This window comes from Tolumonas lignilytica (genome assembly GCF_000527035.1).
GTDB classification, from domain to species: Bacteria; Pseudomonadota; Gammaproteobacteria; order Enterobacterales; family Aeromonadaceae; genus Tolumonas; species Tolumonas lignilytica.
In genome coordinates, this window is record NZ_AZUK01000002.1 from 1 (window position 1) to 230,686 (window position 230,686).

General features: G+C 43.7%; 206 protein-coding genes, 6 tRNA genes and 3 pseudogenes. 116 read left to right on the forward strand and 99 right to left on the reverse strand.

The annotated features are described in order from the left end of the window. Positions 1-85: 85 nt before the first annotated feature. From H027_RS0114990 to H027_RS0115005, 3 genes are all read left to right on the forward strand, one after another. Positions 86-4,630 carry a VCBS domain-containing protein gene (locus tag H027_RS0114990; protein ID WP_420804663.1) on the forward strand — a complete coding sequence of 1,515 codons (4,545 nt, stop codon included), beginning with the start codon at positions 86-88 and terminating at the stop codon, positions 4,628-4,630. 302 nt (positions 4,631-4,932) lie between these two features. Continuing rightward, the gene (locus H027_RS19280) at positions 4,933-8,781 is read left to right on the forward strand and encodes a beta strand repeat-containing protein (RefSeq protein WP_024873259.1); all 3,849 of its coding nucleotides are present in this window, start codon (positions 4,933-4,935) and stop codon (positions 8,779-8,781) included. A 62-nt stretch (positions 8,782-8,843) separates the two neighbouring features. After that, positions 8,844-9,428: a hypothetical protein gene (locus tag H027_RS0115005; RefSeq protein WP_024873260.1), complete on the forward strand. Its 585-nt coding sequence runs from the start codon at positions 8,844-8,846 to the stop codon at positions 9,426-9,428. Positions 9,429-9,490: 62 nt separating this feature from the next. Here H027_RS0115005 and ribA read toward each other — a convergent pair whose 3' ends face one another. Next, entirely contained in the window at positions 9,491-10,084 is a 594-nt protein-coding gene (ribA, locus tag H027_RS0115010) for a GTP cyclohydrolase II (RefSeq protein ID WP_024873261.1), read from the reverse strand. A gap of 193 nt (positions 10,085-10,277) precedes the next feature. Between ribA and H027_RS0115015 the strand changes: the two genes are divergently transcribed. After that, positions 10,278-10,592: a DUF2845 domain-containing protein gene (locus H027_RS0115015; RefSeq protein WP_024873262.1), complete on the forward strand. Its 315-nt coding sequence runs from the start codon at positions 10,278-10,280 to the stop codon at positions 10,590-10,592. Here the strand turns inward: H027_RS0115015 and H027_RS0115020 are convergent. After that, positions 10,589-10,810: a DUF1107 family protein gene (locus H027_RS0115020; protein ID WP_024873263.1), complete on the reverse strand. Its 222-nt coding sequence runs from the start codon at positions 10,808-10,810 to the stop codon at positions 10,589-10,591. The two genes, H027_RS0115015 and H027_RS0115020, sit on opposite strands and share 4 nt — an antisense overlap. A 244-nt stretch (positions 10,811-11,054) precedes the next feature. Here H027_RS0115020 and H027_RS0115025 point away from each other — a divergent pair, with 244 nt between their 5' ends. Continuing rightward, positions 11,055-12,530, forward strand: coding sequence for an inorganic phosphate transporter (locus H027_RS0115025; protein ID WP_024873264.1), 1,476 nt, complete (start codon positions 11,055-11,057; stop codon positions 12,528-12,530). A 59-nt stretch (positions 12,531-12,589) separates the two neighbouring features. Here H027_RS0115025 and H027_RS0115030 read toward each other — a convergent pair whose 3' ends face one another. Next, entirely contained in the window at positions 12,590-13,069 is a 480-nt protein-coding gene (locus H027_RS0115030; RefSeq protein WP_024873265.1) for a GNAT family N-acetyltransferase, read from the reverse strand. A gap of 65 nt (positions 13,070-13,134) precedes the next feature. Here H027_RS0115030 and yfcD point away from each other — a divergent pair, with 65 nt between their 5' ends. From yfcD to hrpA, 4 genes are all read left to right on the forward strand, one after another. Beyond that, the gene (yfcD, locus tag H027_RS0115035; protein ID WP_038150055.1) at positions 13,135-13,626 is read left to right on the forward strand and encodes an NUDIX hydrolase YfcD; all 492 of its coding nucleotides are present in this window, start codon (positions 13,135-13,137) and stop codon (positions 13,624-13,626) included. 19 nt (positions 13,627-13,645) lie between these two features. Further along, complete coding sequence (locus tag H027_RS0115040; protein ID WP_024873267.1) at positions 13,646-16,210, forward strand: ATP-binding protein; 2,565 nt, start codon at positions 13,646-13,648, stop codon at positions 16,208-16,210. A 52-nt stretch (positions 16,211-16,262) separates the two neighbouring features. Then, positions 16,263-16,679 carry a response regulator gene (locus H027_RS0115045; protein ID WP_024873268.1) on the forward strand — a complete coding sequence of 139 codons (417 nt, stop codon included), beginning with the start codon at positions 16,263-16,265 and terminating at the stop codon, positions 16,677-16,679. Between the two features lie 133 nt (positions 16,680-16,812). Further along, positions 16,813-20,682 (forward strand): ATP-dependent RNA helicase HrpA, encoded by a 3,870-nt coding sequence (gene hrpA, locus H027_RS0115050; protein ID WP_038150093.1) that lies wholly within the window; start codon positions 16,813-16,815, stop codon positions 20,680-20,682. 76 nt (positions 20,683-20,758) lie between these two features. On the opposite strand, the gene H027_RS0115055 is transcribed toward hrpA, so the two are convergent. Beyond that, positions 20,759-22,648 (reverse strand): hypothetical protein, encoded by a 1,890-nt coding sequence (locus H027_RS0115055; protein WP_024873270.1) that lies wholly within the window; start codon positions 22,646-22,648, stop codon positions 20,759-20,761. Between the two features lie 250 nt (positions 22,649-22,898). On the opposite strand from H027_RS0115055, the gene H027_RS0115060 reads away from it, so the two are divergent. Next, positions 22,899-23,105, forward strand: coding sequence for a cold-shock protein (locus tag H027_RS0115060; RefSeq protein ID WP_012729494.1), 207 nt, complete (start codon positions 22,899-22,901; stop codon positions 23,103-23,105). Positions 23,106-23,200: 95 nt separating this feature from the next. Here the strand turns inward: H027_RS0115060 and H027_RS0115065 are convergent, their stop codons facing one another. From H027_RS0115065 to H027_RS0115080, 4 genes are read right to left on the reverse strand one after another with little or no spacing between them, the layout of a single operon-like run. After that, positions 23,201-24,925, reverse strand: a complete 1,725-nt coding sequence (locus tag H027_RS0115065) for an ABC transporter ATP-binding protein (RefSeq protein WP_024873271.1) — start codon at positions 24,923-24,925, stop codon at positions 23,201-23,203. Continuing rightward, positions 24,918-26,675, reverse strand: coding sequence for an ABC transporter transmembrane domain-containing protein (locus H027_RS0115070; RefSeq protein WP_024873272.1), 1,758 nt, complete (start codon positions 26,673-26,675; stop codon positions 24,918-24,920). The genes H027_RS0115065 and H027_RS0115070 overlap by 8 nt, the downstream gene beginning before the upstream one ends. Continuing rightward, positions 26,672-27,469 carry a penicillin-insensitive murein endopeptidase gene (gene mepA, locus H027_RS0115075; protein ID WP_024873273.1) on the reverse strand — a complete coding sequence of 266 codons (798 nt, stop codon included), beginning with the start codon at positions 27,467-27,469 and terminating at the stop codon, positions 26,672-26,674. The genes H027_RS0115070 and mepA overlap by 4 nt, the downstream gene beginning before the upstream one ends. Positions 27,470-27,493: 24 nt before the next feature. Next, positions 27,494-28,465, reverse strand: a complete 972-nt coding sequence (locus H027_RS0115080; protein WP_024873274.1) for a Gfo/Idh/MocA family protein — start codon at positions 28,463-28,465, stop codon at positions 27,494-27,496. 155 nt (positions 28,466-28,620) lie between these two features. On the opposite strand from H027_RS0115080, the gene mscL reads away from it, so the two are divergent. Next, complete coding sequence (gene mscL, locus H027_RS0115085; RefSeq protein ID WP_024873275.1) at positions 28,621-29,070, forward strand: large-conductance mechanosensitive channel protein MscL; 450 nt, start codon at positions 28,621-28,623, stop codon at positions 29,068-29,070. A 1-nt stretch (position 29,071) separates the two neighbouring features. Here mscL and H027_RS0115090 read toward each other — a convergent pair whose 3' ends face one another. Further along, entirely contained in the window at positions 29,072-29,560 is a 489-nt protein-coding gene (locus H027_RS0115090) for a hypothetical protein (protein ID WP_024873276.1), read from the reverse strand. A gap of 80 nt (positions 29,561-29,640) precedes the next feature. Continuing rightward, entirely contained in the window at positions 29,641-29,970 is a 330-nt protein-coding gene (locus H027_RS0115095) for a thioredoxin family protein (protein ID WP_024873277.1), read from the reverse strand. 121 nt (positions 29,971-30,091) lie between these two features. Here H027_RS0115095 and H027_RS0115100 point away from each other — a divergent pair, with 121 nt between their 5' ends. Together H027_RS0115100 and H027_RS0115105 are read left to right on the forward strand one after the other, a co-directional pair. Beyond that, positions 30,092-30,388, forward strand: coding sequence for a Dabb family protein (locus H027_RS0115100; RefSeq protein WP_024873278.1), 297 nt, complete (start codon positions 30,092-30,094; stop codon positions 30,386-30,388). Positions 30,389-30,430: 42 nt separating this feature from the next. Further along, positions 30,431-30,706 (forward strand): glutaredoxin family protein, encoded by a 276-nt coding sequence (locus H027_RS0115105; RefSeq protein WP_024873279.1) that lies wholly within the window; start codon positions 30,431-30,433, stop codon positions 30,704-30,706. Between the two features lie 19 nt (positions 30,707-30,725). Here H027_RS0115105 and H027_RS0115110 read toward each other — a convergent pair whose 3' ends face one another. Beyond that, the gene (locus H027_RS0115110) at positions 30,726-31,298 is read right to left on the reverse strand and encodes an O-acetyl-ADP-ribose deacetylase (protein ID WP_202593495.1); all 573 of its coding nucleotides are present in this window, start codon (positions 31,296-31,298) and stop codon (positions 30,726-30,728) included. Positions 31,299-31,428: 130 nt separating this feature from the next. Here H027_RS0115110 and paeA point away from each other — a divergent pair, with 130 nt between their 5' ends. Continuing rightward, positions 31,429-32,751 carry a polyamine export protein PaeA gene (gene paeA, locus H027_RS0115115; protein ID WP_024873281.1) on the forward strand — a complete coding sequence of 441 codons (1,323 nt, stop codon included), beginning with the start codon at positions 31,429-31,431 and terminating at the stop codon, positions 32,749-32,751. Positions 32,752-32,770: 19 nt separating this feature from the next. Here paeA and H027_RS0115120 read toward each other — a convergent pair whose 3' ends face one another. From H027_RS0115120 to H027_RS0115135, 4 genes are read right to left on the reverse strand one after another with little or no spacing between them, the layout of a single operon-like run. Then, complete coding sequence (locus tag H027_RS0115120) at positions 32,771-33,487, reverse strand: proteasome-type protease (protein ID WP_024873282.1); 717 nt, start codon at positions 33,485-33,487, stop codon at positions 32,771-32,773. A 43-nt stretch (positions 33,488-33,530) separates the two neighbouring features. Next, positions 33,531-34,331 carry a transglutaminase family protein gene (locus tag H027_RS0115125; protein WP_024873283.1) on the reverse strand — a complete coding sequence of 267 codons (801 nt, stop codon included), beginning with the start codon at positions 34,329-34,331 and terminating at the stop codon, positions 33,531-33,533. After that, positions 34,328-35,254 (reverse strand): alpha-E domain-containing protein, encoded by a 927-nt coding sequence (locus H027_RS0115130; protein ID WP_024873284.1) that lies wholly within the window; start codon positions 35,252-35,254, stop codon positions 34,328-34,330. Before H027_RS0115130 ends, H027_RS0115125 begins: the two co-directional genes overlap by 4 nt. Beyond that, complete coding sequence (locus H027_RS0115135; protein ID WP_024873285.1) at positions 35,248-36,684, reverse strand: circularly permuted type 2 ATP-grasp protein; 1,437 nt, start codon at positions 36,682-36,684, stop codon at positions 35,248-35,250. The genes H027_RS0115130 and H027_RS0115135 overlap by 7 nt, the downstream gene beginning before the upstream one ends. Positions 36,685-37,096: 412 nt before the next feature. On the opposite strand from H027_RS0115135, the gene H027_RS0115140 reads away from it, so the two are divergent. Further along, positions 37,097-37,603 (forward strand): hypothetical protein, encoded by a 507-nt coding sequence (locus tag H027_RS0115140; RefSeq protein ID WP_024873286.1) that lies wholly within the window; start codon positions 37,097-37,099, stop codon positions 37,601-37,603. A gap of 34 nt (positions 37,604-37,637) precedes the next feature. On the opposite strand, the gene H027_RS0115145 is transcribed toward H027_RS0115140, so the two are convergent. The 9 genes from H027_RS0115145 to clcA all read right to left on the reverse strand — a co-directional run bounded on the left by H027_RS0115145 (position 37,638) and on the right by clcA (position 45,316). Continuing rightward, positions 37,638-38,486 carry a F0F1 ATP synthase subunit gamma gene (locus H027_RS0115145; RefSeq protein WP_024873287.1) on the reverse strand — a complete coding sequence of 283 codons (849 nt, stop codon included), beginning with the start codon at positions 38,484-38,486 and terminating at the stop codon, positions 37,638-37,640. Further along, on the reverse strand, positions 38,470-39,930 hold the full coding sequence (locus H027_RS0115150) for a F0F1 ATP synthase subunit alpha (protein WP_024873288.1): 1,461 nt from the start codon (positions 39,928-39,930) through the stop codon (positions 38,470-38,472). Before H027_RS0115150 ends, H027_RS0115145 begins: the two co-directional genes overlap by 17 nt. Next, positions 39,920-40,666 (reverse strand): F0F1 ATP synthase subunit delta, encoded by a 747-nt coding sequence (locus H027_RS0115155; RefSeq protein ID WP_024873289.1) that lies wholly within the window; start codon positions 40,664-40,666, stop codon positions 39,920-39,922. Before H027_RS0115155 ends, H027_RS0115150 begins: the two co-directional genes overlap by 11 nt. A gap of 9 nt (positions 40,667-40,675) precedes the next feature. Next, positions 40,676-40,942, reverse strand: a complete 267-nt coding sequence (gene atpE, locus H027_RS0115160) for an ATP synthase F0 subunit C (RefSeq protein WP_024873290.1) — start codon at positions 40,940-40,942, stop codon at positions 40,676-40,678. Further along, a complete protein-coding gene (locus H027_RS0115165; protein WP_024873291.1) occupies positions 40,939-41,634 on the reverse strand; it encodes a F0F1 ATP synthase subunit A in 696 nt (231 codons plus the stop codon). The genes atpE and H027_RS0115165 overlap by 4 nt, the downstream gene beginning before the upstream one ends. Beyond that, positions 41,634-41,906, reverse strand: coding sequence for an AtpZ/AtpI family protein (locus H027_RS0115170; protein WP_051449046.1), 273 nt, complete (start codon positions 41,904-41,906; stop codon positions 41,634-41,636). Before H027_RS0115170 ends, H027_RS0115165 begins: the two co-directional genes overlap by 1 nt. Positions 41,907-41,911: 5 nt before the next feature. Continuing rightward, entirely contained in the window at positions 41,912-42,304 is a 393-nt protein-coding gene (locus tag H027_RS0115175) for a F0F1 ATP synthase subunit delta/epsilon (RefSeq protein WP_024873293.1), read from the reverse strand. Continuing rightward, on the reverse strand, positions 42,301-43,716 hold the full coding sequence (gene atpD / locus H027_RS0115180) for a F0F1 ATP synthase subunit beta (protein WP_051449047.1): 1,416 nt from the start codon (positions 43,714-43,716) through the stop codon (positions 42,301-42,303). The genes H027_RS0115175 and atpD overlap by 4 nt, the downstream gene beginning before the upstream one ends. Before the next feature lie 214 nt (positions 43,717-43,930). After that, positions 43,931-45,316, reverse strand: coding sequence for a H(+)/Cl(-) exchange transporter ClcA (gene clcA, locus H027_RS0115190; RefSeq protein ID WP_024873296.1), 1,386 nt, complete (start codon positions 45,314-45,316; stop codon positions 43,931-43,933). 270 nt (positions 45,317-45,586) lie between these two features. Between clcA and H027_RS0115195 the strand changes: the two genes are divergently transcribed. The 9 genes from H027_RS0115195 to pstB all read left to right on the forward strand — a co-directional run bounded on the left by H027_RS0115195 (position 45,587) and on the right by pstB (position 53,937). After that, entirely contained in the window at positions 45,587-46,252 is a 666-nt protein-coding gene (locus tag H027_RS0115195; RefSeq protein WP_024873297.1) for a thermostable hemolysin, read from the forward strand. Beyond that, positions 46,249-47,709: an AMP-dependent synthetase/ligase gene (locus tag H027_RS0115200; protein WP_202593497.1), complete on the forward strand. Its 1,461-nt coding sequence runs from the start codon at positions 46,249-46,251 to the stop codon at positions 47,707-47,709. Before H027_RS0115195 ends, H027_RS0115200 begins: the two co-directional genes overlap by 4 nt. Continuing rightward, entirely contained in the window at positions 47,706-48,362 is a 657-nt protein-coding gene (locus H027_RS0115205) for an iron-containing redox enzyme family protein (RefSeq protein WP_024873299.1), read from the forward strand. The genes H027_RS0115200 and H027_RS0115205 overlap by 4 nt, the downstream gene beginning before the upstream one ends. Further along, complete coding sequence (locus H027_RS0115210) at positions 48,359-49,159, forward strand: SDR family oxidoreductase (protein WP_024873300.1); 801 nt, start codon at positions 48,359-48,361, stop codon at positions 49,157-49,159. The genes H027_RS0115205 and H027_RS0115210 overlap by 4 nt, the downstream gene beginning before the upstream one ends. A 3-nt stretch (positions 49,160-49,162) precedes the next feature. Continuing rightward, positions 49,163-49,789, forward strand: coding sequence for a tetratricopeptide repeat protein (locus H027_RS0115215; RefSeq protein ID WP_024873301.1), 627 nt, complete (start codon positions 49,163-49,165; stop codon positions 49,787-49,789). A 373-nt stretch (positions 49,790-50,162) separates the two neighbouring features. Then, positions 50,163-51,197, forward strand: coding sequence for a phosphate ABC transporter substrate-binding protein PstS (gene pstS / locus H027_RS0115220; protein ID WP_024873302.1), 1,035 nt, complete (start codon positions 50,163-50,165; stop codon positions 51,195-51,197). A gap of 54 nt (positions 51,198-51,251) precedes the next feature. Beyond that, on the forward strand, positions 51,252-52,256 hold the full coding sequence (gene pstC / locus H027_RS0115225; protein ID WP_024873303.1) for a phosphate ABC transporter permease subunit PstC: 1,005 nt from the start codon (positions 51,252-51,254) through the stop codon (positions 52,254-52,256). Beyond that, a complete protein-coding gene (pstA, locus tag H027_RS0115230) occupies positions 52,253-53,122 on the forward strand; it encodes a phosphate ABC transporter permease PstA (protein ID WP_024873304.1) in 870 nt (289 codons plus the stop codon). Before pstC ends, pstA begins: the two co-directional genes overlap by 4 nt. 8 nt (positions 53,123-53,130) lie before the next feature. Further along, positions 53,131-53,937 carry a phosphate ABC transporter ATP-binding protein PstB gene (gene pstB / locus H027_RS0115235; RefSeq protein ID WP_024873305.1) on the forward strand — a complete coding sequence of 269 codons (807 nt, stop codon included), beginning with the start codon at positions 53,131-53,133 and terminating at the stop codon, positions 53,935-53,937. Between the two features lie 91 nt (positions 53,938-54,028). Here the strand turns inward: pstB and H027_RS0115240 are convergent, their stop codons facing one another. From H027_RS0115240 to H027_RS0115250, 3 genes are all read right to left on the reverse strand, one after another. Then, entirely contained in the window at positions 54,029-54,397 is a 369-nt protein-coding gene (locus H027_RS0115240; RefSeq protein ID WP_024873306.1) for a sulfite exporter TauE/SafE family protein, read from the reverse strand. A gap of 78 nt (positions 54,398-54,475) precedes the next feature. After that, positions 54,476-55,633, reverse strand: a complete 1,158-nt coding sequence (locus tag H027_RS0115245; protein ID WP_237657993.1) for a D-alanyl-D-alanine carboxypeptidase family protein — start codon at positions 55,631-55,633, stop codon at positions 54,476-54,478. 337 nt (positions 55,634-55,970) lie between these two features. Continuing rightward, a complete protein-coding gene (locus H027_RS0115250) occupies positions 55,971-57,008 on the reverse strand; it encodes a helix-turn-helix transcriptional regulator (protein ID WP_024873308.1) in 1,038 nt (345 codons plus the stop codon). A 396-nt stretch (positions 57,009-57,404) separates the two neighbouring features. Between H027_RS0115250 and H027_RS0115255 the strand changes: the two genes are divergently transcribed. Further along, positions 57,405-59,807, forward strand: a complete 2,403-nt coding sequence (locus H027_RS0115255; RefSeq protein ID WP_024873309.1) for a glycoside hydrolase family 3 N-terminal domain-containing protein — start codon at positions 57,405-57,407, stop codon at positions 59,805-59,807. Positions 59,808-59,863: 56 nt separating this feature from the next. Here the strand turns inward: H027_RS0115255 and nifJ are convergent, their stop codons facing one another. Both nifJ and H027_RS0115265 read right to left on the reverse strand, forming a co-directional pair. After that, entirely contained in the window at positions 59,864-63,466 is a 3,603-nt protein-coding gene (nifJ, locus tag H027_RS0115260; RefSeq protein ID WP_024873310.1) for a pyruvate:ferredoxin (flavodoxin) oxidoreductase, read from the reverse strand. Beyond that, positions 63,463-65,097 carry an NAD(P)-binding protein gene (locus H027_RS0115265; protein ID WP_024873311.1) on the reverse strand — a complete coding sequence of 545 codons (1,635 nt, stop codon included), beginning with the start codon at positions 65,095-65,097 and terminating at the stop codon, positions 63,463-63,465. Before H027_RS0115265 ends, nifJ begins: the two co-directional genes overlap by 4 nt. A 172-nt stretch (positions 65,098-65,269) precedes the next feature. Between H027_RS0115265 and dsbG the strand changes: the two genes are divergently transcribed. From dsbG to modD, 4 genes are all read left to right on the forward strand, one after another. Continuing rightward, complete coding sequence (gene dsbG / locus H027_RS0115270; RefSeq protein WP_051449048.1) at positions 65,270-66,037, forward strand: thiol:disulfide interchange protein DsbG; 768 nt, start codon at positions 65,270-65,272, stop codon at positions 66,035-66,037. A 14-nt stretch (positions 66,038-66,051) separates the two neighbouring features. Then, complete coding sequence (locus H027_RS0115275; RefSeq protein WP_024873313.1) at positions 66,052-66,522, forward strand: DsrE family protein; 471 nt, start codon at positions 66,052-66,054, stop codon at positions 66,520-66,522. Between the two features lie 245 nt (positions 66,523-66,767). After that, positions 66,768-67,832: a YeiH family protein gene (locus tag H027_RS0115280; RefSeq protein ID WP_024873314.1), complete on the forward strand. Its 1,065-nt coding sequence runs from the start codon at positions 66,768-66,770 to the stop codon at positions 67,830-67,832. Positions 67,833-67,861: 29 nt separating this feature from the next. Then, a complete protein-coding gene (modD, locus tag H027_RS0115285) occupies positions 67,862-68,695 on the forward strand; it encodes a ModD protein (RefSeq protein WP_024873315.1) in 834 nt (277 codons plus the stop codon). Positions 68,696-68,748: 53 nt separating this feature from the next. On the opposite strand, the gene H027_RS0115290 is transcribed toward modD, so the two are convergent. The 3 genes from H027_RS0115290 to H027_RS0115300 all read right to left on the reverse strand — a co-directional run bounded on the left by H027_RS0115290 (position 68,749) and on the right by H027_RS0115300 (position 72,684). Continuing rightward, a complete protein-coding gene (locus tag H027_RS0115290; protein WP_024873316.1) occupies positions 68,749-69,357 on the reverse strand; it encodes a class I SAM-dependent DNA methyltransferase in 609 nt (202 codons plus the stop codon). Between the two features lie 103 nt (positions 69,358-69,460). Then, positions 69,461-71,410 carry an oxidoreductase gene (locus H027_RS0115295; protein ID WP_024873317.1) on the reverse strand — a complete coding sequence of 650 codons (1,950 nt, stop codon included), beginning with the start codon at positions 71,408-71,410 and terminating at the stop codon, positions 69,461-69,463. A 17-nt stretch (positions 71,411-71,427) separates the two neighbouring features. Further along, positions 71,428-72,684 carry an L-lactate MFS transporter gene (locus H027_RS0115300; RefSeq protein ID WP_024873318.1) on the reverse strand — a complete coding sequence of 419 codons (1,257 nt, stop codon included), beginning with the start codon at positions 72,682-72,684 and terminating at the stop codon, positions 71,428-71,430. Positions 72,685-72,910: 226 nt separating this feature from the next. Here H027_RS0115300 and H027_RS0115305 point away from each other — a divergent pair, with 226 nt between their 5' ends. Next, a complete protein-coding gene (locus H027_RS0115305; RefSeq protein WP_024873319.1) occupies positions 72,911-73,459 on the forward strand; it encodes a PadR family transcriptional regulator in 549 nt (182 codons plus the stop codon). Between the two features lie 71 nt (positions 73,460-73,530). On the opposite strand, the gene H027_RS0115310 is transcribed toward H027_RS0115305, so the two are convergent. Both H027_RS0115310 and H027_RS0115315 read right to left on the reverse strand, forming a co-directional pair. Then, positions 73,531-74,409 (reverse strand): AEC family transporter, encoded by an 879-nt coding sequence (locus tag H027_RS0115310; RefSeq protein ID WP_024873320.1) that lies wholly within the window; start codon positions 74,407-74,409, stop codon positions 73,531-73,533. Beyond that, complete coding sequence (locus tag H027_RS0115315) at positions 74,402-75,586, reverse strand: pyridoxal phosphate-dependent aminotransferase (RefSeq protein ID WP_024873321.1); 1,185 nt, start codon at positions 75,584-75,586, stop codon at positions 74,402-74,404. Before H027_RS0115315 ends, H027_RS0115310 begins: the two co-directional genes overlap by 8 nt. Before the next feature lie 139 nt (positions 75,587-75,725). On the opposite strand from H027_RS0115315, the gene H027_RS0115320 reads away from it, so the two are divergent. The 3 genes from H027_RS0115320 (at position 75,726) to H027_RS0115330 (ending at position 77,741) form a co-directional block, all read left to right on the forward strand. Beyond that, positions 75,726-76,196 carry an Lrp/AsnC family transcriptional regulator gene (locus H027_RS0115320; RefSeq protein ID WP_024873322.1) on the forward strand — a complete coding sequence of 157 codons (471 nt, stop codon included), beginning with the start codon at positions 75,726-75,728 and terminating at the stop codon, positions 76,194-76,196. A gap of 68 nt (positions 76,197-76,264) precedes the next feature. Further along, entirely contained in the window at positions 76,265-77,164 is a 900-nt protein-coding gene (locus H027_RS0115325; RefSeq protein ID WP_024873323.1) for a LysR family transcriptional regulator, read from the forward strand. A gap of 178 nt (positions 77,165-77,342) precedes the next feature. Next, a complete protein-coding gene (locus H027_RS0115330) occupies positions 77,343-77,741 on the forward strand; it encodes a (R)-mandelonitrile lyase (protein WP_024873324.1) in 399 nt (132 codons plus the stop codon). Between the two features lie 68 nt (positions 77,742-77,809). Here the strand turns inward: H027_RS0115330 and H027_RS0115335 are convergent, their stop codons facing one another. The 3 genes from H027_RS0115335 to H027_RS0115345 all read right to left on the reverse strand — a co-directional run bounded on the left by H027_RS0115335 (position 77,810) and on the right by H027_RS0115345 (position 80,883). Further along, a complete protein-coding gene (locus tag H027_RS0115335) occupies positions 77,810-78,241 on the reverse strand; it encodes a hypothetical protein (protein WP_024873325.1) in 432 nt (143 codons plus the stop codon). 30 nt (positions 78,242-78,271) lie between these two features. Beyond that, positions 78,272-79,060 carry a COG4705 family protein gene (locus tag H027_RS0115340; protein ID WP_237657985.1) on the reverse strand — a complete coding sequence of 263 codons (789 nt, stop codon included), beginning with the start codon at positions 79,058-79,060 and terminating at the stop codon, positions 78,272-78,274. Between the two features lie 107 nt (positions 79,061-79,167). Continuing rightward, positions 79,168-80,883, reverse strand: coding sequence for an ArnT family glycosyltransferase (locus H027_RS0115345; protein WP_024873327.1), 1,716 nt, complete (start codon positions 80,881-80,883; stop codon positions 79,168-79,170). A 171-nt stretch (positions 80,884-81,054) separates the two neighbouring features. On the opposite strand from H027_RS0115345, the gene H027_RS18880 reads away from it, so the two are divergent. The 5 genes from H027_RS18880 (at position 81,055) to H027_RS0115365 (ending at position 84,118) form a co-directional block, all read left to right on the forward strand. After that, entirely contained in the window at positions 81,055-81,432 is a 378-nt protein-coding gene (locus tag H027_RS18880; RefSeq protein ID WP_152536771.1) for a hypothetical protein, read from the forward strand. A gap of 215 nt (positions 81,433-81,647) precedes the next feature. Continuing rightward, a complete protein-coding gene (locus H027_RS0115350) occupies positions 81,648-81,929 on the forward strand; it encodes a DUF134 domain-containing protein (RefSeq protein ID WP_024873328.1) in 282 nt (93 codons plus the stop codon). 358 nt (positions 81,930-82,287) lie between these two features. After that, entirely contained in the window at positions 82,288-82,824 is a 537-nt protein-coding gene (locus H027_RS18045; RefSeq protein ID WP_024873329.1) for a NifB/NifX family molybdenum-iron cluster-binding protein, read from the forward strand. Positions 82,825-82,869: 45 nt separating this feature from the next. Continuing rightward, a complete protein-coding gene (locus H027_RS0115360; RefSeq protein ID WP_024873330.1) occupies positions 82,870-83,223 on the forward strand; it encodes a carboxymuconolactone decarboxylase family protein in 354 nt (117 codons plus the stop codon). Positions 83,224-83,275: 52 nt separating this feature from the next. Further along, positions 83,276-84,118: an MBL fold metallo-hydrolase gene (locus H027_RS0115365; RefSeq protein ID WP_024873331.1), complete on the forward strand. Its 843-nt coding sequence runs from the start codon at positions 83,276-83,278 to the stop codon at positions 84,116-84,118. Between the two features lie 100 nt (positions 84,119-84,218). Here the strand turns inward: H027_RS0115365 and H027_RS0115370 are convergent, their stop codons facing one another. The 6 genes from H027_RS0115370 to H027_RS0115395 all read right to left on the reverse strand — a co-directional run bounded on the left by H027_RS0115370 (position 84,219) and on the right by H027_RS0115395 (position 88,155). Then, positions 84,219-84,920, reverse strand: a complete 702-nt coding sequence (locus H027_RS0115370; RefSeq protein WP_024873332.1) for a hypothetical protein — start codon at positions 84,918-84,920, stop codon at positions 84,219-84,221. After that, the gene (locus tag H027_RS0115375; protein WP_024873333.1) at positions 84,913-85,473 is read right to left on the reverse strand and encodes a cyclin-dependent kinase inhibitor 3 family protein; all 561 of its coding nucleotides are present in this window, start codon (positions 85,471-85,473) and stop codon (positions 84,913-84,915) included. Before H027_RS0115375 ends, H027_RS0115370 begins: the two co-directional genes overlap by 8 nt. Positions 85,474-86,091: 618 nt before the next feature. Further along, a complete protein-coding gene (locus tag H027_RS0115380; RefSeq protein ID WP_024873334.1) occupies positions 86,092-86,556 on the reverse strand; it encodes an acyltransferase in 465 nt (154 codons plus the stop codon). Between the two features lie 50 nt (positions 86,557-86,606). Beyond that, a complete protein-coding gene (locus H027_RS0115385) occupies positions 86,607-87,344 on the reverse strand; it encodes an NUDIX hydrolase (protein WP_024873335.1) in 738 nt (245 codons plus the stop codon). Between the two features lie 53 nt (positions 87,345-87,397). After that, a complete protein-coding gene (locus H027_RS0115390; protein ID WP_024873336.1) occupies positions 87,398-87,832 on the reverse strand; it encodes a GNAT family N-acetyltransferase in 435 nt (144 codons plus the stop codon). An 80-nt stretch (positions 87,833-87,912) separates the two neighbouring features. Then, a complete protein-coding gene (locus tag H027_RS0115395; protein ID WP_024873337.1) occupies positions 87,913-88,155 on the reverse strand; it encodes a hypothetical protein in 243 nt (80 codons plus the stop codon). A 221-nt stretch (positions 88,156-88,376) separates the two neighbouring features. On the opposite strand from H027_RS0115395, the gene H027_RS0115400 reads away from it, so the two are divergent. From H027_RS0115400 to H027_RS18050, 5 genes and pseudogenes are all read left to right on the forward strand, one after another. Further along, entirely contained in the window at positions 88,377-88,685 is a 309-nt protein-coding gene (locus H027_RS0115400; protein WP_038150066.1) for a DUF2845 domain-containing protein, read from the forward strand. Between the two features lie 572 nt (positions 88,686-89,257). Then, a complete protein-coding gene (locus H027_RS0115405) occupies positions 89,258-90,874 on the forward strand; it encodes a VPA1262 family N-terminal domain-containing protein (RefSeq protein WP_024873339.1) in 1,617 nt (538 codons plus the stop codon). A 2-nt stretch (positions 90,875-90,876) separates the two neighbouring features. Next, positions 90,877-91,560, forward strand: coding sequence for a phospholipase D-like domain-containing protein (locus H027_RS19025; protein WP_024873340.1), 684 nt, complete (start codon positions 90,877-90,879; stop codon positions 91,558-91,560). Next, positions 91,541-93,493, forward strand: a complete 1,953-nt coding sequence (locus H027_RS0115415; RefSeq protein ID WP_024873341.1) for a hypothetical protein — start codon at positions 91,541-91,543, stop codon at positions 93,491-93,493. The genes H027_RS19025 and H027_RS0115415 overlap by 20 nt, the downstream gene beginning before the upstream one ends. A gap of 232 nt (positions 93,494-93,725) precedes the next feature. After that, positions 93,726-94,800, forward strand: a pseudogene (locus H027_RS18050) (IS3 family transposase). A gap of 154 nt (positions 94,801-94,954) precedes the next feature. On the opposite strand, the gene H027_RS0115430 reads toward H027_RS18050, so the two are convergent. After that, positions 94,955-95,800, reverse strand: a complete 846-nt coding sequence (locus H027_RS0115430; protein ID WP_024873343.1) for a hypothetical protein — start codon at positions 95,798-95,800, stop codon at positions 94,955-94,957. A gap of 597 nt (positions 95,801-96,397) precedes the next feature. On the opposite strand from H027_RS0115430, the gene H027_RS18055 reads away from it, so the two are divergent. From H027_RS18055 to H027_RS0115450, 4 genes are all read left to right on the forward strand, one after another. Beyond that, positions 96,398-99,259 (forward strand): UvrD-helicase domain-containing protein, encoded by a 2,862-nt coding sequence (locus tag H027_RS18055; RefSeq protein WP_202593498.1) that lies wholly within the window; start codon positions 96,398-96,400, stop codon positions 99,257-99,259. Between the two features lie 149 nt (positions 99,260-99,408). Continuing rightward, positions 99,409-99,810, forward strand: coding sequence for an H-NS family histone-like protein (locus tag H027_RS0115440; RefSeq protein WP_024873345.1), 402 nt, complete (start codon positions 99,409-99,411; stop codon positions 99,808-99,810). 186 nt (positions 99,811-99,996) lie between these two features. After that, positions 99,997-100,386, forward strand: a complete 390-nt coding sequence (locus tag H027_RS0115445) for a hypothetical protein (protein ID WP_024873346.1) — start codon at positions 99,997-99,999, stop codon at positions 100,384-100,386. 81 nt (positions 100,387-100,467) lie between these two features. Further along, positions 100,468-100,854, forward strand: coding sequence for a hypothetical protein (locus H027_RS0115450; RefSeq protein WP_024873347.1), 387 nt, complete (start codon positions 100,468-100,470; stop codon positions 100,852-100,854). Positions 100,855-100,914: 60 nt separating this feature from the next. On the opposite strand, the gene H027_RS0115455 is transcribed toward H027_RS0115450, so the two are convergent. Beyond that, positions 100,915-101,382, reverse strand: coding sequence for a hypothetical protein (locus tag H027_RS0115455; protein WP_024873348.1), 468 nt, complete (start codon positions 101,380-101,382; stop codon positions 100,915-100,917). 538 nt (positions 101,383-101,920) lie between these two features. Further along, on the reverse strand, positions 101,921-104,797 hold the full coding sequence (locus tag H027_RS0115465; RefSeq protein ID WP_024873349.1) for a hypothetical protein: 2,877 nt from the start codon (positions 104,795-104,797) through the stop codon (positions 101,921-101,923). A 791-nt stretch (positions 104,798-105,588) separates the two neighbouring features. On the opposite strand from H027_RS0115465, the gene H027_RS0115470 reads away from it, so the two are divergent. The 4 genes from H027_RS0115470 to H027_RS0115485 all read left to right on the forward strand — a co-directional run bounded on the left by H027_RS0115470 (position 105,589) and on the right by H027_RS0115485 (position 108,151). Next, complete coding sequence (locus H027_RS0115470) at positions 105,589-106,002, forward strand: hypothetical protein (protein WP_024873350.1); 414 nt, start codon at positions 105,589-105,591, stop codon at positions 106,000-106,002. A gap of 44 nt (positions 106,003-106,046) precedes the next feature. Further along, positions 106,047-106,805 (forward strand): hypothetical protein, encoded by a 759-nt coding sequence (locus tag H027_RS0115475; protein ID WP_024873351.1) that lies wholly within the window; start codon positions 106,047-106,049, stop codon positions 106,803-106,805. A gap of 171 nt (positions 106,806-106,976) precedes the next feature. After that, positions 106,977-107,387 carry a hypothetical protein gene (locus H027_RS19030; RefSeq protein WP_024873352.1) on the forward strand — a complete coding sequence of 137 codons (411 nt, stop codon included), beginning with the start codon at positions 106,977-106,979 and terminating at the stop codon, positions 107,385-107,387. A 77-nt stretch (positions 107,388-107,464) separates the two neighbouring features. Then, entirely contained in the window at positions 107,465-108,151 is a 687-nt protein-coding gene (locus H027_RS0115485; protein ID WP_024873353.1) for a hypothetical protein, read from the forward strand. A 273-nt stretch (positions 108,152-108,424) separates the two neighbouring features. Here H027_RS0115485 and H027_RS0115490 read toward each other — a convergent pair whose 3' ends face one another. The 3 genes from H027_RS0115490 to H027_RS18060 form a co-directional block, all read right to left on the reverse strand. Continuing rightward, on the reverse strand, positions 108,425-110,644 hold the full coding sequence (locus H027_RS0115490; protein WP_024873354.1) for a hypothetical protein: 2,220 nt from the start codon (positions 110,642-110,644) through the stop codon (positions 108,425-108,427). Between the two features lie 199 nt (positions 110,645-110,843). Next, complete coding sequence (locus H027_RS0115495) at positions 110,844-111,041, reverse strand: hypothetical protein (protein ID WP_024873355.1); 198 nt, start codon at positions 111,039-111,041, stop codon at positions 110,844-110,846. A 78-nt stretch (positions 111,042-111,119) separates the two neighbouring features. After that, complete coding sequence (locus H027_RS18060) at positions 111,120-111,458, reverse strand: NUDIX hydrolase (protein ID WP_202593499.1); 339 nt, start codon at positions 111,456-111,458, stop codon at positions 111,120-111,122. Between the two features lie 761 nt (positions 111,459-112,219). Between H027_RS18060 and H027_RS0115510 the strand changes: the two genes are divergently transcribed. Beyond that, entirely contained in the window at positions 112,220-112,417 is a 198-nt protein-coding gene (locus H027_RS0115510; RefSeq protein WP_202593500.1) for a hypothetical protein, read from the forward strand. Between the two features lie 158 nt (positions 112,418-112,575). Here H027_RS0115510 and H027_RS0115515 read toward each other — a convergent pair whose 3' ends face one another. Further along, complete coding sequence (locus H027_RS0115515) at positions 112,576-113,673, reverse strand: Fic family protein (RefSeq protein ID WP_024873357.1); 1,098 nt, start codon at positions 113,671-113,673, stop codon at positions 112,576-112,578. Between the two features lie 272 nt (positions 113,674-113,945). Here H027_RS0115515 and H027_RS0115520 point away from each other — a divergent pair, with 272 nt between their 5' ends. Further along, entirely contained in the window at positions 113,946-114,494 is a 549-nt protein-coding gene (locus H027_RS0115520; RefSeq protein WP_024873358.1) for an isochorismatase family protein, read from the forward strand. Between the two features lie 350 nt (positions 114,495-114,844). Next, entirely contained in the window at positions 114,845-114,982 is a 138-nt protein-coding gene (locus H027_RS19035; protein WP_202593502.1) for a hypothetical protein, read from the forward strand. Positions 114,983-115,138: 156 nt separating this feature from the next. Here the strand turns inward: H027_RS19035 and H027_RS0115535 are convergent, their stop codons facing one another. Next, the gene (locus tag H027_RS0115535; protein WP_024873359.1) at positions 115,139-116,212 is read right to left on the reverse strand and encodes a hypothetical protein; all 1,074 of its coding nucleotides are present in this window, start codon (positions 116,210-116,212) and stop codon (positions 115,139-115,141) included. Between the two features lie 122 nt (positions 116,213-116,334). Between H027_RS0115535 and H027_RS0115540 the strand changes: the two are divergent. Further along, positions 116,335-116,874, forward strand: a pseudogene (locus H027_RS0115540) (type I restriction endonuclease); the annotation flags it as partial. Between the two features lie 203 nt (positions 116,875-117,077). Next, a complete protein-coding gene (locus tag H027_RS18540; protein ID WP_051449049.1) occupies positions 117,078-117,887 on the forward strand; it encodes a GIY-YIG nuclease family protein in 810 nt (269 codons plus the stop codon). Between the two features lie 169 nt (positions 117,888-118,056). On the opposite strand, the gene H027_RS0115550 is transcribed toward H027_RS18540, so the two are convergent. Beyond that, positions 118,057-118,746, reverse strand: a complete 690-nt coding sequence (locus H027_RS0115550; protein ID WP_024873362.1) for a tetratricopeptide repeat protein — start codon at positions 118,744-118,746, stop codon at positions 118,057-118,059. A gap of 210 nt (positions 118,747-118,956) precedes the next feature. Continuing rightward, positions 118,957-119,853 (reverse strand): helix-turn-helix transcriptional regulator, encoded by an 897-nt coding sequence (locus tag H027_RS0115555; RefSeq protein ID WP_024873363.1) that lies wholly within the window; start codon positions 119,851-119,853, stop codon positions 118,957-118,959. Positions 119,854-120,042: 189 nt separating this feature from the next. On the opposite strand from H027_RS0115555, the gene H027_RS0115560 reads away from it, so the two are divergent. From H027_RS0115560 to H027_RS0115605, 11 genes are all read left to right on the forward strand, one after another. Continuing rightward, positions 120,043-122,280 (forward strand): Piwi domain-containing protein, encoded by a 2,238-nt coding sequence (locus H027_RS0115560; protein WP_024873364.1) that lies wholly within the window; start codon positions 120,043-120,045, stop codon positions 122,278-122,280. A gap of 21 nt (positions 122,281-122,301) precedes the next feature. Next, complete coding sequence (locus tag H027_RS0115565) at positions 122,302-122,847, forward strand: hypothetical protein (RefSeq protein ID WP_024873365.1); 546 nt, start codon at positions 122,302-122,304, stop codon at positions 122,845-122,847. 12 nt (positions 122,848-122,859) lie between these two features. Beyond that, entirely contained in the window at positions 122,860-123,600 is a 741-nt protein-coding gene (locus H027_RS0115570) for a hypothetical protein (RefSeq protein WP_152536773.1), read from the forward strand. Positions 123,601-123,706: 106 nt separating this feature from the next. Beyond that, entirely contained in the window at positions 123,707-124,432 is a 726-nt protein-coding gene (locus tag H027_RS0115575) for an 8-oxoguanine DNA glycosylase OGG fold protein (RefSeq protein WP_024873367.1), read from the forward strand. Positions 124,433-124,451: 19 nt separating this feature from the next. Next, a complete protein-coding gene (locus H027_RS0115580; protein WP_024873368.1) occupies positions 124,452-125,075 on the forward strand; it encodes a hypothetical protein in 624 nt (207 codons plus the stop codon). Between the two features lie 180 nt (positions 125,076-125,255). Further along, the gene (locus H027_RS18960) at positions 125,256-125,414 is read left to right on the forward strand and encodes a hypothetical protein (protein WP_161632471.1); all 159 of its coding nucleotides are present in this window, start codon (positions 125,256-125,258) and stop codon (positions 125,412-125,414) included. Between the two features lie 63 nt (positions 125,415-125,477). Further along, complete coding sequence (locus H027_RS0115585; protein WP_024873369.1) at positions 125,478-125,873, forward strand: hypothetical protein; 396 nt, start codon at positions 125,478-125,480, stop codon at positions 125,871-125,873. Beyond that, positions 125,824-126,333, forward strand: a complete 510-nt coding sequence (locus tag H027_RS0115590) for a hypothetical protein (RefSeq protein ID WP_152536774.1) — start codon at positions 125,824-125,826, stop codon at positions 126,331-126,333. Before H027_RS0115585 ends, H027_RS0115590 begins: the two co-directional genes overlap by 50 nt. An 887-nt stretch (positions 126,334-127,220) precedes the next feature. After that, the gene (locus H027_RS0115595; protein WP_024873371.1) at positions 127,221-127,628 is read left to right on the forward strand and encodes a hypothetical protein; all 408 of its coding nucleotides are present in this window, start codon (positions 127,221-127,223) and stop codon (positions 127,626-127,628) included. Positions 127,629-127,635: 7 nt separating this feature from the next. Further along, entirely contained in the window at positions 127,636-129,090 is a 1,455-nt protein-coding gene (locus H027_RS0115600) for a relaxase/mobilization nuclease domain-containing protein (RefSeq protein WP_024873372.1), read from the forward strand. Between the two features lie 140 nt (positions 129,091-129,230). Further along, positions 129,231-130,001 carry a hypothetical protein gene (locus tag H027_RS0115605; protein ID WP_024873373.1) on the forward strand — a complete coding sequence of 257 codons (771 nt, stop codon included), beginning with the start codon at positions 129,231-129,233 and terminating at the stop codon, positions 129,999-130,001. Positions 130,002-130,276: 275 nt separating this feature from the next. Here H027_RS0115605 and H027_RS0115610 read toward each other — a convergent pair whose 3' ends face one another. From H027_RS0115610 to H027_RS0115620, 3 genes are all read right to left on the reverse strand, one after another. Continuing rightward, the gene (locus H027_RS0115610) at positions 130,277-130,588 is read right to left on the reverse strand and encodes a hypothetical protein (protein WP_024873374.1); all 312 of its coding nucleotides are present in this window, start codon (positions 130,586-130,588) and stop codon (positions 130,277-130,279) included. A gap of 390 nt (positions 130,589-130,978) precedes the next feature. After that, positions 130,979-132,751: an ATP-binding protein gene (locus H027_RS0115615; protein WP_024873375.1), complete on the reverse strand. Its 1,773-nt coding sequence runs from the start codon at positions 132,749-132,751 to the stop codon at positions 130,979-130,981. Continuing rightward, positions 132,748-133,947: an SIR2 family protein gene (locus tag H027_RS0115620; protein WP_024873376.1), complete on the reverse strand. Its 1,200-nt coding sequence runs from the start codon at positions 133,945-133,947 to the stop codon at positions 132,748-132,750. The genes H027_RS0115615 and H027_RS0115620 overlap by 4 nt, the downstream gene beginning before the upstream one ends. Before the next feature lie 203 nt (positions 133,948-134,150). Here H027_RS0115620 and H027_RS0115625 point away from each other — a divergent pair, with 203 nt between their 5' ends. After that, entirely contained in the window at positions 134,151-134,567 is a 417-nt protein-coding gene (locus H027_RS0115625; RefSeq protein ID WP_237657986.1) for a nucleotidyltransferase family protein, read from the forward strand. A gap of 1,266 nt (positions 134,568-135,833) precedes the next feature. Beyond that, complete coding sequence (locus tag H027_RS0115635) at positions 135,834-136,514, forward strand: hypothetical protein (protein ID WP_024873378.1); 681 nt, start codon at positions 135,834-135,836, stop codon at positions 136,512-136,514. Positions 136,515-136,591: 77 nt separating this feature from the next. On the opposite strand, the gene umuC is transcribed toward H027_RS0115635, so the two are convergent. The 5 genes from umuC to H027_RS0115660 all read right to left on the reverse strand — a co-directional run bounded on the left by umuC (position 136,592) and on the right by H027_RS0115660 (position 141,167). Further along, positions 136,592-137,860 (reverse strand): translesion error-prone DNA polymerase V subunit UmuC, encoded by a 1,269-nt coding sequence (umuC, locus tag H027_RS0115640; RefSeq protein WP_024873379.1) that lies wholly within the window; start codon positions 137,858-137,860, stop codon positions 136,592-136,594. Continuing rightward, positions 137,857-138,285, reverse strand: a complete 429-nt coding sequence (locus H027_RS0115645; protein WP_024873380.1) for a LexA family protein — start codon at positions 138,283-138,285, stop codon at positions 137,857-137,859. Before H027_RS0115645 ends, umuC begins: the two co-directional genes overlap by 4 nt. Before the next feature lie 86 nt (positions 138,286-138,371). Next, the gene (locus H027_RS0115650) at positions 138,372-139,550 is read right to left on the reverse strand and encodes a tyrosine-type recombinase/integrase (protein WP_024873381.1); all 1,179 of its coding nucleotides are present in this window, start codon (positions 139,548-139,550) and stop codon (positions 138,372-138,374) included. A 97-nt stretch (positions 139,551-139,647) separates the two neighbouring features. Further along, complete coding sequence (locus H027_RS18730) at positions 139,648-140,997, reverse strand: site-specific integrase (protein WP_024873382.1); 1,350 nt, start codon at positions 140,995-140,997, stop codon at positions 139,648-139,650. An 82-nt stretch (positions 140,998-141,079) separates the two neighbouring features. Further along, positions 141,080-141,167: transfer RNA gene (locus H027_RS0115660), tRNA-Ser, on the reverse strand. Between the two features lie 169 nt (positions 141,168-141,336). Between H027_RS0115660 and tyrR the strand changes: the two genes are divergently transcribed. Further along, the gene (gene tyrR, locus H027_RS0115665) at positions 141,337-142,887 is read left to right on the forward strand and encodes a transcriptional regulator TyrR (protein WP_024873383.1); all 1,551 of its coding nucleotides are present in this window, start codon (positions 141,337-141,339) and stop codon (positions 142,885-142,887) included. Positions 142,888-142,928: 41 nt separating this feature from the next. Here the strand turns inward: tyrR and H027_RS0115670 are convergent, their stop codons facing one another. Together H027_RS0115670 and H027_RS0115675 are read right to left on the reverse strand one after the other, a co-directional pair. Further along, positions 142,929-143,666, reverse strand: a complete 738-nt coding sequence (locus H027_RS0115670) for a UDP-2,3-diacylglucosamine diphosphatase (RefSeq protein WP_024873384.1) — start codon at positions 143,664-143,666, stop codon at positions 142,929-142,931. A 48-nt stretch (positions 143,667-143,714) separates the two neighbouring features. Continuing rightward, positions 143,715-144,212 (reverse strand): peptidylprolyl isomerase, encoded by a 498-nt coding sequence (locus H027_RS0115675; RefSeq protein ID WP_024873385.1) that lies wholly within the window; start codon positions 144,210-144,212, stop codon positions 143,715-143,717. A 160-nt stretch (positions 144,213-144,372) separates the two neighbouring features. Here H027_RS0115675 and cysS point away from each other — a divergent pair, with 160 nt between their 5' ends. Beyond that, positions 144,373-145,761 carry a cysteine--tRNA ligase gene (gene cysS, locus H027_RS0115680; protein WP_024873386.1) on the forward strand — a complete coding sequence of 463 codons (1,389 nt, stop codon included), beginning with the start codon at positions 144,373-144,375 and terminating at the stop codon, positions 145,759-145,761. A 50-nt stretch (positions 145,762-145,811) separates the two neighbouring features. Here cysS and H027_RS0115685 read toward each other — a convergent pair whose 3' ends face one another. Next, on the reverse strand, positions 145,812-146,558 hold the full coding sequence (locus tag H027_RS0115685) for a substrate-binding periplasmic protein (RefSeq protein ID WP_161632472.1): 747 nt from the start codon (positions 146,556-146,558) through the stop codon (positions 145,812-145,814). A gap of 119 nt (positions 146,559-146,677) precedes the next feature. Between H027_RS0115685 and H027_RS0115690 the strand changes: the two genes are divergently transcribed. After that, entirely contained in the window at positions 146,678-147,340 is a 663-nt protein-coding gene (locus H027_RS0115690; protein ID WP_024873388.1) for a two-component system response regulator PmrA, read from the forward strand. Further along, on the forward strand, positions 147,321-148,397 hold the full coding sequence (gene pmrB, locus H027_RS0115695) for a two-component system sensor histidine kinase PmrB (protein ID WP_051449050.1): 1,077 nt from the start codon (positions 147,321-147,323) through the stop codon (positions 148,395-148,397). Before H027_RS0115690 ends, pmrB begins: the two co-directional genes overlap by 20 nt. A 23-nt stretch (positions 148,398-148,420) precedes the next feature. Here the strand turns inward: pmrB and folD are convergent, their stop codons facing one another. Beyond that, positions 148,421-149,275 (reverse strand): bifunctional methylenetetrahydrofolate dehydrogenase/methenyltetrahydrofolate cyclohydrolase FolD, encoded by an 855-nt coding sequence (gene folD / locus H027_RS0115700; protein ID WP_024873390.1) that lies wholly within the window; start codon positions 149,273-149,275, stop codon positions 148,421-148,423. 196 nt (positions 149,276-149,471) lie between these two features. Here folD and H027_RS0115705 point away from each other — a divergent pair. The 4 genes from H027_RS0115705 to H027_RS0115720 all read left to right on the forward strand — a co-directional run bounded on the left by H027_RS0115705 (position 149,472) and on the right by H027_RS0115720 (position 149,861). Further along, positions 149,472-149,548: transfer RNA gene (locus H027_RS0115705), tRNA-Pro, on the forward strand. Between the two features lie 12 nt (positions 149,549-149,560). Further along, positions 149,561-149,637, forward strand: a tRNA-Arg gene (locus H027_RS0115710). A 51-nt stretch (positions 149,638-149,688) separates the two neighbouring features. Continuing rightward, a tRNA-His gene (locus H027_RS0115715) sits at positions 149,689-149,764 on the forward strand. A 12-nt stretch (positions 149,765-149,776) separates the two neighbouring features. Continuing rightward, positions 149,777-149,861, forward strand: a tRNA-Leu gene (locus H027_RS0115720). 169 nt (positions 149,862-150,030) lie between these two features. Here H027_RS0115720 and H027_RS0115725 read toward each other — a convergent pair. The 3 genes from H027_RS0115725 to H027_RS0115735 all read right to left on the reverse strand — a co-directional run bounded on the left by H027_RS0115725 (position 150,031) and on the right by H027_RS0115735 (position 155,093). Further along, positions 150,031-151,686, reverse strand: a complete 1,656-nt coding sequence (locus H027_RS0115725; RefSeq protein ID WP_237657987.1) for a phosphoethanolamine transferase — start codon at positions 151,684-151,686, stop codon at positions 150,031-150,033. Positions 151,687-151,826: 140 nt separating this feature from the next. Continuing rightward, positions 151,827-153,638, reverse strand: coding sequence for a sodium-extruding oxaloacetate decarboxylase subunit alpha (gene oadA / locus H027_RS0115730; RefSeq protein WP_024873392.1), 1,812 nt, complete (start codon positions 153,636-153,638; stop codon positions 151,827-151,829). Between the two features lie 39 nt (positions 153,639-153,677). Beyond that, complete coding sequence (locus H027_RS0115735; protein WP_024873393.1) at positions 153,678-155,093, reverse strand: acetyl-CoA carboxylase biotin carboxylase subunit; 1,416 nt, start codon at positions 155,091-155,093, stop codon at positions 153,678-153,680. Between the two features lie 132 nt (positions 155,094-155,225). On the opposite strand from H027_RS0115735, the gene H027_RS0115740 reads away from it, so the two are divergent. After that, positions 155,226-156,179, forward strand: coding sequence for a LysR family transcriptional regulator (locus H027_RS0115740; protein WP_038150069.1), 954 nt, complete (start codon positions 155,226-155,228; stop codon positions 156,177-156,179). 66 nt (positions 156,180-156,245) lie between these two features. Here H027_RS0115740 and H027_RS18545 read toward each other — a convergent pair whose 3' ends face one another. The 4 genes from H027_RS18545 to H027_RS0115760 all read right to left on the reverse strand — a co-directional run bounded on the left by H027_RS18545 (position 156,246) and on the right by H027_RS0115760 (position 159,914). Continuing rightward, a complete protein-coding gene (locus H027_RS18545; RefSeq protein WP_024873395.1) occupies positions 156,246-156,683 on the reverse strand; it encodes an NUDIX hydrolase in 438 nt (145 codons plus the stop codon). A gap of 154 nt (positions 156,684-156,837) precedes the next feature. After that, the gene (locus H027_RS0115750) at positions 156,838-158,154 is read right to left on the reverse strand and encodes a type II toxin-antitoxin system HipA family toxin (RefSeq protein WP_024873396.1); all 1,317 of its coding nucleotides are present in this window, start codon (positions 158,152-158,154) and stop codon (positions 156,838-156,840) included. Further along, the gene (locus H027_RS0115755; protein WP_024873397.1) at positions 158,148-158,471 is read right to left on the reverse strand and encodes a helix-turn-helix transcriptional regulator; all 324 of its coding nucleotides are present in this window, start codon (positions 158,469-158,471) and stop codon (positions 158,148-158,150) included. The genes H027_RS0115750 and H027_RS0115755 overlap by 7 nt, the downstream gene beginning before the upstream one ends. Positions 158,472-158,756: 285 nt before the next feature. Continuing rightward, complete coding sequence (locus H027_RS0115760) at positions 158,757-159,914, reverse strand: iron-containing alcohol dehydrogenase (RefSeq protein ID WP_024873398.1); 1,158 nt, start codon at positions 159,912-159,914, stop codon at positions 158,757-158,759. Between the two features lie 349 nt (positions 159,915-160,263). On the opposite strand from H027_RS0115760, the gene H027_RS0115770 reads away from it, so the two are divergent. The 5 genes from H027_RS0115770 to hpxK all read left to right on the forward strand — a co-directional run bounded on the left by H027_RS0115770 (position 160,264) and on the right by hpxK (position 166,638). After that, on the forward strand, positions 160,264-161,109 hold the full coding sequence (locus H027_RS0115770) for a MurR/RpiR family transcriptional regulator (protein ID WP_024873399.1): 846 nt from the start codon (positions 160,264-160,266) through the stop codon (positions 161,107-161,109). 162 nt (positions 161,110-161,271) lie between these two features. After that, positions 161,272-162,450, forward strand: coding sequence for an amidase (locus H027_RS18085; protein WP_038150070.1), 1,179 nt, complete (start codon positions 161,272-161,274; stop codon positions 162,448-162,450). Between the two features lie 3 nt (positions 162,451-162,453). Beyond that, positions 162,454-164,025: a gamma-glutamyltransferase family protein gene (locus H027_RS18090; protein ID WP_038150072.1), complete on the forward strand. Its 1,572-nt coding sequence runs from the start codon at positions 162,454-162,456 to the stop codon at positions 164,023-164,025. An 86-nt stretch (positions 164,026-164,111) separates the two neighbouring features. Further along, positions 164,112-165,353: a pyridoxal-phosphate-dependent aminotransferase family protein gene (locus tag H027_RS0115785; RefSeq protein ID WP_024873400.1), complete on the forward strand. Its 1,242-nt coding sequence runs from the start codon at positions 164,112-164,114 to the stop codon at positions 165,351-165,353. Beyond that, positions 165,328-166,638: an allantoate amidohydrolase gene (gene hpxK / locus H027_RS0115790; RefSeq protein WP_024873401.1), complete on the forward strand. Its 1,311-nt coding sequence runs from the start codon at positions 165,328-165,330 to the stop codon at positions 166,636-166,638. Before H027_RS0115785 ends, hpxK begins: the two co-directional genes overlap by 26 nt. 65 nt (positions 166,639-166,703) lie before the next feature. On the opposite strand, the gene H027_RS0115795 is transcribed toward hpxK, so the two are convergent. The 6 genes from H027_RS0115795 to H027_RS0115820 are packed head-to-tail and all read right to left on the reverse strand — an operon-like array spanning position 166,704 to position 171,891. Next, positions 166,704-167,639 carry a DMT family transporter gene (locus H027_RS0115795; protein WP_024873402.1) on the reverse strand — a complete coding sequence of 312 codons (936 nt, stop codon included), beginning with the start codon at positions 167,637-167,639 and terminating at the stop codon, positions 166,704-166,706. Next, a complete protein-coding gene (locus tag H027_RS0115800) occupies positions 167,636-168,847 on the reverse strand; it encodes a trans-sulfuration enzyme family protein (RefSeq protein ID WP_024873403.1) in 1,212 nt (403 codons plus the stop codon). Before H027_RS0115800 ends, H027_RS0115795 begins: the two co-directional genes overlap by 4 nt. 19 nt (positions 168,848-168,866) lie before the next feature. Beyond that, positions 168,867-169,556: an ABC transporter permease gene (locus H027_RS0115805; RefSeq protein WP_024873404.1), complete on the reverse strand. Its 690-nt coding sequence runs from the start codon at positions 169,554-169,556 to the stop codon at positions 168,867-168,869. Positions 169,557-169,567: 11 nt separating this feature from the next. Continuing rightward, a complete protein-coding gene (locus H027_RS0115810; protein WP_024873405.1) occupies positions 169,568-170,287 on the reverse strand; it encodes an ABC transporter permease in 720 nt (239 codons plus the stop codon). A 2-nt stretch (positions 170,288-170,289) separates the two neighbouring features. Then, entirely contained in the window at positions 170,290-171,060 is a 771-nt protein-coding gene (locus H027_RS0115815; RefSeq protein ID WP_024873406.1) for a transporter substrate-binding domain-containing protein, read from the reverse strand. 30 nt (positions 171,061-171,090) lie between these two features. Then, complete coding sequence (locus tag H027_RS0115820; RefSeq protein WP_024873407.1) at positions 171,091-171,891, reverse strand: ABC transporter ATP-binding protein; 801 nt, start codon at positions 171,889-171,891, stop codon at positions 171,091-171,093. Positions 171,892-172,143: 252 nt separating this feature from the next. Here H027_RS0115820 and H027_RS0115825 point away from each other — a divergent pair, with 252 nt between their 5' ends. Next, positions 172,144-172,620, forward strand: a complete 477-nt coding sequence (locus H027_RS0115825; RefSeq protein ID WP_024873408.1) for an Lrp/AsnC family transcriptional regulator — start codon at positions 172,144-172,146, stop codon at positions 172,618-172,620. 103 nt (positions 172,621-172,723) lie between these two features. Here the strand turns inward: H027_RS0115825 and H027_RS0115830 are convergent, their stop codons facing one another. Together H027_RS0115830 and H027_RS0115835 are read right to left on the reverse strand one after the other, a co-directional pair. Next, entirely contained in the window at positions 172,724-173,620 is an 897-nt protein-coding gene (locus tag H027_RS0115830) for a response regulator transcription factor (RefSeq protein WP_024873409.1), read from the reverse strand. Beyond that, positions 173,607-176,993: a hybrid sensor histidine kinase/response regulator gene (locus H027_RS0115835; protein WP_051449052.1), complete on the reverse strand. Its 3,387-nt coding sequence runs from the start codon at positions 176,991-176,993 to the stop codon at positions 173,607-173,609. Before H027_RS0115835 ends, H027_RS0115830 begins: the two co-directional genes overlap by 14 nt. Positions 176,994-177,270: 277 nt before the next feature. Between H027_RS0115835 and urtA the strand changes: the two genes are divergently transcribed. From urtA to H027_RS0115905, 14 genes are all read left to right on the forward strand, one after another. Then, positions 177,271-178,539: an urea ABC transporter substrate-binding protein gene (gene urtA, locus H027_RS0115840; RefSeq protein WP_024873411.1), complete on the forward strand. Its 1,269-nt coding sequence runs from the start codon at positions 177,271-177,273 to the stop codon at positions 178,537-178,539. Between the two features lie 102 nt (positions 178,540-178,641). Continuing rightward, positions 178,642-180,243 (forward strand): urea ABC transporter permease subunit UrtB, encoded by a 1,602-nt coding sequence (urtB, locus tag H027_RS0115845; protein WP_024873412.1) that lies wholly within the window; start codon positions 178,642-178,644, stop codon positions 180,241-180,243. A 4-nt stretch (positions 180,244-180,247) separates the two neighbouring features. Then, complete coding sequence (gene urtC / locus H027_RS0115850; protein WP_024873413.1) at positions 180,248-181,330, forward strand: urea ABC transporter permease subunit UrtC; 1,083 nt, start codon at positions 180,248-180,250, stop codon at positions 181,328-181,330. Then, positions 181,330-182,166 carry an urea ABC transporter ATP-binding protein UrtD gene (urtD, locus tag H027_RS0115855; RefSeq protein WP_024873414.1) on the forward strand — a complete coding sequence of 279 codons (837 nt, stop codon included), beginning with the start codon at positions 181,330-181,332 and terminating at the stop codon, positions 182,164-182,166. The genes urtC and urtD overlap by 1 nt, the downstream gene beginning before the upstream one ends. Beyond that, positions 182,160-182,855, forward strand: a complete 696-nt coding sequence (gene urtE, locus H027_RS0115860; RefSeq protein WP_024873415.1) for an urea ABC transporter ATP-binding subunit UrtE — start codon at positions 182,160-182,162, stop codon at positions 182,853-182,855. Before urtD ends, urtE begins: the two co-directional genes overlap by 7 nt. After that, a complete protein-coding gene (locus H027_RS0115865) occupies positions 182,852-183,694 on the forward strand; it encodes an urease accessory protein UreD (protein ID WP_024873416.1) in 843 nt (280 codons plus the stop codon). The genes urtE and H027_RS0115865 overlap by 4 nt, the downstream gene beginning before the upstream one ends. Before the next feature lie 22 nt (positions 183,695-183,716). After that, complete coding sequence (ureA, locus tag H027_RS0115870; protein WP_024873417.1) at positions 183,717-184,019, forward strand: urease subunit gamma; 303 nt, start codon at positions 183,717-183,719, stop codon at positions 184,017-184,019. Between the two features lie 9 nt (positions 184,020-184,028). Beyond that, positions 184,029-184,361: an urease subunit beta gene (locus H027_RS0115875; protein WP_024873418.1), complete on the forward strand. Its 333-nt coding sequence runs from the start codon at positions 184,029-184,031 to the stop codon at positions 184,359-184,361. Then, complete coding sequence (gene ureC, locus H027_RS0115880; RefSeq protein WP_024873419.1) at positions 184,358-186,061, forward strand: urease subunit alpha; 1,704 nt, start codon at positions 184,358-184,360, stop codon at positions 186,059-186,061. Before H027_RS0115875 ends, ureC begins: the two co-directional genes overlap by 4 nt. Before the next feature lie 24 nt (positions 186,062-186,085). Continuing rightward, positions 186,086-186,652, forward strand: a complete 567-nt coding sequence (gene ureE / locus H027_RS0115885; RefSeq protein ID WP_024873420.1) for an urease accessory protein UreE — start codon at positions 186,086-186,088, stop codon at positions 186,650-186,652. A gap of 20 nt (positions 186,653-186,672) precedes the next feature. Next, positions 186,673-187,227, forward strand: a complete 555-nt coding sequence (locus tag H027_RS0115890; RefSeq protein WP_024873421.1) for a HupE/UreJ family protein — start codon at positions 186,673-186,675, stop codon at positions 187,225-187,227. A gap of 3 nt (positions 187,228-187,230) precedes the next feature. Next, on the forward strand, positions 187,231-187,926 hold the full coding sequence (locus H027_RS0115895; RefSeq protein WP_024873422.1) for an urease accessory protein UreF: 696 nt from the start codon (positions 187,231-187,233) through the stop codon (positions 187,924-187,926). A 23-nt stretch (positions 187,927-187,949) separates the two neighbouring features. After that, positions 187,950-188,573, forward strand: a complete 624-nt coding sequence (ureG, locus tag H027_RS0115900; protein WP_024873423.1) for an urease accessory protein UreG — start codon at positions 187,950-187,952, stop codon at positions 188,571-188,573. Positions 188,574-188,701: 128 nt separating this feature from the next. Further along, the gene (locus H027_RS0115905) at positions 188,702-189,952 is read left to right on the forward strand and encodes a DEAD/DEAH box helicase (protein ID WP_024873424.1); all 1,251 of its coding nucleotides are present in this window, start codon (positions 188,702-188,704) and stop codon (positions 189,950-189,952) included. 164 nt (positions 189,953-190,116) lie between these two features. Here H027_RS0115905 and H027_RS0115910 read toward each other — a convergent pair. Further along, positions 190,117-190,193, reverse strand: a tRNA-Val gene (locus H027_RS0115910). A 327-nt stretch (positions 190,194-190,520) separates the two neighbouring features. Here H027_RS0115910 and H027_RS0115915 point away from each other — a divergent pair. The 3 genes from H027_RS0115915 to H027_RS0115925 are packed head-to-tail and all read left to right on the forward strand — an operon-like array spanning position 190,521 to position 196,731. Continuing rightward, a complete protein-coding gene (locus tag H027_RS0115915) occupies positions 190,521-191,063 on the forward strand; it encodes a hypothetical protein (protein WP_152536775.1) in 543 nt (180 codons plus the stop codon). Beyond that, positions 191,060-193,597 carry a hypothetical protein gene (locus tag H027_RS0115920; RefSeq protein ID WP_024873426.1) on the forward strand — a complete coding sequence of 846 codons (2,538 nt, stop codon included), beginning with the start codon at positions 191,060-191,062 and terminating at the stop codon, positions 193,595-193,597. The genes H027_RS0115915 and H027_RS0115920 overlap by 4 nt, the downstream gene beginning before the upstream one ends. Next, positions 193,567-196,731: a site-specific integrase gene (locus tag H027_RS0115925; protein ID WP_024873427.1), complete on the forward strand. Its 3,165-nt coding sequence runs from the start codon at positions 193,567-193,569 to the stop codon at positions 196,729-196,731. Before H027_RS0115920 ends, H027_RS0115925 begins: the two co-directional genes overlap by 31 nt. Before the next feature lie 435 nt (positions 196,732-197,166). Here H027_RS0115925 and H027_RS0115930 read toward each other — a convergent pair whose 3' ends face one another. The 4 genes from H027_RS0115930 to H027_RS0115945 form a co-directional block, all read right to left on the reverse strand. Continuing rightward, on the reverse strand, positions 197,167-198,216 hold the full coding sequence (locus tag H027_RS0115930) for an alpha/beta hydrolase (RefSeq protein WP_038150078.1): 1,050 nt from the start codon (positions 198,214-198,216) through the stop codon (positions 197,167-197,169). A gap of 24 nt (positions 198,217-198,240) precedes the next feature. Beyond that, positions 198,241-198,996, reverse strand: coding sequence for a (R)-mandelonitrile lyase (locus H027_RS19400; RefSeq protein ID WP_024873429.1), 756 nt, complete (start codon positions 198,994-198,996; stop codon positions 198,241-198,243). A 180-nt stretch (positions 198,997-199,176) separates the two neighbouring features. Next, complete coding sequence (locus H027_RS0115940) at positions 199,177-200,793, reverse strand: carboxylesterase/lipase family protein (protein ID WP_024873430.1); 1,617 nt, start codon at positions 200,791-200,793, stop codon at positions 199,177-199,179. A 134-nt stretch (positions 200,794-200,927) separates the two neighbouring features. Continuing rightward, entirely contained in the window at positions 200,928-201,935 is a 1,008-nt protein-coding gene (locus tag H027_RS0115945) for an alpha/beta hydrolase (RefSeq protein WP_024873431.1), read from the reverse strand. 193 nt (positions 201,936-202,128) lie between these two features. Here H027_RS0115945 and H027_RS0115950 point away from each other — a divergent pair, with 193 nt between their 5' ends. From H027_RS0115950 to H027_RS0115960, 3 genes are all read left to right on the forward strand, one after another. Next, positions 202,129-203,034, forward strand: coding sequence for a LysR family transcriptional regulator (locus tag H027_RS0115950; RefSeq protein ID WP_024873432.1), 906 nt, complete (start codon positions 202,129-202,131; stop codon positions 203,032-203,034). Positions 203,035-203,197: 163 nt separating this feature from the next. Then, positions 203,198-204,625: an MFS transporter gene (locus H027_RS0115955; protein WP_024873433.1), complete on the forward strand. Its 1,428-nt coding sequence runs from the start codon at positions 203,198-203,200 to the stop codon at positions 204,623-204,625. Positions 204,626-204,697: 72 nt separating this feature from the next. Next, the gene (locus tag H027_RS0115960; protein WP_024873434.1) at positions 204,698-205,798 is read left to right on the forward strand and encodes an alpha/beta hydrolase; all 1,101 of its coding nucleotides are present in this window, start codon (positions 204,698-204,700) and stop codon (positions 205,796-205,798) included. Between the two features lie 66 nt (positions 205,799-205,864). Here the strand turns inward: H027_RS0115960 and H027_RS18095 are convergent. The 4 genes and pseudogenes from H027_RS18095 to H027_RS0115980 all read right to left on the reverse strand — a co-directional run bounded on the left by H027_RS18095 (position 205,865) and on the right by H027_RS0115980 (position 209,243). Beyond that, positions 205,865-206,715, reverse strand: a pseudogene (locus H027_RS18095) (aldo/keto reductase). A 249-nt stretch (positions 206,716-206,964) separates the two neighbouring features. Continuing rightward, the gene (locus H027_RS18550) at positions 206,965-207,720 is read right to left on the reverse strand and encodes an HD domain-containing protein (RefSeq protein WP_152536776.1); all 756 of its coding nucleotides are present in this window, start codon (positions 207,718-207,720) and stop codon (positions 206,965-206,967) included. Positions 207,721-207,832: 112 nt separating this feature from the next. After that, positions 207,833-209,014 carry a site-specific integrase gene (locus H027_RS0115975; RefSeq protein ID WP_024873435.1) on the reverse strand — a complete coding sequence of 394 codons (1,182 nt, stop codon included), beginning with the start codon at positions 209,012-209,014 and terminating at the stop codon, positions 207,833-207,835. Continuing rightward, the gene (locus H027_RS0115980) at positions 209,007-209,243 is read right to left on the reverse strand and encodes a hypothetical protein (protein ID WP_024873436.1); all 237 of its coding nucleotides are present in this window, start codon (positions 209,241-209,243) and stop codon (positions 209,007-209,009) included. Before H027_RS0115980 ends, H027_RS0115975 begins: the two co-directional genes overlap by 8 nt. 286 nt (positions 209,244-209,529) lie before the next feature. Between H027_RS0115980 and H027_RS0115985 the strand changes: the two genes are divergently transcribed. The 8 genes from H027_RS0115985 to H027_RS0116020 all read left to right on the forward strand — a co-directional run bounded on the left by H027_RS0115985 (position 209,530) and on the right by H027_RS0116020 (position 214,742). Continuing rightward, entirely contained in the window at positions 209,530-209,778 is a 249-nt protein-coding gene (locus tag H027_RS0115985) for a helix-turn-helix domain-containing protein (protein ID WP_024873437.1), read from the forward strand. A gap of 396 nt (positions 209,779-210,174) precedes the next feature. Continuing rightward, a complete protein-coding gene (locus H027_RS0115990; protein WP_237657988.1) occupies positions 210,175-211,266 on the forward strand; it encodes a pyridoxal phosphate-dependent aminotransferase in 1,092 nt (363 codons plus the stop codon). A 144-nt stretch (positions 211,267-211,410) separates the two neighbouring features. Next, the gene (locus H027_RS0115995) at positions 211,411-212,889 is read left to right on the forward strand and encodes an FAD-binding oxidoreductase (protein WP_024873439.1); all 1,479 of its coding nucleotides are present in this window, start codon (positions 211,411-211,413) and stop codon (positions 212,887-212,889) included. A 42-nt stretch (positions 212,890-212,931) separates the two neighbouring features. Then, on the forward strand, positions 212,932-213,201 hold the full coding sequence (locus H027_RS0116000) for a pyrroline-5-carboxylate reductase family protein (RefSeq protein WP_024873440.1): 270 nt from the start codon (positions 212,932-212,934) through the stop codon (positions 213,199-213,201). 153 nt (positions 213,202-213,354) lie between these two features. Then, positions 213,355-213,528 carry a hypothetical protein gene (locus H027_RS18965; RefSeq protein ID WP_161632473.1) on the forward strand — a complete coding sequence of 58 codons (174 nt, stop codon included), beginning with the start codon at positions 213,355-213,357 and terminating at the stop codon, positions 213,526-213,528. A 119-nt stretch (positions 213,529-213,647) separates the two neighbouring features. Continuing rightward, the gene (locus H027_RS0116010) at positions 213,648-214,040 is read left to right on the forward strand and encodes a hypothetical protein (protein ID WP_024873441.1); all 393 of its coding nucleotides are present in this window, start codon (positions 213,648-213,650) and stop codon (positions 214,038-214,040) included. Positions 214,041-214,267: 227 nt separating this feature from the next. After that, complete coding sequence (locus tag H027_RS0116015) at positions 214,268-214,510, forward strand: DUF4160 domain-containing protein (RefSeq protein ID WP_024873442.1); 243 nt, start codon at positions 214,268-214,270, stop codon at positions 214,508-214,510. After that, positions 214,494-214,742, forward strand: coding sequence for a DUF2442 domain-containing protein (locus H027_RS0116020; RefSeq protein WP_024873443.1), 249 nt, complete (start codon positions 214,494-214,496; stop codon positions 214,740-214,742). The genes H027_RS0116015 and H027_RS0116020 overlap by 17 nt, the downstream gene beginning before the upstream one ends. A 53-nt stretch (positions 214,743-214,795) precedes the next feature. Here the strand turns inward: H027_RS0116020 and H027_RS0116025 are convergent, their stop codons facing one another. Then, positions 214,796-215,800: a hypothetical protein gene (locus H027_RS0116025; protein WP_024873444.1), complete on the reverse strand. Its 1,005-nt coding sequence runs from the start codon at positions 215,798-215,800 to the stop codon at positions 214,796-214,798. 68 nt (positions 215,801-215,868) lie between these two features. Next, positions 215,869-216,303 (reverse strand): type II toxin-antitoxin system HicB family antitoxin, encoded by a 435-nt coding sequence (locus H027_RS18555; RefSeq protein ID WP_024873445.1) that lies wholly within the window; start codon positions 216,301-216,303, stop codon positions 215,869-215,871. Positions 216,304-216,437: 134 nt separating this feature from the next. Between H027_RS18555 and H027_RS0116040 the strand changes: the two genes are divergently transcribed. Further along, positions 216,438-217,600 (forward strand): IS3 family transposase gene (locus tag H027_RS0116040; protein WP_152536777.1). Its coding sequence is split into 2 segments (ribosomal slippage): positions 216,438-216,696 and positions 216,696-217,600, totalling 1,164 coding nucleotides; the frame shifts between segments, so codons are not numbered across the junction. On the opposite strand, the gene H027_RS0116045 is transcribed toward H027_RS0116040, so the two are convergent. Next, the gene (locus tag H027_RS0116045) at positions 217,597-218,781 is read right to left on the reverse strand and encodes a site-specific integrase (RefSeq protein ID WP_024873448.1); all 1,185 of its coding nucleotides are present in this window, start codon (positions 218,779-218,781) and stop codon (positions 217,597-217,599) included. The two genes, H027_RS0116040 and H027_RS0116045, sit on opposite strands and share 4 nt — an antisense overlap. Continuing rightward, a complete protein-coding gene (locus tag H027_RS0116050; RefSeq protein WP_024873449.1) occupies positions 218,774-219,010 on the reverse strand; it encodes a hypothetical protein in 237 nt (78 codons plus the stop codon). The genes H027_RS0116045 and H027_RS0116050 overlap by 8 nt, the downstream gene beginning before the upstream one ends. 286 nt (positions 219,011-219,296) lie before the next feature. Here H027_RS0116050 and H027_RS0116055 point away from each other — a divergent pair, with 286 nt between their 5' ends. Beyond that, complete coding sequence (locus tag H027_RS0116055) at positions 219,297-219,557, forward strand: helix-turn-helix domain-containing protein (protein WP_024873450.1); 261 nt, start codon at positions 219,297-219,299, stop codon at positions 219,555-219,557. Between the two features lie 142 nt (positions 219,558-219,699). Here the strand turns inward: H027_RS0116055 and H027_RS0116060 are convergent, their stop codons facing one another. The 3 genes from H027_RS0116060 to H027_RS0116070 are packed head-to-tail and all read right to left on the reverse strand — an operon-like array spanning position 219,700 to position 225,309. After that, entirely contained in the window at positions 219,700-221,106 is a 1,407-nt protein-coding gene (locus H027_RS0116060; RefSeq protein WP_024873451.1) for an efflux transporter outer membrane subunit, read from the reverse strand. After that, complete coding sequence (locus H027_RS0116065; RefSeq protein WP_024873452.1) at positions 221,099-224,173, reverse strand: efflux RND transporter permease subunit; 3,075 nt, start codon at positions 224,171-224,173, stop codon at positions 221,099-221,101. The genes H027_RS0116060 and H027_RS0116065 overlap by 8 nt, the downstream gene beginning before the upstream one ends. Next, positions 224,170-225,309 carry an efflux RND transporter periplasmic adaptor subunit gene (locus H027_RS0116070; protein ID WP_024873453.1) on the reverse strand — a complete coding sequence of 380 codons (1,140 nt, stop codon included), beginning with the start codon at positions 225,307-225,309 and terminating at the stop codon, positions 224,170-224,172. The genes H027_RS0116065 and H027_RS0116070 overlap by 4 nt, the downstream gene beginning before the upstream one ends. 202 nt (positions 225,310-225,511) lie before the next feature. Here H027_RS0116070 and soxR point away from each other — a divergent pair, with 202 nt between their 5' ends. Then, on the forward strand, positions 225,512-225,964 hold the full coding sequence (gene soxR / locus H027_RS0116075) for a redox-sensitive transcriptional activator SoxR (RefSeq protein WP_024873454.1): 453 nt from the start codon (positions 225,512-225,514) through the stop codon (positions 225,962-225,964). A 296-nt stretch (positions 225,965-226,260) separates the two neighbouring features. On the opposite strand, the gene H027_RS0116080 is transcribed toward soxR, so the two are convergent. Further along, entirely contained in the window at positions 226,261-227,343 is a 1,083-nt protein-coding gene (locus tag H027_RS0116080) for an alpha/beta hydrolase (protein ID WP_024873455.1), read from the reverse strand. 161 nt (positions 227,344-227,504) lie between these two features. Between H027_RS0116080 and H027_RS0116085 the strand changes: the two genes are divergently transcribed. Beyond that, entirely contained in the window at positions 227,505-228,401 is an 897-nt protein-coding gene (locus tag H027_RS0116085) for a LysR family transcriptional regulator (protein WP_024873456.1), read from the forward strand. 94 nt (positions 228,402-228,495) lie between these two features. Here H027_RS0116085 and H027_RS0116090 read toward each other — a convergent pair whose 3' ends face one another. Both H027_RS0116090 and H027_RS0116095 read right to left on the reverse strand, forming a co-directional pair. Then, positions 228,496-229,536, reverse strand: a complete 1,041-nt coding sequence (locus H027_RS0116090; protein WP_024873457.1) for an alpha/beta hydrolase — start codon at positions 229,534-229,536, stop codon at positions 228,496-228,498. A gap of 101 nt (positions 229,537-229,637) precedes the next feature. Beyond that, the gene (locus H027_RS0116095) at positions 229,638-230,579 is read right to left on the reverse strand and encodes an AraC family transcriptional regulator (protein ID WP_237657989.1); all 942 of its coding nucleotides are present in this window, start codon (positions 230,577-230,579) and stop codon (positions 229,638-229,640) included. Positions 230,580-230,686 lie beyond the last annotated feature (107 nt).

The following is a 230,686-nucleotide window of genomic DNA, read 5'->3' on the forward strand; positions in this document are numbered from 1 at the left end:
GCTCAATGACGGCAGCACCACCAGTCTTCATATTGACATCACCGGCACCGACAACGCCCCGGTCATCAGCAGCGGCAGCGGCACGGTGGTCGAACAGAGCCAGCCGAGTGTGGCCGGGCAGCTCAGTGCCAGCGACGCCGACAATCCCGGGTTGCAGTTTGTGGCGGAAACGGTGAAGGGCAGTTACGGCAGCGCCGTGCTGCAGGCGGACGGCCACTGGAGCTACACGCTGGACAGCCGCGCCGACGCGCTGGCGCAAGATCAAAAGGCGAGTGACAGCCTGACGGTGCGGCTCAATGACGGCAGCACCACCAGTCTTCATATTGACATCACCGGCACCGACAACGCCCCGGTCATCAGCAGCGGCAGCGGCTCGGTGGTCGAACAGAGCCAGCCGAGTGTGGCCGGGCAGCTCAGTGCCAGCGACGCCGACAATCCCGGGTTGCAGTTTGTGGCGGAAACGGTGAAGGGCAGTTACGGCAGCGCCGTGCTGCAGGCGGACGGCCACTGGAGCTACACGCTGGACAGCCGCGCCGACGCGCTGGCGCAAGATCAAAAGGCGAGCGACAGCCTGACGGTGCGGCTCAATGACGGCAGCACCACCAGTCTTCATATTGACATCACCGGCACCGACAACGCCCCGGTCATCAGCAGCGGCAGCGGCACGGTGGTCGAACAGAGCCAGCCGAGTGTGGCCGGGCAGCTCAGTGCCAGCGACGCCGACAATCCCGGGTTGCAGTTTGTGGCGGAAACGGTGAAGGGCAGTTACGGCAGCGCCGTGCTGCAGGCGGACGGCCACTGGAGCTACACGCTGGACAGCCGCGCCGACGCGCTGGCGCAAGATCAAAAGGCGAGCGACAGCCTAACGGTGCGGCTCAATGACGGCAGCACCACCAGTCTTCATATTGACATCACCGGCACCGACAACGCTCCGGTCATCAGCAGCGGCAGCGGCACGGTGGTCGAACAGAGCCAGCCGAGTGTGGCCGGGCAGCTCAGTGCCAGCGACGCCGACAATCCCGGGTTGCAGTTTGTGGCGGAAACGGTGAAGGGCAGTTACGGCAGCGCCGTGCTGCAGGCGGACGGCCACTGGAGCTACACGCTGGACAGCCGCGCCGACGCGCTGGCGCAAGATCAAAAGGCGAGCGACAGCCTAACGGTGCGGCTCAATGACGGCAGCACCACCAGTCTTCATATTGACATCACCGGCACCGACAACGCTCCGGTCATCAGCAGCGGCAGCGGCACGGTGGTCGAACAGAGCCAGCCGAGTGTGGCCGGGCAGCTCAGTGCCAGCGACGCCGACAATCCCGGGTTGCAGTTTGTGGCGGAAACGGTGAAGGGCAGTTACGGCAGCGCCGTGCTGCAGGCGGACGGCCACTGGAGCTACACGCTGGACAGCCGCGCCGACGCGCTGGCGCAAGATCAAAAGGCGAGTGACAGCCTGACGGTGCGGCTCAATGACGGCAGCACCACCAGTCTTCATATTGACATCACCGGCACCGACAACGCCCCGACGTCAACAGGAAGCCTTGTCACCAGTGCAGAAGATACACCTTATGTTTTCCATTGGGGGGATTTTGGCGTCAATGATGTTGATTCATCTATAACTACATTAGGTATCAAAGTTACAAGCTTGCCTGTTGATGGCAAGTTACAATATTTAGATTCAAGTGGTGTTTGGAATTCAGTTTCAACTGGCCAAACAATCAGTTATGCAGATATTGCAGCTAATCATTTACGGTTTGTTCCTGATCTGAATGAATCAGGTAGTGGTGTGTATGCTAATTCAGGTATTGGCGATCAAAAGTCGCATTATGCTGCTTTCTCTTTTGAGGCTACCGATGGAATAACAACCAGCCATGATGCCGCAATTACAATTGATATAACCCCTGTTGCTGATGTTCCGATCATTACAGTGGATGGTGTTTCCATCTCTGCTGGATCTGCATATGTGGCAACACCTCCCGCTGGCGATGGTTTGACGGTCAAGCAATATACGTCATTACCAAATGTATCTACGTCAGATGTAGATACTAATTCAGAGGTAAGTAGTTTATTAACGAGATTGAATGCAGATACACCTACATCGACATTGATCTCTGCGGCACCACAAAATTATACCGCTTCCACCTCTGGAGGTGATCCTTTCGGTATTCCGCAGGATGGTGCATACCGGATGACTGGTTTGATTTATCTGGAAGCAGGTAAATCCTATACCTTTAGTTCATATATGGATGACACTGCTCTTCTCAAAATTGGTGGTACAGAAGTGCTTAACATGACTTTTAACCACTGGGGAAATATCACTGCAAATACCTATATTCCTTCGGTAAGTGGGTATTACACGCTCGATTGGGCAGTGTACAACGGTAATAATATTGGAGCTGTTTTACCGTATTTAAGTGTAAATGGCGGGGCGGCAGTTGCCTTAAATACAACGAACTACCACCTTTATAGTTCTCTTTCTGAACTTGATAGCCTAGGTGCTCATCATAATTCATTGGTGAGTGTCTCAGACGGCGGATATTACCCGGTTAGTAATACAGGGGCTGAAGGTTCTGTGATTGCGTTATCACCAATCGGCATTGCACTCTCAGATATCGATGGTTCAGAAAAGCTAACATCATTAACTGCCAACAATTTGTTGACCGGTTCAATCCTGACTGATGGTCAGCATGAATTTGTAGCAACGGACTCAATACATTCTGTAGATATCACAAACTGGAATCTGCAATCGTTGTCGATTACTCCGCCGACATATTACAACGGTGTCTATAACCTTGGTTTAGCACTGACCAGCCAAGAAACGGCAGCAGGTATGACAGCTATTAATAATGTGACACTGCCTATCACTGTTTTAGCGGTTAACAATGCACCAGAAGCGCAAGCTGATACAATTACTATCACTGAAAATTCAACAAATTCAACGGTATCTGGTTCTGTAACTAGTAATGATTCAGACCCTGACAATGACGCTCTATCGGTAATTTCGGTAAATAGTCAAAACTCATCATTAGGTGTGTCAGTTGCCGGATCTCACGGTTCTTTTGTGATCAATAGTGATGGTAGTTATACCTATACGTTGGATAGCAATGATGCACAGGTTCATTCATTGAACACAGGAGAGTCGCTGGCTGACGTAGTCAGCTATTCAATCAGTGATGGACATGGTGGAACAGATACTGCGTTGCTGACAGTGACAATACAGGGTATTACGGACAGTTTATCGACGATAACAGCTGGTACAACGGGTACGACAACTGGAACCAATGCGTCCGAATATATAAACGGCTCAACAGGTAATGATTATATTGAAGCTGGTAGCGGTAATGACATTGTTCATACTGGGGGAAATCAAACCACTACCACTGCAGCTACACTTGCTGGATTAACATTTATAACTACAGATGATAGTTCAATGCTTTCTGGTTCGAATTTATCTTCATCGGTTGCGACAACTACAGTTAAAGGATACGGCGATCTTGTTAATGGTGGAAATGGCAATGATGCGCTTATCGGTGGAGATCAGTCTGATTTGCTTTATGGTGGTAGCGGAAATGATTATTTGTTTGGTGGTGCTGGTAGTGATGCCCTACGTGGCGGGGCTGGAAATGACAGACTCGAAGGCGGTTCTGGTAGTGACATCTTAAGAGGTGATGCAGGTGCAGATGTCTTTATATGGTCTGCAGGCGATGCTTCGACAATCCTTGGGACGGTATCTGCTGGTAACAATAATGCTTATGGTGTTAACAATAATACTCAGTTGGCGAATACGGTTGATTTGGTAAAAGATTTCAGTAAAAGCGATGGCGACGCACTAGATCTCCGGGGGTTATTGGTTGGTGAAGAGCATGCTGGTGTTACCGATGCGGGGAACCTTTCAAGCTATTTACATTTTGAAACCACGAATACGGGAAGTAATGCCAGTACGATAATTCATATCAGTAGCAACGGGGGCTTTGCGGACGGATATAACTCTGCACTCGAAGATCAATCCATCGTATTGTCAAATGTGAACTTGCTTAAAAATTCAGCCGGTACAACCTTATTAAATGATAATGCTGTTATTCAGGATCTGCTCGCTAACCATTACCTTATCGTTGATGATGGGTCCGCTAATGATGTGCTGAAAGGTACTTCAGGCAATGATAACCTCAATGGTGGTGCAGGTGATGATAGTCTGTATGGAGATCTTGGTAATGACATCCTGATCGGAGGAAATGGATCAGATCACTTATATGGCGGAAAAGGTGATGATACGCTGACTGGTGGGGCAGGCAAAGATTACTTTGTATGGCAATCTGGCGATCAAGGTACAACAAGTGCGCCAGCTACAGATCATATTACCGATTTCAATAAGTCATCCGATGTTATTGATATTTCGGATCTTTTAGATCATGAAGGTTCAAAAACTCAGGATGTATTGAAAAGCTATCTGAGTGTAAGTCACGACAGTGGTGATAATGTCACAATAGAAATTCACCAATCAGCTAATGGTGCTAATGACATTACCAATAAAATTGTGCTGGATGGTGTTCATTATTCAGATTTCGGTACAGGGGCCACTGCAGCAACTATTCTTAACTCGCTGATTGATAGCCAGCATCTCCTCATTCATAAAAATTGAATCAAAGGATACTGGCGTAGATTTTCATATATCAGATAACCATGTTTATTCAGCATGGTTATTTTTTTGTGCAAGTTGAAAATCGTCAATGGATGATTGGTGAATCATACCGTCATCAGGTAATGGCTTTGCTATATAGATGTATTCAAAAGGCGCTTGTGCGCCTTTTTTATTCGATTTTTTGCATCAAATACCGCTGAATTTCGACTTGTCCTCTCGTTCTTTTCAATAACCGAATGACAACAGCTCGCTAAACTTAAATTAACAAGACTGTAACAATTGTTGTGGGTCAGGGGTGGGCTATGAAAAATCAAATCATCACGGAAACATCGCGTATAACGTCATTATCCGGAGTAGCAAAAATTCGTATGCCGGACGGAGAATTACGAGATGTTCATGTTGGGGACATTCTGAAACCAGGAACGGAAGTCATTTTAACCAACGCAACTGTATTTACCGTTGAAGCGGATACGACACACACTATTACACCAGAAAATGCCGTTGAACATGCGGGGAATACAGTGCTTCCTGCTGATCAACAACCGTCTATGCCTACAATGGGTGCAGATACTGGAAATGGACAGACTACTGCTCAAATTAATGCCTTACAACAAGCGATCTTAGCGGGTCAAGATCCAACACAAGCATTTGAAGCTGCTGCTGCCGGTATTCCTGCTGATGCAGGCGGAACAGGAGTTGGTAGTGGAAATGGTGGGTTCGTTTCTATTGCCCGAGTTGGCGATTCAACAATAGCAACTTCTGGATTTGATACTTCGGCTGTCACCACTGATGCGGCTCTTCAGATTTCAGCACCTACAGCCCCGTTACTGGACACAACGGCGCCGAATGCACCGGGTGTTACCATCACATCTGATGCAGATAACAACGGCTTATTGGGTGCAGCTGAAATTATTAATGGTACAGTCAATGTTTCTGTGAGTTTAGCCAATACTGGTGCGGTAGCTGGCGATACTTTAACACTTAATGGTCAGAGTCAGATTCTAACAGCAAATGATATTACTAATGGTGCAGTGAATATTACAGTTACAGCACCTGCTGATGGACAGACACTGACAGCCACAGCCACGATCACCGATCAGGCTGGTAACACTTCTGGCCCGGGCAGTGACAGTGCCCTTGTTGACACCACAGCACCCAATGCCCCTGTCGTTACTATTACTTCAGATGCAGACAATAATGGGTTACTTGGTGCAGCAGAAATAACCCATGGCACAGTTAATGTTTCTGTGAGTTTAGCTAATACCGGTGCGGCAGCTGGCGATACATTAACCTTTGATGGACAAAGCCAGATCCTGACGGCGACCGATATTGCAAACGGTACTTTAAATTTCACTGTGAATGCGCCTGCTGATGGGCAGACATTGACAGCGACTGCTACGATCACCGATCAGGCGGGGAATACCTCCTTGCCCGGTAGTGATAGTGCCATAGTAGATACCACGCCAACCGCGGCTCCGACAGTCACCATCACCACCGATGCCAACAATGACGGCTTTATCAGCAATGCCGAACAGGGCAGTGCGACCACCGATGCGGTCCGCATTGGTCTGCCCGTCACCGCGGTGGCCGGTGATACGCTGACCATGACCGACGGCAGCACACCACAAAGCCATGTGCTGACCGCAACCGACATCACGAACGGCTACTATGACACCAGCTTCGCGAAACCGGCGGAAGGCGGCACCTTGACCGTCACCGCGACCGTGACCGACCAGGCGGGTAATACCTCCTTGCCGGGCAGTGACAGTGCGCTGCTGGATACCACGCCAACGGCGGCGCCGACGGTGACTATCACCACCGATGCCAACAATGACGGTTTGATCAGCAATGCCGAACAGGGCAGTGCGACCACCGATGCGGTCCGCATTGGTCTGCCCGTCACCGCGGTGGCCGGTGATACGCTGACCATGACCGACGGCAGCACACCACAAAGCCATGTGCTGACCGCAACCGACATCAGCAATGGCTACTATGACACCAGCTTCGCGAAACCGGCAGAAGGCGGGACGTTGACCGTCACCGCGACCGTGACCGACCAGGCGGGCAATACCTCCTTGCCGGGCAGTGACAGTGCACTGCTGGATACCACGCCAACGGCGGCGCCGACGGTGACTATCACCACCGATGCCAACAATGACGGTTTGATCAGCAATGCCGAACAGGGCGGTGCGACCACCGATGCGGTCCGCATTGGTCTGCCCGTCACCGCGGTGGCCGGTGATACGCTGACCATGACCGACGGCAGCACACCACAAAGCCATGTGCTGACCGCAACCGACATCACGAACGGCTACTATGACACCAGCTTCGCGAAACCGGCGGAAGGCGGCACCTTGACCGTCACCGCGACCGTGACCGACCAGGCGGGCAATACCTCCTTGCCGGGCAGTGACAGTGCGCTGCTGGATTCAGGAACATCTGTTGGTATCACCAGCATTACGGATGATACAGGAGTTAGTAGTAGTGACTTCATTACCAAAGATCAAACGCTGATCTTCAAAGGCACAGCAGAAGCAGGTGATAGTGTCGTCGTCAGCTTAGATGGCACAGCCATTGGCACTGTTGTTGCTGATATAAATGGAAATTGGACTCTGGATCATACCAGTACCACCCTTGCCGATGGTCACTATACCTTAAGTGCACTGGCGACAGACGCTGCAGGTAATACAGCCAGTGCAACACAAACTGTTGTGGTTGACACAAGCGAAGCTGCACCGGTGGTAACGATTGTTGACGATGCCAATAATGACCAACTATTAACACAAGCTGAAGTTGATGCAAACGGCAGTGGTGTTCAGATCACTGTTGCAGTCAATAATGCGGATTTAGTTGCGGGTGGTGTGGTTGATTTAAACATTAACGATGGAGGAACTATCCGGACGGCAGAGCTCTATTTGAATAATGGTTCATTAGTCAGCAATGATGGCCATACATACAGCTATGACTCCAGCACTGGAACCATCAGTTTTACTGAATCTCAACCAGCAGCAGCTACAGGGCTGACAGTGACCGCAACGCAAACCGATGCGGCTGGTAATGTATCAGCTCCCGGCAGTGATTATGCGTTGATGGAATCACCCATCACCTATTCATCTGTCAATACAGGATGGTTGATGAATTACAGCAGTAATAGTAATTCCTTTGATATGAAGTTGAAGGATGGCAATGCAACATTAACCGCAGGTGATACCATCTACTGGGATATCTATGTCAAAGACAGTGACAATAATGCTACGCTGACATTAAATCACGGGGCATTACCAAGCAACACTGTTCTGACGTATGAACAGGTATATTCAGAAACCGGCGATATGATGTTCAGGGTATATTTAACTGCAACCTCACAAGCAACATTGTCACCGTCAAATCAATTTGATATCTCTGTGAACAATGCGGTTGCCGGGTCTGCGTTGATTATTAACAGTGACGAGTTTGTGGCTCCCCATGCTAATAATCACTATGACTATTCAACATCGTTTGATACTCATACAGTTTCTGATGGTAGCGATCATGCATGGTTGAGTTCTGATGTAAATGGTGGTGAATTTGCACCAACCATCACCTATGAAACCGGTGTTACTGCTGACTATAAAGGCGGTAATGATTTGGTCTATGGTACCACTGGTGGTGACACATTATATGGTGGTGATGGAAATGACTTCATCGATGGACGAGCCGGTAATGATACTCTATATGGTGGTGCAGGGAATGATGTATTACTTGGCGGCTATGGTAACGATACGTTGTATGGTGGTGATGGTAATGACATTTTAATTGGTGGTCCTGGCAATGATATTCTGATCGGTGGAGCCGGTGCAGATACCTTTAAATGGACACCACCTGATGTCTCTGGCACACACGATGTGGATACAGTGAAAGATTTCTCTATCACTGAAGGAGACAAATTGGATCTGTCAGCCGTATTAAACGGTGATACCAACACTAATTTGGATAGTTATCTGCAGTTCAGTAAAGATAGTTCGGGCGACGCTGTCATCGCTGTACATAAAGATGGCAACTTGGCGGCAACACCAGATGTAACTATCGTTTTACAAGGTCATGGTGGCAGCGATGCTGATTTGACGGCCTTGCAAGATTATCTGTTACACCAAAATGGCTTGATTCATTAAGCCTGAAGATGGGGGGAAGGAGCCCCCCATCTCTATCGTTATAACACAGTGAGTAATGAAAAATGATTGATTGGATTTCTGTTGACGATGTGCTGTACCAGTGGAACGGACAAGAAATTGTCTGTGATACAGGTGTCGGCTACTCCGTACATATGGATAGCAATCATCTTGATGGTTTAGAAATTAATGGCAACACAGATCATGTGATTGGGCGTTTAACCGTTGACTTTATTACGGGGAATTTAACGTATGAACCGTATGAAGGACAACCGATAACAGGCAGTCTGCAATACTCAATGGATGGGCATGTGATGGGGGTTTCGCTATCGCAATTACCTGTTACATCTACACTGAGCGATATTGTAGGAACGGAAAACGATGATACTGATATCTGGTTATCAATCGCCCACACATCGCAAGTACAACCTTCGGTTCAATCGGATCATATTGATCATTCGGCAGTACTTGATAGTGGTGAAAATACGCTCGACCTGATATTACAAAATATCGACGGCGCTGAGCATAATATGAGCCCGTCCAGTGTGCAGCCCTCAACATTGGCAGATAACCACGACTGGGGGATTAATGCTGAAGTACCTGATCCTTTAGACACATTACATTTCTTAAATTCAGGAATTCATAGTTAAAAATCAACACCATATAAAAAAGGCTCATCATAATCATGTGAGCCTTTATTTTATTGACGTGCTTAGTTGTGCAGCATATGGCCTAATTTGCCCGCTTTGGTTGAGAGATAAAATTCGTTATAAGCATTTTTTCCCTCTTCCAGTGGAATTCGTTCAGCAACTGGAATGCCATATTTTTCCATGGCTTTGATCTTTCTTGGATTATTTGTCATCAAACGCAATGATTTCACATTCAGTGCTTTCAACATATCAGCACAAATGGTGTAGTCACGCAGATCGGGGGCAAATCCTAATGCCTCATTAGCTTCAACGGTATCAGCCCCTTGATCTTGAAGATGATAAGCGTGAATTTTATTCAGTAAGCCGATCCCACGGCCTTCCTGCCGGACATACAATAAAACGCCACGCTCTTCTTTTGCAATGCGTTGTAATGCTGCCTGCAATTGAAAGCCACAGTCACAGCGCAGACTAAATAAGGCATCGCCAGTAAGACATTCTGAATGGATTCGAGCTAAGACAGGGGCATCAGTAGTGATGTCTCCCATAGATAAAGCGACATGATCTTTACCAGTAGCCTCTTCTTTGAACCCGGTCATAGTAAAGACGCCCCATGGAGTCGGCAATTGGGCACTAGCGACCAGAGATACACTACTCATGGACTTCCTCTCTGCTTCATATAGGTTATTTGCGATTGTGACGATAGTTGTTGTTACTGGCAACCGCAATTAAGAATAATTCAATTTGTTTCAGTGTATCGTTCGAAAAAGAGAACCATTTTTTCTGGAAAGACGTAAAATTAAGTAAGATAAATTGAAATGGCTTTATGCTAGACCAAGGTTCAGGTGAGACATGAAAAAGCGAATTTTAATGATGTTTACCGCGATAGCGCTGATCATGAGCAACCCTGTTTGGGCGGATGGTTCCTTTCGCTGTGGTAACTCACTTATCTCTGTCGGTGATCCTTCCGCTGTTTTGCTGATCAAATGTGGGAGACCCCTCACGATCGATGACACAACTCAAGTCATTTTCGATGAATATGGTCATAGACAAATTGTCAGGACAGGTGAAGTCTGGACTATGTACATGGGGCATGACCATTTTATGCAACTGGTCACAGTGAAGGGGGGAATCATTACTGATATTGTTGACGGTCCCCGAGGTTAATTTGCTGCCACCATCGATAGCGAATTCATCTTGCGAATTTCTTTGTTGATTTGAGCAAGGAATTTTTTCCATCTGATGTTTTCAACATCACTGCAACATGCGCGACCAGCTTCAAAGTGAAAAGGGCCCGATTGTTCAACGTAAAAACTGCCTCGGTAATAGTTACGGATATATCGCGCAATTTTTAATGCCTGATGCTCTTGAAATGAACGATTCACAACAATTTCTCTGTAGGTCTAAGATGGGATTAAGGTCTCATCTGTGAGTGACCTTTTTGTTACAAAAAAGTAATAATTTCATGAAGTTCATTTTAGGGTAGAAAAAGGATAAGAAAAAACGACGAACAAAGGTTTGTTTGGAGCTTTATCTTGTGCTTTCTCCGGCTTTTTTTCGCGTCAAGACTGCCGAATTGTCATCTTTCTGTCATAATGCGCCGCGTTTATCCACTGATGATTAGAATATATGCTAGAAATGTTTAACGGGCTCAGTTTTGAATTGGGTCTGAGCTTAGCTTTGGCACTGACATTTGTTCTTGCCTATGAATTTATCAATGGTTTCCATGATACGGCCAATGCAGTAGCAACCGTTATTTATACCAAAGCAATGCCGCCGCATATGGCTGTTATTGCTTCTGGTATATTTAACTGTGCGGGTGTTTTGGCTGGCGGTCTTGGTGTTGCGTACGCGATTGTTCACCTATTGCCCGTTGATTTATTGCTCAATGTGGCATCAGCTCACGGGCTGGTCATGGTATTCGCCTTATTGACCTCTGCTATCTTATGGAATTTGGGGACATGGTATTTAGGCTTACCTGCATCCAGCTCCCACACGTTGATTGGTGCGATTCTGGGCGTAGGGCTTGCCAATGCACTCATGAATGGGGTGGCGATCAGCAAAGGTATTAATGTGCAGAAAGCCGTTGATATTATGCTGTCATTAATTGTTTCTCCCATCGTCGGCTTAGTGCTCGCAGGCGGTTTGCTCCTGCTAATGAAAAAGCGTTTCACATCGCCAAAAATTCACAAAACACCAGAAGAAAGACAGACATGGGATGGCAAAAAACGTCCTCCATTCTGGACTCGTTTTACACTGATTGCTTCAGCGATGGGCGTTAGTTTTGTGCATGGTTCAAACGATGGGCAGAAAGGTATCGGTATGATTATGCTGGTACTGATCGGTATTGTTCCTGGTCAGTTTGTTGTGAATATGGACAGCACCAGCTATCAGATCGGTAGAACTAAAGATGCTGCGGTGCATATGGGTGATTTCTATCAGCGGAATAGCCAATATCTGAATCAGATGATTGATCTGAAGAAAGAACCTAAAACCGACATTCCTCAAGTGTTTAAATGTGACACCAAAAACTCATTATCTTCGATCGCAACAGTTTCTACTTTGTTAGGGAATATCGAGCAGTACACCCAGCTTGGTGTTGAAAAACGTCGAGAAGTTAGACGGTTGTTATTATGCATCGATGATACAGCTAAAAAAGTGAGCAGTTTACCTGGGTTGCCAGCATCTGAAGTGGCAGACTTAAATAAATTGCGCAAGGATCTGACATTAACGACCGAATATGCGCCAACTTGGGTTATTTTTGCAGTGGCACTGGCTCTGGGTGGCGGAACCATGATTGGCTGGCGCCGTATTGTTCAGACCGTTGGTGAAAAGATTGGGCAGACAGGGCTGACTTATTCGCAGGGGATGGCGGCGCAAATTACCACAACGCTTTCCATTGGGCTTGCGAGTCTTGGCGGTTTACCTGTTTCGACCACGCATGTTTTATCCTCTGCAGTAGCCGGAACCATGCTGGCCAACCGCTCTGGTTTGCAGTCTGGTACCGTAAAAAATATTGTGCTGGCTTGGGTATTGACATTACCTATAACCATGTTGCTTTCTGCAAGTTTATTTTGGCTTGGTACATTTATTTTCGTGAACTGAAAAATCGTTTGAGTTGCGAAATAGATAAAAAATCCAGTGCTCTCAGGACACTGGATTTTTTATATGCGTTTCAGCATATAACAGGCACCTTCTCCATATTGATGGGTATCAATAGAATAGTCTTGATAGTGAAAGCCCTGAACCTTCCAGTAGGATGTCGCTTGTGCTAGTGACACCAGCGACAGTTGTTCAAAATAATGTTTCTTTGCCCATTCATAGAGGTATTGCAGTATTTTTTTACCAATTCCCTGTCGTGTAAATGCAGGTGAAATAGCCATGTCATGAATGTAAAGTGACTGCGGATTGATAGGGGCGCTATAGATGGTATGTAAACCAGCCGGGTTACTTAGCCAGGGGTGGGCCAGACAGTAAGCCATGACCTTCCCCTGATGATTTGTCACAACCAAGCATGTTTCTGGCCCTAACTCTATTTTGGAACGCAATACGGCTTCGCTTTCTGGTGTTATATTCGGATACACCGCGTATTGAATGTCGAGAATGGTAGGCCAGTCGCGATCAGTAATGGCTCGAATAATCATCAAACTAACAAGATCAAAAGAAAACCGCTAGTTTACTTTGAGAGCATAAGGCCGGCGAGGAGAAAATGATGACTGAAGAATGGGTTGATATTGTGGATGAAAACAATATCGTTATCGGTACGGCACCTCGTTCTAAAATGCGGCAGCAAAAACTATTACACCGAGCCAGCTATATTGTGATTACTAACGCGTTGGGGCAGTTATATGTTCAGCGACGAACGGCCAGCAAAGATTATTGTCCATCAATGTTAGATGCCTGCTGTGGTGGTGTTGTCTCTGCCGGAGAGGATATTCTGGCTTCTGCCTACCGCGAATTAGACGAAGAAATGGGGATCCATGATGTTCCACTTCGATCATATGGTTCTTTTTTACATTGTGATCATGAATGTAAAGTCTGGGGGGCGTTATTCAGCTGCCAATATGATGGTGAATTGGCTTTACAGGCAGAAGAAGTTGAATATGTTATGTTGATGACACCAGAAGAAATATTGCATCGGGCGGAAGAATTTACACCAGATTCTCTGGCAGCCATTAAACTTTGGTTATCTGCAAGTTAAAATTAAAATGAGGATGAGCATGCAGCATTCAATTGGTGTATCAACTCAAAAATGGGTGTGGCGTGCGATGGTTCGCAGCGCTTTGATTCCATTAGTGTTGGTTGAAACGGTTTTGATTGCTGTCTACCTGCTCAGTAATAATCTCATCCGTGATGCAAACATGGATTATCTGTATCAAAAAGCAGATAACGAATTACAACTTTCAGCACAACGTGAATCAGGAATTATCCGTGAACAACTGGCATCGGTTTCCCGTCAGACAGAAATTTATCGTGCAGAGACACAGCGTGTTTTAACAGAAGATCATTTCTTTGTCTCTGCAGCAGAAAAAGCAAATTATGCTCTTTCTGATAAGGGTGTTTTCTACTCAGTAAAAAATACAGGTGGTGCAGCCTCTTTTTATTCTGCAGTAACACCACCAGAAAAACAAAATCATGAAAAGATATGGCGCCTTTCTCAACTTGACTCGTTGATGAAAGAAATAAAAGAAAATAATCCATTAATTGCGGCTATTTATTTTAATAGTTGGGATTCATATAACCGAATCTATCCTTGGTTTTTTACTCCCGACCAATATCCTGTGGATATGGTTATTCCGAATTATAATTTTTATTATCTGGCCGATCAAAAAAACAACCCGTTACACACAGTAAATTGGACGGACGTATATTTTGACCCGGCAGGTAATGGATGGATGGCATCCTGTATTGCACCGGTTTACAGAGGTGATTTTTTAGAAGGTGTTGTTGGTTTAGATATAACTGTTGGAACTATTATTGAAAAAATTCAAAGCCTTAAAATCCCGTGGGGAGGATATGCTATTTTAGTGAATAGCAACGGCAATATTATGGCTTTACCTCCTGAAGGTGAAACCGATTTTGGTTTGCATGAACTGACAATGAGTAGTTATCAGGATGCAATTAAAAAAGAGATTTTCAAACCAGAAGCGTTTAATTTATTTTTGCGTAAAGATCCTCAACCCATCATTTTTGATATTAAAAACAATCTCAATGGCAAAGGATTCTTAACACTGAAAGGCAAAAAGAAACTGATAGCTTGGGATACCATTCCTGAAACACGCTGGCGGCTTATTACCATCGTTGATGAAAATAAGGTATATGCTGAAACAACAACGTTAGCAGAGCAATTTGAGCAAATCGGCTACCTCATGATTGCTGGTCTTTGCTTGTTTTATGCAATTTTTATTTTCTTCATATGGCTAAGTTCTCGCTCAATGAGTAAATCGATCTCAGAACCCTTACTGCATATGAAAAAAATGGTAGATCAAATCAGCCATGAAAATTATCAGTTAGACAAACCCAAATTCAGAATTGCGGAGTTGCAGGATACGGCATTTGCCATTGTCAATATGGGGCAAAAACTCAATGAAATTACATATGATTTGCGCAGAGCCAAAGAGGAAGCCGATACCGCAAATAAAACAAAGAGTCTATTTCTTTCTAGTATGAGCCATGAGTTAAGAACACCGCTCAATGCTATCTTGGGTTTTGGTCAATTATTGCAGAAAGATGATAACAACTTGTCATATCAAGACCGAAAAGATTATATCGACGAGATAATGACAGCCGGGGAGCATTTATTAAAACTGATTGATGATGTACTTAATTTATCACATATTGAAGCACAAGTTTCATTGCTCAATATTGAAAAAATTGATGCCATTAAAATTGTAAATGAATGCTGTGAAATGCTCAGACCAATAGCCATTAAAGAGCAATTACATCTGTCGGTTACACTGCCAGAAAATTCTGTATGGGTTTTAGCTGATAGCACACGGTTACGTCAAATAATTATCAATCTCCTGTCAAATGCTATTAAATATAATCATCCTAATGGAACGATCAATGTTTATACGCAAAGAGAAAAAGAGTATTTACGTATTCATGTTCAAGACAGCGGGAGTGGTATTTTACCTGAAAACTATAAAGATCTATTTACGCCTTTTAATCGGTTAGGGCATGAAACATCAGGAATAAAAGGAACAGGAATTGGGCTTTCTATCTCGAAACAACTGATTGAATCAATGAGTGGCCGGATTGGATTCAGTAGCCAGTGGAATGAAGGGTCTGTTTTTTGGATAGATCTGGTTTTAGCAGATCACGTTCCCGATGCATATCATTATGATGAACTCTCTCTACTCAATCGAGCTTTAGATACTGATGATGTTGGTGAGATGGTTACTGGTGAAGTAAGCAACGTGTTGTGTATTGCTTGTGACTCTGAGGCCATTCACCAGCTAACACGCCAAAGTGAAAGACAACAGTTCCTTATATCTTCTGTGTCATCAGCTGTAGATGCGTTCGAGATTATAAATCAGATACATCCCCGGTTGATCTTGGTTGATACGAATCTCTTGGATATGGATCCCTATGTGTTGCTTCAGCATATAAGGCAGACAGAAGAACTTAAGTTTGTTCCTGTCATTGCACTTACAGATGAAATCTGGTCGATCTCACAGCAGGCGACGCCTGAACTGACGTTTGATTATGTGCTGATTAAACCCATCGATGTGTTACATGCGCGGGCTATTATTCAAAAAATGATAAATCACGCAGCCTCATGAAGCATGCGATTATATATACTGGCTATATAGATAATGGAGTGTTGTATGAGCCATGACTAACGCATTAGAACAATCAACAGGTGATGACAGGATTTTTGAGCAGCATATTTTGGTTGTGGATGATATTCAGACCAACTTGCGTTTATCTAAGGCTTTTTTGGGGGGCGGCGGTTATAAGAATATCTATCTTGAAAGTGATCCGTTTCGTGTATCAGAATGGCTAAATAGTGTTGATATTAATTTAATCATCATGGATTTGAGTATGCCGCAGAAAGACGGCATCCAACTTTTTTCTGAGCTGCAAATGGAATTTGGCGCATCATTACCCCCTGTTATTTTTCTGACTGCCTTACATGAAGATCGCTGGAGAGCTCAGGCTCTCGCCATGGGGGCTAGTGCATTTATTACAAAGCCTTTCAATCAGGAAAAAATGTTGGATTGTATTCGAGCAATATTAATTCAGAAATAACCAGCTTCAAGTCGAGAATATTAATCAAAGGTTTCTGGATCGGCGCTGACCTGTTAGCATTCTCAGGCATAAAATCACCTAGATATTATATTGCCTGTGTTAACCGATCTGGAGTCACGTTTTGTCTGACGCAATTCTTCGTTCACTACATAGCCAACTCGCTACCTGTTTGCCTGTTGATCAAGTTCAGTTGCAACGCCGTTTGCAAGGTGTGCAGCGTTTACCTGCCAATAAGAAAGCGGCTGTTTTAGCAATTATTGAGCAAGAATTGGAAAAAGCGCAGGCGCGTGCCGCATTGCGTCAGCAAAATATCCCACAGTTACATTATCCTGATCTTCCTGTTACTGATAAGCGCCATGAAATTGCAGAGGCAATTCGGCAGCACCAAGTTGTCATTGTGGCCGGGGAGACAGGTTCCGGCAAGACAACACAGCTGCCCAAAATTTGTATTGAGGCCGGTCGAGGTCAGAAAGGGATGATTGGTCATACTCAACCTCGTCGTCTGGCTGCGCGAACGGTGGCGGCTCGTATTGCAGAAGAACTGCATTGTGAGCTGGGAACGCATGTGGGTTATAAAGTGCGTTTTCACGATCAAGTGAATGAAAACTCATATATCAAACTCATGACCGACGGCATTCTGCTGGCAGAAATCCAGAATGATCGTTTGCTGATGCAATATGACACCATCATCATCGATGAGGCCCATGAGCGAAGTCTTAATATTGATTTTATTCTGGGCTATCTGAAGCAACTATTACCGAAACGTCCTGATTTAAAGGTGGTCATTACTTCTGCGACGATTGATCCGCAACGTTTTTCTCGCCACTTTGGTAATGCACCAGTCATTGAAGTTTCAGGTCGCACCTATCCGGTGGAAGTCCGTTATCGTCCATGGCAGGAAGATGAAGAAAATGACCCGTTACAGGGGTTGTTCAATGCCGTGGACGAGCTGTGTGAGGAAGGGCTAGGGGATATACTGATCTTTCTGAATGGTGAGCGTGAGATCAGGGATACGGCTGATGCTTTACGAAAACGGAATCTGCGTGATACGGAAATTTTGCCGCTGTACTCGCGGTTGTCGAATGCAGAGCAAAACAGGATATTTTCTCCGCATGTCGGCCGTCGCATTATCTTAGCGACCAACGTGGCTGAAACATCATTGACGGTTCCCGGCATTCGCTATGTTATCGATCCCGGGACTGCGCGTATAAGCCGTTATTCTTATCGGACTAAAGTTCAGCGATTACCGATAGAACCTATTTCTCAGGCGAGTGCAAATCAGAGAAAAGGTCGTTGCGGTCGTGTTGCGGCTGGTATTTGCATCCGGCTTTATTCTGAATTGGATTTTTTAGGGCGCCCGGAGTTTACCGATCCGGAAATATTGCGAACCAATCTGGCGTCCGTCATTTTGCAAATGCTGGCCTTAGGTCTGGGCGATATGAGTCGTTTTCCGTTTGTGGAAGCGCCTGATGTTCGTCATATAAAAGACGGATTGCGGTTGTTGGAAGAATTAGGCGCTGTCAGTGGTTCCATTGAGGGCAAACAAGCATTACGACTGACATCTCTGGGTCGACAATTGTCACGCATTCCGCTGGACCCCCGTTTAGCGCGTATGGTGTTGGCTGCACCGAAGTTTGATTGTCTCGAAGAGATCCTGATTGTGACCAGCGCCTTGAGTATTCAGGATCCGCGTGAACGCCCAATGGATAAACAACAAGCTGCTGATGAAAAGCATCGCCGGTTTGAAGATAAAGATTCTGATTTTCAGTCATTTATCAATCTTTGGCATTATGTGCAGGAACAGCAGGATTCTCTGTCACAGAACCAGTTCCGTAAGCAGTGTCAGAAAGAATATCTGGCCTATTTACGTTTGCGAGAATGGCAGGATATCCATTATCAGGTGCGTCAGGCGACTCGTGAACTTGGTCTAATGATCAATCAGCAGCCCGCTTCAGCACAAGCGCTGCACAGTGCCATTTTGACGGGGTTATTGAGTCATATTGGTGTGAAGGACGGCGACAAATCAGAATACATCGGGGCCAGAAATGCCCGATTTATGATTTTCCCTGGCTCCGGACTTTTTAAAAAGCCGCCAAAATGGAGCATGGTTGCTGAACTGACAGAAACATCGCGTTTATATGGCCGTATTGCGGCCCGTATTCAGCCGGAGTGGATCGAGCCATTAGCCGGTCATTTGATCAAAACACATTACAGTGACCCTCGCTGGTCGAAAAAAGCGGGAGCCGTATTAGCATCAGAAAAAGTGACGCTCTATGGCATCACCTTAGTCGCTGACCGCGAAGTTCAGTATGGCAATATTGACCCGGTCGTTAGTCGGGAACTGTTTATCCGCAGGGCTTTGGTCGAAGGTGACTTTGAAACACGGCACCGTTTTTTCGCTGAAAACCGTAAATTACTGGCAGAAGTTGAGGTTCTGGAGGCGAAATCCCGTCGTCGTGATATTTTGGTCGATGATGAAACTCTCTACCAATTTTATGATGCCCATATTCCGGCCGAAGTTGTGTCTGCCCGCCATTTTGATGCCTGGTGGAAAGTAACCAGCAAAGAAACACCAGAGCTACTGAATTTTGAACGCGAAATGTTATTACAGGGTGACGCATCGCATATTAATGAGCGAGATTACCCAAACCAGTGGACCCAAGGGCGACTGAAGTTTCGCCTGTCTTATCAATTTGAACCCGGCGATGAGGCGGATGGGGTTACCGTTCATATTCCTCTGCCGCTGTTAAATCAGGTTGAATTGATAGGTTTTGATTGGTTAATTCCCGGTATGCGGCATGAGTTGCTGGTTGCATTAATTAAATCATTACCAAAACAATGGCGTAAGAATTTTGTTCCAGCACCCAATTATGCGGATGCATTACTGGCTTCTGTTTCACCGGAACAAGGTCCTCTGTTGGATGCGGTTGAGCGACAGCTAAAACGTATGAGTGGTCTAACGGTGCCCCGGGAGTGCTGGGATATCAATACGATCCCCGATCACCTTAAAATGACGTTCCGGATCATTGATGATAAACGCCGGAAGATAGCCGAAAGTAAAGATCTATTGGCGTTGAAAGAACAGTTACGGGGGCAGGTTCAACAGACCTTATCCCAGGTTGTCGATGATGATATTGAACAAGAAGGGCTCACACTCTGGAGCTTTGGGCCTTTGCCACAACAATATAGTCAGAAGCGAGCCGGTTTCGAGGTAAAAGCCTATCCGGCACTCGTTGATCAAAAAGACTCAGTGGCTATCCAGTTATTTGATTCGCCTGCGGCCCAACAGGTTGCCATGTGGGCAGGACAGCGCCGTCTGATCTTGTTAAATGTGCCTTCACCGATTAAATATCTACAGGAAAAATTACCGAATAAGGCAAAGCTGGGGCTCTATTTCACCCCCTTTGGTAAAGTTACCGACCTTATTGATGACTGTATTGCATGTGGTTGCGATCAGCTGATGCAGCAGCATGGCGGTTTGTTGTGGGATAGCGAAGCATTCCAACAGCAGAAAGAAACGATCCGTGGCGAATTAAACGAGTCAGTTGTCAAAATAGCAGCCCAAGTAGAACAGATCCTGACTGCCGCACATGGTATTCGTAAACATTTCAAAGGAAAAATGACACTGGAATTGGCGTTTGCACATTCTGATATTCAAGCGCAACTAGAACGTTTGATTCATAAAGGATTTGTAACAGAAACTGGCGCTGCTCGTTTGCCGGATCTGCTGCGTTACATGAAAGGGATTGAGCGACGCATGGAAAAAATTCCGGTCGATGCAAATCGTGACCGCATGTATATGCTAAAGGTGCAGCAGGTTGAACAGGCGTATCAGCAACTTCTGGGAAAATTACCGAAAGGGCAGGCAATACCGGAAGAGATCCAAAATATACGCTGGATGATAGAAGAATTGCGTATTTCGTATTTTGCCCAAGTTTTAGGCACGCCGTATGCGGTATCTGATAAGCGGGTATTACAAGCGATAGAATCGATTAAATTGTAATAACCACTGTTCACGCTCTTGTCATAACAAACAGGCCTCGTTACGAGGCCTGTATTATATTGGCTACCGTAAGGTTTTATTTTTGCTGTGGCAGTTCCATAGAACCTTTTACGGTGATCCCTGTCGGTTCAAAGTCCAACCCTGTCTGCAAACGAACGCCTCTCATTTGCTCAAGCATTGTTACAACTTGTTGAACTTCTTTGGTTTTAGTTGAATCAACCGTGCCAGCGGTCGCCGAAGTGGCTGTAGTGACGGCGGCGGATGGCTCAGTACTCATTCCAGCTGAGGTGGTTGCCTGCATGGCTTGTTCGTTAGCAGTTGCCTTTTCTGCCATTTCAAACTGATGACGACTAAACTGGGCTATATCCGCCAACAAACTGTAATCAAAACCTAACTGATAGAAGCCATTGGCTGTCAGTGGTTGTTTAGCCAGTGATGCGGCCAGTTTGGCGCCAGATTCACCCGCAAAAATGGCAATATGTTGTCCATAGTGACCCAATTTGATCTTTTCTGGTAATGCTAATACTGGTGGAATCGGCAAATCGACACTTTCTCCATCGGCTGGGAGTTTGACCATATCGGTTAATTGAGGATTAACCATCCCCAACATTCCCCACAATTGTTGAGGCTGTTTACTGGAGATTGATGCAACAAAGCCAAGTTTTTCAATTGCTGCCGGCATATCAACGGCATCATTTTTCAGTTTCAGTTCTTGAAGATTAAAATTGACCCCTTCCAGGCCCTGTACCATAGCAGTACCCATAGCCAGCATCGATGGGTTAGACATCTTCAGACTGCTTTGTATATCTTTCAATGGGGCACAAGTCAGCTGGGCTTGAGTTGCCCGATTCCATAACTCCGTGATAACCGGAGCCAGTTCATCAACATTGAGACCAACACCCATACTGGCCAGTGCTTTATTGTCTTTATCAAAGTCAGGAATGAAGCCTCGTAACTTCTGTAACGAACCCATTGTTGCCGCATCGTTTGATTCGACTTTGAAGGTACTGTCGAAACGAATAGGATTTCCTTTCGTATCCAGATTGGTGTACCCAAATATTTCTCTCGGCCAGAGTGATGCCATACCTTCAATATCTTTTTGGCATTCAGGAGTTCGATAATCACTCAGGTTCTTTGAGCTTTCACCATCGTTGAGCTGATCCAGTAATTTTGCAAGAGGGCTATCGGCACGTGTTATTGTTTTTACTAACAGCTCATTATTGATAAAGCCGAGAGAACTTTTACGGAAGTTATATTGTTGAACAAGCTTATCTAACAGACCGGATTGCTTCAGGGATTGCGCCGGTTTGGTGATACCAAATGCAATTGAGAGATCATCCGCCGGGATCATGTTACCCATATCGAGCGTCATCACCGCATAGCCATCTTTTTTGCCGATAGCAAAGGCGATGGGATGTGGATCTTGTTTAAAAAAATAGCGCTTATAAGTAAAGTCTTTAATTTTAGCGATATCTGATTTTGCTTTTGTACGCAATTCAGCCGCACTAATTAATTTGTCGAAATTAGCTTCATTTTCTAATTTAAAACGTAAAACAGGTAATGCGCCGACAGTATAAAAAGCAGCATCTAATTTATCGGCAACCCCAAAAGCTTGAGGATTAATTGCTCCTTTGGTGAGATTTGTCACATATTCGGCATAAAGTCCGAAAATAATTTTTAATCCGTCATTCCATTTTTCTGGTTTAGATTCAATTTCTTTTTGCAGATGTTCGATTTCTTTTAATGAAGTCGTTGTTCCGCCTGTAAATAATTGTGAGAAGCGGGTTTGTAGCGGAGAAATAGTCTCTTGCCAAGATGCTGGCTCACTATCTCCCATAAAGACAAGGGTATCCGCTGGGATATAGTTAAGGCTGGTTTCCGTATTCCCTGCCGGATGTTGCGTTGCATAGTAAACACCACCTGCAATTGCAGCGGCAACAGCAGCATATAAAATCCCGTTTTTCATGTTTGTTATCCTAAGTGGGGTATCAAAATTAAATGCTAGTCAATTGTAAAAGAAATATTATTTTTTTCATTACTGTTTTTAATTGACTTCGGCTTGGAATGCTTTAGATTGGTATCAACTGATAGTGCGGTAGCGCTTACGTGGCATTCGACGTCATTTCCTACAAGAAAGTCATCGTTGTCTCTTTAAGTAAACCCCTTTCAGCGTTAATGGCCGAAAGGCTCAAGTATTTTGTGTTAGGAAAAGTGTTATGTCCGTACGTACTGGCAAAGTTAAATGGTTCAACGAAGCTAAAGGTTTTGGTTTTATTCAGCAGGATGAAGGTCCGGATGTGTTTGTTCATTTCCGTGCTATCAACTCTACCGGTTTCAAAACCCTGGCTGAAGGCCAACGCGTTCAGTTCACTGTGACTCAAGGCCAGAAAGGCCCACAGGCTGAAAACGTAACTGTACTGTAATTTATACAGCATCAGATAAAAAAAGCGCCTTGGGGCGCTTTTTTTTTGATCATTTTTTTTGCAAAACCACAGCTACACTGTCTCGGTGGTAACGATTAGTTGGATGACATTTGCTGTAACTGATACAACATGGCGTAATGTTTGTTTGCGGCCAGCAAGGATGCATGATTACCGCGTTCAATAATTTTACCGTGCTGTAAAACGAGGATTTCGTCTGCATCGACGATGGTGGATAACCGATGGGCAACAATGAGCCATGCATGTTGCTTTCGAATAGATGCAATAGCTTGTTGCAGGTGGTGTTCGGTTTGTGAATCAACGTTAGCTGTTGCTTCATCAAGCACTAAGATAGGCGGGTGTGTTACTAACGCGCGGGCAAACGAAAGTAATTGTCGTTGCCCGGCAGAGATATTTTTCCCGCCCTCCTGTAATGTCATGGTAAGCGCTTCAGCAGGCTGCATACTGTCAAACCACTGAACATGCGTCAGTGTTTGTATGATGTCCTCATCACTGATATTTGAGCGACCAAACCGAACGTTCTCAGCTACAGTCCCGGCAAAGATAAAAGGATCTTGCTGGATAACACCAATGTGCGTGCGCAAATGATTCAGATCCCATTTACTGATGTTCTGATGTTCAATCAGAATGGCACCAGTCGTAACTTGGTACATATGGCTAAGTAAATGCAGTATGGTGGATTTGCCACTTCCTGTATGACCAACTAGGGCCATCATTTTCCCTCGTTGCAATTCCAGATTAATATTCTGTAATACCAAATCACCGTCGGAATGATAACGGAAACTCACGTTATCAAATCGGATGTTTCCCTGAATGGGGTGTTGATAAGTACCGGTCATTTCTTTTTCGGTATCGAGTAAATTGAACAGTCGTTCGCCAGCAATGAGGGATTGCTGAACTTGAGTTAACTGGTTGGTAAGTTCATTTATAGGTTCGATCATCCGCCCCATGTAACTGACGAACGCATAGATGATCCCCACCTGAATGTGAGATGTTCCCTGAATGGCAAACCAACTCAACAATGTGCCCAGAGTGAAAATGTAAAGCAGGTCAATCATGGGGCGCAGCAATAAACCGTTAAGTTGCAGAACCTTCATGCGAGATGCGTAATGCTGTTGGTTTGATGCTGCAAACTTTTCAGCAAATTGCGCTTCTTGCACCAGGGATTGAATAATGGGGATGCCCTGTAATGTTTCATTTAATTGATGGTTAAGGTCTGACATGGATTGTCGGGCTTGTCGTGACCAAGGCATAGAGCTTTTCTGGTATACCTGCATCACGATGAAGGTGATTAGCATCATGAAGACAATAACGCTGGCCATCTGCCAGTTAAGCCAGAACATGCCGCATAGGATGCTGATCAGAAAAACGATTTTTTGTACTGACTGACCAATGACTTGTATATAAAGCTGTAACAGTGTCTCTGTGTCATTGCCAATGGTTGATATCAGATGACCGGTCTGATGCTGATCTAAATAACGGGCAGGCAGACGTAATGCCGCTGAAAAAGTACTTTGCCTGAGTTCTTTGATAATTGATTGCGCGACGCGGTTGAATAGAAGTGTTTGTCGATAACTGCTAAAGGCGGCAATTCCTTGGAGTGCCATATAGGCCAGAATGAACACAATGATTTCATTCAAAACCCATAAACCCGCAGCAAGGCGGGTATCAATAAAATGTTTTATTAGCAATGGCCCACAGATCTCTGCAAATGCAGAAAGAAACAAAAAAATAAGCCCGCTGAAGATCAAGCGGTAGTGCGGTTTACAATAGGCAAGCAGTCGTAATAATGTCTTATTCACTGTCCTCTCCCGTGAGTGCCTGCTCTAGCTGCTGATAGCGCCAGGTTTGCGCATACCAACCGCTGTTTTCTAATAACGAAGCGTGGGAGCCAGTTTCTTTTTGCTCACCCTGTTCCAAGACGAGGATCTGATCAGCTTGTTCTAATCCTTGTAACCGGTGAGTCACCATTAATAATGTGGTATCACGCGCTGTGGTAAGCAAGTTATGCAGGATCTTTGATGCGGTTTTAGCATCCACAGCAGATAAGGCGTCATCCAGTAAGAGGTAGGGGCGGCTGGTTAACCAGGCGCGAGCCAGTGCCAATCGCTGTTTTTGTCCTCCAGAGAGTGTAATTCCGCGCTCACCGACAGCGGTTTGGTAACCATGTGGCAAGCCTAAAATATCATGGTGTAATTCAGCTAGTTGTGCTGCAACGATGATTTCTTCTTCTGTTGCCTCTGGGCGACCCAAAGCGATGTTTTCTGCAACCGATAAAGAGAAGAGATAGGGCTCTTGCGGCACATAGGCAAATTGTTCGCGTAATTTTGCTAATGACCAGTCGGGTAATACGCGATTGTTTAGTGCAATATTCCCTTGATGCGGATCGGCAAAACGCTGGATGAGTTTCAGCAATGTGCTTTTTCCGGCACCGGTTGGCCCGACAATACCAATGAGTTCCCCGGCATTAATATTCAAGTGAATATGTGAGAGCAGAGGAGCGCCATTTTCATTATCAAATCGTTCGATCTTTATGTTCAACGAATGACCATCAGCAGGATGAGTTTCATTCCCCGACGTTAATTGCGTTTCTGTGGTTAAAACAGTTTGAATACGATGATATGCCGCATTGCCACGTTCCAGGATGTTAAATAACCAGGCAATAGCAAACATAGGCCAGATCAATTGGCCGAGATAAAGGCTGAAACTGGTGAGCTGGCCAATAGTTAATTGATGTTGAAAAACCAACCAGCTTCCCCCTGCAATCGCAAGCAGATATGCGCTGCCAATACAGAGATAAATGACGGGTTCAAATTTTGCGTCTACCCGGGCTACCTGCATATTGGCCTGATTAGCCGCTGCAGCCGATTTTTCCATTTGTTGCTCGGCATATTGTTCAGCAGCAAAAAGGCGCAAGGTGCGTAAACCGCTCATGTTTTCATGCGCTATATTATTCACCTCACCAAACGCAGCTTGTGCTTTGCCAAATGCCAGATGAATTTCCCTGCCAATGCGAGCTACTAAAAAAGCCATGATGGGCAGAGGGATCAGTGAGAGTAATGTAAGTGGTAGTGAATAATGGGTTATCATGATCCACAGAACCAGACACCCCATAAACAACGAATCAACCAACGTGAGAATGCCTTCTCCGGCGGTCATTTCGACAGCCTGGATATCGTTACTGACATGCGCAATCAGTTCACCGGTTCGGTGGCGGCGGAAAAAGTCAGGGTCCATGGCCAGATAGTGCTGATAAAGCTGCTGGCGTAATAGATATCCCAATCGGTATGCTGCACCATACAGTGCTACACGCCATATGTAACGAAGAACATACACCAGCAAACCAATGGCCAATAACGACAGGATTAATGGCTGAAAACGCGGCCAAATTGCCATACCTTGTGGCGCATTGACAACGGTATCAATCATTTCACCAATCAGTAATGGGACTCTGGTTTGGATGACGGCAATAAAACATAGCACGCTGACCGTCAGTAAATAACGTTTCCACTGCGCGCGGAAAAACCAAGATAACTGCCAAATCAAAGTCATCGTTTTTTATTCGAAAGAAGGAGTTCACAACGCCCCGGTAATTTCGGTATAGGGTTAGGGGCGGGCGTACTGCTTATCATGGCTGGCTTGGTCAGCCAAGATTGTAATTCGTAACCACAACCCGTGCCGGGTGGTGGCGCTTTTTGTGGTTCACAGTCTTTACTGCCAACCGGGCAGTGCAGACGGACATGAAAATGAGCGCTATGACCAAACCAGGGACGTAGTTTTCCTAACCAGGCTGGGTTACTGGCAGCATATTGTTCGCACATGGCTTGTTTGATCGGCGGATTGACAAAAATGCGCTCGACGCGAGGATCTTGTGCTGCCAGTTTCAGCAAGGTTATTTGTTGTTGACCAAAGTTTTTATTGACGTGATTGCTTTTGAAATCAACCATTTCCAATGGTTCGATATGGTTGCGTTCTGTGCTGCTCAATGTTTTTTTCGCGAAACGGAACCAAAAATCGGTATCAAGCCCGCTTTGGTGGCTGCGATGACCAGTAGGGAATGGTCCCCCCTTCGCCATCGCCATATCGCCAACCAGAATATCAGGTAAGCCTACTTTTTTAGCCTGACGAGCCAGATCCAACACATATTGCTCCATGATCGGATGGCCGAAATACCGCTTTTCCTGTGGTCGCAGGATCTGATATCCGAGCCCATGTTCAGGCAATTCGATGGCACCCTGCAGGCAACCTGCAGCATAACCGCCGATTGCTTCTGCAGGACCATGGCTAGGCGTAGTCTGCTGCGTCCATGGATTACTCATGGCAGCAATTAAGATCCATTGATACATGACAGTTGATAATTCCTACAAATGTTACTTTGTTTGCCAGATCATATTACCCGCTAAAGTGGGGCTTTGATCATACTGAGCAAGTGCGTGCCACAAGGGTAGCAGGCTTTGTTCCATCGCCAAAGCCCGTTGCAAAGGGAATAGACCCAATGCTATGGATTCGGCCTCATTTATTTCCTTTTTTTCGTATTGAATTAAGGTGTTGACGACTCGGTGGTTGGCTCTGATCCAAATGGCATCTTTGGCTTCTTCGCCCTGGCCATGGGCTATATCGTCAATCATTAACGGTTCCATCCACCACTGCCGGTCTGGGCGAAAACCGCCGCGAAGCTGATAGGCATTTTTAGTGCCAATTAAGGTTATGTCAAAATGTAAACCGGGATGTGGCCATGGACACAGCAGAAGATCAACCAAGGCGTGCTGACATTGTAATTGCGCGGAAATATTGCAACCGGTACCTTGGCGGGCACCCAAAAAAGTCATTTCACCGAACAGATGATTCAGCAGTGAGAATGGATGGATCATATCTTCCATAAACCATTCCACGGGGGTTTTGGGGTAGGGCAGATTGACGCCTGCAACCACCGTGATCCGCATGAGTTCACCAAAATCACCGCTTTGGATCAAGTGTTGTAGTTGCTTTGCTGAATCAAGAAAGGGAAACGGGAAACTGATATAGCTATGGGGGGCGTTGAGGGCGAGAAATTGCGATTTATTCTCTGGTGTCAAGCCCAGCGGTTTTTCGCATAACAGAATTTTATTCTGCAATGCCTGTAGATAAGAGAGATGGGTTGCAGTGGGCGTTGCGATAGCGACGATGTCACAATCATGGAGAATGGAAAGTTCTGTACCATGATGAGGAATATTATCTTCGGCTGCTATTCTGGCAACCAGCTCGGCATCATGCGCCATCATGGCAATGACATCACAACCCGCTTTTCTTAAGCCCTGGACGTGGACTCGGCCCCAATTTGTGCCTATTACACCCGCTTTCATTGGTTATCCTTCCTATAATGAGTTGAATGTAGTTTACTCTTATAAGGGATTCGTTTGCTAAAAGCTTCATCTGTCACATAAGATGTATTTCAGTTGTTACGAATATGTAATTCACTATTTTCAATGACGACCTATTTGTGAGCAGGAGAGACACAATGTTCAGTGAATTTAAGAAATTTGCCATGCGTGGCAATGTCGTTGATATGGCCGTCGGTATTGTTATCGGTGCGTCATTCAGTGCGATAGTGAAAAGTATGGTGGATGACGTTCTCATGCCGCCGATTGGTTTATTGCTGGGTGGTGTCGATTTTTCTGATTTTTTCCTGGTATTGAAGGAAGGCGCTAAAGCGGCCGCGCCGTATCATACGTTGGCGGAAGCGAAGGCGGCTGGTGCGGTGACATTGAATTTTGGTTTGTTTGTGAATGCCGTGATCAGTTTCACCATTGTCGCTTTTGCACTGTTTATGATTGTAAAAGCGATGAACAAGCTACGTTCTGGCGAGGAAGCGGCGCCGGTAAACACGAAAAAATGTCCGCATTGTTGTTCTGAGATCGCGTTGGAGGCGACACGTTGCCCACATTGTACGTCAGAATTGACGTCATGATTTAACCACGTAATTTATTCAGCAGACGGATAATGTCATTCAATATCCGATAGCGTTGTAATTCGGCGGGGCCATAGCGTGTAGAGAGTGTCGCCGGATTACTGCGCTGTTTCAGATAGCGGTTGAGCTGTAAGCGGTTAAATCCACCCACTTTAAAGATCATCGGCAGAAGCTGCTGGATGTTCTCTTCACTAAGACCCAATGCTTTATTGTATTCAACGTCATCTGGTAATGTGATTTTGAGGCTGACCTGTTTAATTTTTTGCTGTTCTTGCAGGTATTCGAGCCATTGTTCGACATACATGGGTTTGGTGCCTGCGAGCAGATTAAAAAAACCGCCGCTGTCACTTCGGCATCCGCTCAGTAACAGACACGCAAATTGATCATCATTGCACGAAAAAGAAACATCGCTTGAAATGGACCAGTCAACTGCCAGCACGGAAATATCAGCCCGTTCGCCGTTAAACCCTTCACAATGAAAACGAAACAAAACAGCACTCCAACAGCAACCAAGCCGTTCATTTTAACATTAACTTTGTGCTGTTAAGTACTTATAGTTTGAGTGTTAATTTATTTGGCTAGATTAAATTGTGCCAATGCTTGATTTATAACCTCTGTGGTTTCAGGGCGAACAACGCGGGCAACCTCTTGTCCATCTTGTAAAAAGATCAGGGTTGGCCATAATTTGACCTTAAATGCACGGCCTAACGGTTTTCCCCGACCATCCGCAATATGCAGATGCGGTAATTCAGGATGGTTAGCCATGGCGGCAGAAATATAAGGCTGTGCGCCTTGACAAAAACCGCACCAGCTATTGCCAAATTCAATAACCGCCGGGCCGATAAATGCTTCAACTTCAGCGAGTGATGGTTCTGTTTCCTGATAAACAGGCATGGTCATAGAAACCTCCAATATTTTAATATGTGAACAATATAGATATATAAAACAATAGCAGTGAATGGCGCATTGTGAGTAATGATGGTGCTACTGCATAATCAATTCAGCTAAATAAGGAATCATTATGATCAGACATATACTGTTATTGCAATTTACCGATGAAACAACAGAACTTGATATCCGTGAAATATTTGCATTATTTGTTAGCCTGAAAGAAAAAATAGAAGGTATTGTTGCCATAACGGCTGGAGAGAATGTAAGCCCAGAAGGGAAAAATAAGCATTATACCCACTGCATTACTATCGATTTTACGGATGAGACAGCGAGAGATAACTATTTACCGCATCCTGAGCACGTAAAAATTAAACCACGTTTCAGACCACATATTGCAGATATTCTGGTATTCGATTACGTTTGTTAAAAATGTAGCTGATATGTTGATTTTCTTTCTGAGGAGTTGGTTATGTCATTTCCGGCTGTTGTTGATCTGAATCGTCTGGCGCTTTATATCCGGCCATCCTGTCCGTTTTGTGTTCGAGTCTTGGACTATTGTGAGCAAGCGGGGATCAAGATTGAAAACCGAAATATAGCTGAAGGTGTACATTTAGAAGCCCTGATGACCGGGGGCGGAAAACGTCAGGTTCCCTGCCTGCGCATTGTTGATGATGAACATCAGAGTCATTGGATGTATGAATCGATGGACATTATTGCCTACCTGAAACAGCAGTTTGCGGTGTGACTATCATGTTGCGGCTTCATTATTCTGAAGCCGCAGTTGACAGATAATGTTGATAAAGCTCGAAATCCTCCTGCGAAAAACAACAGAAAATAATTTCTTTGATAGTGCTGAACCGCTTTGCTGTTTCGGTAACCGTCATGAGTGCGATTTGTGCAGCTTTGTGCGCCGGATAACCGAAAATGCCTGTACTGAGGCAGGGAAATGCAATGGAGGTGATACCCGCTTCGGCGGCAACCTCAAGACTGCGCTGATAGCAAGAAGCCAGATATTGTGCTTCCCCGCGAGAGCCGCCATGCCAGATCGGGCCAACGGCATGGATGATATATTTTGCAGGTAATTGAAACCCCTTGGTGAGCTTTGCATCGCCAGTGGTACATCCTCCCAGTTGATCGCAGGCTCTTTGCAATTCAGGGCCAGCCGCCCGATGGATGGCTCCATCTATGCCGCCACCTGCCATTAAGCGGGAGTTGGCGGCATTCACAATGGCTTCCACCTGCAAGGTGGTTATATCCGCAATCAGTGCATGGATCTTAGCTGTCATGATCTTTTTATCTCGGCTGATTTTCCGGCTAGGGATGATTATAAGTTTCACTAACACCTTAAATTTGGCAGAAAATCGGTCACATCAACGGCAAATCTGTCACAAAACAGTGATTTAGTGTCATACTGAGATTCAGATGCCATATCTATATGGCATTTTCATTTATCCAGAGCACCCAATCATGACAAACAGTTTTTTCTCAATTGCCGCCTTGATCGTGGCCAGTGCTTTTTTCTCAGTCTCTGAGATTTCTTTGGCTGCCTCGCGCCGTCTTAAATTACAGCAGTTAGCAGAAACCGGAATTGAACAGGCGAATAAGGTGATCTCCTTGCAGGAGCAGCCGGGTCACTATTTCACTGTGGTACAAATCGGGCTCAATGCTGTCGCCATTTTGGGCGGTATCATTGGTGAATCGGCACTGACGCCGTATGTTTCTGAAGTGCTGCAACTTTGGATTGCGCCTCCCTTGTTAAATGACATCAGTTTTGCGATTTCATTTATGCTGGTGACATCATTATTCATTTTGTTTGCTGATTTGATCCCTAAGCGTTTGGCTATGATGGCGCCTGAGCGTATTGCAACGCATATTGTGGGCCCAATGCTGTTTTGTGTGGCGATTTTCAAGCCAATGGTTTTTGTTTTCAATGGATTGGCCAACATGTTGTTCCGTGTATTCAAACTGCCGACCACACATAAAGAGGTGATCACGCCGGATGATATTTACGCCATGATGTCTGCCGGGGCTCAGGCTGGAGTATTACGTGAGCAGGAACATCACCTGATAGAAAACGTGTTTGAACTGGATTCAAAAACGGTACCTTCCACGATGACGTCGCGCGATAGCATTATCTATTTTGAGCGTCGGGAGACCGAAGAACAGATCAAGCAAATCATTGCAGAACATCCACATTCAAAATTCCTAGTGTGTGATGGCAATATAGATACGGTGCTCGGCTACGTCGATTCCAAAGACATATTATTGCGGGTGTTGAACAAGCAACCGATTTCGCTGACGGACGATAAGCTCATTCAGACACCGTTGATCATTCCCGATACGCTGACATTGACTGAAGCATTGGAAGGCTTTAAAGGTTCACGTGAAGACTTTGCCGTTATTCTGAACGAATATGCGCTGGTGGTTGGCATTATTACCCTGAATGACATTATGAACACCCTGATGGGGGATTTAGTGAACCAGCATCAGGAGGAACAGATCATTCAGCGTGATGATCATTCCTGGTTAATTGATGGGATTGCGCCGATCGATGATGTAATGCGAGTGCTTGATATTGAGGAATTTCCTGAGTATGAAAATTATGAAACGATCGCGGGTTTCATGATGTTTATGTTGCGGAAAATTCCTAAACGAACTGATTCTGTGACATTTGCCGGGTATAAGTTTGAAGTGGTCGATATTGATAGTTATAAGATCGACCAGCTATTGGTGACTCGTCTGAGTAATGCTGAAACAGAGGCGGCAGCCGGAAACAATAAACCACATTGATGCATCCGGCTGCATCGTTTTACAGATCAAACGGTGGCAATTGGCTGAATAGTTTTTGTAATCCTTCGCCCCAGGCCTGGCGCAATGCCTGAAAGTGGGGGTGTTTTTCGGTGATCCGATATTGCTGGGCCGTACTGAATGAATCTTTAGGATAAATCAGTGTGTCCAGCGGCAACCCGACGGAAAGATTACTACGCAGCGTTGAATCAATGGAGATCAACGCACATTGCATGGCCGTTTCCAGCGGTGTGTTGAAGTTCAGTACACGGTCAATGATAGGTTTGCCATATTTGCTTTCACCTATCTGAAAATACGGGGTGTCTTCCGTCGCTTCAATAAAATTCCCTTCAGGATAGATATGAAACAGACGGTGTATTTCCCCTCTTATTTGCCCACCTAACAGAATATTGCAGCCAAAGTTAATATTGCTTTGTTGCTGGCCGCCATCACGCTGAATGACTTCGCGGATCACCGTTCCAACCAGGGTCGCTGCATCGTAAACCGAACTGACATTCATCAGGTTGGGGACATCCTGATTAACGCGCTGTCGTAATAAGGTCAACACACTTTGTGTTGTTGCCAGATTGCCTGCACTTTGCAACACCAGTACTCGATCATCTCTTTCAAAGATATGTAACTTTTTAAAAGTTGCGATGTGATCGACTCCCGCATTGGTGCGTGAATCTGACGCAAATACCAATCCGTCTGCAAGACGCATGGCAACACAATAGGTCATTTTGCTTTCCTCAATACTTCAGTTGTCAGCGTGACAGCTTTTATCATTGTTGTTGCTGTGCGTCGAGTAAATTTACTGCCGCCTGTGCCTGCATGGCTTCACTGCCACCACCGAATCGGACACCGCGAACTGGACAGGCGTCAAGGTAATCCATCCCCACTGCCAGTTTTAGGTGCTGGTTTGGTGTACAGGTATTGTTTGTAATATCAAAGGTATACCAGTGATCATTCAGCCATATTTCAGCCCAGGCATGCATGGCGACATGAGCACTATCGGAACTGTAGAGATAACCGCTGACATAACGGGCAGGAATACCGACACTGCGGCAACACGCCAGAAAAACATGCGTGTGATCCTGACATACCCCTTTACCGGCGCGAAGCGCTTCGTCAGCCGTGAAGGAGACATCGGTTGCGCCGGGCGTGTAAGGCATTTTTTGGCGTATGGCGGTCATCAATGTCTGCAGGCTGACCAGCGGATTGGCTGCATCGTAATGTTGTTGCGTTAACTCGCGGATAGAGGGGGTGATCTCAGTCAGCGCGGTATGGCGCAGATAGGTTAGCGGTGAGATGGCTTCGGGGAGATCATCGGGCGCATCTTCGATAATTTCGACTTCACCATGGGCATGAATGCGGATCAGCTCGTGGGGGGTATCGAGGCTCAGCACATGCAAAATATTCCCGTAGCTGTCGGTTGTGATCGTGGCATTGTCGGGTAAATCCAGTTGCCAGTTTACAATACGCTGACGTTGAGTGGATTTAGGCGTCAACCGCAGGTATTGCGTGCTATGACGTACCATTTCAGCATAGTGATACTGGGTATGATGATCGATGGTCAGTTTCATAATGCCTCCAAATAGGCTCTGTGGATGCTTTGTCCAATGGCGCCGATGTCCGTGAGAAAGCGCGTCAAATAGTTATGCACACCTTCACTGAACACGTCTTCTATCCGGCCAAACCGCAGGTTGGCGTTTAGGATCGTGGTAAGGCGACGGGGTTCATGACCGGCATTGCCTTCGATTTGTGCCAGCAGTTGTTCTACCTCTTCGAGGCTGGCACGCAAAGAGCGAGGTACTTCATTACGCAAGATCAACAGTTCAGCGACGGTTTGCCGGGATAGGCTCTTATATAAGGTTTGATGCGCTTCATAGGCACCGACTGAGCGTAATAGAGCATTCCAGCGATAAAACTCACGGACACTGTCTTCATCTTCCTGAATAACTCGGTATTTCACATCCAGTATCCGGGCGGTGTTGTCAGCGCGTTCAATGAAGGTGCCAAGGCGAATAAACCACAGCACATCACCGCGCATGATGGTGCCGAACGTAGCACCACGAAATAAGTGTGAACGTTCTTTGACCCAGTCAAGAAATGCCTGAGCGTTATTACTGTTGATCCCTTTTTTACGCAGAACTTTGATCTCCAGCCAGGTGGAGTTAATGCTTTCCCATACTTCAGAGGGAATTTTCCCGCGAACGGCATGTGCATTATCGCGCGCCATGCGGATACAGCTAAAAATACTGCTCGGGTTTTCTTCATCCAGACAGAAAAACGACAGCAGATTATCCATGCTGACTCGCTGGTAACGCGCAATGAAAGGCTCATGGGTACCAGTAATGGTCAGGGGGGCGATCAGTTCGCTGTTATCGGCATCGATTAATGGCATCAATGACATGGTTTGAGTGACATCCAGCATACGAACTGTATTTTCTGCCCGTTCCAGATAGCGAGCCATCCAGTAAAGCTCACTTGCAGTACGACTCAGCATAAGCCTTCCTCCATGACCCAGGTATCTTTAGTGCCGCCACCCTGAGAGGAGTTCACCACTAACGATCCTTCTGTTAAGGCCACGCGTGTTAATCCGCCGGGAACCAGACGTATTTCTTTACCACTCAAAACAAAGGGGCGCAGATCGATATGGCGGGGGGCCACACCGGCTTCGACAAATGTCGGGCAAGTTGAGAGCGACAGGGTGGGTTGCGCAATGTAGTTATCGGGGCGCGCTTTCAATAACTCACGGAATTTGGCAATCTCGGCTTTGGTGGCACAAGGGCCGATCAGCATGCCATAACCGCCGGCACCATGGACTTCTTTAACGACCAGCTCTTCAAGATGGTCGAGCACATAACGTAAATCGTTGTTTTCACGACACTGCCAGGTAGGAACGTTATGCAGAATGGGCTCTTCATCCAGATAGAATTTGATCATTGCCGGAACATACGGATAGATCGACTTGTCATCGGCTACCCCAGTGCCAATGGCATTGGCCAATACGACGCCGCCAGAGCGGTAGGCAGACAGCAGGCCGGGCACGCCAATCAGCGAGGTTGGATTAAAGGCTAATGGATCAAGGAACGCATCGTCGATACGACGATAGATCACATCCACCTGTTGCGGGCCGGTCGTGGTACGCATGAACACTTTGCCATTACGTACCATCAGATCGGCACTTTCGACTAACTCCACGCCCATCTGCTGAGCAAGGAAACTATGTTCAAAGTAGGCACTGTTAAAGCGACCGGGCGTCATGACCACCACGTTGGGATTTTCGACCGGGCTGCTTTCCCGTAGCGTTTGCAGTAACAGGGCTGGATAACGTTCCACTGGCGCAATGCGTTGCTGTCTGAATAATTCAGGATATAACCGCATCATCATCTTGCGGTTTTCCAGCATGTAAGAGACGCCCGATGGGGTGCGAAGGTTATCTTCTAATACGTAATAGCTGCCGTCATGATTGCGGATCATATCAACACCGGTGATATGGGCATAAATTTGACGATGCAGATCAACACCTTGCATACAAGGCTGATATTGGGCATTAGCCAGAACTTGTTCCGGAGGAATGACGCCTGCTTTTAAGATCCGTTGCTCGTGATAGATATCATGTAAGAATGCATTCAGAGCAGTCACACGCTGGCGGATACCTTTATCCAGTTGCTGCCACTCAGTCGCGGGGATGATTCGGGGGATGTTATCGAAAGGGATTAATCGTTCGGCGCCGTCTTCATCACCGTAGACATTAAAAGTAATGCCGACGCGGCGGAACAGTAGATTTGCTTCTTCTTTTTTCTGTTGGATCGTTTTTTCTTCAGTTTGGTTTAGCCAGCGCCAGTAGGTTTCATAATGGCTTCGGCATTGTCCATCAGGTTGTAACATTTCATCGTATAACCCTGGACCCGGTAGGTGGACTTTGAGCATAACTGTCTCCTCGGGACGTCCGTGTTCTTTGATTAATACAAAGGTTATGCCAGAGCAGCATGAATCTGTTTTTTTGATGAGAATCTGAGAGGTATCTTTATAAAACAGAGGAATATATGGATGTTCAATAATGAGTATTCAATTGATGCACCTTTTTGGGGCTTTAGTTGAGGTTGGCGTGCGCACTTTGAGTGAAAAATAAAAGAGATTAAATCTGCAGTGCACCATGAAATTATATTGTGGCCTGTGCGGAGCAGAAGAATGCGTAAAAATGGTTATTTATAAAGCATTTTTGTTCTGTCTCTGAAAATTGGATTTTGTTCATGGAAGTCATTCGGATATTGACGATATCATGACGTGATTAATATTTGATATCGCAGCGCTAAGCGATGACTGTTTGATGGGGAGATGTATGAACGGGTTAAAACAACGATATGAAGAATTGTTAACTCAACGAGATTGGGATAGCCAAACCCAGATCGATTTTTTTCTTGAGTATGCGAAAGAATATAAATTAGGTGATCATTTTTTAGCATTTCTGGCTTTGAAACCGGCAACTCAGCCTCGCAATTTGATTTCTTCTGCGGAATATCCTACAGAGCGTTTAATTGAGTTAGTCGTTAAAAATGAACGTATTACAGAAATCATCCAGGAGAATGCATTAGTGGTTAAGGATGAAAATCCTTGGACTGAACAGATGATGCATAAATGTATTAATACCAATATGTATATTGACATCGTGCCTGAAGATCATCGTCTCATTAAGGAATTATTGGCCTATTTTAATTTACGTCATGCTTCTTTTATGCAACCCAAAGAACCGCAGGAAGTAACGAAAAAGGATAAAACAAAGACCGATAACAATAATGGCGATGATTATTTCGAGCAAATTTTTAAACGCTATGCGAATTTTGGCTGAAAATAATCTGACTCGTCATTCACCGTATGGCGGGTCAGTTTTCTGTTTCCGGCATGTCAATGGATAATAAAATGGTTTCAATTTCTTCGGTTATATCTTCCTGTCGCTGAATATTGTAAGTCAGTTGTAGTTTGGTCTGATCTTCATCTAACCGCTGCAGAGCGCGATCCATATGTTCCTGCCTTTGATTGTTTTCTGCCATGAGTGAGCTGTATAAAACCTCATTCAGGACGGCATAAAGGTAGTGATCCATCAGTTTGATTAAAAACTCATTGGGCGGGATAGTTAAATCGGGCGAATAACCGCGGTTCGACGTGAGGCTGGCGGCATTGCGTAGCGGCAGCAGATGTCGCCAGCGGATCGTATTGGCGGCATCGCAATGATACAGAACCGAAAAACCACAATCGGCTACACGTTCCTGCGAGACTAACTGACTTAACTGCTGAGTCAGATGTAACAGCACCGTGGGAATTTCGTCAGCGACTACGGCACCCGGCATGGTCAGCTTTGCACTAGGATCGTCATTCATCCGACCCGCCAGACGGCGCCCGACAATGATCAAACTGGTCGAAGCGGCTTGTGTAGGGAACAGTTTGCCCATTTCGGTCAGTAATGTTTCATTAAAATCGCCACAGAATCCTTGTTCTGAGCCGACGATGATGCAGATATTCTGTTTTGTTTGTGTAGTGCAGATCAGTTCCGGGTAGGCAGTAAAGAATTCTGTAGCGGTATGTTCAATACTGGCGACCATTTGTTGCTGACAGATAAGAAAATCTTTCAGTATCCGGATCTCCATCAGTGCCAACCCTTTCATCGCTGACATAATGCCAGCAATGTCTGACAGGGCTTCTAAGCGTTTGCTGATTTTACGGCGATGGCTCATGGGTGATTTCCGCCATTAGTTCTTGTATTGCACTGAGCCAGATTGCTCGGGGTTCAGTCAGTGCCGGGCATTTTGTGGCTATCTTTTGCAATAACTGGTGCAGCGCCTTTGCAATGTTTGCTGGTGGCAGAGGATCAAAATAGCCTTCGTTGTATGCGATGAGCCAGGCCATATGTTGCTCTGGCGAGAGCGGCGATAGGCGATCTTGTTTTAATAGTTCGCGTAATAAGCGTCCCCGGCGGATCTTGGTTTCGACACTGGCCTCAAGACGCGCACCAAAGCGGGTGAAAACCTCGATTTCCAGAAATTGGAGATAATCCAGCTTCATACGGCCTGCTTCGGTTTTAATAGCCGAGAACTGAGCCGTACCACCGATCCGTGAGACTGAACGCGTGATATCAATGGCCGGCAAAAAGCCTCTGGCATATAAGGCTGTATCAAGATAGATCTGTCCGTCGGTGATCGAAATCAGGTTGGTTGGGATATACGCAGCAATTTCCCCTTGTTCTGTTTCCACTATCGGCAGCGCGGTCATGCTGCCACCACCAAAATGTGTGGCGAGGGCGGTCGAGCGTTCCAGCAGACGAGAGTGAAGATAGAAAATATCGCCGGGGTAGGCTTCTCGACCGGGCGGCCTGCGCAAGAGCAGTGATAATTCCCGATATGCGCGAGCATGTGTGGTAAGGTCATCGTAGATGATCAGAACGTCGCGACCAGACCACATCCACTCTTCAGCTAAGGTGCAACCAGCAAACGGTGCCAGAAATTTCAACCCGGGGGTGGTTGTCGCTTCGGCCACCACGACACAGGTAATGTCCAGCACACCGGCTTTTCGCAATGTTTCGATAGTGGCAACCACCGATGATCGTTTCTGACTGATCAGCACATAAACACAGAGCACATTGCGTCCTTTCTGCGCGATGATGGTGTCTGTCGCCAATGCACTTTTCCCGGTTCCGGCATCACCAATGATGAGCTGACGTTGCCCTTTACCGATCGGGATCATGGTATCAACCATTTTAATGCCGCTGAGCAATGGTCGGGCAACGAAATCGCGGGCCGGAATCGGCGGGGAAGCAATTTCGAGCGGACGACGACGACCAAATGCAGGGGGAGGTAAGCCATCAAGCGGCTGCCCCAAGGGGTCTATGACCCGACCCAGAAAATCATCACCGACTCCAATTTCCAGTCGTCGCCCAGTTAATTGTGCTGAGGCTCCTGCGACCAGACTATCATTCTGACTTAAAAGAATGGCGCCAATACGCTGGCTATCAAGTTGGAATACCTGCGCTTCACTGCCATTTTCAAAGAGTAATATCTCATCCATGGCAGCAGAGGGGAGCCCTTCAACCCAGACAATGCCATCGCTGATAGCCGCCACCTTCCCGATTTCGGTGATGCGTAATTGCGGATGATAATGTTCGAGGAACACGTTATTGTCCAAAACCTGAGGCCTCCGCATAAACGTTCAGTTCACCGGCAAAACTCAATTCCAGCTGCCATGCACCGAGCGAGATTTTCAAGCCGGCAAGTAACGCTTTGTCTTGTAAAAACTCAAGCTGACTATGTATTTCAAAATGATCGTCGATAGCCTTAATCACCATTTGCTGTTGTGCTTCCGATAACGGGAATGCACTGGTGACACAACCTGTGGTATTACCCTCCAGACCGAGCTGTATTGCGCTGATCCTTTCATCCGGGAGTGCATCTATCTCTTCAATAAACAATGCAACAAGACGCGATTCCAATTCCGGGCTGGCTAATTTAGACAAGAGCTTGTTGGCAAACAGACGAGCTTGAGTATTGCATTGCGTGATCAGTTCGCGTTTCAGTATTTCTTGCCGATGAATATCCTGCGCCTGATTTCTTTCCCGCTCCAGGGCGATTTCTTTCGCCAATGCTTCCATCTGGCGCTGACGTTCTTCGGTCAGTTCAGCCGTGAAGTGGGCGCGCGCAACGCTTTTTTCTTGTTCCCACTCGGACAGGCGGCTTTCATACTGAGTTTTCAATGTCTCGGCATGGGTCTCTTTGTCCTTCGCTTCATTCAGGGTGCGTTCGATCCCGGCGCGACGCTCAGCCAGTGTCGCCAAAACGGGCTGATAAAGAAATCGTTTCAAGATCCAGACTAAAGCGAGGAAATTGATGATCTCCAGAATGAATGTAGTCCAGTCAAACGCCATAACTGCCTCCTATTTCAATAGGTATTCAAGCAGAGGATTGCGGAACAGAATAATCAGCACAATGACCAACACGTAGATGGCGAGAGATTCAATCATCGCCAGACCAATAAATAAGGTTCGCGTGATGGATTTCTCAGCCTCAGGCTGACGCGCTATGGCTTCCAAAGCCTGAGCAATGGCGCGTCCCATTGCAATAGCGGGGCAAATGACGCCAATGGCAATGGCCAGAGCTGCCGCCACGGTGGATGCCAATGCAAACCAATGCATATCACTCATTTTTCATCTCCTTCATTGTCTGTCGGCAGATTATTGATTTCATGCGATTGCATACCGCCTGCGATGTAAATCAGCGCCAATGTGCCGAAAATATAGGCTTGTACCAATGCTTCAACGATGTGCAGCATCAGAACGGGGATCGGAACGAGCAGACCGGCCACCATCAGTACCAGCAGTGCTGCCATTTCAAGGCTCATAATGTTGCCGAACAGGCGCATTGCCAGAGCGATGGTCCGTGATAGTTCACCCAGCAGATGAAAGGGCAACAAGATGGGGCTGGGTGTCAGGTAATGTTTAAGGTAGGGCATCAGACCTGAGCTGCGAATGCCATACCAGTGCACGGAAAAGAACACTAGGATTGCCAGTGCGGCGGTCGTTGATAAATCGGCTGTCGGTGAATGTAATTCAGGGATCAACCCCGTCAGGTTGGCAATGGCAATAAACAGCCACAGTGTGCCGATGAAGGGCAATAAGAGGTCGGCTTTACCGGGCAAGACGTTATCAATCGCGGCTTGTATTGATTGAACCGTACCTTCCAGTGCGGTTTGTAATAAGCCGGGGGTTTGCGCTGACAAGTGTCGGGTCAGCAGCCACGATCCCAGACCCAAAAACAGCAGCAATCCCCATGTGGTCATGACTGTCAACGAAATGTGCAAACTGCCGATACTGACAAAAAATGCAGTTGTTTCCATTACCAGTACTTCCTGATAAAGAAATAGACATTGAACACCCCAATGGCCAGCCCCAGAATGATCAGGTTGATGGTCCATTTGAAGGTGTAACCTGTATCCAGACTGTCGAGCCAGTGGCCCAGATAGGCTCCGGCTAAGAGCGGTACTAGAAAGAGCACCGATAAACTGCCAAGAAAAACCGTATGCACCAGTATTGACCGACGGCTTCGTTCAGCCTCTTTCAGCCGTTTACTGTCACGAACAACATCTTGATGCCATTGTTTATTGTTCATCATGGTCACCTGTCTAATTGTCGCAATCGATGGAAGAGCGCTTGTTCTAACTGCTGCAGATTTGTTCTGACAAGACGGAGAGAAGCTTCTTCCTGGGCGAGCTGTCCGGCCAGTAACCCCGCAATACGTTCATGATCTTTATGGACAAGGTAATGGCGGGTATCGATAGTCAGTTGGTTATCTGAAAAATGTAAGACGGCACCGGGACATGCGAGGTAATACCAACTCCCATCACTCGAACTGAAGCGCGAAAGCCCATAATTCAGGATCGTCAATAACGCCGTTCTGCCGGGAAGAATGCCAAAACAACCTGAATCATCGGTACCGACAAAACTGACGATATCCGGCAGGGTTTCATGCTTGATGGCACTATGCAGCGATAGGGTCATGACGTTCATTTCTGATCCCTCATGCTGCCGCGCATATAGCATTGATCTTCGGAGATACCGTCATATCTCCCGTTCAAAAAATCCTCACAGTCAGCCAACGTGGTCTCCAACGGCACAGAAACACCAGAGATGCCGGTATGCTCGGAGACTACAAAAAAAGGCTGCGTCAGATAGCGTTCGATTAACCGAGCACGCAGTACGGTTTGGCGATCGACTTCGGAGAGGGCTTCGAGCCCTAGCATGGCGATGATGTCTTCCAGTTCACGGTAGCGGGCCAGATGCTCCCGGATGGTCTGAGCAACTCGATAATGGCGTTCACCGAGCGTGACGCGATCCATCATACTGCTGCCAGATGCAAGCGGGTCGACGGCGGGATAGATCCCTTTTGCGGCCTGGCTACGCGAAAGGATCACGGTGGTATCGAGATGTGCAAGTATGGCACTGACCGCAGGATCGGTCATATCATCAGCCGGGACATAGACCGCTTCTACGGCGGTAATGCTGCCGTTTTGTGTCGATGAAATGCGTTCTTGCAATTCCGCGACTTCAGACAACAGTGTCGGTTGATAACCAACGGTCGCCGGCATTCGGCCCAGTAAACCGGAAAGCTCACTACCGGCCTGGACGAAGCGAAAAGCATTGTCCATCAGGAACAACACCTCTTTGGCAACATTGTCACGCAGATATTCCGCGTAAGTCAGCGCTGAGAGTCCGATACGAAACCGCACCCCCGGTGATTCATCCATCTGACCGAACACCATCAGTGTCCTTGGCATGACACCGGCATCCTGCATGTCATGCCAGAGTTCATGGCCTTCCCGAATTCGTTCACCGACACCGGCAAAAACGGAAACTCCATGATGCAATCGAATGATGGCATTCATGAACTCCATGATCAGTACGGTTTTGCCTACCCCGGCGCCCCCGAATAATCCTGTTTTTCCGCCGCGCACAAAAGGGCAAAGCAGGTCAATTACCTTGATTCCGGTTGGCAACATTTCACTGCTGTTTCTCGCCTCATGAAGCGGTGACGGGGCTGTGACAATATGCCGGAATTCATTAGTCTCAAGTGGGGTACCGCTATCCAGCGGATGACCGAAAATATCGAGCAATCGACCCAGACAGTCGGGTGTCACCGGTACCTTTAACGGGCCGCCAGTATCAAAAACAGGCATGAGACGACGTAAACCGCTGGTGCGATGTAAGGCAATCGCGCGGACACGCGATTCATCCAGATGGCGATGCACTTCAAGGATGCAGCGTTCATTCTCAAGGCTAACGTAAAGAGCCTGATGCAGCGGTGGCAAACAGTGACAAAGAATGTCGATCACAGGGCCGTGGACTTTTTCAATCACGCCCAACGGCGGATGCTCAGGAAGAGTGCATGGTGGTGGAAGCACTGAGCGAGAAGAAATATCCATTTCAACTCCTGTCGAACCTCATACCTGGCAATCTGGATGAATACTTTGTGGTGTCAGGTGCTTATAAATGGATGCTACTTATTAAAACTATAGTACATCGTTTTAAGCACTTGGTTTTATTCGTGAGGTTACAGACGCGGGTAGCAAAAATATTCATCAAAGAGGGAATATTCGAAATCAAAAAAGGCAGCTAATGCTGCCTTTCAGAAAATCATTAGATATTTTCTACGGGTTGCTGCGGCGCAGACTTGGATGATAAATGCAGCGTACGCTCCAGGATCTGGCTATAAATCGGTTTACCGCCCAACATCTGTGCAACCAGGGTGGCACTTAACGTCGTCACCATCATCGGCAAGATGAGGCCATAATTGTTGCTCATTTCTGTAACGAGCACGATCCCCGTTACTGGCGCACGTACTGAGGCAGCAAATAAGGCACCCATGCCGACAATAGGAAAGACGCCATAAGCAATACTGATCTCAGGAAACAGGAGATGGCACATATTACCTGCCAGCGCGCCACATAATGTACCCAGTGACAAGGCTGGCGCAAACACGCCGCCCGGAATACCAGAGCAGAAGCAAACCAATGTCCCCCAAAAACGCCACACTAAAAGCCAGAAAAGCCATGTCAGCGGTTCTGGTTGGGTTGCCCATTGTGGAATCAGTTGCATACCACCTGTTGTCAGCCCATGTGCGGTCAGTGACATAAAGCCAAACACACCCGCCACCGTACTGCCAACCATGATCAATACGGAACGTTTGTTCTTATGCAGTGATAAATAACCATTCTGGAAGGCATTCACGAAGATATTAAAAGCATATCCGATACATCCCATCACACAGCCAAATAGGAAAAACAGAGGCAGGGAGGAAAGGGCTGGCGTTGGGAACGTTGGCACACTAAAGACAGGGCCTGTACCGTTAGCTATCTGGCGAACGACCGTGCCGCTGATGACGGCGATGGAGACAACTTTAATTGATAAGAAGGAATAACGGAATTGAGGGCGCATTTCCTCCAGAACAAATAGTATTCCGGCTAATGGTGCATTGAAGGCAGCGGCCAAACCGGTTGCGGCACCAGCAGCCAGCAAGGCATGCGATGCATCTTTAGGCAGCTTGAATATATCGGCAACCATCTTTCCGATATTGCCACCAATCTGCACGGAGGGGCCTTCACGCCCGAGAATCATTTCAGAACTGAGGGCACAGGTACCGCCAAAAAACTTAACGGGGAGTACACGTTGCCAGCGGACAGGTCTGATATCATCTAATGCGCCTTCAATTTCAGGAATACCCGATCCGCCAGCTTCAGGTGCGAAGCGATGCATCAGATAGAATGCAATACCACCGAGCACAGCACTACAGATAAAAGCAGGTAACCATCTGATTGCAATTGGAAAGTGGTGGAGGTAGATAATTCGCAAGCTGGTCAACATATCGACAGCATTTTCAAAAAGAACACACACACCGCCAGTGAGGACTCCGGCCAACATGGCCAGTGTTAATACTTTGGGTGACGTGTAATCGTGGCGAATAAATCGACGCACCAAACGACGAATGTGTCGGTGACGGCTATGTTGTAGCTGTTGTTCATCCATTTTGAATACGATATTACAGATTTTAATTACCTATTTTGTAATAAAAAATTAATCTAGGAAATATAAATACAGGTAGTCCTGTACCGGGGCTACCTCCTCTTTATCTCAACCATTAGCAATACATTCACCATTTCTCATATAAAATTCCCTTATATTTCATTTTATTAGCAATAAATGTATTCGAAATACATTTTTCTTTATGGAAATAAGCTTTTATTAATAATTGGTACTTATGCTGGTTGTGTCTTTTTGCATCATCAGGATTGCATAATGAAACAACCCAATTCGCAGTATCGTTTGGCGATAGCCATTACTTCCGATGAAATTCAGGTATTACAAGGCTATATCCGGGCATTGTTTTTGCGGGAGTTCAATGCGCATGTTCCACATTTTCTACCATTCCTTGTTGGATTCTATGATCAGCACAATCAATTGTGTGGTGCATGTGGATTAAACCCTGCCGGACTGCATCGTTTATATCTCGAACATTATCTGGATGCCTCCATAGAACAAGCGATGTTGTCAGAATATGGTGTGGCAACCAGTCGTACTGGACTCATTGAAATCGGTAATTTTGCCTGTAGTGAATCCGGGATGGCTCGAATTTTCTTCGCTGCCTTATGCGACAACTTGTATCAGCAGCAATTCCAATACGCGGTATTAACCGGAACCAATAAGATCCGCAATATTTTCACTCGTTTGCATATGGAGCCGCACATTCTCACTGAAGCATTACCGGAGCGGGTTGGATGTGATGCAGCCAATTGGGGCGCCTATTACGAAAGCCATCCATTGGTCATGGCGGTTGAATTGCAAGCGGGTTATCAGCTTTTACGACAAAACAGTCTGTTGCTGCAATTGCTGGATCCTACACCGCTGATTTTTCCAGTATTCACGCATGGTTTACCAATGATGGCTACGAGGACAGTGGCATGAGTATGATCTGGTCAATAATAGAACAATGGGCGGAGCGGGAACCGGAACGGATCGCGTTGTGCGATGAACAGGCACAATGGACATACCGGGAACTCGTCACTCGGGTGCGAGCAATGGCAGCGACGTTTCAGGATACCGGTGTAAAACGGTTAGCGTTGCAACTGGATAATGGTCTGGACTGGGCTTGCTGTGATTTAGCGGGTTTAGCGGCTGGCGTCGTGATCATTCCCGTACCTCTGTTTTTTACCGCTGAACAGCAGGCATGGGTACTGGAATCCAGTGGTGTTGATAGCCTGATTGGTCCGGGGCGTGAAGGCTGGTCGGGGCATCCGTTACCGCAATCCAAATATACCTTGTGGCAACGTACAGTGACATCCGCAGTTGAGCTTCCTGCGGGTACCGCAAAAATTACCTATACGTCAGGAACAACCGGCCAACCCAAAGGCGTGCTGCTGAGTGATGAACATTTGGCTCTGGTATCGCAGAGTTTGGCGGCCAATATGCAGTCTCTTGATGTGACAACGCATCTGACTCTGTTGCCTTTTTCCACTTTGCTGGAAAATATTACCGGGCTCTATGTGCCGCTGCTGCTGGGTTTACGCAGCGTAGTGCTACCGCTCGCTAGTGTCGGTTTTGCAGGCTCCAGTCAGTTTAATCCGGCTGCGTTGGTTCAAACGTTGCTACGCTGGCAGCCACATACATTGGTACTGGTACCAGAACTGTTGCGTGTGGTTCTGATGCTGGTGCAACAATACCCAGGCATTGCGACATCATTGCAGTTTATTGCTGTCGGTGGTGGCAAAGTAGCTGCAGATCTGGTGGTGCAGGCGCGTCAACTTGGGCTACCCGTGTATGAGGGATATGGTCTTTCCGAATGTGGTTCGGTAGTTGCGTTGAATACACCGGCACATGACCGGGTTGGCAGTGTGGGTCAGATTTTGCCGCATTGTCAGATCACCATAGCGGAAGATGGTGAGATCCTGGTGCAGGGCGCTGCAATGCTCGGTTATCTCGGAGTGGAAACATCATTGTCATCTGATGAACCTATCATTGCTACCGGTGATTTGGGCTATTGCGACGCAGAGGGCTTTTTGTGGATTACGGGACGTAAAAAAAATGTCCAGATCACGGCATTTGGACGTAATTTTTCGCCGGAATGGGTGGAAGCCGAAGCGCAGTTATTTTCTGCCATTAACAAGCTTGTGGTTTTTGGTGACGACTTGCCAAATAACGTCGCGGTGATACAGGTTAATCCCTCCTGCGCCCATCTACTTTCTGAACAAATTCAGCAACTCAATGCCCGTTTGCCCGATTATGCGCAAGTCCATCAGCTGATTCTGGCTGATCTCTCTCCAGCCAGCGGATTATCAACCATGAATGGTCGTTTACGTCGTCACGCTATTTTCCAACAGTTTCATCATGAAATTCTGCAGCTCACTACCGGAGGTTCTCAATGAGTTTTTATCAGCAATTACAGGACAGTACCGCAAAAGAGCGTGCATACCTCTTGTCTGCCCCCATCGTTAGACAATGTCAAAATGGGGATTTTTCACTTGATACCTACAAAGCATTTCTGGCTCAGGCTTACTATCACGTTCGGCATACCGTGCCTCTGTTGATGGCGACAGGTAGCCGCGTGTCAGACGAGCAGGAGTGGGTTCGTGGTGCCATTGCTGAATACATCGATGAAGAATATGGCCATCAGGAGTGGATTTTAAATGATATAGCCGCTTGTGGTGGTAATGCGGAAGCTGTCCGTCATGGTCAACCAGGCCAAGCCATAGAATTGATGGTGGCGTTTCTCTATGACCAAATTTACCGCGGCAATCCGTTGAGTATCTTTGGCATGGTGCAGGTATTGGAAGGAACCAGTGTATCGATGGCGCTCATGGTCGTGGAACAGTTAAAAGCCCGGTTAGGCTTGCAAGCCAATACCATGAGTTATCTGACGTCTCATGGTGAGCTTGATCAAGATCATCTGAAATTCTTTGCTGGGTTGATGGATAAAATCACGCAGGAGGCAGATCAACAAGCCATTATTCATGCGGCCAAAATGGTGTATCGGCTTTATGGCGATATGCTGCGTGAACTGACGGCGGAGGCAGCATGAAGCTCGATCAGGCACGAATTTTACTCACCGGTGCCAGTGGTGGCATTGGTCAGGCTTTGGCACGTCATCTTGCCGCTCAAGGGGCCAGATTGTTACTGCAAGGGCGCAACACTGAGCAGTTGACACAACTTGCTGCCAGCCTACCTCATCCAGAGCAACACCAGATCATTGCCGCAGATTTATGTGATCCGGCAGGGCGGAACACATTGTTGACTCAGATCGCTGATCTGTCACCTCTGAATGTCGTGATCAACAATGCGGGCACGAATCAGTTTGCCTGGCTGGAGCAGCAGTCGGAAGCGCAGATCCATCAGCAAATTCAGCTCAATTTAGAGGTACCGATCCTGTTGTCCCGTGCGGTATTGCCTTACCTGGCACCTCAGGGCGTGATCATGAATATCGGTTCCAGTTTGGGCAGCATCGGTTATCCGGGCTATAGCGTCTATTGTGCATCCAAATTTGCTCTGCGTGGGTTTAGCGAGGCGCTCAATCGGGAGCTGCAAGGTTCCGGACGGCAAGTACTGTACTTCGCACCGCGTGCAACCAAAACGTCGCTCAACTCCGCGACGGTGAATGCCATGAATGAAGCATTAGGTACACAGAGTGACTCGGCGGATGTTGTTGCGTTGCAGGCTGTCGATGCCTTGTCACGTAATCAATTACGGCGCTGGGTTGGTTGGCCGGAAAAATTGTTTGTCCGGCTCAACGCACTGTTTCCTCATCTGGTCGACAAGGCCATTGCCAAGCAACTGCCAATTATCCACCGTTTTGCCCATGCATCTCAGAAGGGAGATTAAATCATGACTTATTCGTTCATTCGGACAACATTAGCCACTTCTCTCATGGTGTCATCGACGACGTGGGCGGCTGACGCGACTTTAGGCCAAATCCAAAATCAGTGGGCAGTTTGCCAGTATCAAACCATGTCAGATCACAAAGAGTCTTGTCTGAGTGCGCTGAGCAAATCAGCAGATCAATTAAGTCAGACGCACTCGGATCGAACCGATTTATTGATTTGGTCTGCGATTGTGAAAAGCAGTTATGCCGGTGCCAAAGGGGGAGTAGGCGCTCTGTCTCTGGTCAAAGATGCAAAGAGTGAGTTGGAGCAGGCAATCAGTAAAGATCCGAATGCTTTGGACGGTTCGGCCTATACCAGTCTGGGCGTGCTGTATTATCAGGTACCGGGTTGGCCTATTGGTTTTGGCGATAGCCATAAAGCAGATGAATTGTTAAAGAAAGCATTGGCGATGAACCCGACCGGGATTGATCCGAATTTCTTTTATGGTGATTTTTTATTGGAACAAGGACATAAAGCCGAAGCGAAACAATATCTGCTAAAGGCAATGGCAGCACCAGCCCGTGAAGGCCGTGAGATCGCAGATCGAGGTCGCCGTGCTGAAATCAAGGCACGTCTGGAAAAACTGTAAGACTTTTTATTGAGCTGGCTCTCTTTGTGGAGCCTTTGTCTGAATGACAGATTTATGACAACAGAGCCGTATGTATCACCAAACGCAGATTATTTCCACGCTCACTGACTCCATTCAGAGCGGAAGAGATGAGGTCAAGAGTCGATGCCATTAAATAGGGAAAGATTAGGTCCATCTTAGTGATGGCGTTTGCATTTATCGCTGTTTTTTGCCTCATCAAACAACAAGAAACGAGAGATTTGGATTTAAATTATTACTGATTTAACGAATGTGACCGTTTTTGTCATGTTACTGTCATTTTTCTTTACTACATTTATTCCGACTGGTCATGAACATCACTGAACTCGTTTAATTAGGAATGTAGGAAAGACAAATGAAAATGACGCTCAAAACTCTTGTTGTTAGCATGGCTATCGCTTCTTCAGCAACCGCAGCTTATGCCTCTGATGTTACTGGTGCAGGTTCTTCTTTTGCTGCTCCACTATATTCAAAATGGGCTGATGCATACAACAAAGAAAGCGGCACTCGCATGAACTATCAATCTATCGGTTCAGGCGCAGGTATCAAACAGATCATTGCTAAGACCGTTGATTTTGGCGCATCTGATATGCCTTTAACTGATGATCAGTTAGCTAAGGATGGTTTAGTTCAGTGGCCAACAGCTGTTGGTGGCATCGTGCCAGTTATCAAAATTGATGGCGTTGCTGCTGATCAACTTAAGTTGACAGGTTCAGTTCTGGCCGATATTTTCGACGGCAAAATTACTAAGTGGAGTGACCCAGCTATTGTTAAACTGAATAGCGGCCTCAAATTGCCTGATATTCAGATTTCAGTAGTACACCGTGCTGACGCTTCTGGTACCACTTTTGGTTTCTCTAACTACCTGAGCAAGGTAAACCCAGAATGGGCTGAGAAATACAAATTTGGTACAACAGTAAACTGGGCTGTTGGTGTTGGTGGTAAGGGTAACGAAGGCGTGTCTGCATTTGTGCAACGTCTTGCCGGTTCTATCGGTTATGTTGAAACTGCGTATGCAAAATCAAATCACATGACCACTGTGGAACTGCAAAATGCGGATGGTAATTTTGTTGCTGCTACACCTGCTAGTGTTAAAGCTGCAGCAGCTGGTGCTGATTGGTCTAAATCATTCTATCAGATCCTGACTAACCAGCCTGGCAAAGACTCTTGGCCAATCACCAGTGGTACATTTGTGCTGGTACACCGTACTGCTGACAAAGCTGAACAGACAGAAGCTGTATTGAAATTCTTTGATTTCGGTCTGAGCAAAGGCGATAAACTGGCAGAAGAGTTACAATATGTTCCGATGCCAGAATCAGTAAAAGAGCAAATTCGTAAAGAATGGACCACTATCAAAGGTGCAGATGGCCAAGCTCTCTGGAAAAAATAAGGTTTACGCTGCCAGTTTTGTGCTGGCAGCTTTTCTTTCTAAAGAGATTTTATAATGGATTCAAGTTACACCTCGGTAAATGATGTTGAGAAGGATAACTTCGAAACAAAATCTGTTTCCCGCTTCAGAATCAAAAATCCCGGTGACGTGGTTTTTGGTACCTTGGCGTTTCTGGCTGCCTGCCTGACACTGGCTGCTTTAGCAGGAATCATCCTTTCCCTTTTTGTTGGTGCATGGCCTGCAATTCATTCTTTCGGATTGAATTTCTTTACAGATTCCAATTGGAATCCTGTTAATGATGAATTTGGTGGTTTCACCATGATCTATGGGACGTTGGTTACGTCTCTGATTGCATTATTAATTGCGGTACCGGTGAGCTTTGGTATTGCCGTCTTCTTAACTGAATTATCTCCGCGCTGGTTGCGTCGCCCACTCACTACGGCGATTGAATTGCTGGCTGCAATTCCGTCCATCGTGTATGGCATGTGGGGGCTGATGGTATTTTCACCTCTGCTGTCGACCTATGTGCAACAACCACTGCAAGGCTGGATGGGAAACATTCCGGTCATTGGTGCATTATTTCAGGGGCCACCCGTTGGTATCGGCATTTTAGCCGCCGGGATCATTCTGGCCATCATGATCATTCCTTTTATAGCATCCGTTATGCGCGATGTTTTTGAAGTTACTCCGCATATGCTAAAAGAATCAGCATATGGAATTGGATGCACCACATGGGAAGTCATGTGGCACGTTGTTATGCCGTACACAAAAGTCGGTGCCATTGGTGGCATCATGCTTGGTTTAGGGCGTGCGATGGGGGAAACGATGGCCGTAACTTTCATCATCGGTAACACCAGTTCGTTTACTGGTGCATCGTTATTTCAGCCTGGAAATACCATCACGTCTGTGCTGGCCAACGAATTTGCTGAAGCCTCAACAACACATCAATCTGCACTGTTTTATTTGGGCTTAGTCTTGTTTTTCATTACCTTTGTTGTTCTTGCGTTTTCGAAGTTGCTACTGCTTAAACTGGCGCAACGAGAAGGAGGAAGATCATGATTTATCCTCGTTCTTCATTGAATTCTGATAGCCAACAACGATTCAAGCGTCGCAAAGTAACGAATGTTGTCGCATTGTTTTTTTCAATGCTGGCAATGGCATTCGGCATGGTCTGGCTAATTTGGATCTTATGGTCGGTTCTGCAGTTAGGGTTTAAGGGGCTTTCGTTATCGACGTTGACTCAGATGACGCCAGCACCGGATTCAGCTGGTGGATTGCTTAACGCAATATATGGTTCTGTTTTAATGACCGCCGTAGGTACTGCGATTGGTACGCCGATTGGGCTGATGGCCGGTGTTTATCTCTCTGAATACAGTGGACGTTCTCTGTTTGCCAAGGTGACACGGTTTATCAATGATATCTTGTTGTCTGCACCTTCTATTGTTATTGGTCTATTTGTGTACGCACTGGTCGTTGCACATACGCAAACCTTTTCCGGCTGGGCCGGTGCGATTGCACTTGCACTGATGGTTGTGCCTGTGGTTGTCAGAACCACCGAGGATATGTTGCGTCTGGTGCCAAATACACTTAGAGAAGCAGCCTATGCGTTGGGAACACCGAAGTGGAAGGTGGTCTCTTTTATCGTTTTGCGTGCAGCACGTTCTGGCGTATTGACGGGTGTCATGCTGGCTGTCGCACGTATCTCTGGTGAAACAGCACCACTGTTATTTACTGCACTGAATAATCAATTCTGGGTGACCGGGTTATCTCAGCCGATGGCGAGTCTTCCTGTGACCATCTACAAGTTTGCCATGAGCCCCTATACGAACTGGCAGGAGTTGGCGTGGGCTGGTGTATTGATTATCACTGTGGGTGTTCTGATTATTAATCTTACCGCTCGTGTGTTTTTTGGTAAGAAGGATTGAAAAATAATATGAGTAATTCAACTGTTCTACCTTTTGAAAATAATGTCCAGACTCAGAATGCAGACATCGGCATTTCTATTAAAAACCTTGATTTTTATTATGGTCAATTCAAGGCATTGAAAGACATTAATATGGAAATTCCTGTTCGGGGCGTGACTGCATTCATCGGTCCGTCAGGGTGCGGTAAATCAACACTATTGCGAATTTTTAATCGCATGTATGAACTGTATCCGGAGCAAAAAGCAACGGGTGAGATTCTTGTTGATGGCCAAAATATATTAACTTCAAAAGAAGACGTTGCATTAATTCGTAAAAAAATTGGTATGGTGTTTCAGAAGCCAACGCCATTTCCAATGTCTATTTATGAAAACATTGCTTTCGGTGTTCGTCTTTATGAAAAATTATCAAAATATGAGATGGACGAACGTGTTGAATGGGCGTTGAAAAAAACTGCTTTATGGAGCGAAGTAAAAGACAAACTGCATCAAAGCGGCATGAGTTTGTCTGGCGGTCAGCAACAACGTTTATGTATTGCTCGAGCTATTTCAATTAAACCAGAGATCTTGTTGCTGGATGAACCGACATCAGCGTTAGACCCAATTTCCACTGCGAAAATTGAAGAGTTGGTTGTTGAATTAAAGCAAGAATATACAATTGTAATTGTAACCCATAACATGCAACAGGCTGCGCGTGTTTCAGATTTCACAGCATTTATGTATTTGGGTGAACTGATCGAGTTTGATAATACGGACAAAATCTTCCTGAAACCGGGACGTAAGGAAACAGAAGATTATATTACAGGCCGGTTCGGTTAAATAACACCGCAGCAGCTAGCAATTATTTATTACTGGCTGCTGCAAATTTTTATAAGGCAATTCAGAAACAGAACAGTAAAACCAGTCAGAATTATTTTTTCATGGCATCCATTACGATATAAATGCCGAGAACAATTAGAAAAATACCAAATACTGTCTTGAGTATTTTTTCATCTAGCTGTACTGCAACGCGAGCACCTAACCAACTTCCAATCAAGACCATAACTGCAATGGTCAATGCCGCTTTAAAATCAACCTCTCCATGTCGGTAATATTCTAAAACTGCAGCGATTCCTACAGGCGGCAACAGAATGGCCAGACTAGTACCAGTTGCAAGTTTTTGAGAAAAACCAAGAATATATATTAATGCGGGGACAATAAGAACACCACCGCCGATCCCGAATAATCCGGAAAGTAAACCGGCAGATAGACCAATTAATATAAATCCAAAGATCATCATTCTTTTTGCCTTATGAAATAAAAAAACACCTCGGAAACCTATCCGAGGTGCCAATTCTCTCGCTTATTTTGCGGTTATTCAAAATAATTTTTGGAGAAATAAAGTTAAATAATCCCACAATCTACTAAAGATACCGCCTTCATGTATGGCATCTAAGGTAACTAATGGATATTTAGCAATATCTTTACCATCAACACTCAAGAATATGGAACCAACAGGCGTACCTTGCTTGAGCGGGGCTTTTAATTCCGTATTCAGTTGGAAATCTGCTTTTAAGCGAGAAACCTCATTTCGGGGAACTAACAGGCTAATATCTCGGTCAGTACCTAAACTCACTTTGAGTTTATCGCCCATCCAGACACGCTGTTTTGTCAGTTCGGTATCTTTTTTATACGGTTGAACATTTTGGTAAAAACGGAAACCGTAAGTGAGCAGTTTCTTACTTTCATCAGCTCGTTGTTGTTCGCTGTTGGCACCAATAACGACGGAAATTAATCGCATGTTTTCAGGGCCAGTCGCAGAAGCTACCAGATTGAAGCCGGCTTCACTGACGTGGCCGGTTTTGATGCCATCTACAGTTAATGATTTGTCCCACAATAACCGGTTACGGTTATGTTGTGCGATGCCATTGAACGTGAAGTCTTTCTGCGAGTAAATGGCATATTCATTGGGTAAATCATGAATTAGTGCTCTGGCAAGGATGGCCAGATCGTGAGCAGTAGAGTAATGGTCGATATTATATAAACCGTGAGCATTCACAAAATGTGTATTGTGCATGCCCAATTTTGTTGCCCATTCATTCATTAAGCTTACAAATGAATCTTCAGAGCCTGCAATATATTCAGCCATGGCAATACAGGCATCATTACCAGAGTCGATAATAATACCTTTGTTCAGGTTTTCGACGCTGACTTGCTTACCGACTTCAACGAACATCTTTGATGAATCGCCGTAGTTTTTAGCCCACGCATTTTTACTGATGGTAACCATGTCGGTGGGTTTAATTTGGCCTGATTTCAACGTTTGCCCAATGACGTATGACGTCATCATTTTCGTTAAACTTGCTGGTGGTAATCGTTCGTCGGCATTTTCACCAAATAGAATTTCACCACTATTGTAGTCCATAAGGAGCCATGCTTTGGCTGCAATATTGGGTGGGCTTGGCACAGCAACAGGGTTCAATTGAGGTTGTGGTTTAGGGTCTGGTGTTGCAAGTGGTGTTGGTTGCGGAATTATAGATGAAGATTCAGGAGCAGCAAAAATAGGAGAGGAAACCGTTAGAACACTGGTTAATAGAATAATTGGGATGGGTTTCAAAACATTTATCCTTCTTAGCCTAATTGAGAAATTTATACTGATATTCACATCGCCATTGAAGTCTTATTCCATAAAATCTCACTCACAGCCAATCGATAATCCTTATACAAGGCTTCATATGGAGTGCGATGCTCATCATTTATGAACGGCCAGTCAGGGTAACTTCATTACATTAATTATTCCTTAACCTGTTTTTTTGATATTGGTAATTCATTTAATTGATAAGGGGATATTCATGTGCCGATTATCGATATGGTTATATGTGATTACTATGCTTCTGTCTGTAAGAGAGGGGGGAGATATTCAGGTTAGATTTGAAAAATCGAGAGAATACGGAAAGAGAAGAGAAGCAAACGAGTTCACTTATTTCTTGCATACTCTTATTGGTATCTATAAGTAGTTTACATGCCATAGTGACTCTTACTTTCTTTAAAATATCAGAAAAGGTGGTATTTTCTTGTTTCAGTTTTTCATTCAATGTCCATCTGCTTATCTTTAAGGCAAAACATACATCAGTCATTATTTGTATTTCAGACTCTGAACGCATGTTTTCAATGGAATTCTTTATTATTTTCGCGACAGTTCCTGATAAGCTTTGAGTTTTTTCTAATTCTATTCGTTTTTTATTGACTTCATTTTTTTGTATTGAATGTAAAGCTGAGTTGAAAAATGAGCTGGTTTTATCAAGAGAGATATTATCTACTATAATAAAGTTTGAATTTTGATTGAACTGGCATCTGCTTTCGAAGAAATTATTTAGTAAGCCTTTATTTTCATACAGATCACCCATGAAGCCAATTTCAATGTTTTTGAAGTCAGCGTATGCTTGCATTAAGTCATATAATAGAATGAAGTTGCCGATAGCAGAGATGTTGTTTATATGGGTAGGCCCCATATTGATGTATTCAATTTTTGTTTTTGAATCATTTCTTGTAACAGTAATAGAGTCACAACTTCCAATTATTATTCTATTTTCAATAAATCGATTAATGGCACTGATGGCTGATTCTTCATTAAGACAGACACCAAGCAAATTGGGATACCACTCATAGTATGCCTCCATTACGCCGTGTTTAATGCAATTCTCCAGCATCGGTAGGATCATTGATGGGTAATTTCTCGATATTTCTGACATGAAAGCATAGTGTTGTTTTTCTGATAATCTTCCATCATGACACTCAATTTCATAGCTGCTAAGCCCACAGGTATCCATTATCTCTTTTGTGTTGGCACCATTGGAGTCTAAAAAAAGGAGCATATTTTGAGCCATCAGATTAGAGACATTTTTTCCCATAGAACACCGGATAAAGAATAGATAATAATGAGATATTATTGATCTTATATTATTATAAATAAAAATAGTCCCCACATAAAAATGATTGCCATCACAAAATAAATCCAATGTGACGCTTGTTTCCATATTTGTAACAAATAGTAATATGGTGATGAGCTTTTGATTTTCAATCATTTCACCAAAATGTCAAAAAAAAACACCAAAAAGCAAAGAAATATATATTCCTCTTTATTAGATTAGATGTGCAATTTATTAAATCATCGCAAGTCGATGATTGGAATTAATATTGTCTATAAATTTAACGAGTTATCAGATTATTAATAACCATGATTGACATCGGGCTAATGTGCATGGACTTCGCCTGGCAATCTAATCTATTTTTAAAGGAATAAAATGATGACGTATAACCATAAAATAAAAGTAAGTATTGTCGCAGTTGCTGTTTCGGTCGTGCTGGCGGGCACTATAGCGGGTTGTAACACTGACAGTTCTACAACTACGGTTAAAGATGATGCTTATTATAAGTCTTTGGCGGAAAGTTTGATTGCCAAGATGACGGTAGATGAAAAACTGAATATGCTTGTTGGCCCTGGAATGACAAACGCAAATGTAGCCAATTTGAAGTCAGATACAGCCGGGGTCGCGGGATATATTAATGGTGTACTCAATACTACTTCTGGCCTGGATATACCCGCTTCCAAATTGGCGGATGGCCCAGCAGGTATTCGTATTACCTCAACGCGTAGCGATACAGCGGGAACTTTTTATACAACAGGGTTCCCTGTTGGTACTTTATTAGCCTCTACCTGGAATCCTGAAATCGTAAAAGAGGTTGGCGCCGCAGCAGGCAACGAAGCCAAAGAATATGGGATTGATTTCTGGTTGGCTCCTGGTATGAATATTCAGCGAAACCCGCTGAATGGCCGTAATTTTGAGTATTATTCGGAAGATCCTCTTGTTACTGGGGAAATGGCTGCCGCGATGGTTTCAGGTGCTCAATCGGAGGGTATCGCGACGACGATAAAGCATTTTGCAGCCAATAACTCTGAAACCAACAGAATGAATGTAAACAACATTATTTCACCACGAGCTTTACGTGAAATATATCTGCGTGGTTTCCAATATGCTGTTGAAAATGCTCAACCGTGGGCATTAATGAGTTCTTATAATAAAATTAATGGCACCTATACCAGCCAGCGTGCTGATTTGCTTACAAACGTATTGCGTGATGAATGGGGTTTCAAAGGCTTGGTCATGAGTGACTGGTTTGCCGGAGATAATGCACTTTCTCAAGTAACAGCAGGTAATGATCTCATTCAACCTGGGGCAACAAATTTTGTAACCGGCGAGGTTCCATTAACCGTATTAAAAACAGCCTATGCAAATAAAACATTAAGTGATGACATTATTAATCGTGATGCAACACATATTCTTACTCAGGCACTGAAAACACCATCTAATCAGAAATATGTTTTTTCAAATAATCCTGATTTAAATGCACATGCAGCGTTAGCAAAACAAGCTGCCGAAGAGGGGATGGTTTTATTAAAAAATGCATCTGCTTTGCCAATCGATTCTACATCCGGGACTGTTGCCGCTTTCGGTATTGCGCAACTGACTACGCGGAAAGGCGGAACAGGCAGCGGCGATGTTAATACCGCATATATCAAGAATATTATCGATGGTTTATCTGGGCAGTTTACCGTTGATAGTACGTTAAAAACGACATATGCAGATTGGTATAGCGCTAACAAAACCCAGCAATGGGATGCATTTCATATGAATTATACTTGGGCGTGTTCGGAGCCTGATGCGTCTGCTTTATCAACAACGGAAATCAATACGGCCGCAGCGGCAGATAGCATTGCAGTTATCAGCATTTCTCGTATTGCAGGGGAAGGTGCGGATCGCAGCGCGGATAAGGGTGATTATCTGTTGACTGATGCTGAAAGTACATTGATTGACAACGTATCGACGGCGTTCCATGCACAAGGGAAAAAAGTCGTAGTCGTGCTGAATGTGGGTGGTATTGTTGATACAACGGCTTGGAAAGACAAAGTTGATGGGATTTTACTGGCCTATATGCCGGGTCAGGAAGCAGGTGATGCTATCACCGATTTGCTGTCAGGTGTGACGAATCCAAGTGGTAAATTGGCACAAACAATCCCGGCCAGCTATGCCGATGTTCCATCAGCAACATCTTTCAACGGCGTAGATACCAATAGTGATGGCACCGTAGATACAAACTACTATAACGAAGATATCTACGTTGGTTATCGCTATTACAATACGTTTGATAAACCAGTAGCGTATCCGTTTGGATTTGGTTTGTCGTACACGACTTTTGGTTACACCAACTCCGCCGTTTCTGATAATACTTTAAATTCAAAAGGTGCGAAGGGGAGTGTCACGCTGACCACTACCATTACCAACACAGGCAACGTGGCAGGTAAAGAGGTTGCGGAGGTTTATATTTCAGCGCCTGAAGTGAATCTGAAAAAGCCGACAATCGAGCTGAAGTCATTTGCGAAGACCAACAAGCTCGACGCGGGCGCTACTCAGCAGTTAACCTTCACCATACCGGCAGAGCAACTGGCCAGTTTTGATGAAGCTAACAATCAATGGGTCATTGAACCGGGCGTTTATAAAGCCTATATCAGCCCATCTTCAGATGTTTCTTCGACAGATCCAGTGACATTTACGGTTAATAGTAAAGTAGTTGTCAGCAATACGAGTTCTGGTGCTTTGGCCTTACCAGATGGCGTAACTGAATCATCCTTTATCACTGTCAGTAAATAAGCAAAGTAAAGAAAAGGCAGATCCTGATGGGGTCTGCCTTTTTCTATATTATCGCATCACGTTAATGCTGATTTTCTGGCATCCGGATGAAAAGCTTCGGCAGAATCAAGCGCCATACGCTCATAGGTGATCCATTTCTGATCAGCCACTTGCTGCGCTATTTTCATCAGCCGTTGAGCTTCTTCCGGATGCTGTTGCATTAAGGTTTGGTAGCGGCTTTCATATTTCCGGTATTCAGACAATGGCCGGGTCGGTCGCAGACTATCGAGCGTGAATGGGTTGAGCCCTTGTTCCCGTAAGACCGGATTGTATCGAATTAACGGCCAATGCCCGGAGGCTACGGCGCGTTTTTGCTGAGCTAAACCGTCTTTCATATCGATACCATGTGCAATGCAATGACTGTAGGCAATGATGATTGATGGGCCCGGATAAGCTTCGGCTTCGCGCAATGCCTGTAATGCCTGCTGTGGATTGGCACCAAATGCAATTCTGGCGACATAGACATTACCGTAAGAAATCGCCTGTAACGCGACATCCTTTTTGGCCATGGTTTTGCCGCCGGCTGCAAATTTTGCAACGGCACCCAATGGCGTCGATTTTGACATTTGCCCGCCAGTGTTGGAATAAACCTCCGTATCCATCACCAAGATGTTGATGTCTTTTCCGGATGCAATCACATGGTCTAAGCCGGAGGAACCAATATCGTAAGCCCAGCCGTCGCCACCGACGATCCAGACTGAACGTCGGATCAGATGATCGAGCAAACTCTGTAAGTTCAACCCTGATGCTGACTGATCATCGCGCAGCAGTTCACGCACCTTCAGCAGACGGGCCCGTTGAGCCTGTATTTGTGATTCGATCTGTTGCGGGGCATTAATGATTTGTTCGACCAGATCAGAACCGAGCTGCTGAATTTTAGTGGTTAAGGCTTTTTCAGCCTGATATTTATGATGATCGGCGGTCAGGCGGAACCCCAACCCAAATTCGGCATTGTCTTCAAATAATGAGTTTGACCAGGCTGGGCCTTTACCCTCGCCATTTTTTGACCAAGGCGTAGTCGGTAAGTTCCCTCCATAAATGGAAGAGCACCCGGTTGCATTGGCAACCATCATGCGATCACCAAAGAGTTGGGTCAGTAATTTCAGGTAGGGCGTTTCACCACAGCCAGCGCAAGCGCCTGAAAATTCGAAAAGGGGTTCTAAAAATTGTACGCCACGGATCGTAGAAAAATCGACGGCGGATCGTTTTGGCCACGGCAAGGTCTGGAACCATTCCAACGCCTTTTTTTCTCGTTCGAGGATCGGTAATTTATCGACCATCTGTATGGCTCGTTGTTGTGTATCCCCATCCCGGACTGGGCACGCCTCAACACACAGACCACAGCCGGTACAATCTTCAGGATAGACCTGCAACGTGTAGAGTGTGTCAGGAAAACCATGTGCACTGATCGGTGCAGATTTGATGTCGGCAGGGGCACTATCTATGAGGCTTTGATGATAAAACTTGGCGCGAATGGCGGCATGAGGGCACACAAAGGAACAGTTCCCACACTGAATGCAAAGATCCTGATGCCATTCAGGGATCTCCAGTGCAATATTCCGTTTTTCCCATTGGCTGGTGCCAGACGGGTAGGTGCCATCAACGGGTAATAACGACACGGGAATACGGTTACCATGATCCCGAATCATTTCTGCGGTCACATCGCGAACAAATGGCGGGGCATCATCTGGAATTGTCCATACCGCGTTGTTGGAGGTGGATATCTGCTCAGGCACGTTGACGCGATGAAGATGATTCAATGTCACATCGACGGCATCAAAATTTTTCTCAATGATGGCAGTCCCTTTCTTGTGGTAGGTTTTTTCAATGCTTTTTTTGATTAATGCAATGGCCTGCTCTTTAGGCATGACGTGTGATAGCGCAAAGAAGCACGTTTGCATGATGGTATTGATTCGAGAACCCATCCCCGTGAGCTGGGCAACTTCTTTGGCATTGATGACGTAAAAATCGAGTTTTTTTTGCAAGATCTGCTGTTGTACCAGCGAGGGAAGATGCTGCCATGTTTCATCTGCCGGGTAGGGGCTATTGAGCAGAAAGGTGGCTCCGGTTTCTGCATGGCTTAATACGTCGGGAGATTCGACAAAGTTAAACTGGTGACAACCGATAAAATTAGCGGCACTGATCAGGTAAGGGGCATCTATCGGTTCGGGCCCGAATCGCAAGTGGGAGATTGTTTTTGAGCCCGATTTTTTCGAGTCGTAGACAAAATAGCCCTGCGCATAATATTCGGGTAAATCCCCAATGATTTTGATACTGTTTTTGTTTGCACCTACCGTACCGTCGGCACCCAGCCCAAAAAACAGAGCCCGGATCTGATTGGCGGGTTCGATTTGCCATGATTCATCCCACGGTAAACTCAAGTAAGTCACATCATCGATGATCCCGATGGTAAAGAAGTTATTGGCGGTTGGTTTCTGTTGTTCTTCAAAAACTGCCTTGACCATGGCGGGTGTAAATTCTTTGGACGAGAGCCCATATCGGCCACCGCTGATCGTGGGGAATGTCTGCCACAATTCCTTTTGAATGCCGAATACAAAGGCACTGACGGCATCTTGATATAACGGTTCACCACCAGCACCGGGTTCTTTTGTTCGATCCAGCACCGAAACAAATCGGGTGGTTGCCGGAAAGGCCTTTATAAAATGCTCGGTAGGAAATGGCCGATACAGATGCACCGTGACAATACCGTATTTTCCTCCTGAGGCATTAAGGGCTTTGACTGTCTGTTTAACGGTTGAGGCGCCTGAGCCCATGATGACGATGACATGCTCGGCATCATCCGCACCCTCATATTCCACTAGGTGATATTGTCGTCCGGTGATCTGCGCAAATTGCGCCATGGTTTCTTCTGTCAGGGCAGGCACTTTGTCATAGAAAGCGTTGATGGTTTCCCTGCTTTGGAAGTAGGTATCAGGGTTCTGAGCCGTTCCTCTGATAAAGGGCTGATCGGGGTTTAACGCGCGCATTCTGTGCTCTCGCACCCACTGATCACAAATCATCTGCCTTATCTGCTCATCCGAAAGACGGGAAATTTTGTTCACTTCGTGTGATGTTCGGAATCCATCAAAAAAGTGCAGGAAGGGAATGCGAGATTTTAATGTCACCGCGTGGGCAATCATGGCCATATCCTGCGCCTGCTGCACGGAACCAGAGGAGAGCAGTGCAAAACCGGTTGTTCTGGTGGCCATGACATCCTGATGATCGCCAAAAATCGACAAACCCTGTGCGGCAAGAGAGCGGGAGGCTACGTGAAAAACGGCTGACGTCAGTTCTCCGGCAATTTTGTACATATTCGGGATCATGAGCATCAACCCTTGCGAGGCCGTGAATGTCGTACTCAGTGCCCCGGCTTGTAATGCACCATGCACAGCACCGGCTGCGCCTCCCTCATGCTGCATTTCAATGATCGTCGGGATATCGCCCCAGATATTGGGAATGTGTTGTGTTGCCCATTCATCGGCCAGTTCTGCCATGGTTGATGACGGCGTGATCGGGTAAATCGCGCAAATTTCACTGACTTTATAAGCGACCCAGGCTGCGGCTTCGTTGCCGTCTGTCATCACCATGTCAGATGGAGGCACTTCATGATCTTTATTCATGTCCGCGGCTCCTCATTGATCATTTCGATTGCATGACAAGGGCATTGGTTATAGCACGCCGCACAGCCGGTGCATTTGTCGTAATCAATGCGATATCCCAGCCCTTTGCCCAATTTCTGGATCGCTTCTTCAGGGCAGGAACCATAACAACCATCGCATTCAAAGCAGTTGCCGCAGGAATAACAGCGTGCGGCTTCATAGCGTGCCTGTTCAGCACTGAGCCCGCCAATGATTTCGTCAAACCCTTCGCGTTCTTCCGGGGTGACAACGGGTTGGCTGGTGGCGTCGGCATCGGTGTCATACCAAAGATGCAACTTGGAGTAGGGTATGACAGGGTTTGTCTTAGGTTTGACATAGGGTTGATTGCGAAGCCAGCCATCAATGTGGCGTGCAGCCTTTTTACCATGACCTGTGGCAATGGTGACGGTTCTTTCTGACGGCACCATATCACCGCCAGCAAAAATGCCCGGAACACTCGTCATCATGTGTTCATCAACTACCACCACGCCGTCTTCATGCAATTTGATATTGGGGATCCGCTCAATCACGGACAGATCGACCTGCTGCCCCAAGGCCAGAATGACATTGTCAGCTTCCAGCGTTTCATATCGCCCTGTCGGTTGTGGATGGCCGCTCGGATCTAATTCCATTTCTTCGATGGTTAACGTGGTGCCGTCGATTTCCCGAATGGTCCGCAGCCAGTTAATAATGACACCTTCCTCCAAGGCTTCTTCCGCCTCGAATGGATGCGCAGGCATGTGTTCTTTATCCCTGCGATAGATGATCACGGCTTCTTCAGCCCCTAAGCGGTGGGCGGTACGTGCGGCATCCATGGCGGTGTTGCCGCCGCCATAAATCGCTACCCGACGACCTAATTTAGGCACTTCACCGCGTTCAACGGCAGACAAATAGCTGACGGCATCAAAAATTTTTCCAGCATCGCGCATAGGGATGTCGATCCGTCTTGCCAAGTGAGCGCCTATTGCCAAAAACACAGCGTCGAACCCGTTGTCTTCTTTGACTTTCAATACATCGGTCACTTTTTGATTCAGTTTTAATGTAATGCCGAGATCCAGTATCTGTTGGATTTCACGATCTAAAACATCCCGCGGCATACGATAGGCGGGAATCCCGAATCGCATCATGCCGCCTGGCATCGGCCCTGCTTCGTGGATTTCGACTTCATGCCCCAGTCGTCTCAGTTGCCATGCGCATGATAGACCGGAAGGCCCGGCACCGATGACCAATACCTTTTTACCGCTCTTTGCCACATTCAGGGCGGGTTTCCACCCTTGCTGAATGGCTAAATCTCCGATAAATCGTTCTACGGCATGAATACTGACAGCCTGATCAACCTGTTTCCGGTTGCAGGCATTCTCACACGGGTGATAACAAACTCGGCCATGAACCGCAGGCATCGGATTGTTGGCGATCAGACATTGCCAGGCTTCCTCGTAGCGTTCGGCTTGTGCCAGTGACAGCCATTCCTGAATATTTTCTCCGGCAGGACATGCATAATTACAAGGAGGGAGAGAATTCATATAAATCGGATGCGTTCGCCGGATGGGGCCTGTACCGGTGGGTATATGCAGATCGGGTGGCGAAGTCATATCGTGCGCTGATTTTTTCATATCACGCCCTTAGCAGAATGCTTATAGAAACTGTAGCTCATAGAAAGCATATTCTCCTTTTGGTATATGCGCGTTTACTCATGAATTTCCATCAAAAATACATGCCACATCCGCAGTGTTAAGGTATTGTTAACACCTATTTATTTAGCCTCTACTAATATAGGTCTTCATTATGCTTGTGGTCATATTGCGATATGTACTGGTGTCTTACCTCTTTTTGTTTCAATGCGTGATGGCTGAAGAACCGCTTCCGGCGGCAATAAAGGCATTTGAAAAACAAGGCATGCGTATTGTCGGTCGTTTTGATGCACCAAATGGTATGCAGGGATATGCGGCGGAATATCAAAAACAAGGGATAACCTTATATGCAAGCCGTGATGGCAAATTCGTAATCAGCGGTTATCTTTATGACGCCAAAGGTAATAATCTTTCGTTGAAACCCTTGAACGAATTAGTCTATGCGCCGATGGCTAAACAGGTCTGGTCGAAGTTGCAAAAAAGCACTTGGATCGCTGATGGTCAGGCTAATGCGCCGAAAATTATCTATATGTTTTCAGATCCCAACTGTCCTTACTGCAACCGCTTTTGGCAGCAGGCCCGTCCTTGGGTAGACAGTGGTAAGGTTCAGATACGGCATATTCTGGTGGGAATTCTCAGTCACGATAGCCCGACCAAAGCGGCGGCCTTGTTGACGATGAAAGATCCCGCTAAGGGTTTGCTGGAATACGAAAAAAGCCAAGGGAAGAACGGCTTGAAACCGTTAGATCCTATTCCAGCGGCAATACAAAAAAAGTTGGATGATAATCAGCTATTGATGGATGAACTGGGATCAGTTGCCACACCAACCTTATTGTATTTTGATGACAATGGGCATTTGCAGCAACAACAAGGAATGCCAGAACAAAACGAACTGAGCAAAGTGCTTGGGCAGTTGAATTAAGCAGGGTTTAAACCATGAAAGGTATCATTGATATATCCCGGCAACGCGTCATTGGTTCTGCTGGGCAGGTAAAAAAATGGGATGGAGAAGTGCTCTTTCCTGAAACGCGTAGCTACAAGATTTTATTTACCCTCAATAATCTGGATAGTGCCGCAGAGGGTATTCAACCTGCGGTTGATAAAATTGCCCGAGCGATAAATCTGTATGCATTGGCTTCGGTTTCTCTTGATCATCTCGCCGTGGTTGTATTGGTTGCGGGAGCGGCTGTCGAACTCTTTAATACAGAGCACAGTGTCTATGAAAAAAATCAGGCGGTATTACAGGAGTTAGTCGATGCCGGCGTTTCTTTTATGATTTGTAGTCAGGCGCTGGCTGGCAAAGGTATAGCCGCGACGAGTTTGCCGCCTTTTGTGGATATTGTGCTTTCTGCGATGACAGCATCGGTGGAATTGCAAACACAGGGATATGCAGTGTTAACACTCTGACCACTAAGGGCAAAAATGCAAAACCATTTTTGCCCTTATCCATTCTGGTTTTACCTTCGACGATACCTTTTCCCACCCAATACAAAATGATGTACATGCTCACACAGGAATTTATCTGTGTGATAAGTCTATATCCGCTTGAAATGTATGGTTAATTAGTTATCTAAATTAGTTCTATCGATATAACGAATTTAGATATAGAAAATATTGGTGCTACTCTGACGGAGTCGATGAGGAGTACCACCATGAATCAGAATATTAGATTACCGTTTACTACAGGTGAGGCGATTAAAACGCATTTCACCGGGCTGTTTTTAACTGCGGGTGTGGCCATTGCCGGATTGGTTTTAGCGCAAAATTCAATTGCGCAGCATTGGGGATTCAGTGCCCTGACAATTGCCATTGCGTTGGGGATCGTGCTGGGGAATACGCTGTATCCGCGTATCGCGGTGGGATGTGCCTCCGGTGTGGGGATCGCAAAACAGCAATTACTGCGTATTGGTATTGTACTTTATGGCTTGCGGATCACCTTTCAGCAAATCGAAGGGGTTGGCATAGATGCCATTCTGACCGACTGTCTGGTACTGAGTTCTACCTTTATGTTGGCCTACTGGGTGGGAACCCGGTTGCTTAAACTGGATCGGGATACCGCACTTTTAATTGGGGCGGGGAGTTCAATTTGTGGGGCGGCGGCAGTGATGGCAACAGAGCCGGTCGTGCGTGCTCAGGCCAGCAAGGTCAGTATTGCTGTCGCAACTGTGGTGGTGTTTGGTACGGCGGGCATGTTTTTGTATCCGGTACTTTATCATCTGGGCGTTTCTTTATTTCCTATATTTCAGAATCAAAACAGTTATGGCATCTACGCAGGTTCTACGATTCACGAAGTAGCCCAAGTTTTTGCGGCGGGCCAGGCGATAGGCTCTAAGGCAGCAGACACCGCCGTCATCGTAAAAATGATCCGCGTGATGATGTTGGCACCTTTCTTGTTATTACTTTCAGGATGGCTGCGATTGCGTTCAGATGAGGGATCAGCTCAGAGCCGCAAATTAACGATACCTTGGTTTGCTGTGTTGTTTATCGTTATGGCAGGTGTCAATTCTTTGCACCTGTTACCAGCCACGCTGACCCGTGAGTTGATTGTGCTGGATAACTTTTTACTGGCCATGGCTATGGCTGCATTGGGCTTAACAACTCATATGGGGGCGATCCGGTCAACGGGGATCAAACCACTGATTCTGGGCGGATTTCTGTTTGTGTATTTGATTCTGGGTGGTGGATTTATCAATTGGCTGGTGGCGTTTTTTTTCTAATCTGCCAGCTATATTAAAAGGATTTTGTCATGCGCTGTGTGTTGACCGATGAACAATTGTTGAAATTATTACACGATGATGTGCCCTTTGGTGACCTGACGACAGAGCTGTTGCTGGCATCAGAGAAACCGATACAGATCAGCTTTGCTGCCCGACAAGACATGACCGTCTGTTGTGTGGAAGAGACGACTCGGCTGTTTGAATTGTGTGGTGCAAAAAGTGAGCGGTTCGTTTCATCGGGGCAATTGGCAAAAAAAGGGACGGTATTACTGACAGCAACAGGGCAAACCGATGCCCTGTTTGCTGTCTGGAAAGCAACGCAAATACTGGTGGAGTGGGCCAGCGGAGTGGCCAGTGCAACCCGTGCGCTGGTCGATGCGGCCGGTTCGGTTCCGGTTGCCTGTACCCGCAAGCAGACACCGGGCACCAAGGTTCTCTCTGTTAAGGCAGTGAAAGCGGGGGGCGGTGTTATTCATCGACTGGGGCTATCAGAGAGTATTTTACTGTTTGCGGAACACCGGCAATTTCTGGATGAAACCCCCGAGGCGATTTTGCAGCGATTAAAAACTCAGGCGCCAGAACATCGTCGGGTGGTTGAAGTGCATGATCTGGATGATGCTAAGCGCTGGGCCAGTGCCGGGGCAGAAGTTTTACAGATGGATAAATTTTCGCTGGAGAATGTCCGGGCCTGTTCCGCATTTTGTCGGGAGAATCAGTTGCCTGTCATACTGGCTGCGGCTGGAGGTGTAAACGTGAAAAATGCAGCCGACTATGTGGCCGCGGGGGCGGGATTATTAGTAACGTCAGCCCCCTATCATGCTGAACCCAAAGATGTGCAAGTGACCTTCACTGAGGTGAAGTAGCCCGCTGAAACCTGCGGGCTGTGGTCGCATGATTAGCGTTCTGTCTGGGGGCGTTAATCTTTTCTGGCGATGATGATAAAAACCGGAAACTCGACTTCTTGATCGTTGATGATTTTCTTGTTGATAAAACCAGTCTGGGAGGCAACAAGCGTCAGCCCACTGTCGAGGAATAGTTGTTCAATTTCAGATCGTTCAAAGCCGTGATGCGGAACGGTTTCTTCACTGTGAAAGGTGCCGTCTTCTTTGTCTAAATCGCAGATACAGAGGTAACCGTCAGAGGTCAGCGCCGTGATGAGTTCCCTAATTTTATTTTGGTAATTGGGGATATGGTGCATCACCATGGAGCTGAAAATCAGATCATATTTTGAATCAATAGCGGTTGTATTAAGATCTAATACATGCGCGTTTTGATGTGCAAAGTTTTTTATCTTCTCTTCTACCTGAGCCAGCATACCCTTTGATGTATCACCGAAGGTGAGCGTTCCTACCTTATCAATAAGATTGAACCCGAGTAAGCCAGTGCCTGCACCAAACTCCAGAGCATTCATTTGCGGAGTAAGCGGAATGTTCTCGATGATTTGTTCTGCGATCGCTTTAGCCTGTGCAACACGTTGTTGTTTTAAATCCCAAGTGGTAGCTGCAGCATCAAAATAAGCCGTCATTTTTTCTGTCTCTGTGAGTTAATTTAACTTTCGCTAATATGCCATATTGGATATAAAAAAGGGTAGCAATGCTACCCCTGTTATTTATTAAAACACCTTGGATTTACACATCTAACGCAGCATGGTGGCCCTGATAGACCGCCGTGGTGATGGTGGATACTTTCACACAGTCACCTATTTGCGATACCAGTGGTGCGGAATCCCACAACTCATCAACGACAGCACGACGAGAACGCTGACCCAGTGCACAGACGACACTGGAACCCGGGATCAAAATTTGCTGATCGTTCTGATCTGCACAAATCACCCCATCAGACGTCACTTCGAGCGCTTTATGATTAGGGAACACCTCAATGCCGGATTTTTCGATTTCAGCCAACAATAACGGACGGTGACGAACGTTGGCATCTGGCGATAAATCGGTATTCATTTCCACCAAGCGGACTTTCTTGCCTTCACGGGCAAAGTGGATGGCCGCTTCACAACCTGCCAGTCCGCCGCCTAATACAACGACGTCATTGGTCACTTTCTCTTTGCGATGATGATAATCGTTGATCAAGACAACCCGATCGCTGTCCAAGCCTTTGATCGGTGGCATCAAGGGTTCAGATCCAACAGCCAGGATCATGACATCGGCACCGATGTTATCGGCATATTCCTTATTCACTTCTGTATTCAGGCGAATGTCGACACCGGCTTCTTCACAGAGTTTGCCTAATGTCACACCCAGTTGATACATCTCATATTTGAATGGGATCGCCTGCTCGCCAATCAGAATGCCGCCGACCTCATCGTTTTTTTCACAGAGGATCACCTCATGACCGCGTTTGGCTGCAGTGAGTGCAGCCTGTAAACCGCCGGGGCCACCACCTACCACCAAGACCTTTTTCTTGTGTGCGGCTGGCAAAATTTCCATACCATTGAGTTCCCGACCGATGATCGGATTCACAGTACAGCGACGAGTGGCTGTCTGCGCCCGTTCCGCCATGCAGGTATAGCAACGCAGGCAGCGAACAATATACTCGTCGCGGTTCATGGTGATCTTTTTCGGTAACTCCGGATCAGCCAACAATGCACGTGCCATTTCCACGATATCGGCTTTACCTGACGCAATGATATCTTCCATCATTTGGGGATCGTTCAAACCACCAATGGTTGCCACCGGAACCTGAACCTGTTTCTTGATGGCCTCGGCCAGATACACATTACTGCCGTGCGGTAAAAACATGGAGGGATGGGTCACGCCGAAGCCGCGTTGATACGTGCCGGCAGACACATGCAGCAAATTGATGCGGCTTTCGAGTAATTTTGCGATCTCAATGCCTTCATTCAGATCATAACCACCGTCAAACAGTTCTGAACCACTCATACGAAATTCAATCGGGAAGCCTGGTCCGACCGCTTTGCGGATGCTATCTAAAACTTCCTGTGCAAACCGAACCCGGTTTTCCAGTGTTCCGCCGTAACGATCGGTTCGTTTATTGAAATAGGGTGATAAAAACTGGTTAATCAGCCAGCCATGGCCACCATGTACCATCACCATTTCAAAACCGGCTTTTTTCGCAAGTGCCGCTTTCTCACCGTAGGCGGCAACAATTTCGTTAATCAGCTCTTGGGTCAGTTCACGAACTTCGCGCCCATCGGGGCGGATTCCGGCGCTGGGGCCCCATTGGCACAAGCCTTCTTTTTTGTTTTTATCTGTCAGATAGGTGCCTGCATACTGCCCAGAATGAGACAATTCGACACTGGCGATCGCACCATGCCGGCGGATCGCATCGGCGGTGTAGGTAAAGCTCGCCAGTGATCCTGGGGTATGCAGATCCAGATGATACATATGCGAACCTTCTGTTTCAGGATGCACCACCAGTTCACTGACCGTTACATTGGCGGCACCACCTTTGGCGCGATATTCATAAAAGGCTGTGGAAGCCGGACCAATCGTGCAGTCAGCCGTAATATCAGTGCCGCCCATAGGGGCACCAAACATTCTGTTACGGAAATATACATTCCCGATTTTAATTGGCTGACACAGATGTGGATATTTTCTTTTCATACGACATATTCCGAAAATTATTTATTTGAGAAGACAAGGCCAGTTACTGTCTTTTTATTCATCATGCGATAAATAAAGGTGAGTGCTAAACCAGCGATGCTGAAACCAATACCAATTAAAAAGGCATATTTGAAACTATTGGTTGCATTAGATACCGCCATCATGATGCTCGGGCCGACGTATCCTGCAATTGCAAAACCTGAGAACATGATCCCGAAATTCACACTGTTATTTTTGGCACCGAATTGATCGGCAGTGAATCCAGGAAATACCCCCATAAAAGAACCGAAGCAAATACCGACAATAGAAATGCCGATATAAAATGTTTGTGTATCGCCTTGACCAGAAATATAAAGGAAGTACAAACCAAATATGGATAACAGACAGGCCAGTGACAGCGTATTAATCCGGCCGATTTTGTCTGAAATAACACCGGCACAGACGCGCCCTACAACGTTAAACAATGCCAGTGTTGACACGACACCTGTTGCTGCAATGACAGACATTCCAATCATGCGTTGTGCCAGTGGGGATGCCAGCGCGATGCACATCAGGCCTGCTACCGCACCGCAGGTCAGCAACAAAATCAACACATAGAACGTTGGGGTTTGCAGCATTTCTTTCCAGTCTTTGTCATTAGATCCTTGAGATAGTGCGGTTTTAGGTGGCGTCCAGCCTGCAGGTTGGAAATTGACGGGACATTTTTGAATAAAGAAAGCGCAACAACAGATAATCAGAGTAAAAGCAGCGCCAATAATTTTAAATGCCGCAATCACGCCCATTTTCTGAGTAATGGCAGCCGCAATCGGGGGAATAATCACCGAGCTGATCCCGAATAAGGCTGTCGTTAAACCACCCACTAAACCACGTTTATCTGGGAAAAATTTAATTGAGGTGCTGATGGTGGCACCATAAACCATACCTAAACCAAGGCCGGTTAAAATACCGTAGCTTAATATTAAATGATTTAACTGGGTGGCAAATCCGGATAAAAACATTCCGCCACCAAACATCAAACCACCAAATAAAACAACCAGTCGTGGTCCGAATTTATCGTTAATTTTTCCACCAGAAATCATGGTGATTGGTCCAATTGAGTTTGCGACGACAAAAACAATTGATAAATTGGGGGGTGTTAAATTAATGCCATTGAATTGACTTAAATATTTAGCCATTGGTGCGGAAAATACGCTCCAGGCATACATAGAACCAATGCATAAATTAATAAAACAGCTGGCGATTAATATAAACCACCTCTTTTTTGAATAATCCATATTGTCACTCCTGCTTTTATTTTTAATTAAACAATTTATTAACAATTAATACATTAATTAAACATGTTGCTTAAATGGCTTTTATTTAAGCTAATCCGTCAACTATAAACATGTCAATATTTACATGTTTATAGTTACATGTATTTTGTGATGCATCTCTGTTTATTGTTTGAAAGGATCCGCTTTGTTATGCTGCGGCGAGAATTGTTCAGATCGGATGATCACGATGAGAGTACTTAAATACGCCATTTTGGGGTTGTTAAACCGCCAGCCCATGACGGGCTATGACATCGGGAAAGAGTTCAATTACGAACTTGCGGAGTTCTGGCACGCGAAGCACAGTCAGATCTATACCGAATTGAAAAAGCTGCATGATGAAGGGTTAGTCACTTACGATATTGAAATCAGTGGCGACATTCTGGAGAAGAAGCAATACACCATTACCGATGCAGGTAAGAGTGACCTGATCAAGTGGTTGCATAAAGATGAGTTAATTGAACGAACAGCCAAGGATGTTTTTCGGGTACGGATGTATTTTTCAAATAATCTGGATCTGGAAAGCTGCATCAAACTGCTGGAAAGTCAGAAGATGCAGCATAAGCGTCGGTTGAATCAACTGAAAAAAACGTCAGAACAATATCCGGAAGTGCCCCCTCATGATAGCGACCGTTTTGGTGATTTTATCGTGCTGGAAAGTGCCATTATGCGGGAAGAGAGTATTTTGAATTGGATTGATAAATGTATTGTTTACTGCCAACAGGCGAAAAATAACTAGTGCACATCATCTGATGTCTTGCGTGTTTTAAACCGTTGTAAATCTGGCAGCGGTGAGTTCATGCCATGTCCTTATTTAAAGGATAACGCGATTGTCAGCAGAACGGGCAATGTAAATAGGCTTAAAAAGTTCCCAAACAGAACCATTGAGGCTACTTTAAATGGCTCTATCTCAAGCCGTTCTGCAAACAGATAATTCATGACGGCGGGCGGTAACATTGAAAATAATAACATCATCTGCAGATGCATCGTTGTGAGAGGAATGAACGTATAGATGACGCTAAATGTGATCCCCCCTGTGACTAACGACAACAGCGTGCAGGCCAGCCCAATTTTCAAACCGCTGAAACGCATATGACGCATCTGCGAACCTAACGACAGCAGCATGATCGGCACCGCAGTTTGACCGAGTAAGCTGGTGGCCTCATGAAGAGGGTGCCAGACGCCCGTGTGGGATAAGTTGAGTGCAAGTGCCAAGGCTGCAGCAAGAAAGATGGGCATTCGGATAACTTGCTTCAACGGATTTTCTTTACTCAGAATGGCCAAACCGAGACTAACATGTGCACACGTTGAAACCACAAATAAAAGCACTGCCGATGCCATCGCTTTTTCCCCAAAGGTATAGGTAAATAAAGGGATGGCAAAATTCCCACTGTTGCGGAACATGAACGGCGGTGTCCAGGCTTTGTAATTCAATTTCAGTATCCGGCATAGCGGCCACATCAATAAACCGGGAACTAAAATGGCCAGCAGAGCAGCACTCAATAGCGGTACTTTCGTGGTATCCAGTGGCATCGTACTGACAGAGGCAAAAACCAGCGCTGGAATAAATACATCCATATTGAGGCGACTGATAGGGCGCAACTCAATGTTCATCCAGCGCGCAATGCAAAACCCTGCCAGAACCAGAGAAAATAGCGGGAACAGAATGCCAATCACTAATTCAAACATAAGATGCTCTGTTTTTTAAGGCGGCCTGCAAACGTTCCAGCGCAATGGACAGGCTCTGGTGATTTGTTCCGTAACAGACACGCAAATGTCCACGGCCTGCGGTACCGAATGCTTCTCCTGGCGCAACACCGACTTTTGAATGTTCAATCATGTCCAGAATAAACGGCTGACTGTTATCGGGTAATCCATCTACTTTCAGGAACGCATAAAAAGTGGCCGGCATTTCATATAGAGTGACGCCGGGTAGATTACCTAATGCTTGTTGTACCATTGAACGGGAATGACGGAAGCGATCGACGGTCTGTTGTAAGAAATCTTCGCCTTTTTCAATGGCTGCGACGCCTGCCGCTTGAACAAAAGCGGGGGCACAGGAGACATTAAATTCAATCAGTTTCGTAATGGTTGGACGAAGCAGTTTCGGCAATGTGAGCCATCCTAAACGCCATCCGGTCATGCACCAGGCTTTAGAAAAGCTATTACACACGATCACATGATCGCGCTCATCCAAATACTGACAGAATGAAGGTGCGGAAGTTCCTTCATACACATGGCGGTTATAGACCTCATCCGAAATGATCCATAATCCGGTTTGACGAGAAAAATCAATTATCGCTTTGACTTGTTTCTCGTTTGCCATCCAACCGGTGGGATTGGCCGGTGAATTAATAATTAACGCTCTGGCGCCTTTCAGCACAGTCAAAAAGGCGTCCATATCCAGATCAAACTGTCCATCCTGTTGCGTCAGTGGAAATTCAATGACCTCCGCTCCCAGCAAACGAGGGATCGCCATGAGCGTTGGAAATGCAGGCGTGATAACCACAACTTTATCTCCGGGCTTCAACACCGTTTGAGCGGCGAGCATCACCGCATTGGTTCCAGAGAGGGTTACGACTATGTTTTCTTCATCAAACGGACGACCAAAAAGATTTGTTTGGTAGTACGCCAGGCTTTGCCGTAATTGCGGGATCCCATTGTTTGGCGTGTACATGGTTTGCCCCTGATTCAAGCTTTCGATAGCGGCCTGTCTGATAAAATCAGGAGTGCTAATATCGGATTCCCCAAACCATAGCGGGATCACTCCGGGCTGCGACATTCCAAAATTAGCAATTACCCGGATCGATGACTCGTTTAATTTTGCCGCGATTGGGCTGATATCATTCTGGATTGATGGATGCATATTTTCCTTCCCTGGCGAACGTACGTTATTAAATAATCTTACGCCCCGGCATAGGAATTACCTTTCTTTTACGGCATGACAATCACTATTTGTTGAATTATTCTTTCTATGATTTAGTTAAAAATGAAGGATTATTTCAATGAGCAAGTTAGATAAGGTTGATGTTGCCATGTTGCGGCTTTTGCAACAGGATGGCCGCATTGCGAATGCAAAGCTTGCTGTGGAACTTTCGTTGAGCGAAACACCATGTTGGCGGCGTCTCAAGCGGTTAGAAGAAGAAAATTATATTGAGGGTTATCAGGCGAATTTAAATCGTCGCAAACTCGGATTCGGCGTGATGGTGTTTGTGCAACTGACCTGCATCAAGCATGATGTTGAAACGACCAGAGCATTCGAATCAATCATTCAAAATTGTGACAATGTGCTTTCATGTCACAACACATCGGGTGAATCTGATTTTTTGCTGCAGGTTGTGGCAAAAGATTTGGATGACTACAGTCATTTTGTGGAAACGGTGTTGCGACAATTACCGGGCGTTTCAGTGATCAGCTCAAACATTTCGCTGCGCGAGTTAAAATCGTCGTCGAAACTACCGATAAATCATATCTAAACATTGAGAGTAAAATTCTGCTATCCCATCATAAATGTCTGCAAAGCTGGTGAGGTTTGGTTCGTCATATGATTAAAGAAAATATAAATGACTTACTCTCTTTTCTTGAGGTTGCTGGTGAGCGGAATTTCACCAAAGCAGCAGTAAAACTGGGTGTTTCACAGTCCGCATTAAGTCATACAATTAAGGCTCTAGAGGCACGGCTAGGCGTCCGACTATTGAACCGAACCACCCGGAGTGTGTCATTGACGGAGGCGGGGGAGCGGCTTTTACTCTCTTTTTCCCCTCGGATCAGTGAAATGGAAGAGGAACTGGTTGCGATCCGTGAACAGCAAACCAGACCCAGTGGCAAAATCAGGATCTCCACGCCGGAATATGCCGCCCATCATGTGATCTGGCCGTTTCTGGAGACATTTCTTCCTAAATATCCAGATATTCATTTTGAGGTGATTATCGAAAACAGTTTCACGGATATTGTGGCAGAGCGTTTTGACGCGGGCGTGCGTTTAGGGGAACAAGTTGCAAAAGATATGATAGCAACACGGATCTCTTCTGATTTAAGAATGCAGGTTGTCGGTGCGCCTTCCTATTTTGAGAAACATTCCAACCCCGTCACACCGAATGACTTGCAACAACACCAATGTATCAATTTAAAGCCGTCACTGGCTCGAAGTGTGTATGCCTGGGAGTTTGCAAAAGATGAACACATCATCAGTGTCAAAGTGGAAGGTCAGCTTATATTCAATACCTCCTTACAAATTAAAAATGCAGCATTAGCCGGGTTTGGGCTTGGATATTTGCCTTATGACATGGTGAAATCAGAAATTGAATCGGGTTTACTTGTGAATGTTTTGGATGCTTGGTGTCCGTCATTCAACGGGTTTCATCTGTATTATCCAAGCCGAAAACAACACACCAAGGCCTTCAAAATTTTTCTGGAAGAACTAAAAGCCGCTCGTGCCAGTTAGAACGTACAACATTTTTTGTTTGAGTTAGTGATAAGGCTGTAAATATATAATGTTGAGTTGTCATTAAAATTATGAATTTTTTTCATGAATGTAATGAAACATCGAATCATTATTTGATAATAGGAAAAGATTAAGATGAGCCTGAAATTTTTAATCAATCATTTGAATTGGAAAAATCATGGCGCTAACAAAAGTACAAGAGAGACAATCTTTTAAAGGTCCAGAAAATTGGTTCACGGGGCATGTGCGTGTCGAAATGTTGTTTACACCACAAGCAAAAGCAAGAACCAGTGCGGGTTCCGTGACGTTTGAGCCAGAAGCTCGAACTGCATGGCATTCTCATCCAATCGGCCAATCACTGATTGTAACCGCAGGCGTTGGTTACGTTCAGTTCTGGGGTGAAGAGCGACAAGAGATCGTTTCCGGCGATGTAGTCTGGATACCTGCAGGTGTTAAACACTGGCATGGTGCTTCTGAAAAAATGGCCATGACACATATTGCTGTGCAAGAAGAAGAGAATGGCAGTGCCGCGGATTGGATGGAGTTAGTTTCCGACGCGCAGTATGCTGGAATATAGTCACTGCGCTGCGCTTTATACAAATATTTTAAATAAAAAGGTCAGTATCACACTGACCTTTATGAATATCATTTTTTCACTTGGAATGAGTCCATTATTTTCAATAATACTGCAATTTTTTTCTGGCATTCCGCCTGTATTGGATTATCAGCACGAATTGCTTCTAAAGCACCATCAATAGCTTTATCAATTTTATGCCAATCACTAGCAGCTCTTGGTTTTAGTCCTGCCTCAGCAGAATCCCATGCTAATTCCAAATCTTTAATTCGAGTTTTTGCGCCCGATAAATCATTTTTATCAACTAAAACCACCACATCAGCTACGATTGTTCTGAATTGAGATAAATCACCTAATTTTGAAACTGTATTTTGGGGGCTGGAGTCGGAGGATGTTGATCCTTGATTTACACTTGTTGTATCTGGTTTAGAACAGCCAACGGTAAATCCTAATAAGATGGTTGAGACTATTATTGGAATACATAAAAAGCGAGTATTTTTCATTGTTAACTATCTCCATCATATATAAACGAATTATTCAGAAAATTGTGGGTTGATTACTTTTGTTGAAATAGTGAATTGTGCAGTCCCGACTAAAATTATTATAACTGATAAAAATAATACACTCGTCCACATAGCGCCCATGCCGAGTCCACCATATGTTTTAGATTGAGTTAATAAATCGCCTAATGCAGCACCAAAGGGACGAGTTAAGATATATCCTATCCAGAATGTTAATACGGGATTACCACCTAAACGGAATAACAGATATGAAGCTAAAATCATCGCACCAAAAGCAATAGCACCAATACTGAATCCAAGTGATAATGCTTCGGTTGCTAAATCACCAGCAGCGGTTCCTAAAGCAAAGGTGCATAATATGGCGGACCAATAAAATAATTCACGGCGAGATGTCGTTATTTCATGAATCGATAATGTTCGTTCTATGGTATACCAAACCATGAATATTATTGCCAATCCGATAGCAAATATAGTTGTACTTATATAAAGACTGACACCTAATTTGTCAGTTAATAAATCAGTGATTTGGGTACCGACAATACTGACCAGAACGACAGTGAGCCAATAAATCCAAGGTGTATAAGTTTTTGATACAAGTTGTTTTCCGAGCGCGATGGTCAAAAATATAGCCATTATCGCACTGGTTAATCCTTGTCCTAACCCCGCATTTACAGCCAGATAATCCGCACCGGTTTCACCAACCGTCGTCGACAGTATTTTGATAACCCAAAATGTAAGTGTCACTGCAGGCACTTTATTGAGTATTTCTCTGATACCAGAATTTGTTTGGTTTTCCATCATTCAAGCCCATTAGTAATAAAAGGTAAAACTGATATTAAGTAACAATACTTAGTACAAACATAGAAAAAGAATAATGCTCTCTAATTTGAGAACATTAATGATTGATATTATTTAATAGAGTTTATTTTTGGCGTGTAGTGATAAATTTTTATATCACTGCTGTGCAAGCAATCTGGTTTGTCTATGACTGAATCGGTGCTAAATAGATACCAACTTTCATTGTGTCTATTTCCTAATAATATTCCTTTATTTATATCAAAGCATTTTTTAAGGTTAGATTTAGGGCCTAATACCCATCGATTAGGTTGTGATTTTATCCATACAGATGCGGCATTAACCTGAGAGCTTTTATCCTGATGATATGAAAAATGATATATATCTCTATTTGCGAATAACAAGAATTGTTCTCGCATGTTGGTTAATAAAATTTCTTGGTTTGGCTGAGTGATGCTTTCAGCCTTTAACATAATTCCTTGCGGGGTTCTGAGATCATTTATTAACGGATAAGCCCATAGACCATAATGCAACCAGAATAGAGTAAGTACGGAAAGTAAAGCCGTTATTCGTTGCTTACGTAATATCAAATTTACCAAAATTCCAGAGATACCTAACGATAAGGCTAGCGGTACAGGCGATGAAATCTCTGCCAGATGACTATTCAAATTAGGTTTAATTAAAAGAACAATTCCTGTAGCAATGAAAACAATGGGGACTAACCAGCTAAGACCTTTCATCAATCGAATGGGGATCTTGCGATTGATGATATTTGGTAAAAATAATGCACTTAACATAGCAAATGGGATTGTTGCTGGTGTCATGTATACGCCACGTTTACCTGGTGATATTGAAAAAAATACAATGATTAAAATGAGGTAGGTAACCAGAATAATTACAGGAATATTTCGGTTTCTGATTTCATTTTTACACTGTAGAACTATCCACGGTAATAGCAATGACCAGGGTAGCCAAAATGGCGGAATGACATTCAGAAGGTAGTACCAGAAGGGCTTTATGTGTTGCCATGAGTTTGCATAGCGAGTGACAGTTTGGTGAAATAAAATATTATCCCGATATGCTGTATATATCGGATCTGCGTGCATTTTAACCGCAACCAGCATGGGAATAAGCCATAATCCACAAGCCATTAACATAATAAATGGGCCTGAAAAAGCTTTTAACCAATCGGATTTAGTGGCTGCTTTTATTTTCTGGAAATGTGTATAAATTGCGGGAATCAATATAAATAGTGCTAAAATACCAACCCCTTTTGTAATAATTCCAAGACCAGCAGCGAACCACCCTAAATAATACCAACGCCATCCTCCTGATGTTAAAAGAAATCGCAAAAACCCATAGCAACCTAATGTAACGAAGAACGTTACTAATTCATCAATCTGTGCTTGCTTTCCTTGAACAGTAAACTGAACGGTAAACAATAATAATAAACCGGCTCTGAAAGCAACGGAATTGCCCCATAGGCGACGTGACATGTCGTAAACAAGCGTGATACAACCTAAACCTGCAACTAGTGATGGAATTAAGAACGCAATGCGCATTGAATGGGTGAGCCAATAAATTGCTGCAATACCCCACATAAACATTGGCGGTTTATCGGGATATATTTCTCCTCCCCGAAAAGGGAATAACCATTGGCCAGTATCAACCATTTGTTTTGCGATTAATGCAAATCGAGGTTCGTCTGCTGGCCATGGATCACGTAGGCCCAACCCTGCGCCAAGTAACAACAAAGCTACGCCGAGAAGAAACAACAAATTTAGGCGGTCGTTATCAAAACCATGTAGTGTAAAACGATCTGAGATCATGCTAATTCCTGAATTTTTAACATCAAGAAGAACAAACTTTTGCTGTATCGAATTTATTATTTTTTACTTAGATGAAACTTAAAGTGATAAATATTTTTTTAATTTAAGTTTAATTTAAGTTTTTCATCTTATACTGTAATGCAGACTTCGTTTTTGTTGAGAGAATAATAAGTGAACAAAACAAGTAAATACTCATGTTATTTCAATGCGAAAACGATTGTGTTGTTGCTATCTGTATTGGGCATTTTATTTTTTATCGGAAATAGATTCATTTTCCCAACTTATACAAAACAGGTTTCCGTTTATTTTATAGATCACGTCCCTAAACATACGAGACGAGGAGTAGGTGGTGTGCGAGAACTATCGTCGGCGTCATGGAGTGCTCACATCCTTGTTGATGGGAAAAATGTGGTTTGTGATATTCCAAGCTCGTTATATATGATGTTAAAAAACTCAACAGACAACGCACGATTTGCTGTACTGCATTATCGTCATGCTATTTTTTCAGATGCATTGGTTTGTGAGCGGTTAGATGCGCCCAATAATTAACAATAACGGGAAATAAAAAACACTCATCGTTTCGTGAATGGTGTGGTATTGCCAGTGATAAAAACGTAACGCAAAAAGATGAATTCAAATATATGTTTCCCTTAGACCAATCTCTCTGTTATTTTCTGAATTGACGGTGCAGTCTGTTATTTTTTCCTACTATTGGAATGATATTCACCCATTGGCTGCGTGATAAGAACAATAAAGGAGGTGCCATGGGGCGACCGAAAATCCCTAGGAATATTTGTGGTAAACCCGCCGATAGTTGCTTTAAGCCGAACGGTATTCCAATGAGTGAACTAGAAAAAATCGATTTGGCACCAGACGAATTTGAGGCTCTGCGGCTAGTTGATTTACAAGGGATGCTTCAGCAGGATGCCGCTGTCGTAATGGGTGTTTCACGTCAAACGTTAGCTAATTTGGTCAAGGCAGCTCGTTGCAAAGTGGTTGATTGTCTGGTGCATGGCAAAGCACTGATCATGCATCAGCTAGACTAGTTCATGTAAACGTCGTGTATGAGTCATCCTGAGTGGACTGCATTCAGGTTTCGTCAGGCGAGCACCTTCTTTTTCCAAAAAAATCCTCTTATCGAAACACCTGTTCGAACTGAACAAGTGGCAAAGATGTTCATCTTAAATTTAGAGTTAATATTGCATATGCTAATTAATGCCACTATATTTGGCATATGCCATTTATTATTGTTCCTGATTTTCAGGATGTGAATGTTTGAAAGGCAATGTCGCATCATGGAGCAGCAATAATTGGCTGCATCTGGTCACACTCGTTACTGTAATTTGCAGGAAGTTATCAGGTACGGGCAGACCACTCGGTTTTTTGATATAGGAGTCACGTCTGATGATTACTGCTATTCCCATGAATGAAGATCGCATCGCCAATCATTTTTCTAAGGCTGATCACTTTGTTTTTGTTAATGAAAATGGTGATGTTTTATCCCGTATGGTCAATCCGGCTTTGAATGCAAATTGTTCAGGAAAGAATGCGTTACTGACCCTGTTACAGGCTGAAAATACGCAACAGATCTTCGTACGTAATATCGGCGAGCGGATTTTGGGCAAGTTGTTAGAAAACCAGTTTGCGGTATTTCAGGTCAACAGTAACCGTCAGAACATCAGTGAACTGGTGACTGCCGATACGAATAACTTTATGCAAATGACCAGCCCGTCACAGGGGCGTCCATCTACGAACTATGAAGCCAAACATGCAAACGGTGGTTGTGGCTGTGAACATGATGGGCATGAAAAGCAGCACGCGTGTTGTGGCAGTAAAGACCCTTCACAGGAACAAGTTCATCAGCATGGTGCAGGACGCTGTTGTCAAAAGACAGATAAACAAACTACAGATCATCATGGCAAAGGGCGTTGCTGTCATTGATAAGGTTTGAATTTAATTATTTCTGTTTATAAACAAGGAGTCATCATGGCAAAAAGCTACAAAGAAATTAATCAGGATCAACGTCAGTTTGGTTCGGCATACCGCAAAGCCAGCCCGGAAACCATGAACGCATTTCTGGCTTTACACAAAGCGGCCATGCTCGAAGGAGCTGTCAGTATTAAACATAAAGAGCTGATTGCCACAGGGATAGCCATTGCAGCCCGTTGTGATGGTTGTATTGCTGCACATGTTGCTGCAGCATTGAAAGCGGGTGCTACCAAGCAGGAACTTATTGAGACCATCGATGTCGCGATATTGATGGGTGGTGGTCCAGCAGTGATTTATGGCACACAGGCATTGGCAGCCGTCGAAGAGTTATCTGCTGAATTGAATCAATGACCGCAGAATTGAATGTCCGTTTCTATATGCCTTTGTTCGTGGGTGATCCAGCGTGAGTTGCCGGTTTGAGCTAACTGTTATTTGCGACAATCAGGCCGAGGATGATTTACTTTCCGAGCATGGTCTCTCATTTCGGATCCGTGCGGACGGACATTTGATTTTGTTCGATACCGGCAGTGGTGAGACACTGCTACCTAATGCAGCGAAACTGAAGGTCGACCTGACAGAGCTCTCTCATCTGATATTAAGTCACGGGCATTACGATCATACCGGTGGGGTTGCTCAGATTCTCGCAGCCAATAAACATTGTTCGGTGATTGCACATCCATGTGTTCTTTCTGAGCGCTATAGTCGTCATGCTGAACGCCCTGTTAAACGGATCGGTATGCCTGTTGCTGCGCAGGCAGCCTTGCAGCAGTTGGATTCAGTTCAGTTACACTGTAGCGCAGCCGTTTCATTTATCAGTGACAACATCGGTATCACCGGATTTGTGCCTCGCACTCATACCTTTGAAGATACCGGCGGACCATTTTATCTTGATGAAGCAGGACTGTACGCTGATCTAATCCCTGATGATCAGGCGTTATGGATAAATACCCCGCAAGGCATTGTGATTATCTTAGGCTGTTGTCATTCTGGATTGCTCAATACAGTTGAGTATATTCGTCAATTGAATGAGGGGGCTCGTATCGCTGGAATTATCGGTGGGTTGCATCTGCTGCATGCGTCTTCAGAGAGGCTTGAACAGTCGGTTACCTATTTGAAAAAGCTCAGGCCACAGTTCATCTATGCCGGGCATTGCACTGGTGACGACGTTATCGTCATGTTGCGCGAAAATTTGCGGGAGACAGCTGTTGGTCAATTCCGCGCAGGTATGCGGATAGGCACTGAATAAAACGGTTTATCAATTAAACAGGAATACAAAATATGTTCAGAGCATTTATATTACTGAGTGCTTTCATGTGCAGTTAGTACCAGCGAGTGGCTAATAGATGTCAGCACAGGTGCTGCATTTGCACTAATTTATCCGTAATAAAATGCTTGCGATTCACCATTTTAATAGCCAGCTTTTCGCTACCATCATTTAGTAGAATAGTGTTTATGATGGCCTCGTCAGCGATCCTACTGACACGGGCCAAAGCATCAATTAACTGTAATTCACTCATTGAACCAAACAGTTCATATGCATGACGGTTATCTTGCTGGGTTCTTAAGGTATCAATTTCATTGACGTCATCACTAAATGCTTTGTCTTTGGGATCGCCACAGGCTCTAAATAGCAAAGCACCACCAATATCGATGGTGAGAACTTGCCCATTCAATACCCCCTGATTATCACCGTGCAATCCAAGTGCATCCCAATTGGCTGTCCACGCATGAACTGCAAACCATTGCTGGGCTTGTCGGCGCTCATCTTCAGAAAATTGAGCAAGGTTTTGTTTATCTAATTTTTCCCAGAGGGTCGCGATTTGGTTCGGTTCAACAGTAGGGATATAGGTAAGGGTTGGCGCACCAGCGAGCTGATAAAGCTTTGCCGCAATCCATTCATTCTTAGCAAGCATGGGCGATTCCAACTCTTTCACATAATAACGTTGTCCATTATCGTCTTCAAAAATACCGGCAAAATTACTACCAAGTTGGCCGCCGACCCGTGTCATGAGTGAAGTATCGATCGGTTGCGAAATCGGGTTATTCATCCATGATCGCCTTCGTTGATCGCACCAGAGAAAGTTGTCCCGGCGTTTCAATAGCACCATGTCGGCGATGTCTCACCAGGCGAATAGCTTCTACAGGTTCCATGCCTAATTCCACTAAAAGACGACTCGCGATCATACCCGCCCGGCCTAAACCACCTTTACAGTGCACCAGTATATTTTCTTTGGCTCGTAACCGATTTCGAATAATTTTACCTTCTTCCAGCCAACGAACCTCAAATTGCTGATCGGGCACAGAAAAGTCTTTGATAGGGAGATGGATCCAATGAATACCACGTTTAGTCACTTCTTGTCCTAATTCAGTGACTTTTAACGCACGCAGCTCATCAGACTCCATTAAAGTTAAAACAATACGGGCATTCCAGGCTTCAATAATATCTAAATCTGCCTGGAGGTCTCTTTCCCAGATACCGGTTACTGCATATCGATCGTATTTACCTGGACAAAAGGTGATCCCGATAAAGCCAAAACTTTCATTGGCTCGTACTTCTGCAATTTTCAGAGGATGTGTATGGCTGGTTCTTATTAACGTCATTGCATTCCTTTCCCAATAAATAAGAACGTTTATAGCAGACTAAAGAAACCCCATGTCTTGGCGTTGATACTGGTCAACTCTCTGGATAATTTAGATGAATAAATGTCAAAAATAGAGGACAGAAATTGGTGAGGAATGAGATTTGGAGTTCACCTAACGCAAAGGCGCCATAAACAAAAAGAGCACTGATTTCTCAGTGCTCTTCTCGCTAGAAGATGGCGGTGAGTGAGAGATTCGAATGCTCAAAACCACTATACAATCTGTGATAAATCAATTGGTTATCTAAATATTCTTGCAATTTCATTACAAATTGACACAGCCAATTGCAATGACCCAATAGAGAAAAGATAGCACAATATAGTTGAAACCAGGTATCTGTTTTCATCGTTCGCATAGATAAAACTATGCAAGAACATGATGTAATTAAACAACAATGCCGAGTTGGCGACTGTAGCTAATGAAGTGTAAATTTACCTCTATTTTGCCGCAAAAAATTAGTTATAGCACGGTGTCTGAAACAGTACTTTCTGCATATCAATAACAATCAATACATCCACAGTGATTACCCTATTAATGCAAATAGGACAGTTCAGAAATACGGAATTTGTATTATGCCATTCAATCAAATGCGCGGGAGAGGGTTGCCGGATTACCAAGATAGGTACCTGGAGTGCTGATATCTTTTGTTACCACGGCGCCAGCACCAATAACCGCACCAGAACAGATCTTGACAGGTAATATAGTCACATTGGAACCAATCGTAACATTATTTGCGATATTCGTTTTTCCCCAAGATTGTGGATCCGGATTGGGGATGCCAGTTTTGAATAAATCATTGGCAAACATGACACCATGTCCTATGAAACAATCATCACCGATCGTGACAAATTCGCAGATAAACGTATGCGATTGCACTTTGGTTCGTTTACCAATAACGACGTTTTTCTGGATCTCAACAAAAGGGCCAATAAAAGCATCATCATCAATTTGACTGCCATACAAATTCACTGGCTCGATAATGGTGACATTATGACCAAACTGCATGTTGTGAATACCGGATCGGCGTATTACAGGTTTTGCCATTTTATGACTCCGTTGCAGTGTTCCATCTTATTGAGTTCCGGATTGTTATTTTAAGTTTGAGCAAAAAAGGTTTCCTGTTTCTTATGTGGACCGTCATTACCGTCTAGTTTCATAAGTGCTAACCCTGACGATTGGACTAATGATGCAATCATCTGTCGATTGAAGAGGGCATTTCTTTCGTCATTGATATACTCGGAAATGGATACCCATTTTGCATCCTCGATTTCATCTGTATCTTGAATACAAATGCGTTCGGATAGCGGCGTTAATCGACACACAAAATACAGATTGGATTTTCCAAACTGGAATGGATGTTTGGTGGTAAAGCCGACTATCGATTCAAACGTTGCTTCAATCCCCGTTTCTTCCAATACCTCTCGGACTATGGCTGATCCAATGCGTTCGCCCAGTTCGATATGGCCGCCCGGCAATTTATAACCATTCATGCCGTGTTCTTTGATCACTAAGATCTGCTGGTGTGGATTGCACACGATCGCACCAGCTCCCAAGGTATGTGTCGGGATAAAAGGAACAAATGTGGTTGAAGGGGCCTTACGGATCAGTGTTAATTCCGATTCTAGGCAATTATGAAAGACAAAACCCAGATCAGTAGCGGGTTTGATCAAATGTGATTTATCAATTGGTAGCGTTAACCAGATCAGGTTTTTATTTTCAGTGACAGCAAAGTGTATGATTTCTGATAGGTGTTTATGAAATTGATCAGCGCTGTCAGGAATAGAAAGTGGGTCGACAATAACACCATTAAATTTATCTAGCTCAAATTTCACAGCAGGGCCCTTCTGAGTATCTAAAGTAAAAGAGTTAAAAATGAAGGCGGATTTTACTCATTACTGATGATGTATCTCTGCGCGACAGCATTTGCTTCATTTTCGAAGATTGCCATCGCAGTAGTCATGGGTTTAAAGCCTAATTTTTGGTAAAAAGGTTCTTTACCAGGAACGGCATAGAGGATGATTTTTTTGTGGCCTGCGGATAAATTGATCAATCGTGAGACGATCTCTTTGCCGATGTGTAACCCTTGATATTCGGGTAAAACTGCGACATCGCAGATATAAGAACAGTCAACACCATCCGCTAAAGCGCGTCCCGCAGCCACTAAATTATTTGCATCATAAACAAAACATTTAAACATACTGTTGTTGAATGCGATTTTTAAACCATCCGCGGTTTTGTTACCCAGAGGTGCGGCATGGTACATGGCAGCCAGCGCGTGCCAGTCCAGATCATCAGATACGAAACGCCATCTTAATTCCATTTAATTGTCCCAGTCCAAATGATAACGATCACCATAAAATGGATGTAAGAATATTGGTGTGTCGTGAGGGGTCTGACATCTCATTGGAGTGATACAACGATAACTTTTTCAACGCCATGTTCTTTCACCCGCAACGTCGATGAATAGATCTGGTGGCTTTTGTTTGCCTGAATAATAGCGGATAAATCGATCCCTTTATCTGCTAATGCAGACAGCACCGTTGTAGGCATAAGTTTCTTTGCTGCCCGGACAACGAAGAAAGGAATGTTGATTGTGACGTTGGATTGCCCATTGATGAATTTTTCAATCACAAGCGTGCTCATTTATACCTCAGCGAATTATTGATCCACAAAAAACTATTCCGCCACGATCGCATTATGATGCCGAATGGCTTTTTTGTTAGCAAATGAAACCTGATACTTCACAGCTACGTATTTTGGAGGGTATCAGGAAGCTGTAAACAAAGTTGAGTCACATGAGTTTGCTTTTGTAAAATTTAAGCCTATAAATGTTAGCGTTCAATGATCAAATAATTGGAAGAATAATGAAAAAAATTGGGTTATTACTGGTCGGTGTATTGCTTTCAACATCAGTGCTAGCAGAAGGAGCAATGCGCTGTGGTAGTTCAATCATTTCGGTTGGGGATACCAAATCAGAAATGCTAATGAAATGTGGAACACCGATAAGCTCAGATGTGAAAACGACAGTCACAAAGAATGAAAATGGGTCAAAATCAGTCATTCAAACGGGCGAAATTTTCACTATGGATATGGGAAAAGATAAATTCATGGCGCTGGTAACAGTCGAAAATGGCGTGATCACGCACATTGAAGATGGCCCACGTCACGAATAATCAAAACAACACTGGCTGGGTCAGTTCTTAGTCAGAATTCATTTGAACTACGTTTTGCACCACAATCTTTCTGCCATATAATGCTTTTGGACAAAAATGAGTTGGCAGCTTTCCCAAAATTCAAGAGATTGGATTAGATTTTATTATGCGAACAGGAAGTACTAAGTATCTGGGATTTTCGATTGTAGCTTCTATAAGCAGCAACTTAACAGAGCAAAAACGTTGTTCTATAAAATCGCTGCGTAAGATAACACTGTGCCAATGGTAGAGGTTTGTAGCGCTTAGTTTAGGAGCATCACCAAAAACTGCTCATTATGTTATCTTTGATAGGACTCTTTCTGTATTAATAAGCACTGTTTTCAATAAGATATAATAAGCTGTGCTATTATGGTTGCATGTTTTTATCGGGTTTTAATCTATTGGTTTCTTGATAAGTGCGATTTGTCCCCTATTCCCAACACTAGCTTCTCTCGATGTATACAGCAGCCGTTAACTAAGTAGATTTGTGCCGTTCTTCATCTTTGTTTTCACATCTCTGCGTGTTTCGTGCGTTCAAATTTTTTTGGTGATATATGACTAACAGTGATATTCAGTTTTTAACAGGCTTTGAGTGGGCGGAAGTTCGACTTGCTACATTTGACCAACGGTTGTTGTTTGCGAGTGTGCATCTATTACCCAAAGGAAGAACTAAGCCCGAGATAATGAATGGAGTTGAGACGCATAAGCTCCCTAGGAAGGGGGGAACTCTATACTTCCGACGAACTGTATTAACAGCTAAAGATGCTGTGAAATGGTACAGAGCTATGGAAGAGACGCCCGTAACACCAGTCCCTTCTTGTAATACAGATCGAGATAGTCAATTTGATGGTATGCCAATCAGAAATACAAAAATGATTGATGACCCTATTTGGCCAACTCTAGGATTACCCTATAACAATAGTCTATTTTCAAATCTAGAGACGGTAGATCCTGCTCCCTTTATTGGAAATACCTCTTCGAGAGTTCACCGTCGTTTTGGCGATGGTAAAGGTTTCGAAGCTATATTGAACGATAGCTCTGCGCTGACTTTTTTGGCAAGAAGGTTGCACATTAAACTTGACTCTCATCCCGAGTATTTGGGAAGTATTGTATTACTAGCTCCCGATCCTGTGATAAGTAAGATTGATAATTTCGTTATACCTAACACCAATAGTAATGGTGATGAATATATTTTCTATAGATTCGTTCCGAGAGTTGGGCAAACACTTGAGGATCTGAAGCTTATAACATTTGACGAACAAGCAAGCTTACTATCAAGTTTTGAAGTACTAGATGTCCCGAAAAATGGAATTATAAAGGTCAATAAAGGCAGTTGTATTGGGAAGTATGGTTATGTTGTTACTCACCCTGTTCACGGCATTCTAGCTTACCATCAGCCTACGGGGTATCTAAGAGCTGTAAATGTAAGTATTGGAGTAGTAGGCGAAACGAGAGAGGTACGCGTACCTATAGGAGAATCAAAGAAGGCTAGCAGTATTGATTATGAAGTGAATAGAATATCAAGAAGTAATTCCAATTATGGCTATGACCATATTCCACCCAATGTTAATGCACGAGTTGGAACTGCTGCTAGAGCGCGTGAGAGACTGTCAGAAGCATTTAGACTTGATCAAAAATGGTTTGGAAAAGGAACTAGAAAGGAAGCTATGGCTTTTATTCGACAAAGAATAAGCAGAGCTAGGAGTCGAGTCATTATTGCGGATCCGTACTTTGGTATTTTACAGATCCCCCAATTCTTATTAGCTATAACTAGTAATGATGTAAAAATCGAGCTATTGACGTCTAGATTAGCCTTTGAAAGTAGCACGCCAACTGACGAAGATGGGAGAACTAAAAATCTTTCCACTAGTGTCGAAGCCAAGGTGCAGCAATTCAATGAAGAGGTTGAACGGATAAAAAAAGGAGGGAATCCTGACTTTGATGTAATGGTTTTAAATGGTAAATCACCTGAGCTGCACGATAGATTCCTTGTTATTGATGATGATGTATGGTTCATGGGGAACTCTCTTAATACGTTAGGGAGTAGAGCATCTATGGTAATTAAGCTACCTAACCCAGATGAAGTACTTTCCGCTTTAAGGGATTTTCACAATAAATCAGAGAAGTTTAGTGATTATATAAAAAGTATAAAAGATATAGCTGGAGATTAACCGTGTTTAATAAAGTTGCTCCAAAAGTTAATATATCAAAAAAAATTACTAAGCTTGAAAATGAAATATTGTGGCCTGCACAGAAAGGGTTTGGTAACTTACCTAATGGGGATTTAAGTAAGTTTCCAAAAATGGATGCTATAGTGAATAGAAAAAACGCCTTTATGACTAATCCATTACAAACATTTTGGACTGCTATTTCTAACGCAAAAGAAAGAATTTGGATTATTGATCCATATATATTTGAGCCAGAAAATAATAAGAATAGCAGACAAAATAGAATCCAATTCATAATTGACCAGTTACATGAGACGTTAGAAGCTTGTGATATTAAAGTGATTACCAAGTCTCATAATACTATTGAGAATAAAAATATTGATAATGATATACTAATCCAATTTAAGGAGCACGCTCAGTTACTTAATGGACTAAAAAGCAAAGGTTTAACAATATGTGATATAGATATTAAGTTTAATTTAACGACAAACTTTGATTATATTCATGACCGTTTTGCAATAATAGATGATGAACTTTGGCATTTTGGCGCTACAGTTGGCGGTTTTCACTCTCTAGTTAGCGCTGCGACTAGAGGATGGGATGCAAACGAGCATGGCGCAATAGAATTTTTTAAATTAGTGTGGTCAACTGAAGGTATAGTAGGCAAAAATGAAAATAAAATGGCCTAGAGAAAAGAAAAATGAATCTTATACAGATGGCATTGATGTAAGAAAGGAATTAAGTTTCTTTATTGAAAATTATGAAGAGTCTTTTTTAGAAAAATGCAGTACTTTAATTGATTCTATTGTTAAAGATGGAGTTAAATACCCAGAGCTTCAATCAGAAATAAAACATATCATTAAAAATATTGATGTGGACTATTCAACTGAAGATTATCTAGATCTTATATCTACGTGGGCATGTGTATTAGCAATGGTAAAGTCCCCGAGCTTAAATACATGGTTGAATATAAAAAATATTTTTTATCATTCCAACAATATTATGTATTGGTTAGAGGATTCTATTTTTGTTCATGCTAAAATTCATCCTAAAGATAGAAAAGTATTTATTACTCTTTCGGAACTAGTAATTGATGCTTTAGAGTTGAATAAGGGAAATTTAATCCCTGATAGATATGGAAAGTCAGTTGATAATCTATTACACCGCTGGAAAAAAACATCTGAAAAGCTGACAGAGATTTGGTGGGGATTAAGAGGTGGCGATTCATGGCTGTATAATTGTGAGTTTGTATTATTCTCCGTATTCAAAACCTTTGATAAAACACAGTTTATCAAAAAGATATCTAGTTCCGAAAACCCTTATCTGATTGATGCGACCCTTTATGCTATAGGTGTCGATAACTGTTACTCTTGTTGGGAAGATGCTGTAAAGTCTGCTCCAATTGCATTCTCTGAAGATGGTGGATGGAATGGATCTATTCTATTGCCCCTACTTTTAGTTGCAGCACGTAGGAATGTTCAACAAGCCGTAAGCCATTTGCCTCAATTTAATTTACCTTCAGAAGATGAAGCTAAAGCCAAAGCCGAAATTGCTGAATTAACTTCTTCTATTGCTGCGTTGTTAAACAAGAGAAGTGATGCACTCCCATTGTTTGCACGCTGGTCTACTTGGTTAATGCGAGAGATTATTGTCTCAAATGATTCTGATGAGGATAATGTAACCTCGCCAAATTTCATCAATCATTCGCTAATTAAAGAGATTGGAAAATCACTACCATCAGACTGCATATTTCAGGTCTTATCGAAGGAAGTGCCATTGTGGGAGAATTGGATATATAGGTCTGTTCTAACAGTTCATTCATACAACGGCTTTATTCAACCTCAAGATTGTGAATCGTTTATAGATGAATGGAACCTCAAGTTCGAAGATTGGAAAACAGAAAAAGGTAGGCAGCTTATCGAAAGTTCCAGTTTGTTTAATATGCAAGGCCAAGAAATCCCAAGCCCATCTAATCAATTCTTAGCATACTCATTTGCTATGTCAGAATCTCCTACCTCTAATTGGAAACATTTATGGTCTAACACAAGGTTATTAAGAGAAATCGTTGAGCTTGGGGACATCGAGGATAGTAGATTAGATCGATACAAAGGAAGTACAGAAGCTGTAAAGTTAATTTGGTTAGCTTTTTCTGTCGGGATTGCTACTTTAGATCAGCTAGTTCAACAGTATATTGATAGAAAAAATATCTCAAAAGATGAAATACTAAACTTATATCGAGCACTATTAGGGGCTTCTAATGAAATGAAAGAGATTAATTATTTCATTGATATAGAGAAGTGGGAAAAAGCTTCGCTGGTGCTGTTTTTAAGGCGTCTACATTGGGACTCTGAAGTCGGAAAAATAGAAGTGTTCGATTCACGAGATAAACCATCATTTGCAGATTTAGTGGAGCAGTCAACTCATGACGTTGTATTTTTTTGGAGGTTCATTGAATATGCTATAGGGTATGAAGATCATTTGCTAAACAAAATCGAACTACCGAAGTCTAGGGTTGTTGAACTTGTTGATGATATCAAACTGATAAAAAGCGCTAGTGATCGAAAATATAGTATAGATCTAAAAGTCATTGAAAAATGTGCCAAACGATTACTAGATAGCTAGAGTGACTGTCATTTTATACGCTGAACCAGTGGTCAACGCTGGTTGTCTAACGCTCGGATACTACGTGCGTATCAGTATTCTGGAGGGAAGGTGATACCAGTCACAACTCCTTGTTTTATGCTGAAATAACACAAGGCGCGAAAAGACATAGAAAATGGGATGGTAATCACCCCGTAAAATAACTGGCGTCAAAAGTAGAGTTTTCTCGTACGATAAACGCAGGAGATTCTTTATGAAAACATCAAAATTTACTGACAGCCAAATCATGGCGATCCTCAAACAAGCTGAGGCTGGCACACCTGTTCCTGAATTATGCCGGGAGCATGGCATGAGTTCGGCGAGTTTTTACAAATGGCGAGCTAAATTCGGCGGCATGGATGCATCGCTGATGGCTCGTTTAAAGGAACTTGAAACTGAAAATGCTCGGCTGAAAAAAATGTATGCCGAAGAGCGGCTCAAGGCCGAAGTGATCCAGGAAGCCATGGCAAAAAAGTGGTAAAGCCGTCGCAGCGCAAAGCGATGGCACAAGATGCGGTTGCTAATCGAAAAATCAGCATCCGTTTAGCCTGTGCTGCATTTTGCATTAGCGAAACCTGCTACCGATACCAGCGCATCATGACGATGAGAATGCTGCAATTGCTGACTTGCTCGTTGATTTAACAGAGAAAGAAACAGATTGGGGCTTTGGGCTGTGTTTTCATTATTTGCGTAACGTCAAAGGTTTTGGTTGGAATCACAAACGGGTTTATCGAATTTACTGCGAATTGGCGTTAAATCTGCGGATAAAGCCACGTAGAAGGTTAAAACGAAATGCGCCAGAACCGCTTTAAGAGCCAACGAAATCGAACCAAGTGTGGTCGATAGATTTTATGCATGACCAATTGGCTGATGGTCGAAGCTATCGACTGTTCAACGTGATTGATGACTTTAAACGTGAAAGGCTTGCGATTGAAGCAGGTTTTTCGTTACCGACAGTGCGTGTGATCCGAACCCTAAACCAACTACTTGAATGGCGAACAAAACCACTCGCAATCCGCTGCGACAATGGGCCGGAGTTTATTAGCCACGAATTTACGGAATGGGCGAAAAAGCATGAGATCAGGATTGATTACATTCAACCAGGCAAGCCGCAGCAAAATGCGTACATCGAACGGCACAACAAGACGATCAGGTATAGCTGGGTAAGCAAACATTTATTTGATACGCTTGAAGAAGTTCAGGACTATGCCACAAAGTGGTTGTGGTTTTACAATCATGAACGGCCACATAAAGCCAATGGCGGTAAGCCACCATTGATGGCCGCATAACCTCTACTTTTAACTGCGGTTAAAAATGGGAGGATTACCATGGACAAAGCCGTGCTGAAACGGGATTTTTTCCAAGGTTTTTTGCACGGTGCGGCATAGAAATAAAAAAAGGGTCGGATAATACCGACCCTTTTGTAGACAGTTAGCGTTTTGACTACCGGAGTTTGGTGCGATAATAGATAATATTATCGCCCACGAAGGAATCGATAACCAGTGTTTGGTTACACGCTCCGACACGTTGTTGATGTTGACGGCCCATTGTCGAAATGCCGGAAATCGTCATTGTGGCACGATTACCACAATTAAATCCCATGACGCCATCCCGAGTCCCCATGAAGTACACCGGTTCAGAACGACCACCAAAAATATCTACTGTTTCAGTTCTAACGTTGGTGGCGTCAAACTTAAAGACACGTTCATTAAGCAATGATTTTCGCATGTCATAATCAGCGATGACATACCATTCATGATCGCTTTCTAACTGAATTGCATAAAGCCAGTTCATGACAGTACCGCTAATTATATAACCAGTTAATGCAATTTTGGTTACACCTGGCATAACCCCAGAGCCAGCAATAGGAATTAAGTTTACCTGACTATATTTGTTGTCCGATGGAGACATAAATTTAAAGTCGTCCCAGGCAAATGTACCAGCTATTTCATATTGCCCTTTTTTTACCGTGATTGGGTAACGGGTGCCTTCATACAACATGCTAAATGTTATATCGGTTGGCGCGACCATGACGGGCAAACCAGATTTGTAGTTAACCGTGGTTTTTAGTACATCCCCTTGATAAGCAATGAGTTGTTCTGAATAACCAGTCACTGGGCTTCGAGATATAGGTTTTATCTTAATGTGATCGGTATATTTTGAAAAATTTCCCTGAGTGGCACACCCGGTCAGCGCGGCAACAATAATGACCGCAGCGATTGATAGTTTTTTATTCATATTTTTGTGAGAAACACTGCTTTTACGCAGTTGGAATAGCCATGAATACAAGCAATCTCCAGTTCTCTCCTCCGTTATAATTTTGTGGCTATTGTTTATTTATTGTGAATAAATTTAAAAGAAAATGAGACAATGAAAAAAATTGTGTTCGTTCTCAGTTGACTTAACGCTTGCTTATAGAATAACAGTATTTTTTAGCAAAAAAAAATAACAACAAGATTTTGATTTGTGTTGCTGATAGCGTTAGCCATTAGCAACCGTATGCGTTGGGAAGTAGCCTTATTATTGGTCGAAAAATGCCGTATATGTCTCTCTTGCGTTGGAGTGGTTTTTGGGCTGCAACATATCCCAACGTAGCTGGGGGTTTATCAATAGCCATTTAGATCATAAAAATTACAGGCTCCATGTAGCATTAGAAAAATTAGGTAAATTCAGATATCCAAAATTGTTATGAACAATGAGACTAAGAAGGAATGGGGCAAATCCGAGCTACGGATTCTGCACCTAGGACCTCTGTAGACAAAGAGTTGCAACTTAAACACTCGACTCTCGTTGAATGCACTGAAGCAAAAGGGCATTTACACCTCATTGGGGTTTTAAAGTATGATTCAAACAATACTCATGCACATTCACTAACCTATGTCGAATTTGTGTTTTGATTTCAAACCATCATTTCTGTTTCGACTGTTTACTCACGGTGTAAACAGGCTCTCTATCTCACCCGATGATTTGAATTTCTGTGGGAAAAATCAGAAGAAATCAAAAGTACCCTTTGCTGATTTGACTCATTTACCGGCGACGCATTCATGGCTGTTTTTCCATACGGTGGAATTCAAAACGTCGCAGGGATTGTTCAAACTCCGTGGATTGTCTAAAACACAGGCGTTATTTGCTAAAAAGCAAATTGATACCTTTTGGTATTTAAGTCGGGTAGGGCAGGTACAAACCTGGCTGAAAGAAATTAGAGAAGAGCTACACAAACCACATTATCTTCGCTCATCACAGTGGTTAGTGCTGCAACAGCGAATTGAAACAGACAAGGCATGGCTACCTGCTTTGCCTCCGACTGGCTTGCTGGAGGCAAACATTGAGCAATTATTTTTTGATGTTTCCGAAATCCTAACAAATCCGCTCAAGTTCCTAAAAGCATCCCGTGAGCAACATATCAATCAGCAACTGCAACGCTATGGTTCGCTATTCGATACCGTCGAATCATCACCGCTAACGGATAAACAACGGTTAGCGTGCATTGTTGATGACAATAACAACTTAGTTCTGGCGGGGGCAGGTACTGGGAAAACGAGTACCGTAATTGGGCGTGTCGCTTATTTAGTACAAAGTGGTCTGGCAGATCCAAGCGAAATATTGCTATTAGCTTTTGCTAACAAAGCGCAGCAGGAGATGCGTGAACGTCTCCAGTCCCGATTAGGTATTGATGGTGTTTCGGTCAATACCTTCCATAGTCTTGGCCTTCAGATTTTGGCGGCGGTGGAACATGGCAAACCGAGTATTTCGAAGTACGCTGAAGATGCCTCACTCAAGACCTATTTGGTCGAGCAAACCTTTCAGAAGCTTCAGCAGGATGAAAGCTATCGTCAGCAATTGCTGCTGTATTTTGAAAAATGGTTATTTCCTGAGGAAAATCCGTTCGAATTTCAGTCCTATGGCGATTACATCAATTACTTGAACGATAATGAAATCCGGACACTGAAGAATGAAAAGGTAAAAAGCTTTGCTGAATGTCAGATAGCCAATTATCTCTTTAAAAACGGCATCGAATATCAATATGAAGCGAAATATAAGATTGATACCCGTACACCAGAATTCCGTACTTATCAGCCAGATTTCTACTTGCCGGAATATGACATCTACATCGAGCATTTTGGTATCGACCGACAAAGCAACACAGCGCCTTACGTTGACCGGGAAAAATATCTGCAAGGGATGCGGTGGAAGCGGGCACTACATGCTGAACATCGCACCCAATTAATTGAGACGTTCCACTATGAACAGCAGGAACAAATACTCCTCATGGAGCTTGAGAAAAAGCTGAAGAAAGTCGGAGTGGTATTTGAACCTTTACCTGCTGACTCGGTGCTTGAAACCCTACGCGAATTCGGGGCCATTACAGCCTTTTCAAGGCTGCTATCAGATCTGTTATCTCAATATAAAAATGCTCATCTGACCGATGAAGAATTAGCTAAAAAAATCCTCCAAGCTAAAAAGCCCGACCAGATGCAGGCTGCGATGACACTCTTAAAACCCATTGTTGAAGTTTATCAGCAAGCGCTTGTAAGTGAGGGAGCTATTGATTTCGATGACATGATTGGTCTGGCTTATGATTATGTCAGGGATGGGCTTTACCATTCCCGCTGGAAATATATTCTGATTGATGAATATCAGGACATCTCGTTACCCAGAGCAAAGCTGGTAAAAGCCTTACATGACCAACAACCAGAAGGCTCACTGTTCTGTGTCGGTGATGATTGGCAGTCTATCTACCGGTTTACAGGAAGCGATATTCATCTCACTTCAGAGTTTCAAACATTCTTTGGGTATACTCAAATCACAAAGCTGGATAAAACGTTCCGTTTCAACAGCAGCATTAATGAGATCGCCAGTCGGTTTGTGTTGAAGAACCCAATTCAATTGAAAAAAGAAATTACATCACATCGCCAGGTTGAAAATCGGGCGGTTTCGCTGATGAGAACCAATAAACAGACACCGCAGGCTGTTGATGAAATTCTTGTGTCACTCGCCAGAGAGGCTAAGCCTGGCTCAAGTGTGTATTTCCTGGCCCGATTTAGAGAGCTACTGCCCAATCTGGAATGCCGTAAAACCATTGAGCAGAAGTATCGGACAAATTTTGAATTTAGGTATGACACTATTCATGCATCCAAGGGAAAGGAAGCTGATTATGTGGTGTTGCTCGGCTTAACACAGGGAAAATATGGGCTGCCTTCGGGGATTGTAACCCATCCACTCATTAACGCTTTGCAACCTGAGACTGAAGCCTTTCCGGATGCGGAAGAAAGGCGTTTATTTTATGTCGCATTGACGCGTGCGAAACATAAAGTCGTTATTGTCACCAATATGCTGAAAGCGTCTGAGTTTATTAAAGAGCTTATTGAGGATGGCTATCCACTAGCGTTAGACGAGTTTGAATGCACACTGGAACAAAGAAATGCACAAGCATTACCTTGTCCTACTTGCAAGACTGGCACGTTAATATTGCGTGACAGTGTTCGTGGTAAATTTATGGGGTGTTCCAATTACCCGCTTTGCAAACATATTCGCCATGCATGTCCGAATTGCTATTCGGAAATGAGTGAAGCCAACGGCTCTCGTACGTGTGTGAATATACACTGCCGGACTCGTATTCAAATTTGTCCGCAATGTGGTGGAGATCTGATTTTACGTAAAGGACAATATGGCCAATTTTATGGTTGCTCAAATTATCGCGGTGTAGAAAAACCGAGCTGCGGTTATACACTAAAAGCCAACCATTAATTCACGGTTAGTTATGCGAAAAAATGCAAACTGGATTTTTTCAGATAAGATAGGACTGCATTTGTTATGCTTCAAGACGCAGTCCCGCTTGAATTTTATTATGCTCTCCAGAGCGTTTACCTTTTTATTTGAAAATTACAGGTACAACCATGAGTGATTTCATCAAAACGTTTACTAATGCGCGTAGTTTAAAAGCGGCTGTTCGTGATTTAACGCTTGAACAATTGCAGGAAGGTTTTGCAAAGCTGACTGATATTGTTGAAGAACGCCGTAGAACAGAAGCTGCAAATCAGGCAAAAGAATCTGCGCGTTTGCAAAAAATTGAAGAAATGCGTGCTTTATTAGCTTCAAAAGGGTTGGATATCGCTGATTTAATTTCTGCATCAACTGATACGGCTAAATCAGTTGGTAAAAGAGAACCACGTCCTGCGAAATACAAATACATTGATGAAAATGGCAATGAAAAAAACTGGACTGGTCAGGGACGTACACCACTTACAATTCAAAAAGCATTAAATGAAGGTAAATCATTAAGTGAATTCTCCATTTAATATTGAATGGATTTATTAAAAGGATGCTAAAAGCATCCTTTTTTATTGCCATGAAACACGTCTTGAAAAAATATTAAAAATAATTGAAAAAATATTGCCTTTTTTGTGGGTTTTTAAAAATTATTTACTATAATCCAATTGCGGTTGAAAATTCATTTACCTTAAATTCTTACTAAGGAGTTCTTTATGGACGTAGCTATGTCTATTTGTAAAGATGCTTTCAATGTTGATATGGAAATTTATTATGCTGCTGCAAATGTATTAGGGATGGTAAGGCCAACCCTGAAACAATTAAAAAGCCAGAAAGACAAAGAGGTGTTTATTTCATCCAATGAAATGCAGCATATTAAGAATTATGATTTTTCTGATAATGCATTAACGGTTCGTTTGGCTTATTTGCACTTTGTATTGATTAAACTGCAAGATCATGAGTTTCTTGAACAAGTTAGTAATTATATTCGAGAAGGTGTTTTTCCGATCCAGACTTTGGAGTTTATGGAGCAATCGCTGGGTATTGTCGTTAAATATACCGACGGTACGGAAACCTTTAAGAGTTCAAAACTAATGAGACACTAAGCTGGAATGGAAATGAAGAATGGAAAAATGGAATATCAGCCAGGGACGGTATTCATGAATATTTAATTTGAGGAAATAATTATGGCTAATAATTTTCAGGTTGCTCTAACTAAAATTTGGAATGTGATTGATACGAATTGGCTGCGTAAAGCTAAAACGTTAAATGAAGGTTCTTTTGTTGTTTTACCAATTGAAGTTACACAAGGACATTTTGCGCAATTAAAACAAGGTCTGATTTCATCCTTAGACTACTCGGAACGCATGGCTTACTGCTTTATGCTGGCATATGCGCTTGAAAAGCATCATATTGTCGATACGATCCGCGAGATGATGTACCAGCGAGAATGTCCTGTAACAGAACTACTGGCGATTGAAGAAGCGCTTAACGTGCTATTCATGTATGTCACTGGTGAGGCCTGTTTTCTTTATCAGGAACCGTCATACCGATCAGTAACGCAAACCCGCTAACCTTCCTTTCATCCGTGATGATGAGGCTAATAAAAATAATAATTGCCTCATCCACACAACCTAATTCAACGAGTTTTCCGGAATTTTGCTTGTTTTGTTTTCAAAACAGGGATAATGCTGTGCAAATTGCAGTGTTAATCGAGGCGTTCCAATTTTAATTTCTCTGTCCATAAACTCATTGATTGCTCGCAAAAAGCCATTGTAGTCTTGCAATGTATTAAAGCGGGGGATCACATCATTACGAAAATCAGAGGTTATTTTATTTATATAAAATTGGAAAAGATGACGTATTTTCATTTTATAGTTGTTATCCATCGCGAAGCCTTCAGTTTGATCTATTTTGCCTAAAGATTCTAAAGTAAGCGCATTTATTTTATCCCTGCGCTTTTTAAATGGTTTGCCTAAAGCCAAACGAGACAGGATTTCATGCTCAAGAGCGCGATCTACGAAAAGGTTATAGATGATTGCATTTCTATTTTGAATGATAGATAGAGAAAATTGACTGCATTTAATGACTATTGGTTTCATTTTTATTATTCTGTTTATTATAGTTTACAACAAACAAAGCAATGATATCAATTAAGTTGATAAATATATTATGATATTATAGAGATTTTGATGTGTCGGTGGCGGGAATGGTTACGGTGGTATATTTTAAAGTATAATTTCAGAGTGTGATATTTGTAGGCAGGTGGGGCGCGGTGGAAATGTTTCATGTTATTGAGAATTAATTCAGCCTGGATCTGTGAATTTACACTGGTATATATTCCGCTGTTTTTCTGTTTTTCTGTTTTTCTGTTTTTCTGTTTTTCTGTTTTTCTGTTTTTCTGTTTTTCTGTTTTCTGTTTTGGTCGCTTTAAAATGTGTTTGATGTATTGGAGTTTATACTAACTTTCCGTTGTTGGAGGAAAATATATTTTTTCTCCTTGAAGTGATTGTGTCCTCCCTTTATTTCTCTTCTACAATTGTGGCTAATGTCAGTATTTACCAGACACCACGAATATTATGGTGCCAGGTATTTTTTCTAAAGTGTTTTATGATCAACCACGTTTATTGGTGAATAGGGTCATTTTGCGAATATCTCTGCCATAAATTCATCTATTTCTTCGTCTGATAGTTGCTTTGTCTCATTGTTGATTGAGGCCATTATGCTAATGCCGCTATTGTTTTCAGCTAATATTGTGGCAGGCCGATGCGTCGAAAAGATGCCCGAGATATCAATATTGTCCTCAATGCATGGTGCCATTTCCCACGGGCATCCTCCTTCATCATATCTGGATAGATATTCATTCATGGCAGCGTTTTCAGCAGCATCTGTATTTACTACAGTCATAAGCTCAGGGTTGGGCTTCTGTTCTCGCTCATGCTTGATTTGTTGTGATGGTAAGGCTTTAGATTTGCGTGTGCTTGCCGGGGGTATAGAAGCTGCTGGATATATATTCGGCTCTGGAATTATTACCGTTTCACCCGCTTGGATGGATTCGCCTAGTTTGGCTATGAGCTTGGGGTTATTTTTCTTAAAGTACGTTTCAGCTTGTTCAAGAATAGCCGACCTTTTTACGGTATAGGCAAAGTTCCGGACCCCGTCATGGCCTGCGATCTTGTGTGTTGTGCGTACTTCTTCCAGACCTAAGTTTTCCAAGATGATCCTGACAAACCGGGATGCACGTTTCCATGTTGGAAATATGCCGCACATTTCTTTAAACAGATAATTTGCGCTGATCGGCGAATCACCTAATTCAATGTTTCCATGCTGGATAAAATCAACAACCTGCCTGGCATCAGAATTTGTATATTGTCCGAACCAATCCGCACTGTCTATATTCAAGAGCTGAAGTATGCGTTTTAAGAATAACGATTTTGCTCGATCATTCGCGCTTTCTGTATAGTCGGATTTATGGAGGTATATCAGTCGCTGATAGAAGAGAAGTCCCTTCTGGTCATAAAAATTGATCACATCCTCAGTGATTGAAGTCACCTGAAGGGTATGAAATAGGTTGTAAGCCAGTAGATCCAGGTATTCCTTCTTGTTGGTCTGGTCGTCTTTTCGAATAAGGCGAGCTGCTTCCTGTCTGGTAATGGGGACATCGACCGATTTCAGATAGTCATCTCTGAATAGCTTCTCTTCTGCTGCACCGACTTTTCGGGCAGCATGTCCTTCTTTTCGTGCGACCCGGTCTGGTTTAACCTGAACGATTTTGAAATTAAGCTGGCTCAGGATCAGCAATACCTTACATCGGTAGTTCGCTCGTAGTTTGTTTTCAAACACGATCCGGTCAACAATTTTGCTGATGTAAGTATCATTCTTACTGGTTTCGATGAGGTCATTGGTAAAGCTATCTGGGGTAGTGAATTTTGTCAGTTCATCAACCAAGATCACTTGTCGGTCGGTATAGCGGTTATAGACTGAGTTGAACATGGCAAAATGAATGTCAGTGACCTTTCTGAAGCGCCTCATGCATTGGATGATATTCGTTGGCAGGATTGTACCGGCTGCAAATACGAAGACAGAACTGAAACGGGTTGTTTCAATACTGATCCCTGAGTTAATGACGGGAGTGATAATGCATAGCTGATAGGCTTCGAGATTCTGGTTCAGATCAGCTAAGAATTCCTTTCCTTCGGGTTTAGCGACGAATTCTCCGTCAATCAGGATGCTTTTCGTTTTCAACGAAGGAACGGCAGCTTCCAGACTGGACTTTAATTCGTATATTTTTTCTTTTCCTGCATCGCAGAACAACGCCACATTTTCACCATTTTTCAGGCGATTGATCAGTACATTAACCGCCTGATTGATGCCGCTTTTGGTATCGTAATAAGCGATCGTTTGCTGATATTGATAGGGGGTGGGAGGGGCAACAATGTAGATCTTGGCATCCGTAACTGATTTTAGCCAGTGGACCGTATCATCAGACATAAGTGCATCGGCAGCGACCACTACCGACGATGATCTTAATTGTTGTTCGAGATTTCTGAGTGTCCTGGCTCGGTTGTCTAAGGAGCCATTACCAACGGCATGTCCGGCAAGGTGAGATCTGACTTCTTCAATTTCATCAATAATCGTCACGCGGCTTTCCTGATTAAACCTTTCGAAATGCATCAGAAAGGTTGAATTGACCACCGAGAACAATCCTTTGGGTAATTGGTCAGAATTGTCAGTGATAGCCGTTTGATAATGGCAGGGATCGCCAAGCTTATCCGCCAGCATCGATCGCTTACAGCTTATAAAATGCGGGTGAAACTCACTCTCCATATATCGATTGAAGATAGGTCTGAGCACATTAGATGTCTTACCGGAGCCCATCCCGCCTGTTAGTAGGAAAACTACTTTTCCCTCTTTCTGACGTTTGTCCTCAATGAAATCTAATAATGTACTGTCATAAGGACGATGGAGCATTGTTGTATCGGGGATATCCGGTTCAGGACTATGAAACTTGAGTACATTTTGATAGGCCTGTTCAAATTGTTTCGTTACGTATTGTTGTAGCCAGGCAACCGACTCTTCATTTCTCGCCGGATAGTATTTCAATAATTCGAGTAATTTAGTTTCCGCTTCATGCCGCATTTCATTGGTGAAAAACGAATTGCTTCTCATTTCTACTAGCTTTTTAAAGTGTTCTTTGAAGCGATAGGCCGTGGGCGCATGGCGGACCTGCAATTCAGTAAAGACATCGATGTCGCTGCGTGCTCGAGCGCTTACAAACGTATTATCGATTTTAAGATCAGTTTTATATTTCTTCGCAAGCTCTAGGGCTTCATAGGCATTGGCTGGATCGCAATGAATCGTGATAGGAAGACTTTGGTATCTCTCATCAATAGCCAGTTTTTCTAAATTTGATTTCATGTTCCCGAAGAACGGAGTAACCGAGGCAGGAAGTCCGTCAATCTGTGTCCTGGCGACAGCGATACTTTTAATTTCATGCGATGGAATTGCGGTAGACATATGATTTATTGAAGAAAAAGTAATGATTTATCTTACCTGAGTCGAAGGCAAACTCCATACAACTAGCAGGGATAATGCGGTACAGATTTTATGAATGAATAGCCCTGTCACACTAACTGCACACATTTTCTATCTGACATTGAAGCCATTGATTGCGAAGAACGAAGCATCAGGTGCTTCCATTTTTCCAAATGGCACCCTTTCCCATGGAAGTAAGAATCAGCATTACTAAAAAAAGATTTAGAGCTATCAGTTATGCTTCGCATAACAGTTAAGTCCATTTCTGTGTCTTTTATATATCTATTTATAAAGTGATACATTAATTTGGACACTAATCTTTTTGACCAGGCAGAACAGGCCAGATTGCATGGCTGGCGCACACGTTGACTTTGGATGTTTTTCATTCAAAAAGACGGGCTATATTTCATTACTCACGAAAGAAACTAATTCCGCGGCGTTATTTGTAACTTAGTGCACCTGATAAATAAAAATTGCTGAAATATGTCCTCGGCTGGTTCAGGGTTAGGATTGTTTGTTGGGGTTAATATTTATTAATTTAAATAAAGCGATAAGTTGAGACTATATTTAAATAAGACATTGACAGTAATATTTTATATTTATAAATATCGTGTCAAATTATTTATTGCTTTTATAATAACTTATTTAAATTGAATTATTTATTGACGGTGATATAATCATTTCATTGATTCGAAAGGCGAATTAATAGCAGTAAGCATATATCTTGTTATATTTGAATTAATTATTAATCTTATTTTTTAAGAGGGTTTTATATGTCTGATTTTAATATTGAACGTATTGTGGAATTAGCTAGCCCTGATGCTGGATGTGAAATTATATATGCTAAAAAACGCCCATCCATCAAATGGAGTGACAGTGCATTAACGGTGAATGTCGATTGCATTATGGAACGTTCATATATAGATCTATTAAATACCATGTCTCATGTGGCAATTTCAAGAGAGGTTCTTTATGGGCATGATTGTTATGTGTTCGACTTTTATGATTTCGAAGGTACATTAATTCCACCAGGATTTGTGTTTGGTGTCGAATATTCAGATAAGTTATTAGAGCATGGGGAGGAGGGTAAAAGATATTTCTTAGAGTTAACATTAGAAGGTGAGCGTATTGCAGTGTTGCCTGCAATAATAGAACGAATTATCGAAAACGACGAAATGATTCATTGAGTTTGTTATGAATTATTTTACTATTAATTAAATAGAGAGGTTTTATGGATAATAAATATGAGCGAACACGTATTATTATGGGGTTTGGAAATAAGTTTTCTGATGTGTTTTCAAATGAATTTTGGCGTAAAGCTGAAAAATTACATACAGATAATATTTCGGGTAAGTATCCATTGTCATTGCGATGGCCTCAAAAATGTTATGTGCCCGAGCAGGTTTGGCTGGCATTTTTAGTTAAAGAAGACGTTCCGATAGAGATTATCGATGAAGTTAAATACTATTTCAGTACATTAGCTGCTTGGAGTTCAAGTTTACTAACATACAGGATAGACAGTAAAGCCTTTAATTTTGCATATAAAAATCAATTCCCAGACATATTGCCAGTATCCCAGATAGTTAATTTTATTAATGGTGCTTGTTTTTTTGAAATGATAGATTTCAATAATGTCAATGGCTTCTTTATTAGTCTTGATTATAACATGGATGATAAATTATATATTCTTAAGGTTTTGCTAGAGAAAGATAATGAACGGATACCATTAGTGGTTGAATTGGGTAATTGGAGTCTTGATGAAGGTATTAGGAAAGGATTAAGTCGAGAGTTCGATATACAAGGAAATGAAATGGATTCAACAGTAGAATACGTAATTTCTTGGGTTGAGCCCATTTTAAAACTAATTCTTTGCTTTGAAAATAATAAGCTTGTTATTAATGAGATAGATAATTGTAAAACTCGTGATTTTTTGCGCATCACAAAGCAATCAATGGGAATAAAAGAATATAATGTATCTTGCAATAAATAAGATGAATATATTTATTATTTTATCTATATTGTCTTGTAAATAAGCTTGTCTGTTTAAAAAATATTGTTAATACTCCATTAATGCCTGATGTGATTATGAATTCAGCTTTATGGTTTTTCTTTGTTAATAAATAATTTTAATTGTTTTTTATAATGTCGAGGTGTGATTGTTATGATTTTTATTTCCAATAATGGTGTAAAAGTTCTGGATACAAATTACTGGGAAAGTGACATGGCCGAAAGCGGTCTACTTTTCCTTAGTTGGAACGACGGTGCTGGCCGGTTGTTGATCCCTAAATGCCAAGAAAATCTGCTGAGAGAAATGAAAAGTGGTAAATATGTAATCATTACTCGTGGTATGTATAACAACGTAGATTCTTTAGAAATCATGTTTGAAGATAACTCTGAATCTCCATTTGTAGTTTTTATATCTATGGGGCAAACGGACAGGTTGATTCCAAAATCGGACAAGCATGGGATCTTCGATTTCACTATCTTGGTTGAGAATGGAGAAGTTGCAAAGTTTAAAGCAAAATATCGTAGAACTAAGCGTTTACCCTGCATGACGCCAATGAATTTTTAATGGCTAATTTTTAAAATTAACCTCTGAAGCTAATTGCCACCTTCGGTAATACTGGAATTTTATTTTGGAGAATATATATGTGTCAAAAATTTAACCCTTATCATTTTGTTTCGGATTATGAAATCTTATTTCCTAATTTATTTTGGGTGGATATTGAAAGGACAAGCAATTTTAACTGTTTAAGTCGCTTTGGATGGCCCATTTGTTGTTATCTTCCAGAATCACATTGGGAGACTTTATTGAAATTTCATCAAATATCATTTGATGGTTTCGTGGAGGTAATAAACCCTAGTAAATTCCTTTTACCCCTATCTTCGATAGGTGCGTGGCGAAAGCTGTCATTAACCTGTTGTATTGCCGAAGATGATTATTTATCTGCTGAAGAGTTACCTACTCCAAATGTACTGCCTGTAGAAAAAATTATTGATGCAGCTAAAGATTCCCCTTATTTAGATTTCATCGATTGTGAAAATCTGGAAGGCTGTTTTGTCAATATTGAATGGAATATCGATGATGAGTTTTATGAGATAAAAATACTTTATGTGGTTGATGATGACTTTTATCCTGTATGGATAACCTTGGGTGAGTGGGATGTTTTAACGGGCATTAAAAAATCATTACAACGTAGAGATAAATTGTCAGAAAATGAATCAAACAAAATTGCAAACCTCTTATATGTTCGTGCAACATCAATTGTGAAAATTCTTCTTCAAATTGAAAAGGAGGAAATAAAATTGCAACAAAATATTCCTGGGACACTTTAAATCATTTGTGTGATTATATTGAATAATGCGTACACATTGATTTAATCTGCTTAAAACACCGGATGTATAAGGTTTCTGCTGACTGAGAAAATCATATAACTACGAATATGACTACTTTATTTAATAACTTATTTGTTTGCATGTTACGTGTAATGTGGTGTGGAGAAATCCAGTGCCTCGCACTGGATTTAATTCTAATTTCTAATGAATATTTACCTTGTTAATTTCGCTCGTTATAAAATCCTCGTTATACCTATCTATAAATTTTATGTTTTAATTGATTTGGCTGTGATCCGCTACACGAATAACCTTATAAACCCGCAAGCGTTTCCCATCTATTGCTGCACCTCTGTTAGCTTCCGTGGTTTCCAAATTTAGAAAGTGGCGCAGAACATTATCAATCACACTTTTAGCCTTTTTGCTGTTTAGGCTGGAATGAAACCCGTTATCTTGCAGTATCTTTTTCACTGGATCTGATAGACCGTTTATCTCTATTGATTCATTTTGTAACCAATGGAGGACATGAGCGAAGTGAGCCTGATTACATTCACCAGTAAACGTGCTGTTGTCGATAGCGAGCTTTTGCAGCAATTTATTCAAAAACAGATACAAACGGTAATCAGAAACTTTCATCAATGTTGGATCTTCGTTACGCAGCAATTGCGCGTAGTCGATAGTCAAAGAGAAATTTGATTCCGATTTTAGTGCTTTACTTACAGTTATTTTTTTCGCATCAGCAATCATTTGTTTGCCAGCTTTTGCAAGATCATGGTTTTTCTCCAATAGATTGAGTTGGAAACCGTGTAATAGCATTAGCTGGAGTACATTACGTCTGTAACCTCTTCTGAGTTGTTGCTCGTTAAACTTGCGATTGAGTAATGCGCAAACGGCGGGGTTTTGTTTTATGTCGTCAAATTGCGCCCCACATATTTCACGAAATTTTGATTTAGATAGCTCAGCAAAAAGTAGTTGGTCTGGGCTCTTAAATTCATTTTGTTCCGCCATACCTGCTGAAATGAATACATCGACCACTTTAGCTTTACGATAACGGAAAAGTGTCTGTAATAATTGAAGGGGATGAATGGTTTGATGGCTCAGGACATAAACTTTGTCGAATAAAACATCAGTGATACTTATGCCGGACGTGACCACAGGACTGAACTGAATATATTGATAATTGCATTTGTTGCTAAAGAGATCATTGAGATCATATAGCTGAATAGTATTTGCATCCACTTGCAGTGCACTGGAACAAAATTGAGCACAATAACTAAAATATTTGTCAAATTGGGGTTTATCTGGCGTGTTCGCGCAGTCAGTAAACATCAACACTCGTTTGCCGGATTTTAGGTCACCGACTAGATTAGCGAAAAATTCCGCTTCACTGGGGTGAAGGTCAACTTGAGGATAGGAACAAGGAATATCTCCGCCATTGCATATGTAGATCGGCTTATCGGAATGTTTTGCAATTTCATCAATAGTTTCAGTACTAATAAATGCGTCTGCAAGTACAACCGTGTGACTTCGTCTAATTTGTAGGAAGAGCTGTTCCAAGATCTCTATTTTGGATTCGAATGAACCATTACCTATGGCGTTGCTGATGCAATGAGAAAGAACATCTTCAATTTCATCAATCAGTAATATGTTGCTTTGTTCGCGGATCAATGCAAATAGTAGACCCAAGAGGGTGTTTACGACCCCGCAAACACCCTGACTGAATTCAGTGATGTCTGCATATTGACTCTCAAGTTTCTCAAAGACCGTTTCGTAATGTCTGGCATCAGAGATCATGATTTTAGCAAGGGAACGTTTTGCGCTCATAAGCAAAGGATATAGTTGTAATGCAGAAAAATGCTCGAACAGAGGGAGCATCACTTTTTGCGATTTTCCACTAGCCATGGGCCCAGAGAGGATGTAGATCCCTGGATTGTTTTGGATGTGCTCGACTAGTTTTTTACCATATGGAATTGAAAGATGCTCAACTTTGGATGCCGATTGAACTGTCGAAACCCGATTCAAAAATTGTTCGTTTAGTCTAAAACGCGACAATAATTGCTCATATACTTTAGGGATAAATGCATCGCGGTAGACATGGGGGTATGAAACCATCTGTTCTGATATGGCTGCGATTGCATCTTCAAGTGTTGCATAAGGCGAGGGGATACGAGCAAATAAGCTTGTGGCCAGTAATGCGATTGCCTCATTCTGTTCTACTTCGGTATAAGCATACTTTATAAGCAATAGTGCCTGTTCAAGTTTATTGAGATTTGAAATTCTTATGGATTTATCTTCAATAAAAAGTTTGAAGTATTTTTCAAATGTGAATTTTAGTAATGTAAAAGCATCATTTCTGGTTGCGTTTACAGAAAATTTAATCTCATCAGTCTGTAAGGATTGAATAACTGAAATTAATGAATCACTATTTACATTAATAATTTTATTGTCATTGGTTTTTATATTAAATTTTGATTTTGTGTTTTTTTCTGTTTTCATTTCATCTATTTCGTCTTTGGTTGAAAATTATCACGAAATGATTTTTTGTCAATGATTTATTTTAAAAAATTATTTTTATATAATTATAGTCAAATATTAAATTATCCGGACAAAAGATGGTTTTATAAATTAGTTATCGAACGATAACTAATAATTGATGATTGCATCATCATTATATTCCATTTGAATATGTGATTGCTTATATCATTAAGGTAAAATAATAAGATTTAATTAATTCGATGGAATTTACATCATTAATGTATGTATCCATACTTTCTCTTAATGCACTGATCAAATCTAGCAGTGTAACGCCATCTTTCAGTAACGCTTGGCATACTTCGATTAGCTCATCTGCGGTACTGCGTTTATTGATAGCATGTGTGATTTCGTAAAACATTACTCAAACCGCTCATCTGTTAACCCCAAGAATAGGGGATAGCTACTCAATTGCTGGCCTGCTTGTTTCCAAAACAGCCTAAAATTTCCTGCTGACCACTACACCCGAGTAATTCAGACAATCACTAATACGTAGCTGCTGTACCGTACTGAGTTTATTAATGTCCCAGAACTGCCATTCGGTATGTTCATGGCTTAACTGAATGGCCGATGTATCCGGTAACAGACAACGAAAAATGAATGCTTGCGAGTTGTATGCGGAGTGGTAGTACACACCAGTCAGTGCGTCCACCATCACCGCTGTATTCAGTTCTTCCTGACATTCACGGAGGAGGGCATCATGAATGGTTTCTCCCGGTTCTAATGCACCACCAGGTAATCCCCATGACAACGAGCCATAATTTGCTTTCAGGAGCAAAACCTAGTTGTGCTCATTCAAGATCACTGCGTGTGAACTTAGCCGAAACAGATCATTAAAAGCCATTAAGCCACCGCTTATTCTGAGGCAATGGTGTCATTGTACGCTTATCGGGCGAATGTTCAGCTTATGTTTAAACGGCTTAGGCAGAGATTCACTGCTGGGGCAATGACAGTTCAGTTACTCAATGAGTGCGTATTTAGATATTTTCACGGCCTACGTTTGGCTTATTGTTCCAACATTGAAGTTCGGGGTCGTTACGCTGTGCTTCAAAATCAGTATTAGCTATAAGTTCTTTTAGATTAAACGTTGGATTTACTGGCTTAACAAAGATTCCATCGTGTTCCCGGGCTATAGTGACCTTAGAGCCTTGCTTTAGTGCATTTCTGATAGCCATTGTGCGGGAATAGTTAGCCCAATTGAATTTCCTACTTTGGTAAGTGTTCGTTCATTTTGGCATCCGGCGGTCATGGTGTAATTGTAAGTAGCTAAAATGCAGTTACAGTGTCGAGTTTTGTGACAATGACATACCAGCCCGCATCAATACAACAGATGGAGGTTCTGGTGTCAAATCATAGCCTCCGATGAGTCAATTTTGCTTAACTCAAGAAACGATGTGTAAGCATTTGAGTATAAATTTGTTGAGAATATGCACAATATTTTATACATAACGCCTGCTGGGTTATAAGTTCACATGATGACCTGATAAGACGGTTTGTATGGGAATTAATGAAGCGAAAGCGAGATCCGGAACGATGCTAATGAATGATCAAATCGAGCCTATTGGAAATCTTAAAAAAGAAAATTCAATCCCTGCTGTAAAGTCTTCTCAAGAATTTCAACTTACAGAAGAACAGAAAATGGCGCTTGTTAAGGTGCGGTTTTCAGACATTGGCGATAACGATTTGGTCGATGGCGATACTTTTTTCAAAGAACTGGATTCTGGAATATACGATTAATTTGGGTTAGTCATATGTAATGGCAAAAACAATTGAATGGCGTACTGCGTACGCTGTTCAATGATCCATATGAATTGGTCTGAATAGGTATATTTTTATAATATACATAGGAAAAACAACACATTCGGACAAATATGCATTCATCGGTATAAAAAGCTTCATGAGTTCCGAATGACGTACCGAGTGCTGCGACCACCTGCATCAGTTTTAGATAAGCAACCGAGTTCAACTAAATGAGCTAGATGACGTGTTGCAGTAGCTCGGCTGACTTTAGCGACCTTCTGGTATTGACTGCTGTTGATGCCAGACTCGAAGTCACCATCCAGCAAACGGTTTAGTACCCGAACTTGTTCTGTTGATAATTTGGTTTGATCGACATTGCGCCAAAAATTAGTTTTAGCAACGGTTTGTTCAATCATTCGCATTGAACCTAGCAGCGTATCATTCAGTGTTGTCAGAAACCAGACGAGCCAAGGAGTAATGTTCATTTCTCTCTTTTGAGTCTGCTCTAAGATTTCGTAATACGACTTCTTATGCGCAAGAATACTGACCGACATTGCATAAAAACGGATCGATAATTTTTCACCTTGTGCCAGTGCCAAATCAGTTAAAAGTCGTGTAATGCGACCATTCCCATCATCAAGCGGATGTAATGTTACAAACCACAAATGTGTGATAGCAGCACGAAGTAATGGATCTAATTCAGCATCGGATCGTGAATCATTAAACCATCGAATGAAATGCTGTAATTCCGTTTCAAGGATGTCTCTGGGAGGTGCTTCAAAATGAACTGTTGGTTTATCAATCCGACCAGAAACAACCTGCATCGGTGTTTCACCGCGCAAGACTCCACCCTGAACTGGATTAAATAAGGTATAGCCAACAGGGAATAGCAATTCATGCCAACACAATATGCGTGCAAGAGATAAAGGTTGATCGAGCTGGGTGATGGCATCAATCATCATTTCAGCTAAACCGTTGGTTTGTTCTGTTGTGGGATATTGCTGTTCTTCCTTGATCCCTAATTTATTTGCAAGAGACGAACGAACAGAGAAAGCATTGAGCTTTTCGCCTTCAATAGCGCTTGAATGAACGATATTAGCTAGAAGTGTATCGAGCGTTGCTTGTTGCTGGTTTTTTAAACTCATTCGGCCCAGTAACAAACCTTGATTGAAATGAGCTTCGCGTAACAATGGAGCGATTACAGTCTGGTCCCAATCAAAATCAGGCCATTCTGGTTGTTGCCAGATCCACATACCGAACCTCACCATGAGCCGAATAGTTAGATTATTCTACTCATTAAGTGAGTAGAATATAAGTGGTATTTGAATCATTCAATGCAAATTACAGTTTTAACGATGGGACTAACTGTATTTGAAGCTTTAGAGGAACGCTAGAAAAACAAGTATTACTGTTGCTGATTGTCGGGTTGTATACATGAGTGTAGATTGAGACCAAATAGCCTCATGTTACTGAGGCAGAATAGAAAAGCTTTCTAGCTTAACTTCCTCACTTTTTTGGAAACTGAATGAATATCTTAGTTGTTATTGATATGCAAAAAGCCCTTTTCGACGTTCCCCGTTTCAACTCTGGATCGGTAATTTCAAACATCAATAAATTGATTGAAGCAACTCGAACTTCTGGTGGAAAAGTCATTCATGTTCAACACAATGGTGATGAAACGGAAGGTTTGGAACCGTACAGCAGCGGATGGCAGATCCTGAATGAAATAGATCATCAGTCAGAAGATGTCTTCATACAAAAAACAATTTGCGATTCGTTTTATGAAACTGAATTAGAGAATGTAATTGATGGTTTAGTCCCTGATCAGGTCATTTTCTGCGGTTGTGCCACAGATTTTTGTGTTGATACCACAATCCGTGCAGCAGTCAGTCATGAACTACCAGTTGTTGTTGCTTCTGATGCGCATACCACGGCTGATAGACCACATCTTAATGCTGAAGAGATCATCAAACATCACAATTGGATGTGGAAAAACTTGATTGTATCGGCGGGTGAGATTGTTGTTGATGAAACGGATTCAATATTAGAAACGTTTAGTTTCCAGTATCACTAGTTCGAGACTGAGACTTGCACGTTAATCAATTGACCAAGCACTCGATCTCCTTCCTTGCGAAAAAAGCCTACCGATACTGGGTAGGCTAAGAATGAAAGAATAAAAATACAATGTCAAAAGCATTATCGGTGAAGTCGGCAGTATCCAATAGCTGCTAGAACTTTATGGATAGGTATTTGCTGTGATAATTAATTGTAAAGAATACTTGAATTACCATATGAGGACGATCCATTACCAAATAATCCGTTTTCATAACTTGGAAAAATTACCAAAATTCCCCACATCCTTTCAGAACTGATTGCTCTTAAGCTGATTTTGCTCTCGAACAACACATTAATTAAGGAGTGATCATGAGCAATTCAAAACCATTTACTTCATCCGATAAAAGTCGTATCCAAGGCAGCCAGGCTAAACAAAATGGTGGAAAAACTGAGTCTGGGAGCTTTCCCGCTCGAGTTCAACATTTAGTCGATCGTAAATCGAAATAAGGAGATTGGACGATGGCTAGAGATAAAAATGCAGATGACAATCGTTCACGACAACTGAATCCAGAGAACGATGCTTATTGGCAAAGTAGGGGATATGATGAACGTCCTTCTGATGAAGATGATGACGACTGAGTTATTTTGAAATGTAGGTGGGAATCAAATCCCCACCTGCTTTCTTAACTCATGAAGGTAAATATCATACCTTTCAAAGCATGAAGCCAAATTCGCTCGATTTGAAAGTGGGAAAATAGCATATTTTGTAGTTTTCCTTTTACCAATAAAACAGTTCTTCATATTGGTTAAGAGGAGGGCGATCTTCCAGTGAATCCAAGCGTTATGTATTGACCCCATGATTTGCGTTTCATCAAATTCAGAGTATTTAAGTTTTGCTATATGAGACATCCACTGGATGAATTTTGATTCAGTCGGTCTTTCAACATCGGCTTTCCATTTCTGGACAGTTGTTCTCAAATCTTCATCACTATTGCAACTTTTTCTGATGCTCCCTGCGAACTTGGCCCACATATCGATTTTGGCAGCGGTAGGGTTAAATTTTTCGAATGGTTCCCTTGGTATGATGGCGGTGAAGTAGCCATCAGGTCTTAAGTTGGGATTCGTTCGCAAGAGGTCTTCAAGATCAACACAAGCGATGAGGTATAGCATGACACCGATATCAGTCATGATGAAGATTTCTTTTACCTTCTGGTCTGTCACCCATTTGTCTATCGGTAGATTTGATAAATAATTTTTAGATTCTAAATAGATTTCATGCGGTAAAAATCTTTGCAGAAGACTTGTATCTAAGAAAACTTCTTTTCGTAGAGCTGGTTGTGCTGAAGCAAATGCTCTGGTGAATGTGATCATTTCATCAATCAGTTTAAGACCTTCGTTGATTAAAGAAAATGAGTATTGAGAGTTACTCTGGCTTACAACCTTGTCCATACCTAAAAAAAAGGTTTTGTATGCAATCAGATGCTTTTCACTTTTGAAGTAGCTTTCTGAACTCAAATCAATATCGATGGCTTGTTGAATTCGATGAATCTTTGCTTCGCGTGCAGGCGTCATTTTGACTTCAATGCCTTGAGACTCGAGTTCTTTATATCTTTCTAATGTTTTCAGACTTATTGGAAAAGGGGTTCCTGTTTTATCTTCGAAAATTTGAATGAATTTTGCGTCAACATTAATCACATCAAACCATTGGAAAACTAATTCAATGGGGAACATAAACATCTGAAATCACCTTTCCGCAGTAGTATCACGATTAAACAATCGTATTTTCTTGATAGGATACAATCAAATCTGACCCAAAGTGTGTAAAAATGTGCTCAATCGACTCGTGGAGCAGGCGGCACATGGGATTAGTGGATAAAACAAAACTGACAGAAACCGACATCATTACGAAATTTATTCTTCCTGCGGTGAAGAATGTTGGTTGGGATGATCTGATTCAAATCCGTCAGGAGGTAAAACTTCGTGATGGGAAGGTGATTGTCCGAGGGCAGGCCGCCGCACGTAAAAAGGTCAAATCTGCTGATATTGTTTTATACCATAAACCAAATATGCCACTGGCTGTCATTGAAGCCAAAGCGAACAAACATGAATTCGGAAAGGGAATGCAACAGGCGTTGGATTATGCTGGTTTGCTGGAGGTTCCTTTTGTTTTTGCTTCAAATGGTGAAGATTTCATTTTCCATGACAAAACCAACCCCACTCAGTTAGAACAAGAATTACAGCTTGCTGACTTTCCAACGCCTAAAGCTCTTTGGGATAAATACTGCACTTGGAAAGGCTATACCACCGAACAGCTCCCTATTATTACTCAAGATTACTACGATGACGGGAGTGGAAAATCTCCGCGTTATTATCAACTTCAGGCAATCAATAAAACGATTGGTTATACCTGCCTCGCTGCGAAAGCATTATTATTTTTGAAATCGCCTTGCCAGCAGAAAATATTAAACTGTAGCTTTGCGAGCATGTTTGTGGGAGCTGTATCAATGCGTTCCTTAGTCCATTGCAGTAATTGATTCAAAAAATCAGAGTTAGCCTCTATCGAGATCTATTGGTTGTGCAAATTTTATATGAGGAATATTTCGTGTCTGAAGAATTATTACCTGTCGAAGATAAAAAGTTAAAAAAATATTATGTATATGAATTGGTCGATCCTATGACAAATGAGGTCTTCTATGTTGGGAAAGGTCAAGAGTATAGAGTTGAACAACATGAGATCGAAGCTAAAAATGAAGAGGCTAACTCTAAAAAAATAAAAAAAATTCACGACATAACACAGCAGGGATACGAAGTAATAAAAAGAATAATCGGTCGCTTTGATGAAGAGAACGAAGCTTTTTCTGTCGAAGCAACACTAATTCATTGGGTTTATGGTAAAAATAATCTGACAAACATTGCAGGTGGTCATGGCTGTGATTCGATTAGACCGTATGGTGATAATTCAATTATTGAAGGGATTGATATACCGCCAAGAGAGCGATCAAATAACGGAGAATACTCAAACGTTGAAAAAAATAAAATAATTGAAAATGATATTGAAAATTTTATGGTTAACGTGAAAAATGAGTTGGAAAGAAAACTGAATCTGGAATTTTCAGAAATTAGAATTGATCAATCAAGATTTACTGAAATCTATCACGAAATAAATGGGCTGAAAATTACTGTATTCTCTAATAACTCAAAAACAAGAAAGTTAAAGTTAGAAGTGCGACCATTAACATCAAAAAAAGAGCATGTTAAAAATGTAATAAATTTGTGTGAAAAGCAGTCAGTTATTAAGATAAAAAATGCAGGTAAATATGCTTTAATCCCATCGCAAAAGCCAACGCAAGATATCGATGATATATGCCTATACTTTAATGTGGTTAAAGAGATAATTATCAACATATCTTAGTAATAAATATAAAGCATAGTCCATAACTGTACTAAAAATCAGCCTTCAATACTAGAGTAAAGACCGTGGGATATTAAGTGTTCACTAAGTTTTTAGTGGACACTTAACTGGGTGGTTAATCGACGCCGATTTGTATCTACTGTTAAACTGTCACTTAGTATCGCTATTACTATGGCTTGAATAAATATGATTTATATATTTTCCAATATTCATATTGCTTAAGTTTTTTTTCAACCTTAATGCCGTCATTAAATAATCGAGGTAAGTCTAATCTCGCGTCTTTATTTCCATTTGAGGCTGCGTTGTGGCACCAAATAAATGCCTTTTCAAAGTTAACGGGTGTGCCAATTCCATGTTCATAAAATTTCGACATTAAAAACATCGAATGCGTGTCATAACAAAATAATTCCCCGGATGCTAAATTCGTATCACTAGCTTTTTTACACCAAAAAAATGCCAAATCAAAATCTATAAAGTTAGACTCTGGGTTGGAATATATTAACGCTAATTCATATTGGCTTTTGGAACTAAATTGAGCTGATTTTGTATACCAATATATTGCTTTCTCAATGTTGCCATTATCTTTAAATAATAAAGCTAATTTTTCTTGTGCCTCTATATGTCCATTTTCTGCTGCTTTAATATACCAATCAAATGCCATTTCTTGAGATTTGGTTGTAGAATTAAATTTTGAATCACGAAGATACTCTTGGGCAAGATAAAATTGAGCATCTACATTTCCATTATTAGCAAGTTCAAGTAGTTGAGAGATATACTCCTCATCCATCTTTGTTCTTTTTATATTGTTTTCTATTTCTTTAAAATCAATAAAAGCTGACAGATCTGGATTTGGGATCATCTGAGCCTCCAATTTGAAGTTGGACAATACCTTTATTTGTTATTACTACTCCAATAACTATGCTTATCTTTCTAGCTACAAAAAATCTGAGGCCATCGCAATTCATATGTACTCACTTCCTGTGGTAAATTTAACAAAGAATAATTTTGCTCTGTAGTCGTCATTTCAACTTGGTTTACTTACGAGCGGTCATTTTCAGTTCAAATTTCATTAACTAAGTACCTTCCACCCAGGGGCTAAGATGGCATGTTCGACACCATATAATGCGTGGTGATTTCTAAGTGCCAATAGTTTCCCTGTAAACTTGGATTCAGGTTCTGATGAACAATCCACCTGCCATAAATTCAATAGATATCCTGCGAATGGTGCTCGTAGCTCGATTTTCAAAACACCATCAACCATGCCGTAATCTTTCATGATTGTCTGAGGAAACTCAATCGAAGGGTGGGGGATCAATTCTAGTTCGACAATCCTCTGCCATTGCTTGTCTTCAAGAATGCATTCATGAGCAAATACCTCCGTTGTTTCCAAAATTGCAGAATCAACACGAGTGATCACGAAATCTCTGAAACCATTTCTTTTGCGATCAAAGGCCCGGAAATGCCAACGGATCCCGTTATCGACAATCGTATGTGGTACTACAACCCTTTCAGAAGGACCATTTTCGATAGATGTGTATGTGATTTTGATAGGTCGTTTCTGATAAATGGCTTCAGAAATTGTCGCGACTAGCGACAAATCAGGCTTGTTCAATCGAAATGGAGAAACACAGGAAATAACAGTTTTAATATTCCCCATAAAACCATCACCGAATCCCTGACTTAATGTGGAAAGCGTTCTATTCACATCATAATCAAACAGGGGTTTGAAAGATGAACTCTTCACATGCATTCGACGTTTTTCATCATATACGGCGTTGTCAGGTGCAAATTCCCGATATCTTGCAAAATCCTGAGTGGCGACTGAAGGTGCGACACCAAATCGTTCTGTCACCGAGTTTCGGTTGGCTTCACCCTTAAAATACAAAGTGAAATCAATATGAGCTAGTCGTTCTTGTTGTACCTGGCTCAGTTCAGAGAGCTTAGGTTTGATTTTTTCTACAGTCATAGTGCCATTTAGTTTCACTGTTTATATGTACAGTATCATTTATACCTAATAAAAAAAAGTAGGTAACCTATTACAAATCGAGAAAATATGATCTACCATCAAGTCTCAATTGCTTATCCATGAAAAAAGTAATGTTACTTGGGAGCGCATCTGAACCAGAGGACATTACTTTCCCAGAAGGAAATGTGAATGTCGATGGAGTTAGGGCTCAATGCGTTACAACTGAGTAAAAATATCAACGGAACCACGGTTCATGCTTACAAAGTCATCTATGACAAAAAGGATGAAAATAAGAATCCAACTCAGTTGATCCGCTCTGTTGCTTCAGCGATTGGAAAGCCCAACCATTTTCCGCTAGTGACAAATTTAGGGCATGACTTAATTGTTACTCTAGCACCATTAGACGATTTAATTGTGGATACACCATGGCTTGTTGCGTGCTTAGAACTCCATGGGCAGCTTGAATTAGATGCTAATATCCCACTTCATAATGGTGCCTTGCAGCGATTGGTCAATCAAGACCTAGCCAAAGCCGCATATCAGTTAGCATTTAACAAAAGTGGAACTATTGAATATCTGAACCAGGCAGGTACAGTCGCAATAAGGGAAAAGTCACCATCTGAACGAGTCCGCTTCAAAGCTACATTTCTTGATGTCTTTAAAACGATTGAATTAGATCCCCAAGTATTACCAGATGGTACAGTAATTATAGGGCTCCAATTAGCACATGGATTGATCGCTAAATCTGGTATATCACTACAATGGGTGATTGATCATCGTCCCAAATGGTTAGAGGTGATAAAAAGAGTTAGGCATAGATATCAAAGTGCAGATCGTGGAAAGATTGTCGCTGAATTTGATTCAGTACAGACCGAGCTTAATGGTTCGAGCATCTTGCCCTCCTTAGGCAAATCTTTATATGAATACCATGCAACGAAAGGCGAAATAAAAGGAGATCTGCTTGAAGAGACCAAGACCTCCACAGTGGTCAAGGTGAAATATGGTAGCAAGAATGTATGTGACCATGCCGCTTGTCTGCTTGAGCCGGTATTCGATTTTGAGAGCTTGAGCAATATCGACCCAGATACATTAAACCGATTGGCCAGAGATTTAAAATGGCCCATGGAGGAGCGGATCCGTGAAGGCTTTAAACTGATCGACGGCTTAGCACTTCCGAACTTTTCATCCCGTCTTGTAAAACTAGAACCTGATCTATTACAACAGTTAAGGCTGAATATCAGCCACATTCAATTGCAATTCAATCGTGGGCAGTCGAATAGCGAAAAAGATGTACTGCGATTTGGCGCTTATGCCCAGATGACTAGAAACATGATTGTTCCTGTCGTTGTCGGTGAAACTGCTGATATGGGTTTGGCTCAGAAAGTCTTCAATGATGTTTTCAATACCTTATCCCGAATTAATCCGTCACAACTGCCTAATATTGCACCAAGTTACCCAATGCAAATCTGTGATGCTGATGAATTAGAAATGCGCTTACAGAAAAAATGTCCTGATAATGCAATTTTATTGATCGGATTAGCTCCAGGAGCTGATAAACGTGCCATACGTGATGTGGCATTTAGTAACAAACTTGCCACCCAATTTTTCAAATTAGACCATAAGCCTAACGTCTATCAGCAAAGCTCATATGCTGGGAATATTGCAGCCGGTCTATTTAGTAAGGGGGGAGGGCAAATTTGTAAAATCAGTAATATGCCGGGTAATAGTGAGTTATTTATCGGTTTAGATATGGCCGGTACAACAGTCAGAACACCGGGTTTTGCCTTCTTATTTACTCATGAGGGTACACAACTTGGCTGGCAATTAGCTGATAAGCAAATCGGTGAAAAAATGAGTGATGCAGAGTTGACTGATTTACTGACCCAAGCCGCAAAAGCTTATAAAAAAGAGATGGGTGAACAACCTAAACGAATGACATTACATCGGGATGGCAAGTTTTACGAGACTCTAGAGGTCGTTGAATCATTTGAATTGGCAACCGGTATTAAAGTTGACGTATTAGAAGTGTTGAAAAGCGGAGCTCCCGCTATTTATCGACGCACTTCGGTTTATGATCCTGACAAGAAAATTATCCAAAAATGTTTCACCAACCCGGAAGCAGGTGATGCATTTGTCATCAATGAAAATGAAATTATCATTTCCACTTATAGCGGTGCTGAGCTAGGGAAAATGGACTCATTGATGAGTGTACGTTCGTTACGTTTGCGGAAACGTCATGGTGATACCGACCTAAAAACACTCGCAGAACAGGTTTTATATTTAAGCCGTATACACGGAGCATCATTGTACCGACATCCACGTTTACCGGTTACAACACATCATGCAGATCGATTCAGTAAATTAAGAAAAGAAGTCCGGGTTGAGTCACTGGCCCAAATGGATCGGCTCTGTCCGGTGTATTTATAAATTGGCAAGGATCACAAAATTATGACAAACGAAGAATTGATGATGTCTCTGCGGCATCATGAGTTTATTGGTCCATGCGCCATTCAATATAGATTAAAATGTGGTTGGACAAAGGCGAAATATAAGTTAGATGAGTTAATAACTTTAGGATATGTTGATGAACAACAAGAGACAGTTTACCGGCATAAAAATCTAAGCTATGAACCTTTGCCAAAAAAAACAATATATTCACCATACATTAGAATTTGGAAGGAGCCTATTGAGAAAAAATATTTTAACAAAAGTTTAAACATTAAGGATAAGATTCATTCCATATTGGGAAAAAACCAAAATCATAAAAAAATTGCAATTTTAACAGGGGATGCTAAGGAAAGACTTATCCTGAAAAAATGTAGTATTGCCAGAATTCAAAAGGTGGTGATTAAAACACCATTACGACTTAAACTCCAAAATTTTAGAGTGATCATTATAACCGACAAGCTAATGGAAAAGCATTTTGGCTTTTGGGGGTTTAATCGAGTAAGAAAATTAAACTATGTTTCTAAGGTTTATTTGTTGTGTGCTTGATGGGGTAGTAAGATGGAATGTACAAATTCAACAATCAAGTTCTGTTTTAATAAAGAAAAGTATGGCGATATGGATTTTGTGGCTATAATAACTAAAAGTATAATGCCAGTTTTAGAATATTTTGATGATTATAAATTTGAAGAGACCAACAATGTTGTTTCAAATTGTTTTGGTTTTTCTGATTATGATAGTTATTTAAATTCAGAAGATAAAAATAAACACCTGCACGAATCGATTTTACATGGCTTTTGCGATAACCTTAAAAGTTATTTAAAAAAATCAGGTCGATTAGATCTTGAGAAGATACCTGATATTGCGATTGAAGAAAGCGTTCGCGGTTCATTTTTTGGAATGTTACCGATTTATTTCAACTTGTTAGATATCTTTGAGTGTGGTAGGGAATTATTCGATCTTGAAAGTAATTTTCATCTCAAGAGAGATTGTATTATTAGAAAAATAATAGTTCCGGTAATTAAAGAACTTCAGATTAGTGATGCGCATTCAATCAGTGATGTTGTGAAGTTTTGTGAATTAGATTTCGTGTATGATTTATATTTGAAATTGAATAAATGGAAATACATGCGCAATTTGAAAATAATGAAAAGCTTTATGCGGAATTATGACAGTAAAACAGGAACATTTTCTGAGAATGCCAATGTTTGGTGGCATATCATTTTGCGTGAATATGGCTCATATGAATCCGTATTTGATAATTTTTTCTCTGGTGGGAATGTTAATGATTTTTTCAAATGATTTTTTTCTGGTGGTTAAAGTGGATATACACATTGATAATACATCAATGTGTATATTGTGAGTTCTTATACTTCAATAAATCTAAACATTTTTGTTAAGGATATATATGTTTAAAATTCCAGAATTGCCATCTCAATTGCAAATGAATCAAGATAAGATACAAAAAATAGTACCAGAAAATCAATCATTTATGTATGAGATCTCCCGGTGGGGTGAGCCTAGCCTGAATATGTCATCTCGTGATGAATGTAAAAAGATATTAGCAAAGTTCTCTGGAAAAATCAGTCGTGGCGATGTTATATCGATGGCTCAAAATTTCTTTAAAAAACAAACTGATGAAATTCTTGCGAGTGAACTGTTTTTTTCTGTTATGTTGTGGGGATGGAGTGATCAACCTATTGGAGTTCCACGTACAGATAATATATATTTGAGCAATTCTTCTGAACACATTGCTAAATCAATCATTCAAGCAGCTAAACACATCCAAATTGGAGATATAATTTCTGCATATTCTACGTGGGATGTTAAATATTGCAAAATGGCTTTCATGACGAAAATGTTTTATTTTCTTGGTGTTGCCTCCGAGCAAAAGCCACTGCCATTAATACTGGATGCAAATGTTGTGTCCAAGCTAGATCGATTGGGGCTAGACGCAACCAACTTCGCTTCTTGGACACTAGATAATAAATCAAACAAATATGGTGTAACCGCTGATACTAAGCAAAGTCCAAGTAAATATAATAATTATGTAAATATGATGAACGTGTGGGCAGACCAATTAAGTTGCAGGCCAGATCAGTTAGAGATGTTTATATTTACTACTAATTTTTAATGTGATAGATGAACTAATCATGGATATAAACTATCAAGATATACTCTTTAGTCTACAGAGTAGATTGTCTGCAATCATTAAACATTCGAATCAACAGCAGGATTTTTATAGGAAATACAAAGATAATTTATGTGTTTATAACATTGCGGATTTGGTCGCCCACCCTCACAAAAAACATTTATTTCCATTTAGAATAATTGGTTATGGTTCATTTAGCGTTGTTCTTAAACACCCTAAAATTTCTAATGTTGTTTTTAAGATCCATAGTGAAGATGGATTTAATGTGTATGCTGAGTATTGCAAAAATCTGGTAAAACCATTTAGCTTAATACATCCTGTAATTTATGAAACAGTGTTTGCTTGCAATAAATATGGTGAGCTATTTGATGAGGCTGTATATATAACAGTAATGGAGGAATTGTTTGAGTTGAGGCGGCCTATATGTAAAACAGGAGAGCTAATAAGCTATATTCAAGAAATAAGAGATCTTTGCAAATACACAACTGAACATCACAAATTAATATCTGTTGATGTAAAAAATAACTTAATGCAGCGTATAGATGGTCAAATAGTTTGCCCTGACCCTGTTGCTGCAATATTTCCAAATATAGATAGCGATCCTGATTCGGTTGATATTTATTAAAATAGTTCACGGTGAAATCTGAGTTAAATTCTATTATTTTACATCAGTATTGTTATGCAGCTCAATTGTTTTAGGTGTATATTGTAAATATAAAAATATTAAGTGAGTCTTATGATTTTTTAATCATAAGATTATGTGATATACATCAATGAATTTTGCAGGTTAGTGTTGGATTATTATATGGCTTTAAAATTGGTGATGATATTTTCATATAAAACATCTGGTCATTTAGCCAAGCCTAACAGCCAAGAGATATATGACAAATTATTACCTATAAGATGGAGTCATTTAAGTAAGGTTGGCATTAATAATTTATTTATCTCAGTTATTGTAACGTAGAATCTGTCAATTAGGAGTCATAATTAATCCGATCTTGGTATATTCTGGGAGTTTTTTTAAGATATGGAAACATCATTAGATTGTTTAGACTACATTCGAGATCTCTCTGAAAACATTAGTTTTTCAATTCAGCGCATAATCGAACTTGAAAAAAAATGTAATGAATTTATTGATTTTCGAGAGAGTCATATTGATCTTTTATGTAAGATTTTAGGTGAAATATCACCAATATTACGTGGGGATTATTTTGATGAAAATCAAAAATTATTAATTGAGAAGTTGCCAGAACTTAAATCAGAGTTGGAAGGTAAAGTCGCATCGGCAAGAGAAAATAAAGTAAAATTAATTGATGAACAGGCCAATTTGGAAGCTAAGGTTGCCACTTTAAAGTTTATAATTAGAGAGAAGAATGATGATATCAGATTTAGAGAAAATGAAGCTGGAAATAAAAAAAATTAAATCAGACTTAAATGATTACAAATGCAATGAGTTTATACATGAGATAGATTCAGATTTGGATCATATAGATATGATTGTGTCGGTTAACTGCCAATCAATGAATGATATTGTGAAAATGAGAGGAAAATTGGCCTATGAAGCCAGTCGGACTAAATCAAAGATATCAAGTTTTATAAAAGATAATAATAATCAAATAGAAGAAATTAAAAATGATATTTATTGTATACAAGATATATTTTGTTTATTAAAGGATAATATAAGTGAAATTAATGATTTGGTTTCTTTACAAAAGAAAGTTGATGATTTATATGATGATGTTTATCATCTTCAGGATGAAAAAGAAGATGTATCTTATGTGTTAAGTAAATTAAAGGACATTGAAGTGTCTATCTCTACATCAACCATATTTAATGGCTCCTTTAGTTATTGGAAAAAGATTAATGGTGGTAAAGTTAAATGAAATATTGTGCTAATTTTGATGTTTCTATAATTATTAGTGTAGTTAGTGAAGTGCGCCACTGAGCAATAGTGGAATATCATAAGATAATATCTGGTGATACAAGAATAATTTAATACATTGTATTGATGGTCAATTGATTTGGTTTGATTTGGTTTTCAAAATTAAGAAAATGACGTTTACTTCTATATTATAAATACACATAAAAATCATATGTTATTTTCACTGTATTCTGTTAAACTTTAAGTGCAGATTGACGGTTATTTATTACATTGTAAAACAGTCACTTACATCGGAGGTTTTCCGACTCTCAATTATTGCGAAATTATCAACCCGTATAATCCAGAAATAAGTTATCTGAATTCTCTGGAATATGTACCTAGCAAAAGTGCGAACAAGTTCCATTTTGTCAAACAGATATGATTCAAATCTAATATAATCAATCAATCAATCAATCAATCAATCAATCAATCAATCAATCAATCAATCAATCAATTAGAAATGGCTGCTTCTTGATTTGAGACTTATTTGTATGTTCTCTAAATATAATTTATTGTTCGATATTATAATTCACCATGTTTTAATTAATATTTGAATTTAGAGTGTATTTTAAATTTCGACAGATCTGTTTGTGTGTTCTTTGAGTTATAATTAATTTTGGCGGCTATATGAGTGTGTATCTTCGATTATAACTAATTTCACACACAAGAATTGCTAATTTATTTCGCATATATTAAAATACAATAAAGCTTGACTTTAGCAAGCTATGTTTCTCGGCTACGTGGAAATTTTATTTCCATTCCCTCGAAACGCTTGTGCTCAAACCCGATTGGGTTCTGCGCGAAAAATAACAAAACAATAATAAATATAAAATAATAAAGGTAATGCTTATGGTAAATAATAATGATAAAAGTGACCATAAAGGTCGCCCATTAGTAGATAAAAAGTTAATTCGTTCTGAGGTGATCCGAATTCGTTTTACCCCTGAAGAACGGTTAATTATCAAATCTGATTGTAAAAGTCACAACTACACATATATATCAACATATCTGCACGACTACTATTTTAAGATAAGAAATAGTGAGAAAGTAGTAATTAAATCAAATGTCCAAGATGATTTAATTAACCTTGAGGCTGTTATAGCTACACACGGCAAAGTCAACGCTGCCATGTCTCTTTTAAAACGTTATGCAAATTCATCGCAGTCGTTAAGCTTTGAGCAAAACAAAGAGCTGTACCAACTACTGAAACAAGTAGCCACCAATTTGCACGCAATTAAAGCAAGATTGGCAGGGTAGGTGAGCTATGACTATTTCTAAAAAACTGAAATCTCGAAGCGAATCTCGAGGCACTCTTGTATATGTCTATCGTGGTGAAGAATCACATCCAGTGATAGGGAACAAAGGAGACTTGCTAATTGATAACGCAAGGCATATAGGTGGACAACTGTCTTCTGCCGACCCATTTGATTATGGTCCTGATAGTAAACCATACAAAGTAAATATAGATGAATTGGCCGCTGAACTAGATGCTCAAGTGCTGAAGTATAAAGGCATTGGTTCAGGTAAAAATCTTATTCAGCACTACATTGTAAGCCTTGCTCCAGGTGAAACTTTATCAGACAAAAAATGGCGCAAAGTAGTAAAAATGTTTATGGATGAAATGGGGTATGGTAATGACACACTTTATACAGCTTGCGTTCATACAGAGAAAGATCACGAACATGCCCACATAGTGGCATGTCGTGTTAGACACAACGGAAAACTAGTCCCAGACCAAAAGGATTATGCCAAAGCTGTTGATGCTGCACGTAAGATCGAAATAGCGTTTGGTCTCAAAATCACGGCAAATCCTGATGAAACAATGGGAGTAGAACCGACTCGTAAAGAAGTTGAGCTTGATAAGAAAAATATTAAAAAACTTGCAGATGATCCGGCAGTTATCATTCGTGATCGGATGTCATCAGTATTTGATGCCAAACCAAAGACCATGACTGACTTCGTTAGTCTTCTCAGAAAGCAATACATCAAGTTTCAAATTAAAACGAACGCAAATCATGAGCCAATTGGCATCAACTACAGCATTGACGGAGATCTCTGGATCTCCGGTTCTAAAATAAAAAAAACACGCACTACATGGCCTGCTTTACAAAAACATGAAGGCATTGAGTACAAGCCAGAGCGGGATAATAAAGCTTTAGGCATTGAATATGAATCTTTTGATGATCTACTTAAGTGTGTTTATAGTGAAAATGAACCAGAGGTTTTCGATGTTCCAGAAACTATTAATATACCAACAGTCCTTAATGTACCGCAAAATGGAAGTACTGATTATTCTGTTTTTAATATTAACTATTTTGCTAGGATCTCAAATGGTCAAGTTAATCGAATTCAAAAGAAAGATTTGAAATTAAATATATACAAGCAAAAAAACAATGAAATATATTATGCTCGATTAAAACTATCCATAGAGTGTAGAGAGCATGAATTTGATATGGGGACTAGCGGAGATGACTTTGCGAAAGCATTGATTGCACTAGTGTTAATGCTTCTGAAGGTTTTATTGGGTATTGTATTTTTAGACTCGGATATAGTCGCTGATATTATACCTCATATTGAAAATGATGATTTGGATGAGCATGTATTTAAAATAAAGTGTCAAGGAAATGAAGATCTTGAAAATAAAATAAACAATAATCTCGATGTCTATTTGTCTAAACACAAAACCAAGAAACCTTCTCCCTTGCATTCTATAGTATGATAATTCAGGTTGGTTAATTATAAAGTGGGCTTTGTAAATTAAATACCTCACAAGCCCATCAAATTTAAATTGACAACATTATAAATAAAATGTTATTAATATAATTAAGCAAAAATAATTATTATAAAAAGGATGCTTATATGACCATAATGCGTTTAAATGCGGATTTAAAAACCGTATCATTTTCAAAATCATCTTATACCTCTTATTATATGGAGGATAAAGAAGGGATAAAACATAATATCCCAAAAATTATACACATTCCTTTAGGGAAACTTTCTGTCTGTTCTGATTTTAATAAATTATCATATCTATCAAAAGAAGAAGCCATCCAATTTCGAGAGTTTGTAGACCAACAGTTGGCTGAGATAGCTAATGCCTTTGCTAACAATGCAAAAAATGGAAATTTTGGTGGTAGACCAGTAATAAAGTCTAATTCTCGAGATGACGCTAAGTATAAAAATTTTCCTGGTTATATTCAAAAACGGAAAGTAGGGGAGTTTATTGGTGTTATTGCTGATACCTATAAGTTAGATATACCAAATGACTTACCAGACGGCCTTATTGTTGGTGACATTTCCAATATTTTTAGCAACATAATGGATAATCCTTCAAAACTTCAGACAGTGATGAAGCCGCTGTATATCGAAGTCATGAATTATGCAGCATCTAAATCTTGTACACCTCATGATGCTTTGGCGGAAGAACAAATTAAAGCGTTGTTCTTGGTTTCTCAGCAGCTTCATTGCCTCGTACATAAAGGGTTTAAATGGCCAGTTTCTGAATTGCTCGGAATGGTTGAAGACTCGCGCGATCAATGGATTGATGAATTTAGAATTTCTTCAAAAAATGCTTCCATCTGGGGTAGCGTCAAAAAAATTCCGATTCTGCTATCAGAATACGAATACTAAAAATGGTTAATAAACAATCACCACTATGTGGTGATTGTTTAATTATTTCGATTATATATGTCTATTAATTTTCAATTAGTTGCCTACTGTTGTACTGCCTATCCCAACAAGTCGGCATAAGCCGACTTATTTTGTATTTTTGGCATGTCTTTGGCGGTACCCTACAAAAATTGCAAAGTAATATATTGGTGGATATCTGAAGTTGGTTAGCCCATTGAGCTAATACGTCAGTGGACAAAAATATGTAGCCTATTTAGACCAATGAACGGTACTGGCTAGTGAGGCAATAAATAATCAGGTGTACGTGATTTATCTATTCCAAAATCTTCCTTTGGTAAGTCTTTATCTAACATGACAATACATCGGCGATGATCTTTTAATGCTAGCAATGCTACTTTAAAACAATCCTCGCATAAATCTAGTTGATAACAGACACCATCTTCTTTTGAACCGTATCCCCACTGAGCTTTTAGTTCCCCAGACTCAGAATATTTATGACCATTAACCTCTTTCATAACACTGTCTCCACAAACATCACAAATACGATCAGTTACAGTTTCAACAAGTTGCAGTCCATAAATTCTCATCTAAATACTCTTCGTTAAAATTTATATGTGACAATACGATATTAGCAGAGTTTTAAGCTGTGATAGAGACTCGAAATGGGGCAGGAGGTGATAGTTGATTGGTATAACACGCCGATGGACAAAAATGCGTTACGTAATGTACTTAAAAATTACTAAATTTTATTTTTAACTGAAAACCACATCCTATGGGCGTGGTCATCGAAAGTCTTTGGCTCTACCTTATTGTCTTTTTTTATAAATTCGAAGTAATTAGTAGAGATTTCTTATTAGGGCTTTTAGTGCGCCCCGATGGGGCGCTAAAGCAATGCCGCCTTCTATGAAGGCGGATTTTTACTATTTGAAAAAATCTAAAACACTTAGTAAATGAACTTTATTGCTTCATGTAATGCACTAACCCCAAAGAGACTCAATATCAATATCATCACTGTCAGGTCTACTACCATCAGCCATTTCATCGAATTGAACAACCATAGGAATTTCGAACGATGTTCCCGTAATTACCGAACAACCTTTAGACAGATTAGGAATCATTTGTCGCGAAAGTTCATCAAGTGAGCTAATTGTATTTTCAAGTAATTGAAGGTCACGATCATTGACTAAGCGATGAATAAAGAAATTATGTAACTGAGACATAATTGTAGGTGAAATATCTGCTGGTCTTTGGCTTGATAAAGTCAGGAAGAAACCGAATTTACGTCCTTCTTTAATAATTTCCTCAAACAGCTCCAAACGATAGTCTTTCCAACTCTCACTTTCGCGATTGGATTGCGTTGACAGTATGTTATGAGCCTCATCAATTATCATGTGGAACGTTTGCTCTGGTGGATTCTGGTTTATGACCTTCTGTTTGTGTGCTCCATAATAAAATTTGGCCAATAGAAGTGGTAATACCTTCTTAATTTCTTGGTTAGTTTTTCGAAGGGATACCACAGACAACAGCTTTCTTTCCGGCTGTTTTTCGCTGACTTCAAATACTCTATCTAATGCTGTTAATGAAGCTTCTACTCGCTTTAGTAGAGGTTGAATATGGTCAAACTGAACATAACCGCTAACAAGGTCTGAAAGAAGTTGAGTGTTGATTCTCAATTCTAACTCACTAAATGGCGACAACTCTCTGATGTTGATAGCATCTACGTAAGGTTTGCAGTGATGATTGTACGCATAGTCATTATCGCCACCATTCAAGAAGTCTTGTTGATTTGGAAAATACAATTTAAATTGTTGCCCATGCCAACCCATCTCCCTAATTTTTTGTTCTAGGCCTTGAGATTTAATAAGCTTGGCAATCTCATAAATAAGATCTACAAACTCTTTCTTTTGGGCAGTACTTGTAAGAGCGCGTTCAATAGTTGACTTAACGTAATTCTGCAAGCTATCAGGATCGTTGTTGAACTTATGTCGACCGGTAACAATCCGTTTTAAGAATGGTTTCTGGGTATTTTCAGTAGCTTTAAATAAAATGCCAAATAATTCTTCATCCCAGAATACATCATTAGTTAATGGAAATTTATCACCATCATCATTACGAGTATCTAAATTGTATACATTTTTATAATCACCTTTCGGTATTAGCTGGTTATTTGTGTACTCACCGTTAAAGTCAATAATAATAAAGTGACTTTTATCTTTGAACTTATCCAACTTATTTCGAAATAGTGTGGTGTATAGGTTGGTTAACGTATTAGATTTGCCGCTACCTGTATTACCAAAGATGCCGATATGGCTATTGAACAGCCTTGACCAAGGCAAGGATACAGGTATTTCTTCCGTGAGTGTTTCACCTACAATGAAATCATCATTAGGCTTTCCAAAAATCGATTTAACCTGTGTATCACTCATTAGATAGGCAATATCACGGATCATTGGTAGATGCTTGATACCCTCATGGAATTCATCAAACTGGAAATATCCGATTGGTACTAATTCCACTTTGCGTATATAACAATTGTTCTCTTCATCTTTAAACCGTTCATCCAGATACTCACCTTGAACTCGCGCCACTATATCTTTGAATCCACGGCGAATCAGTATAAACTCCTGAATTGAAATACCGTTAAATTTCTCTCCATTGTAGAAAAGAGTTTCTTTATTGGATTCTTCGTATAATTCAACGATGATATTTGTGCCTTTAACAGAGATCACTTCTCCAACTTTTATGCTCATAGATCCCTACCATCAACCCTAACCATCTGAATTACGTTTTCATCTGCATTTTTTGGGGTAGCTGGTTTACTTGACTTAAGAACAGTAAAGTATTCATCATTAAATAATTTGAAGTCTAACTCATGCTCTTCTGAGAGGATGTATTCCACATTTGGATATTGACCAAATGTAGAATACATCCAATTTTTCACTGATGAATCAAAGCAAACTATATACATTTTCAGAGATGGATTTGACAGTGCTCTTAGTACAAGACTAAGAATATGTTCATCAGCAAATGAAAATCCAAACGTGATAAGAATGGATTGTGGACGTTCAAGTTCATAACTTAGGTGTCGAAGAATTTGATAGTATGCCTCTTCAAACACTGTTTCGTGAAACTTCCACTTTGTAGGGTTAACGATTGGCATCTTGTTATATGCAGGCCAAAATTTATTCGCTCGCAATTCAGCTAGATCGTAAAATATTTCAAAGACCATATCTAGGTCAGTGAGTGTTTTCTCTTCATTGTAAAGAATATTTCTGCATTCATCTAAAATCTGTGTTTCTTTTTCGTTAAATTCAAAGATGTAATTACTAGCTCCATAGTTAAGTTCGATATCACCTTTTTCATTCTTAGTCCAATGAACTGAACCATGAGCGTGTAGTAAGTTTATTTGAGTAAGATATTGATCGTGGCGATCTAACAGCCCTTTATTTACTACTCGATTGTTAAAGTTTTTTGTGTGGAATGTTCGAGTTTGAAAACCTGTACTACCATCGTTTATCTCAAACTGAGAGTTTCTGGCAGCCATTAATTCTTCACTAGCGATTTCGAGGCAATTATCATAGTTGGTGGTGAAAATGTTTGCTCGCTTGGCTGATGGTTTCTGTTTATTCAAAACTTGAATCAGAGTAGTAATAAACCGCTTGTACTCAGTAATAACCTGCTCTGTAATAGGCAGTCTAGGTGGTCTTGGCGGTAAAGTTGGCAGGCCAGGCTTGATGCACTCACGGTAATACAACATGAAAAGCATCGTTGTCATTTCTTTATTGCTTTCGTAATGCTTCGCTAGCGTCTCGAAGGTATGTTTTTTACCATTATCATCTCTGATTTCTAATGCTAACGTTGGTAGAAACCCAACAGATGCGCCTGCACCAAAAAGAAAGTTAAGATTGTGGTCGTAGATTTGATGTAAATTGAATTCAGTAGCCACTTAAGACCCACTCCTCAGAATAAGTCATGTCAATATGAAGTTTGATAATGTTGATTTCTCAAATCAACATCTACTGGCTACCAATAATACGCTAATTAACAGTGCCTAAACACCAAATTAGCTCCATTTGTTGCTAAAAAACAGTTTGGCTCAAACAGATCCAAAAGGGGCATCTCTTTCGGTATTCAAGATACTTCGTTTGAATGAAAAAAGTAACTCAAAATAACTTCGAGGCCATCCAAAGGCTAACGCTGAATTGGGCATTGGTGAGTTACAATCTTAGTGCCAACACTCGTGTTCACTTTAAAAGCAAGAAAACCAATAATCAAATGAGACCATCAATGATGCTCGAACAACATCGAGAGCAAATAAAACAAATAATTTTAAAACATCACGTATCGAACCCGCGTGTGTTTGGTTCGGTTCTCAATGGTACTGATACTGAATTAAGCGACTTGGACATACTCGTAGATCCAACGTCAATCACATCGCTTTTTGATATTGGAGCGATCCGATTTGAGCTGAAAGAACTGCTTCAGATTGAGGTTGATGTTTTGACGCCTAATGCGCTTCCTGATTCGTTTCGGACTCAGGTATTAGAGCAAGCAATTCCCATTTAATGTGCACGTATCCCCCAAAGCAAAGTTTTCTTTAAGATCCGGTCACTTTTCTGTTGTTCGCGCTGCATCAGCAAATCAAGCTTTTGTTAATTGTGTACAAATAACTCAATGAATCTACAGTCTGTTTATCAATATTATCAATATCGTATATTCAATTGATGCAGGTTGGACCAATGCCCGTCGAAAATCTGCCGCGGCGTACATGATTTAGATTTTTGCGTATTTCGGTATGAAGGTCTGGAAGTGCTCTGAACTTACTCATAGATAACAATCAGCCTTACCAATGCTGGCTGAGTCAGCACATGGTCTGAAAACTACGCCGCGGCGTACACGATTTAGATTTTCGTGACTTTTCAGTAAGGCAAATCAGGAAATGAACGGATCTGACTCATAGATATTGAGCCGCTTTACCGATGCTGGCTGAATCAATATATGGCCAGAAAAATCTGCCGCGGCGTACATGATTTGGATTTTAGTGACTTTTCCGTAATGAAAATCTGGAAATGCACTGATCTGACTTACAGATACCAGCCAGCTTTACTGATGCAGGCTGAATCAACACATGGCCAGAAAAATCCGCCGCGGCGGACATGATTTAGATTTTTAGATATTTCAGTATGAAGGTCTGGAAGTGCTCTGAACTTACTCATAGATAACAATCAGCCTTACCAATGCTGGCTGAGTCAGCACATGGTCTGAAAACTACGCCGCGGCGTACATGATTTGGATTTTCGTGATTTTATAGTAATGACAATCTGGGAATGTGTCGGATCTGACTCTTACATACCAGCCAGCTTTGCCGATGCAGGCTGAATCAATATATGGCCAGAAAAATCTGCCGCGGCGTACACGATTTAGATTTTCGTGACTTTTCAGTAAGGAAAATCTGGAAATGAACTGATCTGACGTAATAGATATCTGTCTTTTCGGAACTGATAAACCCAATACATGGCTAGCCAAAGTCGGTCTATGCCTACTTGATTATAATTACCTTCAGTAACGTAAATTTGAAAATGTTTAGGCTGGAATTATTATTTTCCTAAATATAATAATTGTTAATAAATAGGTGCCCTTGGTCTGCTTATGAAATTAACTAGATAAACATTAATTGTTTATGGGTAATTAAATATTGTGTGTATTTATTGAAAGTGACATTTAAATTTTTTATTGAATCTGCCACGTTTATATATTGACTTTTTGTTTTATATAAATAATATATATTTAAGCTCACTGAGTTTACATAAATAACAACAAAGGAAATTATTAATGTTTGATATTAAAGTTTATAAAGATAATGATGAGATTATTATTAAGTTTGAGAAAAATTACTTCGTGTATTCTTCGCTGAAGAAAAAGTTAAACAAACCAATCTTCAATCCGAAATATAAATATTGGACTGTAAGTGCAGATCAGGAAAATGCAGTTATTGCATGGGTAGAGTGGGTAAAAAAAGAATTAATTATTGCGGAAGGCAAAGAGCTACGTAGACTTAATGAAGGTGTGCTAGATGAGATACAAATTAATTTAAAGCAAGAAAAACAAATGCTGAAGGAAGTTGAACAAATAAAAGAAATGACTATCCTATTGAATGCTAATAAAGCTGATTTAGCTAAAGTGAAAACGCAGGTAAAAGAAGCACAACAAAAGCTAGCTGACAATAGAAATGAAATTCAAAGCGTGATCGGTGAAATGATGGACTTAAATAAGTTAAGAAAAATTGCAGACATAATGTCTAGTAATATGAATTATAAAATTAAAGGAATGAGAGAAAAATTTGAACTGGCCCAAAAAGATGCTGTGAGTTTAAGAAAAATTGTTAGGGAAGCTGGATATTGGTTTGATGCACTTGAACGCATAGCTGGGGCATCATTTAATCGGCCCGATAGAGATAACCCAAGAGATATCCCTGAATCAGCCTGGTATAAAATTGTAAAACAAGAAGAATAAGGCCAGCCGAAAGGCTGGTATTATTCTGTCGAATTTTTATCAAATTACCCTGAAAAAACCGACCAATTCGGCGTACTTTATTTAACAACAGGTAAATCTTTCCAGTTGGTCGTATAAGCAGGGGACAAATGCTCTCGTTTCATTGACCAATTCTTTGTAATACCTTCACCTGCAAACCAGACTTTCCCTTTGCCACTGTGGTTAATTTTGTCCAACACCTGCATCAGTGGTTTGCAGTTGTCGCGGACAGTGAAATCGCAAAACAGATCTGGTTGGTAGACTCCCGCATCGTAGAAGTCGGCCAGCATTACGCCTCCTTTCATGTAGCGGTATCCTTGCCGCCAAATCATCTCTAGCAGTGCTCTCGCATGGCCCAACATATCGCGAGTGTCATCTGTTGGAATAGGGAATTGGTATGTTGCTGAATTCGAGTAATACGATTCTGTTTCAGAAAATGGATTTGTGCGGATGAATACTGTAAGAGAACGAGCGAACTGTTTTTGCTGACGTAGTTTTTCGGTTGCCCGAGCGGCATAGCTGGCAATTGCTTCTTCCATTAAATGTTTATCAGTGATCCGTTCACCGAAGGACCTGCTGCTGATGATTTGTTTTTTGAGTGGCGTAACATCGTCTAATTTCAGGCAAGATTGGCCATTGAGTTCTCGAACGGTTCGTTCGAGAACAATATTAAATTGTTTTTTGATCCAGCCTGGCTCTGCATCAGCCAGCTTCAGAGCCGTATCAATGCCAATTGCGGTTAGATGTTTACTAAGCTGACGGCCAACGCCCCAGACTTCTTCTACGGGCGTAATTGCCATCAGTTTACGTTGTCTTGCCGGGTTGGTTAAATCCACAACACCTTGAGTTGCGGGATAGTTTTTTGCAGCATGATTGGCGAGTTTAGCCAAGGTTTTGGTCGGCGCAATTCCTACTCCGACTGAAATGCCAACCCACTGATAGATGGTTTGACGAATTTGCTGGCCAAATTCAGTTAAGCCACAGCAATGACTAACGCCAATTAAATCAAGAAATGCTTCATCAATCGAATAGACTTCCATTTTCGGTGACAGCTCTTCCAGTGTCGTCATGACCCGGTTAGAAATATCTGCATACAGGGCGTAATTCGATGAGAAGGCAACAATGCCATACTGTTTCACCTCATCCTGCAACTTGAAAAATGGCCCTCCCATTTTGATGCCAAGTTGTTTTACCTCTTTGGAACGAGCGACAACACAACCATCGTTATTCGATAGAACTACAACGGGTGTATGTTTCAAGTCAGGACGGAATAACTTCTCGCAGGAAGCGTAGAAGTTATTGCAATCGACTAGAGCAAAACAGGTCATCTGCGTTTGATAGACCGAATGATGTTAGTGACAACACCGAAGATCTCGAAATCGTCGGCCTCGGTGATCAAGATGGGCTGATAGTCATCATTTTGTGGTACTAGTCGGAGAGGTGTGAGTTCCAGCGTTTTGACTGTGAATTCGCCGTTGAGACTGGCAACGACAATATCTCCTGATTGTGCAGTGATTGAACGGTCAACTACCAGCAGGTCATCCGGATAAATCCCGGCATTGATCATAGATAAGCCTTCCACCCGAACAAAATAAGTCGCAGCGGGGCGTTTAACGCAAAGCTGATTTAGATCGAGCCGTTGCTCAACGTAATCCTGGGCAGGAGAGGGAAATCCGGCTGCGACCCTTTCCAGGAAGAGAGGAATGTTAAGAGGAGGCCAATTGCCTGCTTTGAAAATTTGCAGTGAACTCATAAAAACACCATATACTGTTTTTATGTACAGTACATGGTGGGATCTAGAATTTCAATACTCAAATCACGCGCTCTGAAAGGCGTTACTTATGCGACTTTGCTGAAATTCAGCGTTATTTTTTGGCCATTGGGAATACTCTGTTGCATTTGTCTGTATGTATTTAGTAGTTCTTTTTCCTGTTCAGATAGCGTTTGAGGAGGCGCAACCTCTATGGATGGTGTACAGCCAAACATGTCTGATAACGTTTGTTGGCGTCGAATATCATTCGTTATTGCTGCAAGTTTGGGCAGCCACTTCGCGTAACGTGTTGTGACTTCCTCATTACTGTGCCCAAGCAACGAAGCAATCTCAGCAATCGTGACGCCATTTGAAAGCAAATGTGATGCGTAAGTGTGGCGTAGATGGGACGGGCCACGATATCGAACGTTTCGATTTTTACACAGACGTTTGAAAGCGTTTCTAAAATCATAATCCTGACAGTAAAACTGGCTGGTTTTAGGATTTAAAGCTATCAGGTGTCTTTCTTCTTTTCTGATTTTATTCGGATCAGACATCTGAATATCTAAACGTTTCGCAGGCCGTTGGCTCGTCGCATTCTTGAGCGTATCGATCGCTTGTTCAGTGAGGGTTTCTAACGGAAGTTGACGATGACCTGCCTTTGATTTTGGTTTCTTGTAATAGCCTTCGACGACTGCTAACTCAACGTTGATTTGACGGTTATTAGTATCGATAGCTTCGTGACTCAGAGCCATGACTTCTTCTACACGCATCCCTGTCGTTACCATGATCATAAAAACAGCTTCTTCTAAAGAAATATTTTCTGGCTGAGGAAATAGTTTGCTTAGTTCTGTTTTCGTGAACGGGTCGGGATCCGTTTCTTCATCGATTTTTCGTTTGTATTTTTTCGACATTTCTTCCAAATCGATATCAATATCGAGTAATCGATCTTTGTAAGCTCGCGCCAACATTATCTTCAAAAAATCAATATATTGGATCATGGTACTGTTTTTATAACCGAGTTTGGTTTTCAGATCAGAAATGAAGAGTTCGATGTTGGTTTGAGTTAGCCGATGGACAGGCACATCCCCAAAATTCACGACACGCTCAGTTCTGACGTTGTAGCGAAATGGCCGTGTGCGTAAATTGTTTAACTTTGATTTTTTTTTCTTCAGAGACGATCGTGCAAGCGAGCGACCTGTTGAAATTTCAATTTCAACAGTGATTAAATCATTAACAGTGTATTCATTATTTTCTTCAAATAGCATGGATTCATTCTTGACATTTGAAGATAAAATACATTCCAATAATTAAATGTCAATAAGTATTTGAAAAATAATAATATATTGTATTTTTTAAATAATTTCATCGATGCGAGTCTAACTTGCTCCAATCTAAAAAGTCATATGGAAATGTATTCACTGTGCTTTGAAGTAACGGGACATTGATGTTTTTACCGTAATGACTATAGGTAAAACCTGGTTTCGCATGACCAACGAGTTCCGAAACGATATTTTCTGGGATCTGAGCTTGCTGTAGTTCGTCAATGAACGTATGACGGAAACCATACACAGTTGGCCTAGGGTTCCCAAGGAAACCTGCACGAGTGAGGTGTCGGGTATATCGACGAACTAAATTATTTGACCAGTCGTGGTCAGGACCGAAAGGTTTATCGTCAAATAATTGCTTTCTGTTTTTCCCTTGTTCTACAAATTCGAGAAATCCATGGTCAAGTAAAGCTTGATGGATGGGGACCACACGATAGGCATTTTCAGTTTTTAACGTCGATTCTTCGTCTGCTTTGTCTACATTAAGAACCCAGATCCCGTTCATTTCGATGACGTTTTTGCTGCTCAGTTGGCACGCTTCAGAAGGCCGTAATCCCATATATAGACAGATCAATGGAACCCAATAATCCTGAATTTTTAAGGGTCGATCTGTCGCTCGAAAACGCCCCATCAGATAATCAAATAGTTTTTTAGCTTCTGATTGTTTCCAGCGACAGCGACGGTTTTCATCTTTTTTAACGTTTTTCTTATGTGGAAACTTAATATTTTGGAATGGATGAACCAGACAAAACTGTAGTGTGGTACACCAGCTAAAAAATTGTTTTGTCGCGGAAAGATAAAGTGTTTTGGTTTTGCTGCTGAATGTTGTTGTTAACAGTTGGTCTCGATAATCCATGGCATGGCGAGGTTCGATCTGATCAACATGAGTAAATTTTTTCTTTTTTGCCCACTTGACGAATGCGGAGATCCGTAAGCGCAATAAGCCTATCGATTTTTGCTGAATTTTTTCACTTTGCTTCGATGCAAGGAATCGTTCGAGCGCAGCATCAAACGTCATGCTCTGCGCGAGTCTAACACCAGTTGAAAGCTGAGGTGGTAGTAGAGCTTTACCACTAGTCTGAGTTTCATCAGTTATGCTTGGCGCGACGATCTGGGGTGAGGGAATGTCACAGTAAGCATTTGCCCGGAATTGGGTTGCAGCATCAAGGATCCATTTTTGGAAGGTATGCGCAGAGACTGACGTTGCAAGAGTATCAATCAGATGACGAAGATGTGCTGCCATTTTCAGGTTTCTGTCGATGGCAACCTTTCTGGACTTTGTCTCAAGAGAGACTCTTACGGAAAAGGGAAAGCCCAAATCACGGAGTGATTTGGGCAGTGCAATTCTCGTATAGTAATTGCTTAGTGCGTTTTTGACTAAATACATAGCTTGTCACACCCGATTGCCACACTTGGCATTATCAAGGCAAAAATTTTAGACAAACTCGTTAATAATCAATCACTTAATATGGCGGTGAGTGAGAGATTCGAACTCTCGATACGTTGCCGTATACACACTTTCCAGGCGTGCTCCTTCAGCCACTCGGACAACTCACCAAATTTTTGTCTTTCAGGTTGTGACTCACATTACCCTTTCGACGGGGCGCTACTGTATGAGAAAGGGCATATGGGGTCAATCCTTTTTTGTAAAAAAATCCGGATGCTAGGTGCTTTTGCCTATCGACCGTATAATCAATGGTCAGATTGGTAAAAAGGTAAGCAATTAATGCGGTTGCAAGTAACGTGTGAAGATCGGCTCGGGCTGACCAGAGAGTTGTTGGCGCAGTTAGAGGCTAATCAGATTGATCTGCGGGGTATTGAACTCGATGTCGCGGGAATTATCTATTTGCATCTGCCGGATGTTGATTTTACGAGTCTGCAAAAATTGCTGCCTGATTTACGTCGCATTACTGGTGTAATAGATGTCAAAACAGTGGGCTTCATGCCTTCAGAGCGTGAACATCACGAGATCCAAGCCTTAATGAAGGCGTTGCCTGATCTGGTTTTTGCTTTAGACATCAAAGGCCGTCTAACACAGGCTAACGATGCGGTGCTGAACATCCTGCGTTTATCGCTGAAAGACATTCAAGGCGTCCAGGCTGGTAGTTTTCTCAAGGGGTTTGCGTTTCTGCAATGGCTGACTTCAGAAAATCCGCAACCAGAAACCTGTAAACTGATTTTCGCTGGCGAAGAGTTTCTGGCAGATATTCTACCGATTTTCATTCCAGATACACTGGGCGTTTCTCATCTGGCTGGGGCGGTTGTCGTACTGAAATCTGCGCGTCGGGTCGGTCATCACTTCAATTTATTGCATAGCTATGATGACAGCAGTTTCGAGCAGTTCTGTGCGGAAAGTCAGGTGATGCACCAGCTATTGCATCAGGCTCGCCGTTTTGCAATGCAGGATCAGCCATTGTTAATCATGGGTGAAACCGGATCAGGAAAGGAGATGTTGGCGCGTGCCTGTCACCGGGCCAGCTTACGGGCCAATGGGCCGCTGCTAACACTGAATTGTGCTGCGTTGCCGGATGATGTGGCAGAGCACGAACTCTTTGGTTCGGCACCCGGTGCATTTGGCCCTGAGTGGCCGGGTAAAAAGGGGTTATTGGAGCAAGCTTCTGGCGGAGCCTTTTTGCTGGATGAAGTTGCCGAGATGTCACCGTTACTGCAAAGTAAATTACTCCGGGTATTGCAAGACGGGCGTTTTCACCGGGTCGGGCAGGAGAGTGAGGTCACCGTCGATGTCCGCCTGTATTGTACAACCCGCAAATCGCTGGGAGAACAGGTGCGCAAAGGGCTCTTCCGCGAAGATCTTTTTTTCCGTCTCAATGTGCTCGCGTTGGAAATGCCGGCATTACGGCAACGACTGGCGGATATCATGCCATTAGCACAGCAATTTTGTAGTCGGATCAGTGATGAACTGCAGCGGCGTCGCCCACGTTTTTCTCGTTCTATGACCGAATTTCTGAACAGTTATCCGTGGCCGGGGAATGTCAGACAACTCAAAAATGCGTTGTATCAGGCGCTAACCTTGCTGGAAGGAGATGAACTTACCCCGGATATGTTGCGGCTACCATTGATGGATGCGCACGAATCAACCGCCGAGCAGTGGTTTGACGGTTCATTGCCCGAAGCCACTAAACGCTTTGAAAAGCTGATGCTGGAACGGCTATATCCGCTCTATCCTTCCAGCCGACAACTGGCGCAACGCTTGGGCATATCTCATACCGCAGTGGCGAATAAGTTGCGGGAATACGGTTTGAATAAAACAGATTAGCTTTGGGCTGAGAGCCAAACCACGCATGACGTGGTTTGATGTTATTCAGGGGTAGTAATTGGGCGAGACAGCAAATCAATCTGCTGACCATCAATTTTCAGATACCAGAGATGTGTATCCCAATCACCCAGCACAATCCGCCGTGCTTTTATGCGGAGGTGTAATTCGACGTCATGAATTTTAGGACGGTGAGTATGTCCGTGGATCATCAACGTTGCCTGATGTTGCTCAAAACACGCAACCACACTCTGCGGTGTGACATCCATAATACGCAGGCTTTTTTGTTGTTTCCCCTGACGGCTGCCTTGCCGGATTTGTTGTGCTATTTTCACACGGCGGGATAATGGCAAATGCAGAAATAGCCAACGTAACCAGGGCCAACTGGTGATCCGTCGAAAACGCTGGTAAGCCTCATCCTCGGTGCAGAGCAGGTCGCCATGTAACAATAACGCTTTTTCACCAGCCAGCTCACAGGAATAAATAGGCGGTAGCAGAGTCATCTGACATTCTTGGGCAAACCGTTTCCCAATCATAAAATCTCGGTTGCCATGAGAATAAAAAAGTAAACACCCGTGCTCGGCTAATGCTCTTAATGCCAAGGTAACCTGTTGTTGTAATGGTGATTGTTCATCATCACCTATCCAGAATTCGAACAAATCACCCAGAATATAGAGTTCCTCGGCTGCTCTGGCTTCCGTTTCTAAAAAACGGATAAAAGCATCAGTCAGATCTGGTCGGTTTTCGCTGAGATGTAAATCGGCAATAAAGAGTTTAGTCATGAGTATGGGGTAGAAGAGCCATACCGTTAAAACGGTATGGCAGACGGATTATTCAGTAATAGTCACGTTTTCAATAACAACATCTTCTTTCGGTACATCTTGATGCATACCGAAACGGCCTGTTTTTACTGCTTTGATTTTGTTGACGATATCCATGCCGTCAGTGACCTGACCGAATACGCAATAACCCCAACCCTGCATTGACTCAGATTTAAAGTCTAGGAAGGTGTTGTCAGCCACGTTAATAAAGAACTGGGCAGAAGCTGAATGTGGCTCCATAGTACGGGCCATCGCGATGGTACCAATCTTATTCGATACACCGTTGTTCGCTTCGTTTTTAATTGGTGCGCGAGTTTCTTTCTCTTCAAAACCTGGCGCATAGCCGCCGCCCTGGATCATGAAATTGCCAATGACACGGTGGAAAATAGTGCCGTTGTAGTGACCGTCACGGCAGTATTGCAGGAAGTTTGCTGCAGTAACAGGTGCCTTGTCAGCAAACAGTTCCAGAGTGATATCGCCAAAATTGGTATGCAGAGTAATAGACATGCTTTTGCCTCTTTAAAAGTTGTGCGCTGATTCTAGCTGATGAAGTGGATACACAAAAGCCGATAAGTAAAACATCTGTTAAAACCCAAGAGAAAGTAGGGGTGCAATCTCGGGCTCTCTTCTTTAGAATGTCGAGATTCATGATTAAGACGGTGACATTATGCTGAAGATTTACAATACCCTGACTCGCCAGAAAGAAGAATTTAAACCAATCCACCCCGGCAAAGTGGGTATGTATGTCTGTGGTGTCACCATCTACGATTTGTGTCATATCGGGCATGGTCGCACGTTTGTCGCATTCGATGTGGTTGTTCGCTATCTGCGTTACTTGGGTTACGACGTCACTTTCGTGCGTAATATTACAGATGTCGATGACAAGATCATCAAACGTGCGGCTGAAAATGCAGAGAGCTGTGATCTTCTGACCGAGCGGCTGATTGGTGATATGCATGCTGATTTTGATGCATTAAAACTGCAACGCCCTGATATTGAGCCACGTGCAACCCAGCATATTGGCGAAATCATTGCACTGGTGCAGAGTCTGCTCGATCAGGGTTATGCGTATGTAGCTGATAATGGTGATGTCCTGTTTTCGATTGATAGTTTCCCGGAATATGGCCGTCTGTCAGGACAAAACATCGAACAGCTGCAGGCCGGCGCGCGTGTTGATGTTGATGAAAGCAAACGCAATCCAATGGATTTTGTCTTGTGGAAGATGTCGAAACCAGGCGAACCCATGTGGGATTCGCCATGGGGAGCTGGGCGTCCTGGCTGGCACATCGAATGTTCGGCAATGAACTCTAAACATCTGGGACATCATTTTGATATCCATGGTGGTGGTTCTGATTTGCAGTTCCCTCATCATGAAAATGAAATTGCACAAAGCTGCTGTGCGCATCATACCCCTTACGTTAATACCTGGATGCACTCCGGGATGGTAATGGTTGATGAAGAAAAAATGTCTAAATCGTTAGGTAATTTCTTCACTATTCGTGATGTGCTGAAGGTTTATGACGCTGAAACGGTGCGTTATTTCCTGATGTCTGGTCATTATCGCAGCCCGCTGAATTATTCCGATTTAAATCTACAACAAGCTCGTGCCTCGCTGGAACGTTTCTACACTGCATTACGAGGGGTTGCGTTCGGTGAGGAGAAAACAGAGCTATCTGCACCGTTCGAGACGCGTTTCCAGTCAGCAATGGATGATGATTTTAATACGCCAGAAGCTTACTCCGTCCTATTTGACCTGGCGCGCGATCTGAATAAAGCGAAACAAGATTCTCCAGCTGAAGCAGTTGCATTAGCAGCTTGTTTACGACGTTTGGGTGGGGTTCTTGGTATTTTACAGCAAGAACCGGAGCAATTCTTGCAATCCGGCGCGGCAGAAGCCGATGATGTGGCGGAAATTGAACTGCTGATCAAGACCCGCAATGAAGCGCGTGCCAGCAAAAACTGGGCATTGGCGGATGAAGCTCGCAATAAGCTCACGGAAATGAATATCGTACTGGAAGATGGACCTCAGGGCACAACATGGCGTCGTAAAGGGTAATTATTTAGCCTGAAAAAGCCAGTCTGACACATTGAGCCAGACTGGCTTTTTTATTTGAAATTAAGCATTTGATAGCGTTCAAGCAAATCGTTGTATTTCTGGCTGTGGCGGACTTTAGTGAGCGCATCCTGATATTTTTTTATGACATTATCACTGGTTGCTCGGTTAAAAGCATAACAGTCAGTCATTTGTTGCAAGATCAACTTACGGGGATAATTCGCCGGATCGATGCCATTTTGCTGCAAGGTGGTATAAAACACGGGTTCGTAAGTCGCGATCATATCGACCTTATGCGACTGTAACAGCAAGATGAGTTGCTCAATATTTCTGGCTTTGAATAATTTAATTTTATTATGCGTTTGAGCGATAACAACGTCTTCTGCAATATCCGCACGAACAACACCAATAGTCAGTTTTTTCAGTGCTGCTTGTGATGACAGATCCTGATATTCATTCTTACGCTGAATTAAGACAACATTAGATGTACTGATAGGGCACACCCACTTAAACATATTTTCCCGTTCAGATGTTCGTGATGTTGCGAACAACACACTCCCTGGCTCTGTCTGCGTTATATAATAAGCGCGTGCCCAAGGTAAAAATTGGATGGATTGCTGAGGTTCAGACATTTCTTCCCAGATCAGATGCAGCAAATCAACAGAAAACCCGGCCGCATGTTGGTTGTTATCCTGATAGTTTACAGGTGGATTTTGTTCGCTGAGAAAAGTCAGCCCTACCTGTGAGGCATGGGCCAAAGAGACAGAAGTAATAACTGGAATTAACCACCGTAGTCTCAAGCAGGCGTTCTCCGATCCGTGAATAAAAAATTTCAGCTCGGATTACATATAGATGATAGTAGAAAAATTGTCAAATAATCACGTAATTACAATTAGTTAGTTATCAATGGTGTGAACAGATGAAAATCTTATTGGTTGAAGATGATGCGCTATTACTCAATGGATTACAAAAGGCATTAGTACAACAACAATACTGCTGTGATGTTGCCAATAGTATCAGTGAAGCTCGTCGTTACACATTGAACGATTATGATTTATTGATTCTTGACCTTGGCTTACCCGATGGTGATGGCTTATCGCTATTGAAAACATGGCGTCAGCAGGGGTGTGTTCTCCCGGTCTTAATCCTTACCGCTCGGGATTCTCTGGATGATCGAGTCAAGGGGCTTGATTCAGGGGCGGACGACTATTTGGTTAAGCCATTTGCACTTGCAGAATTACAAGCACGAGTGCGTGCATTGATGCGGCGGCGGTTTGAAAAAACAGAAAATGCCCTGCAATTCGGTTCGCTCAAGTTAGATATGAATCATCATCAGGTTTGGCAAAACGGCAATGAATTAACGCTAACGCGCATGGAATATGCCATTTTGCGGCGGCTTATGTTGCATGCGGGGAAAACAGTTCAGCGTGAGCGTTTACAACAGGATTTGTATGACTGGACGGACGAGATCGGGTCAAATACATTAGAAGTTTATATACATCACTTACGGCGTAAATTGGGGTCTAATTACATCAAGACCATACGTGGAGAGGGGTATCGTCTTGAATCGCAGGCTGAATAGTTTATCCCGCCGATTATTACTCAGTTTAGGTGTGATTATTTTTATCACACAAACACTTACCATTGCGTGGTTATTGCACGAAGATCGGGAATTATTAGCCACTACGCTACGCAATATCGGACAACCGGAATCAACGATACATCAGCTTCATGGCACCAATAAAGAAATGCTGAGTGCGTTGTTGGTTCCTACTGCAATCGAGTTTCTGATGAGTTTGGCTGCGGCCGCTTTCATGATCAGCTGGATCGTGGCGCCATTAAAAAGACTGACGAACCAATTACAGCAACGCACTGTAGAACAATGGCAACCCTTTGATGCAGACAGCAATAGCAAGGAAGTGATTGCGATTACTGGTGCATTGAACGGTTTAATGCTTAAGCTGCAACAGGCTTTTCAGCGCGAGCGTCAATTTACAGCGGATGTCTCCCATGAGTTAAGAACTCCCATAGCCGGAATACGCTTGAATCTTGAGCTGTTAGCGTTACAACATCCGGAAGAAATTAAGCCACTGATCGCCCGATTGGACAGTATGCAACATACCATTGAGCAACTACTGACTATGGCTCGTATGGAACAGCAAATGGTGATGGGTTTACAGACACAAGTGGATTTGGTTCAGGATGTTGTGCTGCCATTAAAGAATGAACTGGCCGAAATGTTGCGTTCTCAAGAGCAGACCTTGCAGATCGATTGCCCCAGCTCTTTGACAGTCGAGGGGGATGCGACACTATTACGGATGTTGTTGCGTAATCTTATTGGAAACAGTAATCGATATGCTGATCAGAATTCAGTCGTGACGATTACCGTTGAAATGGTAAATGATCAGCCTGCGTTGATGGTGACAGATATGGGCGCGGGGGTTGAAGACTCTAAAATAGCGGCATTAACAGATGCGTTTCAGCGATTTGATCAACGGGGGAACGGAATTGGTCTGGGTCTCAACATTGTGGCTCGGGTTTGTGCGTTGCATAGAGCAAATCTACACATTGAAAATCATCATGCACCCAAAGGTTTAAGAGTGGAAATTATCTTCCCGAATGAAGATAAGAAGGGCTGAGTATCTCAGCCCATTGTCGTTATCTAGCTATGGTATTGTTCACACGCTTGAAGTGTATTTTCGATCAGTGTTGCCACTGTCATTGGACCAACACCACCAGGCACAGGCGTAATATATCCTGCACGCTGTTCTGCAGTCGTATATTCCACATCACCGACTAATTTGCCATTCGATAAGCGGTTGATCCCAACATCCAGCACAATTGCGCCCGGTTTAACCCATTCACCAGGAATAAACTCGGCTTTCCCCACAGCAACAACCAGAATATCAGCCTGTCTGACAAACTGTTCCAACCCCTTGGTAAAGCGGTGACAGGTTGTCGTGGTGCATCCCGCGAGTAACAATTCCAGAGTCATCGGACGACCGACGATATTGGATGCGCCAATGATAACGGCGTTCATTCCTTTCAATTCAAGACCGGTACTTTCCAGCAGCGTCATCATGCCTTTGGGGGTACAAGGACGCAGGGCAGGGATACGCTGTGCTAAACGGCCAACATTATATGGATGAAAACCATCAACATCCTTATTCGGCAGAATACGTTCAATTACCTGTGTTGAATCAAGATGGGCAGGCAACGGAAGCTGAACCAAAATACCGTCCACAGTCGGATCACTATTGAGCGTATCAATCAGGGATAAAAGTTCATCTTGTGTGGTCGTAGCTGCTAAATCATAAGATTTAGAAATAAAACCAACTTCCTCACAGGCGCGGCGTTTACTGCCGACATAAACCTGAGACGCCGCATCTTCACCAACCAGCACAACGGCCAGCCCTGGTGCTCGTAAACCAAGCGCCTTACGTTCTGCTACACGGGCAGCCACACGCTGACGCACAGACAGGGCAATCGCTTTTCCATCAATGATTTTTGCAGACATACCTTCCACTCACCTTGCTTTGCTAACGCTATTGTCGCATTTTTTTTACAATAAGGTTAGTGCATAAACAAAAGGTTACCTTGGTCGTTCAATATGTGAACGGTTAGTGTTTTTTCACTAAAAAGCGTTTGACGATATAGGGGGGAGTCTATAATATTCGCCTCCGTCGTCGGACGCCTTCGACAGAGTAAATAATCGGTGATTAGCGCAGCCCGGTAGCGCATCTGGTTTGGGACCAGAGGGTCAAAGGTTCGAATCCTTTATCACCGACCACTTTCTTCCAGTGCGCCCTTAGCTCAGTTGGATAGAGCAACGGCCTTCTAAGCCGTGGGTCACAGGTTCGAATCCTGTAGGGCGTGCCAAAAGGCGATAGTTGTTCGGCTTCAAAGATGGCGAGACAACACGGTTCGATGGTGGCTATAGCTCAGTTGGTAGAGCCCCGGATTGTGATTCCGGTTGTCGTGGGTTCGAGTCCCATTAGCCACCCCAAAATTTGGCATCGCGGAAGTGGCGAAATTGGTAGACGCACCAGATTTAGGTTCTGGCGCCGCAAGGTGTGAGAGTTCGAGTCTCTCCTTCCGCACCATGTCAAATTAAGCAAATAACCAGCCCTGAGCTGGTTTTTTTGTGCCTGAAATTTATGAATCATGTCGGCCAGATATCTAATTGAATGGATGACCAGTTTGATAACCAGTGGGTTAGAAATAAAAAGCCTGAAGGTTTCTTCCAGGCTTTTTTTGATCGACTTGCGATAATTAACTGTGCTGACGGCAATTCGCCATGAAATCAAGCTCAGGATGATAGGTCGAAGCAGTAATATTCATCAATCCCATCAGACTATGCGACAGATAGTCGTGAGATATGTCTTTTGATACCGCCTCCTGATGCAAGCAATCCGTGTTAATTTGGTTATCTTTTATATAACTATCGGATAGCCAAAGTAAGGCGGGAACATGGGTTTGCTCTGCCGGTGCCAGTGCATAAGGGGTTCCGTGCAGATATAGCCCTTTCTCACCGAGCGATTCACCATGATCTGACATATAAAGCATGCTGGTATCATAGTCACGATCATGAGTTTTTAATATATCGATGACTCTCGAGATGATGTAATCCGTATAAGCAATTGTATTATCATAAGTATTTACTAGCTCATCGTGATTGCAGTTCTGGATGTCGCTGCGTTCGCAATCGGGGGTAAATAGCCGATGATTGTCGGGATAACGACGAGAATAGGTTGGCCCGTGGCTCCCGATAAGATGTAAAACAATCAGGCTGGTTTTACCGTTTGCTTGATTGAGCGCTTGTTCCAGTTGGGGCAACATGATTTCATCAAAGCAGTATTTACCATCACATAATGGCGATTGGGTTTTGATATCAATTTCAAGCGTCGGCACTCTCGCACAGACCCCTTTACAGCCACTATCATTATCAAACCAGCGCACATTCACTCCAGCCCGCTGGATCACGTCCAGAACATTGTCCTGATTATAGGCCCGGTTTTCTTCGTAATGTTCTTTGCCCATGAATGAAAACATGCAGGGAACCGAAAGGGCAGTATATGTGCCACAAGAAGAGACATGCTGGAATGAGATCAGGCCGTTTTTAGCCGTAAATGGGTTGGTGTCCCGAGAATAACCATTATACCTATAGTTCATGGTGCGAGCCGTTTCGCCCAAAACCATGACGGTGAGGTTGGGTTTAGCGTTAGGAATGGTTGCACTTTGTTTAGCATCCAGCCCGAGTTTTTGATAGACCAACGGCGTGGTGAAATAAGTTTCCTGAGTATATTTGTAACTACTCCAGACATATTGTGTTGGCACAATATATTTCTGCAGGAATTTATTATTACGACCTATCGCGGCGTAATCCTGATAATAGAAAGATGCAATAATTGCTAATCCAAGTAGAGAAATACCAATTAAAGCCGTTTTCGTTAAAACTTCTTTCAGCAATGGTTGATATTTAATCTTGGTTTTAATAATCAAATAGACTGGCAGTAGCCCGGTCAGAAAAAAAGAAACAATCAGGTTGAGATTCAGATAACTGGAGGCTTCTGACCAATTCGTCTGCGTTGAGTTTTGAATCATTCCATAGTCAAACATAGTGCCATAGACCAGTCCACCATAGAAAACAAATGATGAGGTGATGGTCAGCAGCACAAAAATCGGTTTTGTGATGTATTTAATGGTGAACAGGGAAAAGATAATCGTTAAGCCGAATAGAACAAAAAACGGAATTGAAACAATAAATCCAGTCTTTATGTTCTCAATTGAGCTTATTACTTTCCATGTCTCACGGAAAAATGGAAGATTGAATATTAAGGTGAAATAGCTTGCAAGTAGTAATGTAAAGTGCTGACTTTTAACGGTAAATCTAAATGACACTGTATGCCCTGTATAATAAATGCGCAACCCGAATGGTATATAATAACCTGTAAATCGTAATTTAATAATAAGTATTTATTTTAGATCTGCATTATGCTAATGCCGAACCATTTAACTAATGGTTCGGCATTAGGTTTAGCAAAGTTGAATCGAAGAAAGTTTATCGGTTAGCCTTCAATCTCGATCAGTACATCGCCCGGATTGACACGATCCCCTTTGGCTACATGCACGGCTTTCACCTTGCCGGAGATTGGCGCCATGATTTCAGTTTCCATCTTCATTGCTTCTGTTACCAGCAGTGGCTGACCTGCTTTTACGCTATCGCCTTCTTTCACCAGTACATCAACAATATTACCCGGCATGGCTGTGCTGACATCCCCTGGAGATGTAGCCTGTTTCCGTTTACCGCCAGAGGCTGAACCGACGTAATTATTGAGTGGTTCAAATACCACTTCTTCCGGCAAGCCATCAATGGACATGTAGAAATGGCGTTTGTTGTCACTCTTAATGCCAATCCCGGTGATATCAATGTGATAAGACTCGCCATGTACATCGATCACGAATTCAGTCGGCATTCCTTCTTTGGCAACGGTCTGTGCAGCCTGTGAGTCTGGTTGTGGCAGTAATACTTCCGGTGTCAGCGTTCCGTTTTCCCGATCCTGCAGGAATTTCCGACCGATATCCGGGAACATGGCAAAGGTCAGTACGTCTTCTTCTGATTTGGCCAATGCACCGATTTCTGCGGTCAATTTGGCCAGTTCTGGTTTCAGCAGGTCGGCAGGGCGGACATCAATGACTTCTTCATTACCAATCGCCTGACGTTGCAATGCGGCATTGACCGGTGCCGGAGATTTACCGTAGCGCCCCTGCAGGTACAGTTTCACTTCGTTGGTGATGGTTTTATAACGCTCACCTGCCAGCACGTTGAAGACTGCCTGTGTACCAACGATCTGAGAGGTTGGTGTCACCAGTGGCGGATAACCCAGATCTTTACGCACACGCGGAATTTCATCGAAGACTTCATTGATGCGACTCAGAGCACCTTGTTCTTTCAGTTGGTTAGCCAGATTGGAAACCATACCACCCGGCACCTGATTCACCTGAACGCGTGTATCGACACCTGTGAAATCACTTTCATACTGATGATATTTTTTACGGACCGCGTGGAAATACATGCCAATTTCCTGCAGCAATTCCAGATCCAGACCGGTGTCGTATTCAGTGCCACGTAATGCCGCCACCATGGATTCAGTCGCCGGGTGGCTGGTGCCCCAGGCCATGCTGGAAATCGCGGTATCGATGTTATCCGCGCCATTTTCTATGGCTTTAAGCTGACACATGCTCGCCACACCCGCAGTATCGTGCGAATGAACAAAAATCGGCAGATCAACCGCGGCTTTCAGTGCTTTCACCAGATCACCGGTGGCATAAGGGGTCAGCAATCCTGCCATGTCTTTTACGGCAATCGAATCGACACCCAGCGCAACCAGTTCATGAGCCTGAGCAACAAACGCATCAATGGTGTGAACCGGGCTGGTGGTATAGCAGATGGTTCCCTGTGCATGTTTGCCGGCTTTTTTAACGGCGCGAATGGCAGTCGCCAGATTGCGCACATCGTTCATGGCATCGAAGACACGGAAGACATCGATCCCGTTGTCAGCAGCTTTGGCAACAAAGGCTTCTACCACGTCATCACTGTAATGGCGATAGCCGAGCAGGTTCTGGCCGCGCAGTAACATTTGCAGACGGGTATTAGGCAGCGCCCGACGTAACTGACGCAGACGCTCCCACGGATCTTCTTTCAGAAAACGCACGCAAGCATCAAAGGTTGCGCCGCCCCAGACTTCCAGTGACCAGTAACCTACTTGATCCAGTTTGCTGCAGATCGGCAGCATATCTTCGGTACGCATACGCGTGGCCAGTAACGATTGGTGTGAATCGCGCAGAATGGTATCGGTGATGGTAATTTTTTTGCTCATGTTCAATTCTTCCTCGTTCGGAGTTCCGCTCTGAAATACTTATAGTCCGGCGTATGCCGCGATTGCCGTTGCAATAGCGAGAGCCAGTTGTTCCGGGCTGCGTTTTTCTGAATATTCAAGCAGTTCTGGATGGTTTTCCACAAAACTGGTATTGAACTCGCCGGTTCGGAATTCAGGATTACGCAAGATTTGTTGGTAGTAGGGGGTGGTTGTTTTCACACCATGCACCCGCATATCATCCAGCGCACGCAGACCTCGGGCTAATGCCTCTTCCCAGGTCAGTGCCCAGACCACCAGTTTCAGACACATCGAGTCGTAGTAAGGGGGGATCACATAACCGGTATAGATAGCGGTATCTGTGCGTACCCCCGGACCACCCGGTGCGTAGTAGCGGGTTATTTTGCCGAAGGAGGGGAAAAAATTGTTTTTCGGGTCTTCTGCATTGATACGGAATTGCAGTGCAAAACCCTGATGTCGGATGTCTTCCTGTTTAATTGATAACGCCAGACCGGAAGCAATACGGATCTGTTCACGTACGATGTCGATACCGGTAATTTCTTCGGTAATGGTATGTTCCACCTGCACACGGGTGTTCATTTCCATGAAATAAACTTCATCACCTGTCAGCAGGAATTCGACGGTCCCGGCATTTTCGTAACCGACCGCTTTTGCAGCCCGGACTGCCAGTTCACCGATGTAGGCGCGCTGTTCAGGGGTCAGTTGCGGGCTGGGGGCGATTTCGATCAATTTCTGGTTGCGGCGCTGAATTGAGCAATCCCGCTCGTATAAATGCACGGTGTTCCCAAAACTATCGGCAAGGATCTGCGCTTCAATGTGTTTGGGGTTAACGATACATTTTTCCAGAAACACTTCCGCAGAACCAAAAGCCTTGGTTGCTTCCGAAATAACACGCGGATAGGCCTGTTCCAACTCTTCGCGACTATTACAGCGGCGAATACCGCGACCACCGCCACCGGACGTGGCTTTCAGCATGATGGGATAGCCAATACGTTCAGCTTCGCTGATGGCCTGAGCCAAGTCAGCTAGATTGCCTTCTGTGCCCGGTGTGCATGGTACGCCGGCAGCGATCATGCTGCGGCGGGCTTCGGTTTTATCACCCATACGGCGAATAACTTCAGCACTCGGGCCAATAAATTTTACGCCATGTTCAGCACATAACTCGGCCAGTTGTGCATTCTCTGACAAGAAACCATAACCGGGATGCAGTGCATCACAACCAGTTTCTACGGCCAGACTGACCAAGCGTTGTGGGCTGAGATAACCCGCCAGCGGATCTGCACCCAGAGGGTATGCCTCATCGGCTCGTTTGACATGGAGAGCATGACGATCTGCATCTGAGTAGACGGCAACTGAGCGAATACCTAATTCGGAACAAGCACGAACGATGCGGACGGCGATTTCACCCCGGTTGGCAATCAGAATTTTTTTGATCACGAAAACTGCCTCCTTGACTGTTCATTAATGAACGATTCCTAAACATCTTAACCCTACGTCGAATCAGGAATTAATTTAAATTAATTCTTATTGTGTTTACTATAAGTAATTACTTATTCATCTGGAGGGGAGATGCGAAACTCATTGATGCGTATCACATTACGGCAATTACAAGTGTTTCGTGCTGTTTGTGAGCAACTTTCCTATAGTCGCGCAGCAGAAATAATGGCATTGACTCAACCGGCTGTTAGTTTACAAATCCGTCAGTTGGAAGAGTTAATTGACCATCCCTTGTTTGAATATGTCGGTAAGAAGCTTTATCTGACGGCGGCGGCGGAACGACTGCTGCTAGCTACCACAGATATTTTTCAGCGACTTGATGATTTGGATATGGAGTTATCAGATTTACGTGGCTCTCTGAAAGGTCAGTTGCGAATTGCGGCGGAATCCAGTGCAAAATATCTGACTCCACATCTGTTGGCTGCCTTTCAGCAGCGATTCCCAGATGTCAGCCCATTACTCCGGGTGGTAAACCGGGCGCAAATCATCCGGCGTATTGCGGAGAATCGTGATGACGTGGTGATCATGTCGTTAGTACCGGAAGACATGGCGCTGGAATTTATGCCTTTTCTGAACAATCCAATCGTTGTCGTGGCGCCGCCGTCACATCCCTTATGTCAGGATCGGAACGATGAATTGACGCTGAAAGATCTGCAGGATTATCCACTGCTGATCCGTGAGCCCGGATCGGGAACGCGCAAAGCCTGTGAGGAGTTTTTCCAGCAAAAACGGGTACATTTTGCGCGGACGATGGAGCTTAATTCTCATGAAGCCCAGTGTGAGGGGGTTTTGGCAGGCTTAGGCTTGGCGTTTTTACCTCGTCATGCCGTTTATCGCGAGTTACAAAGTGGCGATTTGAAGGAGTTATCAGTCAAAGAGTTACCACTCTATCGTAGTTGGTGTCTGGTACATGCGCGGGGTAAACGTTTGTCGCCGGTGATGGAGGCGTTTATTCAATTTATTCGCACCGAGCGTAGTGTGATCAGCCAAATTGCAAAGCGATTTGAAGTAGAAAGCAAAGAATGAGTTGGAAATGGGACCAGCCAGTAAAACAACCTGCAAATGGCTGGTCACTTTAATAGAATAAACAATTTAGAGTGGCAACTTATCTTTAAGGCAAATAGTGCGGAGTGCATCCAGATGATGCTGGTGCTCTGCTTTAACCGTTTTAAATCGTTCGATAATTTCTTTGGTCGCCGGAGATAACAATGCGGCCTTATCGGCAGGTAATGTATCGAGGTAGAACAGGGCTTTAGCATCATCCATCGGGATTGGTGTTCCTGTTGCGATCAGATAGAAGACTTTATGCCGATTTGATCGTGATTCATGATCGAACAAAAAAATAGCAGCATGTGCCTGCAGATTGGTTTCTTCTTTAAGCTCCCGAATGGCGGCTTCCAGACGGGATTCCCCTCTATTGGCCTGGCCGCCGGGTAATAGCAGCATCCCGTGGGCCGTTTCGGTTAGCAAAATCCCCTGATCACACTCCACAATACAGGTTGCCCTTCGGGGTTTGAAATGCATGCTCATATTGTTGTACTCCTGTTTAATGCTTTGGATTAAAAGAATTTCCCTCATTATTATTAGGCTTTATAGCAAAAGTCTATGAACTTCTCTGGAGTTAAACGAGCATCTATGTCATCAGAAATGGTGAGGTCATATTCAGCCGGTATGTGTTAGTTCATCAAATATTTAACCTTAAGTTTGACTCGACCTCTGTAATCAGCGAGGCAGGGACATCTTCGGCTGTGGCGAGGTTGCGCCAGTTTGCAACTGTTTCGATGGTTTCATCCAGAATGTTGTTGATCCGTTCTTTGGTAAAGAGCGGGCTTAATTTATTCAGGGAGTAAAAATCCTGACGGGTAAAGTTGTCGCGTTTACCATTCAAGCTCATCCAATGACTGTTAACCCATTTACTGCCGGGTTTATAGCTGTAGGCTAAGTCATAGGCCGGGGCGAGGGACCATTTATTTCCCGTAAACATAAATGCAAAGTTTTTAGAATGGTCGTCATGATTTCTGGCGACAATATTGAAGGTCATTCTGCGCAGTAATTGCTCTGCAGCCGATGCGGGCAGTTTAAGTTGTCTGGCTACAGAGAAAAGCTCCGCATAAGAGAAAGAGCCTGGCTTTTTGTAGTCAATGTGGGCCATGCCATTTAATGTTTGGATGTGTATTTTTTTATTACCAAGGCGGTCAAAACGCTGCGTGATAAAATGCCTGCGTTTTCCTTCGTGCAGCAACTGGCAGGGCATCATGTCAATACCACACGCTTTTGCCATCAAATGATAGACATACTCCATGGCGCCAAACCCTAAAGGGTCACCGAAAGTCTCTTGATTCTTATTGTGTTCGCTGACCCCATCAAATTTCATCAGATAGTGCGTAAACCCTTCGGGAACATTAGCCTGCCCGGAGCGGACCTGAGAAAAGGTGTCATTAAAGGCCAGCACGGCTTTGGGTCGTGCGCCGCCTGCGCTCATGCCAACCGAGAGCAAAGACAGCATGGCTTCCCGGTCTTCCTGACCATCTTTGTTGAGTTCAACGGTAAAGCTCCCGCGGGAGTCTAATATTTCTTGGGCAATAGAAACCAAGGATTCAATTTCGACCTGCTTTGAGGCATTCAGACTTTTTACTTTGGTGGCGGGTGCGTATTCCAGCGCCCCCATACCGCGCTTCCCTGTATATTGCAGTCTCTGCAAGGGGGAGATTTCATCCGGTGATTTACCTTGTGTGGCAACCCATGCATTCAGTACGGCGTTACCAAAATCATCCGGTAGTGAATCAGCAATCAACCCCGGTAACCCTTTGAAGGTATTAAAATCCAGCTCTGGAAAGCTGTAGATACGTCTAGCCAAAGGCATTTTAAGTGGAGCCAGTTCGATGCCTTGTCTGATAAAACCGGGTTCATATTCAAAGGCACCAACGCCCGTTTCGGTATCAAAACTGACCGCACCAACTTCATATTGCTGGTAGGTGACATTGATAACTTCCATTACCATTCTGGCGTATCCTCGTCATTATGCTTTCTTTGTCTGGAGGCGCGTTGACGCTTTTTCCCTTGTAATTTGGCCAGTTGAAGGGGCGAGATTTCCTGCTTGGGGAGGAAAAGATCCAGCTGTGCTGTCAAATCCAACGCGACCATGATGGCAACAAAAATATCTAATGGCACTTTTCCTTTTTCTGCATTGAGGATGGTTTTTCGTGTGACTCCCACGATTTCTGCCACTTCGGCCTGAGTTAGGTCGTGATTCAGTCGAGCCTGCTTAAGGCGCTCACCCAGTTCTTCTGCAATGGCTGTGGCTGATTTCTCTCTCATATTTAATGCTCCTATTTTTGAACATTAATTATATTTTTTTGCTTAATGTAATTAATTTAGCACATTAAAGTTATTTAATCATTATTACTTTTTAATGTGCTTTAAATTGCACATAAATACTATTTTTTGACTTTATGTGCCTAATGAGGTTCCTTATTGATAATCGATTATTGAGCTGGTGGGGTATGGTAGTGGAAATAGAAACGAGGTATTCAGAAAGGCACATACAAAAAAGCCCGTGGATTACTCTCACGGGCACATAAACAATAACAACGATTAATGAAATTACAGGGCAAGTTCTAAAATGGCTTTGACGTCTTGCGGAGTAATATCGGCTCTTTCACCCAATTGCACATGGCCATGTTCTTCCAGTTTGGCAACAACGGCAGGGATCACGGAGCGATCCAGACCATAGTCACTCAAACGGGTTTTCACGCCCATTTGTTCAAAGAACTGGCGGGTGTTTTCAATGGCTGCGCTTGCTCGGGCATCGTCATCACCTTCAGTGATGCCCCAGACGCGTTCTGCATATTGCAGTAATTTGGCTTTCTTCGCTTCTTTCTTATAAGTCCAAACAGCCGGAATCACGATGGCCAATGTCTGACCGTGGTCTAAGCCATATAAACCGGTAATTTCCTGACCGATCAAATGGGTTGCCCAATCGGCAGGCACACCTGTTGACAACAGACCATTCAGCGCCATGGTGGCAGACCACATCAGGTTTGCACGGATATCATAATCGGATGGTGTTTCCAGCGCTTTCGGGCCATCTTCCAGAATATTCAGCAACAGACCTTCCGCCAGACGATCCTGTACCTTGGCGTTGACCGGATAAGTCACATACTGTTCAACGATATGTACGAAGCTATCGACAACACCGTTTGCAATCTGACGTGGCGGCAGACTGTAGGTGGTTGTTGGATCAAGCACCGAGAATTTTGGATAAACATGTTCAGAGAAGAAAAACAGTTTGTCTTGGGTGGCAGCTTTGGTAATGACGGCGCCATTGTTCATCTCTGAACCGGTCGCAGCCAGTGTCAGTACACAGCCTAATGGTACGGCTTGAGTCACTTTGGCACCATAGGTTTGAATAATTTCCCATGGATCATTGGGGTATAAAGCGGCGGCAGCAATGAACTTAGAACCATCGATGACGGAACCACCACCCACAGCCAGAATGAAGTTGATGTTTTCCTTTTTCACCACTTCAACAGCTTTCATCAGGGTTTCAAAATGCGGATTGGGTTCAATGCCACCGAATTCAAAATAGGTAGTACCTTCCAATGCGGTGAGAACTTGATCCATCACCCCATTTTTCTTGATGCTACCGCCACCATAAGTAATGAGGACTCGGGCATCAGCAGGCATTTCATCACGGATTTTAGCGATTTGACCCTGACCAAAGTGGATCTGGGTGGTATTGCGGTAACTGAAATTGTTCATGGGAATTCCTTCATCACGAATAGGGTACGGTGACATCATTCATGTCTTCGAACACTATTATTACGATGAAACATGCGCTTCAGAATGAATTAATTCTGATTTTAGTATTCCTGTTTTTGGAATAATCACTTTCTTTGGCATGGTTATTCAATCTCAAGTACTCTATTTGAAGGCAAACGCATGACTGACATGGCTTGATTCGTGCTAAAGACTCTGATGTTGGCACATTTAGATGGCATTGAAACGGAACTGCCTTCTGAAAAGCCAGCGAAAGAAACTGATTTAGAAGCAGTTTTCTAGGCTATCCGCCAGCCTTATAATTGATGGATTGAATTGAAGAGACTTTTCTATGCCCCGATCTGAACTTGCCCAACGTATTTACCATCAGCTGGAACAGATGGGTCCGAAAGAACGTCAATTAGCTGAATTTCTGCTGACACATGAATCAGAATTGGCAATTTACTCCAGTGCCGATATGTCGCGATTGGCAAAAGTGTCGAAACCGGTCGTAAGCCGTTTCTTCAAACGTCTGGGCTATGAAGGATTTGCAGAGGTACGGCAGGGGCTCCGTATTCAACAGACGTCTGGTTCGCCGTTATTATCGGATCAGCAACCGGCTGACATCGGCACGTTGCTGAGTAATCATCAGGCGCAGGAAGCGAGGAACTGGCAGCAGACCCTGAATGATTTGCAGCGACTACCGCTGGAACAAATCATGCGAACCATTTGTCAGGCCCGACAGGTGAAGGTGATTGGTTTTCGTAATAGCTATCCGGTGGCGTTGCACTGGCGGCAACAGTTATTACAGCTCCGTCGTTCCGTTGATGTATTACCGCAACCGGGCCAGACCTTGTCGGAAGAGCTCAGTCAGCTCACCGAAGATGATTTAATCATTTTGATTGCGATGCGTCGCCGCCCTGAACTGATCAAACGTTTAATGCAGTGGGTGGGTAAATCGCCGGTGAAGTGCTTATTAGTGACAGATCCTTCCGGTTTAGAACATGCTGCCTCAGCAGATTGGACGATGACATGTCATCAGCTCAGCCCCGGTGGTTTCGCCAGTTATGCCAGTGCGATGGCGTTGGTGAGTGTGGTTTCGAATTTGTGCCTGCAGTTACAGTCAGACGACAGCAGTGTGCAGGCGATTGATGCCGTGTTTGATGAGTTAGATGAACTGGAACCGACATTCAGCTAACAAAGAGCTGCATCCAGTTTTGTTCTGATGGGAAATCTGTGTGATTGCCATACCACACAGATTTTTTTAGCGAAACAAAAGAAATAATAGTTCCCTTGTATTTACTAAAAGAAACTAAAGTTGTTTAATGGTTTTAACGATTGTTCAGAAGGACGTGTGAACATGTCAGACTTTTCGGTTTATTGCCCGCACGGGCCCCATGCATTTCGTGCCGTTCAGGATGGACCATTGCACGGCCTACGTCTGGTTTATAAAGATCTCTATCATGTGGCGGGATACCACACAGGGGCGGGTAACCCGACCTGGTTTAATGAACATACCGCGGCGACGAAGACATCGCCTGTGCTGGATGCGTTATTTCAGGCAGGCATTTATGTGGTCGGGCGCGTACAGACCGATGAGCTGGCCTATAGCCTGAATGGCTGCAATGTCCATTTCGGAACACCGATCAATCCGGTGACTCCAGATCGGCTTCCCGGCGGTTCTTCCAGTGGCAGTGCGGTGGCAGTAGCACGAGGTGAAGCGGATGTCGGATTAGGGACGGATACCGGTGGTTCAATCCGTGTACCTGCCTGTTACAACGGGTTGTATGGCATTCGCCCGACGCATGGTCGTTTACCGACGTTTGATATGATCCCGCTTGCACCGTGTTTTGATACCCCGGGTTGGTTATGTCGCGATGCAAAAACGTTAGAGCGTGTGGGTGAAGTTGTTTTTCTATCGCCAGTACAACAGCCGCAAAACGTAAGTTTTTTATGGGCTGATGAGTTATTTGCGATGTTACCGGCTGCCTTGCAGGCGGCTGTCGAACCGATTCGCTTTGCCAGTCGGACGATCGCAACCAAAACTGACAACTGGGCATTTCCTGCAGAACGACTCGCCGATATGAGTCAAACTTTCCGTATTCTGCAAGGTCGGGAAATTACCCGCACCCATTTCGAATGGGTAGAGCCTCGATTGAATGCATTTGCAAAAGATATTGCAGAACGCTTTCAGTGGGCGGCAACGCTGACTGAAACAGAAGAAACGCAAGCCAAAGCAGCGCAAGTCGCGTGGAAAGAAGAAATCGACGCGGTGCTGGAACAATCGTTTCTGATACTCCCAACCACACCTGATTTAGCACCGCTAAGAACCGCATCTGATGCTGATCTAGCTGATTTTCGCATGAAATTATTGGGCTTAACCGCCTTGGCCGGGTTAGCCGGTTTGCCGCAGGTACATTTGCCGTTGGTGAAGGTGAATGGCGTTCCATTCGGCTGTTCGATCATCGGAAAGCGTGGTAGCGACATGACGTTATTAGCCATTGCCCGATTATTCAGTAACGTGATGTCAGAGGCGTAACCTATGAATCAATGTGCATTTACCGCCTCGCATTTTCAGGCATCGCAAGCAGGCATGGCCATTTTACGTGACGGTGGCACCGCCATTGAAGCGATGGTCGCTGCTGCCGCAGCTATCGCTGTGGCATACCCACATATGAACAGTTTGGGGGGTGATGGCTTTTGGCTGATTCATGAACCGGGTAAAACACCGGTTGCAATCAATGCCGCAGGCGTCAGTGCAGAACAAGCGACTTTAGATTGGTATCAGCAGAAAGGTTACAGTGCTATTCCATCGCGGGGTGCCGATGCAGCTTTGACGGTGGCAGGAACGGTAGCTGGTTGGAATGCCGCGTTAAAACTCAGTGCTAAGTGGCAACCTCTCATTGGTTTGGATGGTTTGCTGCGAGATGCGATTCAGCTAGCAAAAGAGGGCATCGTTGTTACTGAGAGTCTGGTTGCCGCAAGTCAGAAAACAGCCAAGGAGTTCTCTGGTTTCTCTGCATTTTGTGAGCGTTATTTGCCAAATCAACAGACGCTGGTGGCTGGTGAAACGTTGAAAAACGAACCGCTGGCAGACTTTCTCACGCATTTGAGTCAGGTCGGGCTGGACGATTTTTACTGCGGTGAATCCGCTCGTGAAATCGCGAATGTATTGTCTGCTCAAGGTTCGCCACTGACACTGAATGATTTAAACCGCTATGACGCCACCTGGGTTGAACCGTTATCAGTCAAAACCACTCAGGGCAACTTCTATAACTTACCGTTGCCGACGCAGGGCATTGCTTCGTTACTGATTTTGGCGATTTTCGATCGTTTGTATGACGAATCACTCGATGAAGCAACACAACTGCATTTATTGATTGAAGCGACGAAACAAGCGTTTCGGGTGCGGAATGCAGAAGCGCAAGATCCGCGGCAAACCAGCAAAAATATTGAACGCTGGTTAACCGAGGCTGGCATTGAAAAATTAGCGTCTGAGATCAGTCTGAAACAAGCTGCTCCATGGCCGAACCCTGCGATTCCCGGCGACACCATCTGGATGGGTGCACGAGATAAACAAGGGCGGATGGTCAGTTTCATTCAAAGTATCTACTGGGAATTTGGTTCTGGTGTTGTCATTCCTGAATTAGGACTGCTTTGGAATAATCGTGGTGTGAGTTTTAGCTTGGAAGCCGGTGCAACCAACCAGTTACGGGGTGGTATCCACCCATTTCATACCCTCAACCCCGCATTTGCTCAACTGCATGACGGGCGAAATATGGTGTACGGCACCATGGGGGGCGAAGGTCAGCCACAAACTCAGGCCGCCATGATCTGGCGTCATCTCTACCAGAAGAAATCTTTAGCGACATCAATTGCAGAACCCCGTTGGCTGCTGGGGCGAACCTGGGGTGATAACGAGCATGATCTCAAAATTGAGGCTGATCTTGATCAGCAATTACAGCAAACCCTGCATCAACAAGGTCATCAAATTAAAAATGTCGCAGCTTGTTCAGAGCTGATGGGACATGCCGGTGCCATTACTGCATTTGCTGATGGTGTTGATCAAGTGACAACGGACCCACGATCAGACGGTGCGGCACTACAGGAATAACGGGATTTTGTCTTCGACAGAATCCGTCAAGGAATGGATAAGGGCTTCCCGATAGGGAATAGCCCGCAGCAATAAAGGTATTGGCTATGTTAGATATTCAGCAATTTGATCAAATTAATCCGCCAGCGCGATTGCTCATGGGGCCGGGCCCAATCAATGCTGACCCGCGTGTATTACGTGCAATGTCGGCGCAATTGGTCGGGCAATATGACCCGATCATGACCGATTACATGAATCAGACAATGGCACTCTATCGTGCGTTGTATAAAACACAAAACCAATGGACGTTCCTGATCGATGGCACTTCCCGAGCCGGGATTGAAGCCATGCTGGTTTCGGCGATCCGCCCTGGTGACAAGGTGTTAGTGCCTGTAATGGGTCGCTTTGGCGATCTGTTGTGTGAAATCGCCCGTCGTTGCCGTGCTGACGTGCATACGATCTCTGTGCCTTGGGGCGAAGTGTTTGATCCGCAGATGGTTGAAGATGCGATTGTCAAAATTCGCCCAAGATTATTACTCACCGTACAAGGTGATACCTCGACGACCATGCTGCAACCACTGGCTGAATTGGGCGAAATCTGCCACCGTCACGATGTGCTGTTTTATACCGATGCGACGGCTTCATTCGGTGGAAACCCGATGGAAGTTGATGCCTGGGGTTTAGATGCCGTCTCTGCCGGATTACAGAAATGTCTCGGCGGCCCCTCAGGGAGTTCACCGGTGACTTTGAGTGATCGCTTTGCTGAGGTTGTTCGCAAGCGTAAGCATGTGGAACAAGGTATTCGCAATGCCAGCCATGAAGATGGTTCAGACGAAATTATTTATTCCAATTATTTCGATTTGGGCATGGTGATGGATTATTGGGGCCCTGAGCGTCTTAATCATCATACCGAGGCAACCAGTATGTTATTTGGTGCCCGTGAATGTGCCCGCATTATTTTGCAGGAAGGCGTTGATACCTGCATCGCCCGTCATGAGTTACATGGCAGAGCGCTGTTGGCGGGTGTGCAGGGCATGGGGCTGAAACCGTTCGGCGATTTGAAACACAAAATGAATAACGTGCTCGGCGTGTATATTCCCGAAAACGTGCATGGTGAACAGATCCGCCAAACTTTGCTCAACGATTTTGGTATTGAAATTGGCACCTCATTTGGCCCGCTGCACGGCAAAATCTGGCGTATTGGTACGATGGGCTACAACGCCCGGAAAGATTGTGTCATGACCACCTTATCTGCGTTAGAAGCTGTACTCAATCGCTTCGGTTTTAAAACCACCCAAGGTGCTGCGTTACAAGCTGCATGGGATGTCTACGCAACTGCAGGGGTGTGAGATGGATTCCGGCATTCGTATTCATGAGCGCTGTCTGGTGCTGGCTCAATTGAGTGAATCATCTGATGACGTCACGCGGGTGTATCTGTCTGCCCAGCATTATCAGGCCAATGCACTCGCAGGGGAATGGATGCGGGAAGCCGGTATGCGCGTCTGGCAAGATGCGGTCGGAAATATCTGTGGCCGTTATGAAGGTCTGACGCAGGGGGCTCCTGCCTTATTGCTGGGCTCGCATCTCGATACCGTCCGCAATGCCGGCAAATATGATGGCATTCTCGGGGTTGTCACCGCGATTGAAGTGGTGCGGCAGTTTCATCAGCAGGGGAAGCGCTTCCCGTTTGCGATTGAAATCGTCGGTTTTGCCGATGAAGAAGGCGTTCGTTTTGATGTGACCTTGTTAGGCAGTAAAGGCCTGACAGGGGAATGGGAACAAGGCTGGCTGTCGAAACCTGATCACAACGGGCTATCGATGGCTCAGGCGCTGGCTGATTTTGGTTTAAATCCGGATCTCATCTCACAAGCAAAACGTCGAACGGAAGATTTTATTGGCTATCTGGAACTGCATATTGAGCAAGGCCCGGTGCTGGAAACGGCGGGTTTAGCCTTGGGCGTGGTGAGTGCAATCAATGGCGCGAAACGTTTGATGATCACCCTGCAGGGGGTGGCAGGTCATGCCGGAACTGTGCCGATGAATCTACGACAAGATGCGTTGGTAGGAGCCAGTGAAGTGGTGCTGGAGGTGGAGAAAATTGCCAAAGAGCACGAGGTAGTTGCGACGGTTGGAAAGCTGGAATGCAAGCCGAGTGCAGTGAATGTGATTCCTTCGCTCGTTCAGTTTAGTCTGGATATTCGAGCCGCCTGCAATGACAAACGCGATGCCGCGTTGGCTGAAATTTTAGCGCGCATAGAAACGATTGCCGCGAATCGTCAGCTCACGTTCTCTCATCATTGTTTTTATGATGCTGACGCCACACCTTGTGATCGTCTATTACAAGACGTACTTACTGAGGCAGTTGAGTCAGTGCAAGGTCAATCGCTGACACTACCCAGCGGCGCAGGCCATGATGGTGTTGCCATTGCGGCTTTATGTCCAATCGGGATGTTGTTTATGCGTTGTGAGGGTGGCGTGAGTCATCATCCTGCCGAAGCGGTTAAAATTGCAGATATTGAATTAGCGGCGAAGGCGTTGTCATTGAGTATTAAATCATTGGCTCGAACCACCGACCTGCACCATGTCCAGATGAAAATCCAACATGTTGTGGGCAATGACAATGTTCAGTACTGATTAATCTTCTTTATGTCCGAATGCGATCAGATCGGTGATTTGTTCACACCGACAAAAAAGCCAGATTATTTTCTGGCTTTTCCCATTTTGGCTGGACCAACTAATATTCCAACCAGACTACAGAGGATCAAAACGACCCCCACGGTTATCGCTAGCGTCATTTTCTCACCCAAAAAGATAATCGAAGAGAACAGCCCAATAACCGGAACGCCTAAGGTTGCCACAGACATAGAAACTGAGTTGATGCGTCTACCGACCGCCAAAGAAATTACAAAACAGAAACAGGTTGCAAGCGGGCCAATAAACACTAACAGGCTAACTAACTCAGTATTCCAATTTATATGAGGTATCCCTTCTGTGACCAATGCGATGATCATAAGCGGCAGTGCGGATAGCAACATTTGCCATGGCGCTAATATCAGCGGACTACCATGCCATGGATGTTGCTTCACATGAACAATGACGATGCTCCAACATAGCGCTGCGCCTAACAGCATGATATCCCCAATAATTGCAGCTGATTGCCAGCCCAACAGTGATGGTGAGATAACGACCACAATGCCGAGCAAGCCCGCTATCACCGCATACAGCTGACTTTTTTCCAGCGACCGGCGCAAAACAACCACGGTGATCAGTGAAACCCATAGTGGCGTTGTGTAGGCGAGTAAAGCGGCTTGTCCTGCTGCAACTTTTGTCATGGCGATTAAACCTAATACGGTAAAGGCTATCATTTGTAACAAACCGACACTCGCAATGATCGGAATATCCTGTTTTACCGGCAGTCTTAATTCACCTCTCATACCGGTAAACAGGAATAAACAGAGTGCTGCACTGCCAAAACGGATCGTTGCTAACCATAATGGGCTGATCGAAAGCAGGCAAATTTTCATAGCTGGCCAACTGAAACCCCACAGCAAGACCATGATGCCAAGTTTGAGCAAATCTCCGGACGATGTTCTGGTATCAGCTCGGCTGATTGAAATGGTATTGGAGGCTGTCATCGTAAAATCCACTCCAAGTCTTCAATCATATCTTCGACAGATTCCAAGCCGATCGACAGGCGGAATAAACCATCACCCGCGTATTGCAGATATTCCTTTTGTTGCGCAGGCGTCAGTCGATAGGTCGATTTCATTAAATCTTCGGTTTTGAGCAGCACAGCGAGACTACGCTGATGACCAATCGAATAGGCATAGTGGAATAGGTGAGATTCATGGGCAAAGCGCTGTTCAGTGGTGTCGATATCGTCTACCTGGAACACGACAATCCCGCCAAACTGATCCATTTGACGTTGCGCCAGGTCATGCTGAGGATGTGAAGCCAAACCGGGATAAATCACCGATTTCACGCGAGGATGTTGCTCCAACCATGCCGCAATTTTCATGGCCGACTGGCACATCATATTCATTCGCGGGAAAAGCGTATCGATACCGCGCATGATGAGCCATGCATTCTGTGCCGACAGGCTTGCCCCCAGATAGACACCGGCTTTTGAGCGGATTTTGGCAATCAGCGATTTTTTCCCCGCAACGCATCCACCTAAGGCATCGCCATGGCCATTGATAAATTTAGTCAGCGAATGCACCACGAGATCCACCCCAAAGTCACAAGGGCGGGTCACCACCGGTGTCGCAAACGTGGAATCGACAGACAGCAGAATATTCTTTGCACGGGTAATTTCTGCAAGCGCCTGTAGATCGGTCAGGCGCAACAGTGGGTTATTCGGGGTTTCAGCATGGATGAGTCGTGTGTTTGGCTTGATGGCGGCAATTACTTCATCGATCCGCGACAAATTCACTGCCGTTACCTCAACGCCAAATGAAGGCATCACCTGCAAAGCCAGTTCGTTGATCGCGGCATAACAAACATCACTGATGATCAGGTGATCACCTGATTTCAGCAGCGAAAAGAAAACGGCTGCCATTGCTGCCATGCCAGTTGCGGCTGCATAGGCGTCCTCAGCATTCTCCAGTGCAGCTAAGCGCTCCTCTAACTGACGTACAGTCGGGTTCGTCCAACCCGCATAGAGAAAAGGTGTTTCCGTCAGATCTAAACCGTTCGCAGAAAAAGCACCTTCACCAGGGATGAAGCTATTATTCACTGACATGGAGATATTTGGCGCAATCGCATGCGTCAGTGCATCGGGTTCTAAACCGGCATTTAAAGCGAGTGTCGCAGGCCGAAATGTGCGAGAAGGTTTTTGAGTCATTTTTATATCCTTTTTCAATTCAGCGGCGAACCGGTAGCTGACGTTCAATGCGTCCGAATACTTTGACGATGAGAGCACTGAGTGCGACATAGAAGACGGCAACCAGAATCAGTGGTTCATAGACGAGCAGGGTGTCTTGTCTGATTTTGTAGGCAACGGAGTAGAGATCCATCACGGTGACGGTAAATGCCAATGGCGTTGCTTTTAGCTGTAAGACGACCTCACCGGCAATGGTAGGTAATGCAATACGAATCGCACGAGGCAGCCAAACACGACGGATCAACGTCCAGCGTGACATTCCAAAAGCTTTACCTGCTTCGATTTCACCTTTGGGTACAGAGAGCAGGGCAGATCGAAGCACTACTGCTTCATAAGCTGCATAGTTCAGGGTGAAAGCGACGGCGGCAAAGAAGAAACCTTCTCGTAACACAGGCCACATGAAGCTATGGCGAATGCCCGGGATCATCGGTAACAGTGAGCCAATCCCGTAATACAGCAGCCATAACTGTACGAGTAACGGGGTGCCGCGAAGTAAGGTGCAATACCCGCTTGAAAATTTAGCCAGTGGTTTGGGCCCCATTACTTGTAACAGTGCCAAAACGACTGCCAGAAAAAACCCGAGGCTGACTGAAATCACGAGCAAAGCGATGGTTTGCTCAGCACCTTTCAGAAGCAGTGGCCAATAATGGGTGATCCATGAAAAATCCATTTAAAAACTCCTTAACCCAGACGAACCTGACCACGGCGGAAACGACGCTCCAGCGAGTCAAATACCGAGTTCGAACACAAGGTGATCACCAGATAAATCAGTGCTGCTGTACAGAAAAAGAAGAAGTAAAATTTGGTGTTACTCGCGGCCAGTTTGGTGATCATCGCGAGCTCCTGATAACCCAAAACGGCGATGAGTGCGCTGTCTTTGGTGACCGATGCCCACAGGTTTGATAACCCCGGCAGTGCCGTCGGCATCATGGCTGGCAGGATGATGCGACGAAAACGCATGGTTGCCGGCATGCCGAAAGCCTTTCCGGCTTCGATTTGTCCGGTCGGGATGGCCAGGATCGCACCTCGAATGACTTCAGTGGCATAAGCGCCTTGCACAATCCCCAGCACCAGAATGGCGGTGGCGAATCCATTGATTTCCACTGATTCAAAACTCAGCGCATTTAACAGCGCATTCAGGGAGTCTGTGCCGGCATAGTAGAGGGCAACAATCAGGATCAGCTCGGGAATGGCGCGAACCACAGTGGTGTAAAGGTTTAAAACCGGAGCCAATGTGCGGCTCCCGTTTAATTTACCCAATGCGCAGCCAAGCCCGATCCCAATCCCGGCCAGAAATGCACCGAATGAAATCTCCAGTGTCGTGATCGTACCTTTCAGTAAGGCCGAACCCCATCCCGGAGCTTCCAGTGCCAGTAAGCTGGTGTAGGTTGAGATATCCATGATTAGTTACCGTATGGATCGAAACTGAAATATTTCGCTGAGATTTCTTTGTACTTACCATTGGCGCGTACTGCAGCGATCGCTTTGTTGAGTTTCTCAGTCAGAGCGGTATCGGATTTTCTTAAACCGCCACCAATACCAGTGCCTAAGATTTCGGCATCATCAGGAACCTGACCTTTGCTTTCACAACACTCTTTCCCAGTTGATGATTTGAGGAATGCCGCCAAAGGAATAGAGTCGGCAATGACATAATCGACACGACCAGAAACCAAATCCTGCAGCGATTCATCCAGTGTTGGATAGTTTTTCTCGGTCGCCACGTCGCTGTAATGTTTTTTGAAATAAGCCGATTGAATGGAAGACACGTAAGTCCCGATGATTTTGTCTTTCAAATCATCTTTAGTGACTTTGTGTGGTTCGTCTTTCAGACCCACGATTTCAGTCGGGGTGTTGTAATATTTATCGGTAAACGCGATGACTTTTTTGCGATCATCATTGATCGACATAGAAGACCAGATCACATCAATTTTGTTTGCTTTCAGGCCCGGGATCAGACCATCCCAAGTCATATCCACGATGGTGCATTTTTCTTTCATCTCGTCACACAGAGCATGCAACAGATCTATTTCCCAACCTGCCCATTTGCCACTGGCATCTTTGGTGTAAAACGGTGGATATGCTTCATTCGATACCCCAAAGCGGATCTCTGCATGTGCAGCAGTGCTGGTGAGGCTGGCAAGGGCGATTAGTCCGGCGGTCAAATGTGCTTTCATAGCTGTGGTACTCCATGTATTGATTGAGGTTTATTGACGAAACTGTGATGTGAACTGACGGCAACGTTCACTATTCGGGTGATTGAAAACCTGATCCGGCGAGCCTTCTTCTTCAATCAGACCCTGATGCATAAAAACCACATGGTCAGAAACATCACGGGCAAAATTCATTTCATGGGTGACCAGCAACATGGTGCGGCCTTCATCCGCTAAATCGCGGATAACTTTCAGCACCTCACCGACCAGCTCTGGGTCGAGCGCAGAAGTTGGCTCATCAAACAGCATCAATTTCGGGTTGATACACAGCGCACGGGCAATCGCAGCACGTTGTTGTTGACCACCAGACAGGAAAGAGGGGTATTCATGGCGTTTATGATAAAGCCCCACTTTCTGCAGTAATTCTTCTGCTTTTTCGGTGGCTTCATACTTATCCTGATTCAGAACATAAACAGGCGCTTCAATGACGTTTTCTAAAATCGTGCGATGCGACCAGAGGTTGAAACCCTGAAACACCATGCCTAAGCGACGGCGGATGCGTTCGATTTGTTTCCAATCGGCTGGGTGTTGTTTGCCATGGCGATCACGGGTCTGGCGAATTTCTTCACCATTGATGATGAAGGTGCCTTGATCAGCTGTTTCCAGGAAATTAATGCAGCGCAGGAAGGTACTTTTACCTGAGCCTGATGAGCCAAGAATGGAAATGACTTCACCGTGATGTGCCTGTAATGAAATGCCTTTCAATACTTCGTTGTCACCGAAGCGTTTATGCACTTGGTTTACTTCCAGTGCGAGGGGCGTTTTCTTCCTGAGTGGCCGGACTATTTCTGACATTGTGCTATCCTGCTGTCGTTGCAATTCCCTTGTAGTATTTACAAAATGGCGGCCGCTCAACGGCGAAAAGCGTTTTTAAACGCCGGAAAAATGCATTTTCAGCGTTGTTTTTGCAGAAAAAATGCAGCTCACCAGAACAGATCGGAAATGTTTTAAGCTGGTGCGCAAATTGCACCAGAGTGGATAGAGAAAAAGTCGCAGCAGCAAAAGGAATTTGCTGGTAATCAGGTTTTATTTAATAGAGTTCAATTCATGCAGCTTGATACATTTGACGCCAAGATCCTCAATATCATTCAGAGAAACAGCCGCGTGCAGGCAGAGGAAATTGCCGAAAAAGTTGGGCTTTCTGCTTCTGCTGTTCAGCGTCGTTTGAAAAAAATGCGTACTGAAGGGGTGATTCAAACTGAGATTGCAGTGGTCGATCCGAAATATGTATCGAACGTGATGACGTTTATCGCAGGGTTGGAGATCGAGCGCGATAACTATATTGCATTAAGCTTATTTAAGAACTGGATTGCCAATCGCGAAGACATCCAGCAGGTTTATTATGTCACCGGCCCTTATGATCTGATGGTCGTGGTGACGGCGGCGAATGCCGCTGAATATGACAAATTCAGTCAGGAGTTGATGGAAAAAGTGCCGCAAATTCGCCGTATTACCACTCAGGTGGTCATTGATGCACCGAAGCGCAGTTTCTATGTTCCAATCCGTGCCATTTTAGAAGAATAATGGGAAATATAAGCCGAAAATTATATGCGCTTTTTGTCGCAAACATTGGAAGCATCATGGATCGTAGAAGCCAAGACAAACATGCTTCTACTTGGCTCTAGTTTTACTCCAATAGCCGGAGCGAAATGCTTGCTGCCGCAGTGCGGTTATCAACATTCAGTTTCTTATAAATCTGCTCCAGATGCTTGTTGACTGTTCTGGGGCTCATTTCGAGAATTGTAGCAATTTCCCAGTTGGTTTTACCGAATGACAGCCAGTAGAGCACTTGAGACTCACGTTTGGTGAGATTCAGCTCCCGCTGGAGATCTTCTTCGGTTCCTTTCTTTTTGGGCGTAACTAATCGGATCAATGAATGGAGCTGATCATATTCACCAGCGTATTCGGCTCGTATTGGGGGGGTAAAATGGTTCAGCAGCAGTGGTTCTTTCCTGTGTTCTGATGTTATCCAGTTTGCAATGTCAGGTTGAATGGTCTTCCAAGGTTCCTGAATATCACCGCTGATTTTGCTCATCAGCTCTTGGGCGTAGGGCGTGGCCCATTCCAGCCGACCTTGTTTCGACACACAGAATATGTACTGACCTGCATAATCCAGCGCGACTTGGGCCGATTTTGCGAGTTTAGCGTTATGACTGTGCACCTTGATTCTTGCCAGTACTTCGTCGGGTACCACAGGTTTTGTAATGTAATCGACGCCACCCACCTCAAATCCATGAATGACATGCTGCGAGTCGTTGAGCCCGGTCATAAAAAGGATAGGGGTCGCTGGCAGTTTTTCTTTGAGCTTTTGGCAAGTATCAAATCCATCCATTTCTGGCATGACAGCATCCAATAACACCACATCAGGTTTCACTTTTTCTACAATTGACAATGCCTGAGCGCCACTCAGGGCGACCAACACCGTTAAACCCGCTTTATTTAGCGTGGCGTTCAGCATCCCCAGTGATTCAGGCGAGTCGTCGACAACTAAAACAATGATGTTACTGAATTCAATAATGCTCATGGATCAACTCATTCAAATGGTGGACGACTTTGTCAAATTTGCACTGAGAGGCATCTGTCCGAATCGGGCCAAAAAAGGCCTCGCTGACTGTGTCAGAAAGAACAATTTCATCGAGCTTTTCGAGAAATGCAGACATAAAACCGATTTCGGCGAAATTCACTAATTGCGTGAGATCTTCGTAAGATGGAATGGCCGTTGGCTGATTCAATTGGCTGTCTGTTGGTGTCTCCGGAGCGATGGGTTCCGGCTCTTTTTCAAAGACCCAATTCACTGGCAGCAGGTTACTCAGCTTCGTCAGCAGTTGTTCACGAGATATAGGTTTGCTCAGATAATCATTATGATATTGCGCCAGCATGTTACTTTTCTCTAACTCATGAATGTTGGCTGAAAGCATCATGATCGGGCTGCGGATGCCTTTTTGTCTGAGTTGAATAGCGAGCTGCCAGCCACTCATTTCTGGCATGGTGATATCAAGGATAAATAGATTGATGAGGCGCGTTTCTGCCATTTTGAATGCAGCACTTGCACCATCGGCTTGCAGAACGTCAAAGCCGAGCGGAGTCAGAATATTGCTGACCAGATTGCGCTGATCTTCAATATCATCTACCACCAGAATGGTTTGGCGTTTGCCGGTGTATCCCGTGACGTTTTGCTGAATTAACAACGGCGCCTGTATCGGGCTTTCGACGGTCGTGATCATGAGTGTCAGTGTGAAATTACTGCCAACACCTTGCTGGCTTTCACAGGATATATCGCCACCCATCAAGTTAGAGAGTGCATGCGAAATCGTAAGCCCTAACCCTGTGCCCTGAATGGCGCGCGTGTTCTGATTTTGCACCCGCTCGAAGGGTCTGAAGATTTGTTGAATTTCATGTTCTGAAAGACCGATGCCGGTATCCTGCACTGAAAAACGCGCGACCTGATTTCGGTAGGTAACACGAAAAGTCACTTTGCCTTGTTTGGTATATTTGATGGCGTTGTTCAGCAGATTAATCAGAATTTGGCGTAAGCGTTGTTTATCTGATGCAATATGTACCGGCAGATTGGCGCAGGGCACATATTCAAAATCCAACCCTTTTTGTGACGCTTCCATGGCAAACATGTCGGCCAGTTCATTCAGCATGGTCGCGATATTGAATTCATCACGTTGCAGTTCGAGGCGGCCCGCTTCGATTTTGGAAATCTCCAACAAACCTTCCAGCAGATCAGACAGATGTTTGCCGTTCCGCCGTAAAATATGGGCATATTCCCGTGTTTTATGATCGAGTTTATGGTCATCACTTAAAAGTTGGGCGTAGCCGAGTAATACGTTGAGTGGGGTACGTAATTCATGGCTTAAGCCAGCAAGATAACGGCTTTTGGCGTTATTCGCCGTTTCAGCTGATTTCTTGGCCTGTTCTAACTGTTTCGACGTTTTTTCGTGGGCGCTGATTTCTTGCGTCAAGAGTTGTGCGTGCGCCTTCAGCTCTGTGATCGCATTACGACTGCTATTTCGGGCCAAAACAAACAGACCACTGATAATGCCAACCGGGATCAGCAGCATCACGAACGCTTTAAACATCCCCGCAGTGATAGAGTGCATGTTATCAGGCACAAGCGATGGAATTTGGCTGTAGGCGATCATAAATATGGCAGCCATAAAGCCACTGACAATGACCATGACAATCATAAACTGACTGAAAGGGCCTGACATTTTATGCAGCAAGGGTTCAGGAATATATGGGTTCAGTAATGTCTGTATCTGTTCATGTAATGTTGCCTTGGGACGGCATTTATCATGACATCTGACATCCAGTGAACAACATAAAGAACAGATGTGACCACCATAAGCTGGGCAGTATGCCATATCTTCAGGTTCGTAAACATTTTCACAAACGGAGCAGCTGAGCTCTTCATGCGAGTGAAGAGGTATGAGTGTATCAGGGGACGAGTGAACTAAATAAAACCTGCCTTTGGTGAACCACGCAATGAACGGGGCGGTAATAAATGGCAATGCGAAGGCAATATAGGAAGCGAATGCTTTGACCTCTTCATTAAACACATCAAGGTGGGCTGCAAACCCAACGGATGACGCGATGATCATGGAGCCCAGCCCAACCGGATTGATATCATAAAGTTTGGATCGTTTAAATTCGATACCTGGGGGGCTTAATCCGAGTGGTTTGTTAATCAGTAGATCGGCCACCAGACTGCCAATCCAAGCCAGCACCAGCACGGAATAAACTTGCAATGTTTTCTCTAGGAGTTGGTAGATCCCTAGCTCCATCAACAACAGTGCAATGACAACGTTAAAGACCATCCAGACGACTCGTCCCGGATGGTTGTGCGTCAGTCGGGAAAAGAAATTAGACCACGCTAAAGAGCCTGCATAAGCATTCGCAACATTGATCTTTAACTGAGACATGATGACAAACATACCCGCAGCCAGCAGAGCCAGTTTGGTATTTGCTGTCATATAGCTAAAAACATTCAAATACATATGAGCCGGATCGCCAGCTTCTGTGGTGCTAAATCCATGGCTGACAGCCAGCCACGCCAGAAAGCTGCCTAGTGCGAGTTTTGCCGAACCAAAGATCATCCAGCCGGGGCCACCAAAGAGCATTGCCAACCACCATTTAACGCGACCAGTCTTTTTTTGTTCCGGTAGAAATCGTAGAAAATCAACTTGTTCCCCTAACTGGGCAATAACCGACATTAATACTGCAGAGGCACTGCCAAACAGTAACCAGTTAAAGTGATCGCCACTCTCATGGATACCAGAATAAGCAAGCCACTTATCAATCTGTGAGTCAGGATGACGGAATACATAGAACAGTGGAGCAAGTTGCATCACGAACCAGAGTGGCTGAGAGAACATCTGAAAACGGCTGATATTGGTGATGCCCAGCGTGACGAGAGGAATGACCGCAACGGCACTGATGATATATCCCCAAAATAGAGGAATACCAAACAGCAGTTCCAAAGCCATCGACATAATGGCCGCTTCCAGCGCGAAAAAGATAAAGGTGAAGGAGGCGTAAATCAGAGAAACAATCGTGGAACCAATATAACCGAATCCAGACCCGCGGCTTAGCAGGTCAATATCCACACCGTATTTTGAGGCGTAATAGCAGATGGGGATCCCGCTGAAAATGATAACGGCGGAAACAGCAACGATCGCCCACAGCGCATTGACAGAGCCATAGGAGAGAGTAATTGAGCCGCCTAAGGCTTCTAAAACTAGAAATGAGACAATACCGAGCGCACTGTTGGCTATCCAGCTTGCTGACCATTTTCGGGCTCGTTTCGAGGTGAAACGCAGCGCGAAATCTTCCAGCATTTCGTTGGCAACTAACTTGTTGTATTTACGCCGATTAATTGGAACTTTTTGCATAATGGGCCGTGTTCTCATCCATGATCATTGGGGGAAATCGCATTCCTTGCGACCAATGAGAAATTTGACTCTCGCGCGTTAGTTTATCTGATTCTCCATCATTCACCTATGCGTCATTTGACGTAGTCCTGCGGCCCGATCTGCGCATATTCAGCCCCCATATTTTTTTCAATACTGAACAGGCTGAGTGATTAAGTGTTTGTCTTGAAACTTAAGGCAAACCGATATCTGGAAAGGGTTGTTTCGTACTGAAAAATTCATTTAAGGAAGAATACGCATGAAAGGAAAACTACTCGCAAGTTCGATTCTGGCTGCGTCATTATTTGGTGGTCACGCATTTGCTGCGGATAACACGATCAAAGTCGGTGTGTTGCATTCGCTGTCTGGGACTATGGCCATCAGTGAAACCACATTGAAAGACACGATGCTGATGCTCATTGACGAGCAGAACAAAAAAGGCGGGTTACTGGGCAAGAAAATCGAACCAGTCGTGGTTGACCCGGCGTCAAACTGGCCGTTGTTTGCTGAGAAAGCGCGTGAACTGATCCAAAAAGATAAAGTCTCTGCCATTTTCGGTTGCTGGACTTCCGTTTCCCGTAAATCCGTACTGCCAGTCGTTGAGGAACTGAACAGCGTGCTGTTCTACCCAGTGCAGTATGAAGGGGAAGAGTCTTCTAAAAACGTATTCTACACCGGTGCTGCACCAAATCAGCAGGCAATTCCAGCGGTCGATTACCTGATGAATCAAGGGATTCAGCGTTGGGCATTATTGGGAACTGACTACGTTTATCCACGTACCACCAATAAAATTCTGGAAGCGTACCTGAAGTCGAAAGGCGTAAAAGCGTCAGACATTATGGTGAATTACACCCCATTTGGTCACTCTGATTGGCAATCAATCGTCGCCGATGTGAAGAAATTCGGTTCTGCCGGTAAGAAAACGGCTGTGATTTCAACCATCAACGGCGATGCGAATGTTCCTTTCTACAAAGAACTGGGTAATCAAGGTATTTCTGCACAGGATATCCCGGTGGTTGCCTTCTCTGTTGGTGAAGAAGAACTGTCTGGTATCGACACGAAACCGTTGGTGGGTCATTTAGCTGCATGGAACTACTTTGAAAGCGTGGATACACCAGCAAACAAAGACTTCATCGAAAAATGGCATAAATTCACCGGGAAAAAAGACCGTGTGACCAACGATCCGATGGAAGCAACATACATTGGTTTCAACATGTGGGTGAAAGCGGTTGAGAAAGCAGGCACCACAGATCCTTCAAAAGTTCAGGATGCTCTGATCGGTGTGACTGTGCCAAACCTGACCGGTGGCTACGCAGCAATGATGCCTAACCATCACATCACTAAACCGGTTCTGATTGGTGAAATTCAGGATGACGGTCAATTCGAAGTGGTTTCAGAAACAAAAGGCACAGTAGCAGGCGATGCATGGTCTGATTACTTACCTGGTTCGAAAGACCTGATCTCTGATTGGCGTAAACCGCTGTCATGCGGCAACTTCAACGTGAAAACAGGTAAATGTGGCGGTTAATTCCGTGACTGACAGGGCGGAGAGTACTTCGCCCTGAATCAAGGATTGAAGTTCGGAATTTAAGAGAAAACCACGTGTTTTCTCCAGGGCGAGGAAAGCATGATGCGATTAGACAAAGCAGGATGCAGTCGAATTATTGTGGCTTGTTTAAGCCTGATGATTGGTTTCTGGAGTGTCATGGCACAAGCGATGACCACTGATGAAGCATTAAAAGAATTAAGTGGTCGTGATTTTGCGGCGAAGAAAGAAGCCATCACCACGATTGCTGACAGTGGTGAATCTTATGTCGCTGATCTATTTACAGCATTAGATAACGGCGAGCTGTTTTACCGCAAAAGTGACGAAATCATCGTGATCCGTCAGGGTGAAACGTTTATCGATGTCAAAACGAAACAAACCGTCACGGGTGACAGTTCTGATTTTAAACGCGTGGCAATGAATAATGCATTGCGTCGTCAAATCTCTGAATTATCTGCGCAATTAGCTTTGAATGATGCGGATGCAGGCAAGCGTCTGACCGCAGTGAAAAGCCTGTTAGGTAAAGTCAGCCCAACTGAGCTTTCAGCTCTGATTTCTCATCAACAGAAAGAAAAAGATGCAAAAGTTTTAGCAGCCTATGACATGGTAATTTCGTTCAGCAAATTAACCGATGCTGATGCGAATGTTCGTTTAGCAGCCATTGATGTGCTGGCAAAAGTTCACAACCCGGAAGTGTTAGGCAAGCTGAAAGCAGTTTCGCAAAATGATACCGATGACAAAGTTAAAGCGGCTGCGGCTTCAGCCGTGAAAAAGCTGGCTCGCAGCCAGTCGTTCTATAGTGGTATTGAAACCCTTTATTTCGGTATTAGCCTGGGTTCGATTCTGGTACTTGCAGGCATCGGTTTAGCCATCACCTTCGGCGTGATGGGTGTCATCAATATGGCGCACGGCGAAATGATGATGCTAGGTGCTTACACCACCTTTGTGATGCAAAAAGTGCTTCCAAATGAGCCGGGCATTGCATTGTTGTTATCGATTCCAGCGGCGTTCTGCGTTTCCGGTTTGGTAGGCATCGTGATTGAGCGCAGTGTCATCCGTTTCTTATATGGCCGCCCGTTAGAAACCTTACTGGCAACGTTCGGCATCAGTTTGTTACTGCAACAAGCGGTTCGTTCAATTTTCTCTCCATTAAACCAAAGCGTCGTCATGCCTTCGTGGATGAGCGGTACCTGGACATGGAACGACTTCTTGTCACTCACACTCAACCGTATGTACATCATTCTGTTCTGTTGCCTGGTATTTGCCGGTCTGATGTGGTTGCTCAAGCGCAGTCGTCTTGGTTTAGAAGTTCGTGCTGTTTCGCAAAACCGCGCCATGGCCCGCAACATGGGTGTTCGTTCTGATTGGGTCAATGCGCGTACTTTCGGTTTGGGTTCTGGTATCGCAGGCATCGCAGGTGTTGCGTTATCTCAGCTCACCAACGTCGGGCCAAATTTAGGTCAGGGTTACATAATCGACTCTTTTATGGTCGTCGTCTTCGGTGGTGTCGGTAATTTATGGGGAACCATGGTTGCAGGCCTTTCATTGGGGATCGCCAATAAATTACTGGAGCCGTATGCCGGTGCGGTACTGGCAAAAATCCTGATTCTGGTTGCGATCATTCTGTTCATCCAGAAACGCCCGCGCGGTTTATTTCCGCAACGTGGCCGAGCGGTTGAGGGCTGAGAACATGCTATTTAATTCTGTATTAAAAGATAAAGCAGGTCTGGGTTTACTCAGTGCCATCATGGTTGGTGCCGTACTGGTGGTGTTATCCAATCTACTGTTGCCACAAGACAGCATGCTTTACGTCGGTTCAAACACCGTCACCTTGCTGGGTAAATATCTGTGTTACGCCATATTGGCGGTCGCACTCGATTTAGTCTGGGGTTATCTCGGCATTTTAAGTCTCGGTCACGGTGCTTTCTTCGCGCTCGGCGGCTATGCAATGGGGATGTATCTGATGCGTCAGATCGGTACCCGTGGTGTGTATGGCAACCCGATCCTGCCTGATTTCATGGTGTTTCTGAACTGGCATGAACTGCCTTGGTTCTGGTATGGCATGAGTCATTTTTGGTTTGCCATGCTGATGGTGTTGCTGGTGCCGGGGTTGTTGGCATTCGTCTTCGGTTGGTTGGCGTTCCGCTCTCGCGTGACCGGTGTATATCTATCGATCATGACGCAAGCGATGACGTATGCACTGTTGCTGGCATTCTTCCGTAATGAAATGGGTTTTGGCGGTAACAACGGCCTAACCGATTTCAAAGACATTATCGGTTTTAGTCTGACAGAAGATTCCACTCGTGCAGCACTATTCCTAATCACGGCTGTGGTGTTGTGTATTGCCTATGTCGTGTGCCGTGTGATTGTGGGTTCAAAGCTGGGGCGTGTTGCGGTTGCAATCCGTGATGCTGAAATGCGTACCCGGTTTATGGGCTACCGCGTTGAATATTTCAAACTGGCAATCTTTGTATTCTCCGCCATGTTGGCTGGAATCGCGGGTGCTTTATATGTACCGCAGGTCGGCATTATCAACCCGGGTGAATTTTCACCGCTGAACTCGATTGAGTTGGTGATTTGGGTTGCCGTCGGTGGTCGCGCAACGCTGTATGGCGCGGTGGTCGGTGCAATTCTTGTGAACTACGCAAAATCCGTATTTACCGGCATTTTACCGGATCAATGGCTCTATGCATTGGGCGCACTCTTTGTTTTAGTGACCTTATTCCTGCCAAAAGGGGTCACTGGTTTATTTAATCGCAAGGAGGCGGTGTGATGAATATGTTTGCACAAACTAAGATTTTAACACCCACTTACTGGCGCGAGCGCATGGCGCCGCCAGAGCCACCAAAGCTCGATTTACGTCATGGCGTGATCCTTTACTTAGAAGATATCAATGTAAGTTTCGATGGATTTAAAGCGTTGAATAACCTCAACCTTTATATCAATAAAGGGGAACTACGCTGCATCATCGGACCGAACGGAGCAGGCAAAAGCACGATGATGGATGTGATCACCGGTAAAACGCGCCCAGATACCGGCTCGGCGTGGTTTGGTCAGAACATCAACTTGCTGGCACTTGATGAACCGGCGATTGCCGAGGCGGGCATTGGGCGCAAATTCCAAAAGCCAACCGTATTCGAGCCGCTGACAGTGGAAGAGAACCTTGAACTCGCGATGGCTGGGAACAAAGGCGTTTGGCAAACCTTTGTCAGCAAGCTGTCTGGCGAAGATCGCGATCATCTTGAAGCAACGCTGCTGTTGATTGGTCTGGTTGCTGAGCGCCATCGCCAAGCAGGTGTGTTGTCACACGGTCAAAAACAATGGCTGGAGATTGGCATGCTGCTGATGCAACGCCCTGAATTACTGCTGGTCGATGAGCCAGTCGCAGGGATGACACATCAGGAGATGGAACGTACCGCTAAACTGCTGAAACAGCTCGCCGGAAAACATTCGGTCGTCGTCGTCGAGCACGATATGGATTTTGTCCGCTCGATTGCCAATAAAGTCACGGTATTACATCAAGGCTCGGTGCTGGCGGAAGGCACCATGAGTCAGGTGCAGGCTGATCCGAAAGTGATCGAGGTCTATCTGGGGGAATCAGCATGCTGAAGTTATCGGGTATTAATCAGTTTTACGGCCAATCACACACGCTGTGGGATCTGGATATCGAGATCGCGCAGGGCGAATGTCTCTGCCTGATGGGCCGTAATGGCGTAGGTAAAACCACGCTGTTGAATGTGTTGATGGGGCAATTGCCAGTTAAAAGCGGTCAGATTGAATTCGACGGTCAAGACATCAGCAAATTTTCGGTCGAACGTCGCGCAGAAATTGGCATCGGTTACGTACCGCAAGGGCGTCAGATTTTCCCGCTGCTGACAGTCGAAGAGAACCTCAAAATCGGGCTGCCTGCACGTCGCGATAACAAACGCCAGATCCCCGATCAGGTGTATGAACTGTTTCCTGTACTGAAAGAGATGAAACAACGCCGTGGTGGTGATTTATCCGGCGGTCAGCAACAGCAATTAGCGATTGGTCGTGCGCTGGTGCTTGATCCGAAATTACTGATTTTAGATGAACCCACAGAAGGTATTCAGCCGAACATCGTCAGTGAAATTGGCGACATCATTCGCAAACTCAACCGTGATATCGGCCTGACCGTGTTGTTAGTTGAACAGAAACTGCCATTTGCCCGAAAAGTCGGCGATCGCTTCTGCCTGTTAGATCGCGGTCGGCGTGTTGCCGATGGCAAGATGGTGGATTTGAACGAAGGACTGATCAAGGAATATCTGACGGTATGACGATGCAGCCTCTGTTAACACCCCTTGAACAAACCGGATGGCAGGCGCATTTGTCACTCGGTTTTTCCCGGCGTGGTCATCAAACTGTATTGGCCGATCGTCGCCAATACGGTCCGTTAACAGTTCAACGTCCGTTTTATCCAGAAGGCATGCCTTGCCATCTTTATCTGCTGCATCCACCGGGTGGTGTAGTCGGCGGTGATGAACTCGATGTGCAAATTAAGGTGGAACCGGAAGCGCATGCGCTTTTGACTACCCCTGGTGCGACTAAATTTTATCGCAGTGCAGGGCCACAATCGAAGGTGACACAAACCTTCCACCTGTCAGCTGGGGCTGCTTTGGAGTGGTTGCCGCAAGATAACATTCTGTTTCCCGGTGCCAATTTACAACTGCAGAGCACCTTCCATCTGGAACGTGACTCGCGGTTGATCGCTTGGGAGTGCATCTCGCTTGGGCGTCCTGTGAATGAAGAGCGTTTTTTGGAAGGGCAGCTCCGCAGCCGTTGGCGCGTCTATCGTCACCAGCATTTATGCCTGAATGAATCGTTGCGGGTGCTGGATGTCGCTGATTTAGATCGTCGTGCAGGTTTAGCTGGTTATCCGCTGGTCGCGACTCTCATTGCATCGCCTTGTTCTGAAACAGAACGGGAATTGGTGCGCGAATTACTGCAAGGCTATCAGGCGCCTGCCGGTGTGACCTTACTGAATGATTTACTGGTGGTGCGCTTGCTTGGCGCACACAACGAGCCGTTACAAAAATTAATGCAGACGATTTGGCAGATGTTGCGTCCAACCGTAATTGGATGCCCGGCATGTCGTCCGCGAATTTGGAATACCTGATTCGGGTTACAAGGAGAATAAGATGGATCTGACCCCCCGCGAGAAGGACAAATTACTGCTGTTTACCGCAGCGTTGCTGGCAGAACGCCGCAAGGCGCGCGGTTTAAAACTGAATCATCCGGAATCGATTGCCCTGATCAGTGCAGCGATTCTGGAAGGTGCTCGTGATGGCAAGACAGTCGCTGAACTGATGAATTATGGCCGTACCATTTTGACTCGTGATGAGGTCATGGAAGGCGTTCCGGAAATGATCCCGGATGTGCAGGTAGAAGCAACCTTTCCGGATGGAACCAAATTGGTCACCGTTCATCAACCCATCATTTAAGGAGCGCCTATGATACCGGGAGAAATTCAGGTTGCCGAAGGCGATCTGTTACTCAATGAAAGTCGCGAGACCATCCAAATGACCGTTGCCAATACGGGTGATCGTCCAATTCAGGTGGGTTCGCATTATCACTTCTTTGAAACCAATCTGGCTTTACAGTTTGACCGTGTCGCTTCGCGCGGATTCCGTCTTGATATCCCAGCTGGAACCGCTGTTCGTTTTGAACCGGGACAAGCCCGTACCGTCACACTGGTTGCTTACGTCGGTCGTCGCCATGTGTACGGTTTCCGTGGTGATGTGATGGGCCCTTTGGATGATGAAGAAGCGGGAGTTCAGGCATGAGTATTATTTCAAGACAGGCTTATGCCGATATGTTTGGCCCAACCACGGGCGATCGTGTTCGTCTGGCAGATACTGATCTGTGGCTTGAAGTTGAAAAAGATTTCACGATTTACGGCGACGAAGTGAAATTCGGTGGTGGGAAAGTCATTCGCGATGGTCAAGGGCAGGGGCAAGCACTGAGCCGTGATTGCCTTGATTTGGTGATTACCAACGCTTTGATTATCGATCACTGGGGGATTGCCAAAGCAGATATCGGTGTCAAAAACGGTCGCATTGTCGGCATCGGTAAAGCGGGTAACCCTGATGTTCAACCGGGGGTGACGTTAGTGATCGGCCCTGGCACCGAAGTCATCGCCGGTGAAGGTTCAATCGTGACAGCGGGTGGCATTGATAGCCATATTCACTTCATCTGCCCACAACAAATCGAAGAAGCACTGTGCTCTGGCATTACGACGATGCTGGGTGGCGGTACAGGTCCGGCAACTGGCACAAACGCAACTACTTGCACACCAGGCCCATGGTATATGGCTCGCATGCTGGAAGCAGCTGAAAGTCTGCCGATGAATCTTGGTTTTCTGGGGAAAGGCAATGCCAGCTTGCCCGATGCACTGCATGAACAGGTTGCTGCAGGCGCGATTGGTCTGAAACTGCACGAAGACTGGGGTTCTACCCCCGCATCGATTGATAACTGCCTGAATGTGGCGGAAGAAACCGACACGCAAGTGGCTATTCATACCGATACGCTCAACGAAAGCGGTTTTGTCGAAGATACACTGGCAGCAATTGGCGATCGCACTATTCACACTTATCACACCGAAGGTGCGGGCGGCGGTCATGCACCGGATATCATCAGGGCTTGCGGATTGGCGAACGTGCTGCCGTCTTCAACCAACCCAACGCGCCCTTACACAGTGAATACAGTCGATGAACATCTCGATATGCTGATGGTTTGCCATCATCTCGATCCGGCGATTCCGGAAGATGTGGCTTTTGCGGAATCCCGTATTCGTCGTGAAACCATTGCAGCGGAAGACATTTTGCATGACTTGGGTGCTTTCTCGATGATTTCGTCGGATTCGCAGGCGATGGGCCGTGTGGGTGAGGTGATCACCCGTACCTGGCAGACTGCGCACAAAATGAAAGTGCAGCGCGGCAGTTTAAGTGGTGATCCGGCGCGTCATGATAATGGTCGCATCAAACGTTATGTCGCGAAATATACGATCAACCCGGCATTAGCCCATGGCATTAGCCATGAAGTTGGCTCGATTGAACCGGGCAAGCTGGCTGATTTAGTGCTGTGGCGTCCAGCTTTTTTTGGCGTGAAACCATCCATGATATTGAAAGGCGGCATGATTGCGGCTGCACCAATGGGTGATGCCAATGCATCGATTCCAACCCCACAACCAGTGCATTTTCGTCCAATGTTTGGTGCCTATGGTCGTGCCATGCAATCCACCCGCATGACGTTTCTCTCTGGTTTAGCGATCCGTTCTGGCATTCCGGCACAGCTTGGTTTGAACAGCCTGATCGGTGAAGTGAAAAATTGTCGTTCGGTGAAAAAAGAACACATGGTTCATAACGCTTGGCAGCCATTGATAGAGGTTGATAGTCAGACCTACCAAGTTCGAGCCAATGGTGAATTACTGACGTGTGAACCGGCTGCCGTGTTACCAATGGCTCAGCGCTATTTCTTATTTTAAAACTGCCAACTCAGAGAGAAGAACATGATTCGATTAACACAACGTTTGACGGCAGAAGAATCAGCAGGAAAAACAGTCTTCAGTACGCTGACGCTGCCGATTGATTTACGCATAAAAAGCCGTCTGAAGGTCACACTCGATAATGGTGATGATGCTGGTTTGTTTTTAACGCGCGGTCAGCTATTACGTGGCGGTGAATGTCTGACTGATGATGCAGGTTCCGTCATGGTGATGGTCAAGGCTGCTGAAGAACAGGTGTCGACTGTTCGCTGTGACGATCCATTGTTACTGAGTCGGATTTGCTACCACCTAGGTAACCGCCATGTGCCATTGCAGATTGAATCTGGTTTTGCGCGTTATCAACATGACCACGTACTGGATGAAATGGTCGTCGGTTTAGGTGGCACCGTGATCACCGAGCTTGCACCGTTTGAACCGGAAGCGGGTGCATATCAATCACAGGCTGGGGCGGGGCACCATCACCACCATGATCATGACTACGGTCATTCCCATTCTCATTCATCATCGCATCATCATGCGGAAAGTTCGGCTTCGGTCGTTTCGATGCATGGTTTTTTGAAAACATCATAAGCAAACAAAAGGAATTGAATATGAACAAATCACGTATGACCACAGCGATTGCCCTGATGTTACTGACAACACCAGCTTTTGCTCATCCGGGACACATGGAACACGGATTATCTTCCGGTTTACTGCACCCAATGACCGGTTTAGATCACCTCATGATGTTACTGACTAGTGGCTTTTTAGCCGCATTAACGGGGCGTCGTCTATCGCTGCCTCTAATGACTGTTCTCGCCATGATTACAGGTACAGCAGCTGGCGTTTGGTTCGGCGGAAACAATCTTGTTGAACCGCTGGTGCTGGCTTCGGTCTGGTTTGCCGGTGCCATGATTTTCGCCTCAAATCGGTTGTCTGTACTGAGCTGGATGATGCCTTGTTTTGCGCTGTTCCATGGCTGGGCGCATGGCGTTGAAGCACCGGCTGGTCAGGTTGCGCTGTTTACAGTGGGTGCAGCGATCTCTTCGGTTGTCTTACTGGCAGTTGGTTATGTCGTTGGCACCAAAGCGAATCAAGTTGCATGGTTGAAAAAGGGTTGGGCGGCGACTGTGTTTGCTGCGGCATCTGTGCTCCTGGTGGGCTAATGCATGGTTGAAGCCACGCTGAATCAGCATTCTGCCCAAAGTTGGTTGCAGTTATTCCAGCTGATGAGCCCGAACTTACCTGTGGGTGGGTTTACCTACTCACAGGGACTGGAATGGGCTGTCGAAGCTGGCTGGGTAAAAAATGCTGCTGAATTTGAACAATGGCTCAGCGACCAGATGGAAGAAGGGCTTGTCTATCTGGATTGGCCTTTGCTGAACCGTCTGCACTTGGCTGCACTTGAAGATGACATTGCCACATTTGAAGAATGCATCGATTTGCTGGTGGCAAGTCGTGAAAGTGAAGAGTTCCGGTTAGAAGAGAATCAACGTGGTGAAGCGTTTTATCGCGTGATCAAAGACTGGAACATTCAGGGAAGTGCGGATATGGCTGTTCATCTGAAACGGTCTCAGCTGGCTGGTATGGCTTGGTTTGGTGCAAAAAATGGTATCAGTGTGGAACAACTCGCTTTGGGGTGGGGGTTCGCAATACTGGAAGGCGCAGTCATGGCAGCCATCAAGTTAGTGCCTATTGGTCAGCAGGCTGGTCAGACACTGTTACGACAATTATCGGTCGTATTACCGGAAGCATATCGACGCGCATGCGCTGTTGAAGATGAAGAAATTGGCGGCAGCCTGACTCGTTTAGCGATAGCAAGTGCTTGCCACGAAATTCAGTACACGCGGTTATTCCGCTCATAACAAGATTGAAAAGGATATTGATTATGACTCAGACAACATCTCCATTACGAGTAGGCGTTGGTGGACCGGTTGGTTCAGGAAAGACTGCGTTGTTAGAAGTATTATGTAAAAAAATGAGGGACCACTTCGAGATCGCAGTTGTGACCAACGATATTTATACCAAGGAAGATCAGCGCATTCTGACCGAAGCCGGTGCACTAGAAGCAGAGCGCATTGTAGGTGTGGAAACGGGTGGTTGTCCGCATACCGCCATTCGTGAAGATGCATCAATGAACTTGGCTGCGGTCGAGGTATTGAGTGAAAAATTCGGAAATTTGGAAGTGGTTTTCGTTGAAAGTGGCGGTGATAACCTGAGTGCGACTTTTAGCCCAGAATTGGCGGATATGACTATCTACGTCATTGATGTTGCTGAAGGCGAGAAGATCCCACGTAAAGGCGGTCCAGGCATTACCAAATCGGATCTGCTTGTCATCAATAAGATCGATTTAGCTCCCTACGTTGGTGCTCGTTTAGACGTGATGGAATCTGATACCAACCGCATGCGCCCTGAAAAACCGTGGACGTTTGCCAACCTGAAAACAGGTCAGGGTGTGGATACCATTATCGACTTTATCGTGACGCATGGCATGTTAACGCCGAAATCATAATCAATATAAACGCCCTGTTATTTAACAGTTTCAGGGCTTCTTTTAGTAGGAATACGGTTCTCTCTGCGAGTCTTTCAGGTTGATGCTACAATGCCGCCGTCTTCATTTATTGATATCGGTGCTAGTTTATGAGTTTTTCCTCTCTGGGTCTTCATGCGGATTTATTGGCTGTCCTCGATACGCTTGGTTATCAAACACCAACACCGATCCAACAAGCGGCGATCCCTGAAGTCTTAGCTGGTCACGATGTCATGGCGGGAGCACAAACCGGCACAGGTAAAACTGCTGCATTTGCTTTGCCGTTGATTCAACGTCACCTTGAACGCGAAACAACTGAAAAAGCAATTCGCGTATTGGTGCTGACGCCTACGCGCGAACTGGCGCAACAAGTGCACCAAAGCTTTGTGAAATACAGTCAAGGTTTAGGTCTTAACGCTGTTGTCGCTTATGGTGGTGCGAGTATTAACCCGCAAATCAATGCGTTAAACGAAGGCTGTGATGTGCTCGTTGCAACACCGGGCCGTTTACTAGAACTTGCCATCAAAGGCGTGATCGATCTCAGCACTGTTGAGACATTCATTCTTGATGAAGCCGATCGTATGTTAGACATGGGCTTTATTGTCGATATCGAACGCGTGCTGAAACGCCTGCCTGAAACACGCCAAACCTTGTTCTTCTCGGCAACCTTTAACGATGAAGTGTTTGCCTTAAGCAAGACCATTTTAAAACAGCCAAAACTGATCGAGGTAGCCGAACGAAATGCGACAGCAGCGAAAATCGAACAACGGTTTTACGAAGTCGATAACAAACGTAAAGCAGGATTAGTGGCATATCTGATTGGTTCTAAAAATTGGCAACAGGTGCTGATCTTCACGCGTACCAAGCAAGCGGTAGATGAACTGGCGAAAGAACTAGAGAAAGATGGCATCAAAGCGGCTGCGGTTCATGGTGATAAATCACAAGGTGCCCGTGATCGCGGCTTGGAAGAATTTAAAACCGGCCAAGTACGTGCGCTGGTTGCCACCGATGTAGCCGCGCGTGGGTTAGACATCAAACAACTGCAATACGTGATCAATTATGAACTGCCTTATAACGCCGAAGATTATATTCACCGTATCGGTCGAACTGGCCGTGCAGGTCAAGAGGGCCTGGCTGTTTCGCTGGTTTCGCATAAAGAGAAATACCTACTCGAAGATATAGAAAAACTCACGGGTGAACATTTTCTCCTGCAATGGGTGGAGGGCTTTGAGCCGAACCTCATGGTGCAGGAAGAGGCGAGCAGCACTAAACGTAAACCGTCGAAGAAAAATCTACGTGCGAAAGCGCTTGGGCAAAGCGGTAGCAACAAAGCGAAAACAGACAAACCGCGTCGCCGTTAAGTTTTGGTCGAAGTATTTAGAGAAAAGGGCGGTAGCGGGTGCAAACATCGCAACTTACTTAACAACCTGCCGTCGCTTAGTTACGCGACCAAGGTTAGAAAATGAGTTCTGCAGTGGTAAGTATTAGAATTGTATGGGATTTTAACTGATTGATTTGCTTAGAATGGTGCGTCCTAGTGGACTCGAACCACCGACCCCCACCATGTCAAGGTGGTGCTCTAACCAGCTGAGCTAAGGACGCACTTGAGGATATTTTTGCAATCGAAAGTATGGTGCGTCCTAGTGGACTCGAACCACCGACCCCCACCATGTCAAGATGTAATCCATATACAACCCAACAAATTCTATTATCTTCTATAATAGCTTGAAACTATATAAAACATATTGTTGCGTTTTCATTTTATGATGTGCATCATGTTTTTACGATTGTTGTATTGAGTTTTGATGCAGATTTGGGCACAAAAAAGGCACAAAAATGAAGTTTCCTTTTTTCTTCTGGTGAGTGCCTATTGGGGGCTTTATGGGTCTCTCTGCGTTTACTCAAGATCTTCTGTCACAAGGACAATTTGTGAATACAGATGTTGAGCTTTTGTTGCTTGATGATGTATGCCGCAAATTACTGGATCGATCATCTTATGTGGCTAGTCTAACTGGGTTACCACTTCTTGATTCCAAAGATAATAAAGGGTTTGTTTTGCTGGATGCAATTCAACAGCCTTTGATCGGATATAAACGAAATGGCAGCGAGCAAGTGAAGGTGATTTCTGGGATCTTCACATACCATCGTATCCAGAAATTTGTTTCGGCGAATAATACGTTAACGAGTGTTCCCGTATTTTTGCTACATAAAGCACCTATCGGCGAAATTCGCGAATTATTGCTTCTTAATGAGATGACGAGAAATTTATTGAAACAATGCTTTCTCGGATCATCATCTCAATTAGCTGATCATTTATATGCTTGGTTTGGTTGCTTAGATAATGACTTATTTGAAAATGAATTATGGTTGCAGTTATTTCCATCGATAAAAACTAAATCGGATTTATGTAATTGGTTAGCCATTAGCTCAAAAACGTTTGTTCCCTCATGTAATAGGCGGGGCAATGAATGAGTGGCAATCTAACGCTAGAAACATTATCTGATTACTTTCTTAACTATACGAACTTGTATCAACCGGATATTGAACGTTATGAAATTGAAGAATACCTGAACGAATGGTTGGATCGTATTCAGGCACCCAAGGATGCTCGTGGCATTATGATTGTTCTGCGAAATATCAATGAATACATTCAAGATGCTGCAATTAAATTTCGTCTCCAAAAAATATATTCTTTCCCTGATTGGTTTTTTCCTGCTTTGCAATATGCGCATAAAATTGATGACAAGGTGGTTTCAAAAGCAGCTGATAATCAACGTATGGCAGATGGTTGGTGTCAGCATAATCCGTTTTATGCCTGGTTATTCAGTGCTTTTAAATATTCAAAGAATAAGACGTTTCGTCTATTTCAACTATTGTTTATTGAATTGTATTACGCACGATTAAGTGTATTGCAGAATAACGCACTTAGCACATCCTCTCAGACACGAGAACAAGAAATCTGTAGTGCTGCACGTTTACTATTTGATCATAAAAATAGTGATATGCAGAAATTTGTCCAACAACAGGATATTCATTTACTGACGAAGCCAATGGAATTGGCATATCACATAGATAGTTACTGCAAAGAAATCAGTCCTCATATTGAACAACGCAATTTGAACTATTTACACAGTCTCATGCATTTTTTACTGGAAGACTGGACTCCACTTGGTCATCGCAGTCGTATTAGCCGTTTTCAGCGAAGAATTGAGCGTCGATACAATAAAACGCGGAGTGCGCCGATCCAGGGTAATGATGATCAATTACTCGAAATTTTGCCTGCGTTACCAGAACGAATAAACATCGATGGTCTTGAGCCTGATGATATGTGTCCTGCACAAGATTTTGTATTGGAAGACAGTCACTGCGAAACAAAACGGGATAAACGAGAAATAACGGCAGCAGTACGCACCGTCGATCCTCGTATGCAACGACGTAAAGCGATTGACGTTACAGGAAAAGTCCGCCGAGGTCAGAATGCAGTTTTGCAAAATACAGAACTACTGAAAGGATCTGAGCTAGCAAGGTTTATCCATTATTTACAAAAAATCGGGAAACGCTCTGATCCACTCAGCCGTGAAATGGTGTTGATCTGTTGGTTAATGTTAGTACTTGGGAAAACATTCGAAGATATTACTGATTTGTCTGTTTTTGATGATCTAAAGGAATTAACTCAGGGATTATATCTTGATGAAAAAGGCGATGGTTGGTGGTGTTTCCCCGTCGTATATTCAGCCAAACCCAATTTGGATGATATTGCGAAAGGACTTACGCAAACTCAATCATTTGTTTTTACGCCATGTCCGGATTTTTTACTGATATTAATACGCGCAAATTATTCCAGCGGACTTCATCCATTATTGAGTAAGGCACTGACCGTTGAAATGCTACAGCAACAGTTGAAGACGTACTCGGACAAACTCATTGAAGGTGGTCGTGTCACGATTGATAAACTCAGTAATTTTATGCAGCGATATTGTTTTGCATCTGGGTGTATTGATCCGGTTGTCCTTGATTTTAGTTATCGGTTGGGATTGACACAAACAAGGGTATCACGCAGTTACGCATGTCTGAGTGACGATGTTAGACAGGATGCATTATTGCGTTTGTGGCTGGCCGTTGAGGTTGATATTAAAGCCGCAGATCCGAATATTTTACTACCTCAGTTCTTTAAATCACGGGCTTGGGTTCATGAGCAGTCGGTCGGATCGACGTTCACGCCATCTTTCGATGCCTGCAAGCGACTGCAATCAGAATTGATGAGCCGATTAGAAAACAGCAAGCCGACCAAAGCATATTCCTATGAATCGGTGATGATCTATCACAATCGTTATGTACTTTATACTGCGTATCTGTTGATGTTTGCGACGGGGTATCGGGCCGTACATAATCCGTTACCATCATTATCGCTTCACCTCAAAGCGTATGGTCTGCTAGCGATCAGTGATAAAGATGATGTTGATTTTACCCACGCCAGATTAGTTTGTGTGCCGCCGACACTCTCTCAGCAACTGAGTCATTATGAAGAGCATTTAAGCGTGCTTGCCGAGCTCATTCGTTATCGAACGCCTGAACTTTCAAAAACGATAGATCATTTGCTTCGACAAGATGAAATGATGCTTATGTTGCATCCAACCGAAGCGGCGGATTGGTATAAGAAGGTAAAAAATTCACGCACAGTGCTTGGTCCGCTATTTATATTTCACAAACAAAATGGCCAATGGATTCCTTTTAATATTGCCCCGAAGGATTTGATCAATGATCAGCCGCCTAATATGCAACTGCCCGCGAATGCTGGTCGACACTGGCTGAAATCAGAACTCATTAAACGAAAAGTCGACTCTGAATGGATCGACTGGCAAATGGGGCATTGGATGACTGGGCAAGCACCATTAGCCTATTACTCAGCGTTTAGCCATGTCGAGATAAGTGCATTAATGGGAGAAATCATTGATGAATTACTCAGGAAGGTCGGATGGAAAAGCTTACCGTCAGCACTTACTTAGATTTATTAAAGGGCTCACTTGCGGATAAATTGGCTGAGCATTGTGCTCAGCATCTAGATCAGCATTTTCCCGCGTCCGATGTAAAAAATGAAGTTCAGCATGTCATTAAATGCATGACTAGCTTACGTTTGTTCAATAACTCACAGGAACGTTTTGAGTCAGAGTTTTTACGGCGGGTCGTCAAAAAATTTCGTACTGAAATCGAAGTTCAATCGATCGAATTGATGATCCTAGAGCTTATTTTGCTCTATGCATTAAATGAGTATCAGATTGATTCAGCAAAAGTCCCTGCCATCATTAAATTACAACGAGATAAACCATTCATCAGACCGGATTCAATGCTGCAAATCAACGCTGCAGCTAAATTGATCGGTATACTTGAGCGGGAGCAATATCGTCCTACCGTGCAGGAAAATCCAACAGCAATCATTGGCCGATTATTGCTTCATCTATTCTTTAAGGAACAAGTTGAGAGGCTGGAATATGCTTTGCGAATAATTCAATGTGCACCGCGATTGGAATATCTCGATGGAATTGTTTGCATTGAACTCAATGAACCCGATCTCGATTGTCGGTATGTGTTATCGGAACCTGGAGCTATTTGGTGGCTACACTGGTTATCAATAAAAGATACGATCTCCCTTAATCCCAAAAATAAATCAGCATATTATATTTCAGCATATTTGCGGAGTATTCCCGATTGGCAATATTCTTCTGTCAGTATTCCAACCCTGAAATTGCTAAGGAAAACAGATGTTTCTTTACGCATTAGCCCTATTCATTATGCTTATGTGGCTAATTTTTCTAAAAGTACGTCACTTCGCCCGAGCGCATTTCTTCGCATACTTACTGGTAAAAAAGTCAAACAAGACAGAGAACCCCCAGATACTTACTACGTCATGACTGTCAGAGAAAAACGAAACTGGAAAGAGCAGTTTTCTATTGAGCGTTATACTCCGTTGCGAGAACAACTCATGGAGTTGACTCGGATGATGGGTCTTCTGAAACCAAGTGACGGACGACATCATAATGGTCGTTTAGGGGTGAGCAGAAATCAGTTGATCCATTTATTTACACAATGGCTGACCGATAATAAAGATACATACTCTCCCTATCTGTGGCTACTCATGGCTTGGGCTAAATCTTTATTAAGTGATGGGGGGAAAATAAAAAGCGTACTGGAACCGAGTACGATCACTGATTATACCAACAGCATTGGTTGCGAATTTTTAACTGTTTTCTGTCAATACAAGATAGAAACGCTTGGCCCTAATGATTGGATCGATTTACTCGATGAAGTCAGTCAAGAAATCAAATCTTCCCAGCGAAAAAGTTTGGTCATTTACTTGGCTTGTTATTTACGTGATTCCGGATTAGTACCCGATCTTGCGGTAAGTGAACTGGATATTGCTGCGAGTCATGGGCAAGTTGATGCCAATATCATATCTCCTCATCATATTGATATGATCATTCAGTATCTGATGAAGCAAAATGGGGAGATTTATCGAGAGGCCATCTTATTGCTGTGCTTGTGTTATTTCAGCGGGTTACGGCGCAGTGAAGCAGGGTATCTACAACTGTCTGATTTTACTTTTTCAACTGATCTATCAGGCCCAGTTGATATGTATATTCGGCTGAATGTTAAGCGAGGCATCAAATCTAAAGCGGCAAGAAGGGTATTACCTTTAGATGTGCTCTGGCCTGCGGATCATCTGAGTTTATTACGCAATAAAATCATGTACAGCCGGCAGCAATCAGTAACACCGACAAGACCATTGTTTGAGGATATTCGTAAAGTTGAGAAGGCTTTTTTGCTGATCACTGATCTGATGCATCATATCACTGGTGACCAAACTCTCTGCATACACCATCTGCGACATAGTTTTGCGAATTGGCAATGGATTCGGCTTAACCCTAGCGCATTATCTCAAGGCAGGAAGCAACTAACGCTATTTAACCACACGTTGTTTTCTGCCGATCAGGTTGAAAAATTTCATGCTAGGTTAGGGCTTAAACCAGCTAGTCGAAAAAGTATGTATGTACTGTGTCACTTGCTGGGGCACAAGGAACCGTCTTCCATAATTGCCAGCTATCTTCACCTGAAGGACTTAGCGGGTTACTTACTTTTAAACGCCAGAGCAACCATACAGAACAAACAACTAACGCAAACTTTGGGGCGAACCAAAGTAGCGTTGAGAAACGATTATGCTGATAATTTAGCTTTGCGTTTGTCATTTGAAACAAAGCAAATGGAAGAAAAGATTGCGCCTATTCCATATGGAAAAACACTATCAACTTCTATTGCAACACTGCATGAATTTGTTATTCGAAATAATGTCAATGCTGACACATTAGGAAGGGATGTTTTTTCTTGGGCTGGAATATTAATCGCTTGCAAGACATTAACGCCTGAACAAGTAGCAGAAAATGAAGGCATGCATCCTGAGGACATTCGTCGGTTAATAAATGCCGCTGAGACCATACAACGTAAATGTTCTGGTCGCGGAAAACAATTACCCCTGATCCCAGATCTTACTCCATGGGTCAAAACTCTAAATCAAAAGCCTGTTAAACAACAAAATATGGCAGAGAAAATGAAGGCTGAATCTCACTCTTTCAAAATTTTGCGTTTTTTGCTTACGCGCCTGAATGAAAAGCTTGAGCAGGGGGGATTGACATGGGATGTGATCCGAAATGCAAGTTACAACCTCATATATGTCGTGCCAGGAAAAGGATTCTTGATCCGTTCTCCAAGCATTAAGAGAACACAATCATTTTTCGAATTGTTACAACAACTAGGGTTAAATGCTAAACGATTACGATTAACACTATATTTAGATCCAAATGAAGTGACACCTGATCAAACCCAACATTGGCATAACACATTAAAACAGAGCCCATTAGGGCCACTTGATTATGCAATGGGTGAGATAGGCGAATTCAAATTCATGAAGCATGTATATCGAGAATCTGGAGCATTACAAATTGCCTTAGTGAACCGCAAACTAAGTAAAGAAGGGCGACGGCAACGGGTATTTATGTCATTTTTTCAGTTATTGGCAATTTTATCTCTATTTTTTAAAGAGGATGAACCTATAAATGAAATGAGTCATGCATCACAAATTAAACGATGATTTTATGTCGTCAAAAGATATTTTTTCATCGTTTCATTCCTCTTTCCAATAGTCCGTACGTCGGTAGCGACCTAAGGTTGAAATCTAAAAAGAACGGGCAGAATTATCTAGAGGTAATATCTGCCCACTTATTTAATATAAGAGATGTATTCACCATAATTTTCTTCATGTAAACCAGTCTTTGTGCTTATTATCTAGCTCACTTTTGCCCCATTCTAATTTAGAGCAAATTTCATCTTTAATGTTTCCATTTAAATTGCCTTAATTTAGCTAATGCAAAAATAACTGCATGGCGACAAGTTGCTAAGGATAAAATGGAAACGTAATCCCTCGTGTCAAGTTGATCGTAACAGGCATAATTACGCATCTATAAGAATGAGAAAACACGCATACTCGGTAAATCGGATATGCGTGCTGATCTTGATTGAATATGACTTAAATGTTTTTGCCGTAAAACGATGTTAATTTTTCAACTGCCTGATTGACGTATTCAGGTTTCCAATACGTTTCAATGTGAGTTGCACCTTTAATCAGGAATAACTCTTTCGTTTTCGCATTGGTCGCCAGTGGGAAGGCGCTTTCAGTCATATATAAAGTGTCGGCTTTATCACCGGCGATCATGAGTAATGGCTGGTTAATTAAATCCATATTGGTTGCAGCATCAAAACTCATCAAATCAAGCAGGCTACTCATGGTGTAGCGGAATGATGAGTTTGGATGTGCATGAGTTTTCCAGTAATACTCAAAACCCTGACGATAGAGATCAAACGGCAGTTTCGCAATTTGTTCGTCGGTCAGCTTCGTATCGGCAGCATAAATGATTTTACCGCCAGCAGCTTCCTGTGCTCGCGCATCAGATGCCTGCTGGAGACGTTGCTGAATGGTATCTACCTGAGAGTTCATGAACCCATTACGTCTGACTAAACCAGAATTAAACATACTGACTGTCGCCAGTGCTTTAAAACGTTTGTCGGTTTGAGCAGCTTTTAGTGAATAACCGCCACCGCCACAAATTCCTAATAAGCCAACACGGCTTGCATCAACACCAGCGTAGTGCGTGATGTAATCAGCCATGCCATGGATGTCTTCGATACGGTTTGCTGGTTTATCAACGTAACGAGGTAATCCGCCACTGCCTCCCTGATAGGCGGCATCAGCTGTAATAGTGATATAACCCTGTTCAGCTAAGCGTTGTGCATATAAACCAGCGACTTGTTCTTTTATGCCACCATTCGGATGCGCAACGACAATTGTTGGGTATTTTTTGGTTTTGTCATATCCAGCTGGCGTATAAACATTGGCAACAATATCAATTCCGTTCAATTTGTATTTCACCGGATGGATATTGACTTGGCCTTGTTCATTTTTAGTAATGGCGCCTTCGTACACCAATGTCCAAGGATTTTGTTTGTAGTCAGCGGCATAAGACATGCTTGATGAGACAGCAACCGTTGCTGCAATCAGTGTTGCATTCAATGATTTCATCGAAATGACCTTCTTAGATAAGTGCTATTTGGTGGGATTATCTTTAAAAATATCTTTCGCGATACCAACCGCGGTGACAGCACTTGGCCAGCCGGTATAGAACGCGAGGTGTGTAATTTCTTCCGAGATCTCAGATTGAGTGACACCGTTTTTCAGGGCCAAATTGATATGAGATCGGAGTTGATCGGGGCGATTGAGTGCAATTAACGCACTAACGGTAATCAAACTGCGTTCGCGTTTAGACAGCTCAGGCCGCTCCCAGATATCGTCGTACAAAACTTTGTCTGTCAATTCGGCAAGTTTCGGCGCAGTCTCTCCCATCAACTGTTGAGCGCGTGATGGTTGAACTGGAGCAACGGCGTTTTTTTCCTGAGTGCCATATTGAGCGTCAGTGACTTTTTCATACCAATCTGCGGTTTTTCCTTCCTGATGTTCCTGAACAGCAAGGTGTGTGAAGCTGCTGTCAGGTGTTGCCCCGTGCCAGTGCTTTACTCCCGGCGGGATCCAGACTACATCACCAGTTTTAATTGTTTTCCGCTCACCGCCCCAAAATTGGACATAACCGGTGCCTTTGGTCACCACTAAATGTTGTCCGACAGGATGCGAATGCCAGTCTGTGTGAGCACCCGGTTCAAAATTGACATAAGCTGCTGTCGCATCAGAGGGCGCGTCTGCTGGAAATAACGGTGCAACGATTGCTTTACCAGTGAAATGCTCTGGTGCAGCAGGACGTAAAGGCCGGTCAGATTCATGGGTAATCGAAACAGTAACGAGATCCATTTTCTTATTTTCCCCAGAGTTAGTTTCCTGAGCTGCGAATACAGAACTACTGATATTCAACGCTAGAAATAATAGCGATAGGCTTAGCGGTCTCAATTAATTCATCCTCAGTGTGCAAATTAGTAAGAAGTGAGTTTCCTCACCTCTTAGCAGATAATGGCTTGTGATTATGAATCAGCATTACCACTGATAATCAGGCGCCAGCATTTTCAACAATTTGCTGTCATGCCCATACACCAGTGTATTTTCGGTATCCAAAAGCATGGTTGCTCCGCTTGCACGGGTATATGCTTTCCACTCTGGAAGTGATGTCGCAGAAGGTTTTCCTGTCTTGGCAAAAGAGATCCAAGCACTGCTCATGGTATCGGCTATCTTAGCGAGCGCTTGTTTTTCAGCGGCAGATTTTATGCCCCCAGTCGGAATAGGCGATTCCACATTAGCATTATTAAATACCAACGGGATTTCCACGGTATGGATCGCTAATGGCGACCCATGGGTATAAACATATCCGTAGACAGATGCTCCTTTCTGATCAGCCTTATGACTCATAATTTTAAGCATTGGCAGACGAATAAAGGTGTCAAAATAAAGCGCATCTTCTTTGCTCTTTGACGGAAATGCCTTCAAAAATTCCGCGACGACCTGCTCTTTGTTTGCGCCATAGGCTTTCTGTAAACGCTCATCAATTTCTTTATCAGTCAGTGTTTTTCCTTTATCTGGACCCATGACTAAATTCATTGATGCCCATTCATTTAAGTTGGAACCAATCAACAGTGGAATATCTTTACCCGTAGCAGCAAATGAGTCAGCGGTGACAGGATTAGTTGGCAGGAAATCACCATCGACAACCGGTTCCCAATCCATCGAAACCTTACCTGTTAAAGCACCCTTCAGACCAAACTCACCCGCTGTTTCTACCTGCGCTTTCATGGATTCTTCAACCAGTTTGTCATAAGGAACAGACTGGATCGCATCAAGGTTATTTTTGGTAATACCTAGATTTTTCAGGGTTAACTCACCAACACGACGACTTGCTGCCAGTTTGGTAAAATTGACGCCCATCGATTCTGTTGCGCCACTTTGCACAATGCCTTTTTGGAACAGACCTTTTGCATGAGGGCTGCTCATCAACGCAAGTACTTTTGCACCACCACCAGACTCACCGAATACAGTGACGTTCTTGGGATCGCCGCCAAAACGGGCAATATTTTTCTGGATCCATTCCAACGAATCAACGATGTCTTCAATGCCCACATTGGCGGAATATTTATATTTCTCGCCGTAAGCAGACAAGTCTAGATGCCCCACAACATTCAACCTGTGGTTGACGGATACCACCACCACATCACCTTTTCTGCTCAGGTTTTCACCATTATAAGCAGGGGTTTCCTGTGCGGAACCAGTGGCAAACCCGCCACCGTGTAGCCAGACCATCACCGCTCGTTTTTTACCATCAATGCTGGGTGTCCAGATATTCAGGTTCTGTGCATTATTATCTTGTTGCCCTTTAGGCACCGGAAAACCCGTTAATGATGACTGCAAAGAAATAGGGCCGTATTCCGTTGCCTTACGAACGCCATGCCAAGGCGTGACTTTACTTGCTGGAACGAAACGTTCATGCGCTTCAGCATAGGGCACACCAAAATAGGTATAGATACCGTTACTTACTGCACCCTGAAGAGCACCCGATTCTATTTGTATAATATTGCCTTCTCTTTCTTTCACTTCTGCGAACGTGGGTTGGCTTGCCAACGTGATGGCGGTAATCAACCCAACGACAAACGGCATTTTTTTCATTGAAATTCCTTCGAAGATGACTTTGCTGTTTATTTAAAATATTGACTTAGTATGATGATTTTTACTGTTTACGATTAGACCGAATATCAGCAAAGGCTTTTGAATAAAATTCACGAATATGAATTTTAAAATAATTACTTATTAATTATTGTTTGCCTCCAAAACTCAGTGGCGAGCAAAATCCATCCTTCTGCGGGTGTTCCTTCACCAAGCCCAAACCCATGGCCGACATTAGGAAATTGATGATATTCAACGTTCGTCCCCATTTGTTTTAATGCGTTTACTCGTTGTTTCATCACTGTAGGTGGTGCAATTCCGTCGCGACTTCCGACAACAACAAATGTTGGCGGTTCATGCTGTGAATAATCAGAATATCCGGTGTAAGCCATGATGACGGCGGCAGGCTTTGGTACGTTATCGCCACCATATTGGGCTACACCATAACTCCCCACTGCCGCCGCCATTCTGGCTCCAGCTGAACTGCCCCATAATGAATAGCCTTGTGTGCTGACCTGTAATTCAGATGAATTTTGGAAAATAAAAGAAATGGCACGAGCAAGATCTTGAACTGCATTGCGGCCACCGAGACCAACTCGATAGCGAAGCACAAATGCGTTATAGCCTAGTTTGCTGATTTCATTGGCATAAGGAAAACCCTCATGCAATGACCCGACATATTCGAAACCGCCACCGGGGCAAATAATGGCAATAGGCGCATTCTTTTTGCCTCGGAAAAAAAACAAGCCAGTTTGACCCTTGTCAGGTGATTGCTGTCTTTCATCACCAGAATAGATATTATAAAAAATGGTTTCTCCTTTATTCACATCCTCAATCATTCTATTTAAAGATGTCACCACTGTTTTGGGCGTAATTTGTGTGTGGTACGGCAATAATGATTGAATATTATTTATCGCAATAGGAATGTTTCTGCTTAAATCATTCCATGGCAATATAAGTGGAGAAAATCCATCAAAAGCATGATTTTTTAATATATTCTCAATACTGTCATTTGCTGTCAAATATGGGTGTTTAACATCGCCCCCCTGTTTTTGAATGAATTTAATTTCTCTTTGCGAATACCCCGCAGGCTCGACATCATCGGATGCCAGACAAGAAATAATGCATAACGGTATTGCTTTCATTGATATTCTGTTATTCATGATGCATGGAAATAATATTGCTTATTCCCATATTAAATGACTTTGTATTATTTATTACGATTCAAAACCGAATAGGTTATTGCATAATTCTCACAAATACCCTTAATGACATGTTCTATAATGAAAAATGCTAACAGCCCACTCAGAGCTGAGTCACAATTTGCATGGAACATGAATGTTGAAAGAAAATCTGAATGACTTGCAACTCTTCTTGGTCGTTGCCAAAGAAGGCAGTTTTACCAAAGCATCAGCGCTGTTAGGGGTTTCACCTTCCGCATTAAGTCACTCAATAAAGGCGCTTGAAACTCGCTTAGGTTTTCGTTTGTTTAATCGGACAACGAGGAGCATTGCGCTCACTGAAACAGGTGAACATCTGCTGTCCATTATTGAACCAAAACTCACCGAATTAGATCGTGAAATGCAAGATTTACATGAATCCCTCAATCGACTGACCGGCAACATTCGTATCACCGCGACTGAACATGCCGCATCGGCCATTCTGGCTCCTTTATTATCTTCATTTGTCAGAAATTACCCTGAAATTACCGTCGAAGTTTCGGTAAATAATGGCTTTGTTGATATCGTCAATGAGCGCTTTGATGGTGGGATCCGTTTAGGTGAACACTTAGAAAAAGATATGGTTGCCGTTCGCGTTGGCCCGGATGTTCGTATGTTGCCAGTCGCAAGCCCCGAATATTTTTTAACGCATCCAAAACCAGAAACACCCTATGATTTACAGCAGCATTCGTGTCTCAATCTGCGTTTGTCTCATCAAGGGGGCATCTATGCATGGGAGTTTACTCATGATGGAAAAGAGCTTCGGGTTAAAGTCGAAGGCCAACTGACATTTAATAGCGTTGCATTGATTAAATCTGCTGCACTGGATGGTTTAGGGATTGCTTATCTGGCAGAGAACTTTGTTGCCGATGAGATCAAGGCGGGTCGATTAGTCGCTGTGTGTGAGTCGTGGTGCCCCTATTTTTCAGGATTCCATCTCTATTACCCGAGCGCTAAACAGCATAAACCCGCTTTTGCAAAATTTGTCGAAGCAATACGCTTTCGTGCATCGAAGAAACAATAAGATCATAAGCCTGTTGAATGTGATGTCATTCTACGGGCTTTCTGTTAACGGGTCTCATTACTCCTGAAATTATCTCACAAGCTCATTCTTTTTTGCCCACCTAATCAATGAGAAAACCTCGTTATATAGTCATGCTGTTACCGTAAAATCAAAAGCAGGCTATATGAAATCCGAATCAAACAATAAACGTTGGATATTGCTGATCATTCTGATGAGTTATCTGATGATCGTATTGGATATTTCCATCGTGATAACCGGATTACCTAAAATTAGTACCGATCTTCATTTTTCAACTGCATCACTATCATGGGTGCAAAACGCCTACACATTAACGTTTGGTGGTGTGCTGTTATTAGGTGCCCGCGCTGGTGATATTCTGGGTCGTAAACGAATGTTTCTGATTGGATTAAGCATTTTTATGTTTGCATCACTGCTGGTTGGATTATCGCCAACAGCACTGTTTATGCTCATAAGCCGCGCAATTCAGGGGATCGGTGCAGCGATCTTGGCGCCATCCACGCTGGCATTACTGACCACCAATTTTGAAGAAGGTGCTGAGCGAAATACGGCCGTCAGTTACTACGGTGCAACAGCGGGGGTCGCCGCCAGTATCGGTTTAGTTGCCGGTGGTATTTTCGCAGGCTGGTTATCATGGCGTGTTGGGTTTTTTATCAATATTCCTATCGGATTATTCTTATTCTTTGGTGCAAGCAAATTCATTCGGGAAACCGAAAAACACCTCGGCCAATTTGATATCTTCGGTGCAATGACCTCAACCGTGAGTATGTCTTTATTGGTCTATGGGATCGTGCAATTAGCTGAAAGCGGTATCCATGATCGCTATGCGCAATTGCCTATTGCTGCGGGCTTATTCTTACTGGTGATTTTCATTCTCAATGAAAAAAGAGCAAAACAGCCGATCATGCCTCTGCGTTTGTTTGCACATAAGGAAAGAAATGCAGCCCTTGTTTCACGCATGTTGTTTTTAGGTGCAGGGGTGAGTTTCTGGTTTTTTACAACCCAGATTTTACAGAATGTCATTGGCTTAACCGCGATAGAAACAGGGGTTGCGTTCTTACCGACCACACTCGCTAACTTTATCACTGCAATGAATATCTCAAAATTCACTCGTCGGTTCGGAAATGGGCGTGTTCTGGCCGTCATGTTGGCAATCAACATTATCGGTTTGCTGTGGTTAAGTCTGATCAACGACCATTCTGATTATATGTTTGCGGTTGCATTGCCAATGATTTTGATTGGGATCGGTCAGGGTGGTTCCATTGGCCCTCTGACAGTGGCAGGTCTCACTGAAGTGCCGCAACAAGATGCGGGGGCCGCCTCTGGACTCGTTAATGTTGCCCATCAGTTTGGTAGCTCAATTGGTCTTGCCATCCTGATCGTCATCTTCTCTTCATTCCAGGATCACTTGTTGTCTTTGAAAGGACAGCTAGCACATCAAATCTCTGCTGCGCTCGTCGGCGGAGCCATCATGGCCGCATTAGCCATGACACTTTGCTGGTTATTTATCGGAAGAAAACAGCCAACACAGATAACCAAGTTCACTGATGCCTCAAACAAAGCGCAAGCCTGAGTTTGATCGCATTGAACTCAATGATGACCTCTCTATTCAGCGTTTTTCAGAAATCAACATAAGGATAATCATATGCCGATAACACGCCGGAATAAGCTCTCAGTATTAGCAATCAGCCTGGCACTTGTCGCTGGCTGCTCTGCCTCTCACCATAAATCAGACCTATTGATGATTGAAAAACAAGGCAGCTTTGCCGTAGGTGGTTCAGTCGTACAGATGCCGGGAACATTCGATCCGATCAAGCAAGGTGCATACAACCCAGCAGGCCCGGACTCGACTGGCCAAACATTACATGGTGATCATCTGACGGCGTTTTATCAAATTCCGCCCAAAGCCAATCCATTCCCTTTGGTTTTCTGGCACGGTCACGGTGAATCGCTGAGAACTTGGCAGACCACGCCTGATGGACGTGACGGTTTTCAGAATATCTTCCTGAAAGAAGGCTATGCGACCTATCTGGTCGATCAGCCCCGTCGCGGGCTATCTGGACGCAGTACGAAATCAGTGACTATCTCCGCGGCGCCTGATGAACAATTATGGTTTGGCACCTTCCGTTTAGGGGTATGGCCTAACTACTATCCTAATGTGCAGTTCTCTAAAGACCCAGAAGCATTAAACCAGTTCTATCGTCAGATGACACCAAATACCGGCCCTTATGACGCAGCACTGAATATCGATGGCGTTTCAAAACTGTTTGATAAAATTGGTGATGGCATTTTGGTCACGCATTCCCAAAGTGGTGGCCCAGGCTGGAAAACAGCGATGAATGATAGTCATGTGAAAGCCGTTGTCTCCTTCGAACCGGGTGGTGATTTTGTCTTCCCAGAAGGAGAAGGCCCAACCATGGTAACCATGAAAGGCCGCTCTTTCCCATTACCGAAAGTGCCGATGAGTGAATTTATGAAACTCACCAAGATCCCGATTGTGATTTATTACGGCGATAATATTCCAAAAACAGAAACCGATAACCCTGCACAGGAACAATGGCGCACTTTCCTGCATATTGCTGAACAATTCAGAGATGTTGTGAATGCCAATGGTGGCGATGTAACACTGGTGCATTTGCCGGATATCGGTGTTTATGGAAACACTCATTTCCCAATGTCCGACCTGAATAATCAAAAAATTGCTGAGTTAATGTCTGATTGGTTGAAGGCAAAACACTTAAATTAATTCAACATGCTTAAACAAAAACGGCTTACTAATGTAAGCCGTTTTGCTATTCACAATCAGCGCCAACTACACATCTAATTTACGGTAGGCCAACCATTCAACCATCGCTGGGTCGCGATGCGAGAAGAAAGCACTGGTAGCCGTGTCCATTGCTGCAATTTGCAACATCTCGGTTTCAGCCAGTGAAAAATCAAGGATGTTCAGATTTTCGATCATGCGTTCTTTCCGGACAGTTTTTGCCAGAGAAACGATGCCACGCTGGAATAACCAACGCAAAATGACCTGCCCAACACTCTTCCCGTATTTTTCACCAATAGCGGCTAGTTTAGGGTTTTGAAACAGACCATTCCGCCCTTCCGCAAAGGGTGCCCATGCTTCTGGCTGGATCCCTTTGCTGAGCATCCACGGTGCGGCATGAAGTTGCTGGTTGAATGGGTTTACTTCTACCTGATTCACTGCCGGTACAACCTTGTTAAAAGCAACCAAATCAGCCAAACGATCCGGATGGAAATTACTCACACCAATTGCGCGGATCAAACCGGCTTGCTGTAACTCTTCCATTGCTCGCCATGCGCCATGAACATCACCATAAGGCTGATGGATCAAATACAGATCGACATAATCCATCTGCAAACGTTTTAATGAACGAGCAAACTGGGCTTAGCACCCTCATAGCTGGTATCTTGTAACCACAATTTGGTGGTGACAAACAGCTCTTTGCGATCAATACCACTTTGTTTGATCGCATTACCCACTTCGGTCTCATTCTGATAAGAAGCGGCAGTATCAATCAGACGATACCCGACATCAATGGCATCAACCACCGCGTGTTCACATTCTGCTTTGTCCGTCATTTGAAAGACGCCAAAACCCAGTAATGGCATCTCAACACCGTTGTTTAATTTAATAGATTGCATGATCTTAAACCTACAAATGGCAATAATTCATACAAATGATAATGGAAATAAAGAGATAGGATTAGTCAGGCAATCAAGCAAGGGTTTGTGAATAAAACTAATGAATAGTGATGTCGACTGTTTCAATGATACTCGATTGATCAACACCAGTATTACAGCGCAAGCGATTAAACCTCTTTGCAATACTACAGTTAATTCAAATCCAACTAATTTAGCTATTTCGCTAACACAAAAATGTCCAAATTCATGTTAGTTAGTCAGCCTGCGTATCATTTTGTCGCCGTTTTTTAAGAAGCTGAAATGGGCGGGCTTTCCGGAAAATAATACGTGTGTTCTGTTAGAGGAACAGGATGCGTGATCGGCAAACCGGAAGATAGATTCAACGGCATATTGTTCACTGCGGTACTGCTGATACGGCGCTAACATACTGGAAAACATACGGTGTGCATCCCAATCCTGAGCTGCCAGAAATTTTAATGGTTCTGCCAATAATGAAAAATTCAGGCATTCATGTGCACCGGTTTGATACGTCTCAATATTGGCTTCGCTTTGGCTGTAGACCTTACCGATATCGTGAAAAAGTCCGGCTAAAAGAGCAATCTGACATTCGATAGAGGAATGACGAAGATTAATGGCATTGCTATAAGCCAGTTCTGCAACCTCGACACTGTGCTGAAATAACCCATGACGATAGGCATGATGGTCACGGTAACTGGCAGGCATGATTAAGTAAGCTTCAAAATGTTCTGGATGAGAATTCCAGAATTCAATAAACGGCATCAACTCTCGGGCCGTCACTTGCTCCAATAACCGCACAAAACGGCTAAATAAGGGCAGTCGTCCCTTATCCAGTAAGGCGATGGCTTTGGCGTAGAGCTCATAATTGATAACAGGCGCAATGAAACATAGATTCGTGGCGATAAAGTAACCTTGTTTATTCATCTCAAGCTTGATTTCAGCAAGCCCTTCTTCAGTTGGAAATGTATTAGCAAGAGCACTTGTCATGAAGGCAGAGATCGGTTTGTCACCAAACAGCAAGTGGCTACTGCAGATAGGTAAATGGCCACTGCGTTCGATTTCTTTCAGTCAGTATAATAGCGTCATCATATTCATTACCTCAGTTACATGAGATCAGCGAATTAAAAGCACTGCCATCCTGGCGGGTCAGATTAGGCACATAACGGCTATATACCTCAAACAACATCTTGGTGGTGCTGTGCCCGAGTTGTTTTGCTATCCATTCTGGGTTTTCACCTGCCGCTAACCAAAGTGTTGCTGTGGTATGGCGTGTCTGGTAGGGGCGACGACGTTTCAGTCCAAGCATTGCAAGCGTAGGGTTCCATATTCTTTTGGTTACATTCCGGTGATCGAGCGGATTTCCTTCCTCATTACAAAAAACAAAGTCATTATAGCCAGTTTCATCATATTGATGAGACAGTGCTTGATAGACTGGTTCAGAAATCTGGATCACTCGGTAAGAGGCTTGTGTTTTGGGTGTCTCTTGGCGGCCGTTGACCAGAGTTTCTTCGACAATGATCTGTCGATTTGCAAGATCAACATACTTCCAGCGCAAACCATCAATCTCGGCTGTACGCATACCGGTGAAGAAGCGCACCGCATAGTAATTTCGAAAATCAGGTCTTACACCAGCCAAAAAAGTTCTGACTTCTGTCAGAGAAAAGGGTTCTATGTTGCTACGTCCAATTTTGAGTGGTTTGATATTATGGAAAGGGCTAATAATATCAAATCGTAAAGCAGCCTCAGAAAGTACACACCGCAACGGAGTCATAATGTGATTCACCCGATCATTAGTAATGGATCGCTGGCTAGCGGTTTTTCCTTTTGCTAACGACGTTCTGAGTTTCAGAATATCTGCACGGGTGATCTGATCAAGTTGCATTGTTCCAAAAGTCGGAAGCAGATAGTTCTCAAAGATCGATTTAACATTGGCTAAATGACTTTGTTTCCAATGAACCTCATTTTCTGACATCCATTCATAACTGAATTTAGAGAAGGTTGGAACATTTGAGACAAAAGTCAGGTGTTCCTCCTGTTTTTCCTGTTTCTGTTTTGTTTGAGTATCAATGAGCTCAAACTCAGTACAGCGCGCACTACCGGGAAAAAAATCACGATATATAAATTGTCCTAGATGAATAGCCTTGTCTATATCTGACATAACTTTCTCGAGCCGAGCGCGGTTCATCTTCGTGTCTTTTAATAATGTCTGTTCACGACAACGAACTCCCTGATAGCGGAAATCAAAGAACAGCTGCTGGTTTCTAGCTCTGATACTACCCATGGCAGATCCCTCCTTTAGCCATAGGAATAGCCATCATTGGCCGAACAGTAACCTTAAACATCTCTTTTTCGACTTCTTCCCAGATGTAGAATATTTTCCTCCCGCCAAAGGGACGGATGTAATGTTGGCCTTGCAAAAAAATTGTGTCTTTTAGTGCATGGTTTATGTATGCCGAGCTGAAATTAATGCGCTCAGCTAACTGTGATGAAGAAAGAAGAGTTCTGCTCATAAGTCCCTCTTTGTTCTTTGTGGGAATAAAACTGGTGTAAAACAACAATAGATCAACCAAATTGTTCTTTCAAGGAATATTTTATGTTTTTACATGTTTTTTGTTCTATTGGGAGTGAAAATGAGAATTAGCATGATGTTGATGGTGTCGCTGGATGTTGTTTGTTAATGAATATATACTTTTTGTGATGCATAGCCTTTCTCTGTTCTTTCACAGCACAGAATAGGTAATTTAGAATTGCTGTTTGAAGAAGTCTCGCTGCCGTAACCAAAGGATGTGGAGAACTATGATTCGGTTTCGTATAAAAGAATTGCTGGCTGAAAAAGAATTTAGGGAACAGCGGAAAATCACACTAGGTGAGGTATCAGAGAAAACGGGCGTAAATCGAACTTCATTATCAAAAATGCAAAGCCCTATAATGCGTCACTCAACAACAACGAATGCGATTGATTCATTGTGTAAATACTTTCGTTGCCAAGTTGGCGATTTGATGGTTTACGTTGATGATGAACAAGTAGAACCTAAAATTGATTAAGGTATTCAGTTATCAAATTTATTGGTCAGTTGCGTGATCTGTAGCGCCAATTATATAGATAGAGCGGGGATACCACCCTACGTCCATAGCCCTGAAGAAAATGAGCAGTTCAGTTGGTCAATTCCTTTTCATTACTCAAAACGTCTCTGCGCTCATCTTGATTCTAAATGGAAAGGTGAATTTGATTTTAAATGTAGAAACATAGTTATGTTTATTTGTAATTAACATAACTGGAATTCAGAATAAGCATTGATAATCATGGTGTTAAGATAGTTTTTAATAACTATCTATCATGAGTGATGTCACATGCCTGCAACCAGTGATCGTATCCGTGGATTTGGTGAATCCATCATCCGTCGTATGACGCGTATTGCGAATCAATACAATGCTATCAATTTGTCACAAGGTTTTCCTGATTTTGATCCTCCGGCTGAAATTATCGAAGCAGGCCATCAAGCAATGGCAAATGGGCCTCACCAATATGCAGTAACCTGGGGATCGAGCGATTTCAGAAAAGCGTTAGTGGTGAAACAGCAGCGGTTTATGGGGTTGGAGCTAGACCCGGATAAAAACATCGTCGTCACCTGTGGTAGCACTGAAGCCATGATGGCTGCGCTGATGACGGTGTGTAACCCAAAAGATAAAATCATTGTCTTCTCGCCGTTTTATGAAAATTACGGCGCTGACAGCATACTCTGTGATGCGGAACCTATCTTTGTGCCGTTGCTTCCGCCGACATTTGGGTTTGATTTAGTAACGCTAGAGGCGGCATTTGCGCAAAAGCCGAAAGCACTGATCTTGTGTAACCCATCCAACCCCTGCGGCAAAGTATTCAGCAGAGATGAGTTATTGCAGATTGCCCATCTCGCTGAAAAATATGACACCTTCGTTATTACTGACGAAGTGTATGAACATATTGTCTATGCACCGCATGACCATACCTATTTTGCCGCTTTACCAGGCATGTTTGAGCGAACGATTTCCTGCTCGTCATTATCGAAAACCTATTCAATTACCGGTTGGCGCCTCGGGTATGTTATCGCACCACCTGAAATTATCGATGGCGTAAAAAAGGTACATGATTTCTTAACCGTCGGTGCTGCTGCACCATTACAAGCCGCTGCTGTAGCGGGCTTAACATTACCTGATGATTATTATAAAAACTTAGAAACAGAATATACGGATAAAAGAACGTTGTTCTTATCATGGCTAGATAAAGCAGAATTAAATTATTACCCGCCACAAGGAGCATATTACGTTTTAGTAGATATAAGTGAATTCATTCGTAACACTGATTATGACGACACTTATTTTTGTGAATGGTTAGCCAAAGTGGTTAAAGTAGCAGCAGTGCCTGGATCAAGCTTTTTCCGTGAACCGGTACATCATTATATTCGGTTCCATTTTGCCAAACGACCTGACACGTTAAATGCAGCCGGTGAAAATTTATTGGCATTACGTGAACTTTGGTTGCGAGATCATGACTAATTAATGAACTATACGATTCTATTCCTGATTTAAGTATATATAAATCATACCTATAGTAATCGAAAAATATCATTTTCCAGTTTCATGATTTCATTATTTAATTTCTTCAGTGATTTTCATCAGAAATTTAGTTTCAGGGTATTTATGTCTTTTACTGAAGAGTTATCCAGAATCGTTGGCGCAGAAAATGTTCTGCAAGAGGAACATAAATTATCCTATCTGGTTGATAAACATCACCGCCTGATAGGAAATGCTATTTCGGTGGTAAAGCCAAAATCGACCGAAGAAGTCGCGGCAATAGTTCGGTTATGCAATAAACATAAAATTACAATTACCCCACAAGGCGGGAATACCGGTTTTGTGGGAGCCGCAATTCCGGATGATTCTGAGAATAATATTGTTTTGTCATTGGAAAGAATGAATTCCATCCGCGCGATTGATCTGGAAAATGACACGATCACAGTGGATGCTGGTTGTTTGCTACATGAAGTGCATGAGCAAGCTTCTGAGCATCAGCGGTTGTTTCCTCTCAGCTTTGGTGCTGAGAAACACTGTAGCATCGGTGGAAATTTAGCGACCAATGCGGGTGGTTCAAAGGTCATCCGTTATGGCAGTGCTCGAGAATTGACACTGGGACTTGAGGTGGTCACGGCAGAAGGTGAGATCTGGAGTAATCTGAAAGGGCTGCGTAAAGATAACAGTGGTTATGATTTACGTGATTTATATATCGGCAGTGAAGGCACCTTAGGCGTCATTACTGCGGCGGTGCTGAAGCTTTATCCGGTTCCACAGGCTCAGAAATTGGCATTTTTGCTATTTGATACCATAAAAAATGCGGTAACTTTTTTAGCTGATATAAAACCCAAACTAGGTGCCGGATTGACAGCGTATGAGTTGATTTCAGCCAATAATCTGGAGCTTGTACGCAAAAATCGATTAGTCGATGAGTTGCCATTTTCTGACCCTAAAAATGAAGCGAATTGGTATGTGTTACTGGAATTTTCTGATCATGAAAATGAACGGCATGCCGATGATTTGATCAAGACTGTCATCGATGCGGGAATTAACGCTGGTATCGTTAAAAGTGCATTAGTGGCTAAAAATAAACAACAAACCAAGTTGTTTTGGCGGATTAGAAATATAGAAATATCGAAGGCTCATCAAATTTCAGAGCGTTATTTGGTGCGACACGATATTTCGCTACCGGTTTCTCAGATCACACAATTCCTGGCAATAACAGAACAAAAATTACGTAAAGCTTATCCGCATACTGCATCGTTAATATATGGCCATTTGGCCGATGGTAATTTGCATTATGACGTTGCTTTGCGGTTTTCGACAACCGATGCTGAATTTAAAATTGAGCAAGCCAGGATCACGAAAATTGTCCATGACGGCGTTCGTTCTCTAGGTGGTTCCATTTGTGCAGAATATGGTGTCGGACAAATAAAAGTGGATCAATTGTTGTTTTATAAAACACAAATTGAACTTGATCTCATGCGCCGATTAAAACGTGCTTTTGATCCGCAGGGTATTTTTAATCCTGGAAAGATAATTCCAGTGAATAATTTATCAGATGATAAAAATCTTCAGATAGTGAAAGCTTTAGGCGCTACAAGCTAAAAAATATCAATCTAATTAAAAATTTCATAAGGGGATAAAATAATGTCTCAGGATAAAATCCATTTCATTGGTGGCGGCCAGATGGCCGAGGCAATTATTAAAGCATTAATTAAAGGCAATTCGATTGCAGCTAATGCTATTAGTGTCAGTGATATAGACAGTGCGCGTTTACAATTACTGCATCGCCATTATGGTGTGCAAACGTCGGATATTCTTGATGTCGATCTTTCGACCGCCAAGATAATCGTGCTGGCCGTCAGACCTCAGGATTCGAACCATCGACCCACACCATGTCAAGACAGCATTAATTAACTATATGTTGATGTTATATCAAAAAAATCATTATTTATCAGTGGTGATGACTCATATCTTTGCGCTTAATCACACTAAAATAATGTGAAATGGTCACAAAATAGACTAAATTCTAAAGTATCTAAAGCAGAGTTTGTTTTGCGGGGGATTGGCATGGGAAATGAGATTTATCGATTTGATGAAACACTCTTTGATAGCGTAGAGCTTGTGCGAGTAAGCATCACTGATCTGAAATCAGATGATATCATCGAAGAGCTTTTTGAGACTGCAAACCCTATCGCTGGGCTCAGGATGATCAAAAAAAACGTAAAGAGTCGCATTCACTGATCGTTTTACGTCTGTTGCTTTCGCAGATACACGCTCTTCTGGACCAGAAAAAGATTTCTTGGGAAACGATCCGCCAAGCCTGTTACATTCTCAAATATGTGGTACCAGGTAAAGGGTTCATGATCCGTTCTCCCAATATCCAGCGAACATCTCGCTTTCTGGAATTACTGCATCAGATCGGCTTAAAGGCAAGGCATCTGCAGCTCACTCTATTTCTGGATGATACCCAATCACCTGCAATTAAACAGCGCTGGCATACCATGCTAAAACAATGCTCAATTGAAGGGCTTCATGCGAAAGAGGGGGATCCTCAGGAGAGGCAATATTTCAGTAGCAAATATCACTCTTTTGGCGTGTTACAGATTGCGCTGGTGAATACGCGGTTATCAGGAAAGCCCCGTCGGCAAAGAGTCTTTATCTCGGCATTTCAACTGCTGGCTATTTTGTCTATATTTTTCAATGAGGGTGATAAAGTCAAAAATGCAACTACAGAACTAAAGACCGTTATTTAATCTGAACATCAATCGTGTTTTGTCAGATAATATTGCATTGTAAGCACTTGAGATGTAAAAGTGCTTGAAACCAAGCTATATGTGTCTGATGTAGCAATATGGCGTAATGATGGCGCAGTATCACAACCGTGCGAATTTTACGATTACAGTGAGATGGCTGGGTAATCAAAACACGGTGAAAACCATAAGTCATTAATAATGCACCGCTATGAAAATGGAACAACAGGATGCCAGTAATACTACGCTTTAACGGATACCGATTTTTCTTTTACTCGAATGAAGGAAATCCATTAGAGCCAATGCATATCCACGTAAGGAATGCAGAGGCTGAGGCTAAATTCTGGCTTCAGCCAGAAATTCAGTTAGCTAGAAATGATGGATTTAGTGCTCGGGATCTGAAAGAATTATTTGATGTAGTAGAGCAAAATCAGGTGCTGTTTATGGAGGCATGGAATGAATATTTCGGCTAAAGATGTTCGGTTTGATGAATTCAATATGTGGGTAACATTGAGTGATGCCCGTACACTTGGAGTACCATTGGCTTGGTTTCCCAGATTGATGCACGCCACTCCAGAACAACGCGCCCATTTTGAATTAAGTGCTCGAGGTATTCACTGGGATGATCTGGACGAAGATATATCTGTGGATGGATTACTTGCTGGACGTGGAGATGTTACTCATCAACCACACCAAGCTGCCTGATTATCAATGAAAGCAATGCCGCCATTAATGAAACTAAAAGCGGCATTGATATTCTATTGATCCATAAAGCTTTTATCTTGCTCCGAAAGAACCATTTTGCCTATTTTCAGGTTAGATTTATTGGCTAGTTGGGCGTAAATCGCATCCCACTCTCTGGCATTTTCCGTCTCATATTCAAATACACTATCGAACGCACCCGGTGCAACTTTCACCTTGAGTTCTTTCTCTGTTGATTCTGACGGCTGATGCGTATCATCAACGAGTTTTAATGCAGGCTGTTTTTCTTCGTCAAATTCAGCCATGGCTTCTTCCAATTCCTGATTAAATGCATCCTGATGTTCTTGCGTCATTGGCCGGTGGTAAAACAAACCATCAATAAATATGGCATAAATCGCTTCGGAAAAAGAAAGTTCTGCAGGCGAGTAACAGGCGGTGATGTTGCGTTTATCGATGAATAAGCCTTGAATATTTTCAGCTAATATTTTGGACTCTTTGCCAAGAAAGATATTCTTCTGCTGGCTCGCGACAATGATTGGCGTGTGTTTGATCTTATCAAACGCGATATGGCTCGCTGAATAATGTTCGTTGTCACCATGATGAAAACCGCACATCGCAGTTCTGGTTTCTATATCAATCAGGTCGGTTTTAATCCGATTATTTTTATTGTTGAAAAAATCAGTCAGATCTTCATCATCTTTCATCGGTAGATAGTCATAATGCCGTGAGAAAGAGGCTGATTTTGAGATCTCTAAAAATGAAAATGTTTGTTCGGCATCAGACAGCTTTTTGCATGCAGCACAGTAGGCATTTACATCCCGGTCAGTATATTTAGAAAAAATATTCTGCCATGGTTCAATAGCGAGGATCACATTGGCTAATGTGGTGTTTTGCTCAAAAAATACATTTTGATGAAAGAAGCGAATGATGAAACTTTCGTCTTCTTCATAATACGATTGCAAATCAACTAGCGGGTAATAGATATCTTTTCCATCATGGTAACTTTTTACTCGCAGTACGGAGTCATTACAAAATACCAAGTCTACATAAACATCAATCATGACTGTTTCCTCTGTGATAATGACACCGCTACTCACCCAACAAGCAGCAAAAAAGGTACAACTAAATATCATCCATGGTATTCAGGGATCCTGGCTACAGTCCAGACACAACCGACAAATTCTGCTTTATTGACATGATCGTCGATCCAACTGGGGTCAGGCCATTCAGTAAGGGCTTCAAAATGAAGTTCCAAGGCTTCTCGTGCATTTTTGATAGATTCAGATAGAGAATCACCGGCACTAAAACACCCTGGAACATCCGGGAAATAAACACTATATGCAGTCTGGTCATCCCCAGGAAGGATCGCGATAGGGTATTGCCGAATAGCGGCTGCATGCTTAAGAAACGTCATCACGATGCGGCCATCAACAACGTCAAAATCATACAAATCCCCCTCGCGTTGATCAGTTTGCTCACAAAATTCAGGTGGAAAGATGATGATACATTCACCATTTTCATCACGTTGCACTTGTGCCGTCCAGCGAGAAACTATGTTTTTCATGATTTGCTCCCCGTATCCCCAATTAATGTCAGTTAGTCAGCCTGCGTATCATTTTGTTGCCATTTTTTAAGTGATCTGACCCAGCGTTATTGGACACCTCATTAAACGAGTAAAATAACTCATAGAGGTGGATCATGACCAAAACTGCAACTGAACAGAAAAAGTCCCGAACTCAATATTCGCAAAGTTATAAAGAAGATGCGCTCGCATTAGCTGAACGGATTGGTTTTGCCAAAGCGGCCACTCAACTTGGTGTCCAGGAGTCTCAGCTTTACTACTGGAAAAATAAACTTCGTCAGCAACAAACTTCCAGTGAGCGGGAACAACTCTTGGCTGATGAAAATGCCCGACTCAAGCGTTTGCTGGCAGAGCAAGCAGAAGAGCTGGCTATCGTAAAAAAGGCCGCAGCGTACTTTGCCAAACACCTGAAGTGAAGTACGCCTTTATGCTGGCTCATAAAAGCAAATTTTACTTATCGACCATGTGCCGTGTTCTGAATGTTTCCCGGAGCAGCTTTTATCATTGGCTGAACGGCAGCACTAAACGTTATCTACGACAACAAGCGCAGCAAAATCTGGATAAACACGTAGCGCTCGCATTTCAGGCAGAAAAAAGCAGGTGTGGCGCAATTCGATTAGTCCGACGCTTGTCTAAACAAGGACTACACTATAACCGTAAAACGGTGGCAGCAAGCTTGAAAAGACAAGGATTGCGGGCGAAAGCTGCTCGTAAATTTAAAGCCACTACACAGAGCAACCACAACTTACCGATAGCAGAAAATCTGCTGAAGCAGAACTTCCATGCTAGCCAGCCAAATCAAAAATGGGCCGGAGATATTACGTACCTATGGACTGAAGAGGGTTGGCTCTATTTGGCAATTGTGATTGATTTGTACTCACGTAAAGTGATTGGCTGGTCGATGTCAGAGCGAATGACGGCAAACTTAGTCTGTGACGCATTACAGATGGCGTTATTCCGTCGTAAACACCCCAAAGGGGTTGTTGTGCATAGTGATCGAGGAAGCCAATATTGTTCTCACGATTATCAAACATTGCTACGTGACCACCAACTTTTGTGCAGCATGAGTGCAAAAGGCTGTTGTTACGATAATGCCTGTTCAGAAAGCTTTTTCCATAGTCTGAAGGTAGAAGCAATCCATGGTGAAAGATTTGAAACCCGAAGTCAGATGAGAGAAATCGTATTCGAATATATAGAAGTTGATTACAATCGACAGCGTTTACACAGTTATCTGGATTACAGAAGCCCAGATGAATTTGAACAACAGAAAATAGCTTAACCGTGTGTCCAATATTGCTGGGCTAGATCACTGCCATCCTGGCGGGTCAGATTGGGCACATAACGGCTATAGACTTCAAACAGCATTTTGGTGGTGCTATGTCCGAGTTGTTTAGCTATCCATTCAGGGTTTTCGCCTGCTGCTAACCAAAGCGTTGCCGTGGTGTGGCGTGTCTGATAAGGGCGACGACGTTTCAGTCCAAGCATTGCAAGCGTGGGGTTCCATACTCTTTTGGTTACATTCCGGTGATCGAGCGGATTTCCTTCCTCATTACAAAAAACAAAGTCATTATCGCCAGTTTCATCATATTGATGAGACAGTGCTTGATAGACTGGTTCAGAAATCTGGATCACTCGGTAAGATGCTTGTGTTTTTGGTGTTTCTTGGCGACCGTTGACCAGTGTTTCTTCGACAATGATCTGTCGATTTGCAAGATCAACGTACTTCCAGCGCAAACCATCAATCTCGGCAGTACGCATTCCGGTGAAAAAGCGTACTGCATAATAGTTGCGAAAATCGGGCCTTACACCCGCCAAAAAAGTCCTGACTTCTGTCAGAGAAAAGGGCTCTATATTGCTACGTGCAATCTTGAGTGGTTTGATATTATGGAAAGGACTAACAATATCAAATCGTAAAGCTGCCTCAGAAAGTACACACCGCAACGGAGTCATAATGTGGTTCACTCGGTCATTAGTAATGGATCGCTGGCTAGCGGTTTTTCCTTTTGCTAACGACGTTCTGAGTTTCAGAATATCTGCACGGGTGATCTGATCAAGTTGCATTGTTCCAAAAGTCGGAAGCAGATAGTTCTCAAGGATCGATTTAACATTAGCTAAATGACTTTGTTTCCAATGAACTTCATTTTCTGACATCCATTCATAACTGAATTTAGAGAAGGTTGGAACATTTGAGACAAAAGTCAGATGTTCCGTCTGTTGTTCCTGTTTCTGTTTTGTTTGAGTATCAATGACCTCAAACTCAGTGCAACGCGCACTACTAGGGAAAAAATCACGGTATATAAATTGTCCTAGATGAATAGCCTTGTCTATATCCGACATAACTTTTTCGAGCCGAGCGCGGTTCATCTTAGTGTCTTTTAATAATGTCTGTTCACGGCACCGGACTCCCTGATAGCGGAAATCAAAAAACAGCTGCTGGTTTCGAGCTCTGATACTACCCATGGCAAATCCCTCCTTTAGCCATAGGAATAGCCATCATTGGCTGAACAGTAACCTTAAACATCTCTTTTTCGACTTCTTCCCAGATGTAGAAGATTTTCCTCCCGCCAAAAGGGCGGATGTAATGTTGGCCCTGCAAAAAAATAGTGTCTCTTAGTGCATGGTTGATGTAAGCCGAACTGAAATTAATACGCTCAGCTAACTGCGACGACGAAAGAAGAGTTCTGCTCATAAGCTCACCTTTGTTCTATGGAAGAATAAATCTGACTTAAAACAACAATAGAATATTAAAAATGTTCTTTCAAGGAATAATTTTAAATTTTTCGTGTTTTTTATTCTGAATTGCCATGATTGGCTTCAATGGGGGCTTTTTGTTGGGTGGATGTTATTTGTTAATGAAGATATACTTTTTGTGACACAGATATTTCATCTGTTCTTTCAAAGCACAGATGGGATGTTCTAATATCATTGTTAACGAAGTCGTTTCGTTGACCGTAAATCAAAGGATATGAAGAACCATGATCCGGTTTCGTATAAAAGAATTACTCGCTGAAAAAGAATTTCGGGAACAACGGAAAATCACGCTGGGAGAGGTTTCAGAGAAAACGGGTGTGAATCGGACTTCGTTGTCAAAAATGCAAAGCCCTATAATGCGTCACTCAACAACGACGAATGCGATTGATTCATTGTGTAAATACTTTCGTTGCCAAGTAGGGGACTTAATGGTTTACATCGATGATGATCAAATTGAATCCCAGAATGATCAAAGTTCAGAATAATTCTGAGATATCACACAATGTGCTTGAATATTTTTTCTTTCAGTAATTTAAGTCTGAGAGAAAAGAAACAAATTCTAGATACACATTAGTAATGAGTAACAAGCCATCCAATATGAATGGCTTGTCGGTGTTTGTGGCGAGGTTATTGGAGCATTGTATCTGATGTTTGCATCCAGCCACCACCGAGTGCTTTGAATAAATCCACTTGTGCGTTGGTGAGTTGCAGTCTTGCGCTGGCTGCGGTACTACTTGCATTGAGCATGGCTTGTTGATTGACAAGCAACTCCGTATACGAAATTGCCCCCGCATCATACCGTGCTTTCGCTAGCACATAGGCTCGCTCTGATTTTTGTTGTGCGGTGAGCAACTCAGCATTTTGCTTATTGACCGCATGGAGTGAGGTTAAGGTTTGTTCAACCTCTTTATATGCAGTCAAAACTTTGCCATCAAAGCTGGCGACCGAGGCTTCTGCCTGTGCATTCGCTTGTTGCAATCTCGCTCTGGCGGCGACCATGTTCGGGAAACGCCATGAAATGAGCGGGCCGATACCATAGCTAAAACTGTCACTCCCGGTGATCTGGTCACTATGCAAATAGTTGGCAGAAGCACCGAAGCTGATACGAGGGTAAAGATCGGCAGTTGCGACGCCAACTCTGGCAACATCGGCTGAGAGTTGCCTTTCCGCTTGTCGCAAGTCAGGGCGACGTCGCAGTAATGAGGTGCCATCACCCACCGGAACGAGTTGTGCAATCGCTGGCGGCATGGCGCACTGTGCTACAGCAACCGGTGCATCGTTGGGTGTGCGCCCGAGCAGGGCTGCAAGCTCATAAACTGCGTTTTGCTTTGCTGCTTGCGCCATCGGGAGCTGCGCTTTCACATTAGCAACCACTGATTCAGCCGAGGCGAGTTCGAGTTCGGTTGCTGCGCCGACGTTGAGCCTGTCGTGGATCATCTGCAACTGAGCCTGACTATTTTGCAGCGATTCTTGCAAGACTTGCTGCTGATACCCATAAGCGCAGGCATTCAAATAAGCGCGGGTGGTTTCGGCCGCCACCGTGACTCGCACCAGATCGCGGGCTGCGCGCTGCGCTTCCAGATCATCGCTTGCTGCTTTGATGGCCTGATCAATCCGCCCCCCAAAATCGGCTTCCCAATTTAAAGAAAGCCCGGCATTTTCGCGCCATTGTTCATCCTGAAGATTCTGGTCAGCGTTGCCATAACTGACACCGCCATTGAGCGTTGTCTCCGGTAATTGAGCGGCCTCTGATTGTCGCAGAATGCTCTGCGACTTTTTCAGATTGGCTTGTGCAATACGCAGGTCGGTATTGGCCTTGAATGCCTCGGTGATTAATCCATCTAATTGCGGATCTTGATACAACTGCCACCAATTCGTCGGAAGCGATTGGTTTGATTCCTGCGCAGGGTTTTGGTTGATAAATGAACCTGCATTCGTTTTTTGCTGACTGGAAAACGCTTGCGGATCAGGCGTTGTTGAACAAGCAGCCAAAAATAATGCCAGCGTGATCGTGCTCAGCGGTAATTTATGCATGGTGAACCTCCGCTGCATCGTCATTCTGAGATTCTTCCTGATGTTGCTTGTGGTGATTTGCAGCCAGCAGGGTATAGATGGTTGGTAACACAAACAGCGTGAACAACGTGCCCACTAACATGCCCATGACAACCACAATTCCGATCGCGAAACGGCTCGCCGCTCCAGCACCTTCCGCAAACAACAATGGAATTAACCCTGCGACCATCGCTGCTGTGGTCATTAATACCGGACGCATACGCACGGCAGCTGCATGTCGAATCGCTTCGAGCTTATTCATGCCTTGCTCAATTTGAAGTTCATTGGCAAATGAAACCATCAAAATGCCGTGTTTTGAGATCAGCCCAATCAGTGTCACGAGACCGATTTGCGTGTAGATATTCAGCGTGGTGAAGCCTAAATAGATTGGCACTAACGCTCCACAGATAGCCAGGGGAACCGTCACCAGAATCACCAGCGGATCGCGGAAACTTTCAAATTGCGCGGCTAACACCAAGAAGATAACAATCAATGCGAAAGCAAATGAAACGGTTAAGCGATCGCCTTCATGCACGAATTGACGGCTGTTGGAAAGCCAGTCAACAGATGTGCCATCTGGCAGCGGTTGTTGCTGCAAGAAAGCCACGGCTTGTCCCATCGTCACACCCGGCATTAAGACCGCGGACAGCGTGGCTGAGTTCATCTGATTAAACTGCGGTAATTTATTCGGTTGTGGTTTGATGGTGACGCTGACCACCGTTGAGAGGGGCACCAGTTTGCCTGCGCTTGTCCGCACGTAGTAGTTGCCTAAGTTCTCTGGAGTCAGACGAAGTGACTGTGGAACTTGCGTGATCACGTCATAAGAACGGTCGAACCAGTTAAAGCGGTTGATGTAATTTTCGCCAACTAATACGGCCAGTGTGTCCGCAATTTCTGACATCAAAATGCCTAGCTCACCGGCTTTGTTACGATCGATATCCAGATGTGCTTCAGCATTATCGAACGCCAGATCACTATCGACGAACGCGAACAATCCGCTACCCCATGCAGCACCTTTTAACCCCATCAGGGTTTGATAGAGCGAGGTGAAATCACCGGAAGATCGGATTACCATCTGCACAGGTAAACCGCCCGTGGAAGCGGGGAGTGGGTTGTCTTGGAATAACGAGGTGTATACACCCGTGATTTGACTGGTAATGCCAGCAAGCTGACCTTGAATTTGATCGGCGCTGCGTTCGCGTTGTGACCATTCTTTCAGAATGATGCCACCAAAGCCGATGTTGGTATCATCCATGCCAATTGCGAAGAAACTCCGATCGAATTCCGGCAGTTGTGTGAAGCTTTGATCGACTTGTGCACTATATTTCGTGATGTAGTCGATGTTGGCATATTGCGGCGCTTTCGTTTGGGCAAAGATGTAGCCCATGTCTTCTGCGGGGGCGAGTTCACGTTTTGCACCGGTGAACAAGACCCCAATAGCCGCCAGAATGACAACTCCCACCAAGAGAACGGAGACGCGAGAGACCAGTGTGCGATCTAACATCCTCACATAAATCTGGGTGGCGCATTCCATCGTGCGTTCGATCCATTGTGCCAATTTCGCTTCTGACTGACGCGAGTTCAATAATTTACTGCTCATCATCGGAGAGAGCGTGAGCGCAACAATCCCCGACACAATAACTGAACCCGCTAGTGTGAATGCAAACTCACGGAATAAAGCTCCAGTCAGACCGCCCATCATCCCAATCGGCGCGTAAACCGCGGCCAGCGTAATGGTCATCGCGATGACCGGGCCTACAATCTCTCTGGCACCTTTGAGCGCAGCTTTGAAAGTGGATAATCCTTCTTCGATATGGCGATGAATGTTTTCCACCACTACGATCGCATCATCGACCACCAGACCAATTGCCAGCACCATCGCCAGCAGCGTGAGCAGATTCAGAGAAAATCCTAGTACGAGCATCAGTGCTGCGGTACCTAACAGTGACAACGGGATGGTGACGATAGGAATGATGACCGCACGGAATGTGCCTAAAAACAGGAAGATCACCGCAACAACAATCACGATGGCTTCAACCAGCGTATGTTTGACCTCTTGAATTGATGCATCCACAAAGTGCACAACATCGAACTGGTTGATAATTTCTAAGCCAGGAGGAGCCACTCGCTGCATGTCTTTTAGTAATGCATTGACGTTTTGCACGATCTCCAATGGGTTGCCATCTGGCGTTGGAGAAATCGCGATATAAACTGCTTTTTCACCCGAAGCAAGGGCTGCCGAATCATAGTTTTGACCGCCTAACTCAACAGTTGCTACATCATTTAGACGAACCACGCCTTGCGTGCCTTGTTTTACTATCATCTCACGAAAAGCATTGGTATCGCGTAAGTCTGTTGCTGCAGTGATATTGAGCGAGGTTTCGCTATTTTTTAACTGGCCGGGGGATGCCTGAATATTATTACTCCGCAATGCATCGGCAATGTCACTGGCCGTCATGCCTCTGGCTGCTAATTTCGTCGGGTCAACCCAGATTCGCATGGCGTATGATGCACCGCCACTAACAGGGGCTGAGGCAACACCAGAAACAGAGGTGATTAATGGCTGCGCAATCCGCGTTGCAAAATCGACAATCTGTGGCGTTGAGAGCGTTGAACTGCGAAACGCTAGATACTGAATGGCCGAGGCACCATCAGTGATTTTAGCGATCACAGGGTCCGTAACGCCAGCCGGCAGACGGTATTTTACAGTCTGCACTTTCGACAGAATTTCGGTCATGGAGCGATCGGCATCTGCGTTTAATACCAACTTGGCAGAGATATGACTTTTGCCTTGTTTGGATGTCGACGTGATGTATTCAATGCCGCTGGCTGTTGAAATGGCCTGTGCAATCGGCGTCGTCACGAAGCCCTGCATCATATCCTGCGTCGCGCCGGGTAATGAGGTATCAATCGTGATGGTCGCACTTTCCATTTTCGGATATTGGCGGATTGGTAAATTGTAAGTCGCGCTCAAACCAATCAATAGGATCATCAGACTGACGACAATCGACAGGATAGGTCGCTTAATAAACAGATCGGTAAAGTTCATGATGATTTACCCCCTGTATCGGCAGGTTGTTGCACCACGACTTCAGCTCCCGGGGGAATTCGGTTTTGACCTGCAGTGACGACGACATCTCCAGCTTTCACGCCGCTCAAGATCTGGATTTCATCACCAATCCGTTGGCCAATCTCAACCGCGACAATTTCAGCATTGCCTTTTTGATGGGCTTGTTCACCACGGATCACGACGACGCTATAGCCCTGAGCCGAGGTTTCTACCGCGGTCGCAGGCAATAAAATCGCGTTGGATGTTGGTGGTAGCACCAGTGCTGCATTCACATACATCCCCGGACGTAACGACTGCTTCGGATTCTCAAATTCAGCCTGCACCAAAATATTTCGCGTGTCGTTATCAACCTGCGGTTCAACTGCATTCACGGTCGCTTCAAATGATTGATTAGGATACGCATCGGTGGTCAGTTTCACTTTTCCGCCGGGTTGAATGGCTGAAAACTGTTGCTGTGGTAATGTGAATTCGACATAAAGTTTATCTAAAGCGGTCAGTGTTACTGCTTGTTGACCCGGATTCAGATATTGCCCTTGATTGACTTGTCTGATGCCGAGTAACCCAGTGAATGGCGCTAAAATTTTCTTCTGGCGGATTAGAGCTTCTGCTTGCTGAACTTCCGCTTGTGCTTGTGCTAACGCGGATTGACGCTCTTGCAACACATCCACTGATTCTGCGCCTTTCGGGGCTAGTTGCTGAGAACGTTTTAATTGCAAGCGAGCATAATTGGCTTTGGCTTTGGCGGTGCTCAGTGCTGCTTGTTCTGTGCCATCGTAAAGTTGCACCAACAGCTGTTGTGGCTTCACGATTTGGCCTGAATGAAAATTCAGTGCTTCAATGCGACCAGCCGTTTCAGCGGATAATGTCACTTGTTGCACCGCTTTGAGTGTCCCGACTGCATCCAGATGTTGATCTAATGTGCGTGGCGTCACAGTCATAGCGGTCACTGGGACTGCCTGCGGTTGCCAGCCCTTAGCACCACTAGTGAGTGCTTTTTTCCAATAAAAAACGCCTCCTAAGACAAAAGCGAGGCAAACGATGGTGACGATGAATGTAACTTTCCCTTGTTTGTTGTTTGCAACAGGAACTGGGGGTAATTGAATGCCATTACTCATGGTGGCCTCCGGCTGAGAACGAGCGGAAGTCCACAAAGCGAATATTCTGGTTTGAAGTAAAGTGTGTCTGATGACGACGGGAATGTTTTCTACCCATGTCGGCTCCTGAAATACGGTCAGAAATTGATTTGAACGCTTGAAAGTGTTCGCCGACATAAATAATATGACCTCAAGTATACTTGAGGTCAATGGTGTTTTTTCAATGAACCAGACAATTTTACTTTCGGTTGGCGAGGTTGCTAAACGCAGTGGCGTTTCGGTTCCGACGCTTCATTTTTATGAAACCAAAGGATTGATTGCAAGTACGAGAAATAGTGGAAATCAACGTCGTTATGATCGTGGCGTGTTACGGCGGATCGCGATTATTCGAATTGCCCAAAAAGCCGGTTTACCACTCGCAGAAATTAAACAACACCTCGATACGTTGCCAAATTCACCTATTTCAGTCGAGGAATGGCGGACGTTAAGTCAGGAATGGCATACGATGTTGACTGAACGTATCGAAACTTTGATTACCTTACGAGATCATATGGAAGGATGCATCGGCTGTGGTTGTTTATCCTTGAGAGATTGTCCGCTGCGAAATCCGGATGATGTCTTAGCAGAAAAAGGTGCGGGGGCGCATTTGTTAGAGCATGGTACGTCAGCAACATAAAAGTCGCCGGATATTTTACCAACGATTTTTTCCAGAGTTATCAACCCTGTGCTGCCGATTTTTAGATCGGTATCAGTCACTTTGTGTAGCACAACTGCATCTCTAAATGAAGGCGCAGTCTGGCTGCCCGTCAGAATATTATTGTGGTATGTATACGGATCTGTTTGATATGACATTACGGGAACCTGCAAAATCCGGTCCTTTGTGTAAAATAATTAATTTGATGCCTGATATCATGAATTGATAAACAGGCACCAAATTTAAGAATGCAAACTAATTCGTATGTTTTTCAATGATTACTGTAAATTCGTTTTATAGAACTGCTCAAATTTATCAAACGGAATTTTTCCTGCCTGATTGTCATATAAATCGACATGATTTGCGTTTGGCACAATAACCAGCTCTTTGTTTTTACCGCCGATCGCTTTATAGGCATCTTCAGCAAAATAGCGGGAATGTGCTTTTTCACCGGTGACGATTAGTGTTGGCGTCGTGATCTCATTGGCATAACTCATCAGCGGGAAATTCATAAACGAGTGAGCAGTAGTTCCTGTCCACGCACCATTTGAGTTAACAGAACGAGGATGGAAACCACGAGGAACTTTATAGTAATCATGAAACTCTTTGATGATCGGGTTCGCATCAGCAGGCAGTTTATCGGGTAAACCACCTGGCATTGGCGCTGGTTTTCCGCTTTCAGCATCAGCCCAGCGTTGTTGGCTGATCTGATCAAGCGCGGCATGTCGTTGTTCCGCAGTCATACTGTCAAATAAGCCTTTGGCCATCACACGACTCATGTCATACATGACACTGGTTGCAACCGCTTTGACGCGGGTATCCGCTGCGACTGCATTTAATGCCATGCCACCCCAGCCACAGATACCGAGAATACCAATACGGTTACGATCGATTTCCTTCTGAATGCCGAGAAAATCGACTGCTGCGCTGAAATCTTCGGTATTAATGTCTGGAGATGCAACGTTGCGTGGTTCGCCCCCACTCTCACCGGTATACGACGGGTCAAATGCTAGTGTAATAAAACCACGTTCGGCCAGTGTCTGAGCGTATAAACCGCTCGACTGTTCTTTCACTGCACCAAACGGACCGCTGATTGCGATCGCTGCCAGTTTTTTGTCAGCGCGATTTCTCGGGAGATATAAATCGCCGACCAGTGTAATGCCGTAACGGTTCTTAAACGTTACTTTGCGATGTTCAACTTTATTGCTTTGTGGAAAGGTTTTGTCCCATTGAGCAACCATAGAAACAGGCTCAGTCGGATTGATATTTTCTGCATAGGTCATACATGAAGCTCCGGTTAAAGCTGTGCCTAACAATAAGGCAGAGGCAATCGTTGTCAGTTTTTTAGGAAAAACGGTCATAATGTAACTCCTGTTAACACGAATAATTAATGCTGTGTGTGCATGTTTTTTAATCGATGAGTGTATTTTAGTCATACCATAAGGTGATTATTAGATGGTTAAATTGGATAACATTAATATCTATATGTTATAAATAACCGTCATTTTTTGAGTGAGTGAATATGATGGATCGTGAAAACTACAACGATTTATATGCATTCATGTTGGTTGCCAATGAAGGTAGTTTTACCAAAGCAGCCAATAAGTTAGGTGTTGCTCAGTCAGGTATTAGTCGCACCGTGCGTGATTTGGAGGTCCGGCTGGGTGTCCAACTATTAACTAGGACAACGCGAAAGCTGTCACTTACTCAGGCAGGGGAACAATTATATCGGACGACGCAATCCAGCTTTCAAGCGCTGGATAATGGTTTGTCTATGCTGGCGCATTATCGCGAGACACCGTCGGGTACCGTCAGGATCAACGCCAGCCAGCATGCAATTGATAAGGTTCTGTTGCCAAAATTAGCTGTTTTCAAACAGCTGTATCCGGAAGTCCGTCTTGAGCTGATTAGCGAAAGTCGTTTTGTTGACATTATCGAGGAAAAATTTGATGCGGGTGTCCGTTTAGGGGGAGATGTAGGCGAGGGCATGATTGCTGTGCGGATCACGCCTGATATTGAAATGGTTGTTGTCGCCACGCCAGAACATTTACAACGTTACGGATTTCCTCAAACACCAAAAGATCTGACCGAACACCCTTGCATTGCTTATCAGTTTGCTGATGGCAGCCTTTATCTCTGGGAGTTTTGGCAGGATGGAAAACTCATAAAACATAAGCCACAGGCGCAATGGATATTTTCAGATAGCTACATAGAAGCTGCAGCGGCAAGACGTGGTTTGGGTATGGCTTATGTACCAGAAGATTTGGTAGCAGAAGATCTGGAACAGGGCACCCTCATTCGGGTATTAAAACGCTATAGTCACCGTTTTGCAGGTTTACATCTGTATTATCCGCATCGGAATGTATCGCCTGCTCTTCGAATGGTTATAGAAACACTGAAAATGAAATATACCGATTGAAAGATTGGTCAGGAGTCTTCGCGTTTTTAAAAAGACAGCCCCGAGAAAGGGGCTGTCTTTGCTTAAAATGATGAAAGAGCGTGGTGGCGTAGAATTACAAACTCTTTTTAAAGAAGTCGGTCAGTTTGGCAAAAGGGATCAAACCAACACGATCATACAAATCAACGTGACCAGCATTCGGAACAATATATAACTCTTTAGGCTGACCCGCTAATTTATACGCAGTATTGCTAAACTCACGAGAATGCGCATTCTCACCAGCGATGAACAGCATTGGACGCGGTGAAATGGATTCAATATCGTTGAACGGATAGAAGTTCACGAATTTAGCTGTACTCGTTAATGTTGGGTGTGTGGTTAATTCAGGAGAAGAACCCTTCGGTGTAAATTCGCCGCGAGGGGTACGATAAAAATCATAGAACTCACGTTGAATCGCCGGTGTATCTTTGGTTATCTCGTGTGTGGTACCACTGGTATATTTGGTTTTACCACCGGTGAATTCAACGTAACGCTGTTCGGCTGCCTCAGCCAGAAAAACTTTGCGTTCTTCAACCGTCATCGGTTTAAATTCTTTGTAATGTGTCAGGCCAGAGCGGTTGACTTCACCCATGTCATACATGCTGACAGTGGCGATTGCTTTCATACGCGGGTCAATTTTCGCGGCACTAATGGCAAAACTGCCGCTTCCGCAAATACCTAATACACCGATTTTATTGCGGTCGATAAATGGTCTGGTGCCTAAATAGTCGACAGCGGCACTGAAGTCTTCGGCATACAGATCAGGTAAAACTGCATTACGAGGTTCTCCGGCACTTTCACCCCAGAAAGAGAGATCAATGGCCAGTGTTACAAAACCTTGTTCTGCAAGCTTTTGCGCATAAAGATTCGAACTTTGCTCTTTTACCGCCCCCATTGGATGCCCAACAACGATAGCCTGACTTTTGGCATCATTGGTCATATTCTTGGGCATAAATAAATTACCCGTGACATCCATTTTGTACTGATTTTTAAATGTTACTTTTTGCACGATAACTTTATCGCTTTTGTAAAAGTTATCGGCATTATTAGACATGTCAGCAGCCACACTGGAGAATGCGGCAACAGACATTAATAATGAAGCTAAAAGCCTTTTCATGTTATGAGTCTCACGGTTTGTTGTTAAATACCAAATGTGACATATGTCACGTCTGGTATTTTCCTATTGATAGTGACCCATATACATTCCGGTTTCTGGATTTAATAATTCCCAGATGAGGAAGCTTCTTCAATGGTGTTCGTCTGGAAGCGTAATGCTGCGATATCCCGCTTGGGTGGTACGCCAAACTGACGCCCATATTCGCGACTGAACTGTGATGGGCTTTCGTAGCCGACCCGAAATGCTGCGCTTGCAACGTCGAGACGCTCGTTCAGCATCAAGCGCCTTGCTTCGTTCAGACGCAGCCATTTCTGATATTGCAGGGGGCTCATCGAGGTGAGCAACCGAAAGTGATGATGTAAAGTTGATGAGCTCATCTGTGCATGGAGGGCAAGCTCATCAATGCTTAGCGGCTGGGCGTAATTTTCTCTCAGCCAATGGATGACTTTGGATATCCGGTGGCTCTGACTCCCTACCGATGCAATATGCCACAGACGTGCCGCCAGATCGCTTCTCAGCAGATGGAAATGGATCTCCCGCTTGATGAGTGGCGCGAGCACCGCGATTGCGCAGGGATCATCCAGTAAAGCCAGCAGCCGGCAAAATGGCTCGAGCAACTCAGGCGTCATGGTGCCGAGCGCAGTGCTTCCGTTCATGGTGTGTTCACAAGGTGCAGGTAGCTTACTCTGCGTAATGAGCTCTGCTATAACGCGTAAATCAAGCTTGAGTACCAACCCCAGACACGGCCGGTCCGGGCTTGCGTTAAGCACTTGCGAGCTGGCCGGAACATCAAGCGAATTGAGCAGGAAATGCTGGGTATCATAGGCAAAGAATTGATCGCCAATCAGCAGCTGTTTCGCCCCCTGAACGACAAATACGATGCTTGGTTCAACCATGCATGCGCAAGGGGCTGTCGATGCATCTCGTCGGAAAAACAAGAGATTTTCGATTGGGGTCGAACTATCTCCTTCTCTCGTTACCCACCTTCCGATGACATTGGCTAAATCAGTGTGCATGTCATTAAGTAACTGGTTTTGAACCATATACATCTCCGCATTTTCTTCGTGGCGATGGTACGTCGCGCATTATCTGAATGCCATATCATAATCTGAACAGCCGGAGGATCAGGCAAAAAATCTGCTGGATCTTG

Excerpts from the sequence above, each read along its gene's own strand:
- H027_RS19280 (WP_024873259.1), top strand. The coding sequence starts at position 4,933 with ATGAAAAATCAAATCATCACGGAAACATCGCGTATAACGTCATTATCC.
- H027_RS0115005 (WP_024873260.1), top strand. The coding sequence starts at position 8,844 with ATGATTGATTGGATTTCTGTTGACGATGTGCTGTACCAGTGGAACGGA.
- ribA (WP_024873261.1), bottom strand. The coding sequence starts at position 10,084 with ATGAGTAGTGTATCTCTGGTCGCTAGTGCCCAATTGCCGACTCCATGG.
- H027_RS0115015 (WP_024873262.1), top strand. The coding sequence starts at position 10,278 with ATGAAAAAGCGAATTTTAATGATGTTTACCGCGATAGCGCTGATCATG.
- H027_RS0115025 (WP_024873264.1), top strand. The coding sequence starts at position 11,055 with ATGCTAGAAATGTTTAACGGGCTCAGTTTTGAATTGGGTCTGAGCTTA.
- H027_RS0115030 (WP_024873265.1), bottom strand. The coding sequence starts at position 13,069 with ATGATTATTCGAGCCATTACTGATCGCGACTGGCCTACCATTCTCGAC.
- yfcD (WP_038150055.1), top strand. The coding sequence starts at position 13,135 with ATGATGACTGAAGAATGGGTTGATATTGTGGATGAAAACAATATCGTT.
- H027_RS0115040 (WP_024873267.1), top strand. The coding sequence starts at position 13,646 with ATGCAGCATTCAATTGGTGTATCAACTCAAAAATGGGTGTGGCGTGCG.
- H027_RS0115045 (WP_024873268.1), top strand. The coding sequence starts at position 16,263 with ATGACTAACGCATTAGAACAATCAACAGGTGATGACAGGATTTTTGAG.
- H027_RS0115055 (WP_024873270.1), bottom strand. The coding sequence starts at position 22,648 with ATGAAAAACGGGATTTTATATGCTGCTGTTGCCGCTGCAATTGCAGGT.
- H027_RS0115060 (WP_012729494.1), top strand. The coding sequence starts at position 22,899 with ATGTCCGTACGTACTGGCAAAGTTAAATGGTTCAACGAAGCTAAAGGT.
- H027_RS0115070 (WP_024873272.1), bottom strand. The coding sequence starts at position 26,675 with ATGACTTTGATTTGGCAGTTATCTTGGTTTTTCCGCGCGCAGTGGAAA.
- mepA (WP_024873273.1), bottom strand. The coding sequence starts at position 27,469 with ATGTATCAATGGATCTTAATTGCTGCCATGAGTAATCCATGGACGCAG.
- H027_RS0115080 (WP_024873274.1), bottom strand. The coding sequence starts at position 28,465 with ATGAAAGCGGGTGTAATAGGCACAAATTGGGGCCGAGTCCACGTCCAG.
- mscL (WP_024873275.1), top strand. The coding sequence starts at position 28,621 with ATGTTCAGTGAATTTAAGAAATTTGCCATGCGTGGCAATGTCGTTGAT.
- H027_RS0115095 (WP_024873277.1), bottom strand. The coding sequence starts at position 29,970 with ATGACCATGCCTGTTTATCAGGAAACAGAACCATCACTCGCTGAAGTT.
- H027_RS0115100 (WP_024873278.1), top strand. The coding sequence starts at position 30,092 with ATGATCAGACATATACTGTTATTGCAATTTACCGATGAAACAACAGAA.
- H027_RS0115105 (WP_024873279.1), top strand. The coding sequence starts at position 30,431 with ATGTCATTTCCGGCTGTTGTTGATCTGAATCGTCTGGCGCTTTATATC.
- paeA (WP_024873281.1), top strand. The coding sequence starts at position 31,429 with ATGACAAACAGTTTTTTCTCAATTGCCGCCTTGATCGTGGCCAGTGCT.
- H027_RS0115120 (WP_024873282.1), bottom strand. The coding sequence starts at position 33,487 with ATGACCTATTGTGTTGCCATGCGTCTTGCAGACGGATTGGTATTTGCG.
- H027_RS0115125 (WP_024873283.1), bottom strand. The coding sequence starts at position 34,331 with ATGAAACTGACCATCGATCATCATACCCAGTATCACTATGCTGAAATG.
- H027_RS0115130 (WP_024873284.1), bottom strand. The coding sequence starts at position 35,254 with ATGCTGAGTCGTACTGCAAGTGAGCTTTACTGGATGGCTCGCTATCTG.
- H027_RS0115135 (WP_024873285.1), bottom strand. The coding sequence starts at position 36,684 with ATGCTCAAAGTCCACCTACCGGGTCCAGGGTTATACGATGAAATGTTA.
- H027_RS0115140 (WP_024873286.1), top strand. The coding sequence starts at position 37,097 with ATGAACGGGTTAAAACAACGATATGAAGAATTGTTAACTCAACGAGAT.
- H027_RS0115145 (WP_024873287.1), bottom strand. The coding sequence starts at position 38,486 with ATGAGCCATCGCCGTAAAATCAGCAAACGCTTAGAAGCCCTGTCAGAC.
- H027_RS0115155 (WP_024873289.1), bottom strand. The coding sequence starts at position 40,666 with ATGGCGTTTGACTGGACTACATTCATTCTGGAGATCATCAATTTCCTC.
- atpE (WP_024873290.1), bottom strand. The coding sequence starts at position 40,942 with ATGAGTGATATGCATTGGTTTGCATTGGCATCCACCGTGGCGGCAGCT.
- H027_RS0115165 (WP_024873291.1), bottom strand. The coding sequence starts at position 41,634 with ATGGAAACAACTGCATTTTTTGTCAGTATCGGCAGTTTGCACATTTCG.
- H027_RS0115170 (WP_051449046.1), bottom strand. The coding sequence starts at position 41,906 with ATGAACAATAAACAATGGCATCAAGATGTTGTTCGTGACAGTAAACGG.
- H027_RS0115175 (WP_024873293.1), bottom strand. The coding sequence starts at position 42,304 with ATGAACGTCATGACCCTATCGCTGCATAGTGCCATCAAGCATGAAACC.
- atpD (WP_051449047.1), bottom strand. The coding sequence starts at position 43,716 with ATGGATATTTCTTCTCGCTCAGTGCTTCCACCACCATGCACTCTTCCT.
- clcA (WP_024873296.1), bottom strand. The coding sequence starts at position 45,316 with ATGGATGAACAACAGCTACAACATAGCCGTCACCGACACATTCGTCGT.
- H027_RS0115195 (WP_024873297.1), top strand. The coding sequence starts at position 45,587 with ATGAAACAACCCAATTCGCAGTATCGTTTGGCGATAGCCATTACTTCC.
- H027_RS0115200 (WP_202593497.1), top strand. The coding sequence starts at position 46,249 with ATGAGTATGATCTGGTCAATAATAGAACAATGGGCGGAGCGGGAACCG.
- H027_RS0115205 (WP_024873299.1), top strand. The coding sequence starts at position 47,706 with ATGAGTTTTTATCAGCAATTACAGGACAGTACCGCAAAAGAGCGTGCA.
- H027_RS0115210 (WP_024873300.1), top strand. The coding sequence starts at position 48,359 with ATGAAGCTCGATCAGGCACGAATTTTACTCACCGGTGCCAGTGGTGGC.
- H027_RS0115215 (WP_024873301.1), top strand. The coding sequence starts at position 49,163 with ATGACTTATTCGTTCATTCGGACAACATTAGCCACTTCTCTCATGGTG.
- pstS (WP_024873302.1), top strand. The coding sequence starts at position 50,163 with ATGAAAATGACGCTCAAAACTCTTGTTGTTAGCATGGCTATCGCTTCT.
- pstC (WP_024873303.1), top strand. The coding sequence starts at position 51,252 with ATGGATTCAAGTTACACCTCGGTAAATGATGTTGAGAAGGATAACTTC.
- pstA (WP_024873304.1), top strand. The coding sequence starts at position 52,253 with ATGATTTATCCTCGTTCTTCATTGAATTCTGATAGCCAACAACGATTC.
- pstB (WP_024873305.1), top strand. The coding sequence starts at position 53,131 with ATGAGTAATTCAACTGTTCTACCTTTTGAAAATAATGTCCAGACTCAG.
- H027_RS0115240 (WP_024873306.1), bottom strand. The coding sequence starts at position 54,397 with ATGATGATCTTTGGATTTATATTAATTGGTCTATCTGCCGGTTTACTT.
- H027_RS0115250 (WP_024873308.1), bottom strand. The coding sequence starts at position 57,008 with ATGGGAAAAAATGTCTCTAATCTGATGGCTCAAAATATGCTCCTTTTT.
- H027_RS0115255 (WP_024873309.1), top strand. The coding sequence starts at position 57,405 with ATGACGTATAACCATAAAATAAAAGTAAGTATTGTCGCAGTTGCTGTT.
- nifJ (WP_024873310.1), bottom strand. The coding sequence starts at position 63,466 with ATGAATAAAGATCATGAAGTGCCTCCATCTGACATGGTGATGACAGAC.
- H027_RS0115265 (WP_024873311.1), bottom strand. The coding sequence starts at position 65,097 with ATGAAAAAATCAGCGCACGATATGACTTCGCCACCCGATCTGCATATA.
- dsbG (WP_051449048.1), top strand. The coding sequence starts at position 65,270 with ATGCTTGTGGTCATATTGCGATATGTACTGGTGTCTTACCTCTTTTTG.
- H027_RS0115275 (WP_024873313.1), top strand. The coding sequence starts at position 66,052 with ATGAAAGGTATCATTGATATATCCCGGCAACGCGTCATTGGTTCTGCT.
- H027_RS0115280 (WP_024873314.1), top strand. The coding sequence starts at position 66,768 with ATGAATCAGAATATTAGATTACCGTTTACTACAGGTGAGGCGATTAAA.
- modD (WP_024873315.1), top strand. The coding sequence starts at position 67,862 with ATGCGCTGTGTGTTGACCGATGAACAATTGTTGAAATTATTACACGAT.
- H027_RS0115290 (WP_024873316.1), bottom strand. The coding sequence starts at position 69,357 with ATGACGGCTTATTTTGATGCTGCAGCTACCACTTGGGATTTAAAACAA.
- H027_RS0115295 (WP_024873317.1), bottom strand. The coding sequence starts at position 71,410 with ATGAAAAGAAAATATCCACATCTGTGTCAGCCAATTAAAATCGGGAAT.
- H027_RS0115300 (WP_024873318.1), bottom strand. The coding sequence starts at position 72,684 with ATGGATTATTCAAAAAAGAGGTGGTTTATATTAATCGCCAGCTGTTTT.
- H027_RS0115305 (WP_024873319.1), top strand. The coding sequence starts at position 72,911 with ATGAGAGTACTTAAATACGCCATTTTGGGGTTGTTAAACCGCCAGCCC.
- H027_RS0115310 (WP_024873320.1), bottom strand. The coding sequence starts at position 74,409 with ATGTTTGAATTAGTGATTGGCATTCTGTTCCCGCTATTTTCTCTGGTT.
- H027_RS0115315 (WP_024873321.1), bottom strand. The coding sequence starts at position 75,586 with ATGCATCCATCAATCCAGAATGATATCAGCCCAATCGCGGCAAAATTA.
- H027_RS0115320 (WP_024873322.1), top strand. The coding sequence starts at position 75,726 with ATGAGCAAGTTAGATAAGGTTGATGTTGCCATGTTGCGGCTTTTGCAA.
- H027_RS0115325 (WP_024873323.1), top strand. The coding sequence starts at position 76,265 with ATGATTAAAGAAAATATAAATGACTTACTCTCTTTTCTTGAGGTTGCT.
- H027_RS0115330 (WP_024873324.1), top strand. The coding sequence starts at position 77,343 with ATGGCGCTAACAAAAGTACAAGAGAGACAATCTTTTAAAGGTCCAGAA.
- H027_RS0115335 (WP_024873325.1), bottom strand. The coding sequence starts at position 78,241 with ATGAAAAATACTCGCTTTTTATGTATTCCAATAATAGTCTCAACCATC.
- H027_RS0115340 (WP_237657985.1), bottom strand. The coding sequence starts at position 79,060 with ATGATGGAAAACCAAACAAATTCTGGTATCAGAGAAATACTCAATAAA.
- H027_RS0115345 (WP_024873327.1), bottom strand. The coding sequence starts at position 80,883 with ATGATCTCAGATCGTTTTACACTACATGGTTTTGATAACGACCGCCTA.
- H027_RS0115350 (WP_024873328.1), top strand. The coding sequence starts at position 81,648 with ATGGGGCGACCGAAAATCCCTAGGAATATTTGTGGTAAACCCGCCGAT.
- H027_RS18045 (WP_024873329.1), top strand. The coding sequence starts at position 82,288 with ATGATTACTGCTATTCCCATGAATGAAGATCGCATCGCCAATCATTTT.
- H027_RS0115360 (WP_024873330.1), top strand. The coding sequence starts at position 82,870 with ATGGCAAAAAGCTACAAAGAAATTAATCAGGATCAACGTCAGTTTGGT.
- H027_RS0115370 (WP_024873332.1), bottom strand. The coding sequence starts at position 84,920 with ATGAATAACCCGATTTCGCAACCGATCGATACTTCACTCATGACACGG.
- H027_RS0115375 (WP_024873333.1), bottom strand. The coding sequence starts at position 85,473 with ATGACGTTAATAAGAACCAGCCATACACATCCTCTGAAAATTGCAGAA.
- H027_RS0115380 (WP_024873334.1), bottom strand. The coding sequence starts at position 86,556 with ATGGCAAAACCTGTAATACGCCGATCCGGTATTCACAACATGCAGTTT.
- H027_RS0115390 (WP_024873336.1), bottom strand. The coding sequence starts at position 87,832 with ATGGAATTAAGATGGCGTTTCGTATCTGATGATCTGGACTGGCACGCG.
- H027_RS0115395 (WP_024873337.1), bottom strand. The coding sequence starts at position 88,155 with ATGAGCACGCTTGTGATTGAAAAATTCATCAATGGGCAATCCAACGTC.
- H027_RS0115400 (WP_038150066.1), top strand. The coding sequence starts at position 88,377 with ATGAAAAAAATTGGGTTATTACTGGTCGGTGTATTGCTTTCAACATCA.
- H027_RS0115405 (WP_024873339.1), top strand. The coding sequence starts at position 89,258 with ATGACTAACAGTGATATTCAGTTTTTAACAGGCTTTGAGTGGGCGGAA.
- H027_RS0115415 (WP_024873341.1), top strand. The coding sequence starts at position 91,541 with ATGAAAATAAAATGGCCTAGAGAAAAGAAAAATGAATCTTATACAGAT.
- H027_RS0115440 (WP_024873345.1), top strand. The coding sequence starts at position 99,409 with ATGAGTGATTTCATCAAAACGTTTACTAATGCGCGTAGTTTAAAAGCG.
- H027_RS0115445 (WP_024873346.1), top strand. The coding sequence starts at position 99,997 with ATGGACGTAGCTATGTCTATTTGTAAAGATGCTTTCAATGTTGATATG.
- H027_RS0115450 (WP_024873347.1), top strand. The coding sequence starts at position 100,468 with ATGGCTAATAATTTTCAGGTTGCTCTAACTAAAATTTGGAATGTGATT.
- H027_RS0115455 (WP_024873348.1), bottom strand. The coding sequence starts at position 101,382 with ATGAAACCAATAGTCATTAAATGCAGTCAATTTTCTCTATCTATCATT.
- H027_RS0115465 (WP_024873349.1), bottom strand. The coding sequence starts at position 104,797 with ATGTCTACCGCAATTCCATCGCATGAAATTAAAAGTATCGCTGTCGCC.
- H027_RS0115470 (WP_024873350.1), top strand. The coding sequence starts at position 105,589 with ATGTCTGATTTTAATATTGAACGTATTGTGGAATTAGCTAGCCCTGAT.
- H027_RS0115475 (WP_024873351.1), top strand. The coding sequence starts at position 106,047 with ATGGATAATAAATATGAGCGAACACGTATTATTATGGGGTTTGGAAAT.
- H027_RS19030 (WP_024873352.1), top strand. The coding sequence starts at position 106,977 with ATGATTTTTATTTCCAATAATGGTGTAAAAGTTCTGGATACAAATTAC.
- H027_RS0115485 (WP_024873353.1), top strand. The coding sequence starts at position 107,465 with ATGTGTCAAAAATTTAACCCTTATCATTTTGTTTCGGATTATGAAATC.
- H027_RS0115490 (WP_024873354.1), bottom strand. The coding sequence starts at position 110,644 with ATGAAAACAGAAAAAAACACAAAATCAAAATTTAATATAAAAACCAAT.
- H027_RS0115495 (WP_024873355.1), bottom strand. The coding sequence starts at position 111,041 with ATGTTTTACGAAATCACACATGCTATCAATAAACGCAGTACCGCAGAT.
- H027_RS0115510 (WP_202593500.1), top strand. The coding sequence starts at position 112,220 with ATGAATGATCAAATCGAGCCTATTGGAAATCTTAAAAAAGAAAATTCA.
- H027_RS0115515 (WP_024873357.1), bottom strand. The coding sequence starts at position 113,673 with ATGTGGATCTGGCAACAACCAGAATGGCCTGATTTTGATTGGGACCAG.
- H027_RS0115520 (WP_024873358.1), top strand. The coding sequence starts at position 113,946 with ATGAATATCTTAGTTGTTATTGATATGCAAAAAGCCCTTTTCGACGTT.
- H027_RS19035 (WP_202593502.1), top strand. The coding sequence starts at position 114,845 with ATGAGCAATTCAAAACCATTTACTTCATCCGATAAAAGTCGTATCCAA.
- H027_RS0115535 (WP_024873359.1), bottom strand. The coding sequence starts at position 116,212 with ATGTTTATGTTCCCCATTGAATTAGTTTTCCAATGGTTTGATGTGATT.
- H027_RS0115550 (WP_024873362.1), bottom strand. The coding sequence starts at position 118,746 with ATGATCCCAAATCCAGATCTGTCAGCTTTTATTGATTTTAAAGAAATA.
- H027_RS0115555 (WP_024873363.1), bottom strand. The coding sequence starts at position 119,853 with ATGACTGTAGAAAAAATCAAACCTAAGCTCTCTGAACTGAGCCAGGTA.
- H027_RS0115560 (WP_024873364.1), top strand. The coding sequence starts at position 120,043 with ATGTCGATGGAGTTAGGGCTCAATGCGTTACAACTGAGTAAAAATATC.
- H027_RS0115565 (WP_024873365.1), top strand. The coding sequence starts at position 122,302 with ATGACAAACGAAGAATTGATGATGTCTCTGCGGCATCATGAGTTTATT.
- H027_RS0115570 (WP_152536773.1), top strand. The coding sequence starts at position 122,860 with ATGGAATGTACAAATTCAACAATCAAGTTCTGTTTTAATAAAGAAAAG.
- H027_RS0115575 (WP_024873367.1), top strand. The coding sequence starts at position 123,707 with ATGTTTAAAATTCCAGAATTGCCATCTCAATTGCAAATGAATCAAGAT.
- H027_RS0115580 (WP_024873368.1), top strand. The coding sequence starts at position 124,452 with ATGGATATAAACTATCAAGATATACTCTTTAGTCTACAGAGTAGATTG.
- H027_RS18960 (WP_161632471.1), top strand. The coding sequence starts at position 125,256 with ATGGCTTTAAAATTGGTGATGATATTTTCATATAAAACATCTGGTCAT.
- H027_RS0115585 (WP_024873369.1), top strand. The coding sequence starts at position 125,478 with ATGGAAACATCATTAGATTGTTTAGACTACATTCGAGATCTCTCTGAA.
- H027_RS0115590 (WP_152536774.1), top strand. The coding sequence starts at position 125,824 with ATGATGATATCAGATTTAGAGAAAATGAAGCTGGAAATAAAAAAAATT.
- H027_RS0115595 (WP_024873371.1), top strand. The coding sequence starts at position 127,221 with ATGGTAAATAATAATGATAAAAGTGACCATAAAGGTCGCCCATTAGTA.
- H027_RS0115600 (WP_024873372.1), top strand. The coding sequence starts at position 127,636 with ATGACTATTTCTAAAAAACTGAAATCTCGAAGCGAATCTCGAGGCACT.
- H027_RS0115605 (WP_024873373.1), top strand. The coding sequence starts at position 129,231 with ATGACCATAATGCGTTTAAATGCGGATTTAAAAACCGTATCATTTTCA.
- H027_RS0115610 (WP_024873374.1), bottom strand. The coding sequence starts at position 130,588 with ATGAGAATTTATGGACTGCAACTTGTTGAAACTGTAACTGATCGTATT.
- H027_RS0115615 (WP_024873375.1), bottom strand. The coding sequence starts at position 132,751 with ATGAGCATAAAAGTTGGAGAAGTGATCTCTGTTAAAGGCACAAATATC.
- H027_RS0115625 (WP_237657986.1), top strand. The coding sequence starts at position 134,151 with ATGAAAAAAGTAACTCAAAATAACTTCGAGGCCATCCAAAGGCTAACG.
- H027_RS0115635 (WP_024873378.1), top strand. The coding sequence starts at position 135,834 with ATGTTTGATATTAAAGTTTATAAAGATAATGATGAGATTATTATTAAG.
- umuC (WP_024873379.1), bottom strand. The coding sequence starts at position 137,860 with ATGACCTGTTTTGCTCTAGTCGATTGCAATAACTTCTACGCTTCCTGC.
- H027_RS0115645 (WP_024873380.1), bottom strand. The coding sequence starts at position 138,285 with ATGAGTTCACTGCAAATTTTCAAAGCAGGCAATTGGCCTCCTCTTAAC.
- H027_RS0115650 (WP_024873381.1), bottom strand. The coding sequence starts at position 139,550 with ATGCTATTTGAAGAAAATAATGAATACACTGTTAATGATTTAATCACT.
- H027_RS18730 (WP_024873382.1), bottom strand. The coding sequence starts at position 140,997 with ATGTATTTAGTCAAAAACGCACTAAGCAATTACTATACGAGAATTGCA.
- tyrR (WP_024873383.1), top strand. The coding sequence starts at position 141,337 with ATGCGGTTGCAAGTAACGTGTGAAGATCGGCTCGGGCTGACCAGAGAG.
- H027_RS0115670 (WP_024873384.1), bottom strand. The coding sequence starts at position 143,666 with ATGACTAAACTCTTTATTGCCGATTTACATCTCAGCGAAAACCGACCA.
- H027_RS0115675 (WP_024873385.1), bottom strand. The coding sequence starts at position 144,212 with ATGTCTATTACTCTGCATACCAATTTTGGCGATATCACTCTGGAACTG.
- cysS (WP_024873386.1), top strand. The coding sequence starts at position 144,373 with ATGCTGAAGATTTACAATACCCTGACTCGCCAGAAAGAAGAATTTAAA.
- H027_RS0115690 (WP_024873388.1), top strand. The coding sequence starts at position 146,678 with ATGAAAATCTTATTGGTTGAAGATGATGCGCTATTACTCAATGGATTA.
- folD (WP_024873390.1), bottom strand. The coding sequence starts at position 149,275 with ATGTCTGCAAAAATCATTGATGGAAAAGCGATTGCCCTGTCTGTGCGT.
- oadA (WP_024873392.1), bottom strand. The coding sequence starts at position 153,638 with ATGAGCAAAAAAATTACCATCACCGATACCATTCTGCGCGATTCACAC.
- H027_RS0115740 (WP_038150069.1), top strand. The coding sequence starts at position 155,226 with ATGCGAAACTCATTGATGCGTATCACATTACGGCAATTACAAGTGTTT.
- H027_RS18545 (WP_024873395.1), bottom strand. The coding sequence starts at position 156,683 with ATGAGCATGCATTTCAAACCCCGAAGGGCAACCTGTATTGTGGAGTGT.
- H027_RS0115750 (WP_024873396.1), bottom strand. The coding sequence starts at position 158,154 with ATGGTAATGGAAGTTATCAATGTCACCTACCAGCAATATGAAGTTGGT.
- H027_RS0115755 (WP_024873397.1), bottom strand. The coding sequence starts at position 158,471 with ATGAGAGAGAAATCAGCCACAGCCATTGCAGAAGAACTGGGTGAGCGC.
- H027_RS0115760 (WP_024873398.1), bottom strand. The coding sequence starts at position 159,914 with ATGAACAATTTCAGTTACCGCAATACCACCCAGATCCACTTTGGTCAG.
- H027_RS0115770 (WP_024873399.1), top strand. The coding sequence starts at position 160,264 with ATGCCCCGATCTGAACTTGCCCAACGTATTTACCATCAGCTGGAACAG.
- H027_RS18085 (WP_038150070.1), top strand. The coding sequence starts at position 161,272 with ATGTCAGACTTTTCGGTTTATTGCCCGCACGGGCCCCATGCATTTCGT.
- H027_RS18090 (WP_038150072.1), top strand. The coding sequence starts at position 162,454 with ATGAATCAATGTGCATTTACCGCCTCGCATTTTCAGGCATCGCAAGCA.
- H027_RS0115785 (WP_024873400.1), top strand. The coding sequence starts at position 164,112 with ATGTTAGATATTCAGCAATTTGATCAAATTAATCCGCCAGCGCGATTG.
- hpxK (WP_024873401.1), top strand. The coding sequence starts at position 165,328 with ATGTCTACGCAACTGCAGGGGTGTGAGATGGATTCCGGCATTCGTATT.
- H027_RS0115795 (WP_024873402.1), bottom strand. The coding sequence starts at position 167,639 with ATGACAGCCTCCAATACCATTTCAATCAGCCGAGCTGATACCAGAACA.
- H027_RS0115800 (WP_024873403.1), bottom strand. The coding sequence starts at position 168,847 with ATGACTCAAAAACCTTCTCGCACATTTCGGCCTGCGACACTCGCTTTA.
- H027_RS0115805 (WP_024873404.1), bottom strand. The coding sequence starts at position 169,556 with ATGGATTTTTCATGGATCACCCATTATTGGCCACTGCTTCTGAAAGGT.
- H027_RS0115810 (WP_024873405.1), bottom strand. The coding sequence starts at position 170,287 with ATGGATATCTCAACCTACACCAGCTTACTGGCACTGGAAGCTCCGGGA.
- H027_RS0115815 (WP_024873406.1), bottom strand. The coding sequence starts at position 171,060 with ATGAAAGCACATTTGACCGCCGGACTAATCGCCCTTGCCAGCCTCACC.
- H027_RS0115820 (WP_024873407.1), bottom strand. The coding sequence starts at position 171,891 with ATGTCAGAAATAGTCCGGCCACTCAGGAAGAAAACGCCCCTCGCACTG.
- H027_RS0115825 (WP_024873408.1), top strand. The coding sequence starts at position 172,144 with ATGCAGCTTGATACATTTGACGCCAAGATCCTCAATATCATTCAGAGA.
- H027_RS0115830 (WP_024873409.1), bottom strand. The coding sequence starts at position 173,620 with ATGAGCATTATTGAATTCAGTAACATCATTGTTTTAGTTGTCGACGAC.
- H027_RS0115835 (WP_051449052.1), bottom strand. The coding sequence starts at position 176,993 with ATGCAAAAAGTTCCAATTAATCGGCGTAAATACAACAAGTTAGTTGCC.
- urtA (WP_024873411.1), top strand. The coding sequence starts at position 177,271 with ATGAAAGGAAAACTACTCGCAAGTTCGATTCTGGCTGCGTCATTATTT.
- urtB (WP_024873412.1), top strand. The coding sequence starts at position 178,642 with ATGCGATTAGACAAAGCAGGATGCAGTCGAATTATTGTGGCTTGTTTA.
- urtC (WP_024873413.1), top strand. The coding sequence starts at position 180,248 with ATGCTATTTAATTCTGTATTAAAAGATAAAGCAGGTCTGGGTTTACTC.
- urtD (WP_024873414.1), top strand. The coding sequence starts at position 181,330 with ATGAATATGTTTGCACAAACTAAGATTTTAACACCCACTTACTGGCGC.
- urtE (WP_024873415.1), top strand. The coding sequence starts at position 182,160 with ATGCTGAAGTTATCGGGTATTAATCAGTTTTACGGCCAATCACACACG.
- H027_RS0115865 (WP_024873416.1), top strand. The coding sequence starts at position 182,852 with ATGACGATGCAGCCTCTGTTAACACCCCTTGAACAAACCGGATGGCAG.
- ureA (WP_024873417.1), top strand. The coding sequence starts at position 183,717 with ATGGATCTGACCCCCCGCGAGAAGGACAAATTACTGCTGTTTACCGCA.
- H027_RS0115875 (WP_024873418.1), top strand. The coding sequence starts at position 184,029 with ATGATACCGGGAGAAATTCAGGTTGCCGAAGGCGATCTGTTACTCAAT.
- ureC (WP_024873419.1), top strand. The coding sequence starts at position 184,358 with ATGAGTATTATTTCAAGACAGGCTTATGCCGATATGTTTGGCCCAACC.
- ureE (WP_024873420.1), top strand. The coding sequence starts at position 186,086 with ATGATTCGATTAACACAACGTTTGACGGCAGAAGAATCAGCAGGAAAA.
- H027_RS0115890 (WP_024873421.1), top strand. The coding sequence starts at position 186,673 with ATGAACAAATCACGTATGACCACAGCGATTGCCCTGATGTTACTGACA.
- H027_RS0115895 (WP_024873422.1), top strand. The coding sequence starts at position 187,231 with ATGGTTGAAGCCACGCTGAATCAGCATTCTGCCCAAAGTTGGTTGCAG.
- ureG (WP_024873423.1), top strand. The coding sequence starts at position 187,950 with ATGACTCAGACAACATCTCCATTACGAGTAGGCGTTGGTGGACCGGTT.
- H027_RS0115905 (WP_024873424.1), top strand. The coding sequence starts at position 188,702 with ATGAGTTTTTCCTCTCTGGGTCTTCATGCGGATTTATTGGCTGTCCTC.
- H027_RS0115920 (WP_024873426.1), top strand. The coding sequence starts at position 191,060 with ATGAGTGGCAATCTAACGCTAGAAACATTATCTGATTACTTTCTTAAC.
- H027_RS0115925 (WP_024873427.1), top strand. The coding sequence starts at position 193,567 with ATGGAAAAGCTTACCGTCAGCACTTACTTAGATTTATTAAAGGGCTCA.
- H027_RS0115930 (WP_038150078.1), bottom strand. The coding sequence starts at position 198,216 with ATGAAATCATTGAATGCAACACTGATTGCAGCAACGGTTGCTGTCTCA.
- H027_RS19400 (WP_024873429.1), bottom strand. The coding sequence starts at position 198,996 with ATGGATCTCGTTACTGTTTCGATTACCCATGAATCTGACCGGCCTTTA.
- H027_RS0115940 (WP_024873430.1), bottom strand. The coding sequence starts at position 200,793 with ATGAAAAAAATGCCGTTTGTCGTTGGGTTGATTACCGCCATCACGTTG.
- H027_RS0115945 (WP_024873431.1), bottom strand. The coding sequence starts at position 201,935 with ATGAAAGCAATACCGTTATGCATTATTTCTTGTCTGGCATCCGATGAT.
- H027_RS0115950 (WP_024873432.1), top strand. The coding sequence starts at position 202,129 with ATGTTGAAAGAAAATCTGAATGACTTGCAACTCTTCTTGGTCGTTGCC.
- H027_RS0115955 (WP_024873433.1), top strand. The coding sequence starts at position 203,198 with ATGAAATCCGAATCAAACAATAAACGTTGGATATTGCTGATCATTCTG.
- H027_RS0115960 (WP_024873434.1), top strand. The coding sequence starts at position 204,698 with ATGCCGATAACACGCCGGAATAAGCTCTCAGTATTAGCAATCAGCCTG.
- H027_RS18550 (WP_152536776.1), bottom strand. The coding sequence starts at position 207,720 with ATGACAAGTGCTCTTGCTAATACATTTCCAACTGAAGAAGGGCTTGCT.
- H027_RS0115975 (WP_024873435.1), bottom strand. The coding sequence starts at position 209,014 with ATGGGTAGTATCAGAGCTAGAAACCAGCAGCTGTTCTTTGATTTCCGC.
- H027_RS0115980 (WP_024873436.1), bottom strand. The coding sequence starts at position 209,243 with ATGAGCAGAACTCTTCTTTCTTCATCACAGTTAGCTGAGCGCATTAAT.
- H027_RS0115985 (WP_024873437.1), top strand. The coding sequence starts at position 209,530 with ATGATTCGGTTTCGTATAAAAGAATTGCTGGCTGAAAAAGAATTTAGG.
- H027_RS0115995 (WP_024873439.1), top strand. The coding sequence starts at position 211,411 with ATGTCTTTTACTGAAGAGTTATCCAGAATCGTTGGCGCAGAAAATGTT.
- H027_RS0116000 (WP_024873440.1), top strand. The coding sequence starts at position 212,932 with ATGTCTCAGGATAAAATCCATTTCATTGGTGGCGGCCAGATGGCCGAG.
- H027_RS18965 (WP_161632473.1), top strand. The coding sequence starts at position 213,355 with ATGGGAAATGAGATTTATCGATTTGATGAAACACTCTTTGATAGCGTA.
- H027_RS0116010 (WP_024873441.1), top strand. The coding sequence starts at position 213,648 with ATGATCCGTTCTCCCAATATCCAGCGAACATCTCGCTTTCTGGAATTA.
- H027_RS0116015 (WP_024873442.1), top strand. The coding sequence starts at position 214,268 with ATGCCAGTAATACTACGCTTTAACGGATACCGATTTTTCTTTTACTCG.
- H027_RS0116020 (WP_024873443.1), top strand. The coding sequence starts at position 214,494 with ATGAATATTTCGGCTAAAGATGTTCGGTTTGATGAATTCAATATGTGG.
- H027_RS0116025 (WP_024873444.1), bottom strand. The coding sequence starts at position 215,800 with ATGATTGATGTTTATGTAGACTTGGTATTTTGTAATGACTCCGTACTG.
- H027_RS18555 (WP_024873445.1), bottom strand. The coding sequence starts at position 216,303 with ATGAAAAACATAGTTTCTCGCTGGACGGCACAAGTGCAACGTGATGAA.
- H027_RS0116045 (WP_024873448.1), bottom strand. The coding sequence starts at position 218,781 with ATGGGTAGTATCAGAGCTCGAAACCAGCAGCTGTTTTTTGATTTCCGC.
- H027_RS0116050 (WP_024873449.1), bottom strand. The coding sequence starts at position 219,010 with ATGAGCAGAACTCTTCTTTCGTCGTCGCAGTTAGCTGAGCGTATTAAT.
- H027_RS0116055 (WP_024873450.1), top strand. The coding sequence starts at position 219,297 with ATGATCCGGTTTCGTATAAAAGAATTACTCGCTGAAAAAGAATTTCGG.
- H027_RS0116060 (WP_024873451.1), bottom strand. The coding sequence starts at position 221,106 with ATGCATAAATTACCGCTGAGCACGATCACGCTGGCATTATTTTTGGCT.
- H027_RS0116065 (WP_024873452.1), bottom strand. The coding sequence starts at position 224,173 with ATGAACTTTACCGATCTGTTTATTAAGCGACCTATCCTGTCGATTGTC.
- H027_RS0116070 (WP_024873453.1), bottom strand. The coding sequence starts at position 225,309 with ATGAGTAATGGCATTCAATTACCCCCAGTTCCTGTTGCAAACAACAAA.
- soxR (WP_024873454.1), top strand. The coding sequence starts at position 225,512 with ATGAACCAGACAATTTTACTTTCGGTTGGCGAGGTTGCTAAACGCAGT.
- H027_RS0116080 (WP_024873455.1), bottom strand. The coding sequence starts at position 227,343 with ATGACCGTTTTTCCTAAAAAACTGACAACGATTGCCTCTGCCTTATTG.
- H027_RS0116085 (WP_024873456.1), top strand. The coding sequence starts at position 227,505 with ATGATGGATCGTGAAAACTACAACGATTTATATGCATTCATGTTGGTT.
- H027_RS0116090 (WP_024873457.1), bottom strand. The coding sequence starts at position 229,536 with ATGAAAAGGCTTTTAGCTTCATTATTAATGTCTGTTGCCGCATTCTCC.
- H027_RS0116095 (WP_237657989.1), bottom strand. The coding sequence starts at position 230,579 with ATGGTTCAAAACCAGTTACTTAATGACATGCACACTGATTTAGCCAAT.